Here is a 197187-nt window from a genome sequence, read left to right as displayed (position 1 = left end):
CGAGGTAGACCGCTCCCATAAGTTCGGGAACCACTCCCGTCACGAGGTAGACCGCTCCCATAAGTTCGGGAACCACTCCCGTCACGAGGTAGACCGCTCCCATAAGTTCGGGAACCACTCCCGTCATGAGGTAGACCGCTCCCGTTACAACATTCATAACTACAGCTTAAATATGGTGACACCAACTTCAATATTGCTGATGACACCTTAAGCATTCAAAGGTAAGCACGCACAGTTATGCACCTATACCGCGTGTTACATCGAAAATTTTTGTATTTTCTTTATTTTACCAAAATCCGAAATATTGCAGAGTACAGTTGTATAAAATCTGATTAAAAATTTCTTGCTGACGCAATTATGCCGCCAGACTACTCCGGTCAAAATCTGCAAGGTCGCTCTTTTAAAGGTCAAAACCTGACTGGGGCAAACTTTAGCAAGGCGGATATTAAAGGGGCAGATTTTACCAACGCGATTCTCAAAGATGCTGATTTCACAGGTACTAAGGCTGGACTACAGCGACGTTGGACTATTGGGTTGCTTATGTCGTCATGGCTGCTATCGGGAATATCAGGATTTTTCTCAATTACTTTTGGTGTATTTGTAGCATATCTTTTTAACACCGAAGCCCAAAGGACTGCAAACTTCATCGCGGGGATAGTCTCCCTAATTGTGATGCTGGTTTTTTGGATTATTACCATTTATAAGGGTTTGACAACAGGTTTAGGAACCGTAGCCTTTGCCTTCGCCTTTGCCTTTGCCTTCGCCTTTGCCGGAGCCGTAGCTTTTACCGGAGCCGGAGCCGAAGCTTTCGCCTTTGCTTTAGCCTTCGCCGTCGCCGTCGCCGTAGGCTTCGCTGGAGCCTTTGCCGTAGCCTTTGCCGGAGCTTTCGCCGTAGCTTTCACCGGAGCCGTAGCCGGAGCCTTTGCCGTAACCGTAACCTTTGCCGTAACCGTAGCCGTAGTCTTAGCCTTGACCGTAGTCTTAGCCTTGACCGTAGCCTTTGCTTTAGCCTTCGCCTCAGCTGTAGCCGGAGCCGGAGCTTTTACCGTAGCCTTCACCGGAGGCTTTGCCGTAGTGTTTACATTATTTAGTGCTTACATTGGCTGGCGTAGTCTGGCTGGAAATGAAAAAGAAGCTTGGGTTCGCTCATTTGCGATCGCTTTTGCAGCTACAGGTGGTACAAGTTTTTGTAATGCTAATTTAACTGATGCTGATTTTACTGGTGCAACTCTTAAAAATACAGATTTGAGAAAGTCCAACCTCACACGCACTCGTTTTTATGAAGCTAAAAAATTAGACTTTGCTAGAGTAGACAACTTAATATTAGCTAACCGAGATGTTCTCAATTTGCTAGTGACTGGCAATGGTAGAGGAAAATCTTATGCTGATGCTGACTTAAAAGGTGCAAACCTGATCGGTGCAGATTTAAAGGAAGCGAATCTAAAAGATGCTGATATTACAGAAGCCACCTTCCAAGGTGCTTGTTTAGAGCGGGCAAACCTAACTCTAGCTCAAGCTGTAGGTACTAACTTCACCAGCGCTCAAATGACAGGCGCTTGTGTGGAAGCGTGGAATATTGAAAGTACAACCAAATTAGATAATGTAGATTGTCGCTTTATCTATCTTCTCGAAAACCCAAAGTCTGAAACAGATGACCGCGAACGCCGTCCCAGTAGTGGCGAATTTCAACCAGGAGAATTTAGCAAGCTGTTTGAAGAGGTTTTGAATACTGTCGATTTAATTTTCCGCGATGGCATAGACTGGAAAGCTTTTGTTAACGCTTTCCAAACAGTGCAAGACCAAAACCAAGGCACAGAATTAGCTTTACAGAGTATTGAAAATAAAGGTGACGGGGTTGTTGTCGTTAAAGTCGGTGTACCTTTTGATGTTGATAAAGAAAAGATTCATAGCGATTTTACGCAAAATTATCAAGTGGCACTGCAAGCTGTAGAAGAAAAATATAAAGCACAATTACAAGCTAAAGATGAGCAGATAGTCATTTATCGCCAAACAAGTGGAGAGATGGCAGAGATTGTCAAATTATTAGCGAATAAGCCGATTAATGTTCAAGTTGACAACAAAGTAGAGAATAAAAATATGACTAATAGCAATGATGCCAGCCGCAAAATTGAAATTGGCAGTGTTGGCAGAGATTTTAATGCTAGTGGACAAGCTTTAAATTTGGGTGACATCAGTGGTACGGTAACAAATACTATCAACGAGTTAGCAGCATCACCCGAACCAGATAAACCGGGAATTAAGGAATTGTTGACGCAATTGCAAGCAGCAATTGAGGCTGATACAAACTTACCGCCAGAAGATAAAGCTGACGCATTAGAGCAAGTGAAAGCCTTAGCAGAAGTGGGGAAAAGTCCTCAAGAAGGGGGAATGCAAAAAGCGGGGAAAACGGCTATAAAGATTTTAAAAGGGACGATCGCTAGTTTACCCAGTGCCACAAAGTTGGTTGAACAGTGCAGCAATCTATTGCCGTTAATTTCAACTTTTCTGGGTTTAGGGTAATCCGCTTGTGATTCAAAATTAGGACTTACGCATTGACAAGAAATACCAAACATGGATAAAGTTAAAAACCACATCTTTCGTAAGGGCACAGAAAAAGCTCATTGGTGTCAACTTAAGGTTAAAGCCAGTCTAGAACCAGCTTTTAGAGATAGTCTCGAAAAGAAGTCTCTGACTGGGAATGCCTGTCGTTGAGGCTCCGCCTCAAGACTAGCGGCAGAGCCGCAATGAGGTGCATTTCCAGCAAGAAGCTGGAAACGAGGTTTTAAAGGGGTTTGAGCTTAAGTTGACACGCATGAGCATTGCTGTGCCCCTACAGCATGGTCTATTTACGATCGCAGGATAATTAATAAAAGCCTGAAACAACCTATTTTAGCTAGTGCATATCATGATGCATTTGTACACTGCGTAAGTCCTAAAAATTTGCCTCTGACCGAAAGGAATAGCAGACTTCATCCGGGTCTTATACGAAAAGACACGTTAAAAGATAGCTATGACTACGCTTAACTACAGTTTACTGCGATATTTTGAGACTAAATGCAACGGCAAACTTCCGCCACAGTGTACTAAGTTGATGTGCAGCTAAATTGCATAACACGAAAACCCAAAAATATTGTAGTGCGGGCATCTTGCCCGCGTCCAATATACAAATTAAATACGCAACAGCTTAGTACAGCACGGCGTAAATAAGCCACCCATTTGAAATGTCTCAAACCCTTGCAAACAATTAATTACGAATTACGAATTACGAATTACGAATTCCGCCACAGTGTACTAGTATCCACTGAGTTCATGAACGCCGTACATTCAAGCAACACCATTCTTTGCGTTTCCACAAGGTAGCAACGACCCAACCATTTTCTTCTAAAGCGTCAGCAACAGCTTTAGATTGTTCCAGTAAAATACCACTGAAGATAGCCCAAGTCTCAGGTTTAGCGATCGCACTCATTTCGGGAACCAACTCAATAATCACGTCAGCCAAAATATTACAAACGATACCATCCACTGGTTGAGAAACCAGTTGTGTCAAAACGTCTACACTTCCCTGTGCAGGTAGTAAACGTTCTGGGCTAATGTCGTTCAGGGTACGATTGCTGATAGTTGATTGCACCGCCAAAGGGTCAGTATCTACTGCATAAACTTTCTCGGCTCCCAGTAGCAGCGCCCCAATGGAAAGGATACCAGAACCACAGCCAATATCCGCAATTACCAGATGTTCATGTTTGCCACTATTACCCACAAACGACTGAGAAACTCCACTCAGCCGCATTTCCAGGGATTCCAAACATAGCTGAGTGGTGGCATGGTTGCCCGTACCAAATGCTACACCAGGGTCAAGACGAATCACTAACCGTTCCGTTGTTTCTGGTAATGGTAGCCAAGCCGGGTTGATCAGGAAGCGATCGCCTATTTCCTGCGGATGCCAATATTGTTTCCAGCTAGTCGCCCAATCTTCCTCATCAATTAACTGCCATTGCAGGGCGGGAGATGAAAGTCCTATACAAAGGGCATCTTGACGCAGCCACAGCGACAGCGCTGCCAAATCTAGTAGCTGTATTTCAATTGTCGGCAGATAAGCTCTTACTAAAGATAAATTTCCTTTGTTTTCACTAGCTGTACCACGACAGCCAAAATCTTCCAGTCGCCAAAAGATCGAATCTTCTAGGTCTGGCTCACATAAAATCTGTAGTTCCCACCAGGTGTTTGCCATAATTCCGAATTCAGGAGTCAGAATTCAGAAGTCAGGAGGAATTATTTCTTCTGACTCCTGGCTCCTGACTCCTGACTTCTAAAGAGTTACCGTATACGCGTCCCGAATACCAGGGACTTTTATAATCTCACCCAAAATGCCCTCAGGTAAGGGGTCATCTATACTCAGAGCCATTACAGCATCACCACGGACGATTTTACGACCTACTTGCATACTGGCAATATTCACATTAAAACTGCCGAGTAGGGAACCAAGTTTACCGATAATCCCCGGCATATCGCGGTGCAGGGTAAATAGCATATATTTGCTGGGTGGGACGTTAATCGGGAAACCATCAACGTCGGTGAGGTGGATTTCTCGCTCACCCAACAACGCGCCTGTTACCGAATGAGTACCTAAAGTACCTGTGGCTTCTAGATGAAGCGTTCCGGCATAGTCTCGAATGGAAGCATCGCGGGTTTCAATCACCCGGATTCCGCGCTCTTTGGCTTCTATGCTGGCATTTACGTAATTTACCCGTTCCCGCAAAGCTTGGTAAAGTAATCCTTTCAGGGCTGCTACTACCAAAGGCTGACTTTTGTTGGTCGCTAGTTCGCCTTGGAGTCGCACAGTGAGGGTTTCCACCCGTCCACCAGCTAGCTGTCCCACTAGATTACCTAGAGTTTCTGCTAGTTGCATATAGGGTTTGAGTTCTTCCAACACATCGGGGCCGAGTCCGGGAATGTTGACGGCTGAACGTGCTGGTAGTCCTAAAAGTACATCTCGAATTTGTTCGGCAACATCAATGGCCACATTTACTTGAGCTTCCGTAGTGGAGGCTCCCAAATGGGGGGTGAGGATGATTTCTTTGCCTAGCGATCGCAACTCAGATTCACCCAGTGGTTCTGACTCGAACACATCCAAGGCTGCACCCCCGATTGTACCCGCTTTCAGAGCTGCTGCTAAAGCTACTTCATCAATGATCCCACCACGAGCGCAGTTGATAATCCGGGCCGTGGGTTTCATTTTTGCCAGGGTTGTGGCATTGATTAAGTGGGTAGTTTCTGGGGTTTTGGGGATGTGTAGCGTAATATAATCTGCTTGCTGGAAGAGTAAATCTAGCTCCACCAACTGACAGCCAAGTTGTTCGGCTCGGTCTGTAGAAATAAAAGGGTCATAAGCTAGGAGTTTCATCCCCATTGTCTTAGCTACAGAGGCGACATGGGAGCCAATTTTACCCAAACCGACAACGCCGAGAGTTTTTTTGTAGACTTCCGCGCCGACAAAGCTATTGCGATCCCACGCACCGCGTTTCACCGAAGCGTTAGCATCGGGGATGTGGCGAGACAAAGCCAAAATCATCGCTAGTGCGTGTTCGGCGGCAGCAATTGTATTTCCCTCTGGAGAATTGACTACCACAATTCCCCGGCGTGTGGCAGCAGGAACATCCACATTATCCACACCTACACCAGCCCGACCGATGATTTTTAGCTGGGTACCGGCTTCAATGATTTCTTGGGTGACGCGTGTACCAGAGCGAATCATCAGCGCGTCATACTGACCAATAATTTCGATCAGTTGGGCTGGTTTTAGACCTAGTTTGACATCAACGGTAGCAACTTGCGAAAGAATGTCAATTCCAGCTTGGTCAATAGAATCAGAGACAAGAACCTTAGACATGATTACTTCATTTTAAAGCTACAGGTTTTGCTGCACAAGACTTTTCAGTTTAGTCTTTATCTGTCGCAATTCAGCAAAAATTATTCGTTTTAATATCAACTTAACCTTTACTTACGCTGCGTGCTGATGGTATCGAAGCATGAGTTGCTTTTGGTGGATACTGCCTCCTAACTATTTGAACATGAGTGGCTGTTTGCACTACCCTGTCGCTAAATATATCATCAAGATAATCGGATTGTGACGCGAGTCTTGTCTGCGCTGCGATACCTACGCGACCGAGGGTCACAGCCCGTTGTAGACATCGCTACCGGAGAAATCGTGCTAATTCTGGTAAGTCAATCAATTTTGGATTTAAGAGAAAGCGATTAAAGAATTGACTGTACCCACTCTTGGGTTGCAGCTTGGGGATTTAAGAGAAAGCGATTTTAGATTTGTTCCGCCCACAATATGCGAGGCTTGTACCAAAGAAATAATCCAAAATCCAAAATTTAAAATCTAAAATTGGCACGGTCAAATATCCTTTAAGTTTTGGGGAAATCAGCCATATTAGAGTACAACTGCTGCTTTTAGGTACTTTTGTCATTAGCTTCTTAGTTTAACGAGTTTCGTGAGTTTAAGTAAAGAGCAACTATTAAGCGGCAAGTTTTGTGGCGGGTCTAAATCGCCGTTACAAAACTTAATTACGAATTACGAATTACGAATTACGAATTACGAATTATTTAATTCTTGGGGTTTTGCCGAGTCTTTTTGCCAAATAAACCAGACATACTTAATCCTGTTGCCAACAATCCCAGAAGTCCTAATCCGTTCAAAATTGGGTAGATTCCTTCAAGATGAAGGATTTCGCCTGTATGGATACCTAAGAGGAAGCTAGCTGGAACTCCTATACTAATAGACCACTCGCGGACAACCGTTGTTAACATCCCAGTCAGTACGGTTAAAATAAGTGGCAGAGATACGATGATGCCAAGAATACGATGATACTTACGAAATGAACGTTTCATAGTAGTTCTCCGGTCAGTAGAAACTTTTTTCCAATACAATGTAGCCTCAATATCACCGGAAATGCAAATTAGAAAAAGAAAAATCGAGTTTTGTCAGACAAGACTCGAAGTAAGAAATTGATGTGAGGAGTTTTTAGAGATTCTGTTCTTCAGGGCAAATGCATCTAAGCAAGTGGGTCAAATTAAATATAAAATCTCACTCTGCCTCCGGCTTCCCTCTCCTTACCAAGGAGAGGGATTGAGGGTGAGGTTTTATCTTATATTTAATTGTGCCTTCCAACTTAAATTCAGGGCTATTTCATTCTCATCTAGTCAGCCTCAGAATGAATTCTGAGTCTAATAGCACTCATTCGTCTAAAGACGACTAAGAAAAGGTTATAGTCCGTTAAAACGGACTTTAGCTAAAAGCCAAAGAACTTCAGTTCTGGGCGGTTTCTGTCTAGAACGAAATAGCCCTGTACTTAAATTACTCTGGATCACAATTAACGTTAAAATAATTCGTAATTAAAAACTATTGCCTTTTAGGAATAACGTTTCTGATTCCACTTTTAGTAGAGACAGTATCACCTTTGTAACGAGGGATGATATGAATACTGGCGTGCAGAATATTTTGACCGGCGGCTCGGTTGATATTCATTCCTATATTAAAACCATCAGGTTCAAATTCTGCTTTGAGAATTTCTTGTACTTTGTTCACCATAAACCAGCAAGCAGATTGCTCTTTGAATGGTAATTCAAAATAACTGCTAACATGACGTTTGGGAATAACTAAAATATGTCCTTTACTTATAGGATAGCCATCAAACATAGCATAAGCAGTTGCGGATTCAGTTAATAGTTTGAGATTTTTATGGGGATTACAGAATATACAATAATTAGATGAATTTCGCTGATGATTATAGTGAACATACTCATATAATTCCCGATGTTCATCTAAACAAACTGAAGTGAATGGAAGTTTGACAATACACTGATAGGTAGGTTTTTTATGGACATAATGTTCTCGAAAACCTTCTTTTTTGATATCCCTTCTTACAGCATAATAAGCTTTACCACCTGGTTTTAACAAGTGTGATACTTCCATAAGAACATTAGTTTGTTCTTCAGTAAATAAAACATTTAAAACATAAAAGCAAATTATTGTATCGAATTTATGATCGGGATATTCTGGAAAATAAGAAGGATCATAGCCTGTAATATCACAACCTTTTTGGCGCAATATTTTTACATCATTACCAAAGCCACAACCAAAGTCTAGTATTTTGCCTTGTAGAAGATTTTGATTTAATAAAAACTGTGCCGGAAATGATAGATAATTTCTTGCGATCGCAGTGAGATGGCTGAACTGATTTTTTTGCTGTTTCATGGAATTTTGGTGCTGATGTCCCAAACTTATTATTCCCAGCATTCCTTGAGGTTATGCGATGTCTACGATGGTCACTGAGCCTGCGCCGAAGTGCGGGCTGTTCGGTGACGCATCAGGTTCAACACCTAGCTAATATATCAGCACGTTGGCGGTATGTGTGAGGTGCAGCGATCGAAGCATTGTAGCTTTTTCCCAATTCTCACCCCGTAGCACCTCGCGTAGCACGGGGTTTTGTTTTAGGTGGTTGAGTGCGATCGCTCTGTTACGTTGTCGGATCGCAATTGGGTTTTTGCATGATTTGTAAAGGCGATCGCGCTCATGTGAAAATGGCTTTGATTCAAGATGAGGGGCGATCGCTCTCCATGCGTGTCAACTTAACGTTAAAAGGGCGGTTAGAAACCGCGTCTACACGAGGCTTAACCCACCTTTCCTGCGGAACGCCAAGGGCGAACGTGGGTTAAGAATCCTTGATTTTGTATTAGTCCACGGAGGTGGACTTTGTTTGTGTAGCCGCGTTCGCCTCAGCGTGCCGGAGGCTCTATTCCATTCGCCCTGGCTCTAAGTTGACTTAAGTTGACACCAATGATCGCTCTCCCCCCTAGTCTTTTTCTTGAATTTTGAATTTTGAATTGATGTCTCCCTTACGGCGCTTGCGTCTGTGGCTCCATCGCCTTACTTGGCGGAATCTCCTCAAGAGGAATCAGTGCTTCGATCACCGATTTCACAATTGGCGCGGCGACAGTAGCACCATAGGCACTTTCTCCTTTTGGCTCATCCACTAGCGCAAACACTACATAACGAGGAGATTCCACGGGCAAAATAGCCACAAAGCTGGTCATTCTCGCACCCTTGATGTAGCCGCCAGAGGGACTAGCTTTTTGGGCTGTACCAGTTTTACCAGCAATGCGATATCCCGGAATTTGTGCCACCTTGCCGGTACCTTCAGTAACAACAGTTTCCATCATTTCCACAACCTTTTGAGTTGTTGCGGCTGAGAAAATTTGGCGGGGGATGGTGAGAGTGGGTGAATCATGCATTTGCCCTTTGCTATCAATCAGCCCCCGAACTATATGGGGTGTGACCAACTTACCGCCATTGGCTAAAGCACCGTGCATTTGCACTAGCTGTAACGGTGTCATAGAAAAGCCTTGCCCAAAGGAAGTAGTAGCGGCTTCAATTGGCGAAGCGATAAATTCTTCTTGACTTTTGAGCCGACCGCCAACTTCAAAAGGTAAATCTGTATCAACTTTTTGTCCTAGCCCCAAGCGTTCTAGCCAGTTGTAGTAGATTGAAGGCTTTAAGCGTTGGATAATTTGCACCATACCAATGTTGCTAGAATGTTGGAGAATTTGAGCGATGTTGATCCGCCCGTAACCATTGTTCTCAGCATTTTTAATAGTGTAATTAGCTACTTGAATAGAGCCGGAGTCATTAAACATATCATCTGGTTTGACGACGCCATTTTCCAGAGCGATCGCCACATTCAAAGGTTTAAAAGTCGATCCCGGTTCATAAAGATCCGCCACCGTCCAGTTTTTAAATAACGAAATATTAGCCTTAGCGTATTCATTAGGATTATAGGTAGGTTCAGAAACGAGGGCGAGTAAGGAACCATCCAACGCATCCATCACAATTACCGCTCCACGTTTGGCGTCAAACTTCTGCATCTGTTGTTTGAGCGCAGTCCGAGCAATTCGTTGCAGACGGCTATCGATAGTGAGTTGCAGTTGCAAATCATCAAAATGTAAAAAACCTTCAGGGGCATGATCCGGCATCAGGTCGCCATTACCCGACCGACTGAGCCGCATCGTTTGCACAGGACGTTCTAGCAACTTCTCTTGAGAATATTCCACACCAGCTTGACCACGGCGGTCAACATTCACATAGCCCACCACATCAGCAACCAAATCATCTGAGGGGTAATATCGGGAGTATTTTTGAATCCACTCCAAGCCATTTAAGCGCAAAGAGATGATGCGATCGATAATTTCTTCCGGTAGGGCTGGGGCAAGTATAATTCCGCTTCTTTTGCCTTGAAAAGTTTTCACCAATTCCGCAGGATCTTTTGCCAAAATTGGGGCAAGTCGCCCTGCCATATCTTCATTAGACTTATCAAACAGCTTGGGATGAGCGTACAAAGTATATACAGGACGGTCAATCGCCAATAGATTAGTATTGCGATCTACCACCGGGCGACGGGGCATAAAAGGTCGCAAATTCACCATTTGCTGGTTTCGTGCCTGCTCAGTTAACTTTGGCCCCTTGACAATTTGGAGGTTATACAATTTGATACCCAACCCCAACCCTGATGCCATTAATACGCCCCATACTATGAACAGTCGGGACTTGGTGTTGAATGTTTGCTCTTGGATATTAGAGGCTAATTTTGCCAAAAGCCCTCGTTTATAATCTTTTTGTCGCCTTGTGAGTGCTGGATTCCGAAATTTTCTGGATTTGGTTCTGCTTGGTGACTTCTGCACATTTGTTCGCCCTACAGTATGGTTTAATTGCCTAAAAATTGCTATAAATCTGACTTCCCGAATTACGAATTACGAATTACGAATTACGAATTAGAATTAGTATCCCAGTGGGAAGATTGTTTGCTGTTGCGTTTGAGAATTTGGCGTTGTGTTAGACGATGCTGGCTTAGGACTATGAGATGCTGGATGCAAGAAAATCATCCCTTGAGGAGTGGGCGATACCAGCCCTGCTGTTGGTTGCTCTGCTTCTTGGGCCATTTTATTTGTCAGCGTCGCGTTGGTTGTCATTAGCAGCCGCTCATGACGTTGAAGGCTTTGCAGTCTGCGATATGACTGACTCCAAAGCTGTTGGCAATATACCGTCCAGCCATAAACAGCAAGTGTCGATGCTACTAACAAAAACGCTAAAACTGTCGAATAACGATGAAAGGTGTACAAGCGCAGCAACCACAAAGGTGTCGCTCCCGAATTAGACATTGTGGGAAGGGGAAGAAAACCTACCCCCAAAGGCTTCTGGTTCGGACTCGACTGCTCATTGAGATTTGGCACTTGTCGTCTACCCAACTCTTTCACCGATTTGGGCATAACCGCCTCATTTGTGGGAGAAACCGCGAGATTTTTCGAGGAACGCCGTTCTTTTTGAGAGGATACTGGTGTAGAAGCGCTCCGTGCTGCTGACTCCATACGCGCAGAGCGTCGCCTCCCTAAAGAAAGGATAGAATCTTGCCGGAACCAATTACCCCTTGTAGAAACAGCAGATTTACGAGCAACTACCATAATTTTTTTAGGTGGGAAATACTGTACTTTCGATTGATTGTCTTGATTGTCTTTTTTTGATTAGGTTAAAATCACCTTCTGTCCAACAAGCACACATAACAGACTACACTCTTTTAACTGTTCTGATAGGTAGCTGTATCAATGTTTGCAATCAGCGATTAGCAACTGGACAGCTTGCCTTTTAGGTATCGCACCTAAAGTATGGCAACGCGGGGCAGCAAGATGCAATACTCCGTGAAAAAAATAAAATTTTTTGCTATGATAACTCGGTTTGCTAGAAAACTTGGTTATTTCCGTTTTGCTCCTGAGTTAACTAAATCGCCCTCGTCCCCCACTGAACCTGTAGTCAGGTCAGTGGCGGGATATCAGGCGCGGCAATGACGAAACCATCTCGCTCCCGAATCAACCTTTTTGTTGATTCGGGAGCGAGATGGTTGAGAAATTGCCAAAATATTTGCCAAAGAATGTTACTACAATATGTATATAATAGTAACAGGTCGATATTTCGGAGAAGTTTAGATGAGACGGCAAGCCGTAAAGGTGAGGATATACCCCACTGGTGAGCAAGTTCAAGTGCTAGCACGGCATTTTGGATGCGCTCGTTGGTGGTGGAATCATGGGTTGAATCAATGCATTGAAACCTATAAGGCAACTGGCAAAGGTTTGTCTCAATCTGGTCTAAATTCTTTATTGCCAGCACTCAAAAAGGAAAAAGAAACTGAATGGTTAGGGGAGTGCTATTCGCAGGTATTGCAATCTGTGAGCCTTAATCTTAGTCGTGCGTATCAAAACTTTTTTGAGGGTAGAGCAAAATATCCAAGGTTCAAATCGAAACATCACCATCAATCAATCCAGTACCCGCAGAAAGTAAAGCAGATTGATCAGTCTTTGAAATTTCCCGGTAAACTGGGTATGGTCAAAGCTAAAATACATCGACCGCTTGATGGAACAATCAAAACCGTTACCGTTAGTAAATGTCCATCGGGTAAATACTACGCCTCTGTGCTGATGGAGTATGAAGGTGATTATCCAGCAACCAATAGTGATGGTAAAGTTATTGGGATTGATTTAGGAATCAAGGATTTTGCAATTACCTTTGATGGCGAGAAAATATCCAAATATCCAAACCCAAAACACCTAGCCAAATATGAAAAAAAATTACGATTAAAACAGCGTATTGCTGCACGTAAAAACAAAGGTAGCAATCGTCGTAGAAAGGCAAACAAGATTGTCGCTAGGGTATACGAACAGGTTAGCAATGTCCGCCAAGACTACCTACACAAACTGTCTAGAAAGATAGTTGATAACAACCAAGTTGTAGTAGTCGAGAACCTTTTCATCTTGGGCATGGTTCGTAACCACAAACTAGCTCATGCTATATCTGATACTGGATGGAGAACCTTTGTCAACTTTTTATCCTACAAATTAGAACGCTTTGGGGGGAAGTTGGTGGAGATAAACAGATGGTTCCCTAGTTCCAAACTTTGCTCTAATTGTCATTACCAAATATCGGCATTGCCGTTAGATGTCAGAACCTGGACTTGTCCAAGTTGCAGTACTCACCATGAAAGGGATGGTAATGCAGCGATGAATATTAGAGCAGAAGGTATCAGAATGCTTGCATTGAGCGCAGTCGAAATGCTGTCCTCCTCTGGGACGGGGGAGGCTAACGCCAGTGGAGAGGATGTAAGACCAATTCGCGGACGCAAATCCAAGATGCGGCAATCCTCCGTGAAACTGGAAGCCCACACTGTACCGTCAGGTTAGTGTGGGTAGTTCACTATGTAATCTCGCGGCCTTAAAAAAAAAAGCAATAAATACGGTATCGTATTCAACAGGCGAAAAATTGTTCTAGCCACAATTGGTGAAAGAGGAGTTATGAAAACAAAAATCTTTGGTTTGGCTCTAATGTTAAGTCTGGCTACAATTCTCGGAGCCTGTGAAGGTGGTGGTGATGGTGCTGGTACCACTACTACTCCCGCCGCTACAGGTGAACCAACTGATGCACCTCCTGCTGGGTCTAGCCCCGCCGCTACTATAGCACCTACTCCTGCAACTACTCCCGCAACTACTCCCGCAACTACTCCCGCAGCTACTCCTAAATAAGGCATCTATCAGCTTTAGTTTAAATCATGGCCAAAACAGCTTAGTAACAAGGCTCGTCACCACATAGCTAGAATTAATTAGGTTAACCTAAAAACCTACATCTTTCTATTGGTGTATCAGAGCCTAGAGTTTGCTCAAATATCAGCTAAGTAGGGCAGCAAGTAGAGGACACTGGTGATGAGGGTTACGTCCTCAACCAAGTGTCCGCCGGAAATTTTCGCCTGACCGAACCTTGTTCCCCAAGTCCAAGGGAGTTGAGCTATGTGAATCTAAGCTATTTTGTGGGTAAGGTACTTCCCTGATTTGGTATTTGGAATGGCTTAGACTCCTAAGTTTTGAGAGGGTAAAACAATTCATTGCGATCGCACGCTGGCAATTGCTCTTGAGCATTCCCTGTAGTCTATTCCATATCAGAACAGACCTGGTAATGTCCCTTGGTATTGCCAGATTTTTATTGGGAAAATTTGTAACTTTGGGAGTGGGGAGTGGGGAGTGGGGAGTGGGGAGTGGGGAGTGGGGAGTGGGGAATGGGGAAAACAGATTTTCATCCTGCGTTGTGAACGCAGTTCAGAAGATGGGGAGAGTTAAAGCGAGAAAGGCGATACAATTACTGTGCTTAATCGTGATTAGTGCTACGTTGGTTGTGTTAAGTAGCTATTGGGGATCAGTGGTAATAGCATTACCGCCACCAGAGGATATACCAGAAGAAATATTACGCACTAAGATAATCATAGAAGCGCGATCGCCTATTGATGGAAGACTCCTAACTGCTGCTGAATACGTCCAATTACAAGCCCAGCTGCAAGAAGTCCCGCCACCAAAACTAGACCCCAAAATTCGAGAACAGATTTTCTTGCTTCGCTTACGTAAAACGTTATTTCAGTTTTTCCCATTTTTAAAGTTTTGACAAATTACTCAAGGGTCAAAAGTCAACAGCTTTTCCCCAATGCCCAATGCCCCATGCCCAATGCCCCATGCCCCATGCCCAATGCCCAATGCCCAATTCTGAGGTAGGATAACGGTGACGACAATAGTGCAAGTAAATGTAAAGAATATATACAGATATTAAAAAAGTAGATTTAGTCAATCACGTTATTTCACTTAGGTAGCTTCATGTCCATGACCACGATCGCCCCTGAACAGGTTAACAGCATCGTTTGGAATCAGCATAACGATCCCTTTGAAATACTAGGTTCTCATCCCCTAGAACAAGACGGCAAAACTGTCTGGGCTGTGCGGGCCTACCTACCAAATGCAAGTGCCGCATGGGTAGTTATTCCTGAACAACGCAAGGAATACCCCATGCAAACAGTGCATCATCCCCACTTTTTTGAATGCACCATTGAAACCGCAGAACTGGCAAACTACCAGTTACGGATTAAAGAGGGTGAACATGAGCGTGTCACTTATGACCCTTACGCTTTCCGTTCTCCCAACTTGACAGACTTTGACTTGCATTTGTTTAGTGAAGGCAACCATCACCGGATATATGAAAAACTGGGAGCGCACCCCACGGAAATAGACGGCGTTAAAGGCGTTTATTTTGCTGTTTGGGCACCCAACGCCCGGAATGTTTCATTGTTGGGAGATTTCAACCTCTGGGATGGGCGTAAAAACCAGATGCGTAAAGGCCCCACCGGGGTTTGGGAATTGTTTATTCCTGAAATCGGTGTGGGAGAACATTACAAATATGAAATCAAAAATTTTGAAGGACACATTTACGAAAAATCCGATCCCTACGGTTTCCAGCAGGAACCCCGCCCGAAAACGGCATCCATTGTCACTGATTTAAATGCTTACAGTTGGAGTGATGAAGACTGGATGGCAAAGCGGCGTCGCACTGATCCCCTCACTCAGCCAGTCTCAGTCTACGAAGTGCATTTAGGCTCTTGGTTACACGCTTCGAGTGCCCAACCAGCGATACTCCCCAATGGTGAAACGGAACCTGTAGTTATCGTTTCTGAACTGAAGCCGGGCGCACGCTTCCTTACTTACCGGGAACTGGCTGACCGACTCATTCCCTATGTCAAAGAATTGGGATACACTCATCTAGAATTGCTACCCATTGCGGAGCATCCCTTTGATGGTTCTTGGGGTTATCAAGTAACTGGGTACTATGCCCCCACCTCTCGTTTTGGCAGCCCTGAAGATTTCATGTATTTTGTTGACAAATGTCACCAAAATGATCTAGGGGTAATTGTAGATTGGGTTCCTGGTCATTTCCCCAAAGATGGACACGGTTTAGCTTTCTTTGATGGTAGCCACCTCTACGAACACTCTGACCCCCGCAAGGGCGAACACAAAGGATGGGGTACTTTGGTGTTCAACTACGGTCGCCATGAAGTCAGTAATTTTTTAGCAGCAAATGCCCTTTTCTGGTTCGACAAGTACCACATTGACGGGATTCGTGTTGATGCTGTTGCCTCGATGCTCTATAACGATTATTGCCGCGAACCTGGAGAATGGCTGCCCAACAAGTACGGCGGCAGAGAAAACCTAGAAGCAGCAGATTTTCTGCGTCAGGTAAATCACATTATCTTTAGCTATTTCCCCGGTATTCTCTCAATTGCTGAAGAATCTACTTCCTGGCCAATGGTATCTTGGCCGACCTACACAGGCGGACTGGGCTTTAACTTGAAGTGGGATATGGGGTGGATGCACGATATGCTGGATTACTTCAGCATGGACCCTTGGTTCCGCCAGTTCCACCAAAACAATATTACCTTTAGTATGTGGTACAACCACAGTGAGAACTTCATGCTGGCTCTGTCCCACGATGAAGTGGTACATGGCAAGAGCAATATCATTGGTAAAATGCCGGGGGATACATGGCAGAAGTTAGCGAATGTGCGTTGTTTATTTAGCTATATGTTTGCTCACCCAGGTAAGAAAACCATGTTTATGAGCATGGAGTTTGGGCAGTGGAGTGAGTGGAATGCTTGGGCAGATTTGGAGTGGCATTTATTGCAGCATGAAGCCCACCAACGGTTAAAAACGTTTTTCCACGATTTGAACCATCTCTACCGTTCTGAACCAGTTTTGTACACCCAGGATTTTGCTGAACCTGGGTTTGAGTGGATTGACTGTAGCGATAACCGCCATAGTGTAGTTTCCTTCATCCGGCGTGACAAGGATACTGATGATTTTGCGATCGTCGTTTGCAATTTTACACCGCAACCCCATTCTCACTACCGCATCGGTGTACCGCAAAAGGGATTTTATACTGAGTTGTTCAATAGTGATGCGCGTCAGTATGGCGGCAGCAATATGGGCAACTTAGGTGGTAAGTGGACAGATGATTGGTCTTTGCACAGTCGTCCCTATTCGCTGGATTTGTGTTTGCCACCTTTGGGTGTGTTGATTCTCAAGTTGGATAAGAAGAAGACTGCTGAGGTAATTGGGTAATAATTTGGGGTGGGCGTCTAGCCATTGGTGTCAACCTAAGCCAAAACCCTTTTAAAACCTCGTTTCCAGCTTCTTGCTGGAAATGCACCTCATTGCGGCTCTGCCGCAAATCTTGAGGGGGCAGCCCCCCATTATGCATTCCCAGTCTCCGACTGGGAACGAGACAATCTCTAAATGCTGCTTCTAGACTAGCTTTTACGTTAAGTTAACACGTATCGCATCTAGCTCGTCCATAACCAAGGGCGGACAAGATGTCCACCCCACAAGATTAGATAATTTATTTGTTGGTAATCCTCAAAGACTCGTTAATCCCGCATTTATCACAAGCTTGAGGAGAAGAAGGGGCAGAGGGGAAAGAACTTGTACAAAAACTTCTCCTCTGCTCCCCCTAGCGAACCTGCACAAGCGCAGGCTTTGAGAGATGTGGTGAGAAATCCGGGTTTAAAAGCATGATTCGTTTTTGCCTCAGAATTCAGTACAAAAATTAATCTTATACTCAATACTTTACCCATCTTTCAGCATGATTACTAATTGACAAAATGATTTTGTCTTAACCTCTCACCAATGCAGTAAACCTAACAACCATTCTTGAAGAAGAATGCAGAATCCAGAATTCAGAATTAACCAATCTTTCAGTCGGGGATTCAGACCCGCGACTGATTTAAGACCACCAAATGTATGATTTGGTGGGGGTCTTAAACCCAGTTATTCATCCGCTTTTTCGGTCAGAATACCTAACATGAATTCTGACTCCTGACTCCTGAATTCTGTTCGATAAATAAGGTTTTCTTGATTTTTAATAGCGGCACATACTTACTGCCACGATTGTGCTTCCATTTTTCTACTTACTGCCATCAACTGCTTCCATTCTTTCATAGATTTTCCGCGATCGCATTTTCTACATAACGAAGTAATCAACCTTTGAGGTGCATTTACTGCCATCATGTCGGTAAAGTGACAGGAATGAGGCACAAATAATACTTGTTTCAATCCCTAATAGGGAGTTAATGAAATTTCAACATTGTTGTTTCCACCTTACTCGGTGCCATCCGAGTCGTTTCAATCCCTAATAGGGAGTTAATGAAATTTCAACTTAGAAAACTTAACTATTAAGCAGAAACTATGTCTGTTTCAATCCCTAATAGGGAGTTAATGAAATTTCAACTGAACAGTCCAAGCGGGAATACACCCAACAAGTTGTTTCAATCCCTAATAGGGAGTTAATGAAATTTCAACCTAAAAGATTAGTATTTCTTCGTAGTTAATATTTATGTTTCAATCCCTAATAGGGAGTTAATGAAATTTCAACTCCATAGAAAGGAGTTCGAGTTGTGTTGCATCTCTGAGTTTCAATCCCTAATAGGGAGTTAATGAAATTTCAACTTCCTGTAAGTGCGGCTCCAGAATGTTTTTTCATACGGGTTTCAATCCCTAATAGGGAGTTAATGAAATTTCAACTATTATGAAATACTTCTCAATTGTAGGCGATTTTCTGTTTCAATCCCTAATAGGGAGTTAATGAAATTTCAACCTTAGCCCGATCGCACAAATCCCCCATCCCCCCGTTTCAATCCCTAATAGGGAGTTAATGAAATTTCAACTCTGCCAAGATTGCCTGGGCTGTAGCTTCGTCTGTTCCCGTTTCAATCCCTAATAGGGAGTTAATGAAATTTCAACGTGATCAAGCTCCAGGTAGATGCCGCGATGAAATTGTTTCAATCCCTAATAGGGAGTTAATGAAATTTCAACTGCATATATTCCACTTCCTTTCAGTGCCAATTTCGTGTTTCAATCCCTAATAGGGAGTTAATGAAATTTCAACACCTTTGTCGCCTTTATCACCCTTGTCGCCCTTTGTTTCAATCCCTAATAGGGAGTTAATGAAATTTCAACCAGCCCATAGGCTTAACAGGCATACGGCAACGAGTTTCAATCCCTAATAGGGAGTTAATGAAATTTCAACTGCTTTTCAAAAATTCAATAAACTCTCGTACCGTGTTTCAATCCCTAATAGGGAGTTAATGAAATTTCAACATAATAGGCCGTCGCTATCCAATAGTTGATATAAAGTTTCAATCCCTAATAGGGAGTTAATGAAATTTCAACTAACTTCTGATAGCTATCAATCATGGTTACGGATGTTTCAATCCCTAATAGGGAGTTAATGAAATTTCAACCTATATTGATGCTTCGCAGTTTGTTGCTGGTTTTTTTTGGCGGTTTCAATCCCTAATAGGGAGTTAATGAAATTTCAACATTTGGCTAGTAGCTGAAAGCTCTAATCCGAGTGGTTTCAATCCCTAATAGGGAGTTAATGAAATTTCAACACCAGAGGATGCGGCGACGGCGTTGCAGGTGGAGTTTCAATCCCTAATAGGGAGTTAATGAAATTTCAACCAAAATATTCCTCAGCTTCACCAGTAGCCTTACTTTGGTTTCAATCCCTAATAGGGAGTTAATGAAATTTCAACATACTATAAATATAGTGAATGAGGAAAACGATTATGAGTTTCAATCCCTAATAGGGAGTTAATGAAATTTCAACATTATTTTGGAAACGTGTCTATTGGTTTAGAGCAGCGGTTTCAATCCCTAATAGGGAGTTAATGAAATTTCAACAAAAAATATCAAGGCCAGGAGGAGCCGCCCACTAGTTTCAATCCCTAATAGGGAGTTAATGAAATTTCAACAACTTGGCTGTATTACAAACTTAATAGCTGCAATGTTTCAATCCCTAATAGGGAGTTAATGAAATTTCAACAGCTTGGCTTATTCAGAGTCAAGCTAAAACTTGGTGTTTCAATCCCTAATAGGGAGTTAATGAAATTTCAACCTTAGCTATTCTGGAAAGTGTAATTAAGATATTAAGGTTTCAATCCCTAATAGGGAGTTAATGAAATTTCAACTGTGACTGCCTAAAATATAGTCTGTATTGGGTTTTCAAGGTTCTGTAGCGCGAATGAGCTAATCATAGCATGGAGAATTGACATTAATTTTTAGGAAAATAACTAAAACCTAGTCTGTGTAAGGTGCGCGGGTACTTTAGTCACTATTTCCCCCAAAACTCTTGCACCAGTGGGATTTGAAGTACCCTTTCACCAATCTCGTTTTAAACATCTACCCATCCGCGCATTCAGCAAAAAAAATAGTGTCATCACGAATTTTTTCCCCACCAATCCGTTCAACTTTACTCACACAGCAGGCACATAGGAAGTAAAAGAGGATACTATCGCTTTCAGGCTTGATTAACTTGTTCAAGCGCGATCGCAATTTGGCGTACTGAGTATCGGTTAGGTAGCATTCAAACACACTATACTGTACCCACTGTCCATAGGACTTAAGGACTTTGTGAATTTTAGTGCGGCGTTTATCTTCGGAAATATCATAGGACACAATCACATTCATCGCTACTTTTATTCTCCAGTTTCTATTTCAAAACCAATGGTGGATATTTTTCGGTTTCACCCATCAAATATTTTGCTAATAATCGCGCCTGTAGTTCAAATGCTTCTTGGTAACTACATTTGCGTCCTAATACAGGATGTTTAAACTCGGATTGTTTCTTTTGCGCGTATTGTTGCAAAAATCTTTTTCGCCCTTCTGGGGTTAAAGAAACTGCGCCACTCAACGGTTCTGTGAGAAAATCTGCTTTTGTCAACAATTGCTTATTCAATGTAGATAATACTACTGCATCTACTATTAAGGGGCGAAATTCTTCCATTAAGTCTAATGCTAATGACGGTCTACCATAGCGTTCGCAATGTAGATATCCTAAATATGGATCAAATCCAGCAATGTTGACTGCACCTTGAATGTCATGGCGCAATAATGAATAGCCAAAGCTGAGTAAAGAATTAACAGGATCAGTTGGAGGACGACGGACACGTTTATTAAAACTAAATTCTGTAGTCCGAATTAATTGGTCAAAGCAACCGAAATAAGCAGCACTTCCGGCACCTTCTAACCCACGTAGTGAATTAATATTTTTAGTAGTCTCGATTGGTGCGATCGCTTGCTCTAAACGTGTTACATTCACAGATAAATCCAAGCCTGGGCTTTCACGTTGGCGACGGATGAGGAAATTACGGTAGTTTTTCAGCTTCCCACGGACAAACCCTTGTACTACATGAATTGCTTGGGATGACTCACCTATTGCTTGCCATTGAGCCTTACGTACAAAGATATTTTTGGTGACTTCTGGTTCTATCCTTCCCAAATAACGACCAGTTTCTGTGAGAAATGTAACAGGTATATGCCTCTGTAGTAGTTCAAATATGGCGGCTGGTGAAACAGTTGCACGTCCTAAAATTACAACACCATCCACCTTTATTAACGGGACATCTAAAATCGTCTTTTTATCAAATTTGACGTGGAGTCGTTCATCGACTTTACCGATAAAAGCATCTTCTTGAGTGACGTATACTGTACCCATAATTACATCCCAAATTAATGCGGTTTGGTTAAGGGAAGAGACGCGATAAATCGCCGTCTCTACAAAGGACTGATTATTGTAAAGACGGCGATTTATCGCGTCTTTGCGATCTCGGACGTGTCATTAAAAAACCTTATCCGAACCGTATTACATCCCAAATCAATTCTTAGTTATCAAAAACTTCTAATTAGCTACCTTCTTGATAGCGTCCTACTTTTTCTACAGCTTGCGGTAGACAGTGAGAATATAAACTACATCCATCACACCGTTTGCTTTTGATAGCTTTGGGCATTGCACCTGTAAATAACAGTGTTTGCACAGCTTCAATAGTAGCGATCGCACTTTGACGCAATTGTTCTGAAATCTCGACTAGTTGGCGTTGGTGAGAGTGTGCATAGTAGATGTAACCATTACTGATGGGTTTACCTGTCATTTCTTCTAAACAGAAGGCTTGAGCGCAGACTTGTAATTCATCGTTATCCCACTCGCCCTTACGTCCTCGTTTGTACTCTATTGGATAAAATTCACCGTTTTCTGATTCAATTAAATCTGATTTGCCTATGAGCTTGTATTTTTCAGACTTCAGCCAAATTGCTCGTATTTGCCAAGTATCTTCACGTTGTGCTTCACCAACTGTATGAACTCGCTCATGTAAACTTGTACCTTCAATTGTGTATTGATTATCAGTAAATTCTCCTGCACAAAACATTCGCCAGCAGCGATGTGAACAATAGCTATACTGATTTAAAGCAGCAATCGGAATATAATCACTCTCATTCATAGGTTTCAATTTAAATGTCAATGAAATATTTACACACGGCGTACTATTCCCATACCCATTGTTGTTTTACGCCCCAATCCTGCATATAATGCAAAGTCAGCTAAAGCATTAATTTGCTTGATACTTGTTGATTCAATATCACCCAAAATTCGATAACTTATTCCACCAACACAACCTATGAACTTACTTTCATAATTGCTGACAACTTCAGTATTAATGTTAAAAGCACTTGGATAAATTGATTCAATGGGAATACTAGAAATTTCTATCCCACTATATTTGTTCCAACGACTAAGGAGGCTATTGAAAACACATTCTTTGATAGGTAGAACAGTATCATATCCACCTTGACGGAATGATACAGGTGTAGCAAAGGTAAAATTGAGGGTGCGATCGCTATCACTAGCTTGCTCATACAATTGTGTATAGCTGCAAGCATTTGCCCAAGGTTGGATTGATTGAGGCGTACCTTGAATACTGGCAATATATAAGTCAGCAGAACCTAAATGCCAAGGATGATTGGGGTTTAAATTTAGCCACAATGGAGTTAATTTTTGAAATAAAGTATCATCCAGTAGGGAAATACGCCACCAGCAGCAAGTACCAGTCGGGATGAGTTTTTGATGGCTAAATTGGAAAGACTGATGATGTTGTTTGTGTTGTCGTTGTATTTGTAGAGGTGAAAGAGTAAAAGCTTTATCTGCGTTGGAGGAGTGCAGATAGTTTCCCAAGGATTTATCGACAAAACTGACAAGAGTCAGAAATAGGGCGTGCAGATGTCTCCCAGTTAAAAATTCTGGATAAATGGGAGATTGGGGAATGAGGTTAAGGACAAGACTATGAGGCATGAGTAATTTAGAATGGTAGATGTAAGGTGGGCAATGCCCACCACTTGAAATTAAGCTTTAAATCGATACTGCATTTTTGCAGGTAAACGCAATTTTTCAGTTTTATTGGGATTATCGAATTCGTAATATTGCCCTTGGCAAATGCTGACATTTTGAATCAGACTTACTGGGGGCATATTTACCACATCATAGCTAACAACTTGATGGGTAAACATCACATCTAAAGGATTCAATAGGTGAGGAAAAGTGAAGTCACCTGTTTTTAATTTAATGTTGCTAACCTCTTGAATTGTGAGTTCACATTTACTCATCCATTTACCCAATCGAATCCATTTTGGTAGCTTCAATTGCTTTTGTGAAATTACAAAAAACTCAAATCTGCTTTCTGGTGCAATTTCTTTTGCTCTACCAAAACTTGGAATATTTTTTTGTGTTTTTTCCATCTCAACATGGTAGTTGTTATTCGCATACTTCCATGTATTGAGAGTAGCAGTATAGTTAACTGCAAAAGAGGGTGTTAGATAAATCCCCTGTTCATTTAGGGGTGTTAAATGTTCCTCGTATTTAGGAACTTGTTCAGGACAAAAGTAACGATAAGAATGTTTTTCAACGACGGTAGTAGAGTAAATTTTGCTATCGACTAACCCTAATGCGTAGCAGAGTGCATAGTTATGAATCACTGGTTCTGTTTCGTAGAGTCGTCCAATTTCACGAGTTGCGTAATATAGACTGTCATGAAGTTCTAATTGACAGCAATAAATTATTAACATAGCTATTATCCTAACTTAGCAGCAGTTTTCTTTTTACTGATGTGTTTTTTGGCGTATTCTTTAGCTTCTACATCAGCTTTTTGGAGAATTGACTTTATTCCTGTTTCACTACCTGTGAGAGTCTTTACTTCATTCAAAAGGGGTACAAAAGCATCACCTATTAAGTCAGTATGCACAATAAACTCATCAACCATTAATGCCTCAATAGTATTTTTAGCAGCAGTAATTACATCATCTTCATCTAGCGGATCGGGAGCATTTAGGGTGTTATTAGATTTCATTTGGTCATATATTGCCTGAGTCCAGCGCAGGTTGCTGGTGATTTCTCCGTCTGCAAATACAACACCAATTAACTCATTTCTAACCCGACCTGTACGGGTGGTTTGCGCTCCATAATGACGAGTTCGCAGAATATTATTAAAAACGTAAAGGAAGCTAGCCTCAGTGGGGTCTTTTAACGTGACAATACTAGGAAAGAAAACTTGGGGTCTAATGTGGTCTTGTTGGTTAATTCGACTTGTAACTTCACCAGGTTTAGAACCATTTTCACCCTTAGAAGCCATCGTGCCATTTTCATAAGGAGCATTTAGTGTGAATGTTTCGTGTGATTGATCAAAAGCTGTGATTGAAAATGCTGTGTCTACCACAACTTTAGATTTTTCTGAACCAGAATCACCAATAGCAAATCCGTAAATGATGCAATCAGGATTATCCATTGCAAAATTCACGTTATACTCGCATTCTTCAGCCGTCATTAATCCATAGTTACGCAGTAATTCTCGACCAACTAAACGCTCTGGAGTAGATTGTTTGCGCTTGAACATTGACAAACGGCTAATTGTGGTTTTGTCTTTAACTCCTGCTCTTACCCGTGCTTTATTCAGTTCTGCATCTGTCTGGAATAGTGGATAAGATTCAGTAACGCGAACAGTGAGAAAGTGGACATATTTACCCATTGGTTTATAAGGAATCTCAGCTTGAAAGAATTTGGATTCAACAGTTTTTAAAATTGCCATGATTTATCTCTAAAATGAGGTTATTTAAGTTAAATCGGCGGTTAGAAACCGCATCTACACAGGCTAAACCCACTTGCGTGGGTTAAAAACATCCATTTTTTTATTAGTCCGCGTAGGCGGACTTTGTTTGTATAGCCGCGACTTCTAGTCGCCCTGGCTCTAATTTGATTATTCATTTTCATCATTTTCAGCTTTAGATTTTCCGGCATTTTCTTTGTCATCTTCCAGGCGATAAAGAAATTCACAGGTATCTCGAATTAAGTTGAGTTGACGGCCAGCTAAACGAGCGCGATCGCCCGCAAATGATTTATCAAATACCTCCACTACAAAATACTTGGCAAAATCTAGAACAGCTTGCCGTTCTTCTTCTCGTTTGCTCATAATCCAGCGTCCTTCAGCAGTAGAAGAATGAACACGATCCATGAGTTTAAAAACTTCTGCTGCAACAGCCGCAACTAATGTTTCTCCCTGAAACACACTTGACTCAGCTTTGAGTATAGTTTCAGCCGCAATATCAACTGGTTTCAACACAGCATTAGATTTGGGATTATAACGCTTATTAGCTCGGTAAAATCTGCGGTATAAATCTGTTAATTTCTTAGGGTGATTCAGACTTGATACTTCTGCCACAATTAATTGCTCCATATTAGTGTCATATTTCACATAAGGGTCAAAACAAGGATAAAAATGATAGGCATAAAGCCGGATTTTTTCAATTCGCGCTGTTTCCGAACTCTGGTTACGCACCCAACGATTGAGGTAAGAAAAGACATACAGGGGACTGGTTTCAAAATCTTTAGCCAGTTCTGTAAATCTCCCCCAATTAGCATCGTAACCAGACTTACCCTGTCGTGCATTCACATCTAAATGAATGGCATAAGCGGCAGTAAGGACATTTAAAGGTGCTGGGTATTGGATGCCGTTTTCGTTCCAACCTTCGAGGATGTAGTCAAGACGGAAGCGATCGCGCCTTACCAAAGCACGGAAAGCATGAGGCGCACTGTCAAGGAAAACGCTTTCCTCAAACTCAGCCCCATCATTAAAGGGTGGAATCGGCGACTCTGAAACCACAGTTTTAACATCTAAAATCATGGGGAAAGCAAACGCTAACCAAGTTGGCATTACCCAAGATTCGGTATCAGTGCTGTCTCTTCCTGGCGGGAGTGCCATGAAGTAAAATGTTAAAGGCTGGTCTTCGGGATAGGAAAGTTTAAAGGTGCGATCCTTGTCACGCTGTAGGTTTTCATCAATTAAGAAACTATCTACACTTTGGTAGCGATCGCGCCCCAAGTTCGCCTGTAAATCCTTACTAATAAAATGATTGCGAACGCTGGTATCAAAGCGAGTTTGAGCAATACCATTGTATGCTTTCTGCAAAAACTTGTTAGTCTCTGGAGTAAAGTAATAAGTAGGATAAAAATAGAGATAGCGATATTTACCATCTTCAAATCGCTTACCTACAGCTTGAGTTTGATTCATCAAGATTTGCCTCAGCATCATCTCCACACCTGCAATACTGGAGATATTGCGTTTAGCGTTAGAACCTCCTAACATTTGCTTGTTTGTATAAACTTGAGGCGTAAATAAAACTGCTGATTCCATTTGCTCAGTAACCGTGTAAGCAGAATGAGAAATTGAGCAGATTAATTGTTTCCCTCGCCCTGCTTTTTTCGCAGCATTGTAATTATCTAACTCATTTAGAAATGTTTCAACTTGAGTTTTAACAGATGCCTCTTGATTAGTGCCTGGTAACATCACCACTCGTTTTACCCAAAGCCTTAAATCATCCCAACCATCAGGCAATTTATACTGAGAAATTATCGGAGAAATTAACGTTGTCAAATAGCCAATGACTTGCTGACAAGTTTCGCGTACATCTTCAATTCCTGGATGATGTTCTAAATATTTAGCCGCCAGATAATACCATTCATAAGGTACTCCTCCGGTATTTCCCTTTAACTTATTTTCTTTGAGACTTTCATTAATGCGTTGAATTTCTCTAATTTGGGGTAAATATTCTGCTAAATTCCAAAACTCTGCAACTTTGTGAGTTAAATCAAAATCGGGAACTGCTGGCAGCTTTTTATCTTTCTTACGAGCAGAATCAACGCGATTAACTGTCTCTTCCCAAATTTTCCGGCTAACTAAATCACCAAATTCTGCTATTTGGTCAATACGGATATCGTCTTCAAATTTAAAGTCATAATCAGCAGATAAAACATTTTGTTGCTGAAACTTATTCAGATTTTCGCTGCGACTTTTAGCGACAGAGCCTTTATTAGGGTTTAAGATGCGTAATGTAGCATCTAAAGCTACTTTCATCAAGCCTATATCGTCAAAAAATAAGTTGTAATATTCGGCATATTTCATGCCTTTGCCATCTCTACCAAATCCTGTTTGTCTGAGGCGTAATTGACCTGCACAAAGTGATTTAATACTGTTAACTACACGGTGTGGTAAATCTTCCGGCGAGATAGCTGGAGCATTGCGCGAAGCTAAATAAATCACGCCCGTTGGCAAATATAATAAAGGTTCATAATATGTATCCTCATCAGTATTGAGACTTGTATGAGCCTGAATTAAAGCATTATTCACCACATTAGTTAAAACACCACGATTCTCAGCAATGCTGTGATAGGTAAATTTCAATTGCCCATCACTGAGGCTGTGGATGATTTCTTTGAGTCTAGTGTGTTCTGCATCCTGGGGATGTTTAACAATTGAGGCGAGAGAATCAGCCAAACAAGTTAAATCAGATAAACTGCGGAGAGTGCGGTCTTTGAGAATAGGATTCAAGCCGAATTCAGAAAAATTCCAGTTAGTATCCCAGCGACGTTGAGCATTGTAAGCCATGCATAATAAATCATCTAAATACTCTCGATAAGCTTCAGGATTTTCTGGATTTATAAAGTTATCTAGTCCTAACTGATGAACTTTTTTATTAATAATTTCACGATGTTCTGCTAACGGCAACTTGCGGCAGTTTTCAGGGACATCAGGAAACTTTTCAAAATCATGTAAAATAAAGCCAGCAATTACTAATCTACGCTCTCGCTCTTTCACCACTCGCTGCACTGTGGTATTGAGTTTTTCTAAACGTTTCTCAATTAAATTAGCGGGGAATAAACCATTGAGTAAGTGAGTATTCAGTGATTGGTCAGCAGCATTATCTCGTCTGACTTTAGTTTTTCCTTCAGCTTCTCGCTGTTGGTCAATTTCATCAAAAAACTTACCACCTTTCGCCGTTACACCAATGGCTATCCGCAAAAGATTTGGTAAAACATACTCGGCAAAGTCTGCCATTACTTTATCATCAGGATTTTGAGACTGAATTGCTTCTCGTAATAGCTTGAGTGTTAATAATTCACCTTCAGTTTCAATAGTCCGGTCTGAGGAATCACCATCAAATCCAAAATCTTGATTTAAGAAATCATCTTCTAATTCCTCCGACTGCTCATTGTTCAAATCATTTTCAAACAAAGACAGTTGTTTATTTTCTTCTATTTTTTTTGTTTTTTTAGTCATTATCTTTTACATAAGCCTCACGTTGTTCTTGATCATACAAAACTGCAAAATCCCAGTCACTATTTGCGTGTGTGTTACCAGTAGCTCTAGAACCAAACAGGATTAACATTTTTAAATAAGGTATTTTTTCCGGGATTTGTAAGGAAAGTTCTTGCAACTCTGCAATTGTCGGTGTGTTGTTTTGCATTTGATGATTCTCCATGCGGATAAATAATCGTCAACATTTATTGGCTCACTCTATAATTCTATTCAAATCCTTCCAGTAATATGGCAACTTGCTCTGGAGCAGGAAGTTGATTTTGTAATTCTTGGGGTAATTTTGATACTACTTGATAAGTTCCTATACCAATTGGTTTATTAGATTCCTTCAACGCATATTCAACAATCGTTCTCTGCTTAGACTTACAAAGAATAATTCCAATGGAAGGATTTTCATCAGGTAGCCTTACCTTGTCATCTAAAACAGCTAAATAAAATTGCATCTTACCAACATATTCAGGTAAAAACTTACCTATTTTAAGTTCTATCGCTACCAAACACTTTAAGCGGCGATGATATAATAAAATATCTATAAAATATTCTTCATCATCAATTTCTAGCCGATATTGACTACCGATAAAAGCAAATATCCCGCCCATTTCTTGCAAAAATGGTTCAACTCTTGCTAAAATCGCCTGTTCTAACTGTCGCTCACTGTGTTCATCTGCTAGTTCCAAGAAATCAAAAGTATATTCATCTTTGACAGCTAGTTTTAATTGATTACGTATCTCTGCTGGAACAGTTTTATCAAAGTTAGTCTGATTCAACAGAGTCTTTTCATAGGTTTGATTTTCAATTTGGTGAATCAAAACATTCTTTGTCCAGCCAAATTTCCGAGTCATTCTGATATAGAATTCCCGTTCTAGGTCATCTTTGCACTTCTCTAAAATGACTATATTGTGAGTCCATCCAATTTCTGCCACCAATGGTGGCAGAATTTCTTTAGAGTGGTAAGTCAGGTAAAAATCTCGCATTCTCCAAATGTTACGGGCAGAAAATCCGCTAATTCCTGGAAACTCTGCTTGTAAGTCTTTTGCTAACTGTTCTACTACGGATTTTCCCCAACTAGCGCCCTGTTGTTGAGTAAAAATTATCTGTCCAATATCCCAGTAGAGATTAATCATTTCCCGATTAACTGCTTTTAGTGCTTCGTACTGGGCTGAACGAATACGCTGTTTTATTTCCATTAGCAAATCTCTGTAATTGTCTGAAATTAGGTTACTCATAACGAAGAAGGTTTAACTTATTCATGATCAACTAGCCGAGGTGCATAAACTAAACAGGCTTGCACATCTTCCCGTTCTAACCAGGGATAACCTTCCAGCAAGGTTTCAATAGTATCTCCTGCTGCAAGCATCTCTAAAATATGTTCAACAGCAAGGCGGCGACCTCGAATAATTGGCTTACCGCCAAATATTTGGGGGTTGACTGTGATTCTTTCTAAAAGTTTTTGTTCGTTCATCGGTTATGTCAGATAAAGAATTGTTTTTCTTTGCCAATCATATTTTTACGCTAAGAAAAGAAGGAAGCATTCATAAAATCAACTGCTTTAAGATTTTGATGTATACCAGACTTGTACCCAGCTATCTACCACAAGTTTTGCTTTGTCGTTCTAGGGGGTTGAGACTAATTACGCCTGAACTTAATGCCGTAACCTACTGTTCAGCTTCCCTCTATAGCAAAAAATTCTCTGTTTAACCAAGAAATTCGCTAACACCACATTAATATCGGTTAAGATTTGGGCAAACGATACTTGTGTTTGAGTCCAACTCGCTCTCTGACTATTGGAAAGCCTTTTTTGTCACGAGCTTTATCTACAGCGTCTCCAAAGCGCCAACCGACTTTATCGGGTTGAGCTAGTTCATCCCCCCAGTGCCATTCACCGTCTGATAAAACTTCAATTAACAACTCAACCTTGGTCTTCTTACGTTTTCGCATCTTTCAATCCTTAAAGTAACTTTACATACAGCACATTAGAAGTGATAGTTCTTTTAACTACCAACCTTACTAATTGCATACTCAGAAGCTAACTTAAGCGAAAGCCGATTGCAATATATTCATGGCAGTAAGTTAATAGACCTATTTAACATGACAAATATCTAGTCAAATAAGTCAGCACTTGATGGCGGTTACTTGCCTTTACTATCTGTTATTCTCAGATCAAGGCGGAGACTCACTATACAAAAGGTGAGATTACTAATCCCTATCAGGGATTGAAATAAATACGTCTGAACTTACTGGCGTAAGCTTTTTCTCCGTCACATTAACTAAAATCCCTATTAGGGATTGAAACCTCAAACAATCCATATTTCATCTCCTTTACTTTTAAACGTGTATGCAAGCGTATCCAGCAGCAGCGCAGAGTGAGCAAAAGCGATCGCACACGGTGCAGTAGCATCATGAAAGCTATACTGATCGCTGATGCCATAGATCTGAAAATTCATCGGTAGCCTTAGCCGCATCCGCACTTCAGCAAGAGGACGGTGAATCACGTAACAAACTAAACCCTCTTTTTTTAGGCGTTTGTTAATTTCCCCAACCCAATAGTTGTCAGGTTGCCAAATTTCCACACCTGTCAAAACCTGAACTTTCCAAGCATCAGCAATTGGCTGCAAGTTTCCAGAATAGGTAAACTTCCAGTTCAGCCGTTCCTCTCGGTAAGAACGCAACTTCATAAATGCTAGACAGTGAGCAAATCTACCTTTGGCGATGGGTTGTCTGGTGCGTTCTGCGGTTTCTTTGAGAAGTCGCATAAATGCCGCTTCCGTCCACATTTCAATATCTAAATTTCCCAAAATACCCGGTAAATCGTAGGTTTTAAACCTATCTGCCTCGTTCTCTTCCGTTAAGTCGTATAAACCACATTGCAAAGGACTTGAACCTCGAAAACTAGCAGCATCCTCAGCAATAGGATTTCCTGATTTACCAGAAAGTGCTTGCCAATCTTTCGCCCATCCTTGAATACGTCCAGCTTGTGACTTCAGACTAGTTTCAAATAATTGTTCACAGGCTTCTTGAAACTTGTCTCGGCTTTGTGCATACTGTTGTTTAATTGTGCGATCGCTCAACTGATAAAACAGCCGAAATGATTGCACAGCCCCCCATCGACGATAATAACCCCGAAAATCGTTGATTTGTCGATAATTCTCAGTAATTATATTGTGAAAAGAGGGGCGATCGCAAATACTATTCACTTCTAAAGGTGGAGTATCTCCTTTAAATAAACGTTCCACCAAAAAGTTAGGAATTAGAGAAAAAGCTGTAAAATTTTCAAACTTAATTTTTTGACCATCTTTCTCATATTCATCATGCCTACCTAAGCGTCCTAAACGTTGGATAAAGTTACCTGCATCGGATGATTCAAAAATTAGGAAATTGATTTTGAAATCAACCCCAACATCAATTGTGCTAGTACCAATAACCAAATCAGCAAAAAGACTTCGCTCTTTTTCTGCTTTTCCCGATAACCCTGTATTCTCTCCAACTTTCAATCCGTAAGGCTGTAATATTTCCCGAAAAAATTTAGTTAGGCGTTTGACTGCTGCAATTGAGTTAAGAATGATTGCGCCTTTACTTCCTGGATACTGCTGAAACTGAGCCAAAATTAACTCACTATTTTCTTTTAGCCAAGTTTCTGAAGCTTTAAATGATGGTTCCAAAGAAATAAAATTCAGTGAAATTGTTCGCGCTACCTGCCGCCATCCCTGTGTTTTTAATTGCTGTCCTTGTTCTGGTGTATCGGGAAATTGATATTTATTTTGTTTGAGAGGATTAATTTCTTGACAACGAAATCCTGCTTTTTCTAATCGCCCAATTAAGTTTGTATCTGGTGTGGCTGAGAGAAACAGAAATTTCTTGCGGCGATTTGTACAGCGAATTAACAACATTGTATTAATCACACTAGCAATTTGGGGCGCAGCAAAAACGTGAAATTCATCAAAAATAAATAAGTCAAAATCTTTATCAATTCTGCCCCATAACTTATCTGGACTATCCCCGTGAATTATATAAGCACCTCGATGCAGGTAGTGAAAAATATCAGGGTTAGTTAATAATGCTTCTCTCTGGTTAGTAAGAGTTGCGATCGCCGCCCCTTTTTTTAAGCCCTCATTTTCTGCATAAATCTCTAAATCAGCCCCACTTAGCCGCACTATACGCGGTTTGTCTCTGGGTTGAAATTCTTCAATATATCCTTGAATTTGTATTTCTTGGTCACGCGCTAATTCATTAGTTGGATAAAACCCAATAGCGGAAAATTCACCTTGAAGCACTTCTAAATAAGCAGCCAAGCTTTTACCGTCGCCAGTCATAGCTGTGTTGAATACTACATCAACATTTGGATCTTGCAATGCTTTGAAAGTTTCAACTTGATGCCAAGATAATAACCAGCCATCAGGAATGTTCAAGCCTTCTGGTGTCACCACTGTTTGAGAATACACTCCCTTGAGAGTTATTGTGTAATCGTTGGACATATACTTAAATACTGTCCGTAAACTGTTGTTGAAATCTATATTGGCACGCAAAATATAGATTAGCAACCAAATTACAATATAAAGTGTCCGTACAAAATGAGTCGTAAAGGTCAATCTATAACTCTGTCTCTGCGGGAACAGGATAAAGTCGAATTAGAAAACTTAGCGCTGGAGTTTGGTATGATGTGGGGCGATCGCCCGAACATTTCCAAATTAATAGAAGCGATCGCTCGCCATCATCTAATTATTGGCAAGAATAATGACTGGTCAGAAGAGCGTATTCATGTTGTTGTCCGTGCAATGCGTCTCTTAACTGACATTGGGCAAAACGATCAAGCACGGATAATAGGACAATTATTACTCGAACGTAGCGAACTACCAATACCTTTGCATACCGAAATTGAAAGTTTCTTAGGGAATCTAGCCCCACAGTGGCGCTTGGAAATTGACCGTTATATCTTGCGTCAGCAATCGTTTCAACTCAGTTATCAAGATGCGGCACAACGAGTATTTAATTTTACTGTTCACTATGCTAAGGTTACACTCCACGAAAAACGGCAATACTTAGATTGCTGGTGTACAGAGACAGAAGGTAATTCTGATGTGGAAGAATTACGTCATAATTGGAGTCTACGTTTAGACCGTATTCAAGATCCCGCTGTTTTATCTATTACTGGTGAGTGGCGTACTACTGGGTTAGAACAGATAGATGTAGAGATGAATTTATTGGGTAATTTAGGCTTTGCCTACCAAGCTAAACCAGAAGATAAAATAAATGAATGGCTCCCGGACATACAAAAAATAAAGAGAGTTGTGCGGCGTGTCTCTAGTACCTTTTGGTTTATTAGGGAGGTGATGCAATATAGCCCAGATTGTGTAATTGTATCGCCAAAAAATGTGCAATTACTAATGATCGAAAAACTTAAAAGTCTCTGTCAGCATTACAAGATATAATTGCATTCCTTGATTTTTAATGCTTCATAGGCAATAGCTAAAATTTAACTAAGTTTAGGGGTAAAAGTAGCATAAGCTGTTGCGTATTTAATTTGTATATTGGACGCGGGCAAGATGCCCGCACTAAGCTGTTGCGTATTTAATTTGTATATTGGACGCGGGCAAGATGCCCGCACTACAATATTTTTGGGTTTTCGTGTTATACAATTTAGCTGCACATCAACTTACAATATTTTTGGGTTTTCGTGTTATTCAATTTAGCTGCACATCAACTTAGCATCAATTGCCAGAACGTTTTGGATCGGGGTCTAAATCCCCGTTACAAAACTTACTTGCGACTTAGGACTTGCGACTTGCGACTTGTTTTAATATCTGGTGGTATGTGGTTTGCTTTTAAGGAAAACTTCAAGCCCTAATAGGGAGTAAGATAACAGTTGAATATACTCTAATTGTTTACTCAGGTAGTTCTCAATGCCTGACAGGATTACAAGGAGTTATCCGGAACGTTAGACGGGGCTATGTTATTGTTAGGTGTTGGAACTGGCTGAACTTTGATAAAAAATCCTTTTCGCAGTGGCGATTGATTAAACTTATCTGTCACGATAATTTCAATTTGAGACGGTAAGGCTTGATTAGCTATAAGCGGTATTGAATCTTCAGACTTAACGTTACCAAGGTTGGAAATCTGAACGTTAATGTCTTCGCCCACTACTTTCCATTTCAAAATCACAGGTTGACCTTCTTGCACAACTATATTGGGTTCTGAACTATCATTAAGTGTAAAATAGACAATTTCAAACGGTTTCGGTTTAATTTTTACTTTGTTAGTTTCAGTCTGTTTAATATTAGGTTGATAAATAGACTTAGCAAAAGGTTGGAGTGCAAAAATATACGTCCCTGGTTGATTGACTGCTGATGCAATATTTTTACAATTTAGCTGTTGATTATCTTTTTTACAAAAAGACTTAATCGGCATCGGGATACCTTGATTGAATTGATTAAAATCGTATTCATTGAATACTGTTCCGTCTTCTTGTTTCCTAATAATCTGGAGTTTTTTTAGCTGCTCTGGATTGCGGATTTCCCAACTTAAAATTACTTTTTGCCCTTTTTCGTATTCAGATTTATCTGCTTGAAAACTAATTACTTCCGGTGCTGGATTTTGTTTTATTTTAAGTTTTAGAGGCGACATCTGGTAAAGTTGACCGCTCCGGTCAAAAGCTTTCAGAGTAAAAGTATATTCACCTGGTTTGGTAGTTCCGGGAAAATTAGTGCAATTCAGCACTTGTTGCTGTCTTTGACAACCTAATGGTTCTTTAAGAGTGTTGTTACTATCATATAATAAATCCTCTTTAGTTTCCTCTCCTGTGGTTAGCAAAACTAACTTTTGTAATCGAGCGACATTGCCAATATCCCAAGTCAAACGCACCCGATCTCCTTCTTCATAACTCAGGCTACTTGACTGGAAATTTTCTAATTTCAAAGGCTCTGGGTGTAAAATTCGCCAAACAATTAATGCTGCTCCTCCTAATAGTCCTAATACTAATAACAGGAGCAGTAAAAATTGCCACCAAGGGCGAGATTTCCAGACTAGAGTAGCTTGAGGAAATTTATCTGGAATAGGTAATTTTTTTGGGTCTTGAACTTCAATTTTAAAATTGATCAACGCCGAGCCAAAAAACGGTCTTCGCCAGCGATGCACGGGGTTAACTATCAAATTTACTACCGCACTTTTCGTCGGCAAAACTTTCACTTTAGAAGGCTGGAATTCGTAAGTACACAGTTCTTCTTCATCTTGAGTTTTAGCACTAAAAGCTAATTCGCGCACGGTGTTACCCCGATTAGCCAGTTTTACTTCATATTTGCCAAAAGTACGGCTAACTGTTCCCAAAATGGTATTTAGTTCGACATCTATGTGATAAATCTCTGGAATTTGTATGTATACCAAATCCAGCAGCACTAAGTCGGGTGAGTTATTAGAATGCAGACGAATTGTCGGAGAGTAGCTTCCAGCGAATATGTCCGTAGGAGGATGAAATTGTAACAATATTTGACCTTGATCGCCTGGGTTAAGTTCTAATCCGCTACCCCCAGATAGCAAACCTGCTCTTTCTAAGCCTGTTTTTAGATAACGAATTGTAAACCATGTTTCCTCAAAATCCAGGCAAGTCAAGCGAAAACGGTCTACTCTACTAGAGCGATTATCAACTGTAACTTCTATCTGTAAAGCCTCACCAAACTTATAAATTAGCGGGTTGCTAGGGTTCGTAGCAGGTTTGACAAAAAAGGTGGGATCATTTTCCCTAATTACGGTGTGTTCTTTGGTCTGAACTTTGATTTGTCGGAGGTACGATATTGGTGTTTCTTGGGGATAATGTTCGGGTGCATCTACGATTAAAGTGTAACTATAAGTTCCCGGTTGGGTATTAATAGGAATTTGGAACTCAAAAGAAACTTCTGTTTTTTGTTGGGGTGCGAGGGCGATACGTTGTCGCGGGGAAATATTTGACTGGCTGAAAATTTGAAATGCCTCATCAAAAAATACATCAATTACAGCACTCTGGTTTCCCTGATTGATCACAATAGCGTAAAGTTGCAGGATATCTCCTGGCATTCCTGATTGAACACCAGGAGGATTGAAAATTACTTTCAGTGGGCTGGGTTGAATTTGCATCCCATTATTTTCCTTATTTGTTAAGGCGAATTAAATTTACTTGACAATGTTTGATACCTTGGCGATTAACTTGACAATCCTCGCCACCTGTAACAATGGCAGTTCCCTGGTTATTAATATCAATACTATTGAGTTTTAAATTGTCGGAACTTTTGTAAATTTCTCGACCGTTCAATGCTGCAACTTCTCGCTTTCCTTGGGAAGTTAATGACCAAGCAACTACTCGTCCCTCATCCCCAACAGTTACTAGCTGACGATCAGATAAAGTAAATGCTATACTACGCACTGCTTGTTTTCCTACTTGCCAGCGATCGCGCACGCAATTTTGATTAATCTGCTGTTCGGTTTCAGTAGGAGCCTGACTAATTTCGCATTGTAGATCCAATATTGTAATATATCCATCTGAGTCAGCAGTTGCTAACAATCCAGGTGTTTGAGGAACAAATGCTAAACTCCAAATATAGTCACCATTTCCATGTCCTACCCCAGGAGAAGTAACCGAAAATCGCCTTTTGGGATTATTAGGTTGGTTTAAATTTAACAAAGTCAGATATTTATTGTTTCCGGCAATAGCTAGAGTTTGTTCATCTGGACTCAGTGCCATCGACCGCGATTGATAACCTAGAGATATAACTTTTTGTGGTTGTGGCTGAAATTGTTCTAAGGCTGATTTTCTTTCCCAAATCAACACATTACCGCTACCATGTCCGCTAATCAGGTATTGAGAGTTTTTAGTAAACACTAGGTCAAATACTTTATCGGTTTTGTTAACTATTTCTGGGAAGCTTAATTCATATTCTTTCGAGCGTCGAGCCACATTCCACAGTTGAATCACACCATTTTCTAAGCCAGCTGCTACGCGATTATTCTCTAGCGGATCGAATCGCAACGCAAATACAGCTTGTTTATTTGTGTCTCCCAACACACCCTTTAGTTTATCAGGTTCGTTGTTGTCTTCAGCTTCTAACTTGTTATTATTGATTCGCCAAAGTCTAATTGTGCTGTCATCGGAACCGCTAACCACAGAAAGCGCATTGGCACTAAAACGAACAGCGTTAACATATTTTGTATGTGCGATCGCTTCTGGTTTCAATAATAAAGCAAATAAACCAGCAAGTATTGCCAGCAAAGTTAATTGCAACCACATCGGTAATATAGGTAAAATTCGTAACTCCAAAGCTTGAGTTGCAGGTTCTGTACTACCCAGGCGATCGTCAGATAATAATGCTCTGATATCAAATTGTAAAATTTTTGACCACCCAACCCAAAATCGTTTAGTTTTCACCTCTAGAATTATCTTAGTTGTCTCTCCCAAACTCAAGTCTGCATTTTCTGGTGATATCCGAGGTGTCAATTGGTGCTGGTCTCTCCCTTGGAGTATAACATTAAGCTGCTGTTGGAGATTGCTAGTATTTTTAAATATTAGTTGAAAGCTGACTGAATTTGAGCGCCAGTTAGGCAACCATCGATTTTTGTAGGGAATTGTTTGTTGTTGTGGTATTGCAGTAAACTCTACAAATCCCACCGGCAAAACTTCCAAACTGCCTTGGGTAGTACTTGGATAACCATCGCTACTCATCGCTTCTATGGTAAACGGATAGTCCTGGCTGGGTGCTTGAGTTACAGACGGGGGTTGGCATTGGAAGCTTGCTTCGCCTTGAGCATTGGCTGCTAAAAATAACCGTCGTTCCGCACCCTCACTTAGCCAAGAAGGTTCAATACCCGCTAAACGTAGCGCTACATCAACAGGCTGTGGACTCAAGTTTCGCACTCGCACTGGTATATCCACTGGATTGTGAGGATAAACTTGGATCTGTCGCGCTAACAAATCTACGGCTACAAGTTGTGGTCTATTATCTGACTCTATATTCAGACGGACTATAAGTCTGCGTTCTTGCCGTAATTGTGGTGAAAAAATTCTGACTGTAAGATTGACTGTACCCACAAAACCTGGTATCGGAGAATTAAAAATTATGATTTGAAAGTCAGTACTGCTTCCTGGCGGTTTAGCTGCGGATACCTCTGGTGACAAGCGATACCACAAATGTCCAGAGCTAGGACTGGCTCCAGCTGCGAGGACTTCAAGTTGAAAGCTGGCAAATTGTTCGCTGTCATTATCGACAGTAATATGAAACGAACTCGTACTACTCGGTCGAAATGTTTGGCTTTGTGGAGAAATGCTGGCATTAATTAAACTCTTTTCCATACAGTATCTGTTATATTTTTGATCCAGAGGAATAGTAAAAAATTTACACCCTTGAAAATTTCTGCAATTGAATCCACTTTGCGAATATTGCAGCTTTGATAAAGTATATAGGAATATTAATTTTTCAATTACTATAGTACTTTTTATGTAGGCTATTGATAAAACTTAAAGATATCTCTAGCTTAACATCTAGAGATTGGGGATATGGTAAAATGACTAGAGTCTTACTTGCTTGGGAAATTGGTGGAGGGCAAGGACACTTTCACTTGCTAGCAGCGATCGCTCAGAAATTAGAAGCTTTTGGAATTGAACCGATTTTTGCCTTAGAGAACGCCCAGTTTAAAAATTGTAATATTCTAGGAAAGGTATTACAAGCGCCAAAAGCAATGATGCGTTCTTTAGATGACAAAGGCGATAATAAATGTTATTTGTTTACTGACATTTTATATATATTTGGTTTCAGTACGGCTTTGACATTAAGTTTTCATCTCAAAGCATGGCAAAATTTAATTGATTTAGTCAAGCCATCATTGATTATTGCTGATTATGCTCCAGCTTTGGTGTTAGCCGCAAAAGGAAAAATTCCCACTGTGGTAGTCGGCAATGGCTTCAGTATACCGCCACCAATCAAAGATTTTCCACCTATTCGCCCTTTACCCTTACCAAATGCAGCAATTCACCGTCAAGCTGAAGTAGAAGCATCCGTAAAGCAAGTTACTGGCTTTGATGCTCCTCTTGGCTATTTGCTGAATGGCGATCGCTCATTTATTTTCTCTATTCCAGAATTAGATCCTTATACTGCTGTTAGAAAAGCAGAATATGTGGGAATTCACTCTGCACCATTCCCCGAAAACCTTGGTAATGAACGTGGAAGTGCTTGGGCTTATCTTACACAAGATTGGCATCACTATTCGTTAGTGGTAGAAACCCTGAAGCCAGAGTGTATTTTTGATGATTTAAAAATAGTCTTAAAAGGAAAGTCTTTTGCTATACATCATGCAGGTTTCATAACATCAGTAGCTTGTTTGTTGGCTGGAATACCACAACTCGTCTTTCCTAAAGATATGGAAAAGTGGCATACGGCAAAAGCTCTGTTAAATTTAGGTGTCGCAGTTGCACCGCAAGAACCACTTACTAAAGAAAGTTTGTTAAGTGCGATCGCTCATTTACCCCAAATTACTCAAAACGCTCAACAACAGGCAAAAAGGTTTGCGTATTGGAATCAAAATTTTATGGATAAGGTTATACAAGCTTGTCTTGAATTAACAGGTTGAAGAAGAATTCAGAATCCAGAATCCAGAATTCAGCAATCTTTCAGTCGGGGATTGGGACCCGCGACTTTCTTGTTGACCACAAAACTAGAATTTTTGGTGGGGGTGCAAAAACTCCGATTATTCATCCGCTTTTTCGTTCAGAATACCTAACATGAATTCTGACGACTGGCGCCAATATTGCTGTTCGATAAAAATACTTTTGCCTTTATCGCCTTCTAAGAGGTTGTTTGAAAAGTCCTCTTCTTGGTAGCAAAACGTTCTAGATCCCCCTAAATCCCCCGATAAATTGGGGGACTTTGATTCCGGTTCCCCCCTTTTTAAGGGGGGTTAGGGGGGATCTAGAAGTGCCTAAAATCACAACTAAATACTTTTCAAACACCCTCTAAGGTAACTTCTTGGCTTCTCTAAGCCACGGAAGAATCTTTTGGTAAGAACTTTGATCACCTTTAGCCTTAAACAGTTTCATCGCCACTTCTAAATCTGCGATCGCACCTTTTTTATCACCTAAATTTTTCCGAGCTAACCCTCTATTGGCATAAACCTTTGGATTGTTGGGTTCTAAGCGAAGAAATTCTGTGTAGTCAGCGATCGCTCCTTGAAAGTCTTTCTGAGCAAGACGAGCGTTACCCCGATCAAAATATACCTCAGCATTATTGGGGTGCTGCTGGATCGCTTCATCATACTTTGCCATGTCTGGCTCAGGGTTAGGGTTTAATAGTTGAGTCGGATTTGGTTTGACGAGATAACCAGGTGGAAAAGGATTTCCTGCTCTTTTGCGCTGCTGAAAATTCAGATATGTTTTCGGACATTGTTTGATGACTTCTCGATAAAGAGCGATCGCAACCGGATTAGCATCCGCAAAATCATTATCTAGTATTGATAAATATTGAAGTGATTGCCGATCAAGCTTGCGTTCACCACCCATTACTGCACAGCTTGTTGCAGCCACCTGCCGAATATTTATTTGAGCATAAGCAGTTTCTGTTGCTATGAGGCTAGTAATACTTACTCCACCGAGCAAGCTAAACGTTATAATTGGGTTCATAAACTTCATAAAAAGTCATCTCTTAGAATTTAATTAATTAGTTACAGAATCTTCTGCTAATTGTCGAAACATAGCAATAGGAATTCCCCAACTGAGAGCCTCCATTTGCTGAAACATTTCTACAGAAGGCTTAGAACCATCAGCAAATGTAAATACATCAATACCCTGTATTGGGTACTTTAATCTTCCGTTAATACCAACCAGTTCGCCCTTTTCATTTAAAACTGGGCCACCGCTCATCCCTACCTCTACTTCGTTGGTGTAACCTAGACGATACCCTTGGGGAAGAGATTTATCTACTAACATCATCGAAATCTTTCCTGTTGTAAAACTATATGCTTTTGTTCCCCAATTGCGAGTATCCTCTATCGCATCTTTGTTAATCGAGTGATAATTTGGAAATCCGGCGGCATAAACTTGAAAGCCAGCCGTTAAAAGATGAGAATTTCCTAACTTAACGACTGGATAAATAGTTTTACTATCAAACTGTACCAAAGCTAAGTCTATATCCTTTAACTCGCGGATAGCTTTTAAACGTGCGGGGTAAATTTTACCATCAGCAGACAAAACACTATATTTACCGCCTTTGCTATTAGCAACCACATGCTGGCAAGTTAGAACTGTGTACGTTTCACCTTGATGAGCAATCAGCACCCCAGAACCAGAGCCTGGTTCTGTTAATATCCTGATTGTTACTTTCTTGGCAATTTCTGCTACTGGTGAATTGCTTTCTCTAAGACTTCTACTTTTGTTATTAGTAAAAGATTTCCTTACTCCTTGCTCTATTTTATAAGTTGATTGACTCACTGATGTTGATAAACAAGATTGCATGAGTACCATTATCAACAACAACCCCATTTGAGAGTGCAAAATTTGCGATGATCTCACAGTTTTTGGGCTTAGATTTAAATTTTAATTATTTAGATGCCATTATTTTTTAAGGGCTGATTTGACGGTGTAGATAAAGGTGTAGGTTCTTGAGTTGGAGCGACGGATGCATCGGGAGTTGCTGGTTCGGTTGCATTATCCGTCTCGAAAGCTTTATCAATTTGTACTCCTAATCTGATGATTGTTCTGCCATCTGCTTCGCGCGACAAGGGGGTACTCGTAGCACCCACACTAAATTTTTTAAACTCGTTCAGGACTTGTTCTTCTTGACCGCGCTCTGATTGATTCAAAGTCAATATAAGATTGTTAGGATTGCAAACTTCTCTAGTACTGTTGATGTAACAAACTACGGGGTTAGATCCAACAATTCCATGAGTTAATTTTAATGTACTCAGTTTTCCACCACTACTTATTACAGCTTTGCTTAAACGCTGGCTAACTAATTCGCAGCGTTTTTGAGGCGTAAATTTGGGCCCAAAAGCAGTACTATTCCAAGTAATCATTGCACCAGTTTGCCGACTACCCCTGCGAGCAACTGTAGCAAAACCTTTACCCTGGCGAATACAATGAAATGTTGTTACGTCTGCTTTGCGAGTAGGTTGAGTTTGTGCAAGTCCAAATTCGCTTGGTAGTACAAAAATACTTGAGACGATCGCGCTCATTAACAATTTAGTGCTAATTTTGTAAATCATTATCTACTCCTTTTTGTGAATATGTGAACAAATACTAAATTTAGTAAACGAACCCAAATAAGCTTAAATGCTGAAAGTTATTCGTGCTGTCAGTTGTCAAATATTTTACTCAGTTAACTAGCAAATAACTGTCAGCCGAATATTAGCTTGATTCTTGGCAACAAAATTTTTGCATCAACTTTATAGGTTACTAGAATAACTTCAAATTATCATATTATTACTACAAAAACTTCATTACTTATTCCGGAATACTTATAAAGCTTTTTGCAAGCCTTAAAATAGCTGAAACTTTATAAAAAATCCTAAAGATTATTATTTATTTTACTCGAGGATCATCTATAATGATAGGAAAATCACAGAGCTAAATAACTTAATAGTTATAAAAAATTTATTTTTTATAATTAAAACGAAACAGGGAAAGCAGATAATTTAGATGCCGTTCGCACAAAGTTACTAAATTTGTGTTGTTTTAGTTTGTATTAAAATTCTCAGATAAAAATAACGTTTAAGCTATGAATCTGCCAGCTAAATCAAGGCATAATCGTCAAATCAGTTTAGGTATTTTTTTTCTTCCAGAAAAGTTAAATATCAACCTATCTTTATTGCTATTTAAAGGTGTTGTTTTGTGGTTTATATTATATATAGTTAGCATTCTGAGTATAAATCGAGTGCAAGCCCAAATAGTAGCTGCACCCGATGGCACCAATACAATTGTCACTCCTAATGGTAATCAAATTGATATTAACGGTGGGCAGTTATCTGGAGACAAAGCCAATCTCTTCCACAGTTTTACGCAATTTGGTTTGAATGCCGAGCAGATTGCCAACTTTTTAGCCAATCCCCAGATCGAGAACATTTTGGGTCGGGTTGTTGGTGGCGATCCGTCCATAATTAATGGTAAAATTCAGGTGACGGGGAGCAATGCTAATTTATTTTTAATGAATCCGGCTGGTATTGTCTTTGGCTCTAATGCCAGCTTAAATGTATCTGGAGCTTTTACTGCTACCACTGCCAATGGAATTGGTTTTGGCTCGAATTTTTTCAGCGCTTCTGGTGCAAATAATTATGCAGCTTTAATAGGCAATCCTGATGCTTTTAGCTTTTCGATGAGTCAACCAGGAGCCATTTATAATGCAGGAAATTTGACGGTAGGAGAGGGGCAAAATTTAACTTTATTAAGCGGAACTGTTGCTAATACTGGTTCGCTATCAGCGCCAAAAGGACAGATTATTGTCTCTGCTGTTCCAGGTGAAAAATTAGTGCGCTTGAGTCAACCTGGAAGTCCTTTAAGTTTAGAAATCCAGCCTCTGACAACAACTGGTAATCAACCGCAATCTTGGAGTTTACCAATTTTATCTTTACCGCAACTGCTGACAACTGCGGGTGGTAATGCCACTAAATTAGCCATTAACAGTGACGGAAGCGTTAAACTGTTAGGTTCAGATATTCCTGTGGCAAATGGGGATGTAGTTACAGGAAATGTGACAGCGAAAACAGCAATCCTTTCAGCAAATCGCAATTTGACAGGAGTAGAAAGTCAACTCAATACAACTGGAGACTTGAAGCTGCTGGCTGGGGATACAGTGCGAGTGCGAGATAGTGTGGCAAATCCTTTTATTGCCAAAGCAGGAGGCAACCTGTTAATTCAGGGTAATCAAAATATTGATATTCTGGCTTTAAATCATCCAGAAACACCATTCCAAAGTAATGGCAATCTCAGCTTAGTCAGCGACGGTAATATATCTGGCGATTCTCATTTTGCTAGCAGTGGAAATTTTTCCATCCTCAATTTAGCGGGAAGTCCTGGCAATTTTGTTAGTCTCTACGACCCAATTATCAGATCAACTGGTGATGTGACTTTTGGCAATTATACTGGTGCATCACTCAAAGTAGAAGCTGTTGGTAATATCAACGCAAACAATATTACGATTATAAGAACAGAGTCTTCTTATGGTGGTGGCATTCCTGCATCCGATCCAGATGCTGCTATATTGACAAGTAGTCCCGCCCTAATTTTACGAGCTGGCTTGCCTTCAGTCACTTCTCCCTCAACATTTCCTGTTGTAGCAGGTGATATTCCAACAACAACATTCAGTTCTTCTGGACAACCGTCACCATCAGGAAGTATTACTGTAAACGGCAATATTGACACCTCTATTTCTGGGTATGGGGGTCCTGTAATTTTATCTGCCAAAGGTGACATTACCACAGGCAATATTAATTCTTCAACTTCTAGATCAGGTAACGGCGGTACAATCACCATCACTAGTAATACGGGAGCAGTTGATGTTAAAGACTTGACATCAACTGGAACTAATGATGATAGTGGTGGTAATGGTGGTGGTGCGATCGCTCTCAATGCTAACAACGGCAACATTACTACAGGTGATATCAATACCTCTTCTCTTTCTTCTGGAGGTGGTGCTGTTACCTTACTATCTGGAGGTGACGTTACTTTTAACACGATTAATAGCGCAGCCCAAAATACACAGAATGCCCAAGCTACAGGCGGAAACGTTGCAATAACTGCAAACGGCATTGTTAGGGGAACAGGTGTATTACCATTAACAATTATTGGTAATACACCTGTTCCTGCTAACACCACCATCTATACCGTAGGTGCTACTCCAGGTACTGTGAGAATTGAACATAATGGTGGAGCAGACAACGTACCATTTATTGTGGGTGATACAACAACTGTCAACGGGACAAGAGGAGCGATTAATGCTGGCACTAATTCAGTAATTTCCTCAGCAACATTTCCGGTACTGGAAAACAACGGTGGTGTTACAAATGGTAATATAACCATCAATTCTGTTAACACTCCACCTACGCTCACGGCAAATCCACTGTTACCTAACATTCAACAAAATCAATCGTTGAAGTTTACTTATGCAGATTTAAATCCAAATGTCAATGATGTTAACGGCGATAATACCTTTTTGCGAATTGATGCAATTACAGCCGGAAAACTGAAAATCAATGGTGTAGAAGTAGTTCCGGGAACGCAAACTGCAATTCTCTCTCCTGGTGACACTCTCGAATATACGCCACCACAAGACTTTTCTGGAGAACTGAATCCTTTTAGCTTTAGTGCAAGCGATCGCATTTCTTCTTCAGCTTCACAACAGGTAAGAATTAACGTTACGCCAACACCACCACCCAAACCTCCAGAATTTCCACCGCCAGAAATTACCAAAATAATAGAGGGAAACAATCCACCAACAGTAACACCATCACTACCCATTATTGATGGGGGGACACCTATATCTTTCGATCCTGGTATTGAAGGTCTAGACAACCAATTCGCCAATCAGTATTATTCTTATGCAGGAGAAAAACCACGCGATCGCCCTCGTGTCAGTTTGTCTCAAGCGCGTGATATTCTCCGTAAAATAGAAAAAGCAACTGGGGCTAAACCTGCAATTATTTATGTCAGTTTTACACCTTCTGGTGTAGATGGAAATATATTGGGAAGCGAGCAGGATAGCGACCAACTAAATTTAGTGATTGTCACTGCAAATGGAGAACCTATTAGCAAAACCATATCTACGGCAAAGCGAGGCGATGTATTAAAAACTGCCGACCAACTTTACAGTGCGGTGGAAGATGGTGAGGTTATAGCAAACGATCCAAATAACAAAGATTATTTAGAACCTGCTCAGGAACTGTATAAATTAATGGTTGCTCCTTTGAAAGCAGAGTTAGACAAAAGAGGCATTAACAATCTGCTGTTTGTTGCAGATGAGGGTTTGCGATCGCTGCCATTTGCAGCTCTTCACGACGGTAAACAATTTTTAGTGGAGAACTACAGCGTTGGCTTTGCACTTGCTCTAGAGTTGGTTGATACTCGCTATGTCGATATTAGAAATTCGCAAGTTCTGGCAATGGGAGCATCTAAATTTCAAGATCTAAAACCTTTACCTGCCGTACCAGAAGAGTTGTCTATTGTAGCACGGGATATTTGGAAAGGTAAATTCTTCCTCAATCAAAACTTTACCCTAAATAATATCCGATCAATACGCAAGTCTCAGCCGTTCGGTATTATTCACTTAGCAACACATGGAGAGTTTAAGAGTGGAGAAGCAGATAATTCCTTTATTCAATTGTGGGATAGCAAGCTGAAGTTTAAGCAAATGAATGAATTAAATAACCCCCCCGCAGAGTTGTTGGTACTAAGTGCTTGCCGTACCGCATTAGGAGATAAAAATGCTGAGTTAGGTTTTGGAGGACTAGCGCATAAAGTGGGAGTAAAGACTGCTGTTGCCAGTTTATGGCAAGTAAGCGATGCGGGAACTTTAGGGTTAATGACGGAGTTCTACAAACAATTAAAGGTTGCACCCATCAAGGCAGAGGCATTAAGACAAGCGCAAATAGCGATGATTAAAGGTCAAGTCGTTATTGAAAATGGTAAGCTGCGTACTTCGGTAAGAGCAGTTGATTTACCATCAGAATCGCCTGAATCAAAACTCCAACCAAACTTCAAGCATCCTTATTATTGGGCAGCATTTACCATGATTGGCAATCCTTGGTAACAAAAGTCAGGAGTCAGGAGTTAAGTAGGGTGCGTTAAACTTCATTAAACGCACCCTACTCGCACACAAACCTTTTTGAAGAAGAATTCAGGAGTCAGAATTCAGGAGTCAGAATCAATCATTCGGGGATTCAGACCCGCGACTGATAGCGTAGCGTTAGCGAGTCATCGAGCGTCTTGAAGACCACCAAATTGAAAATTTGGTAGGGGTCTTAAACTCGATTATTCATCCGCTTTTTCGGTCAGAATTCATTCTGAATTCTGACTCCTGACTCCTGAATTCTGTTCGATAAATAAAATTTAAGGTTGGTAGTAAACGCTGAAGTAGAAGCCTGAATCTTGAGCATTGTTACCGCGATCGCGTAAATCGATAAATGGAATACCATAATCTAAACGCACATTAAACTTGGGAAGCGGTTGCCATAGCAAGCCTAAACCTGCACTAGACAAAAATCTTTGACTAGGTAAAGAGGGATTATTGGGATTATCAGAATTATTCCACACTGCACCCATATCAATAAATGGGGCAAATAGCAGAGTTGCTAAACCTGCTTCATTTCGCACGACGGAAATTTGGTCTTCCACAGAAAAGCGAAATCCATTATCGCCAGAACGAGCATTTTGCCGATAACCGCGCACTGATTGACCACCACCAATAATAAATTGTTGGGATGGTAAAAGGCTATTTGGTGTCAGTTGCAAATCAAGACTTGCAATCAGCTGTTGATTTTGGCTCAACTGTTGTATTCTTTGTATTTGACCAGACCAGCTAAAAAAGCGGCTGTCTGGTGTGGGATGAGCGTTGATAGTTCCATCAAATAAGCCTGTACCCAAACTAAATTGCGATTGCAAAGTCCATGCACCTTGAAGATCGCGTTTCACATAGTCTTGTCCAAACTTAAATACACTAGTACGGCTAACGCCATTTTCATCTGGCCCAATTCCAAAACCATAGGGTCGATTGTCAAACAAAAACGTTTGACCGTCCTGGTATGAAAACCCAAAGGATAAAGCAAATTCTTGGCGAAGCGATCGCACTAATGGCTGACGATAACTAATTTCATAAAGTTCGGAGTCACCGCGAATGTTTAGCTGTGAAAACTGTGGGTCGGTAATTTTAGAATTATTGATTGCTGCACGCAGTTGCACAGTACCATTCATCGGGTTAACTGGTAGGCGATAATTAAAGTCATAAAAATTAAGTCCACCTGTTGTAGAACGGTTATAAGCAGCAGAAATCTGATCGCCAGAAACTATTAAGCTATGGTAAGCCAAACCTACACCCAACTTTTCCGAACCCAGACTAGGAGGAGAGTAATTATCTATCCCAACAACAGCTTTAAAAGGTTGAGCTTCAGTTACGCGCACGATAAGAATACTTTCCCCAAATTTGCTTCCAGCACCAGGCGATCGCAAGCTGGCTTCCACATTTTTAAATAAAGGGTCAGAACGCAGTAAAATCAACTGTTCTTCTAACTTGTCTTTTCTCAAAGGATTCAGTCTAGCAAGTCTAATTCGACTGCGGATATACTCTGGGTTTACCCTTTGCGTTCCCTCTACTTTTATCTCTACTATTGTTCCTTCATAAACTTTAATTTCTACCTCACGATTAGGATTAGTAACAGTTTGCTCTGCCAAAACCACAGCTCTGGATGTGATATAACCTTTGTTTAAGTAAAGCTCTGTAATCTTGTCGGAAACTTCTGTTAGTTCTGCCAAGGTTACAGAACATCCTTCCGTAAGCTGACTCACTGAATTGTCTCGACTCAAGCGAAAAATCGCCTCACCTCTAGATTCTGCGAGATTAACAGAGCAACCCGGAAAAGAGAAATTGATCGCAGCAAGCTCTTTTGGACTAAAAACTTTACTACCCGTGACCTTGATTGTATTGACTCGAAAAGGTTGATTAGATTGAGATGTTTCAGCGCTTTCTGGCGTAGTAGAAGGGGTAACAGGTTGATTATTGTCAATAGATGGGGATGGATTTTTCTCTAAAGGTGTTTCGTCACTATTCGGATTCGACTCAGAACTTTCTAACGGAGTGGGTGGGACTTGTGCCACTCTATTAGATGAATTCGATATTGCAATATTTTTTGAGAAATTATTTAAATTGGTAGCATTAGCATGATTTGTCCAAAGACAAAATAATCCAATCGGTATAGCAACTTTATATCTACTACACATGGAAAAACTTCTTATTAAAAATCGCAAATCTTTTATTCCTATTTGATTTTTACAGATTTAAATTATTGATTACTTTAGCATATTATATATATCTATCCCATCTTTCTTTTAATATTTATCATTTCAATTAAGTTACTTCATAAATTATTGTAGTTATGTCACTGATGAGTTAGACTTAAGTCTATAGCATAAGCATTTCGATCAAGTGTAAAATTTGTTTGGTATAAAATGCCTGACATCAAGAATCATAGCTTTACCCATTGATCAAGGAAGGGTGAGATGAGCGATCGCACGTTTGAGCGTAAGAAAGCAGCTACATCAACTTTTTCCAATTCGTCCCTTGTTTCACCACATACGCCGACGCTGGCAAATCCAGGGCGCGGCTTTGGTTTACCAACGAATAATGTCATCCAAACAAAAACCTCAGAATCAACCAACCAGCAAGAAGCGCAGGCTGCTAACGAGCTATCTTTGTTATCACAAGCCATTCAGCAAGGGTCTTTTGGTCATGACATTAGTCGGTTCTCGTTGCATCGTCCCCAGGCAAAACTGACTGTGGGTGCGCCCAATGATGTGTATGAACAAGAAGCCGATCGCGTCGCTGACCAAGTGATGAGTATGCCCGATGCCAAGCCATCTATGCAGCGTGAAGTAATGCCAGAAGAGGAAGAAGAAATTCAAACCAAAACTCCGGGTAACTCGATTCAACGCGAGGCGATGCCGGAAGAGGAGATTCAGACCAAGCCCTTAGCGGCAACGATCACGCCGTTAGTCCAGCGCGAGGCAATGTCGGAGGAAGAAGAGGAACTGCAAACAAAACGATCGCCCGATGCAGGCTTTCAAGCGGGGAGCAATCTTGAGAGTCGGCTGAATAGTAGTCAGGGTGGGGGCAGTCCGTTACCGGATGGACAACGTATTCTCTATTTCTTAGACAAAATGATGCCTCAGGTAGGAGGCAGCGAATCTCCAATTTATAGAAAAGCTGAAGGTGGAATAGCAGAATCAATTTCATCAGTTCCCGGCATTTCCTCTGTTCAGATGAGTCCAGCACTTGCTGTGGTTATAGGGGCGGCTGCGGCAGCAGCAGCAATATGTGCTTATCAGTTTTATAGTTACGCTCTCGATAACTTTAGTGATAAAGATGATAAGTTCAAGCATTGCTGGACATCCTGCAAAATTGCAACCTACTGTGGCGGATCTGCCATTTCTGCCCTCTTAGGCTTAGGTAAGGAGGGAATAGACGCTGTGTGTGATTATTTCGAGGGTGGTTGCAAGGCAGAACTGGGAGATATTGTTGCAGATGCAGAAGGAATTGCCTGTTCTGATGTCCCTGTCAGTTGTGTTTTCTGCTGTGAAAAGACCCGTGCCTTGCATGCAGAGGCTGATAACACTGATACAAGTGAGCCAGAGCAAGTTCAAGCCAAACCTCTTGGTCATTTCAACCTTTCTGATCAAACAAAGCTATCAAAGCTATCAATGTTGGAGAAAGAAAAGATTCAGGCTAAGTGTGAGGCATGTGAGCAGGAGGAACAGGTACAGAGATCGGCCACTGGCAGTTCACAGCCACGAGGGGATCTGGAAAGTCGGTTGAATAGCAGTCAGGGTGGGGGAAGCCCGTTGCCGGATGAGGTGCGATCGTTCATGGAACCCCGCTTTGGTGCTGATTTCAGCCAGGTGCGGGTGCATACGGGCAGCGAAGCGGTGCAGATGAACCGCGATTTGAATGCTCAGGCATTTACGCACAAGCAGGATGTTTACTTTGGTGCGGGGAAAGCTCCTGGGAAGGATGCGTTGACTGCCCATGAGTTAACCCATGTAGTGCAGCAGACGGGTGCGGTTCAAACAAAGGAGGCTCTTAACCAGCCAGACGTTCAGCTAAAGTGTTCAGCTTGCGATGAAGAGGAAAAGGTACAGCGATCGGTCGAGATATCCCCTGTTTCGGAAATGGGAGTACAGCGATCGTGGTTTGGTGATGATGACGATGAAAAAAAAGAACCAGAAAATAGTTCAGATGGAGGTGTCTTAGATTGGGCTAAAGAGAAAGCCAGTAGCGCAGTTGATACGGTCACTCAAGCTGGCGGTGATGCTTACGATTGGGCGAAGCAGCAAGGCGGTGCAGCCGTTGATACAGTCACCCAAGCTGGCGGTGATGCCTATGACTGGGCGAAACAGCAAGGTGGTGCAGCTGTTGATACGGTCACTCAAGCTGGCGGCGATGCTTACGATTGGGCGAAGCAGCAAGGCGGTGCAGCCATTGATACGGTTACTCAAGCCGGTGGTGATGCCTATGACTGGGCGAAACAGCAAGTTAGTGGAGCCGTTGATACAGTCACCCAAGCCGGAGGCGATGCTTACGATTGGGCGAAAGAAACTGGGCAAGAATACAGTAATGCTTTACTAGAGAAGAAGAAAGCTGGTTTACTTACACAGATTAGTGGAGCGATACAAAAAATTGCTGGGCAAGAGTTCGTATATTTAACAGATAGTCAAATAGGTACGCTGAATAGCCATGCTGCTGAAGTACGGGAGAAATCACAGGGTTTGATAAATCTACCTGAGATTTCTGCACAAACTGATTCTGCGCTTTCAGTAGATGCTTCTGGTGCACAACCTGTTGCAACATCTACAATTGAGTCTATTCTGCTAAATTTGCAGTCGTCCATTTCCGCACCTTTTATGTCTCCTTCTTCAGATTCTGATGTCTCTAATTTAGATTCAGATCCTAGTATCTCTGATTCAGGAGCTATTCAAGGTCACATTCAACGATTTGCACCAGCTATCGCCGCTGCTGCAGGCCTTACTCTTATAGAGCTTCTTGTACTTCTAGCGCTCTTTGCAATAATTGTTGGAATAATTCTTTATGCAATATTTCAACTTCTAAAAGGAAAGATAAAGACACCAGAAATTGATTGGGGTACCGATGACAAGCCTAAGGAAGATGACAAGCCTAAGGAAGATGACAAGCCTAAACCTGTACCAACGACTGTGGACCCGCCGTCACCGCCTCCGTGCAGCCCCACTGGGTTAACGCGTTATGATCCCATTCCAATGACTTGGTATAAGAACTTAAGTTATTACCCAGATCAAATTGAAGTTGGAGGTACATCTTATAAGCGAAATGAACCAACAAAACTTCCTTGGGGTGAACCTATCGGTGTTCCTGATAAATACTGGCCGCGACCTGAAAAAACATTTCAACTTATTCCTGAGGAGCGTGGTCCTGAAGCCGACCATTTTAGGGCTGTTTTAAAACGGCATGGCTTTGATTGGAGCGACTTACAAGCTGACCATATTCAAGATGTCCAATGGGAAGGACCAGATAGTTTCAACAACCTTTGGCCTATAGATGGAACTGCCAACCAAAGTGCCGGGTCACTACAAAATAACTGGCAAAAGATCGATTTTTGTAACACACCTTCTGGTCCACGGTACTCTAACATAACTCTTATGGAAGCAAAACAACGAAGGCTTGTCTTTGGGCGCTACTTTGTAATTAGGGATATTAGGTGAACCGTAAGTGCGATCGCCAATCTTGTAGTGCGATCGCTCGCCTCGTAGGTTGGGTTGACGAAGGAAACCCAACACCCATAAGCCTTTCGGGTCAACTGAAGACAAAAGTGCGATCTCTCACCTCGTAGTGCGATCGCAGTTAGGTCTGGAGCGATCGTATACGGATTGCTGACGCGATCAACTGTGGGACAGATGGGAAGGGCGATCGCTTGCTAGAATGAGCAGAAATTTAGAGCGCGATCGTAATGTGTGAGTGCGATCGCTGATCGCGTAAGTTGGGTTAGGCTTTGATAAGGCGATCGTCGATCTTGTAGTGCGATCGCTTTTGATGGGAAGTATTGGGCGATCGCGGGTGAACAGAAAGATGGGCGATTCCAATGGAGAAGCATTGGAGGGCGATCACGCTATGAGTGCGGGATGCGATCGCCTGCCAATGCTTCACTATCCGTCAACGACACACCATTTTTCCATAGCTCATACTCGCTAATATCGATATCTGAATTCCAGACAATCCCGTAGCCCCCTGGCTCAATCTTAAAATTCTTGAAAAAAGTAGGCTGTCGAAGTGGAGCAAACATAGGAGTCTCTAGAAGATGACGAACGTCGTATTTTTTAATTTCTTGATTGGTAAATTCAATCACTAGAATCGTATCGTCGATCGCTTTAGCTTGATGAATTCGGGGATACTTCATACTGCTCCTAACCTAAATTTACTTCAAAGGAGGTAGCTTACGGAACTCCTGGGTATTCCACATTTGTAGCAAATCTTGCTAGTATAACGTTGCCCACTCCAGAACTAATTTTTGTGCCCGACTTGGTAAATCCCCCTCAATGATCTCAAGTGACTCAATGCTGATTAACGCATTATACTCACCATAAATTGCATGAAAATGAGGTGGCGGATGATCACCAAAGAACACCTTGATGACAATTCCATAAAACCGTGCAACCTCTGGCATAACCCCATTTAGCGAGTGTTTAACTCTTCTATTCTACCAAAGTGCGATGCCTACGGCGGGCGTCGCCATCGCCAATTTTGTAGGGTGGGATAGATGGGAGAGGCGATTGCGTTACAGGTTGCCGATGCGATCGCGATTCGGTTAGGCTGGGAGAGGCGATCGCTTGCTAGAATGAGCAGAAATTTAGAGCGCGATCATAATGTGTGAGTCCAACGAGGAGGAGCGCAAGCAAATTGAAGCTAAAACACCCCATGCAGAGCAGAGGTCGCAAGAAGCCCAAGACGGTACGGTGACTCGGCAAGTAGGCGATGTCAATCGAGTTGTCAGAGAAGGTCGGCTATTCCAAGATGCTGAAACTGGTTATTATGTATATGTAAAGAGTGATCGAGTGGTCATCGTTGATCCAGCAACCAACCAGCAAATTACTCAGTTCAAAAACTCAAGAGCCAATACCCAAAAGCGCATTGAGTCAGGTCGATGGAAACCTATCTCCTAGCAAGCTATGTTTAAAGCGATCAATATTTGGAAAAGACTAGATGACGCAGCCGCTATCTGCTATCGCTGTTTCCAACGCCTTAATGATGGACAGTTTTGTGTACAAAGTGCTGATTATTACCACCTTCCCCTGAACGAAAACCAGATCAAAGCACTAGACAAACAATTTTTAGAACTCTTCATCGAAGAATCTCCCGATCAACGATCCTCCCTTTATTCCACTCTTGAAGAGGCGATCGCTATTTATGACCTGGAATTCTCAAGCGATTTTGTCTCTTCTCCACAACGAAAAACTGCTTGAGGTGCGATCGCATTATGACTGCTGAAGGCGATCGTGGTTGAAAAGGGAAAGAGAGCTATACCAACTGGAATTTGTCCTCATTAAATGCTTCCAACATGGGCAATGTAACTCGCCCTTTCAGCAAAATGCTCTCTCCAAATGTTAGTGTCGATGACCACTCGGAACGTCATGCTTATTGAGATTGCTGGCGCACAGCCTTAATTTCAGCCATGATGCGATCGTCTGTAATGTCATCAACGGGGGGTTGGGCATAAAATTCTTGAATTAAAGCCGTCAAATCTGAACGTAAACCTGCTTGAACCAAGGCTCTAGCAACCTGTACCCGCTCATCTGGTTGCAACTGTTGCACAGCCGTAATGAGTTGTTCCAGGGTGATCGGAATCGATACCATGTCAGTAGCCATCATTGAGTTTCTTAAATTGTAGTGCGATCGCTCATCGTTTGAATTGTATGCAAAACCTCAGAGCATCAAATATCCCTAAAAATTCTCAGACTGCCAAGAACTACATTGGTAAAGTGTTGAAACATTTGTAAGTAATTATAAGAATCCGCGCGAAGAAAGACGGCAAATAGGTCTGTGGGAAGAATCAAAAGATTTCAGCATATTAGGGGAAATAGAAATTTTCACAACTGATATTGAGGGATGTGCGTCTCAAGTAATTGCTAATGATGACTTAGAAAATTATCAAGAGATAATTAAAATTTCACAAAAATGAATATATTTGATATTTCTTATTTTGCCGATTGGTATTTTTCAGAGGAAAGCCAATTTCCACAGGTAAAACTTTATATAGAAAAACTTAACTATCTGCGGTTATTAATTATTGAGTATATCAGCTTACATTATTAGCATCTGTTGTACCATATTTTAGGTACCTCGACCATCGCATTTTGGTGTTTTGAAATGGGAAGGTGATTAGGGAAATTGGCACAGACGATCGCTTATTGGGTTTTTTTGGGTGAATGGGATCGCCACCTTGTAGGTTAGGTTGAAGCACGAAAGCCAATATTTGCATGGGTTACGCTATCGCTAACCACAACTACAAATAAATCGCCGATTTTGTAATGCGATCGCTGCCATTGGCGAGAGAGGCGTAGTTTACCGCCGCAGGCATCGCGGATAAAAAGGGAGGAGAGCGATCGCTTTTGGGGAGTTGTGACGAATGCGATCGCGTTTTGAGAGGTTTTTTGGGGAGTTGGGGGAGTGTGATTGGGTTTAGGAGGAGTGCGATTTATAAAGTGCGATAGGATTGAAAAATATAGATATACAGCCAGCCTCTTACGTGATCCCCTGATTTTATGCAACAAGTTGATATTACTAACAGGTACATTACCATAAATCAACTGATTAACCAAGTTGAAAATGGTGGAGAAATAGTGATTATTAGTCATGGTAAACCCATAGCTCGGCTGTCATCAATCTCACATATCCCTCAACCTTTAACATCTCGCCACAAACTAAGAGCTACCCAATCTCAAACATTAACCAGTAATCTAGAAATCATCCAAAGCTTACGCCAAGAGGCAAGATATTGATCTATTTAGACACAAGCTTTCTCGCACCTACATCCGAGAAGCAACCAGGACAACCGTCGAGTTTACCAGCCTTGTGTCCCGTCGGGTTCGTATGAGCGAGTTGAGTCTAGAACAGATGGAAGCGGTAATACGCTCATTTAAAGAAGATGCAACTCAATCCTACACAGTTTTCACGGTGACAACTGCTGATTTTATTCTCGCAGCCGAATTTATTCAACAATGGGAAACTGGGTTGAGAGCAGGAGACGCTTTACATTTAGCAATCGCTCGCAACCGCAGTATAGAAAATATTCTCTCACTCGATCGCGGACTTATTGATGCCGCTCTACAATTAAATATTTCCTCCGATTCTGGTGGACTTCTGTAAATTGAAGTATAAAGTTATCATCGCGTTTTTGGATTTTGGGGAGAAATACGAAGCTTGTCCGACGTAAGTCGTTCGTTTTTTTGGGGAGTTGGGGGAATGCGATCGCATTTATTTAGTACATAGGTTCTACATTGAAGTGAGCGATCGCTTTTTGGGTTTGGAAAGGAGTGCGATCGCGTTTACTGTTCTAAATAGGGCTTGCTCATCGTTGAAGTTGAGATGCGTAGTTTACCGCCGCAGGCATCGCAGCCATTGTTGAGAGTGCGTAGTTTACCGCCGCAGGCATCGCGGTTGAAAAGAGAGGAGGGCGATTGCACTATGACGGCTGTTTGCGATCGCGGATGAAAAACAGAGGGGGGTGGTTGTGCTGAAGGCTTCAGCAGTATCCAGTATTACCGAAGAAAGGCAGAGGGCAGGAGGCAGAAGGCAGAAGGAAGAAAATACAATTTTTGCCCTCTGCCAAAAGGGTTTAAAGCCCCTAAATTTATTTATGAAAAAAAATAAAAATATTTTTTCCGAGACGCGCAGCGCAAAGAAAAATACGTCCTTATTAAATCCCCTAAATTTATTTATGGGGATTCCTTCTGCCTCCTGCCTTCTGCCTTCTGCCTTCTTAATTTACTCATAGATTATACTGTTTGTCCTAACCACCTTGGCGATTGCTATAGTAGCCAGCTTTGATTTTTGTTCGCGCAGCGTGGCGTAGCCATAATTATTTGTGTAAACAGGCAGTGGGGAGTAGGGAAGAAGCTTTTTCGGAGTGTACTAATTTTTTTTAAATCAAATACGACTCCTATATGAATGATATGTGGCTTTTAGCAGCTTAGGTTATTATTATAAATCGCAAAGTTGTTTAATATTTGCTTGAGTCTGAGAAGAAAGTGGATTATCAGCAGGAATTTTATTATATACCTCGTATCCTTCCAAACACTTGTTATCTTTTGCTAGTTTGATGGCATATTCCATCCGACATTTATTAAGAATTATTTGAACTTCCTGATAAATTCTGGAATTTTGAGGCACTTTTTCTGATTTAGCAATACATTCTTCATAATTTGCTATTGCGTTGAAATTTTTAATCTCGTTCAAAGCAAGTAGTGATGTCACTAGAGGATATGCGAAAATGCCACCGATGCAGGCGATCGCAATTAGCGCAATGGTAATACCTGCCTTCAGAGGTGGAAAAGGTTTGACTAGTTTTGGGTCTGGTGTTGGCTGTGGTGCGGGTGGAGTTTGAGCTATTGTATCTTCCCGTGTGACTGGTGCGGGTGGAGTTTGAGCTATTGTATCTTCCCGTGTGACTGGTGCGGGTGGAGTTTGAGCTATTGTATCTTCCCGTGTGACTGGCGGTGGAGTCAATGGTCGAGCAATCGTTTCTTCAAAAGAGCCTTCAACTTGCGTAAATTGGGCAATTGTTTCTTCTACAACTTGCCCTACATCTGAAATCATTGGATTAACAGCAGCTTGCAATGCTTGATTTAACTCTTCTACAGTCGCAAACCGTTTGTCTGGTTCTTTTTGCAAACACCGCATAACCACTGCTTCTAGTTGAGGAGACAAGCTTTCACAGCCTGATTGCGATCGCAAAGGTGTGGGTGGTTCTGAGGTATGGGCAAAAATCCAAGAGGCTTCACTTATACTTCTAGCTTTGATGCTAAAGCCAAACGGATCGGCTTTACTCAGCATTTCATAAAGGATGATGCCCAAACTGTAAATATCTGCTCGTCCATCTAGGTTAATTTCGCCTTTTAACTGTTCTGGTGCTCCATAGCGAAAAGTACCTAAAAATGCACTGGTAAGATTTGTAAATTCTGAAGATTCTGAAGATTTATTGCGAATTTTGGCAATGCCAAAATCGACAATCTTGACTAATTCTTCTGCTGTAGACACCAAAAAAATATTATCTGGTTTAAGGTCACGATGAACGACCTGAATATGCTCACTTTTGGTGGCTCCATTTCGCCATAAAGTGACACCTTGATGGGCAAGCTGCAAACCTTTACAAACTTGGTTGATAATATTTAGTGTGTGTTCCACTGATAACCGCTTCTCTCGCTGAAGCAACTGTCGTAGCGTCTCTCCGCGCAGATACTCCATTACGTAGAATGGAAACTTTTCATCGGTAACACCACAGTCCGTAACTTTGACGATGTGATCGCTTTGGAGAGCAGCACAAACTTCCACCTCACGCTCAAAACGCTTTCTCATCTCTTTTGAGGCTACCAGCGTATCCTTAAGTAGCTTCAATGCTACCTGCTGTCCCAGTCTAGTATCCATCGCCAAAAACACATCTCCCATACCGCCACCGCCTAAACGCTTTTCTAAGCGGTAGCGTTGATTATCGCCAATCGTGCGACCAATCCAAGAATTTGAGGTAGACAGGGAGTTCATCTGGCAAACACTATCCTAATTATTTTTTGATTAAGTTTTCACACACACAAAGTGCAAAGATTAATTAATTTTGCCTGGTTTAATCTGAGAATTCATCACCACAATATGTAGTAAATAAAACACTATCATAAGAAAGTGTGAGAAGCAATACTGAAATATCAGGTCAACATCTGGCTATGAAAATTAATTGCAGTCTTTGCTATTGGTAATTTTAGATGTTCCAATGGCATGAGATGTTCCTATTTAATAGAAAAATAACCATTGCTGATAATTACAACCTTTAATGTCAAGATTTCGGAAAAATACGCAGTCATTTGTGAAGAATTATCTGTGGTAGCACTGTGGAGAATTAAAAATGAATAACGCGCTATCTATAGCAGCGGTAACAGCAGTACTGAAGGATTTGTTAGAGAATGGTCTTGTCAAAGATGCGATCGCCACTAGTCTTGGCGATGTCATTGTTACTGCTCTCCCCCCTGACCGCGTTTCCCAAGGAACGGATGAACGCGCTCAAATCAATTTGTTTCTTTATCAAGTTACGCAGAATCGCAATGCTGACTGGATGTCTGAAGAATTTCGCAGCAAGCAGCAGCGAACACCAGGATCGCGCTCTCAAAATCCCCCTTTGGCGCTTGACCTGCACTACTTACTTACAGCTTATGGAGCAAAAGATTTTCAGGCAGAGCTTTTACTCGGTTATGCTATGCAATTATTGCACGAAATGCCTGTTCTGACTCGCAATGTCATCGAAACTTCTTTGAATAATGCAGCAACAGTCAATACTTCTAGTGTCTTGTCGCAAGCGTTAGCGGCAGTGTCTGTCTTCGATTTAGCGGAACACATCGGACAAATTAAAATTTGCCCAGAGTTTTTTAACATGGAAGAAACTTCTAAGCTTTGGTCTTCCTTGCAAACTCATTATCGCCCCTCTGCTGGCTATCAAGCTTCAATGGTATTAATTAGCAGCCGCAATTTAAAACCTTCTGTTGAGGTAATGCCTTTTTCTGAACCAATAATTGAACAAGTTATCACCCCAAGCGGAGCTGATAATATAATTGTGGCGGGTAGCACCTTAATTATTCGTGGTAAACAGTTGCGCGGTGATATAACTCGCATTCGACTAGGGGGTATGGACAAGTTGATCGAAGTCCAGGTAGTTCAAGAAACGCAAATGAGTGTAACCTTACCCCCTAACTTATACGCTGGCGTTCAAAGTGTGCAAGTGATACATCAAAAAATGGCAACTCCCGCAATGCCGCATTATGAAGTATCATCAAATGTGGCGGCTTTTGTGCTGCATCCAATTATCAGCGCTACAGTTAGTCAGGTGCAGGAAAGTGGCATTGATTTGCGATCGCCAGAGATTACGGTGAAATTTAATCCGAAAGTTGGCAAGGCACAGCGAGTAGTTTTATTACTGAATGAAGTTACTACTGATCAGAATGGACAAGCCTATCACTTTTTTTCGTCACCACGCACAGAAGACACTGACTCAATAACCATTCCTTTGAAAAACATCCAGACTGGAAACTATTTTGTCCGGGTGCAAGTGGATGGGGCAGAAAGCCCATTATACAAAAATCAGGCTGGTGAATATGATTCGCCGCAGGTAAAAATTGTATGAATGCTTCAACGATTAATATAAACTGGCATGAAGCCAACCAGCGCCACCTATTAGCAGCTTTAGCGGTGATAAGATGTGCTTTAGAAAAGTACAATGCTAAAGAGCAACTTGAATTACAAGCGCAGCAACAAGCTTTACACGAGGCTGCTGCGGCTATGTCTGCACCTTCAGCATTAGACAGGCTATGCAGAATCTTTAATTTGTCACTCTTTGAACGAGATTTGCTGCTGTTGTGTGCGGGTGTAGAGTTTAGCGGAGAATTTGCTAAGTTGTGTGCGATCGCTCAAGGTGATCCACAGCGACTTTACCCCACTTTCAGTCTTGCCTTAGCTGCATTACCCAACCCCCATTGGGATGCGATCGCTCCCAACTCATCTTTGCGTCGCTGGCGATTAATTAAAATTGGCGAAGGTTCTGCCCTTACCCTTAGTCCCCTCCGCATAGACGAGCGAATTTTGCATTATCTTGCTGGTATGCAATATCTTGACGAGCGTCTAGCTGGCATCATCGAGCCGTTAAATTTTGCGGGTGATTTGGTTCCTTCCCAGCAAGCGCTGGCAGAGCGAGTTGTCGGGGTATTATCTCAAACTCCCAAAACTAAACTATTGCCAATTATACAGTTATGTGGTATTGAAACTGCAAGTAAACGTGCGATCGCGGCAACGATTTGTAAAATCCTGGGTTTGAACTTATATGTCATGCCGCAACAAGTCGTGCCGTTAGTTGCTAGTGAACAAGATAATTTAATTCGCTTGTGGACTCGTGAGACAATTTTAAGCCCAAGTGCCTTACTTATTGATTGCGACGAGATAGACACAAATGATATTGCTCGTGCCACGGCAATTATCCATCTAAGCGATACTCTTACAGAGTCGCTGCGCGATCGCACAAATGGTGTCTTAATTCTCAGCAGCCGAGAAGGGATGCGGATGTCGCAACGCCCAGCCGTCCGCTTTGATGTGCATCAACCAACTTCCAAAGAGCAAAGCGCAGTTTGGCAGGAAGCACTTATTGATTTAGTGCCGCAAATCAACGGGCAAGTAAATACTTTAGTAAATCAGTTTAACTTGAGTGCTGCAACTATTCACGCTGCTTGTGCCGAAGCTGCCGGATATTTGAGTCAGGGGGATGAGAAAAATATAACTGGTATTTTATGGGATGCTTGTAGAGTGCAAGCTCGTCCCCGGTTAGATGAACTGGCTCAACGCATTACCCCATCGGCAGATTGGGAAAATTTGGTGTTACCGTCAGCACAAAAACAAATTTTACGTGACATTGCGGCTCATGTGCGGCAACGAAGTACTGTATACGAAACTTGGGGTTTTGCTGCCAAAGGTGTGCGGGGTTTGGGAATCAGCGCTTTATTTGCGGGTGCAAGCGGTACTGGTAAAACTTTAGCAGCCGAGGTGTTGGCAGAGGAATTGCGCCTTGACCTTTATCGCATTGATTTATCGTCGGTTGTCAGTAAATATATTGGGGAGACAGAGAAAAATTTACGACAAGTATTTGATGCGGCGGAACAGGGTGGGGTGATTTTGCTGTTTGATGAAGCTGATGCGCTTTTTGGTAAAAGAAGTGAAGTTAAAGATGCACGCGATCGCTATGCCAATATTGAGGTGAGCTATTTACTGCAACGTATGGAATGTTACCCAGGCTTGGCAGTTTTGACGACAAATATTAAGAGTGCGATCGATACAGCCTTTATGCGACGTATCCGTTTCGTAGTGCAGTTTCCCTTTCCCGATGCGGTACAAAGAGCGGAAATTTGGCGGCGGATTTTTCCCCGTGATACGCCAACTCAGGGGTTAGATGCTACTCAATTGGCACGGTTAAATGTTGCTGGAGGTAATATTCGTAACATTGCCTTGAATGCAGCTTTTTTGGCTGCGGATGCTGGGGAGGCAGTGCAGATGAAACATGTATTACAGGCTGCGAAGAGTGAATATGTGAAGTTGGAGAAAGCGTTGACGGAGGCAGAAATTGGGGGATGGATTGAATGAACTTTTAGCTATCAGCTACCAACATAATTTTAGATTGAAGTCGCTGACGTTAGCATAAGGAGTTTTTAAACTTGAAGATATATGTGGATACAAGCGTATTCAACAGACCTTTTGATGACCAAACACAACCCAGAATAGGGCTAGAAACTCAAGCACTACAGGTAATACTACGGTTGGTGGAGACGGAAGTAGTAGAACTAGTTGGGTCATCTGTATTAGAGTATGAGAATAGCCGAAACCCATTTCCTCTCAGGCGGCAATGGGTAGAGCGCCAATTGCAGTTAGCGAATTTTTATCAAGCAGTAGATGACCAGATAGCCGAACGAGTAGCGGAACTAGTGCAGCAGGGGTTAGGGCAGATTGATGCATTTCATGTAGCCTGTGCTGAAGTAGCAGAGAGCGACTATTTCTTAACCTGTGATGATCGGCTAATCCGTAGATATCAAGGAGAGCTTAGAGTCATCAACCCTGTAAATTTTGTTCTAGAAGTAACCGGAGAAAATTTATGAATGTCAAAATGCCAAGAGGACAGGAAGTCATTCAGGAAGCCTTAGAGATTTTGGAGCAACACATGGAGCCAGCGAAAGTAGCTCTCCTCTTGTCTATCTGGCAGACAGGAAGCGATGACTATATAAAGATTAAAGACCAATTATTTGCTGATGAGACAGTAAAAACGCTTTATGAAAAAATTCAAACTTACCAAAATAGTAAGGAATAAATCTGGTAGTAGCGATCGCCCTGCATAGCACTGCGTTAACTGTGTAATTTTAAGTCAGGAAATTTTCTTTTAGCGCGATCGCCAAATATCTGATCTGCCAGAGTATCGTTATTTAGAAAAAAAGTCAGAGGTTTTGGCGATCGCAACAGCCAAGTTAGAGAAGGTGTTGATAACAGAGAGAAATTGCCGGTTGGATGAATGGCAAAAATTAGACTTAAGTCGAATACAGTAAATAGTGCGGTCGCTACACGTACACAATAGAATTTGTAGGGATAAGATGCGTTTGCCCTGGCTACCAACTCAACTGGTAGGCGATCGCTAAACTTACATCTATGACAATTGAACTAGAGTTGCCCAATCCAAAATCTAAAATCTAAAATTGTGTCACCACTGTCCCGAATAATCCTCCTGCTGCAACCCGATCAACTGCCGCCGTTTCCAAGCATAATTCAAAATATTCACCCCTAATTCCTGTGCCGTGCGAATAGTAAGCCGGGGTAAACTCAATGCTCTATCCAGCCCCCAAGCAGAGCCTAAATCACCAATAATTAAAATAATTCCTCCCCCTGTTAACACTTGAATCAATTGTTGATTAATCATTGGCAAAGCAGCAAACAAAAAAGGGCGTGTACGTAAAGGATGATCTCGTCGTAACTCATCTAAAGGTCTTAAAGGATTCTCTAATTGCTGTGCCAAACCATGAATCCTTTCAATGAGAGCATTACCATCCAAAGGTGCATCAACTAATAGCACGCCGCCAGTATTCAAGTATTTTTTAAGGTTGTCAAATTCAAGACTATTTAGAGATAATGCTTGTTTGCCCGTTAAATAAAGTAAGTCATATTCTTGAAGATTTTCATTAAATGTAACCTGGCCTACTTCTTCAGTCCCTCGTAAAGATGAATATAAAGCTTCTACAGCTTGTAATAAATATGATAAATTAAAGAAACTCCGGGCGCACTCCGGGTCATTGTGATTTACCTGCGCCATGCGAACAATTGCTTGGGGACGTGCTTGTGCGTGACGACGGTAACGCAAATCAATATTGTTATAACCAGGGAAGAAAACATCAGCAGGTTGAGTGATTGTGGCCTCTCCTGATTGTAGAAGTACGCGACAAATTTCTAGTTCTGTACTTCCTGGGATAGTGCTTTTTTCATCAATACGATACATTTCTTGTACAACTTCGCGTTGCGAAGTGCGACGCAATTCATCAGGGTCTACATAACTTACTACTAAATACAGCATTACAGGGTCAGAATCGTGGACTTCGCTAGCAATCCGATAGTCAATGGTGTTTGGTACAACAATTAGATTTCCTACCAAATCGATAGCAATCCCTGGCTGAATTTTTACCCAGCGTCCATCCCGAAATTGGGCTTCTACTTCGCGGGGGGCTGCTATTACTTGTACACCCAAACCACAAACAATCCCTGGTTGATTTAAGCATTGATAATGAGCATTTTGGCGCAGCCGATGATAATCATGTGCTTTGCGCCAACGTTCGGCATTAATTAATAGTCCGTCTGAGGCTTGTAGGCGTTCAAAGGGTTTAATTGAAGGTGGAGGGAAAGGGTGAGACATAGTAATTTTGGATTTTGGATTTTAGATTTTGGATTGGTTAATTTTGTTAAACCGCAGAGACGCAGAGGAAATAAAAATTATTTATATATAATTTTTGAGGAATTATGTATGATTATGAAGGAAATAAATTTGATTAAGCATAAATTAATTTATACTGTTGAGGGATTTTCTATAAATAATTCGTAGGTGCAAAAAGCGGGTTTTTCTTGGTCGATAATCTGTCGTACCAGCTGTTCGTTAATGCTATTAGGATGTTCCGGGCGCAAACGGACGACAAAATGATAAGATTGTCCACCTCCTAACACTGCTTCTCCCAATTGTGCTTGTTGTAACACAAAACTTTGACCGAAAGGTTCTGTGATACTAATATGTTTTTCAGCCTCATTGGGCAAATGTTCGTCTAGAGGCAAGTTTGTGTAAAGATGCAAGTACAAACGCAAACCCTTACGAGTACCCCGCCAACGGTAAATTTCTACTGCACGGCGAATTAAACGTCTTGATGTATGCAAGTTCCAAATAGAATCAACAGGCCAAGCTACCCAATGTGCTAAAAAGGGCAATAGAGCGCGTGGTGCTGTCAATGGGTCTAGGTTTGCCCACATGACATTGAAGCTGTCAATTACTGGTTGATAAGCTTCTTCAAATATCTTCATGAAGCGACCGATAAAGTCTACTTCCCGATATAGAACAGGCAAAAAATCCATGTAGGCGCTATAAGGACGGATATATAAACCGAAATCTGCATTTTGTATTTGTTCTCGTTCTGTGTCTGCGTCGATATGTATAACAATTCGACTACGAAAATTTAACTCTAACTGCTCTTTGTTCCCTGGACGCAGTGCTTCTTGGTCTTCAAAAAATGTAGCGGGAATTTGAAAATAAAGCACCGCATCCATCTGCGTTCCAGGTGGGAGTTCTCTTGCTTCTGTGCCGATTTGACACCACTCAGCAGGAAATCCTTCTACTCTCAATGTCAAGCGCAAGTTATGTTGCACTAAGTTCTTTACTTGTACAATCAACTCGCTGGGTTCTCCAGGGTGCAGCACCAAACTAGAGGCAGTTGGGGCTGTTGCTATGCTCTCTGACGCAGCTAAATTAAAGCCAGCCAGAGGTACACCCTCAGAAATTCGCATTGGGGTTAATTGAATATCTATTTTTTTGGGGCTAAATGTAGTTTGAACCATCTGGGGACTAGGGGCGGGGTAAAGAGCATTTTTACGGGAGTGGAAAAACAGTTGACGATCGCTACTGACGCTATTCGATCAGATTAATTATGTGACTCGATCGCAGGCGATTATCTGTCCAGGAACACACCAAGCCCAATGATCCTGGGTCAATCAGTGGTTCTGGTGCGGGTTGACGGCTCCAGATGCCATCTTGGTTGCGTAATGCAAACAGCACCACTGCACCCAGATAGCGCACTCCTGGAATTTTTTGTAATAACGCTACGATATCGGAAGTATACACAGGTCGCCCAAAAGGCCAGCCTTTACCGTCTAAACCGCCAGTTAAAGGATTTAAGTATCGATACAGGGCAACTCGTAAGTTAAGTAAAATCTCTTGTTGAGCAAGGGGATTATAGTAAGCTGGCTCTAAAGCTACTTCTGTTTGCACAGAAACGCCGACAAAATCAGCTTCCTGAAGTTGTACTTGTACTCCTAACAATCGTCTTTCGTCTAAGTAGCTCGAAACTTGATCTCGAAGTGCAGGCTGTAAGGTAAAGAGTTCGGGAGATATGCCTTCTCCTTTGGCGATCGCATCTGTATTTGCTTGAGGAAGGACAATTAAACGTACTGTACCCGCACCACTGCGGCTATCTGCTGGCAAACAACGAACTCTAGCCACAGCCCCTGCACCTGCGCGTTGTGCTAAAACTTCAAAGTCTTCATTTGTGACTGCGCGATCGCGTGTGCGAAGTATTTGCGGCGCTCTCAACACAGCTTGTTCCAACGATTCGGCATCAGCACCATTTATCGCTGGTTTATGATTAATCACACTAGCAACGTAAGGAATTTCCGATTTTTTAAACTGGAGTGCGCCACTTTGGACGTTACCCAGACGACCACCACCTATACGATAAGCTACCATTCTAATCTCAGCCCCTCGCGCCGGAACTGCTCCATATTGATGATCCAGCGCTTGAGTTTCTGTATCGCGCACTTGAATTATGGTATCTTCTGGTGCAGGTTGCTGGATTTTACTGCGTATCTGCGATCGCTTTTGTAGTTGGTCGGGTTCACGAATTAAAGGCCCAAACTGGACTGTACCACTAAGAGAATCGATAGTGTAATGGCGGTCTTCCGAGCCAGAATCAGCAAAATCTGAGACTTCTTGCCAATTTTGGGGTAAACCACCAGGAGGAGTTACCAAAATATACTCGTTTTCTTTACGTCCTAATACCGGAGTTCCTTGTAATTGAAAAGTTTGACCGGCCGTACCATCACTAATGCCCAAACGTTCATCCCGAATCAGAGTACTGTGACTAGCCCTGACTGTACCGCCAATTGAACGTACCCCTAAACCGATAATTCGGGGAGAATTATTGTAACTAGATTGACGTGCCTCGGTTGCCGTTAAAACACACCGCAACCAGCGTCCGCGATAAGTGGTAAAACTTGTTACAGGCAATTTTTCAGGTAAATGCAGAATTACATCTGCTCCTTGGGCAGGATTACCCCCCTGTTGAGCAATTTCGTGAAAACTGAAGCCTTTGGTGGCATCATCAATTTCCCGCAATAATATAGGTTGCCATTTATCACCATCCCAAGCTTCCCAACGACGCGGCGGTTGATTGGGGTTAATGCCGGTAGGTGTAGCCGCAGCCCCTTGAAACGTTATTGCCAGGACATTTCCCTCCAAAGGTTCTTCCGGTTCCAATACGATGTAAAAACAGTTACCTGGCTGAGGAGTTTCATCAAACAGAATTTGTTCGTTACCTCCCCACAGATTATTGGCTTGGCGAGTCCAGACGTTGGTAAATCGGTCACGAAAAACTTGGGGAAATTCCTCGGTTGTTGGAGCGGTTAAAAAGTGCCGCAGGTGGGGCTTGGCAATGACTAAAGGCCGGTCGGTACTGAAAACTATGGCTTGTGTCGTTTCTGTTCGCAGAGTAGCAACTTCGACCCCAGTAGGGATTATATAGGTTTCTGGCAGGTCAGTTGTCAGATAAAAGGTTAAGTCTGTTTGGGCTGGCGCTGGCGGCTGAAGCCGAATACCAAGCAATTCTAAAAATGCAATATAATTTTTTCGAGGTACTTGGTTAAACCGAAGCAACATCTGGTCAGTTAACCAAGCAAATACTTCAATGAAGGTAATTCCAGGATCGCTGAGGTTGTGGTCTGTCCACTCTTGACAGTAGCGCGGAATTCGCAGGATGCTCTCTTGCACTAAATCATCGAAGCTGCGATCGTCTAAGTTGGAATTGGGTAATTTAGGTAAAAAGTTAAATTCCACAATAATAATACCGATTTTAGATTTGGGATTAAAAAATCATGCTGATGTAATTTATCGTAAATTAAAGGGTTTAAGAACCTGCAATCTATATGTAGCATCCATTTCAGTCCTTCGACGCAGGCTCAGGAACCATCGGGGTTTAAATCGAACGTAGTTGCCACAACGGGGGGAACCCCCGCAAGGCACTTCTCTTCTGGTGCGTCCGCTACGCGAACGTCTGAAATGTCTTTAATTTTGAATTTTGAATTTTGAATTTTGAATTGTTAATACTCCATGCCAGAAGCTAGGTAATATGGATAGACAAAGCTGTAAATATCAGGTTCATCTTTGAGACGATAGTCGATAATAATATCTACCCTGCCTTGTTCGCCCTTGGTAGAGTAAGTGCTAATTTGCTTATCAATGCCCTTGACTGGGTAAGGTTCAGTTATAACCCGATCAATAATGATGCGTGGTTCCCAAACCTCCAAAGCTTCTAAGACATACAGGCGAATTAACATTAAAGTCTCACTATTCATGGGTGCAAACATTAGTTCCGCCAACCGCGACCCAAAATTAGGTCGATACACCCGTTCTCCTACTCCAGTACGGAGGATAATCCAAATAGATTCTTTGACTTTTTGTGCTGCCGAACTTAGCTGTATTCCCCCTTGCACACTCAAACACATTGGGAAAGCCCAACCAGTCCCTAAGTAGTCCTGTTGCTGACTATCAATCGCATCTGGCATTCAGACAGCCCTCCCTTAACAATTGGTTTATAGTTGCGCTTTAGCGCTAAAACACTCAATACGAACCATACTTCATCCACTTACCTTCAAAGATAATGGGACAGGGGATATAAGAATATTCGCCAAAGGTCGAGTTGTAGAGACGCATTAGCAAAGCGGCACGAAGTACAATTTCGCGTCTCTACACATCGGAAATTTTCATAAAACTTGCTTTAACTAACTGTTTTGTCTGTAAGAGTAAAGTTTCCCAAATCTAAAATCCAATGACCAAAAAGTGATAGTATAAATCTTAATATCAATTTCAATATTAGTTTTATAAATACAGGCTTGATCGTAAAATCATCAATTTATGCAGGTTGGGGAACAAATGAGCGATAGCGAAGCGCTACGGCGAGGTGCCGAACGCATAAGAATCCAACGGCGGAAACAAATTTCAGACAGCTACTCCTATCCACAATTAGCAACAGACACAAGCGGTTTGAGGACTGGTACTGCTCAAACGTCGGTTATCCATGAAATTAGTCGCATTTCCATGCGTCCCCAAGGGCAACTCACAGTTAGCCAACCAGGAGATTTTTACGAACAAGAAGCGGATAGAGTTGCCCAGCAAGTGATGGGAATGGGCGATCGGACAAATCACAATGCCATCCAACGCGAGACAAGCCCCCAAGAAGAAGAGGAAAATTTACAATTAAAATCTCTAGGTAATATGATTACTCCCCTCGTGCAACGAGAAGAAATACCGGAAGAGGAGGAAGAAGAAAATTTGCAAATGAAATCTTTGGATAATCTTGCCATTCAAAGGGAAGAAATACCCGAAGAAGAGGAGGAAGAAGAACTTATTCAAGCTAAATCTTCGCTACAAAGGTTTAATGACGTTGGTTTAGCAGCTAGTAGCGATATTTCCAGCAGGTTGCACAGTCGCAAGGGAGAAGGTAGTCCTATTACGGATGATGTGCGAAACTTTATGGAACCCCGCTTCGGTGTTGATTTTAGCCATGTGAAAATACATACCGATGGTGAAGCGGTGCAGATGGCGCGGGGATTAGGCGCACAGGCTTTTACTTATGGTAGAGATGTATATTTTGGCTCAGGTAAATTGCCGGGAAATAATGAGTTGACGGCGCATGAATTGACTCACGTAGTGCAGCAGACTTTTACGCCACAGGTACAGGGCGACAGAAAACTGATTCAGCGACAAGAGAGAACAAATTCTGCACAAGTTACTTGGGCACAAATCGAGGCTCGGTTACAAAACTCAAGTCGAGGTCGAGAGGCTTTACAAATCAAGGCACAATATCAAGTTCCGATTGGATGGAATCCCCAAGGTGCCGCTGCATCTTTTTCGCCAGATACAAAGGTTTGCCAGCTTAACCCTAATCAAGCACTAGACGTTGTAGCATCATATTTTGTACATGAAATGTATCATGCACAAATGTTCCATACTAATCAATCAGCAGATGCCAAAAAGCTCGGTGAAGATACGTTTGTAAAGAGAATGGTTGATGAAGAAATCATGGGAACTATTAGGCAGTTTGAGGCAAAGCTTGAGTTGGATAAATTAGGAGATTCTAAGAATTTTGCACCAGGAGAAGATTTGTATCGAAGCGCTTACAAATATAAGAGAAATGAAGCTATCAAGGCAGGTGAATCTGAGCAAGAAGCTCACCAAAAAGGTCTTTCAAATGCTAGCAAAATGGTGAGCTTTCTTATTAGACCTACTGACGGCACTTGGCCAAGACTTGCCCCATCAACCTACGAATCGTATGAAATGATGTATAAGCGTGAATGGAGACAAACAAACAAACTTAACAAACACTGAAAAGAGCGGTCGCCGATCTTGTAGTGCGATCGCTCGCTCTTAGGTTGGGTTGAGGCAACGAAACCCAACATCGGCATGGGTTATGAGATCGCTATCCCAACACTTTTACTGTGGTAAAAACGCCCGCTCAAATGGTTGAGTTTGATAACGAAGGTAAATGTTGAAATCTTTATCCAGCGTGGCGTAGGCATAGCCCGCCGCAGGCATCGCCGCAATATTTAATCGTTCAGAAATGACCACAAGAGATAAATCTGCAAAATCTCCAGGCAGGTCTTCATATTGCGTGTTTAACTCAGCAATTCGGATAAAATCCTCACTCAAAAGCAGTTCACACTCATAGACCTGATGCCTTAAATGGGAGAAAAACAAATTTTGAATCTGGCGATTAGATGACAATAACCACATTACTTCAGTCACACATGGCAAAGTTGTAATCAGATGACTACGGCAAGTAGCAAAAAAAACCTTGACTTGAGAATGATTGCCCCTAGTTTTTGATCCTTGAAGCAAGCATAACATTTCAAAATGAGGGAGAGGCGATCGCGGTTGAAAAGGTAGGGGCGATCATGTTGGCAGCGATCGCACTATGACTGCTGAATGCGATCGCTAATCTCCCGGCGACTGTCTTAAAAGTCAAGCGATCGCTACCAAAAAATGCGATTAGCGAAATTGGTACAGGCGATCGCTCATTAGAGTTTTTGGATAAGTACAAATGAGCGATCGCTGTTTGGGATTTTAGGGAAAGTGCGATCGCCGATGGTATCATCCACCTATCATGACTGTGAACTCACCTAAAACAATCTTGTTTACACTTGTGGTTTCTTGAATAGTATCGCCCATCCGACAAGCTGCAAGACCGTTGATCAAAACCGTTTGACTACCATCAATCACTACACCTGCACCATCGGGAACTACAACTTTCACCACCGGACAAGTGTGAATATCAGCCATGAAACTAGCCATTAGTTTAGCCATGTTCTGTGCGGCTTCGGTGATAGTTTTAGTCAGGTTTGCGGTAGCTGCGGGTGCAGCAGGGGTTCCAGCAGCTGCGGTAGCTTTTGCCTGGGCTTGGGCAATATCTTCCGTACCCTTGGCGAAGGTTTGGGCTAATAGCGCGGCTTGGGCTGCGGAGATACCGCGCCAAGCTGGTTTTTTACCAATCATCACATTTAGGCTACCTGGCCCCACAGACAAGGGGCTACCATGAGCGGTCATATCTCCGACACGAGCAGCAGGTCTACCAGGCATAGGCAACTCCTTAGTTGAGGTAAATCATCGCACCGTTAACGGTAATTGTACCGTTAGCTTTAATCTCAATATTCCCTTGCGCTTTTAATGACAAGTTACCTGTGGAATTTACGGAAATTGATTGATTGCGATCGCTCATCGTTATTTTATGACCGCCATTAGTTTCAATTTCCACACAGGCATCACTATCATTTAAATATATTTTATGACCGCCAGCAGTTTCAACGCGCACACCAGTTTTACTACCGCCTTTATCTTCTTCTACAAACTGGAGGGTATGTCCAGTGCGAGTTTTAAAGGTGCGTAACCGCACTTTACCGCGTTGGATTGAGTCATCTACCTTTTCTGGTGGTGCATCCTTACCGTTCCATACACCGCCAAGGACGTAGGGACGGTGGATATCACCATGCTCAAAACCGACTAAAACTTCATCATTGACTTCTGGCAAACAATCAAAACCCCTTCCGTTGGCGGCTCCAGGCGCTACAACCCTTGCCCAATTACTTGCATGGTCTTCGGTAAGGGTGGGAAATTTGACCTTGACTCTACCCCAGCCTTGGGGGTCTTTGTTATCGGTAACAATTCCAACTAAGAATGTCTGACCTGGTTGTAGGTGAGTTGGTGGCATTAGGGTTGTCAGCAAGCTACCAGCACGTAGTCCCCGGACACTGAATTCTGTGGTATAAATTCTTTGATTGTAGCAATGGCGGGTTTCAGTAACGTAATATTTGCCACTAAAGCGATCGCCCATATCTTCGAGTTCAATTACTCGTCCAGGTCGGAGATTGGGATTTCCTTCGGCTTTGGCATCAGCATAAATAAATTCTCCTCCCAGTTCATCACACAAAGCTTGAGCCATTGCTTCTGCATATTTTGATCCAAACACAGGTTGGTCTACAACTATCATTTTTGGAGGCTTTTTATTAAGATTAAATTGGGTGCTGGTGCTACTTCCTAATTTATTTCCGGTTTTTGTTACTATCTGTTCTGATTTAGCTGTTGAGGTAATTAATTTTTTTTGAGTGTAGTCCCAACTACGTACTTCTACTGCACTTACTTGTTCAGCGCTGGAAACTCTTACACTAAAGCTGAGAACATCTTTTAACCATTTCAATTTTAAAGGTTTTTCCCCGGCTCCAGGTTTGCGAAAATGCAGCTCACTACGAATATCTGATTCACCTTCTTGGACACATTTAATAAATAATTCAAAGCCGATGCGAGCTGCACGTTCTCGCAGAAATTCCATGTTAGTTTGATTTTCTTGAAAAGCATATTCATGGGGCGGTCCACTGTCATCTACCTTAGCTGTTATTCCTACTTCTTGGACAATTTTCTTGACAATATCGCTATCAGTTTCGTTTAAAAACGACCGATTGTAGCGTCCTTTGTGTAAACGGTGAGAAATATCATAGCCCCGAATTATAATCGGAGCTTCAGATTTATTAGTAAAGTGAACTTCAATGCCTGTAATTTCGCCCTCAATTAAATATCCTATTCCTTCTTGTTTAAAAGCATTATCTTCTGTGGTGCTAGAACTGAAACCAATTTTTATTTTATTACCAATTGCGATCGCATCTTCATGACGCCAAGGTTGGTTTTGGGTATCGCTACTAGTAGGAAGATAACTGTTATGTACTACCAAGGTAAACATTGCTGGTAAATGCAAACTTTCTTCCACTGTAATTTGCATTATATCTTTCATTAACTCTGGTGGTGCATCTGACCAGGCAGCACCAGAAGAAATTTTAATTAACGGACGGCAAATATAACGGCTGGCTGTTGCATTAGGCATAGGTATTAGTATGAAGATTGCTCTGATTCTGGCACTAAGGAATTCTTTTTCTCGGTTGAAGAAGCGCTGTTTTTTCTAGCTGAGAGGGAGTCTTTTTTACGATTGGGTCCCTTAGAAGCAGATTGATGATCTCCTGGAGGATTTTCTTTATCGACTTCTTGTAGAGATATATCGACAATTGCACGTACTGGTGTGCCATCAGCCAAGAATTTATCTATTTTGTAGCTGATACTAAGCATGACGCAAGGGAAGGATTTTTTGTCACCCCATACCAAAATATAAACAGGAGGGCGTTTATCTTTTCCATCTGGAGATTCAACTCCTTTTTTAATATTTTTTAGATATTCATCAATAACTGATTTTCTTGTTTCATAAGTATCAAATACAATTTGACTTAGTGTCAGTTTATAAGGCTCAACTCCCGAAAAATTAACTTTTGGTAATGCAGTATTTCCTCTATTACCAGGGTCATTTTCCCATTTACAGGTTCTTTGGATACTTATTTGTGCAGGATTAAACATGAATTCAATTGTTGGTGCTTCTCTTGGTGTTCCTGCTTCTCTTGGATAAAATGACACAAGTTTAGCTTTTTCTAAAGGCATTTTTATATCTCCTTATCTTAATATTTAGGTATGTCAGTATATATAAATAAAAGCTTCATAGTCAAGGTAGTTATAAGTTATTGGTAAAGCTTCCAGCTATCTCTGTTAAGAGGATGTTTTAAAAGTCCTCTTGTCGGTAGTAAAACGTTCTAGATCCCCCTTAAAAAGGGGGACTTTGATTCTGTTTCCCCCCTTTTTAAGGGGGGCTAGGGGGGATCATTCAGTGCCTAAAATCACAGCCAAACACTTTTAAAACAACCTCTTAGGTTATAGTTGCATTTATTCAGTGATAATAAACGTGGGATTACCAAGGTAATCGTCCAGAATACATCCCATGACGTTCTCGCTCAATTTCTAAACGCTGACGCAGCCGAGCATAAATTTCACGAGCCAAATTTTCTAGATCGGGAATATTGGTATGATCAGATTTAGAAGCAAACTGTTCTATTGTTTCAGTAATAGGTTGTAAATCTGTATTGGTAATTTTTGTCGGTGCAGTTACTTCACCTCCATCAGCAAAATGTTGAATTGGATATTTGTGAACCAAATTATTTGTTGATTCTGAAACATCAGATAATTTTGGTTCGTTGCGATGAAACGGCACATCAGCAAAATTGAAAGGTGTGAAATTATCCAAGTTTTCATCTTGATTGTTCCCGCTCAATAAATCCTCAACACTTGACCATTGAGTAATCGCGTCATAGGTTGAATTAATCGAAGATTGATGAGGGTTTGAGTTTTTCTGCCTAAAAATTAGAGGAACAGATGAATAGTTAGTGAAGGATGTACTGTTAGTAACTGTTTTAGGATTGAACTTATCGGACTGAATAGAACGAAGGATTGAAATATCTTTTTGTTCACTATTCAATAAATTGGCAGATGGATTTAGAGATTTGAATTCAGTTGCTAAACCGACATCCAAATTTTGCCCTTCTGCTGGTTCATCAGCATCGACTTTAGTATAATTTTCTTCTTTTCGTTGAACTTTTAGAGGTTGTGTAGAAATTTGAGTTAAATTCTCTGCGTTACCACCACTATTAATATGATGCAGTAAGTTAAGGTTTTTCTGTGCAACTGTGGACTTAACTACAAACTCACCTGGAGTGAGCATTGCTGGTACAATATCAGAAGGTGCAATTTGTTGATTAACTAAATTTCCTGAGATTTCAACTTCTCCACCAACTGCAAACCCTTGAGGTGCTGGCAGTTTTTCCAAACCATTGTTATCAAATAATTCAGATACTAAAGTTTTATTTTCTATCGATATATCAGGGTTTTCTTGAGTTGATAAAAAATTGGTAGCACTTACTACTTGATTTTCTGGTATAATTTTATCTTCTGGATTAGATGCGGTAAATTCTATCAAACTTGGTGTCATTTGTGTAGGCTTAGGTACAACTATACCTGAGTCAATGTTTAATGGAGGAGGAGCAATAGAATTAGCTACTAAAGACCCACTTTGAGGTTCCGTAGGTAAAATTTCTCTAATATTTTCTATTTCTGTGTTCCCAGTACTGCTAATAAATGTAGTTTCATCTTTTTGTTGAGGTAAAGTTTTTACTAACTCAGATGCCATGTCATTATTTTGCTTTGGTGGTGTATTAGAGCCTGAATTTACAAGCTCCGTTGGCAGTGATTTTGTGACTGTTCCTATTTTTTCAACTTCTTCTTTATTCCTGGCAATAGTAGATTTATTATCTTGATTTAATAAAGAGGGTTTTTCTAAAATTGAATAATTTTGTACAGATTCTTCCCCAATTATATTAGTCTTAATTTCTTGATAATTACTAATATCTTTTCTAATATCAGTTTCAGATTGTGGCGCATTTTTCTCTTGCAGTTGAGGGCAAAACTCTGGAGGAATTTGATTTTGAGTATTTGCAGGAGGTCTGATGTTATGATTGGGATTAACTTCCAAGTGTTCCCGAAGCGATTCATCCAACAGAGAATGTGTATCGGTTATTTCTTGAGTTTCTGCTATTCCGTTGATGGTAGTGGTTGATACTTTTTGTGTTGGTGTTATCTGTGCAGCTTCATAGCCAATTGTATTTGAGCCTATTTCTGATGACAAATTAGGACTATGATTAACTACGAAAGCCTCATCTGCAATAAATCCAGTTGATAAAATATCTGTGCTATTCGTGAGGATTTCTCTTTGAATCTGTGTATCTTGATAAGACTCTCCAACATTTTTTTCTGAATTAATTACTTCAGATTTTACAGAATCTTGTGTATTTATATCTGCTAACTTTAAATCAGAGTTTTTGCTAGCTTGGATAGATTTTTCAGGGATAGGTATTATTTCTATGCTTTCCTTAGCTTGGATGGTTTTTTTAGCAAGGGGTATCGTCTCTGTATCGCTTACATTGACACTGCTAGATTCAATATCTTCTAATAAAGTGGGTATATGTTGAACATCACTGATATTTAAGCGATTTAATACTTGAGGATTGGCTACAGCAGGCAAATCTTCGGGAACTTTTATCAAATCTTCAGTATTTATTTGATTACTAGTGCTAACTTCATCAAAAGAATAGTTAATGCTTTTGGTTACAGGAGATATCTTTTTTGGGGATTTAGATTTAGCTTTTTGTTTTGAAGTTTGAGATTTTTTAGCCGATTTTTGAGGTTTTGTTTCAGTTTGCTGGTTTAGCGCACAGCTTTCTACCTTATTAGGTAAGTTATTTGTAAAAGTAATTGTTTTGCCTTCAAGAGGATAATCATTTTGGATTTCGGCTTCTTGTCTAATTGCTTCTAATGGCTCAGGTTTAATAAATGGCATTTCACTATCCCACTCATTAATATCCCATTCATTCAATAGTTTCCTTCGGTTTATTTTAGGAAATAGTTTTGGATGTTTTACCATAGGTACAAACGATGACAACTTCATTGCTTTCATTGTAACTAATGGTTTGGTAATATTTGCTGACAAAAAAGGACGAGATTTTCTTAATAAAAATCTGTTGGATATAAATAAATCTTTTTCTCTGACTAGCGGCTTGAAATTTACATTAAAAAACTTTTGAATTATTTGCATAAGTCGCTAAAGTTCTTGGGGCTACTTACTAAGTGATATCATCTGCTAGAGAAATATCCTGATTTATCAAAACGTGTTGTTGAATTTCCTCCTCCCCCTTCTTTACCAAATTGCAAGCCTTCGTAAGCTAAAGTTATTTCTTCAATAGCAACTGCATTGCCATCTGCTTGTAATGCTGATGTTTTCCAAGCGATAGGAATAGCACCAATGAGAGTCCAACTCTTCATAGTTTCACCTGCTTGGTTAAAGACAATAATATTTACATTGCGCCGACTTATCTTTTTATTTTTTTGTTCATCAAAAATTTCAGTGATCCAGTTCCAAAATACTGGGTCATTTGTCATGCCACGTTTGAGGGTTATATCTGCAAATTCTGTGGTTCCTAAATAAATTCTTTGCTGATCGTTGACACCACCTTCGTAGTAGATATTTTTCTTAATTTGAACACTTAACCCTGTGCATTCAGTAAAAGAAGCCGCAATGGTACTGTCTATTTCTACATAGAAACGATTTGTAGTGACATAATTTAATTCATGGAGAATGTTGCCATTATTATTGTTATCAGTCATTACTACCACCTTGTCGAACCATAGTTTCTTACCCTCTCGCGTTGCGATCGCATATCTTCTAGCAGCAGTTCATAAACGCGATCGCACAACTTGTCCATTAATAACGAGTCGCCAAGCTCGAAGCCAGCAGCAGATACCGCTTTGGTGGCATCGTCTGTTGTAGGCATAGCAGCGTATCCAGCAGTCCCACCAATGTCTCCAATCGGAGTTAAAGATGGTTGTATGCGTTTAGAGTCCATAATTAAAAAAACCTGTTTCTAATTCCAGCCTAAAGGCTTTGCGCCAAAATCAGAATTAGCCAAAGGTCGAACTCAAGATGTCGAGTCTGTTTATGTTATGAGTAAAACAAGTTAAGCCACTACCACCGTAAACCGCACTAACCCATCTTGGCCCAGTTGCAATGAATCACCGTGACTCAAGCGATAAGGAACTCCAGGAGAAAGAAGATTACTGTTGATATAAGTTCCATTACGGCTTTTGTCGTCTAAAATCATATAGGTATTTTGATTCCAGTCCCAATGCACTCGCGCATGGGAACGCGAAACTATTCCTTCATCGGGAATACCTACTAAGTCAATTTCTGGTACTGTTCCCTGAATTTGCGATCGCCTACCAATACAACCATCTTCCCCACGCAAATAAAATTCTCTCCCTGTTGTATGAACCAGTTTTAGTACTGGTGGCACACGAGATGGTGGTGAGGGTGGAACCTGCTGTGGGTAGGATGGCCGAGGCTGATAATTAGTTTGCTCTACCGGCACCTGATTCGGCCGAAAAGGATCTGGTGTCTGCGATTGAACTTGTGGATAAACAACTACATTGGGAGTAGGTGGTAATGGCGAGCTAGGCTGGACTGGTGCAGCAATCATATCACCCAACGCCGTGCCGCATAGAGGACAGACCTTAGCATGGTTGGGCAAGGGACGATTAAAATATTCGCAACTGGAGTTAGGGCAACGATTTGCAGCCATGAGCAATTTTATCGTTTTCAGGTATAGTCTGTAAAGGAACCAGCCCTACTTTTTTTAGCAGGCATTGACCCTCACGGGTAGTAAGCATTTCGGCGAATTTTGAACCGATATTAGGCAGACTATTATCCTTAGGGTACACTACATTCAAAGGATATCCTAAAGGATAGCGACCTGTTATAAAACTTTCAATATCAAAATAATATCTTCGGTCACATAAATTCACTTCTGGGTTGATTGGCTGGCCATTAAGCTGCAACAGTGGCTGAGTTTCGCGGTTATTGTCATCAACTAAAGCTAAAGGATAGCCGTTACATTGATTCCAAGTTTTACTGAGAATGCCAAAACTGATAATACCCGCTTCCCCTTTCTCGAATTTAGCCCTAATTTGCTTTTGAGTGTTCTCAGTTATTTCGGTAAATTGCTTAGTAACTTCTTTATATAAAGCTATTTGCTGCGGATCATCTTTTAATACTTGCTGTTGAAAAAAGCGCACTGCTTCCGGTTCTGTAGGAGCATAAGCTTGTATGGAAAGATTGGAACCACCAAGTTCTCGCCAGTTGGTGATTTTGCCTGTATAAATTTGTCGCAATTGTTCTAAACTGATTTTACCTTTAAGTACTTTTACCGGAGCAGAGTCATCCTTACTAGAACCAACAAATACTAGTAAGCCGTCATAGGCAACAGGTTTACTTTCTAATTCTTGATCTACGTTTAAAGATGTCAGTGCAAAATAGGCTTGACAACTTTGTTTTTCTTTATACTCTTCTTGACAACTACGCACCTTTTCTATTGGCACACTCACAGCCTTTACATCCGAAGATGGCACAGATTGATAATTAAATGTGACATCTGGTTTCGGTTTGGTTAAAGTTTCTTCAAGAGTAACGCTCTCTGGTTTTTCTTTTAAAACTGTACTCCATGTACTGTTGCTTTCTGCTGTATAAGTAAATTCTCCTGCGGGTACAGTGCTTACTTCTGAAAAACCAGATAAAAGTTTACACCACTGTCCGCAATTATCGGGTTGTAGACCAGAACGGAAGAAAAAATACCATATCCCTCCTCCAAGCAAGAACAAAGCCAGAATTGCTAGTAAAATTAAAGGCGATCGCCAAATATCATCTGGCTGTTCTACATCTGTTGAACCTACTTCACCGCTTGCTTGATTTTCCGGTAGTTCCAACAAAGCTTTACGAGCTGCTTCGGCACTTTCAAAAGGTTTGTCTAGCCCAATTAAGTGATAAAGAAACTGCTTGAGGTGAGGGTCTGAATTCGACCAATTTTCAGCTTTTCTCGGATTTAGAGATTGACCCGAAGTGCTATCTACAGCTTTTCCTGCCCACAGATAAAAAGCTACTAATCCTAATGCTACTAAATCTTGTTCGGGTTGAGGTTTTGCGACTTTAGTAGGGGGTGGGTAAAATAAGCTTTCCCAGATAGCTAAATCATCAAGATATATATAAAACTGTTGATTACTCTCTACTTTAATTAAAATACTATCTAGACTGAGGTTGCCGTGAGCCAGTCCACGTTGCACTTGATTGGAGGGAAAGCGCAGCGATGAAGTATGAAGGAACTGTAAAGTTTGCAGAGTTTGATTAAGTACTTGACGTACTTGCGATGCATCCATTGCACCTTTAGCGATCAGGTATTGGCTTAAAGTTTGGGATGCTTCTACCCCTTTGGTAATTATGTAACAGCGTTCTCCTCGCTCATCAGCGATCGCTTCCCAAGGCTCAATCAGGCGAAAGTTTTGGTTTCTGCCATCTGCGAGACTCACCCCCGCCACTTGCTGAAAAGTCTGTTTGCACTGCTGCGTCTCTTCGGCATTAAAACAACGATTGGGTAAAAGATATTCTTTAATTACTACAGGTTGGTTATCGCTAATCTGTATTCCAGAATATAATCGCCCCATAGAGCGCGTACACAAAAATTTACCAACTTGATAAATGCCTCGATTGCCCTTAATTTCGGAATTTTGCGCTAAAGTCGCTGGAAAACCACATTCCAAACAAAACTTAGCCCCTGGTATTTCCTGCGCTGTCTGCAAAGGGCGATCGCAATTTAATGGTGCATTGCGAGAACAGAGATATTGTTTATACAAATCTTCCTTAACTGGCACTTAGCAAACTCCTAGATGGACATTGGTTTCAAATAATTCAGGACTTACGCATTGAAAACCTGAAACCTCGATCCCCCCTAACCCCCCGATAAAAAGGGGGGAATCTTAAAAGCCCCCAATTTATCGGGGGTTGGGGGATCTCTTGTGCGTAAATCCTATAATTATTAAGGCAACTAGATTAAATAACTTACAAACCTCCACCTTTAACAATTAACACCGATTAATTATGAAACCTGAATTAAACCTAACTTTAAGGCAGTTACAATAGCTTGGGTACGACTAGTAACCTTTAATTTTTCAAAAATACTTGTGAGATGAGCCTTAACAGTAGCCACGGTAACATATAAATGTTTAGCTATTTCTTCATTAGAAGAACCTTCAGTTAACCAGTGTAGAACTTCTTGCTCCCTTTCTGTCAAGTGTAATTTTTGACTGGCTTGCAAACAAGACTCAGAATAAGCCTGAAAATGACGGAAAAAACCACTCGCAACCTCTAAAGGTAGATAAATTTCCGATTTTATCACGGTGGTAATAGCCTCACACAATTGAGTTGCCAAACGGTTTTTATATACATAGCCAGAGGCTCCAACTTGCATTGCCCGGAAGATCCAATCGTCTTCTTGATGCGCTGATAATACTAAAACCTTGCCATTATAGGAATTTTTTTTTAAATTTAAGAGAACGCTAATTCCATCACCTCCAGCTAATTCCATATCAAGCAAAATTAAGTTTGGATGCTCTTTAAGTGCGAGTTGCAACGCTTGTTCTGGTGAAGCAGCTTCACCGACAATCTCTAATAATAATGAATTACTTTCACTATAAAAACTTAAGAGCGATCGCAACCCCTGGCGGAAGCGTTGTTCGTCATCTACTAGTAAAATAGAAAGCTTTTGAGGAGTAGTCATAATATATAATGTTCATTTAAAAAACAAAAAAACTATAGATTAACCCTATTTTGTTATCGAACAGCAATATTGGCGCCAGTCGTCAGAATTAAGTTGGATATTCTGAACGAAAAAGCGGATGAATAATCGGCGTTTTTGCACCCCCACAAAACTAGAATTTTTGGTGGTACAACAATTCCTGCGCCGGTCCCAATCCCCGACTGATGGTTACGTAGCTCTACCGAAGTATTGATTCTGAATTCTGAATTCTGGATTCTGCATTCTTCTTCAATTGCACCCTTGTATTTTAACTTTTTACTAACTCTTAGATCGAGGCAATATCAAAGAAAACTGAGCGCCTCCATTTGGCAAATTTTGACCCCAAAGACTTCCTTGATGGTCAAGAACAATTTTCTTAGCAATGGTCAGACCTAGCCCTGTACCTTTTGAACGACGAGAATAAAAAGGAGTAAATATCTTTTGCAAGTCTTGCTGAGATAGTCCTGAACCTTGATCAGAGATTTTAATTAGTACTTCATTTTGAAAAACTTGCCAGTTACAGGTAATAGTTCCACCTTCAGGACTAAAATAAACTGCGTTGCTCAACAAATTGTCAAAAACTTGCTTCATTTGTAAGCAGTCTATTACCAAAATAGTAGAACTCTCAGGCAAAGATATTTGCAAATGCTTTTGATTAATTAAAATCTGTAAACCTTTGATACTTTCTAAAACTAAACTTCGCAAGTCTTGCAGACTTACCTTTAATTTTGCACCTTGACCACAATAAATCAACTCTGTTAAATTATTATCTAGCTCTTCTATACTTTCACATAAAATTGTTGCCTGTTCTTGCAAAGGCTTATCTTTTAATCCCAAAGATAAATTTTGTGCGTACAGACCAATTAACCCCAAATTATTACGTAACTGATGTCCTGCACGTTGAATTATCTCCTCAAGCAATTTAATTTCAGCTTTCTGTTGCCCGCACTCCAAATAAATCTCTAAATAGTTGCTTACTAAGATGGCAGATTGTTTGACGTAATTTTGCAAAGTAGGCGAGAGAGATTCATCGCTTAATATTTGGATATATTCAGGTTGTTTATTCCTGTAACCTAGTGGACAAATATAACAATTGCCAACAGAATAATTTAACTTTATTTCATTTAATGTAAAACCAAGAGGGAAATCCAACAACCATTCTTCCGACCTTAAGTAAGCTAAGGTATTTTGAGAAAAAGGAAGTCGGGTTGGAGCATAATTAATGACTTCCTCATGAGTTTTAATTAATGGCTCGTAATAGACAATCCGAGCGAAAAAAATAGGATTTTGAATTGTTAACTGTTCAAGTTGTAGCTGACATAAACTTTGTACGTTTAAAGAGTGTGAAGATTTATAACCAGTCTTTGTGTGTTGGATAGACGAGTCTACTACCATTGTTTAACTCACTTCTTAAGCTGTCAGGTAAGTAAATTGGTTTTATTTTCTATTAAATGGTAAATACCCTAATCAATTTGAGAATAAAATCTGACTTAAACCACATCTATTTTGAGAACCATAGTTTTCCAAAGTAGTGGGAGCATCTTGCTCCCGAATGGTAGTAGCGGGCAAGATGCCCACACTACTCCAGGTTTCAAAATGGACGAGGTTTAGATAACATTCGTGACAAGTTAAGGCAATAGGACTTACGCAAAATTCTCTCCAAAACCTGATTTGTCGATACGTCTCCCAATGTATAATTTAATTGATTTACTAAATAGCCATTTCTTTAGAAAATCTTAATATTTAGCTATAAACTTAATATAAAAAAATTAAGATAAGTAGACGAAAATTAAAACTAGTACTGGTTACGTTCGGAAAAAGTAAAAAGGGAAAGGTTAAAAGAGTTGTACCATAAGCTTTTGGCTTATTCTAAATAGGATCTTTATTTACGCGAGTGCTGTACTATTTATGTAACGAAATGTAACCAGATCCTTTTTTGCCAATGATTTACTTATGATTAATTACAGAAGTGTTGAATGTTAATAAAAACCTCATAAAAATAGCCCAAAATATGTTAAATTTTGGGCGGAATGTTATGTTGACCATTTTAGGCTTTTTAAAGTTCATTTAACTGAATATGTAAAATTTTGTATCAGCATTCAACATTTCTGGATTAATTAGTATTTTTATCATGCTAAATCTCGACAAAAGTCTAATTAACTTTCTCAGGTTGATGCTTTTAGAATAAATGCATCTCCACCCCTGTGAGCATCTTTATGCTTGTCTCCCTTCTTCATACACTAGCGTCCATCCTAGCTGGGGGAACCTCCCTCATTAGTACGGAGCAAATTGACTTTAGTCGTCCAGGAAGTCGCAGGGACGAGAGTACCGGGCCTACTCTCAATTTGTACTTTTATGACATTCGAGAGAGTAAGCAAGTACAACACTCTGGCAGGCAGGTAGAACGTAAGTTTGCACAATCAGGGTTACAACCTGCTACTGTAACTTGGTCTCCCAGTTGGTTTGATGTATCTTTAATATTAACGGCTTGGGATAGTACGACTTTAGGCGAACATCGGCTGTTAACTGAAGCATTAACTTTACTGCTGCGTCATCGCTCACTGCGTGAGGAATTTTTAACTCCTGAACTGTGTGGTTATGGCAATTTATCTATGACAGTTTCTGTAGAACCACCAGTTGAAGTAGGTTCTTTATGGAGCGCTCTCACTGTTCCCTTACGTCCAGCTTTATATTTAACAGTTACAGTACCCTTTGAACCACAAAAGACTTCCATACCTTTGGTTTGGGAGCGAATTATGAGCGTATATGATCAACTACAAAAAAATGGCAATGGCAAAGTATCAACTAAGCGGGTAGCGATCGCAGGCATTGTCAAAAATGCAATAACCCAGCAGCCAGTTGCTGATACAGAAATTAACATTAGGGGAGCCGAGAAATCAGCAACTAGTGACAAAGAAGGGTTGTTCTTTTTTGAAGATTTAAGACTGGGTAATTATGTATTAACACTGAAATGTATTGATTATGAGCCACAAGTCTGCAACGTCTTAATCGATAGCCAAAATTACACAGTTAAAGAAATTTTACTTACACCTGCCTCAGTAATTCAAAATCGTCAAAACTAACAAAGGCAGAGATTACGACTGCATAAAATTATAATCTTTAATCCAAAATGGAGAGACTTTCATGGCAAGACTTGATTACAAAGCTCCTGGCGTCTACGTTGAAGAAATAGACCGAGGTAGCCGACCGATAGAAGGTGTTAGTACAGCAGTAGCTGGGTTTGTCGGCTTTACAGAAGATGTGCGTGGCGGGGCTGAGTTATTTAAGCCCATGTTAGTAACCAATTGGACGCAATATCTCAACTACTTTGCCCATACCAACTCTGATGGCTTCACCAACTTCAATGCCTATTTACCCTTTGCAGTCTATGGCTATTTTATCAATGGTGGCGGTCGCTGCTGGATTGCAAGTATAGGTACTCAATTACCAAGTACTTCCAGAACCGCCACACCAGAAGCCCCATCCTTACAAATTACTGGTCGGGGAAATCGTCCCTCCCTCACCTTTACCCTCCGTCCCGAACAGGTAGCAGGTGGGGCAATTAGTATTGTGATTAATGACAGTACACCCCAGGCCCTACCTGAAGGTACTGAGGGAGAAGCGCCGCCAAACACAGGAGAGTATTTCACATTACAAATTATTCGTGGTGAGGAAGTTCTCGAACAGTACGAAAACTTGACCATGAACCGCGAATCAGCAACTCAGGTGGCAACTTATGCGATCGCTGCTTTGCGAAACTCCTTGTATGTCAGCGTCGCAGACTCCTCTCAAGCTGGACAACCCTTGGCGCGACGACCAACAAATGGTCAGTACGAACTAACACCTGCGATCGTTGCATCCCCGCCCGATCGCTTTTCACAGGATGTTGAGGGAGTACGCGACGACCGTACAGGCGTGCGCGGTATTTTCGAGATTGATGAAATTACCATGCTAGCTTGTCCCGATTTAATGCGGGCTTATGAAGCTGGAGTCATGAACTTAGACCAAGTTCACGGCATTATGGGACTCATGATTGACATGTGCGAGGGTTCTGCTAGTGGCGATATTCCTAATCCACCTAATCGTATGGTTGTACTTGATTCGCCACCAGATCGCGCCAAACCCCAAGAAGTAGTTGAGTGGTTGCAAAGAAGCTTTAACCGTCGTTCTATGTTTGCAGCACTGTATTATCCCTGGATTAAAGTTCCCAACCCGCGCAACGGTGGTAGACCAATACTTGTACCTCCTTGTGGTCACATGATGGGTGTTTGGGGACGAACAGATGAAACTAGGGGAGTTTACAAAGCGCCTGCAAACGAAGTACCAAGAGGCGTAATCGGCTTAAGTTATGACACCAATTTCCGTGAACAAGAACTCTTAAATCCCCTTGGCATCAATTGCATCCGCAACTTTCCTAATAGAGGTATTCGCATCTGGGGGGCACGTACCTTAGTCGAACCTGATAAAACCGAGTGGCGTTATATAAGCGTGCGTCGATTATTTAGCTACATTGAAAAATCGATTGAATTGGGTACACAATGGGCAGTTTTTGAACCGAATGATGAAGACTTGTGGGCACGCGTGCGCCGTACCGTCAGCAACTTCCTCGAACGTCTATGGCGTGAAGGGGCTTTATTCGGAGCCACACCAGAGCAAGCATTCTATGTCAAATGTGATGCAGAATTGAATCCTCCAGAAACCCAGATTCTCGGTCGTTTATATATTGAAGTCGGTGTTTGCCCTGTACGACCTGCTGAGTTTGTTGTCTTCCGCATTAGTCAATGGAATGGTATTGATGACGAGTAGTTACTGTTACCCGACTATTTATTTTATTGAACTTTCAGGAGTTGATATATGGCTGAATTTCTCACTGCGGCTCGCTTCTATTTTGAAGCAGATGGAATTACCGAAAAAGTCATCAAAGAAGTTAGTGGTTTAGGAGTTGAATCTACCCCTGCTCAGGATATTCATGGTAGTAGTAAGGGAGGTTTTGCAACTCGTCAACCTACTCCTACTGTCGCTAAATTTACGAATATTACTGTCAAGCTCATTGCTACTGATGATTTGAGACTTTATGAGTGGTACGAAGATTGTAACAAGAATATGGGAGGCGCAAGTCAGTGGCAAGGTAATCGTAAAGATGCTTCGATATCAGTTTACGATCAGTCAGGCAAAATGCAAGCGCGTTGGGAAATTCTTAGATGTTACCCCTGTAAATATACAGGCCCTACTTTGACTGCAAGCAGTGGCGATATGGCGACTGAAACCTTAGAGTTAGTTCACGAAGGTATTAAACGAGTTCCTCCAAGGTAGTACTTTGTCAAGTTGGTTTTGAGGGTTTGTAGTAAGCACTTTAGTGCTTAGAAAATAAGGACTAAAGTCCTTACTACGAACTTGCTTACCCATCAATTTAAACTTGACAGACTAGCAGGGCTACAAATTCAATATAACATTGGTTCATGGAGGCATTTAATACCTGCCTCCTTAACTATTCATTTGGAGTGAAAAACAATGCCGGAATTTGAAATTCTTACACCACATCGCTTCTACCTAGAATTGCATTTAGATGGATCTAGCGACCTGGTAGATGGTACTTTTTTAGAGTGTCGGGGATTTCAACAGACTCAAGCAGCAATTGAAATCTGTGAAGTCACTAATAATAGATGGGGCAAAGCCAAAAAAGGTCAGACGATTAGGACTAAAATTCCTGGCAATGTTAAAAGCGGAAATCTGACTTTACGTAGAGGGATGACTAGCTCTGTTGCACTTTGGAACTGGTTTCAAGCAGTTGAAGATGGCAATTGGGCTAAACAACGTAAAAATGCTTCTTTAACCATTTACGATCAACAAGCAAAACCACAAGCACAATTTCAATTAGCCGGTGCTTGGCCTAGCAGTTACAAAATTACTGATGTTAATGCCCGCAGTACAGAGATAGAAATTGAGGAAGTCGAAATTGCTTTCGAGGAATTTAGAAGATCGAAGTTATAGGAAGTTTTATGTTTCAAACAGAGTTTGAATTTACATTACCTAAAGGCTATCTAGACTCTGATGGCAATCTCCATCGCCAAGGGATAATGCGGTTAGCAATTGCCATTGATGAAATAGCTCCTCTGCGCGACCCTCGTGTTAAGTCTAATCCAGCCTATGCTACGATAATTATTCTGGCTCGTGTAATCACCTCACTAGGGGCATTATCTGAGCTAACTCCTTTAATAGTGGAAAACTTTTTTGCTCAAGATTTAAGTTACTTACAAGACTTTTATCGTCACATCAATGGCTTAGAAAATGAAACAGTAATCTTAGCAGATACTGTTAATAATTCTGAATCTTTAGTTATCAATTAGATATTTTTTCGTTCATTTCTAATTGTCTATGCGCCGTAAGGATATTGTTTGTACTGAATTTGCCTTTACTCTTCCTAAAGGTTTAGTTGATACCCAAAACCGAGTACATCGTCAGGGAGTCATGCGTTTGGCTACTGCATTAGATGAAATTTTATTGCAAAAAGAACGTAAAGTTCAAGAAAATTCTGCTTATGGGATTTTAGTAATCCTTTCACGGGTAATTACCCGCTTAGGTAGCCTTACTTCTGTTAGCCCTAATTTGCTGGAAGGGCTTTTAGTTAGTGACTTGGCTTATCTTAGGGAATTTTATAATCGAGTAAATCAACAAGGAAATACTCATATCCCTACTGAATGTCCTCATTGCAATACTAAGTTTTCAGTGGAGCTAGAATTAGCGGGGGAGTCATAAGCTACCCCTCTGATATGTTATATGAGGAGGTAGCGTTTATTGCTTACCACTTTCACTGGTCACAAGATGATCTTTTAAATTTAGAACACACTACCCGTCAGCGTTGGATAGAAGAAATAAATAAGATTAACCAAAAGTCAGGAGATTAGTTTCTTGAACAGTTGAAGAAAATGCAAAATTCAGAATTCAGAAGATGGTAATCAGTGGGGAGCATCCCACTTTGGCAAATATACCAATTATTGAGAGAATCTAAGAGAATACCCAAACTGTCCGTGTAAAACATGATTCCTGAAAAACAAGCACGTCTAGAAGCCTATGCTAGTTAAGCATTATACTCCTTTTTACGAGTCTGGTGACAATATCGGTAAGATGATTGTGATTGATGCAGAAACTGGTGAATATGGGATTGATCCTACTGGTGTAGAGACTGCGTTAAAGTTAAAGTTGTAGTTGCTAGGTTAAGTAGAAATATTGGGAAAATTGCTATTCTTAGAAAATATTAGGTAGTGGGAGCATCTTGCTCCCTGGTGTATTAAAAACGCGGGAAAGATATTATACAAACGCGGGCAAGATGCCCGCACTACAATTAAAATCAAAAATAATTATCAGAAATAAGTTCAATTGTCCACCTTCATTAAATGGTATCTCAGGTTGCACATAAGACACTTTGGCTTTAATTTCATCCATAGCCAACCACAAATCTAATAAAGCTTTTTCTTCAGGAAGGCGTTTCTTTTCATCAGCAATGCGCGGAATTACTTTCAACGCTACTTCAACATGCGCGTTAGCTTATCAACGCGATATCGCACTACAGGATGTTATCAAAATGTTTCCCATAAAAAGGGATATTCTTCAGGGGTAATCGATAAACCTGCTTTTACGGGATTTTGTCGAATATATTCCCATTTATTATTAAACTCTTCTTCCGTTCTAATCATTTCGTCGTATCTACCATCTTGCCAAACTTTCCCAATATGTAACATTGCTTTCGGAATTTGTTTGGAGCTATAACTTTTTATACTATGCATAATACTCCCGATTGACCAATATTCTGTTTCAGATTTTGGAAAAGGTTGAATCAGAATATGTACGTGATCTGGCATTATTACAACGGCGAAAAGCTCATATCTTTGTTCATGAAAAAACTTACAAGCATCTAATACAATTTGTCTGGCTTCTGGTGTGAGTTCTAATCTTTCCCAAGTTACAAATGTAATAAAATATCTACCTTTTGGCTTTTCTAATTGTGGTAATTGCTTTTTATATCTCATTTTTATAGATGAAATTACCGTCTATTTTTAAACCTCTTCAAAAGTTTCTATAAGTTTACCTTGTTTGCCTGAAGTAGCTTTCATACCTCACGAATTTTCATCGATTTTACTTCCCCCGTTTCTGCATCTACGGTAAATATTTTATACTCATGTTCATACTTAGTAGCTAAAGAAATAACATCAGGAATAAGTGTTCTTTCAGTCTTAGCTACAGGGCGACTAAAACCTAATGTTACATACCAAAACCTTTTATTCTCTGATAATTCTACTTCTTCAAGCAAGATATCATTGATAGAATTACATATCATATCCTGGATATCTTCAAAATATTTTTTCGCAGCTAGAACAGCACCACGCACGTCAATTTTCATATATTTCTACCTCCTGATTTATAATTTATAGTTATAAACTTCGTCCATTTTCAATCCTGGAGTAGTGCGGGCATCTTGCCCGCTAATAACCCCACAGAGAGCTAATACCAGCAGGGAGCAAGATGCTCCCACTACCTGCGTCTTGCCCGTAGGGAGCAAGATGCTCCCACTACCTGCGTCTTGCCCGTAGGGAGCAAGATGCTCCCACTACCTGCTACTACCAGCATCTTGCTACCTGCTATTACCATCAGGGAGCAAGATGCTCCCACTACTATGGTTATTAAATATTACAAGATGCTGCTAAATCCATGAGGGCGAATAAAAAAGCAACTACCTGTCCGGCTAAGTTGCTGTTACCAACTAGAGTAGCCTTGGCTTTTCTCAGGTATGAGGCAATTTCGTCGATGATAATGACTGTGGGTTGCCCTTGGATTATCCTTTCTAAAACCACTGTGCCTGGACTGACTCGCTGTTCGTCAGAACCTTTAAGCAAGCTGTAACCTGCTACACCATTAATTTGATAAGCAATTTATACCCAAAGGGTATAAGTGGTAACGCCAGTGTCCGCATGGTAAACACCGTTAACCGGATCAAGGTCAAGGCATGCGATCGCAGCTGCTTGAATCGGTCGATCTGGAATAAAATTAATATTGTCAGTAAAACGCTCTAGTCCAGAAATCTCTCGTCCATTTTTGGCAATGTGCCACAAAGCAATTTCATCGTGGGTTTTACCACCACCAAAGCTGGTTTCCAGTCGGATAATGGGGGAGCCGACAGCAGCACCTACCAACCGCCCGAACACTTCCGAGATTAGGGTTTTCAAACCATCGGTAGCAAATGTATTGGCGAAAAAGGCTGTGGGGTCTTGGTAGACTTGCGGCGCTTTCCCTTCCACAACCAGTCGTAGCTTGGCGGCGAATAATTCGGGGGAGGGTTGCCCGTTAGCTTGATTTGAGCTTGATGCTATTAGGGTTGCGCTTCCAAGATCCGACCTATACTTCTTGGCGATAGTGCTGGCAACCCCCTGCTAGTAGCTTCTTCAGCAACTTGCATATGGTAATGTGCTTTGAACGACTGGGTTTTCGGTTCTTGCTCCATTCGCTGATTTCGACAATTTTGCTTGCCTCTGCGCTCTTGCACTTCTTAGGTCTACCTGCGTTCACACCTAATACATCATTTACCTTTGCGATCGCATCTTCCAAGGTTTCCGAGCGCTCGTCGTTTGAATCAATCGAATGATTCAAATTTGAATCATTCGGTAAATGAGAGTTAGTCTCAATTAGGCAAGGGTAAGCGAGTGATTCAGGAGGTCTCGGAGAATCTAAATATAAGTGTTGGTAGTTATCACAAGGGCAAAAAATTTTTTGAGTTTATTTCTTAATTACGAGAACTGGAAAAATTTAAGGCAGTTGTTGCACTGGAGATGGAATTTAACCGGAGTATTGATGCAGCATACAAGTTTGTTTGCAATCAAGATATTTGTAACCAGGTAATAGACCTTCTGGAGGCTACGGAGATAGGTTGTATAGGCGATGGTATTGCTTGGATGCGAAATGGCGAGCGCAATCCGTTTTGACGTTTCCAGCAAGCCCCAAGTATATCAATTCAACAAGAGACTGCGGCCCGAATTGGAAATTGTGGGACGGGTTATTGGTATAACTATTGAAAGGTCAAACGCTTGGGTGGAGCGATGTAAAAGTTTAGTCAAAAATTTTGACCGAACACTCGCTCGTGTCAATGCCAAGCTCAAGCTTTGTTTTATCTAGATTGATGCTCAAAAGACTAGCTGCCAGCTAAAAAAGATATCAAATGGGTTCTATAAACACCCTCTAAGTATTCATTCGTTCATAAATAGCAGAACCCGCAGCCGAGAATTGGGTGAAATAGGTAAAGATCCAAAACTTGATGACAGAATCCATCATCACCGGAACTGTGGCAATGAATGTATGGATGACCACTTTGCTTTCGGGTAATCCAAAGTGATACCCTATGCCTTCTAGCAGCACTTCCCAACCCTCAGCCGAGTGAAAGCCCACAAATATATCTGTTATCAGGATAAAAATAAATACTTTGACTGGATCGCTCAAGCTCAGGAAGGTGCGATTAGAAAAATTGCGAATGTTAGCCAACTTGTTGCGATTGAAGTAGACGATGCCAGCAAACACAACGATCGCTACCCCATCTGCCATCAAGTTCTTCAGTCCATTTAGAGTTTGTTTGCGGGATTCACGCCAGAGTTCAGTGACTTTCTCCTGAAGTCGCTCTCGCCCTTCTGCTACTGACAACTCTGGAAGAAGTCCCAGCAACTCTTGAATTTCTAGCTCATCTTTAAATGCGTTAAATTCGGCCGCATACTCTTCCTTAATTTCTCGACTTAATTCAATTTTCGTCGGATTTTTTTCGCTATAGCTTCCCAGCACAGGATCAATAACCAAGTTTTTAGCCAGAATTTGGATCAAAACTGGCACTAGCAACAGAATGAGGAGCCAACGAATCGCCAGTTTGTCCAGCTTACGTCGCAGCCGGATTTCTTGAACTACCTGCTGCTCATACTTGGGATCGAGTTCTCTGCCGAGCCAAAATCCTCCTTGAAAAAATCCCGTTCGATTTCGCTTTAATCGATTATTTTGGTTGGTAATTATTGCAGGATCAATCGTTTGAGCGATCGCATCGATGTTTGCTGGTTTGCTGGGTTCCAGAGCAGCATTTAAAGCTGTAGGAGTCGGAACGCTGTTCTTTAAATCAAGCGCCAATTGTTTGAATTCCTCTTCCGGCTCTCGATATTTACTGATAACGACATCAATAAAATTCAACTTTGACGATACAACTGCATCGCTATCCACGATCGGTTCATTCGTGAGCGATTCTGGTTGAGCTAAATCAATCTCCTGCTCAAGCGGCTGGCGATTTAACAAAAAACTGTTGAGGCGAAATTGCGCTAAGTTGCTTCGGACAATGAACAGTTGGCGATCGCGTAAACTCTGCACGTACTCCACCAGGGTTTTGGTTTGATTGGGTGCATAGGTAATCTTGGCACCATTAAAATATTTGTCTTCCAGCGCTTTAATATTCTGCGCCGCTTTATAAGCTGCTTCTAGAACCTGAAGCTGCCTACGATTCAACCATTGATTCCATTGATTAAGATTGAATGGATTGAAATTCATCTGTTTAGGTTGAAATTATTAATCATTGTTTGATGGTAGCTAGACCCTATCCGTAGGGGCAATACCCTGCGGGAAGCCCTACGGCTTGGTGCAGTCGCTCATGGGGGAAACCCCCAAGACCGCGCTGCTTCACCGCTCCGCGTCTACATGAATTGCCCCTACGAAAGATGTGGTTTTTTCCAAAAAACATATTTGGTGTTTTTTTGTCAATGTGTAAGTCCTAAAATTAAAGAATACTTAATTATTTAATTCTCGTTTCTGACGAACTAATTCTTGGGGAAATCCTGGTGGTAGCGACCTAACGAAATAGACCTTGACTGGTTCATCACGATTTGAGTTTTTCATATAAGATGTACTGAGAAAAGGACGATATTCAGTCTGGTGAGCAAGATATACTTTCATGAAAGCTGTACTAAAAGCCTGAAAATGAATGCGTCCCAATTCTGGGTCACGTCCAGAGAAAGCAGAGAAACGGTTAGAAGATGGTAAAACTACGGTACTCACACCAGCAATCAAATCAGTATGAGTTCCTTTGTCACCAATACCCAAATACTTGTCTTTGGTAGTCAACCAAGAAAATGCTTGTACTTGTTCCAACAAGGCGGGAGTAAACGTGTCTGAGGCTCCACCAGCAATGACTACGGGAATTTCGATTCGGCTCAGACCTGCTTGCCCAAGAAGACTACTCGTGACTGGATTGAGAGCAATCACAGCTTTGACTCGGCGATCGCGTAAATCTAGGTTGCTTAAGTTTTGTTGTATCTGTTCATAATCAGGAGAATTTTTTCCCAGTGCTAAAGCACGACACTGCAACAACAACGAAACATTGACCGGATCAGATTCAGATTTACAATCTTTCTGCAACTGATTAATATTGATGCGTGCGCCAGCTAAGACTAAGGCTGTGTAACCACCAAAAGATTGTCCAATCACACCGACTTGTTGAACGTTGATTTTTCCTTGTAGCCAGGGATCAGATGTTGAACGCTGTTCTAATTGATTAAGCACAAAAGTTACGTCTAAAGGTCGGTCAATTAATTCTGTGTCTGCAAATACTTGTTGGCTTTTCCCTGTGAGTAGTGCTTGCATTTGCAGAGAATCACTACCAGGATGCTGAGGAACAACAACAGCAAATCCATAGGATGCTAAATTTTCTGCCAGGTAAGCAAAGCTATCGCGATCGGAACCTAGTCCATGAGAAATGACTACAACTGGTGCAGGTGTTTGACTTTGAGGTAAATAGATATCGGTTTGAATGACTCTAGTTTCAATGCTTCCAGTCAGAGATTTACGATTAGTATCCACAAAAGCGATCGCTTTTTTCTCCCAAGAAAACGATCCTGACTTGTTGTATAGTTCCGGTAATTTTGAGATATCTACAGGTGGTTCAGTCGATGCTTCTGTAGTAGACTGTTGATCAATTACAGAGAGAGCTTGATTTGTCTCCTTTTTCAGAGTGGAGAGTTTATTCATCAGTGCCAAAAGCTTTTCAGTGTTAATCCGAATATTCTGTGAAGGGAAGTAGCGCATCGTATTCAGTACTGTTAATCCCCCTGGATCAGCCGCCGCTAGAATCAACGCCGCACGAATTGCATAAAAACCGTTTTGTCCTGAATCTGTTTGAATCAATTCACCCGCAGACTTTAACAAAGATTCTCCAATTTCTGAATAAAGAAATTGAGAGACTGCTACGGGACTTAATTTTTGTTTTTCAGTCAAAACCTGACGCAGTTGAGCAACATCCTCTGGTTTGAGGCGCTTTGTATATGATGCTAGTTGACTGCTAATTTTACCTTCTTGAGCATAAGTTTTTAAATCAGTAACAGGAAGAGAAAATTCTAAAATACTGTAAGAAAATTTTATTTGTTCAGCACCGAGAGCTGGCATCATTCCCATGCTCAACAGCCCGATAGTGGTACCGACCCAAGAAGGAATTTTAAGTTTCATAGCATCGTGTGAATGAGTAATTTGACCATTTTAGATTTTGCGAAAAGTCTGTGCGTCCGGGTTTCCCGGCGCAGAACTTTTCAAGACGGATTTTGGATTAAAAAAGTTTTTTGATACAGAAAACGGACGCATTATTTCTCGTGCTACGCATCTCGAAATAAATATTTTAGATGAGGGCATAATTGAAGAAGAATTCAGCTATTCTGAATTCAGGAGCGGAGCCGGAGACGCTCTGCGGCTTGGCGTCAGAATCAATCAGTCGGGGATTCAGCGCTGCATTGCGGTCTTGGGGTCTCCCCTCTTGTGCAACTTTGTAAGAGAGACCCACGACTTTCTTGTTGACCACCAAAAATTCTAGTTTTGTGGGGGTGCAAAAACTCCGATTATTCATCCGCTTTTTCGTTCAGAATACCCTTCTTGTATTCTGACTCCTGACTCCTGAATTCTGTTTGATAAATAATGGTGCTTTAAACCCAGATGGCAGGGGAAATGAGCGAATCTTTCTCCCCTGCCCCCCGCTTATTGCTCCCCTGCCTCTTGGTCAAGCTTGAGAGCGATCGCATCCTCATCGCTTTCAAGAAACAAACTAGAAGGAAAAAGGATTTGACTTGTTTGTTTGATTCGTAGGCTGTGGTGCGCCGCTCTCAAGCAGTTAAGCAGGGGCATCTCCCTGAAACTTGACAACTGTTCCTTGACTCTTTCCATTAGAAGAGGCTAATTCCCCAGATGGAGTAGGTTCAGGCGATTCGGGAGGCTTAGGAGGTTTATCTTTAGAGCCAAAGTCTGTGAGATTTTTGACCACCACATAAAGGACGGGCACTAGCAGCAAGCTCATGATCACAGAGACCAATAAGCCGCCAAACACAGCCGTACCGAGCGACACCCGGCTGGCTGCACCAGCCCCGGATGACAGTACTAGGGGAAGGAACCCACACAGGGCAGCAATTGTGGTCATTAAAATCGGGCGGAGTCGTTGTTCAACTGCATGGAGTGCAGCCTGGGCGATGGTCATTCCTTTCTCCCGCGATTGATTGGCAAATTCTACAATCAAAATCGCGTTCTTACTTGCCAAACCGATCAACATCACCAACGCCACCTGACAGTACAAATCGTTGACCAAGCCGCGCACTGAGACGAATAACAGAGCGCCTAAAATTGCAAACGGTACGGTCAGTAGGATGATGATTGGGTCGATGTAATTTTCGTACTGGGCTGCCAAGATGAGAAACACAGCCACGATACCAAGACCAAAGATCAGAATCGTTTGTCCGCCAGACTTGGCTTCTTCTCTGGAAATCCCTGTCCAGTCGTAACCCAAACCGGGTTGGTCAATCTCCTTAAACGTCTGCTGCATCGCCTCAATTGCTTGCCCAGAACTGTAACCGGGGGCAGCACTGCCTTGAATCTTGATTGAGCGGAATAAGTTGAAGTGGCTGATGGTTTGCGGCCCTGTAATCGGAGTCACTTTTACGACTTCATTCAGCAGCACCAGATTACCACCTCTGGAACGGACATTAATTTGACCAATATTGTCTGGAGAGTTACGAAACTGTTCATCTGCTTGGATGTAGACGCGGTAGCTGCGCTGGGAGAAGGTAAAATCGTTGATATATTGACCACCCATGTAAGCGCCCAATGTATTCATTGCCTGACTAAAATCGACATCGAGGGCTTCTAAGCGATCGCGGTCAATGTTAATCTCGTACTGGGGTGTGCTGGCGGTGAATTGAGTGAACACTTTAAGCAATGCAGGATTCTTATTAGCTTTGGCAATCAGCTGTTGCGCGATCGCCAAAAATTGATCGATACTCAGTTGTCCGTTGGTGCGGTCTTGCAGCTGAAATTCAAAGCCGCCCGTCACGCCATAGCCAGAAACGGCGGGTAGGTTGGAGGCGAAGATCATTGCATCCTGATTTTGGGCGAAGATGCCATTCAGCCGTTGCACGATCGCCTTAACTGTATGTTTTTCACCCTGGCGCTCTTTCCACTCTTTCAGGTTAAAGAAAAACGTCCCTTGATTGGGTCCATTGCCGTTTAGACCAAAGCCGCCAATGACCAGAGACGCTGCCATCTCCGGCACTTCTTTTTGCAGGGTTTTATACACAGTCTGCGTCAGTTTTTCGGTGGAGGCGAGGGAGACACCATCGGGAGCCTGAATCAGACCGACAATAATACCTTGATCCTCATCTGGTACAAATCCACTGGGGACGGACATATAGATAAACACCGTTGCAGCCAGTCCGAGGATAAATAGCCCCACTACGAACATGCGGACGCCGATCAGGAACTTGGTCAGACGCTCGTATTGCTCAAGCACCCAGCTAAAGCCCCGGTTAAACTGACGAAAGAACCAGCCCAGTGGACCTCGCCCTTCACCCTCGGTATGATGCAGGAAGAGTCCAGACATACTGGGGGTGAAACTCAGGGCATTGAATAAAGAAATGCCGATGGAGAAGATAATGATTAGTGCGAACTGCCGATACATGATGCCGGTCGCGCCCGGAAAAAAGGACACCGGGATAAATACCGCCATCAACACCAAGGAGGTAGCAATCACCGCCCCTGAAAGCTCCCCCATCGCCTCAAAAGCAGCTTGCCGTCGGTCTAAGCCTTGTTCCATCTTGGCAGCAATCCCCTCAACGACGATAATCGCATCGTCTACCACCAGACCCGTTGCCAGTACCAATCCGAACATAGTCAAGGTGTTGAGCGAGAAGCCCAGGAGATATGCAAACGCCAATGCACCAACCAAGGATACAGGAACAGCGATCGCCGGAATGATCGTCGCCCGCCAATCTTGCAAAAAGATGAAAATCACCACCACCACGAGGGCGATCGCTTCCATCAGCGTTTTCACCACTTCTTCAATTGAGACTTCCACAAACTTGGTGGTGTCGTAGCAGATGACGGCTTTCAAACCGGGGGGAAAGTTTTTCTCTAACTCTGCAATCTTGGCTTCCACGGCTTTGGCAGTATCCAGCGCATTGCTGCCCGGAAGTTGATAGATCAACATCCCAGCGCCGGCTTTGCCTTGTATTAGTGCCGAAGTTGTATAATCCTGCGCTCCTAACTCGGCTCGTCCCACATCCTTGAGTTTAACCAGCGTCCCGTCGGCTTGGGACTTAATCACCAGGTTCTCGAATTCCTTAACATCTTTTAATCTACTATTGATCCGGAGCGGGAAATTCGAGTTTTGATTTGCCTTCGTGGGCGCTTGACCGATTGACCCTGCCCCCACCTGAACATTCTGAGAAGTTAGGGCACTGCTGACATCCGTTGCCGTTAATCCCCGACTGGCTAAAGCGTTGGGGTCAAGCCACAGTCGCATTGCATATTGCCGTTCCCCAACCAGTCTGGTATCTCCCACACCAGGGACGCGCTTGATGGCATCGGTGATGTAGAGGTCAACATAGTTACTCAAAAAGATGTTGTCGTACTCGCTATTTTCGGCATAGAAGCCATAAACTAGCAGAATGCTGTTAGAACGTGCTAGAGTGGTCAATCCAGTTTGCCGCACAGACTCAGGTAAGGTTGGTTCGGCGATCGCGGCTCGATTCTGGACGTTAACTTGGTCAATGTTACGGTTACTCGTTGGGTCAAACTGAGTTGAAATGGTACTGGAACCGTCGTTACCACTGCTTGAAGTCATATACTGCATCCCCTCAACCCCGTTCACTTGCCGCTCAACCAAGGTTGATACGGTATCTTCAACGGTTTGGGCATCTGCGCCAATATAGTTGCTGGAGGTTTGTACCTGAATCGGTGCAATTTCCGGTAAGCTGTTAATCGGCAGCAAGGGAATACAGATGCCACCGACTAGTAAGATCAGCAGGGTGCAAACCGTTGATAAGACAGGTCGCTTAATAAAGGTGTCTGCGATTGACATGATGATTAACTCTCAAGAAACACAGGGAATGGGGAGTAAGGAGTGGGGAGTGGGGGAAGAAAGATGTTTGTTTCACTCCTGGCGGGTGGTGCGCCGCCTGTCGGCCGCTTCTAAGGTTGTGGTTGAACGGGTACGCCATCACGCAGTTTGAGAATGTTAGATACCGCTAGGCGATCGCCTGGTTTAATTCCCTCTAAAATCGGATAGCGATCGTTTTGCACTTCACCCAACTTCACAGGTTTTTGATGCACAACGAATTGCGGTTTTTGTTTTGACTTGTCTCCTTCCACCACTTTTTCCTTTGACTTGTCTCCTTCTACTACCTTTTCCTTTGACTTGTTTTCTTCCACCACATAGACAAAACTCTGTCCCCCAATGCGATTCACCACTTGAATCGGAATCAAAATCCCCGCCTGCTGGCTCCAGATAATCCGGGCGCGGACATATTGCCCATCCCGCAATTTCCCATTTGAATTAGCAAATCGAGCTTTCACTAAAATAGATTGGGCAGCTGTATTCACTTGCGGCGCAATAAAGTTAATACTGCCGGTGGTTAAACGCTTACCTGTGTTGGTATCCAGTAGCTCTACAGGTAATCCTCGACGCAATTGGGCAGCATTGTTAGATGGTACCGAAATTCGCATATCCAGGAGATCGTTTTTGGTAATTGTGGTCAAGTTGCCGCCAATATTCACATAATCGCCCACTTTGACGGAGAAATCGCCAACAATACCAGCAAGCGGTGCAACTACCTGCTTCTGGTTCAGGTTGACTTGGCTGGAGGCAACTTGAGCCTGGGCTTGCTGGACGTTTGATACTGCCTGATTGACACTTGCTTGGCCTGCATTTACCTGCTTTTTAGCAGCATTTAGGGTGGCGATCGCTGCATCTAGTTTGTTTTTAGCAATATCGAGTTCTTGTCGCGCTTGTGCGCCTTGAGTTACAAGCACCTTGGTTCGCTGGAACTGCACTTGCTGTAATTTCACATCTGCGGCGGCTTTCACTTGATCGGCTCGTTTGCCTTCCATCTCTGCCTGGGCGGTTGTTACAGCCGCACGATTCGAGTTAACCGTAGCAATGGCGCTGGAGACATTGGCTGTAGTTTGATCCAAACTTAAAGACAGAATCGGCGTTCCCTTGGTGACGCGATCGCCACTGGCTACAAATATGCGATCGATTCGCCCCTGAGTTTGCGGCTGAAGCGAAACGCGTTCCTGGGCTTCTAATGTGCCGACAAACTCAGAGGTAGATTGAACTTGGCTCGATTCAACAGTTTGCACCTTAACTGAGAGAGGCGGTGCTTTTGGTGGCACGGCTTTGCGGTTGCCTAACAATCGCCAGCCGACAAAGCCCCCGCCGCCAATCAGCAGAACCGCCAGTATAACCCAAAGCCATCTCTTGCGCTGTGGAGGCGGTTTAGAAGCGGTTTCGTCAGTACTAATCCGATCTGTAGATACTGGCGCGAAGACTGAACCAGAGCCGTTTGCAGAACTGTTTTTCAGATCAGCAGTTGGCTCAGAAGATACAGATTCAAATGGGCGATCGAGTGACATAAGATATTCAACTCCGTCAAGATTCGTAATTCAGATTAAATCTGGGTTTCCAAGTTTGAATCTACCGTAAATATTTTGTAAATTGGTATAAACTACAGCAGAAACTCTGCACCTAAAGCAGTGATCTTTGGGATTATTTTTGGCAGGGCTAAAGCAAAAAATATTGGCAGCTTAATCTCTGCGTTCAGCCTCTTCAATGGTTATGATCGCTAGGAAGGTTGCAGTAGCTGCATGGTTTTCAGCTTTATCTGCCCGATGTTCGAGTTTCTTTACTTTGCGACTCGTTTTCCATTCTTCGACATGGGACTTCACCTCAGATTCTTTTTCCTCAAATTGAGCTTTGAGCTTTGCCCGATAATCATCGAATTCTTTTTTATTAGCATCCAGTTTTATCTTCGCTTCATCAAGTTGAAATTGAATCTCAACTTGAGTTTTTTTTGGTGCAGATTGAATACTTTCCCTTAGCGATTTTACCCGTTCTTCAACCGCTTCTAAATTGTCATGAAGATTCTTGGTGAAGTTATCAATTACAGTAGTCATAATAATTGCTCTAGTATGTTGAATTTCTGAAATTTGGCTATATTATTGTCAAGTTAAGATTTAATCTCAGCTTGAGTTTGTTTGCCGCACATTTAATAGTTACAAATTTTGCCCAATATAACCTCTACCTTTTGAACGGTTTAGTAGAAGTTATACAATTCACACACGATTTAACCCCTTTTTAAAACATAATTGCTCTTACAAACAATTTGCCCTGTTGCTCTTAGTAAGACTTTAAACGCTAGATTTAGGCAATTATATTGCAATATTATATCGCAATCCTAAACTGCAATTAGAACGGATTTTAAATAGACTTTTCCGCGAATCATAAATATTTATGAGAAAAGGTTTTGACGGATTAGATAGTACCTGCGATTGCCTTCTCTACTAGACGCTGCGCGCTAAGCGTTCGCGAATAGCGTCTCGCAGAGAAGCTATGCCGCAGGCTTTACGCCAGTGCCAAAGGCAATCGCGTCAACTCAGATAAGCCAGCCACGGTATTGAGATCGACGGTAGAAACGATAATCCCGCTTTTTCCTATGAAAACATAAAAAGATTAACTCTCAACCTCCGCAAAATTCCTGATTACTTCCCTGGCTTTTCACTAAAACATAAACCATCAAATACTTCTTGTATCTTGCTAGGTAAATAAGTTCATTGGGTTAAGAAAAATTGTAGTAGCACGTCAGCCTATAAAAATGCACGACCATATTAGCGCTGGGGGGAAAAGGGATGATTTCAAGTCCCCATTAGTTGCATTGGTGAGCATACCGCCCAGTAGACTAGTGGACAGACTCAAAGCGCCCACTTTGTAGAGGACGCAATGACTGCCTTGACCCTGCAACGACTCTTCTCGGTCAAGGTTTATTAACTTTCTTAGCGTACAATTTTCCCCAAATGGTGCGGTAAACCCAATTGCAACTGCTGTCCAAATCTGGGTGTACATGGCAAGACTTTTGAACTGTTACCCAAGAGTATGAAGTGATTAAATCACAATAGGGAGCAGAATTGACCCAACAAGAGACAGAGTTAGGATCTGGCGACTTAGCCAATCAGCGTTTTCGCGCAGGATATGCAGAATACTACCGTGAACCACTGTTTCTATCTGTATCCGCTCCTGTAGAGGTAAAGAGTAGCGGCTTTTGGGGGTGCTGGATAATTCCTGTACCCCTTCGACTACATAGCGGTTAGGGACATGACTTAGAATGTGGGCAATTAACTTTTGGCGCAACTCATGAATCGAAAAAGCTAATTGATAAGGATGTTCAGGGTACTCATCTAAGACATTCTCAATTTCTTGAATGACTATTGGCAATGTTAAATTAATCAACGTATGCGACATTAGTATTGTTTGATAAGATGTTTACTTTCGAGCCTAGATTCATTTGGTTAACTGTGCAGTCTATTCTCAAAAAGATTTCCAAATATTTCTAATTGCTCTTCTTGTGACAAGTGTAACAACCAGACGTTTGAAATCGAGTATTTTCAAGAGTTTGATTGATAGTTGAATTGTATAAGTTGATTAACGATGCAGAAAAAACCTAGTCCAGATTATTTTTGCAATATAACTCTCTTTGAGGAATTAACCGACAAAGCGATGCCTACGGCGGGCTGCGCCTACGCCATTCCCTCTCCTTAAATTCCTTTTGTTGTCCTGACGATTTTTTAGGAGAAAGCAGAAGAGAAAATATTTAGTTATTGAAGCCTATTTCGCAGATATAACCCAAGTTGCTAGTTACTCTTATGAGCGATCGCTTTCGGCTCGGCGAGGGTATGGGAAATTGTTCTGGGGTGCGATCGGGGTGGGTGCAATCGCTGTTCTAGCGATCTCCTGATGCTAGAATAAGTCTAAAATTAAGAACATTCATAATGTTACATGAATTTCTCTTAGCAGAACGTGACGAAATTCTCGCCTTGTGTTCAAAAAAGATCGCGCGTCTTGGTGATTCCATGAGTTCGAGCGACGAAATGGAAAGAGGATTACCTGTGTTCTATGATGAACTCATTGAGGTATTACGTGCTGATGCTGATATAGATGAATCTGGGGAAGCACGTAACAATTCTATAGAAAGTCTTCACAGAGCCTCCGCAGAGCGCCGGGGGAAAGAGTCGTTAAAACTTGGCTACAGCATTTCTCAGGTTGTTCATGGCTACGGCGCTCTTTGTCAAGCTATCACTCAGTATATTCAGGAGAATAGTAGTGAAACAGCATCCCCTCGTGAATTCAATCGATTAAATTTCTGCCTCGATATCGCTATCGCTGAAGCGGTTACAGAGTTTAATCGAGGTCAGCGTGAAAATGCAGAGCGGGATGAGGTTCAGCGTCTTGGATTTCTAGCACATGAGTTGCGAAATGCGTTGACCTCCGCTAGTTTAGCTTCCCAACTTATAATCACAGGGAAAGTCGGAACCAATGGAAGTACATCTCGTATTCTTGAAAATGCCCATAAGCGTATGAGAGACATTATTGATCGTTCACTTGTTGAGGTGCGACTGCGGAACGAATCAACCGGACAATATCAGAGATATCGAGTTATTCACCTAGTCAGTGAAGTTGAGGCTACTGCATGGTTTGAAGCAAGTGCGAAATCAATTGAGGTGCGTGTTGAGGTAGCGCCGGAATTGGAGGTTTTAATAGATCGTCACCTAATAATATCTGCCCTATCGAATCTGGTTCAAAATGCCATTAAGTTCACCAAGCAGGGTGGGATTGTATGGATACGCGGTAAGGCTGTAGGTGGGCGTATTTTGCTTGAAATAGAGGATCAATGTGGAGGACTCCCACCTGGTGAGGCGGAAGAACTCTTTAAGCCTTTTTCTCAGATGGGAACAGATAAATCAGGATTGGGGATCGGGCTTACAATTTCACGACGCGCCGTGTCGCTAAACAAGGGTATACTCTCAGTTCGCGATGTCCCCCATCAAGGATGTGTCTTCTCAATTGATTTACCCTTAGCCTCCTCCCCTCCACAGGTGTCAACTTAACGCGAAACAGGCGGTTAGAAACCGCGTCTATACAAACAAAACCCACCTGCGTGGGTTTCAAACCCTTAATTTGACTTTAGTCCGCCTCTGCGGACTTTGCCTGTGTAGCCCCGAATTCCATTCGCCCAGGTTTTGGATATCAGCCGTCCCGTTGCGATCCATGACATATATATAGATGTGAATATTTTGGAGGAGATTGCTAGCCTTCAGTACTTAGAAATCACCGATCTGCAAAACCTTGATCCCAAAGAATTTGACCTTCTTTTTTTCCTTTATGATGCTTTCCACGCGCAGAGACAAGACTTTGCGAAGATTGATGGGCGAGCAGTAATGAATGTGCAGCTTTAATTAAATCAGCGGCTTTTTCAGCGATCGTGATGATAGGTGCGTTCGTATTCCCCGTGGTGATCGTTGGCATGATGGAAGCATCGACGATCCGCAAGCCCTCAATGCCATGTACCCGTAGTGCAGGATCTACCACCGCCATTGAGTCAGTACCCATTTTGCAGGTGCCGACCGGATGGTGCATCGTCTCGCAAGCGCCTCGGATGTAGGCTGCGATCGCCTCATCGCTCTGCATATCGCGACCAGAAATAAAGTTATAGGAGGAAACAGACATTACCTGCTCAAATGTAAGTTCATTGAACAATTGCTGTATGCGATGCCTACGGCGGGCTACGGCTACGCGTAAATTTTGTAGAGAAGAAAAGCTACTAAACCCTTTTCCTGTTTTTAACTCCTCCTCAAGTGCTGCGTAGTTTACCGCCGTAGGCATCGCTGCGTCATGAATTTTCCGTTTTGCCTAAGAGTGCTTTTTTTATTTCTAATAAGCCTGACATCCCATCAGTTCTGTACTTCTGCAACCATCTCGTGACCGTTGAAATATCTCTTGCCAAGCGTTTTCCGATTTCTTGCTGCTCCTTAACCCGCCCTTTTGGCTAGCACCAACTATGATCCATAGGAGAAGAACCACCAATGGGCCAATGGTCATCTAGGTTCTGGCAGTCATGGCCATTTTTTCTTCTTGGTTTTTCATGTTGAACCTTTACTCCGTCTGTATACAAGCTGTTTGACTAACCGATAGATATCGTCTGCAAGCGATCGCTTATCGTAGCCCGTCAAGGGCTTGCCTGAATCATCTGCACTCCGTAAGTCAGGCGCAATCATGGTGTAATGCTCTGCCAAAGCAGGCATGATTTTCCGCCACTCATACTAGGTTTGAGCATAGCCATGCAGCAACACCACGAGATCGCCCCTGCCGCCGATCACATAGTGCAGTTTTGTAGGTTGGGTTGAGCCTTGCTCAACCCAACCTACACAGGTTATTTAATCCACTGGCTCCGCATACATTTTAGCTCATGGGCAATGCCTATCCTGCTAGTTCTGCGTAGCTCGAAAATGTCTGTATCGTCGGATTTATCACTTCATCCGCTTCATCTGCTCGGTGTAGAGCAGCGCTGTCGCTTATGCGAAACTCACGGAACAATTGCAGTAACGCGGATTTCAATACGCATCGTTGGAAGTCCAAGAGCTGCGACTCCTACCTGTGTCCAAATTGGGGTATGGTTGAGCATATAATGGCGATATAGCCTGACCATCACATCGTTAACCTCCGGGGGAAACCCTCCAACATGGTAAGAATTGATGTGGACAACATGCTCCCAACCAGCACCGGCAGTTGCCAAGGTTCGCTCTACGTTCCGAAACGCCTGAGCAATCTCGTCCGCAAGCAATTCGGGAATTTGCAGATCGTCATCCCAACCACCTTGGCCTGATGTCTCCACTCGATTGCCAAGTTTGACCGCTTGCGAGTAATGCAATCCATTCAGCAGGCGTTCCCCATAACCGGGGGTGACAAAAAACTCGGGCTTATTCATTGTGTTCCTCTGTTCAGTACGATTGTCGATAGGGTTTCTACATTCTTAGTAACGCACCGCTAACCCATGCTGTGATTCCACCATCAACAATCAAAAATTAACTCACTGTATATCCGCCATCGATCGCTAAGGGTTGTCCCGTAATGTAGCTGGCAGCATCAGAGCAAAGAAAAATAACGGCTTGAGCGATTTCTTCTGCTTGACCGACACGCCCCATTGGAACTGTAGAGGCAAAACTATCTACCGTAGTCCCCAGTTGGTCTAATATGCGATCGTTCATCTCAGTCGCAATAAAACCAGGATTAATGGCATTAATCCGAATTCCCTGTTTGGCATAGTCGAGTGCCGCCGATTTGGTTAATCCCATCACTGCGTGTTTGCTGGCGATGTCGGGAGACACCTGTGAGAACGCGATTAGACCACTGATCGATGAATTATTGACGATCGCACCCGATCCTTGAGTCAACATTTGTTGAATCTCATATTTCATACACAAAAACAGTCCGCGTACGTTAACCGACATGAGTTTGTCAAAGTCTTCAATGGACTGTTCGTGCAGTGGTTTGAAAAGAGGCTCGATCCCGGCATTGTTGAAGGCACAATCGAGTCTGCCGTAAGTGGCGATCGCCTTCTCCACCAAAGCTTGCACCTCTGCTTCACTGCTGACATCTGAACGGACATATAGGCATTCAGCACCCGTTTCACGAATCAGTTTGGCGGTTTTTTCACCTTCTGCATCACGTCTACCTGAGAACACCACTTTTGCTCCAGCAGCGCCAAAGGCGATCGCTGTTGCTCTCCCAATTCCCGATGTGCCTCCAGTGACTAACGCCACTTTATCCTGAAGTATCATTCTATTTGTCCTAAAATCAAGTCCGGTTGTTCTCTCTTGAAATGGATCGATTCACTATGAGTCCACCATCAACAATCAAAAATTAATTCACTGTGAATCCGCCATCGATCGTTAAGGGTTGTCCAGTGATGTAGCTAGCAGCATCAGAGCAGAGAAAGACAACTGCTTGAGCGACTTCTCCTGCCCTCACGCTCTTTCCCCAATGCGACGATCATTTCACTGGCTTCACATCCAGCCCCGTCCAGTGAGCGGCAAAAGCCCACATATCCGCCGTTTCCTCAATAATCTTGTCGGTGGGCTTGCCCGCTCCATGACCCGCGCGCGTCTCAACGCGGACAAGGTGCGGCTTGGGGCCGATATCCGCCGCCTGGAGCGCGGCGACATATTTGAAGGTGTGACCTGGCACCACGCGATCGTCTGTGTCGGCAGTGGTGGCGAGGATCGCCGGATATGCCTTGCCAGATTGGATGTTGTGATAAGGCGAGTATTTAAAGAGGTTACGGAAATCCGCTTCCCGTGCCGGAGACCCATATTCGTCTACCCATAATTTTCCGGCTGTGAACTTGTCGAAGCGGAGCATGTCCATGACACCAACTTGGGGCAGCGCGGCGCATCGGTATTTTTCGATACGAGAGTCGAAATCCAAAGAGGTCGAATTCTAGTACTTCTTGTCGTGATTTTACATTTTTGATCATGTCACTTACCCATGTATGGTTTGTTGAGTTAGTTGTCAGACGAGCGATCGCACCCGCTCGGCTGGAACTTTTGATCGAACTTCTCGGATGTCAAAGTCATCGTTTCCCCTGGCAACACTAGGAACGATTTGCCTTCGCCAGATGGAACGGCAATGCTCTTCAAAATAGTTTCGATGAATCATTCTTCTTGGATGAATGGGTTGATTTTAGAAATTCACGATTACTTCCCGATGAAGTCCAGGATGGTGGTCATGCTGTTCTCTTAAGTTAGTGTTGCGGTTCTTCTAACTGAGTTGAATGCCTACCAAGTTTGACCGCCGGTGGCGAGAATCCGTTGTCCGGTCAGCCAGTGGGAGTCATCAGAGGCGAGGAAGACAGCGATCGGGCCGATATCTTCCGGCTGCCCGACTCGTCCCAGGGGTGTGCTCTTGATCGCCATGTCGTAGACGTCGCCTTCGAGAAACCCAAGCTGGCCTTCCGTTGCCACGAAGCCTGGATTGAGGCTATTGACACGGATCTTGCGAGAGCCGAACTCCTTAGAAAGGGAAACTGTAAGAGAGTCAACCGCAGCTTTGGTGGCGGAGTAAATGGCGCTATTGGGGGGCGGCATCGAGCCGACGGCAGAACCAATGTTAATCACGGAGCCACCCTCAGTCCCCATAAGTGGGATGGCTTCCTTAATCGCCAGGAGAAGACCAAGTACATTGAGGTTAAACTGGCGGTAGAATTCTTCTGGTGTAACCTGCTCGATGGCACCGAAACTGTAAACACCAGCGTTGTTGACGAGAATGTCAAGCTTGCCGTGCGTTTGCTTGATTTGGGCGAAGGTGCGAGTAATGTCTTCCAACTTCGAGAAGTCACCCTGGATGGCTGTGGCTTTGCCGCCGTCAGCCGTAATGTCCGCAACGATTTTATCGGCACCGGACTGGCTAGTGGCGTAGTTGACGATTACTGTGGCACCAGCGGCTCCGAGGTGCTTGGCGATCGAGGCACCAATGCCCTTAGATGCTCCGGTGACCAGTGCAATCTTGTTTGCAAGCTTGCTTGTGGTTGTCTTGCTCCTGGATGGATCGTCGATCGCTGCTGGCGGGGAAAGTGTTTGTACGGGTGAAATAGTCATGTTTCCTCTTTTTTTAATCGGTGAAGTGATACTAAGTGGTGGCATTGCGAAAGTTGTTGCGTTTATCAAATCACTCTGAATTCTGTCTTCTGACTCCTTCTCATGCTCCAATAAGAGTATTGCAATCACTTCTATGTGCTAGCTCAAGATCGTCGAGAAATGAGATATTTTTCTCAACGGGATCGCGGCTAATATGCAGGTGATTAGGGGGAAAATCAGGATCGGTATAGCCAACGGCTAAACCGCACAGGATCGATAGTTCCGGTGGGATATTTAACTCGCTGCAAATGATTTCAGGATAAGCGGCTAGCGAAACCTGAGCACAGGTGCCCAGTCCACGAGCAGTCAGACTCAGCATCAGCGTTTGTAAATAAATCCCTACACTTAAAGCATCCGCATCGCCTAGTTCTCGGTGCATACAGACGATACCGACCATTGGGGCATCAAAAAATTCGTAATTACGCAGAACGGCTCTTTCTCGACTCGCTGTATCCTCACGAGCAATCCCCATCGCTCCATAGACTTGTTCGCCTAGTTCCTGGCGGTAATGCTGAAATGCCTCTGGCAGTTGAGCGATTTTGGGTAGCTGAGACTCGTCAAAATGCTGCGCTTGCTTTAGCAAAGCCTTTTTCAGTTGATCGCGGCGAATACCTTCAGCAAATACTACCCGCCACGGCTGGGTATTGGAATTCGACGGCGCGAGCTGTGCTAGAGCAAGAGCTTCATTGAGTAAAATTCGCGGTACGGGTTTGGATAAGAATTTTCGGGTTGAGTGCCGGTCTTTGATAGTTTGGTCGAGATCGAACATGTTTAATGAACCTCTATGAGAAAGAGTACTGAAGATTCAATTTTTCCTACAAGTTTGCCGCATCAAGATCCGATTGTTTTTATACACCTCTAAAGTTCCAGACTGCGGGTTATCCAACGTGCCATCCCACACCCAATATTCATAGTTTCTATTCCGAAACTTATACACTCGAACACCTTCTGTCGCTTGCTTAGTTCCTTTGCCCAAATTTAAATGACCATTGGGATTGGTCGCCCGATAGAGCAGTTCACCAGAATTATAATTCTGCCAAATATTGATGTTGTAACCACCCTGACATTTAGTACTCAGGATGATGCCAGCAGTTGAATCAGCAGAAGCTCTTAAGGAAAAATTAACTAAGACACTGATTGGCAGAGCAAGGAGTAACGCGGATCTTTTCAGTAGTGTTTTCATTGTTTTCATTAGTGTTGTAAAATAAATTTTTTGGTAACATTTGCCTGTACTGCGTAGGCGTACCCCTCCGGGGAAGCAAGCTACGCGTAGCGTCTCCAAGAGTTGCCCGTCGGAGACATCGCTTATCAAATTCCCACCTGCGCTGATAATTTCATTAACCACGCGATTAGATGCCCCCGTCACATCTGCAATTTTTCGGTCTAGTTTTTTCATGATGATCAGTCCTGTGGGGAGCAACGCGAAAAAGTGAGATCGTCGTGAAATGAGCTGGCGTTGCGGGGGTAGCTGGGGTAGCTGGGGGAGAAAAGAGAAAGTCTAGTATGTTTTGCTGCTAAAAATATACTAAATATACTTAATTTATTTCTCTTCCCCAGCTTCCCCAGCCCCCCAGCTTTGCCACCTCACAAAATCGCGTTGCTCCCGTCCTGTGATTGTCCAACATGAGTTGTCATAAAGCGACGGATATGATCTGCGATCGCATCTCCTTCCTCTTCCAGGGCAAAATGTCCGGTATCGAGTAAATGAAACTCAACGTCTTTCAGATCGCGCTTGTAGGGATAAGCGCCTTCAGCCGGGAAGATGTGATCATTCTTACCCCAAACAATCAGGGTAGGTGGCTGATATTTGCGAAAATACTCCTGCCATTGCGGATATAGTGGTGGATTCGTGCCATAGCTATACAGCAGCGCCAGCTGAATCTCATCGTTACCAGGGCGATCGAGGAAGAGTTGATCCATATTCCAGGTATCAGGGCTGATCGCTTCCAGATTGCGAACCCCATTGTTATATTGCCACTTCGTTGTTTCCAATGTGAAAAAGGATCTGAGCTTGTCAGCATTCTCAGGAGAACGGTCTTGCCAGTAGGCTTTAGCTGGGTTCCAAAATTCGCCACGTATACCTTCCTCATAGGCATTCCCGTTTTGGACAATTAGCGCTTCCACTCGCTCTGGATATTTAGCTGCAATCCGATAGCCAATGGGAGCGCCATAATCCATTACGTAGAGGCTATATTTCTTCAGATCGATCGCGGTAATAAATTTCTCCACGATTTGGGCCAAGCGATCAAACGTGTAGTCAAACTCATCTACAGTTGGCATAGAACTGTTGCCGTAGCTCGGATAATCCGGGGCAACTAGATGGAAGCGATTGGCAAGCGCAGGCATCAGATTGCGAAACATGTGAGATGAGGTTGGAAAGCCGTGTAACAGCAGAATCGTTGGATTACTGCGGGAACCAGCTTCTCGGTAGAAGATATCTAAACCATCGATTGAGATTGTGTGAAATGTGGTCATGACTTTATCTCATATTGCAATGTCGATTACGATTTTGCCGACCGATGTGCCTTGCTCTACCGCATTGTGGGCATCCAGTGCGGTATCCAACGTAAAATAGCGAGGATCAACAATTGGGCGTAGTTGACCTGCATCCGCCAACTGCGTAGCCTGATGCAGAATCTCACCATGATGAGTACTGGCCTGCGGTAGTTGTGTGATCTGCAATGATGCTGAGGCGAGAGCCAAAAAACCAGAGAGATTGTGTCATTAAATTACTCATGTTAATTAATTGTTTGCGTAATCAGGAGCCGTCAAAAAATAATTTTTACGCTTGTTCATATCTATGAAGTTTACTGAGGAGCATCTCTAACCCAATGAATGTCTCAGCTTCAGTTTTTTTTACTGCACATTTAATACTTACAAATTTCTCGTAATATAACCTCTACCATTTGAACGTTTTAGTAGAAGTTATACAATTCACACACTATTTAAACCTTTTTTAAAACATCATTGCTTTTACAAACAATTTCTCTTTGCTCCTCGTAGTAATACTTTCACTACTAGATTTATGCAATTACAGCGCATTTCAAGGAAAGTGAGGTACACAACCAAAGTCTCAAACCCTTGTGTAAAAGCTGTTTTACTTCTGAATTCTGACCCCTGAATTCTGAATTCTGCTGTATATTGCAGTCTTCTATCGCAATTAGAAACTGTAATTAAAACGTATTTTAACTGAGTTATACCAATTCTGTTTGAAGATACGTAGAAAGAACCCCACCGCCTGCGGCATCTCCCCAAAGTATTGGGGAGGTTGGGAAGGGTCAGTGGTGCGGATTGATGGAGTAGATAGCTTACTGGTAGATCGCACAGTGACTCCGCCTGTTTTCGACCAGAATCAGAAGGTGGTGATTTTATGAGCAACCTTGATTCTTGGATGCCAAACAACGAAGAATATCTAGCGAAGGCACTGGCTTGGTTACGCTGGCGTTTGTGTGAGTTTGCACAGTTACCTGATACTGAGATAGCTGAGGTTACAGAAAAGCCAACGACTGAGGGGGTGAATCCACTCCCGGCGCTGATTCTGTTATTGTGAAAACGAAAATTGTTGAAAAATGACTTGAGTAGGAGCGCCGATCTTGTGGTGCGATCGCCACATAGCAAACTCGAACCAATCTAACTTGGGTGAAAGCCTCTATGATGAACAACGTTTTGCATCTATCACGAATGGCACTAAGTTAAGATACAGCCCTTGCCCTGACTGGAACAAGCCTCCAGGCTGGGAAACCACTCTGCGAGGCTCCGCCTCCTGTTTCTTGACCAGAGGCGGAGCCTCTGGGAATTCGTTAAGAGCCTCCAGGCTCTTAACGAGGCGACATAAGTCTTTGAGCTTTTCTTAGTGCCATTCGCTACTAGTATTGAAGGTGAAGCGCGATCGGTGCAGCAGGTTACTCCATAGCTCATGCACGGTTGACTATTGCACGTTGCACAGTCTTTGGCCAGATTCAAGTACACGCAATTGATTTAGCAGAAAACAGTATTTTTAACGGCATTATATTCGTTGCTCGTCGCCAACAAGGTTGTATCCGTTTCTGCTACGTGATGCCCAACTCACGCACACCAAGTCGGTATAATTGCCAACCTGATTTAGTGGAGCAGATGGTTAGACAAGAAACTGAACTACAGCTAAATGCTAGCGATCGCGTACAACCTCAATTCAACAGTACACGTTATGGCACCCCTACCTACTGTCAGTTAGCGAGTTGAAAAACAAGAATTATACCGAGACTTGAGGGACTTCCAACTAAAAGGTTTTGCTACCAAAAACAGGATTTTTCAAACAACCTCTAAAGTTGGGGTGGCAGGCTTTCAAATAGAACTTAAGTTATTGCTGACTAATTTTCCATCTTCCATATGTACGACGCGATCGGCAATATCCAAAATGCGATTGTCATGCGTTACAAGCAGAATAGTGCAGTGTTGTTCTTTCGCCAGTTGTTGTATGATTTCAACCACATCCCGACCAGATTTACTATCCAACGACGCAGTGGGTTCATCTGCCAAAACCAACTTCGGCTGGCTTACCAGTGCACGGGCGATCGCTACCCTTTGTTTTTGTCCTCCCGAAATGTTTTCTGGATAAGCATTTACATACTGTTCTAGCCCCACTGCTTTTAGCATTGCCGTAGAGCGGGCTTTATATTCTTTCACAGGAATATTTTTATGTAGCTTAAGTGACATAGCCACGTTTTCCCAAGCAGTGAGACATTTGAGTAAATTATGTCCTTGAAAGATAAAGCCAATCTGACTGCGGATGTAGATTAGCTTTTCCTTGCTAGCTCCTTTTAATTGATGACTTAAAACTTTCAGGCTGCCTTGTTGTACTGAGCGCAATGCTCCAATTAAGGTGAGCAAAGTTGTTTTACCACTGCCAGATGAACCTGTAAGAATCACAATTTCTCCAAGGTTAATGTCTAAATTGATATCAACCAGCACAGCTTTTTGCAAAGTTCCTTTGCCAAATGTTTGCTTGAGGTTAAAGATAGAAACAATGGGGTGAGAATCTGTCATTACTCAAAATTAAAAACTAAAAAACATCAGCGGGATCGCTAGAACGAAGTTTGTTAGAAGCGATCGCAGCAGAGGCAATACACATAATCAGAGTCAGCACAAAAACTGTCATAACAATATTGGGACTCATAGTCAGTTCTAGGCGAGTAATGACTGTGAGTACCTTATACATTCCAAAGGATACGATAAACCCAGGAATAAAACCTAGTACAGCTAAAATGGAGGCTTCCTGGAAAATTATCTCAAGCAGTGCTTTATCTGAGTAACCCATAGCTTTGAGTGTGGCATACTCTGATTGGTGGTCGCTGATATCGGCATACAAAACTTGATAGACAATGACTACACCGACAACAAACCCCATCGCTGCACCAAAGCTGAAAATAGCACCAGATGGATTCTTATCTTGATAAGCGATTTCTTTAGCAATTAATTCTTTGTGGGTTAGAACCAGCACATTTGGAACGCTTGCTTCAATGCCAGCTTTAACCGCCTCAACATTGGCATTTTGTTTTAAGCTTAGAACTCCAACGCTAACTTGCTTGAGTTCGTCTTCTCCGTACAACCTTGCATAGTTTGAGTCACTCATTATTAAGTTAGCTTCACCACGAAAAAAGGAGTTGCCGAGAGTAAAAAGTCCGATAACTGAAACTCGATGATTGTTCAGTATTGCAGTGACATTACCCTTTTGTTCAAATAGTGTGCTAATCGGTTCCAAGGATGCTCTTGCACGACGGTCAAACAGAACGCTATCGGGTAGTTTTAGCTTTTCTAGTTGTTGATTTACCTCTGGAATGTCAAAGGGAGATTGATTTGTTGGATTGAAGGCAAAAACCCGTGGTGCATAGGAGATATTTTCTTTAGAGTAAGCCAATATCCCTGTTTTGACATAAACAGGAGTCACCTTAGCAACACCTTTGATGCCACTGGCTTGGTAAACACGAATGCGTTCAAAGTTGCTTGCTCCTATGTAATCAGCGCTCTTGTTTAAAAGAAACAAATCTCCTTTGAGATTTGCTGGTAGTAATTTTGCTCCATCAGTAAACAAAGACCGAAATCCTAGTTGCATAAATATCAGCACATTGGCAAAAGCAATCCCGCTCATTGCTACAGCAAGACGGACTTTCTGATGAGATAATTGTGCCCATGCCAAGGGACGGTGAGTCTGAAATTTTTTTACAGGAGATTCAAGGAAAGGTAGTTTCATAAAAAATTTTGTTCTTAAACTTCATAGCCATATCAGGTAGAACGCAAATTATGTAATATTTTTTACTTTTCGTTAACAGATTTTGCAAGATCAACTTTGACGAGTACTTGCATATAAGTCAGTGCAGCGACTTTAGGATTATCCTCTGGATCGATACGAATTTTCACGGTAACGCTGCGGGCATTTTTATCGTTGGTAGGATTGTTGCTATCAACATTTTGTAGTGTTTGTCGATTCACTTGCAAACCAATCTGTTCCACAGTACCTTTGACTTCACCCGTGAAACCCCCATACTCGCTAGTCATACTAGCCCGTTGTCCAAGACGAACTTTGCTAATATCAGTTTCAGCGACTTCGGCGATCCCATACATGCGACTAGTCTGCCCCAGTTCTACAATGCCCTCAGTGGTATTAACTTGTTCACCAACTCGGGTGTTGATTTTGAGAATCTGTCCGGCTATAGGAACTCGCACCTTAGCATCCTCTAATGCTGCTTTTTCCTGCTCAACAGCAATTTTAGTTCTTTCCAACTGTGCCAAAGCAATCTTAACATCTACTGGGCGCACCTCCTTCAATTCTTTTAACTGTGCCCATTGTTGAGCGATTGCTGCTTGCAGGGTGGTTATAGTTTGCTCTAAGTCGGCTTTTCGTTCTAGCAACGTGGCTTGAGCTGTGCCAAAATTGCGCTGTGCAACATCTGCATCTGCACGAGAAATTGCACCTGCCTTTGCTAACTGTTGGTGACGCTTAAAGTTGAGTTGGGCTTCGCGGAGGGTAGCTTGAGCACTTGCAATTGCAGCTTTTTTCTGCTTAGTTTCTGCTAACTTTTGTGCTTCTAGGCGAGCAATAGCAGCCCGTTGCGCTACTAGTTGAGCCTTCTTGCTGTCTCCTTGTTGTACCTTGGTAAGCTGCGCCTGTTGCAGTTGCACTTGTGCAAGAGCGTCCTTTAAATCTGCTTGTCTTTTCTCAATGCCTTGTAAAATTGCAATAACTTGATTTGCTTTTACATAATCACCTTCCTTGACTAAAATTTGATTTACGCGACTGTCTTGGGCATTTAACACAGAGAGTTTAATGACTTGACCGTCAGGTTCAATGCGTCCCAATGCGACAATAGCAGTAACCGGAGCAGGTGCGGTTGAAGTCTTTGTCGCGGCGTTCTGTACTGAAAAACTATAGATAGTATATACACTGATAGTAGATACCCCGACTCCGCACAGCAAAATAGCTAATGGTTGAATTCGTTTCATCATTGACTCAATCAAAAATAACTGAGTTTCTTTTTGCTTACGAGTCATAGCAACGCCTAAGTCTATATATTTGGTAAATCTTTCTCTATAAATCTCAGAGGACGATAAGTGTAAGCAGTAACAGAAATAGCTACCTGTAGTAAGCCCAAAACTATGAATAATAGCCCAATTCCTCTTCCTCTGCCCACTCCAATCACCATTCCCACATTATTAGCCAAAAAACCATTGGTAGCTAGAAGTGGCTCAAATACCATATCTACTAATGGTCCAGCTAAAAAATAAGCAAACGGTCGAGAAGCACCGCTCATTGTACTAATTAAGCCAAAAACTCGGCCTTGAATGTTACTGGAGATTTTAGTTAGTAAAAGAGCATGACTAAGTGCATTGACTATAGCAAAACAGAAAAAACCGCTAAAGATAGATACAATAGTCAACGTAATTGATGGTCGTAAACCTGCGGTAATAATACATATACCTATAAAAAATCCCAAGCCTAAAATACCATCGATCCGACGCTTTGGCCCACCCCAAATTCCGATTGCGATACTACCAAGGAATCCTCCAAAACTTCCGATCGACATAATTGTGCCAGCTGTCCCTGTGGAGACAAAACTAAGGAGGTGGGGCATCATTAATATAACGACCATCGCCACTATAAAATTGTTAGCTAGGGAATATAAAATCAAACTTTTAATATCTAAGCGAGATGAAATATAACGCCATCCATAAACTAATTCTTTAGTAATTGAACCAGACTGAGGCTTTTCTGTTTGGTTTAAATCTAATCTATCTATATCTCCAGTAGACTTGTCTAATCCTAAAGTATCTAATTCAATAACAGACTGTTGATTGTTTGGAAAATTAACGAGTAGGAGAGTCCCAAGAGAGAAAAGATAAGTAATACAATCAATTAGCAATACTCCTTGCAATTGAACTGATAATAACAGTATTCCAGAGAATAGTGGAGTAAAAATATCACACCCATATTCTCCACTTTTTACAATTCCGAGTGCGCGTCCTAAATGTCTATTGGGTACTAATAGATTAGTTGCCGTGGTCGCAGCTAATCTTTGAAACACATTGCAAATAGACATAATGACAAGCCCTAAGTAAATATACCAAATATGTAGTTGATCGAAATAAAATAGCAATGCGATCAATAAGGTAACAATTCCAGCACCTAGGTCACTAAAAAACATCGTCCAGCGCTTATCCCAGCGATCAACAAACGTTCCAGCGATTGGAGAGATCAAGATGAAGGGTAAAGTCACGCATAGGGAAGCAAGCGCGAATTGCGTAACCGAACCCGTTTTTTGATAAACCCAAATATCTAAAGCAAAACTGGTAAGATTAGACCCAGTTAGAGAAACTAATTGTCCAAACCAAATAATCAAAAATGGTCTCAGAGTTTTGATTGTTTGGTTAATAGATAAAGATTTCAGCATCTTTCTGAGAGTAATTTAACTTGATGTGGAATCATCTGACCTAATTTTAGATTTTAGATTTGAAATTTTGGATTAAATCTTCAAAATTTCAAATCTAAATGGTTTCAGGAAAGCGAATTTATTCATAGAATAAATCCAAAATCCAAAATTTCTTAACTAATTTACCGAGTTTTTTCCAGACAATCTCTTAATTTTTCTGCTAAAACTCGAACATGAGGTTCATTGAGCATTGTAATGTGTTTGCCCGGAACAACTTGGATATTCACTGGTAAATTGGAAAATTTTCCCCAGCTTAAAGCTTTATTTTCTAAGTCTTCAGATAAGTCTTCAGAAAACTTCTTCTCACCATTAGCTATAAAACAAGTAATTTGATTTATAGTCTGAGTCTTTTCTGGTAGATAAATAGTATTGACCTGAGTTTTATAAACTTGAACTAGCCCCCGCAGTTGCTTGATTCCAATCTCAGTGGGTAGGATATTGGCTAGCTGTAATTGTTCTTGAAAATACTTTAATTGTTCTTCTTCTGAATCAAAGGATTTAAGAACTTCGTAGGATATATCTAAGCTTGTTTCAGAAAGTTCTTCTATTACTAAACTAACCCGATTTAACCAAAAAGCATTATCCACTCCAACATGTTGCGATTTGGCATCAACATGATCAACACTTGGTGCAGGGGTATCAAAAAGAGCCAAAAGTGCTACTTCGTGACCCAGTTTTTGTAACTGCTGCGCCATCTCAAAAGCTACTTTACATCCAAAAGAATGACCTCCTAACAAATATGGTCCTTGCGGTTGAATAGACTGTATTGCTTGAATGTAGCATATTGCCGCAATCTCAACTTGTGTGTGTGGTTCTGATTCTCCATCAAGACCGAGTGCTTGTAGTCCATAAAAAGGTTGTTCTCGGCCTAAATGATGAGCAAGATTGTAAAAATAGATAGGATTGCCACCCGCCCCAGGTACACAAAAGAAAGGTTTATTGGAACCACTGGGCTTAACTGCCACCAAGGGAGACCAGATCGATGTATCTACTGGCTGATGTAGAAAAGTTGCTAGTTGTTGAATAGTCGAGTTTTGAAAAAGTACTGACAAGGGTAAATTGATTCGGAATTGCTGTTCAATTTTGGCCATCAGTTGGACGGCTAAAAGGGAATGTCCACCAAGCTCAAAAAAGTTATCCTTGACTCCGATGGGGTAAAGATTTAGAACTTCTGACCATATTTCTGCTAGTTGCTGTTCTACGAGGTCGAGCGATCGAAAAAAGCGATTGTTCACAGCAATGCTATTAAGATCGGGTACGGGTAAGGCATGGCGATCTATTTTGCCATTGGGGGTCAAGGGGAGGGCATCTAAGTACACGAAAGCAGCAGGAACCATGTAGCCTGGTAACTTCTCTTGCAAGAATTGTCGCAAGTCACTAATACTAGGGTTCTCCTTGGTATCGCTCACTAAATAGGCTACTAATTGTTTATCACCTGGGGTATCAATGCTTGCAATTACCGTAACCTGCTGTACGTGAGGATACTGGCTCAAAACTGCTTCAATTTCGCCTAATTCAACCCGAAAACCACGGATTTTAACTTGGTTGTCAATACGACCGATATACTCAATATTGCCATCTGGTAAATACCGAGCTAAGTCCCCTGTTTTGTATAGTTGCGATTGTGGATCATCACTGAAGGGGTTGGGAATGAATTTTTCTGCTGTTAGTTCGGGACGATGGAGATAGCCCCTAGCTAATCCTGCACCGCCAATGTATACCTCCCCAGGAACACTTATGGGTGTCGGCTGTTGTTTTTTCGAGTCAAGTATATAAATCTGAGTGTTGGCTAGGGGGCAACCGATGGGAACAGTTGAAGATTGTCGAGTATTAGGTACTCCTTCGACTTGGTAAGTAAGAACCCCTACCGTAGTTTCAGTCGGCCCGTAGTGATTGATAATTTGACATTCTGGAGCTAGTTGTTGAATTTGGTCGATTAACTCCCAACTGGTTGATTCTCCACCCAGAACTAAACGCTGACGTGGCAAAATTTGCGTGCCAGCTTCTGATGTTAACAACGCTTTTAGATGGGAGGGAACAATCTTCAGACAATCGATTAAATTGCGCTCGAAGTAATTTACCAGGTCTTTGGCATTAGTGATTCGCTCGGAAGAGATTATATGCAGACATCCGCCACCACACAAAGAAGGGAAGATAACAGTGTTACCCAAGTCTGCTGCTATGGTAGAAACTGTCGCATAATTGGCTCCTAAAGGAAGATTAAGTACTGTTTGGATGCTGTTGAGATAGTTAAACAATTGCCGATGTTCGATCGCTACACCTTTAGGCAACCCAGTAGAACCAGAAGTGTAAATGACATAAGCTAAATTTTCTGGTTTTACCCCAGTGTTTGGATTGTCGTTTGCTTCGCTAGCTATTTTCTCCCAGTCTGTGTCAAGGCAGATAATATTAACTTGACAATCAGTAAGATTTTTTTGTAGTTTCTGTTGAGTCAATAATACTAAAACTCGAGCATCTTGCAGCATATAGACTAAACGCTCTGATGGATAATTAGGTTCAAGTGGCACATAAGCTCCTCCGGCTTTGAGTACTGCCAATATACCTACCACCATCTCCAAGGAGCGTTCTACACAAATACCTACCAATGTTTCTGTTTCTACTCCCAATGTTTTCAGGTATTGTGCCAGTTGATTAGCGCGATTGTTCAATTCCCTGTAGGTCAGTTGCCGATCCTCAAACACCACCGCTACCGCTTCTGGTGTGCGTTCGACTTGTGCTTCAAACAAGGAGTGAATGCACTTATCTTGGGGATAATTGATAAATGTTTCGTTCCATTCGTATAGCAACTGCTGTCGTTGGCGATCGCTACACATTTCTAAATCGGCGATCGCGTCATCTGGACGAGCGATCGCGCTTTCGAGTAAAGTTAGGTATTGTTCTGAAAGGATTTTGATATTTTTAAGGGGAAATAAGTTGGAATCATAATGAAACTCCAGCAACAACCGCTCGTCGAGACGAACCCCAGAAAGTTTTACTTTGAAGCGATCGATACAACTATATTGTTTGTAGAGGGAAAATAAGACGTTACCAACAACACAATTTGCAGGCTGTTCTTGAAAATCAAAACAAAAAGGAAAAAAGGGTGGCTCTATCCCATTTCCATTCTTAGCGGTAACTTGCTCCCAGCTAAAATATTCTTGCCATTTGTGACTGTAGCTTAAAGTTTCCTCAACTTTTTCCAGCAGTTCTTTGAAATGAAGATTTTCTTCAAGATGGGAAGAGATGGGTAGATACTTGGTCAATAATCCTAAGACATCTTTTAATTCTTGATATTTACGCCCATCGCTGGCAGTGCCGACAACAATATCTGACTGTTCGGTCAAACGCCAGAGTTGAATTTGCCAGCAAGCTAGTAAGAATACAGAAATCGAAGTGTCATACTTGCGAGCAAGCATTTCTAACTTTGTTACCGTATCGGAATTAATTTCTAGTGTTAAAGATTGAGGCTCGAATCGTACTTTAGCAGATGAGTGATTTTCTAAAGGAATTTTCCCACTTAAAACCGAAAAAACATTCTGTTGTTGCCAATACTCTCTTCCTGTTTCTGTGTCCTCTGATTCCAATAATTCATTTAGCCATGCAGATATATCTGCGTACTGCATCGATTCATCAGAAAGTTCTCTAACCTGCAAGTATGCTTCATAAAAATAATAGATTTCTTTCACCAAATTATGAAGTGTTGTTAAATCGCCGCAAATGGCAGGTAAGCTGATAAATAAGATTTGTTCGCCTGATGACAGTTTGTTTAAGACTGTATATAAAAGAGGCCCTTTTTGCAAATCGAAAGTTTGCCAACCTCTATCTTGAAAAAGTGCATCGATCGCAATCTTTTGTTCTTGGGAAGTCAAACTGCCCAGATCGCGCTCTTCAAACATTAGCATACTGTTTTCGGTTACGAACTGAAGCGGAATTGACATCTCAGGCAAGCAATTGAAAACGGTACGAAAAATTTCCTGTTGCTTAATGATGTTTTCTAAGGCAACTTTTAAAATGTCAGGAGCGAAATTTCCCTCAATACGTATGGCAATTTGAGAATAATAAGCGATCTGGCGATCGCTTCTGCCTACGTGACTAGCGTCATCGCTTTGCTGTAGCAGCCATAGATGCTTCTGCTGAGGTGAAATACGATACCCATCACCAATTGTACTTTGCATATCTCTACGTCCTTTTTCTCCTAAAAATGCTTCTAAATTAACAAGATTCGGACATACCTACCAAAACTTTTCTCGTGCCGACAAAAGGCATACGTCCATGAGCAGTTAACATATTGTCCAGCACCAAAATATCTCCTTTCTGCCAAGAAAAAACAACCTTTTCCTGTTGATAAATCTGATTAATTTCCGCGATCACAGAGGATTCAATGGGAGAACCATCACCGTAATAAGCGTTGCGTGGAATAGTATCTTCTGCCAACACAGAGAATAATGATTCGCGTATTTCTGTTGCCAAACTTGAAATGTGAAATAAATGAGCTTGGTTGAACCAAACCATTTCACCTGTATAAGGATGTTTAGCAGCAGCCTGGCAAACTTGACGAGTTGTCAGGAGATCGTTTTTCCATTCAAATTCAATGCCTTCTTTACGGCAAAAATTTTCTACTTCTGATTTGTTTGTGGTTTGAAAAACATCTTGCCAGGACAAATCTAAGTCACCGTAGTTACGAACGTACATCACGTTCTTTTGCATAAACTTTTCTTTGATGACAGAATCGAGTTTTGCAAAAACTTTCCGACTATCAGCAATCGGTGTTTCTCCGCCTTGTTCGGCAGGCTGGGTGCAGAAAAAACAAATTTTCATCGGCCAAACAGAAGAATAAGCTTTCTCGTTATGGAGAGGGATCGATTGGTTGGGAGGATATTCAGTTGAAGTATAGATTTTATCGTTTACCTGAGTGCGAGGAGTTGAACGATAATTGTATTCTACTAATTTTCCTCTAGAAATTGCCTCAATAAATTCCTGGAACTCTTGCACTCCATTCACATTAAAGTTCCGAAACAGTATGCCTCCATAATTTAGTAAATGAGCTTCAAGAAAATCCCGGTTTTTGGCAGCCCATGCTACTAAATTAACTCCATCTACAACGGGTGAAATAACTAAAGGAAGAAAATTATCAGAGTTAAGATATTTTTCCTCAATTAATTTTTCTCGATCTTTAGCGATCGGCTTTCGTTTTGCCTGACGTAACTTCTTAATGCTGTTTTCTTCGGTTTCTATAATTTTCATAATCAGTCCTTCTTTTCAGTTGAGTTCTCCAAGATACGTCTGTGCGATTTTTTTAGTTTCTGAAGGGCAGCCTTTTGTAGTTCTTGTTCTTTTACCAATTGTCTTTGTCTGTCTGCCTCAGAAAGTATTTCTTTGATGGTGTTCAATCTGATATTAGGCTGTACTACAATATGGCTTAAAAGTGTCTTGAATTGTTCTAAAAACCGCGTGATTGTAGTAGATTCATAGAGGGCTGTATTGTATTGCAATGAGCCAGACAATCCCTGGTTTGTCTCCTCCATATTTAAAAGAAGATCGAATTTCGTCGTCTCGTTAGCAACCTCTATCAAATTTATATTTAGCTCCGAAAGCTTTATATCTGATATGGGAGTATTTTGGAAAACGAATTTTATCTGAAACAGCGGAGTTCGGCTTGGATTTCGCTCTAGTTTCATGGCTCTTACCAGCGTTTCAAATGGCAAATCTTGGTGAGCATAAGCCTCCAGTGCCACCTCTCGAACTCGCTCTAATAATTCTTTGAAGGTAGGGTTGCCAGTGAGATCGGTTCGCAAGACTAGTTGGTTAACAAAGAAACCGATTAATTCTTCAATTTCAGCACGATTGCGGTTAGCCACAGCAGTACCTACAACTATATCTTCCTGACCAGTGTAGTAGTACAGCAAACATGTAAATGTTGTAAATAATGTCACGAACAAAGTGACTCCCTCTTGACGACTTAGCGTCTGAATTCCCTCAGTCAAAATCTTTGATAATTGCAGAGATTGCCTCCCTCCTCGAAAGGTCTGCACTGCTGGCCGAGGGTAGTCGGTAGGTAATTCTAATAAGGCTGGTGCGCCAGCCAGTTGTTTTTGCCAGTAATTCAGTTGCTTTTGTAATTCTTCTCCCTGCAACCATTGACGTTGCCACAGAGCAAAGTCTGCATACTGAATTGGTAATTCGGGCAGAGGTGAAGGTTTCCCTTCTACAAATGCATAGTAGAGGGTGGTCAATTCTTGGATGAATACTCCAATTGACCAACCATCAGAGACAATATGATGCATTGTCAGTAACAAGACATGCTCGCTATCTGATAATGCCAGTAGTGTACCTCTGATTAAGGAGTCTGTTGCCAAGTTAAAAGGCTTGGCCGCTTCAGTGGTGGCTAGGCTTTGAATTTCGGTTTCTCGCTGGTTGGCTGACAGAGCTTGCAAGTCAATGGTGGTCATTTGCCAGTCACTTGCGGGATGAATGATTTGTATTGCTTCCCCATCTTGTTTAGCAAAGTTGGTGCGTAAGACTTGATGACGACGAATAATTTCACTGATGCTCCTTTCGAGAGCCGTCGGCTGTAAGTTTCCTTCTATTCTGACGGCAGCAGGCATATTGTATGCTGCACTATCTGGCTCTAACTGGTCGAGAAACCATAATCTTTCTTGAGCAAAGGAGAGGGGGATTTTCTCTGTGTCTGGGGCAATCCGCTCCATCGGTGGCAGATTCAAGCTTTGTCCCTCTGCCCGTAATTGAGCGATCGTTTGGTCGAGTTGCGCGACACTGGGCGTTGCAAAGACAGCTTGGAGGGGAATTTGTACTTCAAAGCTCTGTCTGAGTCGGGAGACTAATTGGGTAGCCAGGAGGGAATGTCCTCCCAGTTCAAAGAAGTTGTCATGAATGCCGACGGTTCCGATCCCCAACACAAGAGCAAAAATGTCGGCGATGATTTCTTCACTTGGCGTGCGGGGAGCTACATATTCCCCCTCTGGTTCGATGTCGCCATCGGGTACCCTTAAGGCAAGTCTATCTATTTTACCATTGGGCGTTAACGGCAAGGTATCGAGGCTGACAAAGGCAGAGGGCACCATGTAAGCGGGGAGTTGCTGTTGGAGAAATTCCCGCAGTTGATGGTTGCTGAGAGTTTCTTGCTCACTGACTACATAGGCTACTAGTTTCTTATTACTAAAAGTATCTTCTGTGACAATGACTACGGCTTGTTGAATCTGGGGATGGCTACTCAGCACTGCTTCGATCTCTGCCAATTCGATACGAAAGCCGCGAATCTTAATTTGATGGTCGATACGACCAATATACTCGATGTTGCCATCACAAAGATAACGAGCGAGGTCGCCAGTTTTATACAGGCGTGCCGATTTGTCAGACGAGAAGGGGTTGAGGACGAATCTTTCTTGAGTCAATTCGGGACGGTTCAGATAGCCTCTGGCTAATCCATCACCACCAATATAGAGTTCTCCAGTTACTCCGATCGGTACTGGCTGCATTTGTTGGTCTAAAATGTAGATTTGAGTATTGGCAATGGGACGACCAATGGGGACTAGCTGACAATTTAATTGGGGCTGACATTGCCAAAAAGTGACATCAATTGCTGCTTCTGTAGGTCCGTAAAGATTGTGAAATTCACATTCAAAGTATTCAAAAAAACGTTCCTTCAGTTCAAATGACAATGCCTCTCCACTACAAAAAACTCGCTTCAAAGAACTGCAATCTTCTAAACTATCTTCTTGCAGAAAAGCTTGGAGCATAGACGGGACAAAATGTATGGTCGTAACTTGCTCTTGGGCAATTAGATTAATTAGATAATTAGTATCTTTATGTCCTTCTGGTCTAGCAACTACAATCCTAGCGCCGGTTAATAAAGGCCAGAAAAATTCCCATACTGAAACATCAAAGCTGAAAGGTGTCTTTTGTAGAACGCGATCGCTACTCGTTAATTGATAAGCTTCTTGCATCCACAGTAACCGATTCCGAATTCCCTGATGGGTATTCATTACCCCCTTGGGTTGTCCGGTAGAACCAGAAGTGTAGATGACATAAGCCAGATTATCTGCACCGACACTACTGACTAAATTTTCCTGACTATGCTGCTCTATCGCCTGCCAATCAGTATCTAAACAAACCATTTGGGCAGTATGAGATGGCACAGATGACAACAAGTTTTTTTGCGTCAACAACACTTTCACCCCAGCATCACGCAACATGTAACTCAATCGTTCTTGAGGATACGTGGGGTCAACAGGCAGATACGCACCACCAGCCTTAAGTATCCCCAAAAGTCCTACCACCATCTCCAGCGATCGTTCGACACAAATGCCCACCAGTACCTCTGCCCCTACTCCTAAAGTTCGCAGGTAATTAGCCAGTTGATTCGCTCGGCCATTTAACTGTTGATAGGTCAATTGCTGCTCTTGGAATACTACTGCCACCGCATCTGGTGTGCTATCTACCTGATCCTCAAATAATTCATAGATACATTTGTCTTTTAGATATTCCCGGTTGGTGTCATTCCACTCGAATAACAACTGCTGGCGTTCGGAGGTACTCAGTAAAGGTAATTCACTCACCCTTTGCTGGGGATTAGAGGCAATGGCTGACAACAAGTTTTCAAAATGACTCGTCATCCGCTCGATGGTTGAGCGATCGAACAAGTCAGTGTTGTACTCCCATTCACACCCCAATCCCGCCGAAGTTTCGGTCATATATAGGGTTAAATCAAACTTAGCAATCGTTCCCTCCTGCTCTAATCCACTCAATGACACTCCAGGTAATTCTAGATCGCCCATCGGTGCATTTTGCAAGACAAACATCACTTGGAACAGCGGCGAGTGACTCATAGAGCGTTGCGGTTGTAATGCCTCTACTACCTGTTCAAAGGGCACATCCTGATGCTCATAAGCTTGGAGGGTGGTTTCGAGGACTTGGGCGAGCAACTCCTCGAAGCTGGGATTATCCTCTAAGCGAGTTCTCAAAACTAAGGTATTTACGAAAAAGCCAATCAATGGCTCTATTTCACTGCGGTGGCGATTAGCGATCGGTGAACCAATTATCACATCTGGCTGCCCGCTGTAACGATACAGTAAGGTGGCAAAAGCGCTCAACAGGGTTATAAATAAAGTACTGCCCGCCCGCTGCGACAGTGATTTTAATTTCTGGGTTAATTCCGTACTTAAGCTAGAGCTTTGCATTGCACCTCGATAGGACTGCACGCTGGGGCGCGGTCGATCGGTGGGCAGTTGCAGCAATTCTGGTGCACCTTGTAATTGCGATACCCAGTATTGCATTTGCTCCTCTAGTACTGACCCACTCAACCATTGTCTCTGCCATAGAGCAAAGTCGGCATATTGAATCTCTAGATTTGGTAGGGGGGATGATTCTCCAGCACAAAAGGCTTTATACAGCGCTGATAGTTCTTGAATCAACACGCCAATCGACCACCCATCTGAGACTATGTGGTGCATATTAATGCCGAATACGTAATCGCTGTTTGCTAATTGCCATAAACTGCACCGGATTAAGGGAGCGCTCTCTAAATCAAAGGGAGTAATCGCTGCTTGTTGTAATTGTTGCTCTAAAACTAGTTCCCGTTCGCTCTGTTCTAAGTGTTGTAAATTCACGACCTCTATATCCATGCTGGCTTCTGGGTGAATCACCTGCATCGGCGTGCCATTGATGCTGGCAAAACTGGTACGGAGTGCCTCGTGGCGACGGATGATTTCGGTTAGCGCTTGGTGCAAGGCATTAAGATTTAATGCTCCACTCAGGCGCAGGGCGGCAGGCACATTATAAGTTGCCGATGCTCCTTCGAGTTGATTGAGGAACCACAGTCTTTCTTGGGCAAAGGAGAGGGGGATTTTCTCTGTGTCTGGGGCAATCCGCTGAATCGGTGGAAGACTCAATCCCTGCCCCTGAGTTCGTAATTGAGCGATGGTTTGGTCGAGTTGCGCGACACTGGGCGCTGCAAAGACAGCTTTGAGGGGAATTTCTACTTCAAAGCTCTGTCTGAGTCGGGAGATTAATTGGGTGGCTAGGAGGGAATGTCCCCCCAACTCAAAGAAGTTGTCATGAATGCCGACGGTTTCCATCCCCAACACCTCACCAAAAATTTGGGCGATGATTTCTTGGTCTGGCGTGTGGGGGGCTACATATTCTCTAGTTCTGGTGTTCTTCTCTGGCGCGGGTAGAGCAAGTCTATCTATTTTGCCGTTGGGAGTTAAGGGCAAGGTTTCAAGGATAACAAAGGCCGCAGGAACCATGTAGGCGGGGAGTTCCTGTTGGAGAAATTCCCGTAGTTGATGAGTGCTGATGTCTTGATTATCACTTACTACATAAGCTACTAACCGTTGATTATTAGGAGTATCCTCTGTCGCTATAACCACGGCTTGTTCAATGTGGGGATAACTACTGAGAACTGCTTCGATTTCTTCGGGTTCGATCCGAAACCCCCGAATTTTGACTTGTTGGTCGATGCGTCCGAGGAATTCAATGTTGCCATCGCTTAAGTACCGAGCTAAGTCCCCTGTTTTGTATAATCGGGCTTGGGGGTCATTATTAAAGGGGTTGAGGATAAATTTTTCTGCCGTCAGTTCGGGACGGTTGAGATAGCCTCTGGCTAGTCCTGCACCGCCAATGTATACCTCCCCAGGAACACTAATTGGTGTCGGCTGTTTTTTGGAGTCAAGTATGTAAATTTGAGTGTTGGCTAGGGGGCGACCGATGGGAACAGTTGAAGATTGTCGAGTGTTAGGTACTCTTTCTACTTGGTAAGTAAGAACCCCTACCGTAGTTTCCGTCGGGCCGTAGTGATTGATAATCTGACATTCTGGAGCTAGTTGCTGAATTTGTTCGATCGCCTGCCAACTTGTTGCTTCTCCCCCAAGAATCAGTTGCCGACGAGGCAGAATTTTGGCTGGGTATTCAAATAGTAACAGAGCTTTTAATTGAGTTGGAACAATCTTGAGAAAGTCGATGGGATGCTCTTGAAAGTAATCCGCTAAGGCTTGTGAATTGGCAGCTCGCTCAAAAGATATTACATGCAAACACCCGCCAGTACAAAGAGCAGGAAAGATAACGGTGTTGCCTAAGTCAGCAGCAAAAGTAGAAACAAGAGCAAAGCTATTACCTGGGGTCAGATTTAGGATTTTTTGTATACCATACAGGTAGTTGAGAAGTTGCCGATGCTCAATAGCTACACCTTTGGGCTTGCCTGTAGAGCCAGAGGTGTAAATTACATAGACTAAATTTTCAGGTGTTACCTGACAATTTAGATTATTGCTAGCTTCATTAGCAATAATGTCCCAGTCCGTTTCCAAGCAAACTACTTTTGTTTCTGACTCAGAAAGATTTTTTACTAGTTGCTTTTGCGTCAGAAGTATTTTAACTCCAGCATCTTGCAACCGAACATCTAAACCTAAAGTTGGTAAAGTTGGATCTAAGGGAAGATAAGCTCCTCCAGCTTTCAGAATTCCGAGAAGACCGATAATTATTAAAGATGATCGCTCCAAATAAATCCCTACCAGTACTTCTGGTTTAACTCCCAAGTTTTGTAAATAACGAGCAAGCTGATTAGCACGAGCATTTAGTTCAGCATAGGTTAATTGCTGGTTTTCAAAGATAACTGCAATACTGTCAGGTGTTTTTTCTACTTGTTCTTCAAAAAGTTGGTGAATACATTTGTCTAAAGGAAAATCAATTCGGGTTTGATTGAAATCAAATAGCAGTTTTTGGCGATCGCGATCGCTCAAAATATCTAATTTACTAACTTCAGCTTGTGGATTGTTAACTGCACTTTCTACTAAGGTGTTAAATTGTTTTCCCAGGTACTGAATGCCTTCTAAGTCAATTGTTTCAGGATCGTAATGAAATTCTGCCGTTAGGGATTCTTCTCTATGTACACAGGTAAGCTTTACTTTGAATCTCTCAAAGCAGACATACTGCTTCTCAACTGAAAATGAAACTCCACCTGCATCATATTTATTCAACCATTCTTGAAACTCGAAAGCGATCGGGAAGTTGACAGCTTTGCTAGTAGTTTCTGTATTCTCTTCCCAGAGAAAATATTTCTGCCATTGGTGGCGATCGTGCAACGACTCGCTAATCTTGGTCAGAATTTCACTGAATTTAAAATCATTTTTAAAATCACAAGAGACAGGCAACCATTTTGCTAGCAGCCCTAGCGTCTCATGCAGTTCTTCATATTGCCTGCCACTAAAAATAGTATTGATGACAATATTTGGCTGTGTTGTTAACCTCCAAATTAATGTTTGCCAACAAGCAAATAAGAATTCGGCAACTCTTATGTTATTCAATTTAGCTATCTTTTCAAGCTTTGCTACTACTGCTGGCTCAATTCTTAAAGACAAAACATTGGGTTCAAATTTTTTGCCACTAGATTGCTTCTCAAAAGGAATTAGCAATGGAGGTGACTTGAAGCTTTGCTGTCGCCAGTAGTTCCTTCCAGCTTCTGCATCCTCATCTTCTAGTAGTTCATTTTGCCATTCAGAGAATTGGAGATATTGCACTGGTTCATCGTACAATTCCTGATCATTTAAACATTGACCGTAGGTATAAGCGATTTCTTTGACCAGATTTTTTAGCGTCCAACTATCTGCACATAGAGATGGCAGAGTCATCAGTAACATATGCCGATCCTCTGACAAAATCAGTAAGGATATACGCAGCAGAGAACCTCGTTCGAGGTCAAATGGAAAATTTCTTTCCTCCAAAAATAATTCCTCAATTTTGGCTTGCTGTTGTCTTGCATCTATGTCACTGAGATTAAAAGTTTGCCACGATGGTTTGCTGCGATCGCTTATGACTTGAATAGGAATTTTTAGTCCCGATCGCCGATGAAACACCGTGCGAAGAATTTCATGTCGATTGACGATTTTCTCTAACGCTTCTTGGAGAATTTCTATTTGAAGCTGTCCTTGCAGCAGAAGGACGCACTGGGCGCGATCTGCCACACTGTTTTGTTGTAATAACCAAAGATGTTTTTGCTGAGGAGAAAGGCGAAAGCCTTCAAGAGTTTGATTTTGCATTGATCGTTCCAATTCTTTAACTATTTGTGCTAGAAATCATTTCGCCCATTGCTACGACAATCTTTCGAGAACCTTTATAAGGATTGCGTCCGTGGGCAGTCAGCATATTGTCCAACATCAATATGTCTCCTTGTTGCCAGGGAAAGCTGACTTTGGCTTGCTGATAAACTGCCTCGATTTCTGCCATAACTGAGTCTTCGATAGGAGAACCATCTCCGTAATAGACATTGCGCGGTAAATTTTCTTCTCCCAGAGTAGATAGGAGAGATGCCCTGACATCTGATTCCAAACAAGAAATGTGGTGCAGTTGCACTTGATTGAAAAATAGAGATTTTCCCGTCTGGGGATGCTGAGATATTGCAGGTCTCACTTTAAGAGTTCTCAAGCCATTATTAGGAAGCCACTCAAAATCCATACCAGACTGACGGCAAGCTTTTTCGACAACTGTTTTATCATCAGTGTGAAAGAAATTTTGCCAACTGACATCTAAACCTTCAATGTAATTGCGGACGTACATTAATTGTTTTTGCTCGAATCTTTCTCGCAGTTTTGGATCGAGAAGTTGATAAACTTTATGGCAGTCAACAATCGGTGTTTCCCCTCCTTGTTGGGCTGGTTGCAAGCAAAAGAACCAGATTTTTAGCGGCCACTGGTGCAGGTGAGAACTTTCATTGTGGAAAAGAATTGCTCGATCGCAAGGGTAAGGAGTAGAACTATAAACTCGATCGCTAATACCTTCTTTGGGCAAATCTCCATAGTTAGCAAATAATTGAGGACAAATAGCACTAGCTATTCTTTCAAATTCCGAAACCGATTTGAGATTGAAACCTCGAAATAAAATTGCACCATGCTGTAATAATTTACTTTCGATCGGAGCGCGACTGCTCTTTACCCAATCTACTAAGTCGATATCGTCAGCAACAGGTTTGATTACTAAAGGTAATGTCTGTCCTGGCTGCAAATACTCTGTCTCGATTAACTCTTCTGACAGACGTATCGCTTTAGGTTTAATAGATTTAAACTTGCTAAAATTGCTTTTTTCCCGTTTAATTTCTTCCATAGCTTGTTGCTGCTTTTCTGATTCAGTCAGCATTTCTAATGTATTCAAAGAAGCATCAGGTTGCTTGACAATACTGGCTAATAAAGTTTCAAAATGATTTGACATTTTAGTGATGGTAGCAGCATCAAATAAGTCAGCATTGTATTTCCAACTACCCACAATTTGATGTTCTGTTTCCGCAACGAACACAGCTAAATCAAATGCTGTTTCGTTTTCAATTTCCCACGGACTGAGAGTTAACCCACTCACTTCTATGGTCGGCATGGGTGCATTTTGCATGACGAACAAAACTTGAAATAATGGTGTTTGACTCAGGCTTCGTTCTGGTCGCAGTTCTGCGACCAGTTTCTCGAAAGGTAAGTCTTGATGAGCATAGGCTTTTAATGTTACCTCCCGGACTCGCTCTAGCAATTCGTAGAAAGTGGGATTGCCACTCATATCGGTGCGTAAAACCAGGAGATTGACAAAAAAACCTATTAATTGTTCAATCTCAGACTGAGTACGATTAGCTAGATCGGTGCCAACAATCATATCGTCCTGATTTGTGTAGCGATATAGCAGTGTCTGAAAAGCTGCTAGCACTGTCATAAATAGGGTGACAGACTCTTGGCGGCTCAGTTTATTGAGTGCGGCGGACAGTTGTGGAGAGAGTTGAAAGTCGTGGGTTGCACTCTGGAAGTGGGAAGTGGAATTTTGCTTAGTTGGTAGTTGTAGCGTCGGCAAGTTATGACCCAATTGCTGCTTCCAGTAAGAAAGCTTCGTCTCTAGGACTTCTCCTTGTAACCATTGTCGCTGCCAAACAGCATAATCAACGTATTGCAAAGGAAGCTGGGGAAGTGGAGAGGGTTTACCAGCACAGAAGGCTTCGTAGAGTGTAGCTACTTCCTGAACCAAAATTCCCATTGACCAGCCATCAGCCACAATGTGATGTATTGTCAGTAGTAGTAAATATTCTGTATCGTCTAGCTGTAATAAAGTTACCCGCAGCAACGGCCATTGGTCTAGCGTAAAGGGTTTTCGTGCCTCCTCTTTGGCTAGTTGTAGAGCTTTGGCTTCCCGTTCTGTTGGTGCTAGATGCTGTAAATCTACCACTGACAGAGTGAAGCTAACAGACTGGATAATGACTTGAATTGGTTGATTTGCTACCGTGGTAAACACTGTTCGCAAGGCTTCGTGACGGTTAATAACTTCTTGAAAACTTTGCTGTAGCGCCACTATATTGAGTACACCGAAAAGACGCACTCCTAGCGGGATGTTATAGGCATTACCGGGTTGTAATTGGTCGAGGAACCAAAGTCGCTGTTGAGCGAAAGACAGAGGCAGTTGTTGCTCCCGCGATACCCGTTGAATGGGAGGAGCCTGAAGTTTTTGGTCTATGCGCCCAATGCGATCGCTTAAACTAGCTACAGTAGGTGCTTCAAATAAACAGCGTAGAGGTAGTTCAATCCCAAATGCTTCTCTGAGGCGAGCAATCACCATCGTTGCCAGCAACGAGTGTCCCCCCAGTTCAAAGAAATTATCGTTAATACCGATATGTTCGATACCCAAGACTTTAGACCAGATAGTAACTACCATTTCCTCAACAAATGTGCGCGGTGGGATAAATATTTCTGGCAATGGTTGCTGTGTTTGTTCTGGTGCTGGTAAAGCGCGGCGGTCTACTTTACCGTTAGGTGTTAATGGCAATGCCTCCAATAGCACAAAAGCTGAAGGTATCATGTGTTCTGGTAGTTTCTCCTGCATAAAATACCGCAGGTTATGCTGGACTTCTACAATTTCTATTTGAGGGACAACGTAAGCTACTAAGCGCTTGTTTCCAGGACTATCTTCCCTAGCTATCACCACAATCTCCCGTACGGCTGGATGCTGTGCCAGTAGCGCCTCAATCTCTCCTAGCTCAATGCGGAAGCCACGAATCTTAACTTGGTGGTCTATCCGTCCTAAAAATTCAATAGTTCCATCAGCAAGCCACCTGCCTAAATCTCCAGTTTTGTAGATGAAGTCTTGTTCAGTGCTTGGTAAGGGTTTAGCAGTATCTAAAAATGGGTTGGAAATAAAACTTGACTTGGTACTTGCTTCATTTTTCCAATATCCTTTGCCAACCCCAAATCCCGATACACAAATTTCTCCTGGAACACCAATTGGGAGTAATTTCATCTCAGAATCAAGAATATAAAGATTTAAGTTTGCTAATGGTTTACCGAGCGGAACACTTCGTTGATTTTCTGGTAAAGGTTTTTTGATAATAAATTGAGTAATATCATCAGCCGCTTCCGTAGGCCCGTAAGCATTGGCAACCCCAATTTCTGGATAGATACTCAACCAATAATTGACCAATTCTACCGACACAGATTCTCCCGTTACCATCATCCATTGCAGATGCGGTAATAATCTTTGCTGAGTCGATAAACTGGAAATATAGTCAAGTAATCCTTTGAGTACAACCGGGACGAGTTCAATAAGAGTAAGCTTTTGTGCTTGAACGATCTGAAATAATTGTGACGGTTGTAAAATAGTTTCCGTATCGACAATAACAGTTTTTCCCCCAATAAGTAGGGGCGCTAAAAATTGCCAAACAGAAATATCTGATGAAGCGGGAGCGCTTTGTAGAAAAGCTAGTTCTTCAGTTAACTCTAAAGCATCAAATTGGGCATAAATATGATTAATTGCGCCTCCATGTCTAATAATGACTCCTTTTGGTAAGCCGGTAGAACCAGAAGTATAAATCATGTAAGCTGGTTCAATCCCGCGATGATTTATCAGTGCTAAATTAAATGGTGATAATTGTTGAAAATCATTTTTTCCGTAGATATTGACTCCAGCTAAAGTAGAAATGACTTGATGGTTATCTGCAATATCTAAACAGACTAAGTATTTTAAATCATGATAATCCTTTGTTTGATAATTTAATAGATCTAATAAGGCTGATTCTGTCAAGAGAACCTGCACTTTACTATTAGATAGCATATACCTGATTCTCTCTTGCGGATAACTGCTATCAATAGGTACATAAGCTCCACCCACCTTGAGGATAGCCAGCATTCCTATCAGAAAATTGGGATGACGCTGATGTAAAATTCCGACAAAATCGCCTGGTTTTACTCCTAATTTTTGCAGCAGATAGGCTAATCTATTGGCTGTTTCGTTAAGTTCATGATATGTTACTTCCGTATCTCGATAGACTAAAGCAATTTTATTTGGTGTTTGCTGTACCTGCTCCTCAAATAATTGATGAATCGTCTGTGTAACTGGATAAACTTGAGTATTATCGTTAAATTCTGTTAATAATTGATATTTCTCATCATCTGTTAATAAATCAATCTCGGAAATTTGCAAGTCTAAGTTATTGATTACACACTCGATTATAGTTACATAATGTTTGACTATTCTTTTGATAGTTTCTTTATCAAAAAGACATTCATTATAAATGATTTGGCCGCTAAGATGGTTATGTTCAACTGTAAAAGCAAAAGTAATATCATTTTTCAGTTGAGGTAGTGCTGCTTGAGTATGAATATTTTCTAATAAAACCACGATGTCAAAAATGGGACAGCGATTTTGACTTGGTAGAATTTCTAACAAGCGCACTAATTTATCTAAGGGATAGTTTTGATGGCTGTAAGCACCAATAGTAGTATTTTTAACTTGTAATAGAAATTCTTTGAAAGTAAGTTGATTTTTAACCTGAAACCGTAATGGCACAAAGTTATTGACTAATTCTTTACTAGTTTCAGAGTAATAAGTAGGTGAGCCGATAATGATATCAGAGTTGCCAATATATTTATATAACAGTATGTTGAGTACTGCTACCAGGAATAAATATATAGATAATTCAGATTTTTTAGTGAATTTAATGATTTTTTGTGATATAGCATTTGATAGCTCAAATGTAATGGTTTGATTGTGTCCACTATCTGAGTTGGGTCTAATATAGTCTAGTAAGATATTTGTCTCTGGTAACTCTCCGGATAATTTATTTAACCAGTATATTTTTTGCGGAAAAGAATTTTGAGATATTGGGTTCATTCTAGTTTCATTAGCAAGCATCATTATGTCTCCTGAAAAGTATTGTATGGGTTGTTTGTTCAATATCTAGGCTTATATTTATCAGTTGGTTGTCATCAGAAATGAAATTTTATTTTAAATGTAATAAACAATCAAGAAAAGCCTCTTTAATAATTGAACATCCGGTTTGTAATGTTGATAGTTCAATTGTCAATGGGGGTAAAATTTTTATAACTGTATCGTTTCTGCCAACTCGCTCTACGATTAATCCTAATTCAAAACAGCAGGCAGCTATTTTTTTAGCAAGACTAGCACCACCAAAATTTACTAAATCAATTCCCCAAATCATTCCTATTCCCCGGATTTTAATATTTTCATTAATTGGCACTATTTCCTGAACTAAAAAGTTTTGTAAGAAAAACTCTTTAACTTTGACCTCATTTTCAAGATGGCAATTTTCTCGATATTCCAAGGCAGCTACACCACCAACGAAAGCTAGTTGATTTCCGCGAAAAGTACCTGTATGCTCTCCAGGTTCCCAAATATCTAACTCTGGTTTAATTAATAATAATGACATGGGGAATCCATAACCACTGATGGATTTTGATAGCACTACCATGTCAGGAACAATATTTGCTCTTTCAAATGAAAAGAAGGGGCCAGTGCGACCACAGCCTACTTGAATATCATCACAAATTAGTAAAATATCATGGCGATCGCACAAATTTCTGAGTTGTTGTATCCACTCAACAGGTGCTACAACTATTCCCCCTTCAGCTTGTACTGTTTCAAAAAGAATTGCGGCTGGTTTTTCAATTCCTGAATTGACATCACTGAGTACAGATTCAATAAAGCCTATAGTATCAAAGCTTTCCATAAATCCGTATGGATAAGGCATGAATGTAACATTATTTGTCGTCACACCCCCAGACCGCATCTTGATATTACTAGTAGCAGATAAGCTCCCCAAAGTCATCCCATGATATCCCCCCATAAAAGAGAAAATCCCTGGTCGTTTTTTGATTTTGCGGGCTAACTTTAAAGCTGCTTCAACTCCATTTGTACCAGTTGGTCCGCAAAATTGTACTTTATAATCTAAGTTTTTTGGGGTTAATACACTACTAAAAAACTTTTCTAAAAACTCTTTTTTGGCTGATGTATACATATCTAGACCATGCGCGATCGCATCTGAATCTAAATAAGATATTACTCTTTGTTTTATATAGTCATTGTTATGACCATAATTTAAAGCTCCGGCACCAGCCAAAAAATCAATATACTCTTTACCAGACTCAGAATAGATGATAGAACCTTTAGCTCGATGAAAAATGTCGGGAAAGTTTCTACAATAACTTCTGACGTTAGATTCTTTTTCTTCAAAAATATTCAGACGATCGTTTTCTTGTTTTATGGACATGAAACTCATAAATACCTCTTCTGTAGATGAATAAACCAGAATAGCGATAAATAGTGTCCTTTAATAGACTGTTGCTGTTTTGTCAAAATCAAAATCAAATGTTACTTCTTTTTCCAGCAAAGAATAAATATGCTGTTCTCGATCCAAAAGCAATAATAAGTCTTTTAATAGTACATCAGGATGATTCACCATACCTTGAAGCAATATCTCAAAATCTTTCTGAATGTTGCTAATTGTGGCAGCATCAAAACGGCGGAAATCATAATTGATAGCTATACAAAACTCCAAATCAGGATAGATGGCTATAGTTAAGGGATAATTAGTTTTGTAATAACTAGTGCCTGAAGAAACTTCTAAATCTCCCTGCCATTGCTCTAAAATCGGATCTATTGGTAATTTTTCATACACTACTATGCTCTCAAATAAGGGTAAGTTTCTTGGTACTTGACTCCAGCCTTGAATTTCTACTAATGGGCTGTACTCATACTGACGCATTTCCAACAGTTGAGCTTGAAGCTGTTTGAGCCATTGCAGTAAAGATTGTTCAGTATTAATTGTTACTTTTACAGGTAAGGTGTTGATTAACGTCCCTACCATCGACTCTACCCCTTCTAGGTCTGCTGGACGACCAGAAACAGTACAGCCATAAACTACAGTGCGATGACAACTGTAACGACTTAGAAGTAAAGCCCAAATTCCTTGGAATAAGGTACCTGGAGTGAGTTGATGCTGTCTTGCCAATGATTGTAATGCTGCTGTAGTTGCTGCTGATAAATAAAGGTTTTGCTCGTCAAATCTTTCTTCTAAACTCGACTGACGATCCGTATCTAGGTTAGTCAGAGGAGTGGGCGCTTGTATGCCGCTGAGTGCTTCTTGCCAAAACCTCTCGGTTATAGATATGTCTTGCTGTTGCAACCAGTCAATGTAGTATCGGTAGGGAACACCTGGTTCTATAGGTGAATCTTCACCTTGGCACTGTGCTTTATAAAATTCAATTAAGTCCTTGAAGATTAAGGGTATTGACCAGCCGTCAATGATAATAAAGTGGAAACTCCAGACAAATTGGTAAGAGTCATCGGTTAAACGAATTAAAGTTAGGCGCATCAGGCATTCTTGGGACAAATCGAAGCCCTTTTGGCGATCGCTTTCCAAAAAAGACTGCAAGCGCTTTTGCTGTTCTATTGAATCTATTCCTCGCAAATCAAGCTCTTTTAGCGGGACTTTGATTTGTCGGTAGACAATTTGTAGCGGTTTATCAAGATTTTCCCAGTAAAAGCCTGTACGTAAGGCCATATGCCTTGCTGCTACTTGCTGCCAGGCGCGATCAAAAGCCACAACATTCAAATTGCCACGTATAGCAAAGCGAAACTGGAAAAAATACACTCCTAATTCCGGCTCGTACAAACTTTGGAACAGCAGACCCTTTTGTATGGGTGTCAGTTCGTAGATATCTTCGATGTTTTCTGTTTTCATTTTAATTACTCGCGTTTGTGTTCTTGCGGTTGATTGTTGCTAGGAATCGATCTAAGTCTTTTTGGCTCAAATTCGCTTGCGGAAAGTCAGAAGGTGTATATTGTGTTTCACTCGATTGACAATGGCTGATGAGCGATCGCAATGCCTCCATGAAAGTCTCAATCAATCTCTCTATCGTGCTTTGGCGATAAATATCTTTGCTATATGCCCAATTCAGTTGCAACTGGTTATCAACAATCGACCAACTAATATCTAGTAAATAGTTATGCTTTTCTTCTATACTTGGGTTCAAATCAGTAGATTGTTTTACCCCTGTGAACAGAGATAATTGAGGAAGAACTCGATCAAATCGCTCTTGGTGATAAAATCTCACCTCTGCTGACGGTAGAGCTTGCATTTCTATGGCGGTGCTGTCACCGCAGAGATAGCGTAATACACTATAGCCAATACCTTTATTTGGTATCAAACGTAACTGCTCTTTAATTGCCTTTAATGTCTCTCCAGAATTGCTAGCCTCTGTTGCATCTAATAGCGCTGGGAAGGTACTAGTAAAACAGCCGACAGTACGCGATACATTTATATCATCAAAGATTTTTTCTGACCCTTGACATTGCAAATCTACCAGCAGTTTGCTTTCTCCCGTCCACTGCTCAAATGCCTGCACTAGTGCTGTCAGCAATACATCATCAGTTTGGGTTTGATAAGCCTTAGGTACTTCCTGTAAAAGGGCTTGCGTCTGTGCCGCACTTAGGGCAACTGAGCTTGTAGTAATATTTGTTACTTGTATTTTACCCTCATAAAAGTCCACTGGTAAAGGCTGTACCTGCCTGCGAGACTCTGCCAACCAGTAGTCTAGTTCTTGCTGGATAGTTGACGATCGAGCGTACTGATGGACGCGATTAGCCCAGTGTTGCCATGAGCTTGTCTTTGGTGGCAACTGTATCGTTTTTCCAAGTATAACTTGGTTGCAAGCTGTCTGGAAATCTTCTAGCAAAATCTGCCAAGCAGCAGGATCGACAATTAAAGAGTGAATGACTATGAATATACGCTGAGGCTTTTGCTTACCTAGATCGCAAAGAGCAAACTGTATTAGTGGTTTATCTGATAAATTTAGACTTGCTTGTAACTGGGCGAGTGCTTCTTTTTGTGCCGATTCTTGCTCTACTTCTGCCAGCGTGGAAAAATCTAGTTTTGTAATTGGTAAAACATCGTCGCTAGAGGCTAGCAATTGCCGCCATCCAGATTCCTCGTTTCTAAAACGCAAGCGGAGTGCATCATGCTGCAACAGTAACTGCTGCACGGCTTGCGCTACAAGCTCGGGTGCAATTGCTTGTTGCACTTCCAGTAAAATTGTCCGAGCGCAGCGTGCTGGGTTGGGTAAATTTTGCTGGAAGAAACATTGCTGGGTGGGGGTAAGCGGTATCTCCCCAGTCGCCAAGTGAATATTTTGGGTTGTTGTAGTCACCTCGGCCAATTTAGCAATTGTTTGGTGAGCAAACATCTGCCTGGGAGTGAGTTCCAAACCCATCTGTTTGGCTCTGGCTACAATCTGAATGCTGGTAATTGAATCTCCACCCAACTCAAAGAAGTTATCATGAATACCTACCTGTTCGATGCGGAGAACTTGAGTCCAGATTTCGGTTAGGATTTTTTCTACTGGAGTTTGAGGTGCAACAAAACTCCCTGATAAATCATCTCTTAGAGTTTCAGGTGCTGGTAGTGCTTTGCGATCTACTTTGCCATTGGGTGTTAACGGTAGGGTGTCTAAAGTAACAAAGGCATTTGGCAACATGTATTCTGGTAGCTTCTGTCTGAGGAATTCATGTAGGTTGTTAGTAGTGATTGATTCATTGCAATAAACTACGTAGGCAACTAAGCGTTTGTTACCAGGAATATCTTCTTTTGCAATAACTACAGCTTGTTCGATTTGCGGATGGGTGTTGAGGACTGCTTCGATTTCTCCCAACTCTATACGGAAGCCCCGCACTTTCACTTGCTGGTCAATGCGACCAATGAAGGTAATATTACCGTCACTACTGTAGCGGGCGAGGTCGCCTGTTTTGTAAAGGCGTTGTGATTTAGAATCAGAGAAGGGATTTGGGATAAATTTTTCTTGGGTTAGTTCTGGGCGGTTGAGGTAACCTCTGGCTAAACCATCACCTCCAATGTACAATTCTCCAGCTACGCCTATGGGTACTGGTTGGAGGTGTGAGTCTAAGATGTAGATTTGGGTGTTACTTATGGGGCGACCAATGGAAGAAGGAGCATCTTCCTTTCTTGCTACTATTTTGTTTGCTCCTACTTGGTAAATTGTAGACCAGATAGTTGCTTCTGTTGGGCCATACAAATTCCACAATTCGCTACCAGTTTCTAGAATTTGATCGGCTAGTTGAGCTGCTAATGCTTCACCACCGCAAAATACTTTCAAGGGATAATCAGAAGACCAACCACCAGCTAATAGCATTTGCCAAGTAGCTGGTGTAGCTTGCATAGCGGTTGTCTTCGACTCGAATAATTCAGAAAACAGCAAATCCCCATTAGTAGCTATTTCACGGGGAACCACGATAACTTTTGCGCCTACCATTAATGGCAGATAAAGTTCAAGAGCTGCAATATCAAAGGAAATGGTGGTAACTGCACTGAAAGTATCTTCCTGAGTTAATCTCGGAAAATGACTCATAGAATTTAAGAAGTTGACCACACTGTGGTGGCAAATTTGAACCCCCTTCGGTAGTCCAGTAGAACCAGAAGTGTAGATCGTATAAGCCAAATTATCCGAACATACCCCAAAATCAAGATTATCCTTCTGGTGTTGCTCTATTGCCCCCCAATCGCTATCCAAACAAACCACTCGTGCAGTATGTGATGGCAAAGATTCAAGTAAAGACCTGTGAGTAAGCAACACCTCAATACCCGAATCTGCCAACATATAACTCAACCGTTCTTGGGGATAATTGGGGTCAAGGGGTACATAAGCACCACCAGCCTTAAGTATCCCCAACAGTCCCACCAGCATTTCAATCGAACGTTCTACACAAATGCCTACCAATACTTCTGGTCCGACACCGAGGGTTTGCAGGTGATGTGCTAGTTGGTTGGCTCTTTGATTTAATTCCTGGTAGGTCAACTGCTGATTCTCAAATACCACCGCTACAGCTCGGGGTGTTCTCTCTACCTGCTCCTCAAACAACTGATGAATACATTTATCAGTGGGATATACTGACGCTGTATCATTAAACGACAACAACTGATGGCGTTCTGCTTCACTGAGTAAGGGTAATTCACCCACAGTTGCTACTGGATTTTCCACAATCGCGCTACACAAGTTCTGGAAATGAGCAGCCATCCGCTCAATGGTTGACCCATCAAACAAGTCAGTATTGTACTCCCATTTACTCACCAATCCGTGGTCAGTTTCGGTGATTGACACTGTTAAATCAAACATAGCAGTTGTGCTTTGCTGATTTAACTCACACCAGGTAACACCAGGTAATTCTAGTTCACCCTTAGGTGCATTTTGCAACACAAACATCACCTGAAACAGGGGGGAATGACTCAAAGAACGTTGTGGTTGCAATGCCTCAACTACCTGTTCAAAAGGCACATCCTGATATTCATAAGCTTTGAGTGTAGTTTGCCGAACTTGTGTAAGCAACTTCTCAAAACTAGGGTTATCTTCAAAACGGGTTCTCAATACCAAGGTATTCACAAAAAAGCCAATCAGTGACTCTATTTCACTGGGGTTGCGATTGGCAATGGGTGAACCAATTAAAATATCTGATTGACCACTGTAACGATATAGTAAAGTGGCAAACGCCGCCAGTAGGGTCATAAATAAGGTTGTACCCGACTCTTGAGATAGGGTTTGCAACTTCTGGGTTAAATCAGTATTTAAAGTCAAACTTTGAGTTGTACCCTGGTAAGTCTGCACACTAGGACGAGGGCGGTCAGTGGGCAATTGTAACAATTCTGGCGCACCATCTAATTGAGCAAGCCAGTAATTGAGTTGAGTTTCTAGGACGGACTCACTCAACCATTGTCTTTGCCAAACTGCGAAGTCTGCATACTGGATAGGTAATTCTGGTAAGGGTGATGGAACTCCAGCACAAAAAGCTTGATATAAAGTAGATAGTTCTTCGATGAATACCCCCATTGACCATTCATCAGTAACAATGTGATGCATCACTACTAGCAGGATGTATTCCTCCTCATCCAGCCACAGTAAAGTTGTACGTAGCAATGGAGCAACGCCCAAGTCAAAAGGACATTGGGCTGCCTCAATAATCAGCTGCTTTACCTCAGTTTCACGCTTAATATCAGGCAGATTCCGGAGATCTACTACTGATATGATGGAGGTGGAGGCAGGGTGAATGACTTGAACGGGTTGGCTATCTATAACGGCAAAGGTTGTCCGCAAGACTTCATGACGCAGCACAATTTTGTTGAAGCTTTGCTCCAACGCTGCCTGGTTAAGCCTCCCTTTAAGGCGAATGGCGACAGGGATGTTATAGCTAATGCTATTGGGATCTAACTGGTTAAGAAACCACAGCCGCTGTTGGGCAAAAGTTAGTGGAGGAGGAGCCTGCTCTTTGCGCTGCTCGATAACACTCAATTTGGTTTTATGTTCACCTCGTGTCCACTTTTCCAGAAGCCCTTGCTTTGCTGGTGAAAGATTAGCTCGCCGTCTGGAAAGATTATCTTGTTTAGACACATTTCACCTCTTCTTAGAAAGATAATTAGAGAAAAACAGTTTGAGATTATAGCTTTTTAACAACCTCTCCTCAAAACTTGGCTGTTATAAATACAAGCTAAAGATGATGAAATAAGTCTTAAAGAAGTCGAACTTCTTCTTCAGGTAATTCTTCAATTTTCTCGATTATCATCTCTTCAATCAGTTCGGCTAACTTTGCAATAGTAGTCGCTTCAAAGAAGCTGCTCAAGGGTAACTTAACTTGGAAGGTTTTCTGCATCCTATAAATGAGTTGAGTGGCTAGCAAGGAATGTCCTCCCAAGGTAAAGAAGTTGTCGTGAATGCCCACTTGCTCAATTCCCAATAACTGTTGCCAGATGTTGGCAATAGTTTGCTCGAGTTCATTACCAGGAGCAACATAAGGATTACTGAGTTCAGGTCTTGGATGTGTTAGTTTTGATGAGATTGTGAACTCTTGCGGTTCCAAGAAATCTTTTGGAGCATTTTCCCACTCTTCCCGAATATGTAAATCTCTAGGACATATCACAACTTGGGACAATTTACTTCCCAAAATGCGGCTAAAGGCATCTACGCCCTCACTGGGCAAGATCGCTAGTTTAAGTATCTCATTACGCAATTTTTGGAGTACGTCGGGTAGCGTTACGTTTACTGCCATGCCCACTTCTTGCCAAGTATCCCAGTTAGTACATACGGTGAAAGTGCCACATTTGGAATTCTTGTAGTGAGTAAAGGCATCAAGAAAGGCATTTGCACTAGTATAGTCTACCTGCCCAAATCCTCCTATGATTGAAGTAATTGATGATGTCAGAACAAAGAAATCTAGCGGAACATCCTTAAAGATAGAATCGAGAACTAGTGTGCCTTTCACTTTGGGTGCTAGAATTTTCTCTACACCATCTAGAGTTTTGCCTTGAATCACGCCGCCTCCTGGAACTCCTGCGGCATGGATCACTCCATTAATCTGACCAAATTGGTTCTTTGCCCTAGTAATAGCTTCTTGCATTTGTTGCTGATTGCTGACATCTGCTGCGATCGCCAAAACCTCAGCACCTAGTTCTTCCAGTTCTTGAACTTTCCGGATTTTTAAACTAACGCTATCAAGAGCTGCATGACTAGCAAGCCATTGTTGCCACTCCTCTTTTAGGGGCAAAGCTGAACGTCCGATTAGGATGAGTTTGGCTTGTGCAGTTTTCGCCAAATATTCCGCCAGCACAAGTCCAATACCTCCAAGTCCACCCGTAATCAGATAGACTCCTCCTTTCCTTAACCGTGGTGTCGCTTCCTTGGACTTATCCAACTGAACTGGTTCAAAAGTTTGTACCCAACGATGAACACCACGATAAGCAATAAAGCGATCGCAAGATTGAGTTGTCAGTTCTGCCAGCAACTGCAAGGTGAGTTCTTCCTCATGCAAACTTGCTTTTAGAGGAATCACAACATCAATACTGCAACAGCTGATGTTTGGATATTCTTGGGCTATGACCTTAATCGGTCCAAGTGTAGTTGCTTTTTCTGGGCATAGCACCTCAACGCCTGTGACTTCCTGCATATTGTTGGAAACAACCGCGATATGCAGCTGATCATTAATAGTTTGTTTCCCAAGGGCTTGTGCTAGAAACAGTAGACTATTAAATCCTAAATCTTGAGCTTTGTCAATCGATTCAAGTCCTAATTTTGCTTCACTGTTCGGCGTGACATTCCATAAATGAACAATTGTTTGTGGAGTTTTGCCCAATGTGTGTAGTTCATTAAGCAGTGTATTGTAATCATTACCTTGTCCGGGATTTAAGGTATATACACACTCACTCAGCTTTGTAAACTCCGACCCCACCTTCACCGTAATCACATCCTGTCCCTCAAGTTCGAGTTTTTTCACCAGTTGAGAACCTAAGCCACACTCATCCATAAACACAAGTGTATTTGACTGAACTGGCATCTCATCTCGTTTACGGGCGCTGAGTGGAGAGCGTTTCCAGGAAGGAATGTAAAACCAGTCAGCAATGTTTGGCTTTTTGTGTGATTGAGATGTTGAAGACAACATTTCTACACTGGTGTTAACAGCATCTGCTTGTTTTCGGGGTTCAATCCAGTAGCGCTGACGCTCAAACGGATATGTTGGTAAGGGTATGCGATAATGTTGGTCATGTCGATAAAAACCTGCCCAATCAACCTGTATGCCAGCTAGCCAGATCTGACCCAAGGTAGTGAGCAAGAATTCTACATCTGACTGCCGCTCTTTCGGATGCTGTAGTGAATTTAGTACAACCTGCCCTATAGCCTTCTGGGGATGCTGTTTCGCTAACGTGCTTAACGTTCGCCCAGGACCGACCTCCAACAGAATACGCTCCGGTTCTTGCAGCAATAGCTGCATACCATCTGTAAAGCGCACAGAAGAGCGTAGATGTGTAGCCCAGTAACTTGGGTCTGTAGCTTGGGCTGCTGTTATCCAGTTACCAGTAACGTTAGATACATAAGGAATTTCTGGTAGTTTCAGGTCAACTTTTTTTACCATAAGAGTGAATGGCTCTAAGATGGAGTCCATCATTTCTGAATGAAAAGCATGGGAAGTATGCAAACGGTGACTACTTATACCTTTTTCAATCAGATAACTTTCTAGTTGAGCCACAGCTTGTATGGAACCTGAGATCACGCATAAGGATGGTTCGTTAATTGCCGCTAAGGACAGTTTCTCGCTCAATATTGGTTGCACTTGTTCTACAGACAGTGGAACGGCGAGCATTGCTCCAGGTGGCAGTTTCTGCATTAATTGCCCTCGTGCCGCCACTAGCATCAAGGCATCTTCTAGGGAGAAAACCCCAGCTAAACACGCAGCTACATATTCACCGATGCTGTGACCAATCATCGCCACAGGACGCACTCCCCACTCTATCCACAACCTCGCTAAAGAGTACTCAATAACAAACAGCGCCGACTGTGTAATAGCTGTTTGATTAAGTTGCTGGGTTGAAAGTTCTACCTGTTCAGATATTGGATATAATAGATGGCGTAGGTCTAACCCTAAGTGCGGTTTGAGAAGTTCACAGCACTGGTCAACAAATGAGCGAAACGTCGGCTCAACCTGGTAAAGTTCCGATGCCATATTTGTATACTGCGCTCCCTGCCCCGGAAACATGAATGTGATAGGTCGTTGCCTTGTTTCTTGGAAATTTGTTAAAACTCGTTTATCAGGTAGCGCCTCCAATGTATTTACAGCATCTTCAAAATCATGGCAAACAAGCATCCGTCGGTAGTTGAAGTCCCTACGACCAACTCCAAGGGTGTAAGCCACATCAACAAGGTTTAAATCTGGATGTTGCTTTAAGTGGTCAAGTAAATTTTTGGTAGCGGTATCAAGTGCAGAGCTAGTTTTAGCAGATAGAAGCAGCAATTGCCAGGGTCTAGAATGGAAAGACCTGATATCTCCCATCTGGACAGTAGAAGCTTCTTCGAGAACAACATGGGCATTAGTACCACCAATACCAAAGGAGCTGACCCCAGCCCGACGGGGAAATGGCTTGGACTTCCATTCGGAAACCTTAGTATTTACATAAAAGGGGCTGTTAGCAAAATCAATTTTGGGATTGGGTACATCAAAGTGTAAACTAGGTGGCAGCAACTTGTGTTTCAGTGCCATGACAGTCTTGATTAAGCCTGTAACACCAGCCACTGTATCTAGATGTCCGATATTTGTTTTCACCGAACCAATAGCGCAGAAAGCCTTCTTCTCAGTACTAGCACGGAAAGCCTGAGTTAGAGCTTCAATTTCAATGGGATCGCCTAGAACTGTTCCAGTCCCATGTGCCTCAACATAGGTCAGTGTTTCGGCTTCAATCTCAGCTGTAACTTGAGCAGATCGAATGACCTTTGCTTGACCTTCAACACTGGGAGCAGTATAACCAACTTTTAACGAACCATCGTTATTAATAGCTGACCCTTTAATGACTGCATAAATGTGATCCCTATCCGCCAGAGCAAGAGATAATCGCTTGAGTACAACAATGCCTACACCTGAACCACCAACCGTTCCCTGTGCCTTAGCATCAAAGGCGCGACAATGCCCATCGGGAGATAAAATCCCGCCCTCTTGATATAGATAGCCAGTCTTTTGTGGCAATTGTAGTGCAACTCCACCAGCCAAAGCGATCTCGCAGTCCCCACTCAACAAGCTTTGACAAGCTAAATGCACAGCAACTAATGATGTAGAGCAGGCAGTTTGGACTGTGACACTTGGTCCGGTAAGATTTAATTTATAAGATACGAGGGTGCTAAGGTGGTCGTTCTCATTGGAAATCATCGTTTGGAAAGTTCCCAGCAATTCGCTCAACTCAAGGTTGGAAGCAAGGTTTTTGAGTAAGTAAATGTTCGTGCTTGCACCAGCGTAGACACCAATTGGACTTTTATATATTTGGGGGTTGTAGCCAGCGTTATCAAGAGCCTCTTGAGCACACTCTAAGAATAAGCGGTGTTGAGGATCTGTAATTTGAGCTTCTCTGGGCGTGTAGCCGAAGAATGAAGCGTCAAACATCTCTACATCATCCAACATAGGGCCTGCTTTGACGTACTGAGGATGACTCAGTACAGCAGGATCTATACCAGAAGATAATAATTCCTCGTCTGAGAAAACTGATAAAGACTCGACACCATCGAGTAGATTGTACCAAAACTCATCAATATTTTTAGCTCCTGGAAAACGACCAGCCATGCCAACAATAGCTACTTCTAAACCAGTATTATAACCAGATGTTGTAAAGTTATTCATATTGCATCTTTCTTATTTTTCTTGATTGACTACTGATGAACGCACCAACCTTTGTTTTAGACGGTTTCTCCCTTCTTTCATGTCTTCAAGCTGATTGTTGCTTTTGTCAAAAGAAGACAAGTGGTTACTCTTTTCCTGATTCAAATATTGAGCGAAAGAGCTTACGGTTGGGTATTTAAACATTTCAAGTATTGATACATCTTGATTAAAAATTTCCCGCAACTGACTATGAACCTTAATAAGAAGTAATGAGTGACCGCCGAGATCAAAGAAATTGTCATATAGACCCACCTCCTCTACTTGAAGCACGTTTTGCCAAACAGTTGCAATCATTCGTTCTAGCTCAGTTTGCGGTTTTACATAAGCTTCAGTTGACCGTGTAATTTCCCCATCAGGTGCTGGTAGTGCTTTGCGGTCTATTTTGCCATTGGGTGTTAACGGTAGGGTGTCTAAGGTGACAAAGGCATTTGGCACCATGTATTCTGGTAGCTTCTGTTTGAGGAATTCACGTATTTGATTGGTGGTAAGTGATTCATCAGAGCTGACAAAATAGGCAACTAAGCCGTTTTTATCAGGAATATCTTCTGTTGCAATAACTACAGCTTGTTGGATTTGGGGATGGGTGTTGAGGACTGCTTCAATTTCTCCCAATTCAATGCGGAAACCCCGCACCTTCACTTGCTGGTCTATGCGACCAAGAAATTCAATCTTCGCATCAGGCAAATATCGAGCCAAATCCCCTGTTTTATACAATTTGGAATTTTGACCCTTCGACAAGCTCAGGGCATCGCTTTTGAATTTTGAATCATTAAAGGGATTTGGGATAAATTTTTCTTGGGTTAGTTCTGGGCGGTTGAGGTAACCTCTGGCTAAACCATCACCTCCAATGTACAATTCTCCAGCTACGCCTATGGGTACTGGTTGGAGGTGTGAGTCTAAGATGTAGATTTGGGTGTTACTTATGGGGCGACCGATGGGAATATCACCTCCTCTTAAGCTTTGTTTTCCAACTTCGTAAATACAGCATCCGACTACAGTTTCTGTAGGGCCATATTCGTTAATCAATCTAGTTGCTGGTGCGTGTTTTTGCCAGAAAGAAGTAACTTTTTCTGATAAGGCTTCCCCACCAATAATAAATGCTTGAGTTTGAATGTTTACTTGTTCTGAGGCAAATAAATGGCTGAGTATTTTTAAATGAGCCGGAGTAATCTTTACAAGGCTAAACTTAGTACCAGAACACAATGCTGCTTTAAGTGCTTCAATTTCTCCTTTCTCTGGTAAAAGAACTACTATTAGTCCTACCAATAAAGGAGAAAATAAACTGGTAATAGTGGCATCGAAGCTAATAGAAGAATTGACAGTAGAACCTTCTCCATCAGCAACATTATAAGCTTTTGTACACCAGCTTAAATAATTCACCATACCACTATGGAGAATCATTGTTCCCTTGGGTTTTCCAGTAGAACCAGAAGTATAAATTATATAAGCTAAATTGTCTGATTTGACTTGCGTACAAGGGTTATCCTGAGAATAATCAGCAAAGTTTTGCCAATCTTCATCCAAAGAAATTATTTGTGTCTGGTGTTCTGGAAGTTGTTTGAGTAAGTGCTGTTGAGTTAGTAGTATTGGTAATTGTGAATCTGCCAACATATAACTCAACCGTTCTTGGGGATAATTGGGGTCAAGGGGTACATAAGCACCACCAGCCTTAAGTATCCCCAACAGTCCCACCACCATCTCAATTGAACGTTCTACACAAATGCCCACCAATACTTCTGGTCCGACACCGAGGGTTTGCAGGTGATGTGCTAGTTGGTTGGCTCTTTGATTTAATTGCTGGTAGGTCAACTGCTGATTCTCAAATACCACTGCCACCGCTAGGGGTGTTCTCTCTACCTGCTCCTCAAATAACTGATGAATACATTTATCAGTGGGATATACTGACGCAGTATCATTCCACTCCACCAACAACTGATGGCGTTCTGCTTCACTGAGTAAGGGTAATTCACCCACAGTTGCTACTGGATTTTCCACAATTGCGCTACACAAGTTCTGGAAATGAGCAGCCATCCGCTCAATGGTTGACCCATCAAACAAGTCAGTATTATACTCCCATTCGCCCACCAATCCCCGGTCAGTTTCGGTGATTGAAAGTGTCAAATCAAACCTAGCAATCGTGCTTTCTTGATTTAACTCATACCAGGTACAACCAGGTAATTCTAATTCACTCATTGGTGTATTTTGCAATACAAACATCACCTGAAACAGGGGGGAATGACTCAAAGAACGTTGTGGTTGCAATGCCTCAACTACCTGTTCAAAAGGCACATCCTGATGTTCATAAGCTTTGAGTGTAGTTTGCCGAACTTGTGTAAGCAACTTCTCAAAACTGGGATTATCTTCAAAACGGGTTCTCAACACCAAGGTATTCACAAAAAAGCCAATCAGTGACTCAATTTCACTGCGGTTACGATTGGCAATGGGTGAACCAATTAAAATATCTGATTGACCACTGTAACGATATAGTAAAGTGGAAAACGCTGCCAGTAGGGTCATAAATAAGGTAGTACCCGACTGTTGAGATAGGGTTTGCAATTTCTGAGTTAAATCCCTATTTAACGTAAAACTTTCAGTCCTACCCTGATAAGTTTGCACACTTGGACGAGTCCGGTCAGTAGGTAATTGTAATCGGGATGGAGCGCCATGCAATTGCTGCTGCCAGTAATTTAGTTGAGTTTTTAGGATTTCTTTACTCAACCATTGTCTCTGCCAAACTGCAAAGTCGGCATACTGGATAGGTAATTTTGGTAAGGGGGATGGAACTCCAGCACAAAAAGCTTGATATAAAGTAGATAGTTCTTGAATGAATACCCCCATTGACCAACCATCATAGACAATGTGGTGCATACAAAGTAGCAACACATAAGACTCTTTCTCTAGTTGCACCAAAGTAACTCGCAACAACGGACCATTGACTAGGTCAAAGGGTCGTTGAACTTCTTTAGATAACTGTTGTATGAGAGTAGACTGCTCAACTTTTGGCAATGCCTGCAAGTCCATCACTGGTAGAGTTATTGTCAGAGTCGGGGCGATCGCCTGGATTGGATACCCATCCTGATGGGGAAAAGTGGTGCGTAGAATTTCGTGTCGCTGTATAATTTCTTGCAAACTCTGCTCCAAATGACTAATCTGAAGCAAACCCTTAATGCTGACGGTAAAAAACTCGTTATAGGTAGTACTTTCTCCATCAATTTGGTGTATAAACCACAATCTTTGCTGATTCAACGACAAAGGGATAGTTCCGTTCCTTGAAATGGGTTGAATAAGTTCAAGAGTGAAAGTTGAGGCGAGACTGGTTTTTTGCAGAAACGCGATAATTTCATCTTTACGTTCAGCTAACTCAGCACGTATGTCTGGTATTAGTGTTCCTTTAGGGGCATTACAGAGCAGGCGAACATCTCGTGCAGGAGATCCGTTAACTTCATCAATCCAAAGTTTAATATCTAAGTCATCTAAATACAACAAAAACTCTTCTATGGGTTTCATAATTTTAGTTTCTAAAAATTACTTGTTCAAAAAGTATTTAAAAAATATGGGTCTGCCATGTCCGCTACAATTTTTCTTTTCCCAAAAAACGGCATTTTCATAGCTCTATCTCCTCTCGCTCACCCACAAAATCACTAGTCGTTATCTGTCGTTTTTGGGTTGTTAAAAGAATTTTATCTACTAAAGCAGATATGCCAGCTACTGTAGGTTCTGCAAACAGGTTGTTCAAGGAAAGTTCCACTTGAACGGCTTCACGAATCCGAGAAATAACTTGAGTGGCTAGTAATGAATGTCCCCCTAGTTCCAAAAAGTTATCGTAGATACCCACTTTCTCAATACCCAGTGATTGTTGCCAGATTTCGCCAATAGTTTGCTCAAGTTCATTCTGAGGAGCAACATAAGCATTACTAAGTTCAGGTCGTGGGTGTATGCTTTGGGATATGGTAACTTTTCCTAAGCTTTCAAAAGCAATTTTTGACAAGGGATTATTTAGCTCAATCCTAGTCATTAAATCTTCAGTTGATACTGTAATTCGGGGGAATGAACTGTCTAGAATACGCATAAAAACATCAACACCCTCTGAAGGAAGTAGTGCATTCTGGAGGTATTTTTCTTCAATAATGTTGTAGTTTCTTTTGACAGCGTTTTTGACTGCCTCTACTGACATTCCAACTTCTTGCCAATCATCCCAATTAACACTAACTGTGAAAGTTCCATTTTTACAAGTGTTGTAATAAGAGAAAACGTCAAGGAATTCGTTGGCAGCAACATAGCTAACCTCACCAAATTTTGTTTTATACAGTACAACACCCACAGATGAACAAAGAATCAAAAAATCTAGTTCAACGTGTTCTAATAGCTTACCGAGTACTAATGTACCCCTCACTTTTGGTGCTAGAACACTCTCTGTCATTTCTTTTGTTCTTCTTTGAATAACACCTCCATAATCAACAACCGCAGCAGTATGGATAACACCATTTATTGAACCAAACCGCTGTTGAGCCTTGGCGATCGCTGCTTGCATTTGTTCTTCATTAGCTACATCGGCGCTGACAACCAAAACCTCCGCCCCAAACTGTTCAAGTTTTTGAATTTTCTGAATCTTGCGGCTGATATCATTGTCTTCACCGTAATTAGCAAGCCATTCAACCCACTCATCTGGTGCCGGAAAAGCTGAACGACCTAACAGAATTAATTTGGCTTTTACAGTCTTCGCCAGATGTTCCGCTAGCGTAAATCCAACGCCTCCAAGACCACCTGTAATCAAGTAGACTCCTTCTTTCCTTAACCTGAGATTTGTTTCACTGCGCTTATTCAATTGGACTGGTTCAAAGGTTTGTACCCAACGGTGAAGACCACGGTAGGCAATAAACAGGTCGGAGGATTTTGCTTGTAGTTCGTTGAGTAGTTGGTCTATAAGCTTGCCTTCACTTCTAGTTCCTGATTTGGGAAGGACAACATCAATGCTACGACAGCTAATTGAGGAGTATTCTTGGGGAATGATCTTAATTGCTCCCAACATGGTCGCTTTCTGTGGACACAGTTCTTCTTCTGTAGTTACTGGCTGCACATTATTTGAAATAACAGTCAGTTGAATCTCACCCATAACATTATGTTTCCCAAGTGCCTGCGCTAGAAAGATAAGACTGTGCAGCCCTAAATCTTGAGCTTTGTCAACCTCTTCAAGCTTTGATACTGTTTGACTGTTCTTTGTGACACTCCACAAATGGACAATTGTGTTTGGGAACTTTCTTTGCGCTAAAATTTCTTTGACTAAAGTATGGTAGTCATCAGGTTGTTGAGGGTTCAGAGTATATGCGCGATCGCTCTGCTGAGTAAATGCTCCAACTTTAACAATAATAACATCATGATCGTCCCGTTCCAATCGTTCTACAATTTGGGAACCCAAACCGCAATCATCAACAAACACCAGCCACGATGATTTACTTTCCACTAACTCTTCATCTGTAAGAGACACTGGTGGTATAGATGCTTTCCAACAAGGTAAGTAAAACCAGTCAGCGACATCTGGTTTTTTGCCCAGTGATACCTGAGATTCACGATTACGATCTAACTGTTTTTGAGGTTCAATCCAATAACGCTGCTGCTCAAAGGGATATGTAGGTAAGGGAACGCGAAGACGTTTTTGGTGGCTATAAAATCCAGACCAATTTACCTTTACGCCAAAAAGCCAAAGCTTGCCTAATGTAGTGAGCAAAAACTCTACATCTGATTGACGGTCTTGCGGATGACGTAACGAAGTTAGCACAACTTGCTTTGCTGTCTTATCTAAATGCTGTGTGGCTAATGTACTTAACGTCCTTCCAGGACCAACCTCTAGCAGGATTTGCTCGGGTTCTTTCAACAACTGTTGCAGTCCTTGTGAAAAGCGCACACAGGATCGCAAATGCTTTGCCCAATAATTTGGATCTGTTGCCTGGGAAGCTGTTATCCAGGTGCCAGTCACATTGGACAAGTAGGGAATTTGTGGGGAATTGAGAGTTACTTTTTTGACTGCAAGGGTGAAAGGTTCCAAAATAGAGTCCATCATCTGGGAATGGAATGCATGGGAGGTATGCAAACGGCGGTAGTTTACGCCTTTTTCTGCAAGCTGGTTCTGCAATGCCTCCACATCAACCGTGCGACCTGAAACCACACAAAGGGATGGTCCGTTAATGGCAGCAATTTCTAGAGACGTTGTCTGCATCTCTACATTTAGCAGGGCTTGCACCTCTTTTTCTGGAAGATGAATAGCAAGCATTGCCCCTGTTGGCAGTTGTTGCATGAGCTGCCCTCGTAAAGCTACCAGGTATAAGGCATCTTCTAAAGAGAAAACACCAGCGAGAGTTGCTGCTACATATTCACCGATACTGTGACCAATCATTGCTTTTGGATGCACGCCCCAAGACATCCACAGTTGAGCTAGAGAGTAAGCGATCGCAAACAAAGCTGGTTGTGCAATAGCTGTCTGTTTAAGTTGTTGTGCTGCTTTTTCAGCTAATTCCTCTTGAGGATACAATACAGATTGCAGGTCAAATCCTAAATGAGGTTTGAGGATTTCTGAACACAAATCGATGTACTTAGCAAATGTAGGTTCAGTCTGGTAGAGTTCGCGCCCCATGTTCACATACTGAGAACCCTGCCCTGAAAACATAAACACCACAGACCGCTCTTTGAGTTCCTGAAAGCTTGTAAAAACTCGTTGCGGATCGATTAACTCCAATGTGTTTTTACCTTCATCAAGCTCTTGAGAAACTATAATCCGTCGATGCTCAAAAGCTCTACGACCAACAGCAAGCGTATAAGCTACATCGCCTAAGCTAAGTTCTGGATGCTCTTTTAAATGCGTGATTAAATTAGCTGTTGCCTTCTCAAGAGCATTTGCAGTTTTAGCCGAAAGACACAACAGAAAATATTCACTTTTGACTTTTGACTTTTGACTTTTGACTTGTATTGGTGCTTCTTCTAAGACAATATGGGCATTAGTACCCCCGATGCCAAAGGAACTGACCCCAGCACGGCAGGGTGTCCCGTCTGTTGTCCATTTGGACAGCGTCGTATTGACGTAAAAGGGACTATTGGCAAAATCAATATTGGGTGATGGTTTTTCAAAGTTCAGGCTAGGAGGCAGCAACTTGTGTTTCAGCGCTAAGGTAGTCTTAATTAGACCCGCCACTCCAGCGGCTGCATCAAGATGTCCGATATTTGTTTTCACGGAACCAATAGCACAGAAGCCCTTCTTCTGAGTACTGGTTTGAAAAGCTTGGGTCAGTGCTGCAATTTCAATCGGATCTCCAAGAGTTGTTCCAGTTCCGTGCGCTTCTATATATGAAATATCCTCAGCCTCAATTCCTGCTACTGCCAGAGCCTCTGAAATCACTGCCGCCTGACCGGACTCACTTGGAGCAGTGTAGCCCACTTTCAACGAACCATCGTTATTGATAGCAGAGCCTCTGATAACTGCATAAATGTAGTCACCATTTGCCAAAGCATCCTCTAACCTCTTCAGCACAACAATGCCTACACCATTGCCATCGACAGTTCCCTGAGCAAGAGTATCAAAAGCTCGGCAGTGTCCGTCAGGAGAGGCAATACCGCCATTTTGGTAAAAATAACCTTCTTTTTGGGGAGTGTAAATCGAGACACCACCTGCCAGTGCCATATCGCATTGATAATTTAGCAAGCTTTGGCACGCCAAATGAACAGTAACCAATGAAGTAGAACAGGCAGTGTTAACGTTAATACTGGGTCCTGTCAGATTCAATTTATAAGAAACCCGTGTAGGCACATAATCTTTATCATTGCCAATTGAAACTTGTAAATTGCCTGCTGATTCGATGAGGTCGCGGTTTGAAACTAAGTTTCTTGCTAGGTAAATATTCAAACCAGCGCCAGCGTAAACACCAATTCGACCGTCGTATGCTTCAGAATTATAACCAGCATTTTCCAGAGCTTCCCAAGCACACTCTAGGAAGAGGCGGTGCTGGGGGTCCATCAATTCAGCTTCCTTGGGTGTAAAGCCAAAGAATACAGCGTCAAACATTTCGATGTTTTCCAACACCCCTTTGGCTTTGACATAGTTAGGGGAATCTAGTAAAGCCGGGTCTACACCTGAAGCGATGAGTTCTTCATCTGTGAAGAATGTAATTGACTCTACACCGTTGACTAAATTTTGCCAAAATTTATCAACGTTGTTAGCTCCTGGAAAACGACCAGCCATGCCAATTATGGCTATAGGTTCTAAAGAATCTTCAGCGTCCCAATTATACATTTGCTTTCCTCTTCTGCTTTATGAGTTGCTTTTGTCTTTTGATAGCCTCTTTTTGCTTTTTGGCTAAGTCATTAATTGGGGCAAGGGCAGTTTGTTCTAGATTATTTTCTTGGCTTAAATATTGAGCTAAAGCACTGATAGTTGGATATTTAAACAAGTCAGTAACTGAGATATGACTGCTGAATATTTCTCGCACTTTACTTCCAACTTGAATGAGAAGGAGTGATTGACCACCAATATCAAAAAAGTTGTCATAGATACCTACTTGTTTTCGACCCAAAATTTCCATCCAAAGTTTAGCTAATATCTCCTCTGTAGGAGTACTAGGTGCAACAAAGCCTTCTTCCAAATCACTTGTAGATAAATCTGGTGTAGGTAGAGCGTTGCGGTCTAGTTTACCGTTAGGTGTTAGAGGCAAAACCGATTGCATAACAAAAACTGACGGCACCATATGGTCGGGCAGTTTTTCCTTGAGGAAGCGGCGCAATTCACTAGTGTTAGGGACTTGTTCCTGGCTAGAGACGACATATCCTACTAAGCGTTTGTCACCGGGAGTGTCTTCGCGGACAATGACAACCGCCTCCTGCACTTTAGGATGTTCGGTCAACACTGCTTCAATTTCTCCCAACTCTATACGAAAGCCGCGAATCTTTATCTGATGGTCAATGCGACCGAGGAATTCAATGTTGCCGTCACTACCGTAACGAGCCAAATCCCCTGTTTTATACAATTTTGAATTTTGACGCTTTGACAAGCTCAGGGCATCGCTTTTGAATTTTGAATTATTAAAGGGATTTGGGATAAATTTTTCGCTAGTTAGTTCTGGGCGGTTCAGGTAGCCTCTGGCTAACCCATCACCTCCAATGTACAATTCTCCGGGTACACCTATGGGTACTACTTGGAGGTGTTTGTCTAGGATATAAACTTGGGTGTTGGCTATGGGGCGACCGATGGGGACTAGCTGACGATTTTCTTGGAGCTGACATTGCCAAAAAGTCACATCAATCGCTGCTTCTGTTGGTCCATATAGATTGTGAAGTTCACATTCAAGGTGCTTAAAGAAGCGTTCAGTAAGTTCAAACGGTAGTGCTTCTCCACTACAAATGACTCGCTTCAAGCAACTACAATTTCCAGAGTTGGGTTCTTGCAGAAAAACTTGAAGCATGGATGGTACAAAATGTATTGTCGTAATTTGCTGTTGAGAAATTAAGTTGACTAAATAAGTACTATCTTTATGTCCTTCTGGTTTTGCGATTACAATCCTCGCTCCAGTTAGTAAGGGCCAGAAAAACTCCCACATTGAAACATCAAAGCTGAAAGGAGTTTTTTGCAAAACGCGATCGCTACTCGTTAATTGATAAGCGTCTTGCATCCATAATAAACGATTGCGAATTCCCTGGTGGGTATTCATTGCTCCCTTCGGTAGTCCAGTAGAACCAGAAGTGTAGATGACATAAGCCAAATTATCCCCACCTACCCCAACATCAAGATTCTCCTTCTGGTGTTGCTCAATTGCCCCCCAATCACTATCCAAACAAACTACCTGTGCAGTAGGTGACGGCAAAGATGACAACAACTGCCTATGAGTCAGCAACACCTCGACACCTGAATCCGCCAACATATAACTCAAACGTTCTTGGGGATAGGTGGGGTCAAGGGGTACATAAGCCCCACCAGCCTTAAGTATCCCCAACAGTCCCACCACCATCTCAATTGATCGCTCTACACAAATTCCTACCAGTACTTCTGGTTTTACACCTAAAGTTTGCAAATGATGCGCTAGTTTATTTGCCCTGACGTTCAGTTCTCCATAAGTAAGTTGTTCTTCCTCAAAAACCACTGCTACAGCATCCGGTGTTTTTTCTACCTGAGCCTCAAACAACTGATGAATACACTTGTCCTGGGGATAATCGACTTGAGTATTGTTCCACTCCACAAGTAACTGATGTTGTTCAGCTTCACTCAGCAGAGGCAATTCAAAAAGACGTTGTTCAGGATGAGTGATAATTCCCTCTACCAAGGTCTGGAAATAACCTAGTATCCGGCTAATTGTGTCAGCATCGAACAAGTCTGTGTTGTACTCACAATTCAATATCAGTTCATCGCTGATCTCAATAACATTAAAGCTGATGTCGAATCCAGTAAAACTGATAGGTGGAGCGAAAATTTCTGTTTCCATTCCAAACATTTTTGGCACAGTTACAGGTCGCTCCAAGTTAAATATGGTTGCAATCAGAGGGGAGTGGCTTGCGTCCCGACCTAATTTTAGTTGTTTAAGCAACCAAGCGAAAGCATAATCTTGATGTTCGTAAGCTTCTAACAATACATTCCTGAGCGTTATCAAATACTCTGAGAATGTCGAACACCCAACAGAGCAACTGCGTATAGGCAATATGTGGGCACAGTAGCCAACAAGCCCTTCACTCCCCTTAAGCGATCGACCCGCACTCGGAATACCTACTACGATGTCGTCCTGTCCCGTCAGTCGGTGAAGTAAAGCTGTATATACCGATAGGAGCGTCATAAACAGGGTGCAACCTTTTTCTGTGCTGACCCTTTTTATTTCACGACCAAGGCTAGCATCGATTCTCATGGTTTGCCTGCTACCCTTATAGGTCTTTATTAGTGGGCGAGTCCAGTCAGTTGGCAAGTCTAAGATGGGAATCGAACTAGCAAATTTTTCCAACCAGTAGGATTCATGAACAGCCATTTTTTCTGTCTGGCGTTGCTCTTCCTGCCAATTGACGTATTCCCTAAATTGTTGAAGCGATGAGAGCTGGCAAACAACGCCCTGACACTCTGTTGAATACAATTGAGCTATTTCTTCTAGAATAATGCCCATCGACCAGCCATCGGTAATAATGTGATGCGCCGTCAGAACTAGCAAATGTAGTTGCTCTTTTAGTTTGAGAATCTGAGCGCGAAACAGAGGTGCTGTGGCTAGGTCAAAAGGTTTTAGGTTTTCTTGTTGAAACCACTGTGTTACTTGAAAATCGCGATCGCCCTCTGGGTGGCTCTCCTTGGGAGCATCGCCTGCATTAGATAAATCAATTAACGAAATATCTATCCGCAGAGATGGCAAAATCTGCTGAAAATTACCCTGAGTGTCGATCTTTGTTCGTAAAGCATCATGGCGATCTACAACTTGCTGTACGGCTCGATTCATCGCCTCCAGATTTAACGAACCTTTTAATTGCAGACCGATCGAGATTTTGTAAGCGAGCGTGCCATCATCTCCCATCTGATCTAAAACCCAGAGTTGCTGTTGAGCTTTAGTTAAAAGGATTTTGTCTATTTTTTCCTCGACTTCGGCTTCTTTTACTAAGTTCGATTCACTGATTTTTTCCGATGTTTGTATTAATTTTTGCTCTTTTTGGCTGCTATTACTATCAGAATTTGGTAAAAAATCACCTTCTCGCAGTTCGGCGACAATATTTTTAATTGTTTGAATTAGGTAATCTATATCTTCGTCAGTATGCGCCGCAGACAGAAAACAATTACGCCCCTCCCAAACATAAATCCCCTTTTCGAGCAAATGATAAAATAACAAGTCCATATTGCTCGAAAAAGCAAAACGGAACAACGAGCCAAAATAAACGATCCGAAGGGATAAATTCTCGCCTTCAAAATAAGCATTTAGCGTGTTTGCTAACTTAGCTGTGCGCTGATTCAAATTCTCTTGCAAAGTAGATCCGCGCATTTTTATTTCTTTGAGGACAGCACTCGCAGCAGCTAGAGCTAGAGGATGTTTGCAGAAAGTGCCAGCAAAAAATGTCGTCTCTGCTTGAGGATATGATGCATCTTCATAGTTCCACATCCCACCGTCAAGACTATTCATATAAATAGCTTTACCAGCAACCACACCGATAGGCATTCCCCCCCCGACGATCTTGCCATAGGTAGCAATATCTGCATCAATACCGAACCATGCTTGCGCTCCACCAGGATGAATGCGAAAACCAGTAATCATTTCATCAATGATCAATGCGATTCCCTTTTCTCGCGTTAACTGTCTGAGTTGGTGGAGAAATTCTCTCGGTTGGAGATCGGGTCGGCGGCTTTGTACTGGTTCGACTAAAACGGCTGCTAGTTCGTGTGCGTGAGCTTCGAGTATCTCTAAGGAATGAGGATTGCCATAGTCAAGCACCAAAACATCTGCGACTGCATTTGATGTAATCCCGGGAGCAATTGGTACTACATTTAAACTCTCGTCGCTCGTTTGAGTCATTGCCAAAGTCCCATCAAAGTGACCGTGATAAGAACCAGTAAACAAAGCAATTTTTTGACGACCTGTAACTGTGCGTGCCAAGCGCAGTGCTGTCATCACTGCTTCGGTTCCAGAATTACAAAAAGTAACTCGTTCCATTCCCGTAAGTTGGCAAATTAGCTGCGCTACTTCTCCTGCCAGACGGGTTTGGGGTCCAATTTGTATTCCTCGATCGATCTGCTCTTTTAAAGCGGCGATCGCAAAATCGGGCTGGTGTCCAAACAAATTCACCCCAAATCCCATTGTCAGGTCTAAGTACTCATTTCCATCAACATCCCAAATTCTCGAACCCTGAGAACGTTCTCCCACAATCGGATAGAGCATTTCTTTGGTAGAGAAACGAAAGCCCGCCGCAGCCCTATTGTCTGCCAAAATTGGTCGATAGGTTTGCGTTAGTTGTTTTGAGGTTTGAGTCCGCTGGGTATAACGAACGATGAGAGCTTCTAAATGACGCTGTTGTTGGGGGTTGAGTCCTCGATGGCGAATTTCGCTAACTTTCCAGGGAGGCAAGGGCGAAAATGTTTCTTGATCGATTGGTTTGGGTAGTGTTGGCTTAAGTGTCTCAACTGTGAGTTTTGAGTGTCCGTTGTGAGCAGAAAAATTGGGAACTGTGGATAAACCATTACCCCGCATCACTTCTAATTGCTGAGACATCAGCTGAAGCTGCTGCTGAATAATTGCTTCCATCGCATTGCTCCCTCCCGTCTGTTGCTCTACTGTCGCTCGCTCGCTTGGTTGTGATATTTGTGATCGCGACATTACCTCAGTTTCCGTCTCATTTAAAATAAAATCTTCTGGGACAATCTGCTCGTTTAGATAATTTGCCAAGGCATCAATGGTCGTCAACTCCTCAAATAATTGGCGAATAGTAATTTTTATTCCATAGGTTGTTTCAATCCTGTTAACGGCATCAATCAGGACTATAGAATCAGCGCCCATTTCTAAGAAAGGAGCGTTTATATTTATCTCAGATGGTTCTGCTTTCAGTAAATTCGCAACCAGAGTTCTCAAGGTTGTGAGAATTGTTTCTTTTTGGTTCGTTTTGGTAGATGTAGTCAAAGTAGGATTTAAACCGTTAGTAGCGATCGCGTTTGTCTTTATAGGCTTGGATAACTGGTTTGGCATTGTGCTTTGTTCCTGAATCCAGTAGCGTTTTCTTTGGAAAGGATAGGTGGGAAGCGAAACTAGGCTACGTGAATAATCTCGATCAAATCCCAGCCAGTCAATCTTTGCTTTGCTTACATATAAGACTGATAAACTTTCCAGCATCACTCGCCAATCCTCTTTCTGCGGTGCTAGAGAAGGTAGCCAAACCGCCTTTTCTTCTTGTTGACAGCGTTTACCTAAGCTCGATAGGATTGGTTTAGGGCCAATTTCTAAAAATAGTTCGTATCCTTGTGCGAATAGAGTTTTTATCCCTGCCATAAATTGCACTGTTTGGCGAGTGTGTTGTCGCCAATATTTGGCATCGGGGATAAACTCAGAGTCCATCATTTGCCCTGTCAAATTGGATATTAGGGGAATACTTGGAGCGCGAAATTGGATTTGACTGGTTTGTAACTCAAAGGCATCCAAAATATCTTCTATTAAGGGAGAGTGAAAGGCATGAGACACTTTTAAGCTTCGAGTCTCAATTCCTCGTGCTTCCAAGTCATCAGCAATTGAGGCGATCGCTGATATACGCCCAGATAGCGTAATATTTTTGGGGGCGTTGATGGCGGCGATCGCTACTTCTGAGGCGTAAGATTGAATAGCTGTTGCTACTTCTGCCTGATCGGCAAACACAACTAACATCTCACCTTCAGGAGGCAGTGTCTGCATCAGTTTTGCCCGTTGGGAAATCAGTTTGAGTCCGTCTTCCAAGCTGAATACTCCCGCTACACATGCAGCGACATATTCACCGACACTATGACCCATAACTACATCTGGAGTTATCCCCCAAGATTTCCATAACTCGAAAAGTGCGTATTCTAAAGCAAATAATGCTGGTTGAGTATAAATTGTTTCATTTAGGAGAGAATCACTATCTGATTCGGGATATAAAATTGATAGTAGCGGTTTTTCCAAATAAGAAGACAGAATTTCTTGGCAGTGGTCTAAACAGTTGCGGAAAGTAGGTTGAGTTTGGTAGAGTTGTTGTCCCATCCCTAAATACTGGGAACCCTGACCGCTAAACAAAAAGGCAATTTTAGGAGACTTTTGACCGAGTAAGCGATCGCTTGCTATCTCATAATTCTCTTGACCAATAGTAAAGGCATTCAATGTTGTTTGCAATTGCTGTCTAGATTCAACGATCGCAGCCAATCTATGGTCAAAATGCGATCGCCCAGTATTGGCAGTAAAGCAAACATCTGCGAGTGATGCTTGAGGATGAGAGGCTAAGAAATCTATATAGCTCTGTACCAATTCCCTCAGAGCCGGCTCACTTTTTGCCGAAAGCGTAAGCAGATGTAGAGAACGTTCAATGTTACTAGTAACAATAGTATTTACAGGAGCTTCTTCTACAATCACATGGCAATTGGTTCCACCGAAACCAAAGGCACTGATTCCAGCAAAGCGTCGTCCCTTCTCAGAAGTCCAAGATTGGCATTCTGTAGGAATGGAAAAGGTTGTTCCTGCTAGAGAAATATAGGGATTTAACTGTTTAAAATGCACATTAGGGGGAATCTCTTGATGTTGTACTGAGAGTATCACCTTGATTAAGCTAGCAATCCCCGCAGCAGCTTCCAAATGGCCAATATTGGTCTTAAGTGACCCTAACCAACAGGTTTGGTCTGGCTGACGGTTTGGCATAAGTACAGCTTTGAGGGATCTAACCTCGATTGGGTCGCCTAAGGATGTACCAGTACCATGAGCTTCTACATAGCTAATTTGTTCTGGTTCTACGCCTGCGTTTTTTAAGGCTTGACGGATAACTGCCTGCTGGGAAGGCCCATTGGGTGCAGTGAGTCCATTGGTTAGACCATCTTGGTTAACTGCTGAACCTCTGATCACTGCCAAAACATTATCTCCATCCTGAAGGGCATCCACAAGGCGCTTCAGAACAACTACCCCACAACCTTCCCCCCGCACATAACCATCAGCACTGGCATCGAAGGTTTTACAACGACCATCAGCAGCCATCATGCGTGTTTGAGAACAAGCGATCATTGGTACTGGAGAGAAAATTAAATTCACCCCTCCCACCAAGCACAGATTAGATTCTCCAGTTTGCAAACTTTGGGATGCATAGTGAACTGCGACTAAAGACGCGGAGCAAGCAGTATCTATTGCCATGCTTGGGCCACGCAGATTGAGTAAATAGGATATGCGGTTTGCTGCAATGCTTAGGCTTGTACCAGTACCACTGTAAGCACTGATGTGAGAGAAGTCATATAAACTTCTATAGCAACCTAGCCGATCATAGTCGCTACTGCTGATACCGATGAAAACCCCTGTCTGACTGCCAGACAGGTTATTTGGAGCTAGCCCTGCATTTTCCAAAGCTTCCCAAGCCACCTCCAATAACAGTCTGTGCTGGGGATCCATGTACTCTGCTTCATAGGGGGATATCTGGAAAAAGCTGGGGTCGAAGTGATCCACGTTCTCCAGAAGACCGGCCCAGCGAGTGTACATTTTTCCTGGTGTAGCTGGTTCCGGATCGTATAAAGTATCGATGTTCCATCGCTCTGGCGGTACCTCAGTAATCGCGTCTCCCCCTGTATGTAACAGTTCCCAGAAGGCTTCCGGGCTTTTAGCACTGGGAAAACGACAAGCAACACCAATAACTGCTATAGTATCCATTTTGACAATATCTATTTTATTTGCTTGCAGATAAATCTAGAGGGTGTTTATCAAGTGTTTGTAGTGAAGTCAGGAAACTGATTTTTTGGGTATGTCAGCCAAGGTAACTACTACTTGATCTTGATAAACACGCTCTTAAATTATCTTTGCGGCGTACATTCTGTTCGCTTTCTGTAGAATAATCAGATAACGCTGCTGGGTATATTTGCCTATTTTAACAGGCAACTACCTTAGAGAACTGCATGAAGGTTTTGATGTTATTGCTAATAGCCTGCTCGATTGAGCCACCGGCAGCCATGAGGCGCATTTCCCGGTTAACAGGCCATAGATAGTCCAAATGATCAGAAAGTTGGCGGATTTCTGACATCAGGCGTTTATGGGATTGCACTGACTGATGAAAACCTTCATGTTCATGACAGAAACATTTCTCTACCCAATCAACGGCTTCTGGGTGAGAGATTTCAAATATGGGACTTCTCAGTAGCTTGTAGATATCCAGCATCCCGGAAATATCATCGCCAAAAAAGCGATTTCTCACTACTCCAGAAATCTGGCTCAGATTACTACGTTGAACTACATAGACGGCCAGATTAATCAACAATTTTTCGTATGCAGTTGGTTTCGGAAAATTCTTGTATAAATCTCGAGCGAGAAATAGGGAAGTTGTTGTGTGGAAAGCTTCATCCAAGAAGTGGTAGTAGGATAGAGCTGTTGGCTCTGGCACGAACTCACCTTGGCTTTGAAGCTTTCTAAAATGTGAAAACATGCTGTGCTCTTGATTCTTGAGCAGCATATTACCCATGTAACGCACAGTGTAGTATTGACAAGCTAAGAAGGGTGAACTTCCCCAATTTAAAGCAAAGAATCGCAAAAGAGAAGAAGGTATGACCCCCCGCCCATGAAAAAATCCTCTGGTGGTTGCTGAGGTGAATTTGTTTTCTGCTTCTAATTTATTGAAATGCTCAGATTTATACCGTTCTTTGCCGTTGAATAAGATATTAGAGAGGAATTGCAAAGCAGAGAACTGATAATTAGAAGCCTGCAAATCTTTCCGCTTTTCATCTTCAGATTTCTTTTCCACAGAATTGACGAATGCTTGCTGACCTAACAAGGCTTTCATCGCTTGGTAATTTACCTTGTAGAAAGCATGAATGTGGACACGCTCTTGAGCAGATTCATGCTCTAATTGGCGAGCAATTATTTCATAATCTCCACCAATTTTTAAGAAACAGTCTGCTGTAATCTGGTTATAATCAATTGTCTCCATTTCACTGTAGGCAGCATAGCTATACTGTGAAACCCAGAAAAGCTGGTTGAGAGCTATTTTTTGAGATTCCGAAGCGACTTCGTAAAGGGGAGTTCCGTAAAGAATCGACAGTTCAGGTTGAGTCCAAAAATGATTACTATTGTTGCTGTATTTAAAGTTACGATCTATCTCCTTAATCTTCTCAGTATAGTCAGTGTCTAGATTATTGCGATAATTATGCTCAACATTTCTGAGCCGTTTAATTTCTTTTTCTGAGGGTGAATCTTGGTTAGGAGTAGCTGAGTTGTTGATGGTACTTTGTGTCATGATCTCTTCCTCAAATGCTAAAAGATTCTCGTACTACAAATGACGGACGCTTTCACCTGGAATTATTTAGCTACATAACGTGCTAAAGCTTCAGAGGTTAATTACTTTTGTGCAATGGGAGGCTGGCTACTCAACTTGGGCTTCTGCGGCTAAATACTTTGCTAAAGTATCAACAGTTGGGTAGTCATACAGTAGAGTTGGTTCAAATTCAGACCCCAACCATCCTTCTAAATCTCCACTCATTCCTACTGCACCTGCGGAGTCAAGTCCATAGCGGTCAAAGGGAATGCTCGTGTCAATTTTATCTGGATTGATATTTAGCATATCCGCTAGATATGATACTATCCAAGCTTCAATTTCGCCTACTTTTCGGACTTGATTTTTGACATTTTTTTTGCCGATTTCATCATAAGTTACCGAATTGGTAGATATCTGGTTTACTTCAAAACTCACATTTTCCATTTGTTTCTTTGCTGTCCAAAGTAAGAGTGTTAATCATTTTATGCTTCTATTATCAACAAACAAGATGAAACTTTTTACCTCTGAGGAATGGGAATCAAATTTAGCCTTTAACCTCATGAGTTCTTTAAAGTTGAAAGCTGCTGTAATACAGATTGAACTTCTGCTTCTAAATGTAGAAACTTAGTTTTGTTTTGAGGATTTTCACTCCAATCATCTACTACATCTAAACTTCCAGCCAAAAACTGATTGCGGCAAGCATAGTGCTGAATTTTCCCACTAGAAGTTTTGGGAATACTGTTAGGTTTTATCAGTACCACTGCATAAACTTGGAGATCATGGTGTGATGCTACTGCCTGACATATATCTCCGATTACCTGGGGCACATCTAGCTTTCTTAAATAACTACGTTCTACTTCTTGAACAATTACTAGTCGCTCTTCGCCTTTGATGTCCACGGCAAAAGCTGCACCACCCCATGCCTGTAATACCGAATGGCTGCGTTCTACTGTTAGTTCAATATCCTGGGGATAATAGTTGCGACCTCGAATAATAATCACGTTTTTGATTCTGCCAGTGATGAACAGCTCGCCATCCTGCAAAAATCCTAAATCTCCGGTACGTAGAAATGGACCTTGATTTCCTAGGTAGGCATGGAAACTTTGTTCTGTCTCCATAGGTCGATTCCAATAGCCACCTGCTACGCTCTTACCTGATACCCAAATTTCTCCTACTTGACCGATTTCACACTCAGTTAAGGATTCGGGATCAACGATCGCAACTTGGTTAGACCACATTTGACCACAGCCTACTATTGTTCGGACACCCTCTTGTCTAGCTACAGATGTGATGATCCGATTTTGCTCAAGAGCTGCCTCGTCAATATGGCGTACAACAGGTTTATCTGTCTTTATCCCTCCAGAAACTAATAAAGTCGTTTCTGCCATTCCATAACAGGGGTAAAACGCTTCTCGGCGAAAGCCGCAAGGGGCGAAAGTTTCTACGAACTTATCCAATGTTTCAGCACGGACTGCTTCTGCTCCATTGAAAGCTACTTCCCATCTGCTGAGATCAAAGCTCTCTATCTGTTCAGGTGTAATCTTGCGAATGCAGAGGTCATAAGCAAAATTGGGCCCACCGCTAGTAGTTGCCTTGTAGCGGGAAATTGCCTGTAGCCAGCGAAAAGGCTTTTGGAGAAACAACATCGGTGGTATGAGTGTGACTGGAAAACCACCATAGAGAGGCTGTAGTATTCCACCAATTAACCCCATGTCATGATAGGGCGGTAGCCAGATTACACCTTGGCTATGAGGTGTATGCCCAAAACACTGATAAATTAGCTCTGAGTTGTGTAATAAATTGCCATGACTTACCATTACTCCTTTCGGTATTCCTGTGGAACCTGACGTGTACTGAAGAAAAGCCAGAGTATCACTGTTAACTGTTGGTTCTTGCCAATTTGAAGCTAAGTTATTGTTAATGCTATCGGTAGCTAACCAGGCTAATGCTGCTAATGTCGGATTTTCAGTTAGTTCAGTCTGGATTCTGGTTAATTCGGATGCTGTAGTCAGTACTACTGCTGCTTCGGCATTCGATACAATCGCTTGCAGTCTGGATATTTTCTGATTGCGTCGAGGCGGATAGGTAGGAACGGCGACACAGCCAGCGTATAAACAGCCAAAGAAAGCAGCAATAAAATCTAGACCTGGCGGAAACAGCAATAAGACTCGTGAACCAGGAACTTTAAGTTGGTCTTGAAGTCGAACAGCGATCGCTTGCGCTTTTTGCTCCAATTCTTTATAAGTAAGACTTACGCTTTCTGTGTCTCCGTCTACCAAAAAAGTATAAGCCAGTTTGTTTGGTTGGTAGAGCGCCCTGTAACGTAAGATATCAACTAAAGTGGTGCAGGTAAATAAATTTGCTGAGTTTAAATTGTTAATCATAGCCTTTTCTATATAGTACTTACGCATTGAAAAATTAGAATTATGCTAATTAACTCACATCTGGTTACTGAACAAAAGTTAAGCTTTTTGAGCTAACCTTCCTGTCATCTTTCTCGACTGTTGTACTTTGGCAAGAGAAAAATATTTTGCGCCCGTGGATTCACGCACGGTTTTCTAGCCTAGCCAGGAGGGACTTCGTGACTTAGGCATTCACTTATCCCCAAACTGTTGCCGAGTCTTGAGTACCTGTTGAGATGCTGTGATTATGGCTGACAAATGATACTCGCTTAATCCAGTGTTTGCTGCTATCATAATCACCGAAGCTAGTTGCTCTGGCGTTAAGTTTTTGATACTACTTACCATTTCAGCGATCGCTGTATCCGATGTCTCGTGGTAAATAGCATCACCAATATATAGTAAGTAAGTCGGCGCAATTAAAGCTAACTGGCTGGGGCTGTCCTTTGTCCTTTGTCACTTGTACTGAGCGACGTCGAAGTATTCGTCATTGGTAAAGGTTTTAAGCCTATTTACGTTTCGTAACATAAATTGGTTTATTTCCAACGACTTACTTAATCCTGACTGTTTTATTGTTGAAGCAAATGAACCTATGCGTTTTTCAGGACTCCTTCACTTTATGGGTTAACTTGAGATGCGTCGATGAGGATAAGTTAAGGAAAGTTAGGGATCTTCAATCAGCTGTGCCTCGCTTATGCGCTGCGGAATGTGTCTTGGAAGAAGCGCCTTAAGAGTATTCCTAAATTTGTGCAGACCTGGGGACTGCTGCCATTGTCAGTAAACCAAAAAGTTTTTCCCAAAGAGCTAGAACTTAGGCATTGACAAAATTTTGATTGTGTGGTCATCACCATAGTAGGCATAAATCACCTCAATAAAGTCGGAGTTTTGAACTAGCTAGAACTTACGCATTGACAGAAAGACAATTATGTAAATAAGGTGTAACCTTCTTTCTTACATGCTTCTGTGACTGCGATATTTCCTGTTTGCCTCACAACTACAAGAATAAATCCAAGTCAGCTAAGAAAGCATCGTCATGAGCGGAAACTACATTTCCAATTTTGGAAATAGGAGCGAAGGAAAACTTCTTAACCCTACAAGTAGCGCTCACGCATACTACTGTCTATTTGTATAGTGCATAAGTCCTAAGAGCAAGCCCTTTCAAGGTGATAAACAAAGATACGTTGTTTCAGTGCGATCGTCCTGAGTTCTCTGCTCAGATTTTGGGCTTTTTTAAGGTTGAAATAACCAATCTTCGTTCCGAATTTCACCACCTTGAAAGGGCTAGTCCTAAGAGGTTGTTTGAAAAGTGTTTCGCTGTGACTTTAGGCACTTTTAGATCCCCCCTAACCCCCCGATAAATTGGGGGGAACCAGAATCAAAGTCCCCCAATTTATCGGGGGATTTAGGGGGATCTAAAACTATTTGATACCGACAATAGGACTTTTCAAACATCCTCTAAGAGCGATACCCTTCGGGGCAGGCTCAGGGTAAGACCTGCGGTGGGCTACGCCTATGCTAATCAAGCTTACGTAGCCCAAAGTGCTATATACTACCTTAAAAAAAGTTGTTAGCGATCGCTGCGCCCGCCGTACCCCTCCGGGGAAGCAAGCTACGCGTAGCGTCTCGGAGAGAAGGCATCGCACCTTTTTTCCCATTTCAAGTAGAATTTTAATCTATCTTAAGAGATATTTTTAAAGTAATGGAAAGCAAGTAGACTGTTATTGAACGGTTTATAGTCAGGATAAATTAAACGCCACCAAATCTTTTTTATACTATTCGTGCGGTTAATTAATTACAAGCTAATGTGAGCTAAAGAGTTATAAGTGAAACAATTGGTTCTATCAGAAAATTTAGCTTTTCAAAAAAGCTTATTTTTCGTTGTATGTAGTTAAGTTTTACAATTTCCAGATTTGTTATCTATAGCTATTAGTTTAGATGATGCTTGAGTTGATTTCTCAATACTGGAACTGGTTTCTCCGTTTGATCTTAAAACAGACTATTTTAATTTTAACCCTCTTATTCTGCACGGGAGTGGGTATAGCTTTATCGAATATGTCTTATCTGTCGTCAAGTTTAATTGAATCACAAGCACTCCTAAATGCAGAATCGCAAGCTCAAACAATTCTTGATGCCTGGACACTATATAGTAGCGCTGCTGTTGAGCGGATCGAAAAAATTAAGGGAATTACTGTTACCCACAACTACCTAGTCAAGGACGGAGCAATTCCTATCCCTGCAACCTACGCGATCGAACTGGGAAAAAATCTGAGCCAAGATGAGACTGGTTTTTCAGTCCGGCTGTATAGTGATTACCCTTTTCCTTGGCGAAAAGCCAAAGGTGGACCCAAAAATGATTTTGAACGGAAAGCTCTCGACGACTTAAGCGCACATCCTGAAAAAAAAGAGTTTTATCAAATAGATGATGGCTTATTGCAATATGGGCGGGCTGTGATCATGAAAGCTACTTGTGTCGGTTGTCACAATACTCGCTCTGATAGTCCTAAGAAGGACTGGCAAGTGGGAGATGTGAGAGGAGTTTTTAGTATTACTCAGAATCTAGATAACTTCACAGGAGAAACTAACAAGAGTATCCAGATCACATCTTTTATGTTAGGAGGATTATCCCTGTTGGGAATCTCAGGGATAAGTTTGGTTATGGGTAGGTTACGCCAAACCGCTAATGAGTTAGAGGTGCGTGTCAGGCAACGCACAATCGATTTAGCTGTAGCCAACACAGATTTAGAAAAAAGAAACCTGCTGATTTGCCAGGTATTTGGACGTTATCTGAGCGATGAAATTGTAGCAAATTTGCTCGAAAGTCCACAAGCCTTGAAACTTGGTGGACAGAGGTGTAAAGTTACTATCCTTGCCTCTGATTTAAGAGGATTTACAACTATATCAGAAAGATTGTCTGCTGAAGAGGTAATTCATGTCCTCAACATTTATCTGGAATACATGGCAGATGTGATTACCCAATACCAAGGATCTATCAATGAATTCATGGGTGATGGGATTTTGGTTCTATTTGGCGCACCAACAAAAAGAGAAGATGACGCTGTTAGGGCTATAGCCTGTGCTTGTGCCATGCAGCTAGCAATGGGTGCTGTCAATCAAAGGCTGAAAGATTTGGACTTCCCGCAACTAGAAATGGGTATTGGTATCAACACAGGACTTGTGGTTTTGGGAAATATAGGATCAGACAAACGCGCTAAGTATGGTATTGTGGGCAACGACGTTAACCTAACTTACCGCATCGAGTCCTACACAACTGGAGGTCAAATTCTCATTTCCCAGGAGACTTTAAAAGCAGCAGGTTCCATCGTGAGAGTCGGCAGGCAAAAACAAGAACAAATGAAAGGAATTAAAGAACCAATTACTATCTATGAAGTTTACGGCATAACTGGATTTTATAATCTCTTTCTGTCTAGAGAAGAAGAGGTATTCTTTAACATTCCCAAACCAATCCCCATCCAGTATATGATTCTCAATGGTAAACACATTAGTGAAAATGTGTTTACAGCAAATTTAATCCATATCTCGCACAAAGGAGCTAAGGTTCGTACCGAGAATGGAGAAAATGACTTTGTGCCGCCAGCGTTGACAAATCTCAAACTCAACTTATTGACACCTGACAACTCATCACGGTATAGCGAAGATATTTATGCCAAAGTTTTACAAACATCGGCAGAAGATGGCACTTTTTATATCCATTTCACTGCCACCCCTCCGGTTATACAAACAAAATTTGAAGCTCTGTACAAATCACTAAACCTGTCTGAGTAATCCGCAAGAGTAATGGGTAATGGAGAAGAAGAAAAAACGTAATCGTTCACAGGATGACCAAAAAAGTTTACCATAAGTGGGTATGCAAAAATATTTATGTCATTCCAAACGAAGTGAAGTAATCCCAAACCGTTGTGATTCCTAAATATCTCTAGAGAGTTAATGTGTATTCTTATACTAAATACTGAAAGCAGATTTAATTGTTGTTGATTATGGTGATGTCTATTGAGCAAGCACTCGCATTTACCGATGCTCTTCTTTTCGCCAAGTCAGGGATGCATTTGAATGACATCCAACAAATGATTTTGCGGGAGTCTTGGTCTTTAGATCGTCAAAGTTACGATCAGATTGCGGATACTTATGGTTATTCTCCGACTTATTTAAAGCATGATATTGGCCCAAAATTATGGAAACTACTTTCACAAGTCTTAGAAGAAAAAGTTAGTAAAACCAATTTTCGCACGGCGATTGAGCGTCAATTTCAGCTGAAAAATCTGATCCCACAGTTTAATCAAATCCAAGATATTGCTGCCGAAAAAACACCATTAAACATTCCTAGTGATCCTGTGATTGAAGAAGTGACGACTTTGCATCAAGATTGGGGTGATGTCATCGACACTGATCTTTTCTACGGACGACAAGAAGAACTAGCTCAGTTGCAGGAGTGGATTTTGGTTGAACGGTGTCGGATCGTCACCTTATTAGGAATGGGTGGCATAGGAAAAACTTCGCTCTGTGTAAAGCTTGTGCAACAATTACAGAGCGAGTTTGAATGGATAATTTGGCGATCGCTGCGGAATGCACCACCTGTACAAGAGATATTAATAGACTTACTGAAATTCTTTTCAAATCAGCAAGAAACTGAGTTTCCAGAAACCATTGCTGGCAAAATGTCTCGGCTTTTATATTATTTACGATCGCAGCATTGTCTTCTAATTTTCGATAACGCGGAAAGTATCTGGGAAGACGAAGATACAGCGAAATCATCCTACCATGAAGGCTATGAAGCTTATGGCGAAATATTTAGACAAATAGGAGAAACCCGCCATCAAAGCTGCTTAATGCTGACGAGCCGGGACAAACCTCAAGAAGTTCGCCTTTTAGAAGAAGCAAGTTTGCTCGTTCGGACTTTTCAATTGGGTGGATTGAAGAAAACAGCAGTGCAAGAACTCTTGCACTTAAAAGGTAATTTCCAAGGCTCAGAAGACGAATGGCATCGGCTGGTTGAGGGTTATGCAGGAAATCCCTTAGCATTAAAAATTATTGCAACCACCATTAAAAACTTATTTGATGGCAATATCTCTGATTTTCTCAACCAGAAAACTTTTGTTTTTGGCAGTATTCGCAATTTGATTGATGAACAATTTAGACGACTCTCTGAGTATGAGAAAATTATCATTTATTGGCTAGCAATTTATCGTGATGCTGCTTCATTTTTCGAGATGCGAACTGACATATTTCCATCGGTATCCCCGCAATATTTAATCGAGGCTTTAGAATCGCTGGAGCAGCGTTCTCTAATTGAGAAGGTCAAGCCTACACTGATTGAAAAACATCAAGCACAGTTTTCACTTCAGCCTGTGGTGATGGAATATATCACTAATCGATTGGTTGAGCAAGTTTCTCAAGAACTTCAGACAGAGTTAGAAACGAGTCTTACTCAAAGAAATCTACTATTGAAAACTCATGCATTGTTCAAAGCACAAGCAAAAGACTATGTGCGAGAGACGCAAATTCTTTTCATTCTCAAGCCCATTCTTGAGCGTTTATTAATAGAGGTGGGTGGAAAAAGCAGTGTTGAAAACCTGCTCATTCAATGCTTAACCAAGCTACGAGGCAAATCATCGAGCGAAACCGGTTACGCAGGCGGTAATATTTTCAATTTACTTTGTCAATTGCAGCCATGTTTAACTAACTACAACTTTTCAGATTTAACTACTTGGCAAGCTTATTTAGAACAAGTGAGCTTGCATGATGTTAATTTCTCACATTCCGATTTGAGTCACTCTGTTTTTCCCGAAACCTTTGGAATTGTGTTTGCTGGCGTTACCTTTAGCCTTGATGGAAAGCTGTTAGCTTTAGGAGATGCAGAGGGTGGGCTGCGTTTATGGCAGATGGCAACGGGGCAACTATTATTAAATTTTACAGGACATCTAGGTTGGGTTTGGTTAGTTACCTTTAGTGCCGATAGTAGGACGTTAGCAAGTTGTAGCAATGACCAAACAATTCGATTATGGGATGTGAATACGGGTGAGTGTCTGCAAATTTTAACAGGACACACGAGTTCGATTTGGTCGATCGCCTTTAGTCCCGATGGTCAAACTTTAGCCAGTGGCGGCAATGAACCAACGGTGAGATTGTGGAATGTCCACACTGGTGAATGTCAAAAAATTTTGTCGGGTCACACAGATCGGATTCTCTGTGTTGCCTTCAGTGCCGATGGTCAAACCTTAGCTAGTGGCAGTGCTGACCAGACCATTCGACTTTGGAATGTTAGTGGAGAATGCCATCAAATATACAAGGGGCATAGCGATCGCGTCTGGTCGATCAGCTTCAGTGCCGATGGTCAAACCCTAGCTAGTGGCAGTGCCGACCGGACCATTCGACTCTGGAATGTTAGCACTGGAAAATGCCGCAATATCTTGCAAGAACATAGCGATCGCGTCCGGTCAGTGGTCTTTAGTCCCGACGCCCAAATGCTTGTCAGCGCCAGCGACGATCAAACAGTGAGAGTTTGGGAAACTAGCACTGGAAAATGTGTTAACATTCTCCAAGGCCACACCAATTCTGTATTTTCAGTTGCTTTTAATGCTGATGGTCAAACCATCGCTAGCGGTAGTATAGACCAAACTGTAAAGCTATGGGATATCAGTACGGGTCGATGTTTCAAAACCCTTAAAGGCTATAGCAACTCAGTATTTTCAGTTGCTTTTAATGCCGATGGTCAAACTATCGCCAGTGGCAGCACAGATCAAAATGTGAGGCTGTGGGATGTTAGTACAGGGATTTGCCAGAAAACCTTAACGGGACATCGTGGCTGGGTGACTTCTGTAGCCTTTCACCCGGATGGGCATTTGCTTGCCAGTAGCAGCGTTGATTCTACCATCCGCATCTGGTCAGTTAGTAGTGGGCAATGTCTCCAAACTTTGCAAGGTCATGCAAATTGGGTGCAGTCGGTCGCCTACAGTCCAGATGGACAAGTCTTAGCTAGTGGCAGTGATGACCAAACTGTGAGGCTGTGGGATGTCAGCACAGGAAAGTGCCTCAACACATTGTCAGGTCACTCTAGTTGGATTTGTTGTGTGACCTTTAGTCCCAATGGTGAAATACTTGCTAGCAGTAGTGAAGACCAAACCATTCGCCTGTGGTCTACTCGCACTGGGCAATGCCTCAAAATCTTAGAAGGACATACCAGTGGAGTACAGTCGATCGCGTTTAGTCCTGATGGGCAAATCCTCAGCAGCGCTAGTGAGGATAAAACGGTGCGCCTGTGGTCCCCTAAAACAGGTGAATGTCTCAATATATTTGAGGGACATGGCAATAATATTTGGTCAGTTGCCTTCAGTCCAGATGGTTCTATTTTGGCAAGTAGTAGCTTAGATCAAACGGTGAGACTTTGGGACAGGCATACAGGAGTTTGCCTGAAAGTGCTGTCCGTCCTCACCCATGCGATGCGATCGTCGATCGCCTTCAGCGCGATCGCAAACCCAACGGAACCTTATACCGTCGCCAGTGGGAGCCAAAACGGAACTATTCAGATTTGGGATGCTCAAACAGGTGAATGTTTGAAAACGCTGCATCCTACCAGACCTTATGAAGGAACCAATATTACAGGGGTAACTGGAATCACGACAGCTCAAAAGGAAGCTCTCAAAGCTTTGGGCGCATTTGAAATTTGAGTCGAAGCAGAGTTTCAAGCTCCTGTAACTAAGAATCAACTCAGGAACCCAGGAGATGACCAATCCCCTGGGCCAACCGGTGGTAGCAGTCCGGTAAAAGGCCCTGGGCCCAAACCTCCTCGCAGAGATACATTGTTTCAAAACCTGGGTACAGGTTTGCAAGATAGGATCAATTCTAGTCCCGTAAATTTTAACATAGAGAATCCCGTTCTTGGTCGCTAATCTTAGGGTTAGTTTTGAGGTAATCGTTTAGCAAATGACAACTGCGAATCAGTAGATTGTCTAAATCTTGGGTTTGCAGTTCTGTGCTAAGAAGATGCCAAAGTTTAGCTATTTCCGGTAGAGTTTTACGTTTTATATCAGATATCATACCCAGATGTAGGTACTTAAAAGCTTCAAAGCTTCTAACTTCTGGAAAGAGGTTTTGATACAACTGGCAGTATTCGTCCACAAATTTTACTGTGGGTGCAGGTGGGCGAGGCTCAACCATACTCTCTGTCTCAGTTTTTGCGTAGGCGTAGCCCGTCGTAGACATCGCCCCTAATTATACTTTGTCGAGAGTGATAAAAGAGGGTTAAGCAGATCGCTGCAATCCATTAAGAGCTAGATCGAGAGTACCTGCTGAATTTGGAGAATAAGCGATATCTAGAGAAACACTACCTTCTATTGTCTGAGTGCCACCAATTAAAGGAGTTCTAGTACCTGTTGCAAAAGCTTTATCTGCTACATTAAACACCAAAGGAGATGGGCTAGGATTGTCAGCTGAGTTAATATTAATGTCAATAATCTTTCCTGGGGTTAACTTCAAGGTATTAAAAACAGCCCCAGCCTGAGCTTGGGCGTCTTTAACCGCTTCGCTAAGAACCTGCAAACGTGCCTGCTGCAATGCTTGGTCTGAGGGAGTGAAGCTTATATTCTGTATTAGATTCGCGCCTGCTTGGATAGCTGTGTCAATTGCTGCCCCGGCTCGAGCCGTTGGTAACTCAAACTGAAGTGTGTTGAGTTCTGTAAAGCCAGTTAGGGTTTGAGTATCATTATAGACGGGATTTAGTTGAATAGATGTAGTTTGAAGTTGTTGCGCCCCAAGTTTTTGCAGCACATCAACTACTGCTGTTGAACGTTGAGCAGTTTTTTCTTGAACTTCGGTTTCGGTTTTTCCGTCTACTTGAATCCCCAATTGCACCTCAGTTAAAGTAGTGGGAACGGTGACTTCTCCTTGACCAGTAACGTTCAATATCTGAGCAGTGTTTGGATTAGTTCTACCAGTCAGGGGATCGACGATGGCAGGAGCCGGCTTACTCGCACCTGTGAGATTATGAGTAGCCGAAGCGAGAGTAGCTGCTGAATTTGGAGAATAAGCGATATCTAGAGAAACACTACCTTCTATCGTCTGAGGACTACCAATTATAGGAGTTGTAGCAATTCTTGCAGCTTTCTCTGCTACATTAAACACCAAAGGAGATGGGCTAGGATTGTCAGCTGAGTTAATATTAATGTCAATAATCTTTCCTGGGGTTAAGTTCAAGGTACTAAAAACAGCCCCAGCCTGAGCTTGGGCGTCTTTAACTGCTTCGCTAAGAACCTGCAAACGTGCCTGCTGCAATGCTTGGTCTGAGGGAGTGAAGCTTATATTCTGTATTAGATTCGCGCCTGCTTGGATAGCTGTGTCAATTGCTGCCCCGGCTCGAGCCGTTGGTAACTCAAACTGAAGTGTGTTGAGTTCTGTAAAGCCAGTTAGGGTTTGAGTATCATTATAGACGGGATTTAGTTGAATAGATGTAGTTTGAAGTTGTTGCGCCCCAAGTTTTTGCAGCACATCAACTACTGCTGTTGAACGTTGAGCAGTTTTTTCTTGAACTTCGGTTTCGGTTTTTCCGTCTACTTGAATCCCCAATTGCACCTCAGTTAAAGTAGTGGGAACGGTGACTTCTCCTTGACCAGTAACGTTCAATATCTGAGCAGTGTTTGGATTAGTGCTACCAGTCAGGGGATCGACGATGGCAGGAGCCTTCCCACTCACAACTGTAAGATTATTTGTGTTAGCCATCTTATTCTCCTTGCTTAAATGATGTTTGAAACCTGTTGATGTTTTAATCTAACAGGATGTCTCAAAAGTAAGAAAGCTCACTCAACCGTATCCTGCCAGTAGAAAAATACTTAAGTATGACAGCGTTACAAGAGCCATGAATCCACCGTACCATATTACGTAACAATTTCGTCGAACTTAAGAGGGTCATAATTGTAGCAATTAAGCCGGAAAAAAGACGGTATGAACTGAATCTTGCGATTGAGACGGTTGGTGAGAACTAAAGCTTCATAGCGAGAGTCTGACATATTAGAACGTACAGCTTCCACGTATTTATCAGGTAGTGGGTGAGTCTTCTTCAGGCAAGATTTCATCTATGCTGAGTACCCACACTATGTACCGATACGAGTTCTCGATATGCTATAGGACTCTTATTTGATTTTTGAACAAATTAAGTACTAATCGAAAAGGCTTATTCCCTACTCCCCACTCCCTATTCCCTACTCCCAGCCTACGCAAGTCAGTTCAATAATCAAAGCGGATTACTATATCTGACGTTGGTGTGCGACTAGAATTTTGGTGAGGCTCAAAGACAGCCCCCATAGTTAATAATCCCTGGATGCTGGATAAGAGTTAGTTCTTTTTACTTGGGAGGAACTGCCCTTTTAGCGATCGCTTTCTGTGCCCAACTTTCTCACGCCATCCACTCAGTCCACTGCGGCGCATCTATCACCAGTTGAGCAAATTTGTCATCTTCACATTCTCAAACTCCAGCATCACGCCTCGACGCTCACCACTCTTGCCCAAAGGAATAATCGTATTGCCCATCTCTTCTTTTGAGCGATGGCGCTGTTTCGCCCGCCTTCTTGCGATCGCCAGCCGCAAGCAGAGGCGAAAAATGCTTTTAAAACCTCAAAATAAGAAACATTAGAACTTAGGTTTTTACCAATGGCAGTACCGTATTCATCATGGGGTGTGCGATACCCAGCGTTAACGCCAGGAATTGCGATGCCTACGGCGGGCGGGTACGCCATCGCTGCATAACCGGCTGTTAGTAATGCCCCTGCTTTTTTGACACCTTCGACAATCAACTGTGCCATCGACATAATGAACTTGCCAATCAAGTTTTCCATGTTGGTCTGCGTAGGCGTAGCCCACCGCAGGCATCGCTTGAACATGTTGTTGAAGAGCTTGCTTTTGTTCTGGGGTCATCGGTAGGTAAACACGCTCGTCTTAATTATCCTGACTGATTTTCGCCCTCTTTGCAAAAAACTGGGATACTCCCCTTAGAGAGCGATTAACAAATAAGGTGTTTGATAAGCTTGATGCTCTAGAGGCTGTCTTAATTGAACCATGTCAGTGGCTGATGAATAATCCAATCACTGTTAAGGGAGAAGTGGGGAATGGCACTAAGAAAAGCCCAAAGACTTGTGTCGCCTCGTTCCCAGCCTCCAGGCTGGGAATGTATTCAAAGAGGCTCTGCCTCTCGTCAAGCTACTGGAGGCGGAGCCTCCCAGAATGGGTTCCCAGCCTAGAGGCTGGGAACCAGTCAGGGTAAGGGCTATATCTTTTCTTAGTGCCATTCGGAGAAGTCGGATTTTCTTGGCTCTGTTCAATATAACAGAATGTAACAATACTATCTTTGGCAACTTGGTATAACCTAGAAAACGAAACTCAGTCTAAATAAAATTTCACAATTGTTTGCCATTCACTTATGAACCAGTATATTCTCAGTAGTCTCACAGCTGATGAAGAACTTAATTTTTCTGAAGAAGCAGAGGTTTTCGTTTTTCCCACTTCTTTCGCCCAGCAGCGATTGTGGTTTCTCGACCAGTTAGCACCGGGGAATCCATTTTACAACGTGTCAACAGCACTTCGCCTGACAGGTTCCCTCAACTTCACCGCCTTAAAGCAGACATTCAACGAAATTGTACGTCGCCACGAAACCTTACGCACTACGTTTGTTATGGTAGAGCAGCAACCAGTGCAGGCGATTCCTGCGGAGAGCTGCGCTAACGCACCCAGCGTAACAATACCTCTTCCCCTAATAGATCTACGCAATTTCGAGAGCCAAGAACGTGAGATACAAGTGCAGCAAATCGTAACCCAAGAGGCTCAACATCCTTTCAATCTCACCACCGGGCCATTGCTGCGAGTAAAGCTGCTACAACTGGATGAAGCAGAATATCTGCTGCTGCTTAATCTACATCACATTGTTGCCGATGGCTGGTCAATTGGAGTGCTAATTAGAGAATTAGGAATATTATACACAGCCTTTGCAGAGGATCAGCGATGTCTAACTACAAGCGACTCCCGAAGTTCCGAATCTCCTTCCCTACGGGACGCTGCGCGAACAAAGACGCTACGTGAACGGAGTCAGCCTCCGCTCAGACTTCTCTCCATGTCTACCTCTGTGCCAGAACTACCCATTCAATATGCAGATTTTGCCCAATGGCAACGGGAGTGGCTGCAAGGAGTGGGAGCAAACGGTTGTTCGCCTCTACAAACCCAGTTAGCTTATTGGCAAAAGCAATTAGAGGGGATTTCGGTATTGAATCTCCCCACCAAGCAACTAAGACCAGCAGTTCCTAGCTACAGGGGTGCAAAACAATTTCTAGAGCTACCACACTCCTTAACTCAAGCGCTAGAGGCACTGAGTTACCAAGAAGGCGTTACCTTGTTCATGACAATGCTGGCAGCGTTTCAGACTTTGCTCTATCGCTACACGCAGCAAGAGGATATTGTAGTAGGTTCACCTATTGCTAATCGCAATCGTAGCGAACTAGAAGGATTAATTGGTTTTTTTGTCAATAGCTTGGTGCTACGTACAGATTTCTCAGGTAAGCCGACGTTTCGAGAATTATTGAATCGAGTCAGAGAGGTAACTTTAGGAGCATACAGCCATCAGGACTTGCCTTTTGAAAAGCTGGTAGAGGAACTGCATCCAGAGCGAGATTTGAGCTGCAATCCCTTATTTCAGGTTGTATTTAGCCTCCAAAACACTCCAATCGTTGCGTTAGAGTTACCTGGGTTAACACTTTCGTTATTTGAATTCGACAGCAAAACTGCAAAGCTTGATTTAGAGTTGCATCTGTGGCAGGACTTGGATAGTTTGAAAGGACAAATGGTTTATAGCACCGATTTATTTGATGACACGACCATTACCCGGATGCTGGGACATTTCCAAACGTTGCTAGAAAGCATTGTCGCCAATCCAGAACAGCGGATTTCAGATTTGTCTTTGCTTACTGAGTCAGAACGACAAGAGTTATTAATTGATTGGAATGACACTAAAAAAAACTACCCAGAGAACAAGTGTTTTCATCAGTTATTTGAAGCGCAGATGGAGGAAACTCCCGATGCGATCGCGCTAAACGCACGCTCCGCGATGTCTGCGATGGGCTACGCCTACGCAGTGGTCTTTGACAAGCAGCAGTTAACCTACCGCGAACTAAATATCCGAGCTAACCAACTTGCACATCACCTGCAAAAATTGGGGGTAGTCCCTGACGTTATAGTAGGCATTTGTGTAGAGCTATCGCTAGAAATGATCGTCACATTATTAGGCATCCTCAAAGCGGGTGGAGCATACTTACCTTTAGATCCGAGCCTACCTCAAGAGCGTCTGAAATTTATGCTAAAAGATGCACAAGTTTCAGTATTGCTGACACAAGAAAAGTTGCTTAAGCATTTTGAAGACTTCTCAAATCCAATTATTTGCATAGATAAAGATTGGGCAACTATTACAGAACACAGCCAAGAAAACCCGACCAGTTGCGTAACATTGGACAACTTAGCTTATGTCATCTACACCTCTGGCTCAACAGGAAATCCTAAAGGCGTTTTGCTTCAGCATCGAGGATTATCCAACTTAGCGGCATCTCAGATTGAGGTTTTCAATTTACAACCGAGTAACCACATTCTGCAATTCGCCTCATTAAGTTTCGATGCCTCAATTTTTGAGATTGTCATGGCACTGCAAACAGGAGCAACTCTTTATTTAGCAAACAAAGAATCCCTTCTACCCGGACAACCTTTGCTCCAATTATTGCGAGAAAAAGCTATTACTCACGTCACCCTTCCGCCAGCAGTATTAGCAGTCCTACCTACAGAATCACTTCCGGCATTACAAACTATTATTTGTGCAGGCGAATCTTGCACTGATGATATTGTCAAACGTTGGTGGAACTCTCAGCGTCGATTTTTTAATGCTTACGGCCCTACTGAAGCAACGGTTTGGTCAACCATTGCAGAGATTAGTACTATGAGTGAAAAGCCGCCCATTGGTCGCCCTATTGCTAACACTCAAATTTATATATTAGATAAACATTTACAACCTTTACCAATTGGAATTGCTGGCGAATTATACATAAGTGGTGAGGGATTGGCACAAGGCTATCTTAATCGCCCCGAATTAACTACTGAAAAGTTTATTCTCAATCCTTTTAGTGATAAAAATCAAGCGCGACTTTATCAGACGGGTGATTTAGCTCGGTATCGACCAGACGGGAATATTGAATTTTTAGGACGCATCGATAATCAAGTAAAAATTCGTGGATTCCGTATTGAGTTGTCAGAAATTGAAACAGTGCTGAGTCATCATCAAAGTGTGCAAAAAGCAATAGTAATTGCTAAAGATAATCTATCTGATGATAAGTACTTAGTGGCTTATATTGTTCCCAATGTAGAGACACAAAATTTCCCGTCTCTACTACGTAAATTTTTAAAAGAAAAATTACCAGAATACATGATTCCAAAAGCTTTTGTAGTGCTGGATTCTCTACCGCTAACAGCTAGTGGGAAAGTGGATCGTTTGGCGCTAACAGAACTCGACAGTTACGCTAGCCGTTTAATAGATAAAACATTTATTGCTCCTCGTACTCCAACCGAGTTAACTTTGGCAAAAATTTGGGCTGAAGTCCTTAATATTGAGCGTGTGGGTATTTACGATAATTTCTTCGACTTGGGAGGAGATTCGTTTTTAACTGTACGCCTAATGAAGCAGATACACAAGCAATTTGAGCGCGAATTGCCCCTATCTAGCTTATTTTTAAATCCCACAATTGAAAGTTTAGCAAGTTCTCTATCCTTAAAAGCAGATTCTCTGCCGTGGTCTCCCTTAGTACCGATTCAAACTGCTGGTGTAAATCCACCTTTTTTCTGCGTCCATCCAATTTTTGGTGTTGTCTTTCCTTATTACGAATTAGCTCATCATTTGGGAAAAAATCAACCATTTTATGGGCTACAGCCTATTGGACTTGACGGAAAAAGTTCTCCACTAACTAACATTGAGGATATGGCTGCTCACTACATTGAAGCATTGCGCTCAGTGCAGCCCAAAGGCCCTTATTTTTTAGGAGGTTGGTCTTTTGGAGGTTGGGTTGCTTTTGAAATGGCTCAACAACTCCAAAAGTCTGGAGAAGAAGTGGCTCTACTTGCTGTGCTTGACACTTTAGCACCAATTCCGGGCAATATACCTTCTTTGGGTAATGGTTTAAAGTTTATGCTGACTACAGTGGCGCGATATATATGGCCCTTCTTCCTCGATTATTTATATCTAATTATTGCGATCGCCAGGAATCGAATTAACAGTTTAACTTCTCGGTTGACTAATTTTAATATAATTGTGCGAAACTCCTTTTGGGAGTCGCTAACGCGATCGCTCCAAACAAATCTCTTTTCTCACCTCATCCTCAAAGAGGATGCCACAGTCAACGTTATACCCGAAGAATCCAAGTTAAGGCTTTTAAGCGAGTTAGCAATTCGTCCAATGCTTCGTGTTTTCTATGCCAATAGCCAAGCAGTTCTCAACTACGTTCCACAAGCGTACCCTAAAAGAATTAATCTTTTTAGAACAAAGGTTCAATCAAGCATTGTCAAGGAAGATCCGAGTATGGGTTGGGATCAGCTAATTGTGGGAGGAACGGAAATTTATCATATTCCTGGCAATCACCTAACTATGCTGAGAAAACCCCATATCCAAATTCTCGCCGCACAGCTAAAAGCCTGTATTGAGAAAGCACAAAATTTAAAATAAGGATCAATATAGCGGTTCTCGATTGAGTAAGGTACAAGAACCCCACCCCCAACCCGTTAAGAGGATGTTTGAAAAGTCGCAAAGTATACTAGAAACCCCTCTCCAAACCTCTCCCCGAAACGGAGAGAGGCTTTGAAACCCCCCTTCCCTTGTAGGGAAGGGGGGAAGGGGGGTTAGGTTTCTGAGGCTTAGATGTTAGCAATAATACTTTTCAAACAACCCCCTAAGAGCAAGCGAGGAGGTGGCTATGATGTACCTTATGTGATTAGGATTACTATATGTCTTCTGAAGAAGTCTTCGTCTTTCCAGCATCTTTTGCTCAACAGCGACTATGGTTCCTCGACCAGTTGATCCCCGGCAATGCTATCTACAATGTGCCGACAGTAATTCGCTTGACAGGTTCGCTTAAGTTAGCCGCACTAGAACAGACTTTTAACGAAATCGTGCGTCGCCACGAAACCTTACGCACCACATTTATAGTGTTGGATGGGCAACCTCTACAGGCGATTGCACCCAGCTTAACAATACCTATTTCTGTATTAGACCTCCAACAATTGTCAGCTGATAAACAAGAGGTTAAAGCAAAGTCCATTATTACCGCAGAGATAGAACATCCCTTCGATTTATCCTCCGGGCCATTGCTGCGAGTAATACTCCTCGTGCTTTCCGAGACAGAACATATTCTATTATTGAATATGCACCACATTATCTGCGATGATTGGTCTATGGGGGTACTGATTCGGGAACTGGGAACGCTTTACGCAGCTTTTGCACACAACCAGCCTTCCCCTCTATTAGAACTGCCTCTTCAGTACGCCGATTTTGCTCACTGGCAGCGCGAGTGGCTGCAAGGAGAAGTACTCCAAACCCAGTTAGCTTACTGGCGGGAGCAATTAAACGGTATTTCCATACTGCATCTACCTACTGACAAACCAAGACCAGCTATACAAAGCTATCGAGGAGCAACACAATTTCTAGAGTTACCAAAAAAGCTAATTGATGCACTAGAAAAGCTGTCACAGCAAGAAGGTGTCACCTTATTTATGACATTGGGGGCAGCATTTCAAACATTACTTTCCCGCTACACACACCAAGAAGATATCGCACTAGGTTCGCCAATTGCTAACCGCAACCGCAGCGAAATCGAAGGAATAATTGGTTTTTTTGTCAATAGTTTGGTGCTACGTAGTAACTTATCTGGAAATCCCACCTTTCGAGAACTACTAGGCAGAGTACGAGAGGTAACATTAGGAGCATATAGCCACCAAGATTTGCCGTTTGAAAAGTTAGTTGAAGAACTGCATCCAGAGCGAAACTTGAGCCACCATCCTTTATTTCAAGTGGTATTTGGTTTCCAGAATGCGCCAATGTCAGCGCTAGAACTGCCTGGATTAGTACCCAGCTTTATGAATATTGATTTGAAAAAAACACGTTTTGATTTGGAACTGCATCTGTGGAAGTGTTCTGAGGATTTTAGGAGCTTATGGGGCGGAAACTGGGAGTATTCTGAAGGTCTCCGAGGTGTAATCGTTTACAACACAGATTTGTTTGAGCAAGCCACCATTAAGCAGATGGTGGAACATTTTAAAACTCTATTGTCAGCTATTGTTGCAAATCCAGAAGAACGAATTACAAATTTACCGTTATTAAGTGAAGTGGAGTTACATCAGGTATTGGTGGAATGGAATAACACCCAAGTCGATTATCCTCAAGATAAGTGTATCCATCAATTGTTTGAAGAAAAGGTACAGCAGTATCCTGATTCTATAGCAGTTAACTTTGCTAACAAACAACTTACTTATCAAGAGTTAAATACTTGCAGCAATAAACTAGCGCACCACTTACAAAAAATAGGAGTAGGTTCAGAAGTTTTAGTTGGCATTTGTATTTCACAGTCTATAGAAATGATAATCGGGTTATTGGGAATTCTGAAAGCAGGGGGAGCGTATGTTCCATTAGATGCCAGCTATCCCGAAGAACGCCTAAATTTTATGCTGGAAGATGCACAAGTTTCAGTATTACTGACACAAGAAAACTTACTTAAGCATTTTGAAGGTTTCTCAAATCCAATTATTTCTATAGATAAAGACTGGAAAATTATCACCCAAGAAAAGGAAGACAATCTTAAAAGCGATTTAAATAGTGATAATTTAGCCTATATTATTTACACCTCTGGTTCTACAGGAAAACCCAAGGGAGTGGCTGTACCTCACAAAGCTGTAAATCGGTTAGTGTGCAATACTAACTATATAAAATTTTCACCATCTGATCAAATCGCCCAAGCCTCAAACACTTCTTTTGATGGTGCAACATTCGAGATTTGGGGAGCGCTACTTAACGGCGCTCAACTTGTAGGGATTAGTAAAGATGTAACGCTTTCGCCTCATCAATTGGCATTACAACTACGAGAAAAAGGTATCAACATTCTATTTTTGACCACCGCTTTATTTCAACAGATTGCTAGAGATGTTCCGCAAGCTTTTGCGACCTTGAAATATTTACTGTTTGGTGGCGAAACCGTTGATACGAGATGGATTAAAAAGATTCTCCAATCTGGTGCGCCAAAGCACTTAATTCATGTTTATGGGCCTACAGAAAATACAACATTTTCCTCTTATTACTGCGTAAAAGAGTTACCATCAGCCACATCTTTACCTATTGGTATCCCCATTACAAACACGCAAATTTATATATTAGATGCCTATTTACAACCTGTGGCTATTGGCGTTACTGGCGAATTATATATGGGTGGGGAGGGGTTGGCGCGAGAATATCTCAATCGAACTGAATTAACTGCTAAAAACTTTATTACTCATTCTTTTAGTAAGAAACCGAAAGCACGTCTTTATAAAACAGGTGACTTAGCCCGCTATTTAGCAGATGGCAATATTGAATTTTTAGGTCGCATCGACAATCAAGTAAAAATTCGCGGCTTCCGCATTGAGTTGTCAGAAATTGAAGCGGTGTTGAGTCAACATCTAGCAGTGAAAGAAACTATAGTTATTGCTCGTGAGGACGTACCTGATGATAAGTATTTGGTGGCTTATATTATTCCCAACCAGGAACAGATACCAATGGAAGACGTGCAAGGCTTTGCATATTTAATTCGCCAATTCCTGAAAGAAAAGTTACCAGAATACATGGTGCCAAGAGCATATATGGTATTGGAATCTCTACCTCTAACACTTAATGGCAAAGTGGATCGCCATGCTTTACCTACGCCTGATACAATTACTTTCCATAATCTTGATTATGTGGCACCGCGATCGCAAGTTGAAGAGTTACTTGCCCAAATCTGGGCTAAGGTTTTGGGAAAAGAGCAAGTAGGTATCCAGGACAATTTCTTTGAATTGGGCGGTCATTCTCTCCTAGCGACTCAGCTAACTTCCCGCATCCGGGATACCTTTCAAATAGATTTGCCTGTACGCAATTTGTTTGAAGCACCAACTGTTGAACAACTTGCTAAGTGTATTGACACAATGTATTGGACAGCAAAAGGTATAGATAAGACTGAAACTACGGGAATTCAGCGAGAAGACGTGGAATTTTGAGAAACCTTTGAGTTAGCGATCGCCATGCCATTTATGCCATCCGGTATATGTGTACGAGCCGCAGTAGCGATTAACTTAAGCTATTAGGAAAATGTGCGAATTGGCTGGCGACCTCTACTTTGGAACTAATCAAAAGGTACTAAGTACATCTAGCCCGTGAAGAAAGGAAGTTTTAGGTAATCATCCCAGCTATAAGCAGCCAGCGCAAAATGTGCTGACTGCTTCGGCGAACTGCTGGTTTTGTTCCATCAATGCCATGTGTCCACCTGGTTTTAGGGTGACTCTTTGAGAGTAAGGCAATTCTGCTTTCATGCGATCGCTGGCAACAGGTTTAGTTGCTATATCTGAATTGCCGCAAACAACCAACACAGGTACATTAATAGTTGCAAGTGTTTCTGTTTCATCAAAGTTGAACATTCCCAGTGTGCCACGAGCCAGAACCCCAGGCGAACCCAATGCTGATAATAGACCGGCAAAACTTAGTTGACCCCGTGTTTCTGTACCCGTAAATCCAGATAGTTCGACGGTGATGTACAGTGAACCGTTCAAATACGAGAGCCAAGTCATCAACCAAAAAATCGGCCACAGCACGGTAGTCAGGTACAAGACAGGTTCGAGTAGCGGTTTCTGTAATTTTCGTACCAGATTGCTAAAGATACAAGTTTTTACCGGATTGGTGTAGGTAGTATCTACAAGAATTAAGCCAGCCACCCGACTCCCTAATTGCTCTGGAAATAGGCGACAGAATGTCAGGTTAATCATTCCACCCATGCTGTGTCCTACCAGAATAACAGGTTTATCCCCTGCGATACTCCCTTTAGGAGTGGCTGTTACCAACGCAACTACAGCTTCCAAGTCACGGGCATATTTTTCAATAGAGTGATCATTGTTTTTCGGTTTGGCGGATTTTCCTAACCCTGGTAGATCCCAAACAATTACTCGGAAGCGATCGCTCAGTTGTTGCTTGGCATAATACCATACAGTACTGTTCGGTCCCCAACCGTGTGAAAGGATAATCGGTTGACCATCTTCAGGGCCAAAAAACTCTACTTGCAGTACACTACCATCCGGTCGTGGCAAACGCTCCACGGTTTTGCTACGCATAAACTTAGGTTCATCGGCTCCAGGGCGGCGCAGCAGTGGCAAACTGATAAAACGACCGCCAACAGACCACAGAACCATTACTAGCCCAGCCACTAAGTAAAATGTTCCTACAAGTTCTCGTTCGTACCACTCATAGAGAATGTAGCCCCCCCCGCCAATTACCCCAATGGACAGCAGTTGAACCAGCCATATAAACAGAAAATTATGAGGCATGAATATCATGAGCCTAAACCTTGCGATATGTTCACTGCGTTGTCTTTTAGCTTCATATCATAGTTATAATCATCCAAGTTTCATTCCCAGGAGTGATTTATACAGTCTTATAAGTGTGATAAAAATACTGGGTTAGGTAATAAGCAGTGCAGCTTGGCGCCAATAACTATCCAGTTACAAAACGTTAAAAAGCTTATTAAACAATCTAAAATCCTTGCATTCAGTGCCTTCTGTCTTATATTAAGTAACAATACGCCGTGTACAACTTTCTCTCAAACCTAACCCCCAACCCCTTACGCCAGATACTTCAAGTCGGCGGAGCCGCCCAACGTACTGGCTCCCCTACTAGCGTTGGGGAGCAAGTATCAAAGCCTCTCCCCGCTTGCCTAACGGCAGGCTGACGCCAACGGGGAGAGGAATGGAAGCGGGGTTCTAAAAATAAGTTGCACATCGCGTTAATAACAGTTGCGAAGGGGTATAATTTTGAATACGGTTGAGTTTTTATCTTATATTCGCAGCTTAGATATTCAAGTTTTTGTCGATGGTGAAAAGTTTCGCTGTAACGCCCCTGAAGGAATTATTACAGCCGAACTGCGTGCAGAAATTCAAGAGCGTAAAGCAGAAATTATTGAATTTTTAGAAGCAACTAATTGTACTCATAACCACAGCTTTAGTCCTCTGGTACCTATTTCGCAGTCAGAAAATCTTCCCCTCTCCTTTGCTCAACAACGGCTATGGTTTCTTGACCAATTAATCCCTAATAATCCTTTCTATAACATTCCACTAGCACTAAATTTAAGAGGTTTGCTCAATAAAGCCGCGCTAGAGCAAACTTTTAACGAAATTGTGCGCCGACATGAAGCTTTACGCACCACTTTTGTCATCCAGTCAGGGCAACCAGTTCAGGTAATTAATCCTACGCTCAAAATACCCTTACCAGTAATAGATTTACGGCAACTGCCACAAGCCGAACAAGAAATACAAGCGCGACGACTTACTACCCAAGAAGCTCAACGTCCTTTCAATTTATCAACCGATTCGTTGCTGCAAGTAAAACTGCTGTGGTTAGATGAGACACAATACATCCTGCTGCTGACTATGCACCACATTGTCTGTGATGGTTGGTCTATTGGGGTGCTGATTCAAGAGATAGCAGCACTTTACACAGCCTTTGCCAGCAATCAGCCTTCTCCTCTAGCGAAACTTACAATCCAATATGCAGACTTTGCATACTGGCAACGCCAGTGGTTGCAAGGGGAAGTATTAGAAAAGCAACTGAGTTATTGGCAGAAGCAATTAGATGGCATTTCTATGCTAAATCTGCCAACCGACAGACCAAGACTAGCTGCTCAAAGTTACCAGGGTGCAAGGCAACCTCTGCAATTATCAAAAAGTTTGAGCAAAGCACTTTTAGCTCTCGGACAGCAAGAAGGGGTAACTTTGTTTATAACCCTACTAGCAGCATTCCAAGTTTTACTTTACCGCTATACACAACAAGAAGATATTGCTATCGGTTCACCTATTGCCAATCGCAACCGTAGTGAAATTGAGGGATTAATTGGTTTTTTTGTCAATAGCTTAATACTGCGTACCCAACTAAGTGGAAACCCAACTTTTCGGGAATTATTGAGTAGAGTTAAAGAGGTAGCTTTAGGAGCTTATGCTCATCAAGATTTGCCTTTTGAAAAACTCGTAGAGGAACTACATCCAGAGCGAAATTTAAATCAAAATCCGCTCTTTCAAGTAGTTTTTGCGCTCCAAAATGCGCCAATGTCCGCGTTAGAGTTACCTAGTTTAACTTTAAGTCCGCTACCATTTGAAACGGAAACAACGCGCTTTGATTTGGAGTTCCACTTGTGGGAGCCAAATACTCAAAATGGGTTATGGGCAGATAGCTCAGAGGGAATTAGTGGTTTTGTAATTTATAGCACTGATTTATTTGATGATGCTACTATCGCCAGGATGCTAGGACACTTCCAAACATTACTGGAGGGTATAGTTGCAAATCCAGAAGACCGAATTGCACAATTACCATTTTTAAGCGAATCTGAGCTATATGATTTATTAGTTAAATGGAATAATACTCAGTTAGATTATCCTCAATATAAATGTATACATCAGTTATTTGAGAGCGTTGCAGAACAGAATTATGATGCAACTGCACTAGTATTTGACGATGAGAAACTCAGTTACAAAGAGTTAAATATACGCAGTAATCAACTTGCACATTATCTAAAAAAGTTAGGAGTTAAAACCGAAGTTTTAGTAGGACTTTGTGTAGAACGCTCTTTTGATATGGTAATAGGGATGTTGGGCATCCTGAAAGCAGGTGGAGCTTATGTACCTTTAGATCCAAGCTATCCATCTGAACGTTTAAACTTTATGCTTGAAGATGCTCAAGTCTCAGTTTTATTAACTCATGAGCAGTGGCTTGAACGCCTGAAAAACTATAATTACCAAATAATCTGTTTAGACAAGGATTGGAAGATTATTTCTCAAGAGTTTGAAGATAATCTTACTAGTAAAGTTACAGTAGATAATCTAGCTTATATCATTTATACCTCTGGATCAACTGGAAAACCTAAAGGGGTTAAAATTGAACATAGAGGATTGTTAAATCTAGTTTGTTGGCATCAAAAAGCGTTTACAATTTCATCCCTTGACCGAGCAACGCAGATTTGTGGAGTTGGCTTTGACGCTTGTGGTTGGGAAATTTGGCCTTATCTTAGTGCTGGAGCAAGCATTTATTTTGTAGATGATGAAATCAGGCAAATACCTGAGCATTTACGAGATTGGCTAATATCAAAAGCGATAACAATTAGCTTGTTACCAACTCCTTTAGCAGAGAAAATTCTCTTATTAGATTTTCCTCAAGACGCAGCTTTACGAATATTACTCACAGGTGGCGACAGACTAAATCAATATCCTTTAGCTGATCATCCTTTCCAGTTAGTTAATAATTATGGGCCAACTGAGAATACAGTTGTGACAACTTCGGGTCATATTTCTGTTAAGAATAAAGAGAGTTTAGCACCTGTAATTGGTGGTGCGATCGCCAATACACAAGTTTACATATTAGATCAATATTTACAACCTGTACCCATCGGCGTTTCGGGAGAGTTGTACATAAGTGGTGATGGGTTGGCGCGAGGTTATTTAAACTGTCCTGACTTAACTGCTGAATCCTTCATTTATCATTCTTTTACTAATAAATTAAAAGCACGACTTTATAAGACAGGTGATTTAGTTCGCTATCGAGTAGATGGCAACATTGAATTTTTAGGTCGCCTCGACGAGCAGGTAAAAATCCGCGGCTACCGCATTGAGTTGGGAGAAATTGAAGGGGTACTCAGTCAGCATCCAGCAGTGCAGCAAACTGTAGTTATAATTCGGGAGGATAAAGGAGAAAAACGCCTAGTAGCTTATGTAGTACCAAAAACCGAATACAGCAGCGAGCAGGAGAATATGCAATTAATGCAATTGCAGAATGAGCAAGTTTTGCAATGGCAGATGCTCTATAACGAAACTTATAACCAACCTGTTGATTCCGATCCAAAATTGAATATTGTAGGCTGGAATAGTAGTTATACAAATCTACCTATTCCATCAGAGCAGATGCGTGAGTGGGTGGATAACCAAGTCGAGCAAATTTTGGCTTTTCAACCTAAACGAGTGTTAGAAATTGGTTGTGGAACAGGTTTAATTCTGTTTAGGGTTGCACCTCACTGCACTAAATATTGGGGGACAGACTTTTCCGTAGTTTCACTTAACTACATTCAGGAGCAGTTACAAAAGCGAGAAATGCCGCAAGTAACGCTGTATCAGCAAATGGCTACTGACTTCGAGAAAGTAGAAACAGGAGCTTTTGATGCAGTAATTCTGAACTCGGTTGTACAATATTTTCCTACTATTGATTATCTGATTAGTGTATTAGAAGGTGCTGTGCAGGCAACTGCTCCAGGTGGCTTTATCTTCATAGGAGATGTGCGTAGTTTGCCACTCTTGCAAGCTTTTCATGCGTCAGTGCAACTGTATCAAGCTGAACCTTCCCTTAGCAGCTTCGAGTTACAGCAACGGATACAAATGCAGATATTTCAAGAAACAGAGTTAGTCATTGACCCAGCCTTTTTTACTGCAATAAAGCAACGCTTTCCACAGATTAATCATGTACAAATTCAACTGATGCGGGGTAAACATCACAATGAGTTAACTGAGTTTCGTTACAATGTGATTCTTCATGTTAGTACCGAAACTGTTAATAATACTAAAAATTATTCCGTGCTGAACTGGTCTGAAGATAATCTCACAGTCTCAACAGTGCATCAGTTATTAATTGAGAATCAACCAGAAATATTAAGCATTATCAATGTACCTAATGCACGGGTGATGTCAGCAGTTAAAACACTAAAATGGCTATCAGATGTAGAAGGTTTTAAAACTGTAGGTCAAATACGTAAAGCTTTGCAAGAACTCGAAAATTTCGGAGTAGAGCCAGAAGATTTCTATGCGCTGAATGTACCTTATGGGGTTGATATTACCTGGTCACATTCAAGTATTGAAGGTCATTATGATGTGGTTTTTGTACGACAAGATGCAGTAGGTAAGAGAATTATTTTTCCACATAGCACGACTCACTCTCGTCCCTGGCAATCTTACGCCAATAATCCCCTACAAGCCAAAGCAGCGCGTAAATTAGTGCCGCAGTTACAGACTTACGTAGCACAAAAACTGCCTGAGTACATGATGCCATCAGCTTTTGTAGTATTAGAGTCTTTACCTCTAACAGCTAATGATAAAGTCAATCGCCGCGCCTTAAGAGCATTGCATGATGTAATTAAGCCCCAATTGCCTAAAAATTACATCGCACCTCGGACTGCTGTTGAACAAGTGCTGGTGAAAATTTTTGCTGAGGTTTTGGGAATTAAGCGCGTAGGAATTTATGACAATTTCTTTGAATTAGGCGGTCATTCATTACTGGCAACTCAGCTTGTCTCTAGAGTGCGCGACGGTTTATGTGTGGAGTTACCTTTGCGTAGCGTATTTGAAGCATCGACAATTGCACAACTATCTAAAGTGGTGGAAAGCTTTAAAGAAAGCAATACTCAAAATCAAGCCCCAGTTTTAGTACCACTATCGCGTGAAAGTCGGCGGATTAAGTTATCTTCCTTAAACGAACAGAGCAAGGGGCATTAGTAGTATATGAAAAAAAATGCTGACTATCTCTTTGTCACCGATTATGCATTACTTGATAGTGATACCGTTATTGGGCAACCGAATAAATTTCTCACTGCCCCAATCGCCCTCTATTATGCCGATCGCAATCATAGTTTTCAAGACTTTCGAGCTATTGGTGTTCTAAGAGGCTTGCAAGACCGTCTCAAAGGTTTAGAAAAACTTATCGAACAACGTAATCAACGCCGAAAGGAATGTTATCCTGGCTTTTTACTCTCACGTATCTTCTACAGTTTGAGCAATTTGTTCTCGATCGAAAAGGGCGACAGGTTTACTATCGCCATCAGGAAATTGAACTGACTGCGAAAGAATTCAATTTGCTGGAATATTTAATGCGACATCTGAACCAGGTATTGACTCGCGATCGGGAGCATCCCAAATGTGTAAATTTATTTTTTTGTAGTGCGGGCTTCTAGCCCGCTTCCTGGACATTAGGGAGCAAGATGCTCCCACTACAAATTTTATTTTGGCAAAATTGGGATGCTCCCTCGCGATCAAATTCTAGAGAATGTCTGGGGTTACGAAATTTTCGCCAGTTCCAATGTGATTGAAGTCTATATTCGATACTTGCGAATCAAGCTAGAAGCACAAGGTGCAAAACAATTAATCCACACAGTGCGTGGTGTCGGATATGTATTCAGAATCTAGCAGCATCAAAACCTAACCGCTTTTTCTTGGCTAGAACAACACTAATACCCACATTTGAAACAGACAGCCGATTCAATTACAGCAAGTTGGGTTAAACCCAATTGGACAAAGATCAATGTCTGAAAAAATCAACTATTAACGCCGCCGCTTTTTGGGCACTGCGGCCCTGAGCCTTGCGACTACACAGCTAGAAGTTAAAGAATACTAAATCTGACTCCGACTAATTAACCACAGACACTTCTCACAATTTGTAGAAACTCCCGTAAAACAGGTGTCATATCCTCTTGTCGCCACACTACAGCCGTTTCGACTAATGGTGTTTTTTCTTCTAAAGCGCGATAAACTACACCAGCCCTTTGAAGATTTTGCAAAGAAGACGGTACGATCGCAATCCCCATTCCTGCTGACACTAGCCCGATAATTGTCTGCATTTGGATTGCTTCTGTCGTCACTTTTGGGCTAAAATTTCCTTGCTGGCAAAGACTCAGGATTTGATCGTAAAGTCCGGGGCCAAAATGGCGGGGGAACATAATAAAATTTTCGTCTTTTAGCTCGCGCACTGAAATATTTTCTTGTCTAGCTAAGAAATGAGTTTCCAACATAGCTACAATTAAAACTTCTTGCTGAATGCATTCTTGATTGAAAGTGTTGTCTTCTAAAGGTGGATGGGCAAAACCTACATTGATGCGGCGATTGAATAGCGCTTGTTCTTGCTGAGTTGTCGTTAATTCTTGCAATACTAACTCCACCTCTAGAAACTGTTCTCGAAACCGCCGCAAAATCACAGGAAGCAAATCGTAAGTTACCAAGCTGGTGAAACCTACTCGTAGTTGTCCTTTCTCACCCCTACCTGTCCGTTGAGTCAGATCAATTGCCTTGGACAGTTGAGCGAACAATTGATAAGCTTCTTGCAAAAATACTTGTCCGGCTTCCGTTAGCTGCACCTGTCGTTTGGTTTTGCGTTGAAAAAGTTCTACCCCAAGGGATGCTTCTAGCTGCTGAATTTGCTGGCTTAAGGGCGGTTGAGCGATGTGAAGTCGCTCTGCGGCTTTACTAAAGTGTAGTTCCTCAGCTACAGCAATGAAGTAGCGCAGGTGTCGCAGTTCCATAGTTTTGATATTTTATAAGTCTCAAATATTCATAAATATATATTGGACATCAGAAAAATTGCTATTTATGATACTCATACATAAAAGTCATAGGATGATGTAACTATGTCGGAGAATTTGAGAAGTCAAATTGTGACGCAAGGAGTGCAGCGATCGCCTAATCGAGCTATGCTGCGTGCAGTTGGTTTTAAAGATGAAGATTTTAATAAAGCCATTGTCGGTATTGCCAATGGCTACAGTACGATTACTCCCTGCAATATGGGGATAAATCAACTGGCGCTCATAGCAGAAGTTAGTATTAAAACCGCCGGGGCGATGCCGCAAATGTTCGGCACAATTACCATTAGTGATGGGATTTCAATGGGAACTGAAGGGATGAAATATTCCCTAGTGTCGCGGGAAGTCATCGCTGATTCCATTGAAACCGCCTGTACTGGACAAAGTATGGATGGTGTGCTAGCGATTGGCGGTTGTGATAAAAATATGCCAGGGGCAATGCTGGCGATCGCACGGATGAATATCCCGGCTATCTTTGTTTACGGTGGCACAATTAAACCCGGTCACTACAACGGACGCGATTTAACTGTTGTTAGTTGTTTTGAAGCTGTTGGTCAATACAGTGCGGG

139 protein-coding genes, 7 pseudogenes and 1 CRISPR repeat array are annotated in these 197187 nt (G+C 42.0%); of the genes and pseudogenes, 45 read left to right on the top strand and 101 right to left on the bottom strand.

Features of this window, described 5'->3' with window-relative positions; all coding sequences use genetic code 11:
* The 3 genes from V7K27_RS23840 to V7K27_RS23830 all read left to right on the top strand — a co-directional run.
* Positions 1-211: hypothetical protein (locus V7K27_RS23840; protein ID WP_334950598.1), on the top strand; the 211-nt coding region annotated here is incomplete at its 5' end.
* A gap of 146 nt (positions 212-357) precedes the next feature.
* Positions 358-2520: a pentapeptide repeat-containing protein gene (locus V7K27_RS23835; RefSeq protein WP_334950597.1), complete on the top strand. Its 2163-nt coding sequence runs from the start codon at positions 358-360 to the stop codon at positions 2518-2520.
* A gap of 51 nt (positions 2521-2571) precedes the next feature.
* On the top strand, positions 2572-2712 hold the full coding sequence (locus tag V7K27_RS23830) for a hypothetical protein (RefSeq protein WP_334950596.1): 141 nt from the start codon (positions 2572-2574) through the stop codon (positions 2710-2712).
* Between the two features lie 595 nt (positions 2713-3307).
* Here V7K27_RS23830 and prmA read toward each other — a convergent pair.
* From prmA to V7K27_RS23810, 4 genes are all read right to left on the bottom strand, one after another.
* Positions 3308-4228, bottom strand: coding sequence for a 50S ribosomal protein L11 methyltransferase (gene prmA, locus V7K27_RS23825; protein ID WP_334950595.1), 921 nt, complete (start codon positions 4226-4228; stop codon positions 3308-3310).
* Between the two features lie 78 nt (positions 4229-4306).
* The gene (gene serA, locus V7K27_RS23820) at positions 4307-5887 is read right to left on the bottom strand and encodes a phosphoglycerate dehydrogenase (protein ID WP_334950593.1); all 1581 of its coding nucleotides are present in this window, start codon (positions 5885-5887) and stop codon (positions 4307-4309) included.
* 719 nt (positions 5888-6606) lie between these two features.
* Positions 6607-6891 (bottom strand): peptidase, encoded by a 285-nt coding sequence (locus V7K27_RS23815; RefSeq protein WP_334950592.1) that lies wholly within the window; start codon positions 6889-6891, stop codon positions 6607-6609.
* A 511-nt stretch (positions 6892-7402) separates the two neighbouring features.
* A complete protein-coding gene (locus tag V7K27_RS23810) occupies positions 7403-8257 on the bottom strand; it encodes an HIT domain-containing protein (RefSeq protein ID WP_334950590.1) in 855 nt (284 codons plus the stop codon).
* A gap of 248 nt (positions 8258-8505) precedes the next feature.
* Here V7K27_RS23810 and V7K27_RS23805 point away from each other — a divergent pair, with 248 nt between their 5' ends.
* Entirely contained in the window at positions 8506-8718 is a 213-nt protein-coding gene (locus V7K27_RS23805; RefSeq protein WP_334950589.1) for a hypothetical protein, read from the top strand.
* Positions 8719-8898: 180 nt separating this feature from the next.
* On the opposite strand, the gene V7K27_RS23800 is transcribed toward V7K27_RS23805, so the two are convergent.
* Positions 8899-10737, bottom strand: coding sequence for a peptidoglycan D,D-transpeptidase FtsI family protein (locus tag V7K27_RS23800; protein ID WP_334950588.1), 1839 nt, complete (start codon positions 10735-10737; stop codon positions 8899-8901).
* A gap of 96 nt (positions 10738-10833) precedes the next feature.
* Positions 10834-11514 carry a hypothetical protein gene (locus V7K27_RS23795; protein ID WP_334950587.1) on the bottom strand — a complete coding sequence of 227 codons (681 nt, stop codon included), beginning with the start codon at positions 11512-11514 and terminating at the stop codon, positions 10834-10836.
* Between the two features lie 519 nt (positions 11515-12033).
* Between V7K27_RS23795 and V7K27_RS23790 the strand changes: the two genes are divergently transcribed.
* Together V7K27_RS23790 and V7K27_RS23785 are read left to right on the top strand one after the other, a co-directional pair.
* Positions 12034-13281, top strand: a complete 1248-nt coding sequence (locus V7K27_RS23790; RefSeq protein ID WP_334950586.1) for an RNA-guided endonuclease InsQ/TnpB family protein — start codon at positions 12034-12036, stop codon at positions 13279-13281.
* A 111-nt stretch (positions 13282-13392) separates the two neighbouring features.
* The gene (locus V7K27_RS23785; RefSeq protein WP_334950585.1) at positions 13393-13620 is read left to right on the top strand and encodes a hypothetical protein; all 228 of its coding nucleotides are present in this window, start codon (positions 13393-13395) and stop codon (positions 13618-13620) included.
* A gap of 410 nt (positions 13621-14030) precedes the next feature.
* Here the strand turns inward: V7K27_RS23785 and V7K27_RS23780 are convergent, their stop codons facing one another.
* Positions 14031-14168, bottom strand: coding sequence for a hypothetical protein (locus V7K27_RS23780; protein ID WP_334950583.1), 138 nt, complete (start codon positions 14166-14168; stop codon positions 14031-14033).
* Between the two features lie 26 nt (positions 14169-14194).
* Between V7K27_RS23780 and V7K27_RS23775 the strand changes: the two genes are divergently transcribed.
* Positions 14195-14527 (top strand): hypothetical protein, encoded by a 333-nt coding sequence (locus tag V7K27_RS23775; protein ID WP_334950582.1) that lies wholly within the window; start codon positions 14195-14197, stop codon positions 14525-14527.
* 15 nt (positions 14528-14542) lie between these two features.
* Here the strand turns inward: V7K27_RS23775 and V7K27_RS23770 are convergent, their stop codons facing one another.
* Positions 14543-14707, bottom strand: a complete 165-nt coding sequence (locus tag V7K27_RS23770) for a hypothetical protein (RefSeq protein WP_334950581.1) — start codon at positions 14705-14707, stop codon at positions 14543-14545.
* Between the two features lie 26 nt (positions 14708-14733).
* Between V7K27_RS23770 and glgB the strand changes: the two genes are divergently transcribed.
* Positions 14734-17025: a 1,4-alpha-glucan branching enzyme gene (gene glgB, locus V7K27_RS23765; protein WP_334950580.1), complete on the top strand. Its 2292-nt coding sequence runs from the start codon at positions 14734-14736 to the stop codon at positions 17023-17025.
* 813 nt (positions 17026-17838) lie between these two features.
* Here glgB and V7K27_RS23760 read toward each other — a convergent pair.
* From V7K27_RS23760 to cas3, 13 genes are all read right to left on the bottom strand, one after another.
* The gene (locus V7K27_RS23760; RefSeq protein ID WP_334950579.1) at positions 17839-17997 is read right to left on the bottom strand and encodes a hypothetical protein; all 159 of its coding nucleotides are present in this window, start codon (positions 17995-17997) and stop codon (positions 17839-17841) included.
* 11 nt (positions 17998-18008) lie between these two features.
* Positions 18009-19931: direct repeats of the CRISPR family, unit length 37 nt; unit sequence GTTTCAATCCCTAATAGGGAGTTAATGAAATTTCAAC.
* Positions 19932-20142: 211 nt separating this feature from the next.
* Positions 20143-20430 carry a CRISPR-associated endonuclease Cas2 gene (gene cas2 / locus V7K27_RS23755; protein ID WP_292771772.1) on the bottom strand — a complete coding sequence of 96 codons (288 nt, stop codon included), beginning with the start codon at positions 20428-20430 and terminating at the stop codon, positions 20143-20145.
* A 22-nt stretch (positions 20431-20452) separates the two neighbouring features.
* A complete protein-coding gene (gene cas1d, locus V7K27_RS23750; RefSeq protein WP_334950578.1) occupies positions 20453-21457 on the bottom strand; it encodes a type I-D CRISPR-associated endonuclease Cas1d in 1005 nt (334 codons plus the stop codon).
* 187 nt (positions 21458-21644) lie between these two features.
* Entirely contained in the window at positions 21645-22238 is a 594-nt protein-coding gene (gene cas4, locus V7K27_RS23745; protein WP_334950577.1) for a CRISPR-associated protein Cas4, read from the bottom strand.
* A 29-nt stretch (positions 22239-22267) separates the two neighbouring features.
* The gene (cas6, locus tag V7K27_RS23740; protein ID WP_334950575.1) at positions 22268-23086 is read right to left on the bottom strand and encodes a CRISPR-associated endoribonuclease Cas6; all 819 of its coding nucleotides are present in this window, start codon (positions 23084-23086) and stop codon (positions 22268-22270) included.
* Between the two features lie 50 nt (positions 23087-23136).
* Positions 23137-23856, bottom strand: coding sequence for a type I-D CRISPR-associated protein Cas5/Csc1 (gene cas5d / locus V7K27_RS23735; protein WP_334950574.1), 720 nt, complete (start codon positions 23854-23856; stop codon positions 23137-23139).
* 5 nt (positions 23857-23861) lie between these two features.
* Positions 23862-24872: a type I-D CRISPR-associated protein Cas7/Csc2 gene (cas7d, locus tag V7K27_RS23730; RefSeq protein WP_334950573.1), complete on the bottom strand. Its 1011-nt coding sequence runs from the start codon at positions 24870-24872 to the stop codon at positions 23862-23864.
* Between the two features lie 168 nt (positions 24873-25040).
* Positions 25041-28397 (bottom strand): type I-D CRISPR-associated protein Cas10d/Csc3, encoded by a 3357-nt coding sequence (gene cas10d, locus V7K27_RS23725; RefSeq protein WP_334950572.1) that lies wholly within the window; start codon positions 28395-28397, stop codon positions 25041-25043.
* Positions 28390-28584, bottom strand: coding sequence for a nucleotidyltransferase domain-containing protein (locus V7K27_RS23720; protein WP_334950571.1), 195 nt, complete (start codon positions 28582-28584; stop codon positions 28390-28392). Before V7K27_RS23720 ends, cas10d begins: the two co-directional genes overlap by 8 nt.
* 58 nt (positions 28585-28642) lie before the next feature.
* The gene (locus V7K27_RS23715) at positions 28643-29662 is read right to left on the bottom strand and encodes a PDDEXK nuclease domain-containing protein (protein ID WP_334950570.1); all 1020 of its coding nucleotides are present in this window, start codon (positions 29660-29662) and stop codon (positions 28643-28645) included.
* A gap of 17 nt (positions 29663-29679) precedes the next feature.
* Entirely contained in the window at positions 29680-29898 is a 219-nt protein-coding gene (locus V7K27_RS23710; protein ID WP_334950569.1) for a DUF433 domain-containing protein, read from the bottom strand.
* 269 nt (positions 29899-30167) lie between these two features.
* A complete protein-coding gene (locus tag V7K27_RS23705) occupies positions 30168-30374 on the bottom strand; it encodes a hypothetical protein (RefSeq protein WP_114082635.1) in 207 nt (68 codons plus the stop codon).
* A gap of 356 nt (positions 30375-30730) precedes the next feature.
* On the bottom strand, positions 30731-32908 hold the full coding sequence (gene cas3 / locus V7K27_RS23700) for a type I-D CRISPR-associated helicase Cas3' (protein WP_334950568.1): 2178 nt from the start codon (positions 32906-32908) through the stop codon (positions 30731-30733).
* 96 nt (positions 32909-33004) lie between these two features.
* On the opposite strand from cas3, the gene V7K27_RS23695 reads away from it, so the two are divergent.
* Positions 33005-33862, top strand: a complete 858-nt coding sequence (locus tag V7K27_RS23695) for a WYL domain-containing protein (protein WP_334950567.1) — start codon at positions 33005-33007, stop codon at positions 33860-33862.
* Between the two features lie 484 nt (positions 33863-34346).
* Here the strand turns inward: V7K27_RS23695 and V7K27_RS23690 are convergent, their stop codons facing one another.
* Both V7K27_RS23690 and V7K27_RS23685 read right to left on the bottom strand, forming a co-directional pair.
* On the bottom strand, positions 34347-36536 hold the full coding sequence (locus V7K27_RS23690) for a COG1470 family protein (protein ID WP_334950566.1): 2190 nt from the start codon (positions 36534-36536) through the stop codon (positions 34347-34349).
* A gap of 13 nt (positions 36537-36549) precedes the next feature.
* The gene (locus tag V7K27_RS23685) at positions 36550-38742 is read right to left on the bottom strand and encodes a hypothetical protein (protein ID WP_334950565.1); all 2193 of its coding nucleotides are present in this window, start codon (positions 38740-38742) and stop codon (positions 36550-36552) included.
* A gap of 212 nt (positions 38743-38954) precedes the next feature.
* On the opposite strand from V7K27_RS23685, the gene V7K27_RS23680 reads away from it, so the two are divergent.
* Positions 38955-40016, top strand: a complete 1062-nt coding sequence (locus V7K27_RS23680; protein WP_334950564.1) for a glycosyltransferase — start codon at positions 38955-38957, stop codon at positions 40014-40016.
* Between the two features lie 382 nt (positions 40017-40398).
* Here V7K27_RS23680 and V7K27_RS23675 read toward each other — a convergent pair whose 3' ends face one another.
* The 3 genes from V7K27_RS23675 to V7K27_RS23665 all read right to left on the bottom strand — a co-directional run bounded on the left by V7K27_RS23675 (position 40399) and on the right by V7K27_RS23665 (position 42641).
* Positions 40399-41070 carry a tetratricopeptide repeat protein gene (locus V7K27_RS23675; protein WP_334950563.1) on the bottom strand — a complete coding sequence of 224 codons (672 nt, stop codon included), beginning with the start codon at positions 41068-41070 and terminating at the stop codon, positions 40399-40401.
* A 24-nt stretch (positions 41071-41094) separates the two neighbouring features.
* Entirely contained in the window at positions 41095-41868 is a 774-nt protein-coding gene (locus V7K27_RS23670; RefSeq protein WP_334950562.1) for a S1 family peptidase, read from the bottom strand.
* A 113-nt stretch (positions 41869-41981) separates the two neighbouring features.
* A complete protein-coding gene (locus tag V7K27_RS23665) occupies positions 41982-42641 on the bottom strand; it encodes a COP23 domain-containing protein (RefSeq protein WP_334950561.1) in 660 nt (219 codons plus the stop codon).
* A gap of 512 nt (positions 42642-43153) precedes the next feature.
* On the opposite strand from V7K27_RS23665, the gene V7K27_RS23660 reads away from it, so the two are divergent.
* Positions 43154-47176, top strand: a complete 4023-nt coding sequence (locus V7K27_RS23660; RefSeq protein WP_334950560.1) for a CHAT domain-containing protein — start codon at positions 43154-43156, stop codon at positions 47174-47176.
* A 299-nt stretch (positions 47177-47475) separates the two neighbouring features.
* On the opposite strand, the gene V7K27_RS23655 is transcribed toward V7K27_RS23660, so the two are convergent.
* Positions 47476-49359, bottom strand: coding sequence for a ShlB/FhaC/HecB family hemolysin secretion/activation protein (locus V7K27_RS23655; protein ID WP_334950559.1), 1884 nt, complete (start codon positions 49357-49359; stop codon positions 47476-47478).
* A 279-nt stretch (positions 49360-49638) separates the two neighbouring features.
* Here V7K27_RS23655 and V7K27_RS23650 point away from each other — a divergent pair, with 279 nt between their 5' ends.
* Together V7K27_RS23650 and V7K27_RS23645 are read left to right on the top strand one after the other, a co-directional pair.
* Positions 49639-52869, top strand: coding sequence for an eCIS core domain-containing protein (locus tag V7K27_RS23650; RefSeq protein ID WP_334950558.1), 3231 nt, complete (start codon positions 49639-49641; stop codon positions 52867-52869).
* On the top strand, positions 52866-52997 hold the full coding sequence (locus tag V7K27_RS23645) for a hypothetical protein (RefSeq protein ID WP_334950557.1): 132 nt from the start codon (positions 52866-52868) through the stop codon (positions 52995-52997). The genes V7K27_RS23650 and V7K27_RS23645 overlap by 4 nt, the downstream gene beginning before the upstream one ends.
* Before the next feature lie 49 nt (positions 52998-53046).
* Here the strand turns inward: V7K27_RS23645 and V7K27_RS23640 are convergent, their stop codons facing one another.
* The 3 genes from V7K27_RS23640 to V7K27_RS23630 form a co-directional block, all read right to left on the bottom strand.
* The gene (locus V7K27_RS23640) at positions 53047-53247 is read right to left on the bottom strand and encodes a hypothetical protein (protein WP_334950556.1); all 201 of its coding nucleotides are present in this window, start codon (positions 53245-53247) and stop codon (positions 53047-53049) included.
* 26 nt (positions 53248-53273) lie between these two features.
* Entirely contained in the window at positions 53274-53561 is a 288-nt protein-coding gene (locus tag V7K27_RS23635; RefSeq protein ID WP_334950555.1) for a DUF2442 domain-containing protein, read from the bottom strand.
* Positions 53562-53639: 78 nt separating this feature from the next.
* On the bottom strand, positions 53640-53828 hold the full coding sequence (locus V7K27_RS23630) for a DUF4160 domain-containing protein (RefSeq protein WP_334950554.1): 189 nt from the start codon (positions 53826-53828) through the stop codon (positions 53640-53642).
* Positions 53829-54027: 199 nt separating this feature from the next.
* Here V7K27_RS23630 and V7K27_RS23625 point away from each other — a divergent pair, with 199 nt between their 5' ends.
* On the top strand, positions 54028-54324 hold the full coding sequence (locus tag V7K27_RS23625) for a hypothetical protein (RefSeq protein WP_334950553.1): 297 nt from the start codon (positions 54028-54030) through the stop codon (positions 54322-54324).
* Positions 54325-54330: 6 nt separating this feature from the next.
* The gene (locus V7K27_RS23620) at positions 54331-54624 is read left to right on the top strand and encodes a hypothetical protein (RefSeq protein WP_334950552.1); all 294 of its coding nucleotides are present in this window, start codon (positions 54331-54333) and stop codon (positions 54622-54624) included.
* Positions 54625-54796: 172 nt separating this feature from the next.
* Here the strand turns inward: V7K27_RS23620 and V7K27_RS23615 are convergent, their stop codons facing one another.
* Together V7K27_RS23615 and V7K27_RS23610 are read right to left on the bottom strand one after the other, a co-directional pair.
* Entirely contained in the window at positions 54797-55030 is a 234-nt protein-coding gene (locus tag V7K27_RS23615; protein ID WP_334950550.1) for a hypothetical protein, read from the bottom strand.
* Between the two features lie 578 nt (positions 55031-55608).
* The gene (locus V7K27_RS23610; protein WP_334950548.1) at positions 55609-56016 is read right to left on the bottom strand and encodes a hypothetical protein; all 408 of its coding nucleotides are present in this window, start codon (positions 56014-56016) and stop codon (positions 55609-55611) included.
* Here V7K27_RS23610 and V7K27_RS36555 point away from each other — a divergent pair.
* Positions 55924-56160, top strand: a complete 237-nt coding sequence (locus V7K27_RS36555) for a type II toxin-antitoxin system Phd/YefM family antitoxin (RefSeq protein WP_442947643.1) — start codon at positions 55924-55926, stop codon at positions 56158-56160. The genes V7K27_RS23610 and V7K27_RS36555 overlap by 93 nt on opposite strands.
* A gap of 91 nt (positions 56161-56251) precedes the next feature.
* Positions 56252-56527: a type II toxin-antitoxin system VapC family toxin gene (locus V7K27_RS23605; protein WP_334950546.1), complete on the top strand. Its 276-nt coding sequence runs from the start codon at positions 56252-56254 to the stop codon at positions 56525-56527.
* 179 nt (positions 56528-56706) lie between these two features.
* Here V7K27_RS23605 and V7K27_RS23600 read toward each other — a convergent pair whose 3' ends face one another.
* Positions 56707-56844, bottom strand: a complete 138-nt coding sequence (locus tag V7K27_RS23600) for a hypothetical protein (RefSeq protein ID WP_334950545.1) — start codon at positions 56842-56844, stop codon at positions 56707-56709.
* Between the two features lie 47 nt (positions 56845-56891).
* Between V7K27_RS23600 and V7K27_RS23595 the strand changes: the two genes are divergently transcribed.
* Positions 56892-57155, top strand: a complete 264-nt coding sequence (locus V7K27_RS23595; protein WP_334950544.1) for a hypothetical protein — start codon at positions 56892-56894, stop codon at positions 57153-57155.
* Positions 57156-57361: 206 nt separating this feature from the next.
* On the opposite strand, the gene V7K27_RS23590 is transcribed toward V7K27_RS23595, so the two are convergent.
* A complete protein-coding gene (locus V7K27_RS23590; protein ID WP_334950543.1) occupies positions 57362-58918 on the bottom strand; it encodes a serine/threonine protein kinase in 1557 nt (518 codons plus the stop codon).
* Between the two features lie 355 nt (positions 58919-59273).
* Between V7K27_RS23590 and V7K27_RS23585 the strand changes: the two genes are divergently transcribed.
* From V7K27_RS23585 to V7K27_RS23570, 4 genes are all read left to right on the top strand, one after another.
* Positions 59274-60542, top strand: coding sequence for a DUF4255 domain-containing protein (locus tag V7K27_RS23585; RefSeq protein WP_334950542.1), 1269 nt, complete (start codon positions 59274-59276; stop codon positions 60540-60542).
* Positions 60539-62542, top strand: a complete 2004-nt coding sequence (locus tag V7K27_RS23580) for an ATP-binding protein (protein WP_334950540.1) — start codon at positions 60539-60541, stop codon at positions 62540-62542. The genes V7K27_RS23585 and V7K27_RS23580 overlap by 4 nt, the downstream gene beginning before the upstream one ends.
* Positions 62543-62625: 83 nt before the next feature.
* On the top strand, positions 62626-63051 hold the full coding sequence (locus tag V7K27_RS23575) for a PIN domain-containing protein (RefSeq protein ID WP_334950538.1): 426 nt from the start codon (positions 62626-62628) through the stop codon (positions 63049-63051).
* Positions 63048-63260, top strand: coding sequence for a hypothetical protein (locus V7K27_RS23570; RefSeq protein ID WP_334950537.1), 213 nt, complete (start codon positions 63048-63050; stop codon positions 63258-63260). The genes V7K27_RS23575 and V7K27_RS23570 overlap by 4 nt, the downstream gene beginning before the upstream one ends.
* 35 nt (positions 63261-63295) lie before the next feature.
* On the opposite strand, the gene V7K27_RS23565 is transcribed toward V7K27_RS23570, so the two are convergent.
* The 5 genes from V7K27_RS23565 to V7K27_RS23545 form a co-directional block, all read right to left on the bottom strand.
* Positions 63296-63559, bottom strand: coding sequence for a hypothetical protein (locus tag V7K27_RS23565; protein WP_334950535.1), 264 nt, complete (start codon positions 63557-63559; stop codon positions 63296-63298).
* An 85-nt stretch (positions 63560-63644) separates the two neighbouring features.
* Complete coding sequence (locus V7K27_RS23560) at positions 63645-64844, bottom strand: DUF4159 domain-containing protein (protein WP_334950534.1); 1200 nt, start codon at positions 64842-64844, stop codon at positions 63645-63647.
* Between the two features lie 149 nt (positions 64845-64993).
* A complete protein-coding gene (locus V7K27_RS23555) occupies positions 64994-65977 on the bottom strand; it encodes a phage tail protein (protein WP_334950533.1) in 984 nt (327 codons plus the stop codon).
* Positions 65978-66098: 121 nt separating this feature from the next.
* Positions 66099-68297: a putative baseplate assembly protein gene (locus V7K27_RS23550; RefSeq protein WP_334950532.1), complete on the bottom strand. Its 2199-nt coding sequence runs from the start codon at positions 68295-68297 to the stop codon at positions 66099-66101.
* A 263-nt stretch (positions 68298-68560) separates the two neighbouring features.
* On the bottom strand, positions 68561-69025 hold the full coding sequence (locus V7K27_RS23545) for a GPW/gp25 family protein (RefSeq protein WP_334950531.1): 465 nt from the start codon (positions 69023-69025) through the stop codon (positions 68561-68563).
* Between the two features lie 349 nt (positions 69026-69374).
* On the opposite strand from V7K27_RS23545, the gene V7K27_RS23540 reads away from it, so the two are divergent.
* Positions 69375-70847, top strand: a complete 1473-nt coding sequence (locus tag V7K27_RS23540; protein ID WP_334950530.1) for an eCIS core domain-containing protein — start codon at positions 69375-69377, stop codon at positions 70845-70847.
* A 105-nt stretch (positions 70848-70952) separates the two neighbouring features.
* Here V7K27_RS23540 and V7K27_RS23535 read toward each other — a convergent pair whose 3' ends face one another.
* The 12 genes from V7K27_RS23535 to V7K27_RS23480 all read right to left on the bottom strand — a co-directional run bounded on the left by V7K27_RS23535 (position 70953) and on the right by V7K27_RS23480 (position 83503).
* A complete protein-coding gene (locus tag V7K27_RS23535) occupies positions 70953-71264 on the bottom strand; it encodes a hypothetical protein (RefSeq protein WP_334950529.1) in 312 nt (103 codons plus the stop codon).
* Between the two features lie 103 nt (positions 71265-71367).
* Positions 71368-71613, bottom strand: a complete 246-nt coding sequence (locus V7K27_RS23530) for a hypothetical protein (protein ID WP_334950528.1) — start codon at positions 71611-71613, stop codon at positions 71368-71370.
* On the bottom strand, positions 71610-72095 hold the full coding sequence (locus V7K27_RS23525) for a PAAR domain-containing protein (protein WP_334950527.1): 486 nt from the start codon (positions 72093-72095) through the stop codon (positions 71610-71612). The genes V7K27_RS23530 and V7K27_RS23525 overlap by 4 nt, the downstream gene beginning before the upstream one ends.
* 10 nt (positions 72096-72105) lie before the next feature.
* A complete protein-coding gene (locus V7K27_RS23520) occupies positions 72106-73887 on the bottom strand; it encodes a VgrG-related protein (protein ID WP_334950526.1) in 1782 nt (593 codons plus the stop codon).
* 5 nt (positions 73888-73892) lie between these two features.
* Positions 73893-74489 (bottom strand): CIS tube protein, encoded by a 597-nt coding sequence (locus V7K27_RS23515; protein WP_334950525.1) that lies wholly within the window; start codon positions 74487-74489, stop codon positions 73893-73895.
* Positions 74490-74793: 304 nt separating this feature from the next.
* A complete protein-coding gene (locus V7K27_RS23510) occupies positions 74794-77526 on the bottom strand; it encodes a hypothetical protein (protein WP_334950524.1) in 2733 nt (910 codons plus the stop codon).
* A 38-nt stretch (positions 77527-77564) separates the two neighbouring features.
* Positions 77565-78095 (bottom strand): phage tail protein, encoded by a 531-nt coding sequence (locus tag V7K27_RS23505; RefSeq protein ID WP_334950523.1) that lies wholly within the window; start codon positions 78093-78095, stop codon positions 77565-77567.
* Between the two features lie 2 nt (positions 78096-78097).
* Positions 78098-78334 (bottom strand): hypothetical protein, encoded by a 237-nt coding sequence (locus V7K27_RS23500; protein WP_334950521.1) that lies wholly within the window; start codon positions 78332-78334, stop codon positions 78098-78100.
* Positions 78335-78445: 111 nt separating this feature from the next.
* Entirely contained in the window at positions 78446-79066 is a 621-nt protein-coding gene (locus V7K27_RS23495; RefSeq protein WP_334950520.1) for an FHA domain-containing protein, read from the bottom strand.
* The gene (locus V7K27_RS23490; RefSeq protein WP_334950518.1) at positions 79044-81185 is read right to left on the bottom strand and encodes a substrate-binding domain-containing protein; all 2142 of its coding nucleotides are present in this window, start codon (positions 81183-81185) and stop codon (positions 79044-79046) included. Before V7K27_RS23490 ends, V7K27_RS23495 begins: the two co-directional genes overlap by 23 nt.
* 224 nt (positions 81186-81409) lie before the next feature.
* Positions 81410-82090, bottom strand: a complete 681-nt coding sequence (locus V7K27_RS23485) for a response regulator transcription factor (RefSeq protein WP_334950516.1) — start codon at positions 82088-82090, stop codon at positions 81410-81412.
* 297 nt (positions 82091-82387) lie between these two features.
* Positions 82388-83503 (bottom strand): sensor histidine kinase, encoded by a 1116-nt coding sequence (locus tag V7K27_RS23480; RefSeq protein WP_334950514.1) that lies wholly within the window; start codon positions 83501-83503, stop codon positions 82388-82390.
* Positions 83504-84324: 821 nt separating this feature from the next.
* Here V7K27_RS23480 and V7K27_RS23475 point away from each other — a divergent pair.
* The 8 genes from V7K27_RS23475 (at position 84325) to V7K27_RS23440 (ending at position 89314) form a co-directional block, all read left to right on the top strand.
* Positions 84325-85191 (top strand): Pvc16 family protein, encoded by an 867-nt coding sequence (locus tag V7K27_RS23475; RefSeq protein WP_334950512.1) that lies wholly within the window; start codon positions 84325-84327, stop codon positions 85189-85191.
* Between the two features lie 61 nt (positions 85192-85252).
* Entirely contained in the window at positions 85253-86914 is a 1662-nt protein-coding gene (locus tag V7K27_RS23470; protein ID WP_334950510.1) for a phage tail sheath family protein, read from the top strand.
* 48 nt (positions 86915-86962) lie between these two features.
* Complete coding sequence (locus tag V7K27_RS23465) at positions 86963-87421, top strand: phage tail protein (RefSeq protein WP_334950508.1); 459 nt, start codon at positions 86963-86965, stop codon at positions 87419-87421.
* Positions 87422-87619: 198 nt separating this feature from the next.
* On the top strand, positions 87620-88099 hold the full coding sequence (locus V7K27_RS23460) for a phage tail protein (protein ID WP_334950506.1): 480 nt from the start codon (positions 87620-87622) through the stop codon (positions 88097-88099).
* A gap of 8 nt (positions 88100-88107) precedes the next feature.
* Positions 88108-88455: a hypothetical protein gene (locus tag V7K27_RS23455; RefSeq protein WP_334950505.1), complete on the top strand. Its 348-nt coding sequence runs from the start codon at positions 88108-88110 to the stop codon at positions 88453-88455.
* Positions 88456-88483: 28 nt separating this feature from the next.
* Positions 88484-88864: a phage tail assembly protein gene (locus V7K27_RS23450; RefSeq protein WP_334950503.1), complete on the top strand. Its 381-nt coding sequence runs from the start codon at positions 88484-88486 to the stop codon at positions 88862-88864.
* Between the two features lie 14 nt (positions 88865-88878).
* Entirely contained in the window at positions 88879-89013 is a 135-nt protein-coding gene (locus V7K27_RS23445; protein WP_334950502.1) for a DUF6760 family protein, read from the top strand.
* Positions 89014-89179: 166 nt separating this feature from the next.
* A complete protein-coding gene (locus tag V7K27_RS23440) occupies positions 89180-89314 on the top strand; it encodes a hypothetical protein (RefSeq protein ID WP_334950601.1) in 135 nt (44 codons plus the stop codon).
* 102 nt (positions 89315-89416) lie between these two features.
* On the opposite strand, the gene V7K27_RS23435 is transcribed toward V7K27_RS23440, so the two are convergent.
* The 13 genes from V7K27_RS23435 to V7K27_RS23375 form a co-directional block, all read right to left on the bottom strand.
* On the bottom strand, positions 89417-89629 hold the full coding sequence (locus tag V7K27_RS23435) for a hypothetical protein (protein WP_334950501.1): 213 nt from the start codon (positions 89627-89629) through the stop codon (positions 89417-89419).
* 56 nt (positions 89630-89685) lie between these two features.
* Positions 89686-90135, bottom strand: a complete 450-nt coding sequence (locus V7K27_RS23430; RefSeq protein ID WP_334950500.1) for an REP-associated tyrosine transposase — start codon at positions 90133-90135, stop codon at positions 89686-89688.
* Positions 90136-90215: 80 nt separating this feature from the next.
* Positions 90216-90506 (bottom strand): hypothetical protein, encoded by a 291-nt coding sequence (locus V7K27_RS23425; protein WP_334950498.1) that lies wholly within the window; start codon positions 90504-90506, stop codon positions 90216-90218.
* Between the two features lie 280 nt (positions 90507-90786).
* Positions 90787-90999, bottom strand: coding sequence for a hypothetical protein (locus V7K27_RS23420; RefSeq protein WP_334950496.1), 213 nt, complete (start codon positions 90997-90999; stop codon positions 90787-90789).
* A 36-nt stretch (positions 91000-91035) separates the two neighbouring features.
* Complete coding sequence (locus tag V7K27_RS23415; protein WP_334950494.1) at positions 91036-91401, bottom strand: hypothetical protein; 366 nt, start codon at positions 91399-91401, stop codon at positions 91036-91038.
* A gap of 934 nt (positions 91402-92335) precedes the next feature.
* Entirely contained in the window at positions 92336-93670 is a 1335-nt protein-coding gene (locus tag V7K27_RS23410; protein ID WP_334950492.1) for a hypothetical protein, read from the bottom strand.
* Between the two features lie 237 nt (positions 93671-93907).
* Entirely contained in the window at positions 93908-95617 is a 1710-nt protein-coding gene (locus tag V7K27_RS23405) for an alpha/beta hydrolase (RefSeq protein ID WP_334950490.1), read from the bottom strand.
* 166 nt (positions 95618-95783) lie between these two features.
* Positions 95784-96008: a hypothetical protein gene (locus V7K27_RS23400; protein ID WP_334950488.1), complete on the bottom strand. Its 225-nt coding sequence runs from the start codon at positions 96006-96008 to the stop codon at positions 95784-95786.
* A gap of 128 nt (positions 96009-96136) precedes the next feature.
* Positions 96137-96283 carry a hypothetical protein gene (locus V7K27_RS23395; RefSeq protein WP_334950486.1) on the bottom strand — a complete coding sequence of 49 codons (147 nt, stop codon included), beginning with the start codon at positions 96281-96283 and terminating at the stop codon, positions 96137-96139.
* Positions 96270-99503, bottom strand: coding sequence for an efflux RND transporter permease subunit (locus tag V7K27_RS23390; RefSeq protein WP_334950484.1), 3234 nt, complete (start codon positions 99501-99503; stop codon positions 96270-96272). Before V7K27_RS23390 ends, V7K27_RS23395 begins: the two co-directional genes overlap by 14 nt.
* 110 nt (positions 99504-99613) lie before the next feature.
* The gene (locus V7K27_RS23385) at positions 99614-101056 is read right to left on the bottom strand and encodes an efflux RND transporter periplasmic adaptor subunit (protein WP_334950482.1); all 1443 of its coding nucleotides are present in this window, start codon (positions 101054-101056) and stop codon (positions 99614-99616) included.
* A gap of 171 nt (positions 101057-101227) precedes the next feature.
* Positions 101228-101596, bottom strand: coding sequence for a hypothetical protein (locus V7K27_RS23380; RefSeq protein ID WP_334950480.1), 369 nt, complete (start codon positions 101594-101596; stop codon positions 101228-101230).
* A gap of 985 nt (positions 101597-102581) precedes the next feature.
* The gene (locus tag V7K27_RS23375; protein ID WP_334950478.1) at positions 102582-102938 is read right to left on the bottom strand and encodes a hypothetical protein; all 357 of its coding nucleotides are present in this window, start codon (positions 102936-102938) and stop codon (positions 102582-102584) included.
* Positions 102939-103546: 608 nt separating this feature from the next.
* Between V7K27_RS23375 and V7K27_RS23370 the strand changes: the two genes are divergently transcribed.
* The gene (locus V7K27_RS23370) at positions 103547-104581 is read left to right on the top strand and encodes a sensor histidine kinase (RefSeq protein WP_334950476.1); all 1035 of its coding nucleotides are present in this window, start codon (positions 103547-103549) and stop codon (positions 104579-104581) included.
* A 220-nt stretch (positions 104582-104801) separates the two neighbouring features.
* Here V7K27_RS23370 and V7K27_RS23365 read toward each other — a convergent pair.
* The 13 genes and pseudogenes from V7K27_RS23365 to V7K27_RS23305 form a co-directional block, all read right to left on the bottom strand.
* A pseudogene (locus V7K27_RS23365) lies at positions 104802-105227 on the bottom strand (GMC oxidoreductase); the annotation flags it as partial.
* A 177-nt stretch (positions 105228-105404) separates the two neighbouring features.
* Positions 105405-105572, bottom strand: a complete 168-nt coding sequence (locus V7K27_RS23360; RefSeq protein WP_334950472.1) for a hypothetical protein — start codon at positions 105570-105572, stop codon at positions 105405-105407.
* 41 nt (positions 105573-105613) lie between these two features.
* Positions 105614-105781: pseudogene (locus V7K27_RS23355) on the bottom strand (alpha/beta fold hydrolase); the annotation flags it as partial.
* 275 nt (positions 105782-106056) lie between these two features.
* Positions 106057-106458 (bottom strand): RidA family protein, encoded by a 402-nt coding sequence (locus V7K27_RS23350; RefSeq protein ID WP_334950470.1) that lies wholly within the window; start codon positions 106456-106458, stop codon positions 106057-106059.
* A 97-nt stretch (positions 106459-106555) separates the two neighbouring features.
* On the bottom strand, positions 106556-107311 hold the full coding sequence (locus tag V7K27_RS23345; protein ID WP_334950468.1) for an SDR family oxidoreductase: 756 nt from the start codon (positions 107309-107311) through the stop codon (positions 106556-106558).
* Positions 107312-107393: 82 nt separating this feature from the next.
* Positions 107394-107504 (bottom strand): annotated as a pseudogene (locus V7K27_RS23340) (SDR family oxidoreductase); the annotation flags it as partial.
* Positions 107505-107522: 18 nt separating this feature from the next.
* Positions 107523-107921, bottom strand: a pseudogene (locus tag V7K27_RS23335) (prolyl oligopeptidase family serine peptidase); the annotation flags it as partial.
* A gap of 120 nt (positions 107922-108041) precedes the next feature.
* The gene (locus V7K27_RS23330; RefSeq protein WP_334950467.1) at positions 108042-108188 is read right to left on the bottom strand and encodes a hypothetical protein; all 147 of its coding nucleotides are present in this window, start codon (positions 108186-108188) and stop codon (positions 108042-108044) included.
* Between the two features lie 119 nt (positions 108189-108307).
* Positions 108308-109126 (bottom strand): SDR family NAD(P)-dependent oxidoreductase, encoded by an 819-nt coding sequence (locus V7K27_RS23325; protein ID WP_334950466.1) that lies wholly within the window; start codon positions 109124-109126, stop codon positions 108308-108310.
* Between the two features lie 100 nt (positions 109127-109226).
* Positions 109227-109934 carry a nitroreductase gene (locus V7K27_RS23320; RefSeq protein WP_334950465.1) on the bottom strand — a complete coding sequence of 236 codons (708 nt, stop codon included), beginning with the start codon at positions 109932-109934 and terminating at the stop codon, positions 109227-109229.
* 36 nt (positions 109935-109970) lie between these two features.
* Complete coding sequence (locus V7K27_RS23315) at positions 109971-110561, bottom strand: hypothetical protein (RefSeq protein ID WP_334950463.1); 591 nt, start codon at positions 110559-110561, stop codon at positions 109971-109973.
* A gap of 188 nt (positions 110562-110749) precedes the next feature.
* Positions 110750-111640, bottom strand: a complete 891-nt coding sequence (locus tag V7K27_RS23310) for an alpha/beta fold hydrolase (protein ID WP_334950461.1) — start codon at positions 111638-111640, stop codon at positions 110750-110752.
* Between the two features lie 9 nt (positions 111641-111649).
* Complete coding sequence (locus V7K27_RS23305) at positions 111650-111847, bottom strand: zinc-binding dehydrogenase (RefSeq protein WP_334950600.1); 198 nt, start codon at positions 111845-111847, stop codon at positions 111650-111652.
* A gap of 527 nt (positions 111848-112374) precedes the next feature.
* Between V7K27_RS23305 and V7K27_RS23300 the strand changes: the two genes are divergently transcribed.
* The 3 genes from V7K27_RS23300 (at position 112375) to V7K27_RS23290 (ending at position 113386) form a co-directional block, all read left to right on the top strand.
* The gene (locus V7K27_RS23300) at positions 112375-112539 is read left to right on the top strand and encodes a hypothetical protein (protein ID WP_334950460.1); all 165 of its coding nucleotides are present in this window, start codon (positions 112375-112377) and stop codon (positions 112537-112539) included.
* Positions 112536-112715: a hypothetical protein gene (locus tag V7K27_RS23295; protein WP_334950459.1), complete on the top strand. Its 180-nt coding sequence runs from the start codon at positions 112536-112538 to the stop codon at positions 112713-112715. The genes V7K27_RS23300 and V7K27_RS23295 overlap by 4 nt, the downstream gene beginning before the upstream one ends.
* A 374-nt stretch (positions 112716-113089) precedes the next feature.
* A complete protein-coding gene (locus V7K27_RS23290) occupies positions 113090-113386 on the top strand; it encodes a hypothetical protein (RefSeq protein WP_334950458.1) in 297 nt (98 codons plus the stop codon).
* A 102-nt stretch (positions 113387-113488) separates the two neighbouring features.
* Here the strand turns inward: V7K27_RS23290 and V7K27_RS23285 are convergent, their stop codons facing one another.
* The 19 genes and pseudogenes from V7K27_RS23285 to V7K27_RS23195 all read right to left on the bottom strand — a co-directional run bounded on the left by V7K27_RS23285 (position 113489) and on the right by V7K27_RS23195 (position 169307).
* A complete protein-coding gene (locus V7K27_RS23285) occupies positions 113489-114190 on the bottom strand; it encodes a DevA family ABC transporter ATP-binding protein (RefSeq protein ID WP_334950457.1) in 702 nt (233 codons plus the stop codon).
* Between the two features lie 16 nt (positions 114191-114206).
* Positions 114207-115394, bottom strand: coding sequence for an ABC transporter permease DevC (gene devC / locus V7K27_RS23280; protein WP_334950456.1), 1188 nt, complete (start codon positions 115392-115394; stop codon positions 114207-114209).
* 62 nt (positions 115395-115456) lie between these two features.
* Positions 115457-116692: an HlyD family efflux transporter periplasmic adaptor subunit gene (locus V7K27_RS23275; protein ID WP_334950455.1), complete on the bottom strand. Its 1236-nt coding sequence runs from the start codon at positions 116690-116692 to the stop codon at positions 115457-115459.
* Positions 116693-116706: 14 nt separating this feature from the next.
* Positions 116707-118089 carry an MFS transporter gene (locus tag V7K27_RS23270; protein ID WP_334950453.1) on the bottom strand — a complete coding sequence of 461 codons (1383 nt, stop codon included), beginning with the start codon at positions 118087-118089 and terminating at the stop codon, positions 116707-116709.
* Between the two features lie 161 nt (positions 118090-118250).
* Positions 118251-122303, bottom strand: coding sequence for a non-ribosomal peptide synthetase (locus tag V7K27_RS23265; RefSeq protein WP_334950452.1), 4053 nt, complete (start codon positions 122301-122303; stop codon positions 118251-118253).
* Positions 122304-122340: 37 nt separating this feature from the next.
* The gene (locus V7K27_RS23260; protein WP_334950451.1) at positions 122341-123372 is read right to left on the bottom strand and encodes a TauD/TfdA family dioxygenase; all 1032 of its coding nucleotides are present in this window, start codon (positions 123370-123372) and stop codon (positions 122341-122343) included.
* Between the two features lie 2 nt (positions 123373-123374).
* Complete coding sequence (locus V7K27_RS23255) at positions 123375-131177, bottom strand: amino acid adenylation domain-containing protein (protein WP_334950450.1); 7803 nt, start codon at positions 131175-131177, stop codon at positions 123375-123377.
* 16 nt (positions 131178-131193) lie between these two features.
* Entirely contained in the window at positions 131194-136263 is a 5070-nt protein-coding gene (locus V7K27_RS23250) for an amino acid adenylation domain-containing protein (protein ID WP_334950449.1), read from the bottom strand.
* Between the two features lie 109 nt (positions 136264-136372).
* Positions 136373-137632 carry a diaminobutyrate--2-oxoglutarate transaminase gene (gene ectB, locus V7K27_RS23245; protein WP_334950599.1) on the bottom strand — a complete coding sequence of 420 codons (1260 nt, stop codon included), beginning with the start codon at positions 137630-137632 and terminating at the stop codon, positions 136373-136375.
* A gap of 87 nt (positions 137633-137719) precedes the next feature.
* Complete coding sequence (locus V7K27_RS23240; RefSeq protein WP_334950448.1) at positions 137720-139132, bottom strand: condensation domain-containing protein; 1413 nt, start codon at positions 139130-139132, stop codon at positions 137720-137722.
* Position 139133: 1 nt separating this feature from the next.
* Positions 139134-143843: pseudogene (locus V7K27_RS23235) on the bottom strand (amino acid adenylation domain-containing protein); the annotation flags it as partial.
* Between the two features lie 118 nt (positions 143844-143961).
* Entirely contained in the window at positions 143962-148602 is a 4641-nt protein-coding gene (locus V7K27_RS23230) for a type I polyketide synthase (protein WP_334950446.1), read from the bottom strand.
* Between the two features lie 12 nt (positions 148603-148614).
* The gene (locus V7K27_RS23225; protein WP_334950445.1) at positions 148615-152148 is read right to left on the bottom strand and encodes a non-ribosomal peptide synthetase; all 3534 of its coding nucleotides are present in this window, start codon (positions 152146-152148) and stop codon (positions 148615-148617) included.
* A gap of 97 nt (positions 152149-152245) precedes the next feature.
* Entirely contained in the window at positions 152246-156919 is a 4674-nt protein-coding gene (locus V7K27_RS23220) for a type I polyketide synthase (RefSeq protein ID WP_334950444.1), read from the bottom strand.
* Positions 156912-164969, bottom strand: a complete 8058-nt coding sequence (locus tag V7K27_RS23215) for a non-ribosomal peptide synthetase/type I polyketide synthase (protein WP_334950443.1) — start codon at positions 164967-164969, stop codon at positions 156912-156914. Before V7K27_RS23215 ends, V7K27_RS23220 begins: the two co-directional genes overlap by 8 nt.
* Before the next feature lie 214 nt (positions 164970-165183).
* Positions 165184-166542: a hypothetical protein gene (locus V7K27_RS23210; protein WP_334950442.1), complete on the bottom strand. Its 1359-nt coding sequence runs from the start codon at positions 166540-166542 to the stop codon at positions 165184-165186.
* 126 nt (positions 166543-166668) lie between these two features.
* Positions 166669-167004: an acyl carrier protein gene (locus tag V7K27_RS23205; RefSeq protein ID WP_334950440.1), complete on the bottom strand. Its 336-nt coding sequence runs from the start codon at positions 167002-167004 to the stop codon at positions 166669-166671.
* A gap of 113 nt (positions 167005-167117) precedes the next feature.
* A complete protein-coding gene (locus V7K27_RS23200; RefSeq protein ID WP_334950439.1) occupies positions 167118-168944 on the bottom strand; it encodes a fatty acyl-AMP ligase in 1827 nt (608 codons plus the stop codon).
* Positions 168945-169154: 210 nt separating this feature from the next.
* Complete coding sequence (locus tag V7K27_RS23195) at positions 169155-169307, bottom strand: hypothetical protein (RefSeq protein WP_334950438.1); 153 nt, start codon at positions 169305-169307, stop codon at positions 169155-169157.
* A gap of 1587 nt (positions 169308-170894) precedes the next feature.
* Between V7K27_RS23195 and V7K27_RS23190 the strand changes: the two genes are divergently transcribed.
* Complete coding sequence (locus tag V7K27_RS23190) at positions 170895-172742, top strand: adenylate/guanylate cyclase domain-containing protein (protein WP_334950437.1); 1848 nt, start codon at positions 170895-170897, stop codon at positions 172740-172742.
* Between the two features lie 218 nt (positions 172743-172960).
* A complete protein-coding gene (locus V7K27_RS23185) occupies positions 172961-176641 on the top strand; it encodes an NB-ARC domain-containing protein (protein ID WP_334950435.1) in 3681 nt (1226 codons plus the stop codon).
* A gap of 325 nt (positions 176642-176966) precedes the next feature.
* Here V7K27_RS23185 and V7K27_RS23180 read toward each other — a convergent pair.
* The 3 genes and pseudogenes from V7K27_RS23180 to V7K27_RS23170 all read right to left on the bottom strand — a co-directional run.
* Positions 176967-177131 (bottom strand): annotated as a pseudogene (locus V7K27_RS23180) (IS701 family transposase); the annotation flags it as partial.
* Positions 177132-177215: 84 nt separating this feature from the next.
* On the bottom strand, positions 177216-178688 hold the full coding sequence (locus V7K27_RS23175; protein WP_334950434.1) for an SIMPL domain-containing protein: 1473 nt from the start codon (positions 178686-178688) through the stop codon (positions 177216-177218).
* Between the two features lie 755 nt (positions 178689-179443).
* The gene (locus V7K27_RS23170; protein WP_334950433.1) at positions 179444-179800 is read right to left on the bottom strand and encodes a DUF3854 domain-containing protein; all 357 of its coding nucleotides are present in this window, start codon (positions 179798-179800) and stop codon (positions 179444-179446) included.
* A gap of 270 nt (positions 179801-180070) precedes the next feature.
* On the opposite strand from V7K27_RS23170, the gene V7K27_RS23165 reads away from it, so the two are divergent.
* The 3 genes from V7K27_RS23165 to V7K27_RS23155 all read left to right on the top strand — a co-directional run bounded on the left by V7K27_RS23165 (position 180071) and on the right by V7K27_RS23155 (position 188255).
* Positions 180071-180202, top strand: coding sequence for a hypothetical protein (locus V7K27_RS23165; protein WP_334950432.1), 132 nt, complete (start codon positions 180071-180073; stop codon positions 180200-180202).
* 179 nt (positions 180203-180381) lie between these two features.
* The gene (locus tag V7K27_RS23160; RefSeq protein ID WP_334950431.1) at positions 180382-184704 is read left to right on the top strand and encodes a non-ribosomal peptide synthetase; all 4323 of its coding nucleotides are present in this window, start codon (positions 180382-180384) and stop codon (positions 184702-184704) included.
* Positions 184705-184982: 278 nt separating this feature from the next.
* Positions 184983-188255, top strand: coding sequence for a non-ribosomal peptide synthetase (locus V7K27_RS23155; RefSeq protein ID WP_334950429.1), 3273 nt, complete (start codon positions 184983-184985; stop codon positions 188253-188255).
* Positions 188256-188444: 189 nt separating this feature from the next.
* On the opposite strand, the gene V7K27_RS23150 is transcribed toward V7K27_RS23155, so the two are convergent.
* Positions 188445-189572 carry an alpha/beta fold hydrolase gene (locus tag V7K27_RS23150; RefSeq protein ID WP_334950427.1) on the bottom strand — a complete coding sequence of 376 codons (1128 nt, stop codon included), beginning with the start codon at positions 189570-189572 and terminating at the stop codon, positions 188445-188447.
* A gap of 483 nt (positions 189573-190055) precedes the next feature.
* Here V7K27_RS23150 and V7K27_RS23145 point away from each other — a divergent pair, with 483 nt between their 5' ends.
* From V7K27_RS23145 to V7K27_RS23135, 4 genes and pseudogenes are all read left to right on the top strand, one after another.
* Positions 190056-194765, top strand: a complete 4710-nt coding sequence (locus tag V7K27_RS23145) for an amino acid adenylation domain-containing protein (protein ID WP_334950425.1) — start codon at positions 190056-190058, stop codon at positions 194763-194765.
* A gap of 6 nt (positions 194766-194771) precedes the next feature.
* Positions 194772-195104, top strand: a complete 333-nt coding sequence (locus V7K27_RS23140; RefSeq protein WP_334950424.1) for a hypothetical protein — start codon at positions 194772-194774, stop codon at positions 195102-195104.
* A complete protein-coding gene (locus tag V7K27_RS36550; protein WP_442947642.1) occupies positions 194999-195220 on the top strand; it encodes a winged helix-turn-helix domain-containing protein in 222 nt (73 codons plus the stop codon). Before V7K27_RS23140 ends, V7K27_RS36550 begins: the two co-directional genes overlap by 106 nt.
* Positions 195221-195284: 64 nt before the next feature.
* Positions 195285-195452, top strand: a pseudogene (locus V7K27_RS23135) (winged helix-turn-helix domain-containing protein); the annotation flags it as partial.
* Between the two features lie 224 nt (positions 195453-195676).
* Here V7K27_RS23135 and V7K27_RS23130 read toward each other — a convergent pair.
* Complete coding sequence (locus tag V7K27_RS23130; protein WP_334950422.1) at positions 195677-196561, bottom strand: LysR family transcriptional regulator; 885 nt, start codon at positions 196559-196561, stop codon at positions 195677-195679.
* 105 nt (positions 196562-196666) lie between these two features.
* On the opposite strand from V7K27_RS23130, the gene V7K27_RS23125 reads away from it, so the two are divergent.
* A partial coding sequence (locus tag V7K27_RS23125; protein ID WP_334950421.1) for a dihydroxy-acid dehydratase domain-containing protein occupies positions 196667-197187 on the top strand: 521 nt, incomplete at its 3' end.

Origin of the sequence: Nostoc sp. (genome assembly GCF_036919575.1) — a bacterium.
GTDB lineage: Bacteria > Cyanobacteriota > Cyanobacteriia > Cyanobacteriales > Nostocaceae > Nostoc.
The sequence above is the reverse complement of the archived record's forward strand: the minus strand, read 5'-3'. Positions and strand labels throughout refer to the sequence as shown.

What these genes read in the sequence shown, in the direction of transcription:
- V7K27_RS23380 (WP_334950480.1), bottom strand. Translation starts at nt 101,596, where the DNA reads ATGACTACTGTAATTGATAACTTCACCAAGAATCTTCATGACAATTTA.
- V7K27_RS23720 (WP_334950571.1), bottom strand. Translation starts at nt 28,584, where the DNA reads ATGCAAAACAACACACCGACAATTGCAGAGTTGCAAGAACTTTCCTTA.
- glgB (WP_334950580.1), top strand. Translation starts at nt 14,734, where the DNA reads ATGTCCATGACCACGATCGCCCCTGAACAGGTTAACAGCATCGTTTGG.
- V7K27_RS23425 (WP_334950498.1), bottom strand. Translation starts at nt 90,506, where the DNA reads ATGAAAATTGACGTGCGTGGTGCTGTTCTAGCTGCGAAAAAATATTTT.
- V7K27_RS23400 (WP_334950488.1), bottom strand. Translation starts at nt 96,008, where the DNA reads ATGAATAATCGGAGTTTTTGCACCCCCACAAAACTAGAATTTTTGGTG.
- V7K27_RS23530 (WP_334950528.1), bottom strand. Translation starts at nt 71,613, where the DNA reads ATGATACCATCGGCGATCGCACTTTCCCTAAAATCCCAAACAGCGATC.
- V7K27_RS23190 (WP_334950437.1), top strand. Translation starts at nt 170,895, where the DNA reads ATGATGCTTGAGTTGATTTCTCAATACTGGAACTGGTTTCTCCGTTTG.
- cas2 (WP_292771772.1), bottom strand. Translation starts at nt 20,430, where the DNA reads ATGAATGTGATTGTGTCCTATGATATTTCCGAAGATAAACGCCGCACT.
- V7K27_RS23685 (WP_334950565.1), bottom strand. Translation starts at nt 38,742, where the DNA reads ATGGAAAAGAGTTTAATTAATGCCAGCATTTCTCCACAAAGCCAAACA.
- V7K27_RS23715 (WP_334950570.1), bottom strand. Translation starts at nt 29,662, where the DNA reads ATGAGTAACCTAATTTCAGACAATTACAGAGATTTGCTAATGGAAATA.
- V7K27_RS23775 (WP_334950582.1), top strand. Translation starts at nt 14,195, where the DNA reads ATGGGGAGAGTTAAAGCGAGAAAGGCGATACAATTACTGTGCTTAATC.
- V7K27_RS23810 (WP_334950590.1), bottom strand. Translation starts at nt 8,257, where the DNA reads ATGAAACAGCAAAAAAATCAGTTCAGCCATCTCACTGCGATCGCAAGA.
- V7K27_RS23785 (WP_334950585.1), top strand. Translation starts at nt 13,393, where the DNA reads ATGAAAACAAAAATCTTTGGTTTGGCTCTAATGTTAAGTCTGGCTACA.
- V7K27_RS23395 (WP_334950486.1), bottom strand. Translation starts at nt 96,283, where the DNA reads ATGCCCCTGCTTAACTGCTTGAGAGCGGCGCACCACAGCCTACGAATC.
- V7K27_RS23270 (WP_334950453.1), bottom strand. Translation starts at nt 118,089, where the DNA reads ATGCTGAAATCTTTATCTATTAACCAAACAATCAAAACTCTGAGACCA.
- V7K27_RS23275 (WP_334950455.1), bottom strand. Translation starts at nt 116,692, where the DNA reads ATGACTCGTAAGCAAAAAGAAACTCAGTTATTTTTGATTGAGTCAATG.
- cas3 (WP_334950568.1), bottom strand. Translation starts at nt 32,908, where the DNA reads ATGTCCAACGATTACACAATAACTCTCAAGGGAGTGTATTCTCAAACA.
- V7K27_RS23360 (WP_334950472.1), bottom strand. Translation starts at nt 105,572, where the DNA reads ATGACCATTGGCCCATTGGTGGTTCTTCTCCTATGGATCATAGTTGGT.
- V7K27_RS23410 (WP_334950492.1), bottom strand. Translation starts at nt 93,670, where the DNA reads ATGAATTTCAATCCATTCAATCTTAATCAATGGAATCAATGGTTGAAT.
- V7K27_RS23705 (WP_114082635.1), bottom strand. Translation starts at nt 30,374, where the DNA reads ATGCGAAAACGTAAGAAGACCAAGGTTGAGTTGTTAATTGAAGTTTTA.
- V7K27_RS23495 (WP_334950520.1), bottom strand. Translation starts at nt 79,066, where the DNA reads ATGGCTGCAAATCGTTGCCCTAACTCCAGTTGCGAATATTTTAATCGT.
- V7K27_RS23440 (WP_334950601.1), top strand. Translation starts at nt 89,180, where the DNA reads ATGCTAGTTAAGCATTATACTCCTTTTTACGAGTCTGGTGACAATATC.
- V7K27_RS23465 (WP_334950508.1), top strand. Translation starts at nt 86,963, where the DNA reads ATGGCTGAATTTCTCACTGCGGCTCGCTTCTATTTTGAAGCAGATGGA.
- V7K27_RS23430 (WP_334950500.1), bottom strand. Translation starts at nt 90,135, where the DNA reads ATGAGATATAAAAAGCAATTACCACAATTAGAAAAGCCAAAAGGTAGA.
- V7K27_RS23675 (WP_334950563.1), bottom strand. Translation starts at nt 41,070, where the DNA reads ATGAAGTTTATGAACCCAATTATAACGTTTAGCTTGCTCGGTGGAGTA.
- V7K27_RS23660 (WP_334950560.1), top strand. Translation starts at nt 43,154, where the DNA reads ATGAATCTGCCAGCTAAATCAAGGCATAATCGTCAAATCAGTTTAGGT.
- V7K27_RS23405 (WP_334950490.1), bottom strand. Translation starts at nt 95,617, where the DNA reads ATGAAACTTAAAATTCCTTCTTGGGTCGGTACCACTATCGGGCTGTTG.
- V7K27_RS23445 (WP_334950502.1), top strand. Translation starts at nt 88,879, where the DNA reads ATGTTATATGAGGAGGTAGCGTTTATTGCTTACCACTTTCACTGGTCA.
- V7K27_RS23620 (WP_334950552.1), top strand. Translation starts at nt 54,331, where the DNA reads ATGTTTAAAGCGATCAATATTTGGAAAAGACTAGATGACGCAGCCGCT.
- V7K27_RS23295 (WP_334950459.1), top strand. Translation starts at nt 112,536, where the DNA reads ATGAGCAACCTTGATTCTTGGATGCCAAACAACGAAGAATATCTAGCG.
- V7K27_RS23680 (WP_334950564.1), top strand. Translation starts at nt 38,955, where the DNA reads ATGACTAGAGTCTTACTTGCTTGGGAAATTGGTGGAGGGCAAGGACAC.
- V7K27_RS23450 (WP_334950503.1), top strand. Translation starts at nt 88,484, where the DNA reads ATGCGCCGTAAGGATATTGTTTGTACTGAATTTGCCTTTACTCTTCCT.
- V7K27_RS23205 (WP_334950440.1), bottom strand. Translation starts at nt 167,004, where the DNA reads ATGGAAAATGTGAGTTTTGAAGTAAACCAGATATCTACCAATTCGGTA.
- V7K27_RS23665 (WP_334950561.1), bottom strand. Translation starts at nt 42,641, where the DNA reads ATGATTTACAAAATTAGCACTAAATTGTTAATGAGCGCGATCGTCTCA.
- V7K27_RS23580 (WP_334950540.1), top strand. Translation starts at nt 60,539, where the DNA reads ATGAATGCTTCAACGATTAATATAAACTGGCATGAAGCCAACCAGCGC.
- V7K27_RS23310 (WP_334950461.1), bottom strand. Translation starts at nt 111,640, where the DNA reads ATGACCACATTTCACACAATCTCAATCGATGGTTTAGATATCTTCTAC.
- prmA (WP_334950595.1), bottom strand. Translation starts at nt 4,228, where the DNA reads ATGGCAAACACCTGGTGGGAACTACAGATTTTATGTGAGCCAGACCTA.
- V7K27_RS23655 (WP_334950559.1), bottom strand. Translation starts at nt 49,359, where the DNA reads ATGTGTAGTAGATATAAAGTTGCTATACCGATTGGATTATTTTGTCTT.
- V7K27_RS23525 (WP_334950527.1), bottom strand. Translation starts at nt 72,095, where the DNA reads ATGCCTGGTAGACCTGCTGCTCGTGTCGGAGATATGACCGCTCATGGT.
- V7K27_RS23175 (WP_334950434.1), bottom strand. Translation starts at nt 178,688, where the DNA reads ATGGCTAACACAAATAATCTTACAGTTGTGAGTGGGAAGGCTCCTGCC.
- V7K27_RS23585 (WP_334950542.1), top strand. Translation starts at nt 59,274, where the DNA reads ATGAATAACGCGCTATCTATAGCAGCGGTAACAGCAGTACTGAAGGAT.
- V7K27_RS23265 (WP_334950452.1), bottom strand. Translation starts at nt 122,303, where the DNA reads ATGCAAAGTACAATTGGTGATGGGTATCGTATTTCACCTCAGCAGAAG.
- V7K27_RS23790 (WP_334950586.1), top strand. Translation starts at nt 12,034, where the DNA reads ATGAGACGGCAAGCCGTAAAGGTGAGGATATACCCCACTGGTGAGCAA.
- V7K27_RS23325 (WP_334950466.1), bottom strand. Translation starts at nt 109,126, where the DNA reads ATGACTATTTCACCCGTACAAACACTTTCCCCGCCAGCAGCGATCGAC.
- V7K27_RS23590 (WP_334950543.1), bottom strand. Translation starts at nt 58,918, where the DNA reads ATGAACTCCCTGTCTACCTCAAATTCTTGGATTGGTCGCACGATTGGC.
- devC (WP_334950456.1), bottom strand. Translation starts at nt 115,394, where the DNA reads ATGAAACTACCTTTCCTTGAATCTCCTGTAAAAAAATTTCAGACTCAC.
- V7K27_RS23570 (WP_334950537.1), top strand. Translation starts at nt 63,048, where the DNA reads ATGAATGTCAAAATGCCAAGAGGACAGGAAGTCATTCAGGAAGCCTTA.
- V7K27_RS23150 (WP_334950427.1), bottom strand. Translation starts at nt 189,572, where the DNA reads ATGCCTCATAATTTTCTGTTTATATGGCTGGTTCAACTGCTGTCCATT.
- V7K27_RS23485 (WP_334950516.1), bottom strand. Translation starts at nt 82,090, where the DNA reads ATGACTACTCCTCAAAAGCTTTCTATTTTACTAGTAGATGACGAACAA.
- V7K27_RS23830 (WP_334950596.1), top strand. Translation starts at nt 2,572, where the DNA reads ATGGATAAAGTTAAAAACCACATCTTTCGTAAGGGCACAGAAAAAGCT.
- V7K27_RS23780 (WP_334950583.1), bottom strand. Translation starts at nt 14,168, where the DNA reads ATGAAAATCTGTTTTCCCCATTCCCCACTCCCCACTCCCCACTCCCCA.
- V7K27_RS23285 (WP_334950457.1), bottom strand. Translation starts at nt 114,190, where the DNA reads ATGACAGATTCTCACCCCATTGTTTCTATCTTTAACCTCAAGCAAACA.
- V7K27_RS23220 (WP_334950444.1), bottom strand. Translation starts at nt 156,919, where the DNA reads ATGTATAATTGGGACGCTGAAGATTCTTTAGAACCTATAGCCATAATT.
- serA (WP_334950593.1), bottom strand. Translation starts at nt 5,887, where the DNA reads ATGTCTAAGGTTCTTGTCTCTGATTCTATTGACCAAGCTGGAATTGAC.
- cas5d (WP_334950574.1), bottom strand. Translation starts at nt 23,856, where the DNA reads ATGTTAATAATTTATTGCTGTCAATTAGAACTTCATGACAGTCTATAT.
- V7K27_RS23510 (WP_334950524.1), bottom strand. Translation starts at nt 77,526, where the DNA reads ATGCAAATAATTCAAAAGTTTTTTAATGTAAATTTCAAGCCGCTAGTC.
- V7K27_RS23695 (WP_334950567.1), top strand. Translation starts at nt 33,005, where the DNA reads ATGAGTCGTAAAGGTCAATCTATAACTCTGTCTCTGCGGGAACAGGAT.
- V7K27_RS23370 (WP_334950476.1), top strand. Translation starts at nt 103,547, where the DNA reads ATGAGTTCGAGCGACGAAATGGAAAGAGGATTACCTGTGTTCTATGAT.
- V7K27_RS23815 (WP_334950592.1), bottom strand. Translation starts at nt 6,891, where the DNA reads ATGAAACGTTCATTTCGTAAGTATCATCGTATTCTTGGCATCATCGTA.
- V7K27_RS23545 (WP_334950531.1), bottom strand. Translation starts at nt 69,025, where the DNA reads ATGCCAGATGCGATTGATAGTCAGCAACAGGACTACTTAGGGACTGGT.
- cas7d (WP_334950573.1), bottom strand. Translation starts at nt 24,872, where the DNA reads ATGGCAATTTTAAAAACTGTTGAATCCAAATTCTTTCAAGCTGAGATT.
- V7K27_RS23195 (WP_334950438.1), bottom strand. Translation starts at nt 169,307, where the DNA reads ATGGTAAGTAGTATCAAAAACTTAACGCCAGAGCAACTAGCTTCGGTG.
- V7K27_RS23215 (WP_334950443.1), bottom strand. Translation starts at nt 164,969, where the DNA reads ATGGATACTATAGCAGTTATTGGTGTTGCTTGTCGTTTTCCCAGTGCT.
- V7K27_RS23455 (WP_334950505.1), top strand. Translation starts at nt 88,108, where the DNA reads ATGTTTCAAACAGAGTTTGAATTTACATTACCTAAAGGCTATCTAGAC.
- V7K27_RS23315 (WP_334950463.1), bottom strand. Translation starts at nt 110,561, where the DNA reads ATGAAAAAACTAGACCGAAAAATTGCAGATGTGACGGGGGCATCTAAT.
- V7K27_RS23605 (WP_334950546.1), top strand. Translation starts at nt 56,252, where the DNA reads ATGAGCGAGTTGAGTCTAGAACAGATGGAAGCGGTAATACGCTCATTT.
- V7K27_RS23155 (WP_334950429.1), top strand. Translation starts at nt 184,983, where the DNA reads ATGTCTTCTGAAGAAGTCTTCGTCTTTCCAGCATCTTTTGCTCAACAG.
- V7K27_RS23460 (WP_334950506.1), top strand. Translation starts at nt 87,620, where the DNA reads ATGCCGGAATTTGAAATTCTTACACCACATCGCTTCTACCTAGAATTG.
- V7K27_RS36555 (WP_442947643.1), top strand. Translation starts at nt 55,924, where the DNA reads ATGCAACAAGTTGATATTACTAACAGGTACATTACCATAAATCAACTG.
- V7K27_RS23200 (WP_334950439.1), bottom strand. Translation starts at nt 168,944, where the DNA reads ATGATTAACAATTTAAACTCAGCAAATTTATTTACCTGCACCACTTTA.
- V7K27_RS23260 (WP_334950451.1), bottom strand. Translation starts at nt 123,372, where the DNA reads ATGAAAATTATAGAAACCGAAGAAAACAGCATTAAGAAGTTACGTCAG.
- V7K27_RS23130 (WP_334950422.1), bottom strand. Translation starts at nt 196,561, where the DNA reads ATGGAACTGCGACACCTGCGCTACTTCATTGCTGTAGCTGAGGAACTA.
- V7K27_RS23505 (WP_334950523.1), bottom strand. Translation starts at nt 78,095, where the DNA reads ATGACTGATAACAATAATAATGGCAACATTCTCCATGAATTAAATTAT.
- V7K27_RS23835 (WP_334950597.1), top strand. Translation starts at nt 358, where the DNA reads ATGCCGCCAGACTACTCCGGTCAAAATCTGCAAGGTCGCTCTTTTAAA.
- cas6 (WP_334950575.1), bottom strand. Translation starts at nt 23,086, where the DNA reads ATGCCTCATAGTCTTGTCCTTAACCTCATTCCCCAATCTCCCATTTAT.
- V7K27_RS23795 (WP_334950587.1), bottom strand. Translation starts at nt 11,514, where the DNA reads ATGGTAGTTGCTCGTAAATCTGCTGTTTCTACAAGGGGTAATTGGTTC.
- V7K27_RS23240 (WP_334950448.1), bottom strand. Translation starts at nt 139,132, where the DNA reads ATGAAAACAGAAAACATCGAAGATATCTACGAACTGACACCCATACAA.
- V7K27_RS23375 (WP_334950478.1), bottom strand. Translation starts at nt 102,938, where the DNA reads ATGTCGCATACGTTGATTAATTTAACATTGCCAATAGTCATTCAAGAA.
- V7K27_RS23330 (WP_334950467.1), bottom strand. Translation starts at nt 108,188, where the DNA reads ATGATTCATCGAAACTATTTTGAAGAGCATTGCCGTTCCATCTGGCGA.
- V7K27_RS23520 (WP_334950526.1), bottom strand. Translation starts at nt 73,887, where the DNA reads ATGCCTAATGCAACAGCCAGCCGTTATATTTGCCGTCCGTTAATTAAA.
- V7K27_RS36550 (WP_442947642.1), top strand. Translation starts at nt 194,999, where the DNA reads ATGTTATCCTGGCTTTTTACTCTCACGTATCTTCTACAGTTTGAGCAA.
- V7K27_RS23555 (WP_334950533.1), bottom strand. Translation starts at nt 65,977, where the DNA reads ATGCGAATTTCTGAGGGTGTACCTCTGGCTGGCTTTAATTTAGCTGCG.
- V7K27_RS23480 (WP_334950514.1), bottom strand. Translation starts at nt 83,503, where the DNA reads ATGGTAGTAGACTCGTCTATCCAACACACAAAGACTGGTTATAAATCT.
- V7K27_RS23140 (WP_334950424.1), top strand. Translation starts at nt 194,772, where the DNA reads ATGAAAAAAAATGCTGACTATCTCTTTGTCACCGATTATGCATTACTT.
- V7K27_RS23350 (WP_334950470.1), bottom strand. Translation starts at nt 106,458, where the DNA reads ATGAATAAGCCCGAGTTTTTTGTCACCCCCGGTTATGGGGAACGCCTG.
- V7K27_RS23500 (WP_334950521.1), bottom strand. Translation starts at nt 78,334, where the DNA reads ATGGACTCTAAACGCATACAACCATCTTTAACTCCGATTGGAGACATT.
- V7K27_RS23610 (WP_334950548.1), bottom strand. Translation starts at nt 56,016, where the DNA reads ATGACTAATAATCACTATTTCTCCACCATTTTCAACTTGGTTAATCAG.
- V7K27_RS23170 (WP_334950433.1), bottom strand. Translation starts at nt 179,800, where the DNA reads ATGGAAAACTTGATTGGCAAGTTCATTATGTCGATGGCACAGTTGATT.
- V7K27_RS23320 (WP_334950465.1), bottom strand. Translation starts at nt 109,934, where the DNA reads ATGTTCGATCTCGACCAAACTATCAAAGACCGGCACTCAACCCGAAAA.
- cas10d (WP_334950572.1), bottom strand. Translation starts at nt 28,397, where the DNA reads ATGACTAAAAAAACAAAAAAAATAGAAGAAAATAAACAACTGTCTTTG.
- cas4 (WP_334950577.1), bottom strand. Translation starts at nt 22,238, where the DNA reads ATGAATGAGAGTGATTATATTCCGATTGCTGCTTTAAATCAGTATAGC.
- V7K27_RS23625 (WP_334950553.1), top strand. Translation starts at nt 54,028, where the DNA reads ATGTGTGAGTCCAACGAGGAGGAGCGCAAGCAAATTGAAGCTAAAACA.
- V7K27_RS23250 (WP_334950449.1), bottom strand. Translation starts at nt 136,263, where the DNA reads ATGAACCCAATATCTCAAAATTCTTTTCCGCAAAAAATATACTGGTTA.
- V7K27_RS23255 (WP_334950450.1), bottom strand. Translation starts at nt 131,177, where the DNA reads ATGCAAAATCAAACTCTTGAAGGCTTTCGCCTTTCTCCTCAGCAAAAA.
- V7K27_RS23540 (WP_334950530.1), top strand. Translation starts at nt 69,375, where the DNA reads ATGCAGGTTGGGGAACAAATGAGCGATAGCGAAGCGCTACGGCGAGGT.
- V7K27_RS23185 (WP_334950435.1), top strand. Translation starts at nt 172,961, where the DNA reads ATGTCTATTGAGCAAGCACTCGCATTTACCGATGCTCTTCTTTTCGCC.
- V7K27_RS23650 (WP_334950558.1), top strand. Translation starts at nt 49,639, where the DNA reads ATGAGCGATCGCACGTTTGAGCGTAAGAAAGCAGCTACATCAACTTTT.
- V7K27_RS23345 (WP_334950468.1), bottom strand. Translation starts at nt 107,311, where the DNA reads ATGATACTTCAGGATAAAGTGGCGTTAGTCACTGGAGGCACATCGGGA.
- cas1d (WP_334950578.1), bottom strand. Translation starts at nt 21,457, where the DNA reads ATGGGTACAGTATACGTCACTCAAGAAGATGCTTTTATCGGTAAAGTC.
- V7K27_RS23710 (WP_334950569.1), bottom strand. Translation starts at nt 29,898, where the DNA reads ATGAACGAACAAAAACTTTTAGAAAGAATCACAGTCAACCCCCAAATA.
- V7K27_RS23615 (WP_334950550.1), bottom strand. Translation starts at nt 55,030, where the DNA reads ATGATGGCTACTGACATGGTATCGATTCCGATCACCCTGGAACAACTC.
- V7K27_RS23225 (WP_334950445.1), bottom strand. Translation starts at nt 152,148, where the DNA reads ATGAAACCCATAGAAGAGTTTTTGTTGTATTTAGATGACTTAGATATT.
- V7K27_RS23390 (WP_334950484.1), bottom strand. Translation starts at nt 99,503, where the DNA reads ATGTCAATCGCAGACACCTTTATTAAGCGACCTGTCTTATCAACGGTT.
- V7K27_RS23210 (WP_334950442.1), bottom strand. Translation starts at nt 166,542, where the DNA reads ATGACACAAAGTACCATCAACAACTCAGCTACTCCTAACCAAGATTCA.
- V7K27_RS23560 (WP_334950534.1), bottom strand. Translation starts at nt 64,844, where the DNA reads ATGTCTCACCCTTTCCCTCCACCTTCAATTAAACCCTTTGAACGCCTA.
- V7K27_RS23165 (WP_334950432.1), top strand. Translation starts at nt 180,071, where the DNA reads ATGGCACTAAGAAAAGCCCAAAGACTTGTGTCGCCTCGTTCCCAGCCT.
- V7K27_RS23690 (WP_334950566.1), bottom strand. Translation starts at nt 36,536, where the DNA reads ATGCAAATTCAACCCAGCCCACTGAAAGTAATTTTCAATCCTCCTGGT.
- V7K27_RS23385 (WP_334950482.1), bottom strand. Translation starts at nt 101,056, where the DNA reads ATGTCACTCGATCGCCCATTTGAATCTGTATCTTCTGAGCCAACTGCT.
- V7K27_RS23635 (WP_334950555.1), bottom strand. Translation starts at nt 53,561, where the DNA reads ATGAAGTATCCCCGAATTCATCAAGCTAAAGCGATCGACGATACGATT.
- V7K27_RS23475 (WP_334950512.1), top strand. Translation starts at nt 84,325, where the DNA reads ATGCTTGTCTCCCTTCTTCATACACTAGCGTCCATCCTAGCTGGGGGA.
- V7K27_RS23515 (WP_334950525.1), bottom strand. Translation starts at nt 74,489, where the DNA reads ATGCCTTTAGAAAAAGCTAAACTTGTGTCATTTTATCCAAGAGAAGCA.
- V7K27_RS23230 (WP_334950446.1), bottom strand. Translation starts at nt 148,602, where the DNA reads ATGAATAACTTTACAACATCTGGTTATAATACTGGTTTAGAAGTAGCT.
- V7K27_RS23630 (WP_334950554.1), bottom strand. Translation starts at nt 53,828, where the DNA reads ATGCCAGAGGTTGCACGGTTTTATGGAATTGTCATCAAGGTGTTCTTT.
- V7K27_RS23470 (WP_334950510.1), top strand. Translation starts at nt 85,253, where the DNA reads ATGGCAAGACTTGATTACAAAGCTCCTGGCGTCTACGTTGAAGAAATA.
- V7K27_RS23160 (WP_334950431.1), top strand. Translation starts at nt 180,382, where the DNA reads ATGAACCAGTATATTCTCAGTAGTCTCACAGCTGATGAAGAACTTAAT.